235 protein-coding genes, 1 tRNA gene, 3 rRNA genes, 11 pseudogenes and 1 riboswitch (2 of these 251 running past the window's edge) are annotated in these 230,686 nt (G+C 44.3%); of the genes and pseudogenes, 182 read left to right on the top strand and 68 right to left on the bottom strand.

The window, feature by feature from the left end; translation table 11 throughout:
- From AC6I3O_RS18600 to AC6I3O_RS18400, 41 genes and pseudogenes are all read left to right on the top strand, one after another.
- Nucleotides 1–896 carry the 3' portion of a lipopolysaccharide biosynthesis protein gene (locus tag AC6I3O_RS18600; RefSeq protein WP_497852125.1) on the top strand. The gene continues 484 nt to the left of window position 1, outside the view, so only the last 896 of its 1,380 coding nucleotides appear in the window; its start codon lies beyond the left edge, outside the window; its stop codon occupies nt 894–896.
- Nucleotides 897–1,148: 252 nt separating this feature from the next.
- Nucleotides 1,149–1,241 (top strand): annotated as a pseudogene (locus AC6I3O_RS18595) (nuclease); the annotation flags it as partial.
- Nucleotides 1,242–1,506: 265 nt separating this feature from the next.
- On the top strand, nt 1,507–1,884 hold the full coding sequence (locus AC6I3O_RS18590; RefSeq protein WP_497852124.1) for a group II intron maturase-specific domain-containing protein: 378 nt from the start codon (nt 1,507–1,509) through the stop codon (nt 1,882–1,884).
- Between the two features lie 177 nt (nt 1,885–2,061).
- On the top strand, nt 2,062–2,739 hold the full coding sequence (locus AC6I3O_RS18585; RefSeq protein ID WP_497852123.1) for a response regulator transcription factor: 678 nt from the start codon (nt 2,062–2,064) through the stop codon (nt 2,737–2,739).
- Nucleotide 2,740: 1 nt separating this feature from the next.
- Entirely contained in the window at nt 2,741–4,219 is a 1,479-nt protein-coding gene (locus AC6I3O_RS18580; protein WP_497852122.1) for a sensor histidine kinase, read from the top strand.
- A 52-nt stretch (nt 4,220–4,271) separates the two neighbouring features.
- Nucleotides 4,272–4,877 carry an imidazole glycerol phosphate synthase subunit HisH gene (gene hisH, locus AC6I3O_RS18575; protein WP_497852121.1) on the top strand — a complete coding sequence of 202 codons (606 nt, stop codon included), beginning with the start codon at nt 4,272–4,274 and terminating at the stop codon, nt 4,875–4,877.
- Nucleotides 4,878–4,959: 82 nt separating this feature from the next.
- Nucleotides 4,960–5,721 (top strand): imidazole glycerol phosphate synthase subunit HisF, encoded by a 762-nt coding sequence (gene hisF, locus AC6I3O_RS18570; RefSeq protein ID WP_497852120.1) that lies wholly within the window; start codon nt 4,960–4,962, stop codon nt 5,719–5,721.
- Between the two features lie 32 nt (nt 5,722–5,753).
- Entirely contained in the window at nt 5,754–6,422 is a 669-nt protein-coding gene (locus tag AC6I3O_RS18565; RefSeq protein ID WP_497852119.1) for a uracil-DNA glycosylase, read from the top strand.
- A 101-nt stretch (nt 6,423–6,523) separates the two neighbouring features.
- A complete protein-coding gene (gene lpdA, locus AC6I3O_RS18560; RefSeq protein ID WP_497852118.1) occupies nt 6,524–7,948 on the top strand; it encodes a dihydrolipoyl dehydrogenase in 1,425 nt (474 codons plus the stop codon).
- Between the two features lie 49 nt (nt 7,949–7,997).
- Nucleotides 7,998–8,594, top strand: coding sequence for an HD domain-containing protein (locus tag AC6I3O_RS18555; protein ID WP_497852117.1), 597 nt, complete (start codon nt 7,998–8,000; stop codon nt 8,592–8,594).
- Between the two features lie 629 nt (nt 8,595–9,223).
- Nucleotides 9,224–10,754, top strand: a 16S ribosomal RNA gene (locus AC6I3O_RS18550).
- Between the two features lie 114 nt (nt 10,755–10,868).
- Nucleotides 10,869–10,986, top strand: a 5S ribosomal RNA gene (gene rrf / locus AC6I3O_RS18545).
- A 332-nt stretch (nt 10,987–11,318) separates the two neighbouring features.
- Nucleotides 11,319–14,204: ribosomal RNA gene (locus AC6I3O_RS18540) — 23S ribosomal RNA — on the top strand.
- The 16S, 23S and 5S rRNA genes sit together here, the layout of an rRNA operon.
- A gap of 212 nt (nt 14,205–14,416) precedes the next feature.
- Nucleotides 14,417–15,130, top strand: a complete 714-nt coding sequence (locus AC6I3O_RS18535; RefSeq protein WP_497852116.1) for a LytR/AlgR family response regulator transcription factor — start codon at nt 14,417–14,419, stop codon at nt 15,128–15,130.
- A gap of 60 nt (nt 15,131–15,190) precedes the next feature.
- The gene (locus tag AC6I3O_RS18530) at nt 15,191–16,525 is read left to right on the top strand and encodes a sensor histidine kinase (protein WP_497852115.1); all 1,335 of its coding nucleotides are present in this window, start codon (nt 15,191–15,193) and stop codon (nt 16,523–16,525) included.
- A 44-nt stretch (nt 16,526–16,569) separates the two neighbouring features.
- Nucleotides 16,570–17,715, top strand: a complete 1,146-nt coding sequence (locus tag AC6I3O_RS18525) for an aldo/keto reductase (protein WP_497852114.1) — start codon at nt 16,570–16,572, stop codon at nt 17,713–17,715.
- Nucleotides 17,716–17,828: 113 nt separating this feature from the next.
- Entirely contained in the window at nt 17,829–18,524 is a 696-nt protein-coding gene (locus tag AC6I3O_RS18520) for a hypothetical protein (RefSeq protein WP_497852113.1), read from the top strand.
- A 432-nt stretch (nt 18,525–18,956) separates the two neighbouring features.
- Nucleotides 18,957–20,018 (top strand): ABC transporter permease, encoded by a 1,062-nt coding sequence (locus AC6I3O_RS18515; protein ID WP_497852112.1) that lies wholly within the window; start codon nt 18,957–18,959, stop codon nt 20,016–20,018.
- Nucleotides 20,019–20,789, top strand: a complete 771-nt coding sequence (locus AC6I3O_RS18510; protein WP_497852111.1) for an ABC transporter ATP-binding protein — start codon at nt 20,019–20,021, stop codon at nt 20,787–20,789.
- A gap of 94 nt (nt 20,790–20,883) precedes the next feature.
- Entirely contained in the window at nt 20,884–22,110 is a 1,227-nt protein-coding gene (locus AC6I3O_RS18505) for an ABC transporter substrate-binding protein (protein ID WP_497852110.1), read from the top strand.
- A 163-nt stretch (nt 22,111–22,273) separates the two neighbouring features.
- Entirely contained in the window at nt 22,274–22,810 is a 537-nt protein-coding gene (locus AC6I3O_RS18500; RefSeq protein WP_497852109.1) for a M48 family metallopeptidase, read from the top strand.
- A 48-nt stretch (nt 22,811–22,858) separates the two neighbouring features.
- Nucleotides 22,859–23,326: a precorrin-2 dehydrogenase/sirohydrochlorin ferrochelatase family protein gene (locus AC6I3O_RS18495; RefSeq protein ID WP_497852108.1), complete on the top strand. Its 468-nt coding sequence runs from the start codon at nt 22,859–22,861 to the stop codon at nt 23,324–23,326.
- A 144-nt stretch (nt 23,327–23,470) separates the two neighbouring features.
- Nucleotides 23,471–23,965: an NADH-quinone oxidoreductase subunit NuoE gene (gene nuoE / locus AC6I3O_RS18490; protein WP_497852107.1), complete on the top strand. Its 495-nt coding sequence runs from the start codon at nt 23,471–23,473 to the stop codon at nt 23,963–23,965.
- A gap of 18 nt (nt 23,966–23,983) precedes the next feature.
- Nucleotides 23,984–25,867 (top strand): NADH-quinone oxidoreductase subunit NuoF, encoded by a 1,884-nt coding sequence (gene nuoF, locus AC6I3O_RS18485; RefSeq protein ID WP_497852106.1) that lies wholly within the window; start codon nt 23,984–23,986, stop codon nt 25,865–25,867.
- Between the two features lie 15 nt (nt 25,868–25,882).
- Nucleotides 25,883–27,625 carry an NADH-dependent [FeFe] hydrogenase, group A6 gene (locus AC6I3O_RS18480; RefSeq protein WP_497852105.1) on the top strand — a complete coding sequence of 581 codons (1,743 nt, stop codon included), beginning with the start codon at nt 25,883–25,885 and terminating at the stop codon, nt 27,623–27,625.
- 153 nt (nt 27,626–27,778) lie between these two features.
- Nucleotides 27,779–27,958, top strand: a complete 180-nt coding sequence (locus tag AC6I3O_RS18475) for a hypothetical protein (RefSeq protein WP_497852104.1) — start codon at nt 27,779–27,781, stop codon at nt 27,956–27,958.
- 258 nt (nt 27,959–28,216) lie between these two features.
- Complete coding sequence (locus AC6I3O_RS18470) at nt 28,217–28,879, top strand: amino acid ABC transporter permease (protein WP_497852103.1); 663 nt, start codon at nt 28,217–28,219, stop codon at nt 28,877–28,879.
- Nucleotides 28,880–28,963: 84 nt separating this feature from the next.
- Complete coding sequence (locus AC6I3O_RS18465) at nt 28,964–29,845, top strand: transporter substrate-binding domain-containing protein (protein ID WP_497852102.1); 882 nt, start codon at nt 28,964–28,966, stop codon at nt 29,843–29,845.
- Between the two features lie 45 nt (nt 29,846–29,890).
- Nucleotides 29,891–30,631 carry an amino acid ABC transporter ATP-binding protein gene (locus tag AC6I3O_RS18460; protein ID WP_497853519.1) on the top strand — a complete coding sequence of 247 codons (741 nt, stop codon included), beginning with the start codon at nt 29,891–29,893 and terminating at the stop codon, nt 30,629–30,631.
- A 75-nt stretch (nt 30,632–30,706) separates the two neighbouring features.
- Nucleotides 30,707–31,936, top strand: coding sequence for a M20 metallopeptidase family protein (locus tag AC6I3O_RS18455; protein ID WP_497852101.1), 1,230 nt, complete (start codon nt 30,707–30,709; stop codon nt 31,934–31,936).
- 88 nt (nt 31,937–32,024) lie between these two features.
- On the top strand, nt 32,025–33,164 hold the full coding sequence (locus AC6I3O_RS18450; RefSeq protein WP_497852100.1) for a helix-turn-helix domain-containing protein: 1,140 nt from the start codon (nt 32,025–32,027) through the stop codon (nt 33,162–33,164).
- Nucleotides 33,165–33,172: 8 nt separating this feature from the next.
- A pseudogene (locus AC6I3O_RS18445) lies at nt 33,173–34,321 on the top strand (double-cubane-cluster-containing anaerobic reductase); the annotation flags it as partial.
- Nucleotides 34,316–35,374 (top strand): helix-turn-helix domain-containing protein, encoded by a 1,059-nt coding sequence (locus tag AC6I3O_RS18440; RefSeq protein ID WP_497853517.1) that lies wholly within the window; start codon nt 34,316–34,318, stop codon nt 35,372–35,374. The pseudogene AC6I3O_RS18445 and the gene AC6I3O_RS18440, both read left to right, overlap by 6 nt.
- Nucleotides 35,375–35,696: 322 nt before the next feature.
- Complete coding sequence (locus AC6I3O_RS18435) at nt 35,697–36,077, top strand: hypothetical protein (protein WP_497852099.1); 381 nt, start codon at nt 35,697–35,699, stop codon at nt 36,075–36,077.
- Between the two features lie 78 nt (nt 36,078–36,155).
- The gene (locus tag AC6I3O_RS18430) at nt 36,156–37,115 is read left to right on the top strand and encodes a carbohydrate kinase family protein (protein ID WP_497852098.1); all 960 of its coding nucleotides are present in this window, start codon (nt 36,156–36,158) and stop codon (nt 37,113–37,115) included.
- 40 nt (nt 37,116–37,155) lie between these two features.
- On the top strand, nt 37,156–37,389 hold the full coding sequence (locus AC6I3O_RS18425) for a hypothetical protein (RefSeq protein ID WP_497852097.1): 234 nt from the start codon (nt 37,156–37,158) through the stop codon (nt 37,387–37,389).
- A gap of 87 nt (nt 37,390–37,476) precedes the next feature.
- A complete protein-coding gene (locus tag AC6I3O_RS18420) occupies nt 37,477–37,935 on the top strand; it encodes a hypothetical protein (protein ID WP_497852096.1) in 459 nt (152 codons plus the stop codon).
- A gap of 105 nt (nt 37,936–38,040) precedes the next feature.
- Entirely contained in the window at nt 38,041–39,096 is a 1,056-nt protein-coding gene (ispG, locus tag AC6I3O_RS18415; RefSeq protein WP_497852095.1) for a flavodoxin-dependent (E)-4-hydroxy-3-methylbut-2-enyl-diphosphate synthase, read from the top strand.
- Nucleotides 39,089–43,744 carry a PolC-type DNA polymerase III gene (locus AC6I3O_RS18410; protein WP_497852094.1) on the top strand — a complete coding sequence of 1,552 codons (4,656 nt, stop codon included), beginning with the start codon at nt 39,089–39,091 and terminating at the stop codon, nt 43,742–43,744. Before ispG ends, AC6I3O_RS18410 begins: the two co-directional genes overlap by 8 nt.
- Before the next feature lie 20 nt (nt 43,745–43,764).
- Complete coding sequence (mnmM, locus tag AC6I3O_RS18405; protein WP_497853515.1) at nt 43,765–44,328, top strand: tRNA 5-(aminomethyl)-2-thiouridylate-methyltransferase MnmM; 564 nt, start codon at nt 43,765–43,767, stop codon at nt 44,326–44,328.
- 295 nt (nt 44,329–44,623) lie between these two features.
- A pseudogene (locus AC6I3O_RS18400) lies at nt 44,624–44,822 on the top strand (TnpV protein); the annotation flags it as partial.
- Between the two features lie 83 nt (nt 44,823–44,905).
- Here AC6I3O_RS18400 and AC6I3O_RS18395 read toward each other — a convergent pair.
- Together AC6I3O_RS18395 and AC6I3O_RS18390 are read right to left on the bottom strand one after the other, a co-directional pair.
- Nucleotides 44,906–45,625 (bottom strand): LytR/AlgR family response regulator transcription factor, encoded by a 720-nt coding sequence (locus AC6I3O_RS18395; RefSeq protein ID WP_497852093.1) that lies wholly within the window; start codon nt 45,623–45,625, stop codon nt 44,906–44,908.
- 6 nt (nt 45,626–45,631) lie between these two features.
- Nucleotides 45,632–46,927 carry a sensor histidine kinase gene (locus AC6I3O_RS18390; protein WP_497852092.1) on the bottom strand — a complete coding sequence of 432 codons (1,296 nt, stop codon included), beginning with the start codon at nt 46,925–46,927 and terminating at the stop codon, nt 45,632–45,634.
- 227 nt (nt 46,928–47,154) lie between these two features.
- Here AC6I3O_RS18390 and AC6I3O_RS18385 point away from each other — a divergent pair, with 227 nt between their 5' ends.
- Both AC6I3O_RS18385 and AC6I3O_RS18380 read left to right on the top strand, forming a co-directional pair.
- Nucleotides 47,155–47,328, top strand: coding sequence for a hypothetical protein (locus AC6I3O_RS18385; protein WP_497852091.1), 174 nt, complete (start codon nt 47,155–47,157; stop codon nt 47,326–47,328).
- A gap of 317 nt (nt 47,329–47,645) precedes the next feature.
- Nucleotides 47,646–48,066: pseudogene (locus tag AC6I3O_RS18380) on the top strand (sigma-70 family RNA polymerase sigma factor); the annotation flags it as partial.
- A gap of 79 nt (nt 48,067–48,145) precedes the next feature.
- Here AC6I3O_RS18380 and AC6I3O_RS18375 read toward each other — a convergent pair.
- Together AC6I3O_RS18375 and AC6I3O_RS18370 are read right to left on the bottom strand one after the other, a co-directional pair.
- Nucleotides 48,146–48,313: a MunI family type II restriction endonuclease gene (locus AC6I3O_RS18375; RefSeq protein WP_497853513.1), complete on the bottom strand. Its 168-nt coding sequence runs from the start codon at nt 48,311–48,313 to the stop codon at nt 48,146–48,148.
- 50 nt (nt 48,314–48,363) lie between these two features.
- Nucleotides 48,364–48,492, bottom strand: coding sequence for a hypothetical protein (locus AC6I3O_RS18370; RefSeq protein WP_497852090.1), 129 nt, complete (start codon nt 48,490–48,492; stop codon nt 48,364–48,366).
- Between the two features lie 238 nt (nt 48,493–48,730).
- Here AC6I3O_RS18370 and AC6I3O_RS18365 point away from each other — a divergent pair, with 238 nt between their 5' ends.
- Nucleotides 48,731–49,306 carry an MT-A70 family methyltransferase gene (locus AC6I3O_RS18365; protein WP_497852089.1) on the top strand — a complete coding sequence of 192 codons (576 nt, stop codon included), beginning with the start codon at nt 48,731–48,733 and terminating at the stop codon, nt 49,304–49,306.
- A 128-nt stretch (nt 49,307–49,434) separates the two neighbouring features.
- Here the strand turns inward: AC6I3O_RS18365 and AC6I3O_RS18360 are convergent, their stop codons facing one another.
- Nucleotides 49,435–50,616 (bottom strand): iron-containing alcohol dehydrogenase, encoded by a 1,182-nt coding sequence (locus AC6I3O_RS18360; protein ID WP_497852088.1) that lies wholly within the window; start codon nt 50,614–50,616, stop codon nt 49,435–49,437.
- 57 nt (nt 50,617–50,673) lie between these two features.
- Nucleotides 50,674–51,132: a MarR family winged helix-turn-helix transcriptional regulator gene (locus tag AC6I3O_RS18355; RefSeq protein WP_497852087.1), complete on the bottom strand. Its 459-nt coding sequence runs from the start codon at nt 51,130–51,132 to the stop codon at nt 50,674–50,676.
- A 208-nt stretch (nt 51,133–51,340) separates the two neighbouring features.
- Here AC6I3O_RS18355 and AC6I3O_RS18350 point away from each other — a divergent pair, with 208 nt between their 5' ends.
- From AC6I3O_RS18350 to AC6I3O_RS18275, 16 genes are all read left to right on the top strand, one after another.
- Nucleotides 51,341–52,147 (top strand): EFR1 family ferrodoxin, encoded by an 807-nt coding sequence (locus tag AC6I3O_RS18350; RefSeq protein WP_497852086.1) that lies wholly within the window; start codon nt 51,341–51,343, stop codon nt 52,145–52,147.
- Entirely contained in the window at nt 52,104–53,057 is a 954-nt protein-coding gene (locus AC6I3O_RS18345; RefSeq protein ID WP_497852085.1) for a nucleoside hydrolase, read from the top strand. Before AC6I3O_RS18350 ends, AC6I3O_RS18345 begins: the two co-directional genes overlap by 44 nt.
- Nucleotides 53,050–53,973 (top strand): nucleoside hydrolase, encoded by a 924-nt coding sequence (locus AC6I3O_RS18340; RefSeq protein WP_497852084.1) that lies wholly within the window; start codon nt 53,050–53,052, stop codon nt 53,971–53,973. The genes AC6I3O_RS18345 and AC6I3O_RS18340 overlap by 8 nt, the downstream gene beginning before the upstream one ends.
- A gap of 23 nt (nt 53,974–53,996) precedes the next feature.
- The gene (locus AC6I3O_RS18335; protein ID WP_497852083.1) at nt 53,997–54,620 is read left to right on the top strand and encodes a hypothetical protein; all 624 of its coding nucleotides are present in this window, start codon (nt 53,997–53,999) and stop codon (nt 54,618–54,620) included.
- A 17-nt stretch (nt 54,621–54,637) separates the two neighbouring features.
- Nucleotides 54,638–55,435, top strand: coding sequence for an energy-coupling factor transporter transmembrane component T (locus AC6I3O_RS18330; RefSeq protein WP_497852082.1), 798 nt, complete (start codon nt 54,638–54,640; stop codon nt 55,433–55,435).
- A gap of 16 nt (nt 55,436–55,451) precedes the next feature.
- Nucleotides 55,452–56,321 (top strand): energy-coupling factor ABC transporter ATP-binding protein, encoded by an 870-nt coding sequence (locus tag AC6I3O_RS18325; RefSeq protein WP_497852081.1) that lies wholly within the window; start codon nt 55,452–55,454, stop codon nt 56,319–56,321.
- On the top strand, nt 56,311–57,120 hold the full coding sequence (locus AC6I3O_RS18320; RefSeq protein ID WP_497852080.1) for an energy-coupling factor ABC transporter ATP-binding protein: 810 nt from the start codon (nt 56,311–56,313) through the stop codon (nt 57,118–57,120). Before AC6I3O_RS18325 ends, AC6I3O_RS18320 begins: the two co-directional genes overlap by 11 nt.
- A gap of 194 nt (nt 57,121–57,314) precedes the next feature.
- On the top strand, nt 57,315–57,794 hold the full coding sequence (locus AC6I3O_RS18315) for a pyridoxamine 5'-phosphate oxidase family protein (RefSeq protein ID WP_497852079.1): 480 nt from the start codon (nt 57,315–57,317) through the stop codon (nt 57,792–57,794).
- A gap of 72 nt (nt 57,795–57,866) precedes the next feature.
- A complete protein-coding gene (iorA, locus tag AC6I3O_RS18310) occupies nt 57,867–59,621 on the top strand; it encodes an indolepyruvate ferredoxin oxidoreductase subunit alpha (RefSeq protein ID WP_497852078.1) in 1,755 nt (584 codons plus the stop codon).
- Nucleotides 59,621–60,199, top strand: a complete 579-nt coding sequence (locus tag AC6I3O_RS18305) for an indolepyruvate oxidoreductase subunit beta (RefSeq protein ID WP_497852077.1) — start codon at nt 59,621–59,623, stop codon at nt 60,197–60,199. Before iorA ends, AC6I3O_RS18305 begins: the two co-directional genes overlap by 1 nt.
- Nucleotides 60,200–60,312: 113 nt before the next feature.
- Nucleotides 60,313–61,644, top strand: a complete 1,332-nt coding sequence (locus tag AC6I3O_RS18300) for a phenylacetate--CoA ligase family protein (RefSeq protein WP_497852076.1) — start codon at nt 60,313–60,315, stop codon at nt 61,642–61,644.
- Between the two features lie 15 nt (nt 61,645–61,659).
- Nucleotides 61,660–62,103, top strand: a complete 444-nt coding sequence (locus AC6I3O_RS18295; RefSeq protein ID WP_497852075.1) for an ACT domain-containing protein — start codon at nt 61,660–61,662, stop codon at nt 62,101–62,103.
- 173 nt (nt 62,104–62,276) lie between these two features.
- Complete coding sequence (locus AC6I3O_RS18290; protein ID WP_497852074.1) at nt 62,277–62,693, top strand: GNAT family N-acetyltransferase; 417 nt, start codon at nt 62,277–62,279, stop codon at nt 62,691–62,693.
- A gap of 127 nt (nt 62,694–62,820) precedes the next feature.
- Nucleotides 62,821–63,333 (top strand): ferritin, encoded by a 513-nt coding sequence (locus AC6I3O_RS18285; protein ID WP_497852073.1) that lies wholly within the window; start codon nt 62,821–62,823, stop codon nt 63,331–63,333.
- 2 nt (nt 63,334–63,335) lie between these two features.
- A complete protein-coding gene (locus AC6I3O_RS18280) occupies nt 63,336–63,524 on the top strand; it encodes a (2Fe-2S)-binding protein (RefSeq protein ID WP_497852072.1) in 189 nt (62 codons plus the stop codon).
- Nucleotides 63,521–64,267 carry an SseB family protein gene (locus tag AC6I3O_RS18275; protein WP_497852071.1) on the top strand — a complete coding sequence of 249 codons (747 nt, stop codon included), beginning with the start codon at nt 63,521–63,523 and terminating at the stop codon, nt 64,265–64,267. Before AC6I3O_RS18280 ends, AC6I3O_RS18275 begins: the two co-directional genes overlap by 4 nt.
- A 126-nt stretch (nt 64,268–64,393) precedes the next feature.
- Here the strand turns inward: AC6I3O_RS18275 and AC6I3O_RS18270 are convergent, their stop codons facing one another.
- Complete coding sequence (locus AC6I3O_RS18270) at nt 64,394–64,591, bottom strand: cold shock domain-containing protein (protein WP_491869246.1); 198 nt, start codon at nt 64,589–64,591, stop codon at nt 64,394–64,396.
- A gap of 237 nt (nt 64,592–64,828) precedes the next feature.
- On the opposite strand from AC6I3O_RS18270, the gene ptsP reads away from it, so the two are divergent.
- Complete coding sequence (ptsP, locus tag AC6I3O_RS18265) at nt 64,829–66,454, top strand: phosphoenolpyruvate--protein phosphotransferase (protein ID WP_497852070.1); 1,626 nt, start codon at nt 64,829–64,831, stop codon at nt 66,452–66,454.
- 177 nt (nt 66,455–66,631) lie between these two features.
- Here ptsP and glgD read toward each other — a convergent pair whose 3' ends face one another.
- Together glgD and AC6I3O_RS18255 are read right to left on the bottom strand one after the other, a co-directional pair.
- A complete protein-coding gene (glgD, locus tag AC6I3O_RS18260; RefSeq protein ID WP_497852069.1) occupies nt 66,632–67,747 on the bottom strand; it encodes a glucose-1-phosphate adenylyltransferase subunit GlgD in 1,116 nt (371 codons plus the stop codon).
- A gap of 1 nt (nt 67,748) precedes the next feature.
- Nucleotides 67,749–68,888, bottom strand: coding sequence for a glucose-1-phosphate adenylyltransferase (locus tag AC6I3O_RS18255; protein WP_497852068.1), 1,140 nt, complete (start codon nt 68,886–68,888; stop codon nt 67,749–67,751).
- 405 nt (nt 68,889–69,293) lie between these two features.
- Here AC6I3O_RS18255 and AC6I3O_RS18250 point away from each other — a divergent pair, with 405 nt between their 5' ends.
- Nucleotides 69,294–69,794: a CarD family transcriptional regulator gene (locus AC6I3O_RS18250; RefSeq protein WP_497852067.1), complete on the top strand. Its 501-nt coding sequence runs from the start codon at nt 69,294–69,296 to the stop codon at nt 69,792–69,794.
- Between the two features lie 113 nt (nt 69,795–69,907).
- Here AC6I3O_RS18250 and AC6I3O_RS18245 read toward each other — a convergent pair whose 3' ends face one another.
- The 4 genes from AC6I3O_RS18245 to AC6I3O_RS18230 are packed head-to-tail and all read right to left on the bottom strand — an operon-like array spanning nt 69,908 to nt 75,144.
- Nucleotides 69,908–72,124 carry an alpha-galactosidase gene (locus tag AC6I3O_RS18245; protein ID WP_497852066.1) on the bottom strand — a complete coding sequence of 739 codons (2,217 nt, stop codon included), beginning with the start codon at nt 72,122–72,124 and terminating at the stop codon, nt 69,908–69,910.
- A gap of 34 nt (nt 72,125–72,158) precedes the next feature.
- Nucleotides 72,159–73,007 (bottom strand): carbohydrate ABC transporter permease, encoded by an 849-nt coding sequence (locus AC6I3O_RS18240; RefSeq protein ID WP_497852065.1) that lies wholly within the window; start codon nt 73,005–73,007, stop codon nt 72,159–72,161.
- On the bottom strand, nt 73,007–73,858 hold the full coding sequence (locus AC6I3O_RS18235; RefSeq protein WP_497852064.1) for a carbohydrate ABC transporter permease: 852 nt from the start codon (nt 73,856–73,858) through the stop codon (nt 73,007–73,009). The genes AC6I3O_RS18240 and AC6I3O_RS18235 overlap by 1 nt, the downstream gene beginning before the upstream one ends.
- Nucleotides 73,858–75,144 (bottom strand): ABC transporter substrate-binding protein, encoded by a 1,287-nt coding sequence (locus AC6I3O_RS18230; RefSeq protein ID WP_497852063.1) that lies wholly within the window; start codon nt 75,142–75,144, stop codon nt 73,858–73,860. Before AC6I3O_RS18230 ends, AC6I3O_RS18235 begins: the two co-directional genes overlap by 1 nt.
- Before the next feature lie 282 nt (nt 75,145–75,426).
- Between AC6I3O_RS18230 and AC6I3O_RS18225 the strand changes: the two genes are divergently transcribed.
- The 4 genes from AC6I3O_RS18225 (at nt 75,427) to AC6I3O_RS18210 (ending at nt 80,262) form a co-directional block, all read left to right on the top strand.
- Complete coding sequence (locus AC6I3O_RS18225; protein WP_497852062.1) at nt 75,427–76,281, top strand: AraC family transcriptional regulator; 855 nt, start codon at nt 75,427–75,429, stop codon at nt 76,279–76,281.
- 35 nt (nt 76,282–76,316) lie between these two features.
- Entirely contained in the window at nt 76,317–77,414 is a 1,098-nt protein-coding gene (locus AC6I3O_RS18220) for a LacI family DNA-binding transcriptional regulator (RefSeq protein ID WP_497852061.1), read from the top strand.
- A gap of 134 nt (nt 77,415–77,548) precedes the next feature.
- Entirely contained in the window at nt 77,549–78,361 is an 813-nt protein-coding gene (locus AC6I3O_RS18215) for an AraC family transcriptional regulator (protein WP_497852060.1), read from the top strand.
- Nucleotides 78,362–78,627: 266 nt separating this feature from the next.
- Nucleotides 78,628–80,262 carry a class I adenylate-forming enzyme family protein gene (locus tag AC6I3O_RS18210; RefSeq protein ID WP_497853511.1) on the top strand — a complete coding sequence of 545 codons (1,635 nt, stop codon included), beginning with the start codon at nt 78,628–78,630 and terminating at the stop codon, nt 80,260–80,262.
- 51 nt (nt 80,263–80,313) lie between these two features.
- Here AC6I3O_RS18210 and AC6I3O_RS18205 read toward each other — a convergent pair.
- The 3 genes and pseudogenes from AC6I3O_RS18205 to AC6I3O_RS18195 form a co-directional block, all read right to left on the bottom strand.
- Nucleotides 80,314–80,883, bottom strand: a pseudogene (locus AC6I3O_RS18205) (ABC transporter substrate-binding protein); the annotation flags it as partial.
- Nucleotides 80,884–80,917: 34 nt separating this feature from the next.
- Nucleotides 80,918–82,807, bottom strand: a complete 1,890-nt coding sequence (locus tag AC6I3O_RS18200) for a recombinase family protein (RefSeq protein WP_497852059.1) — start codon at nt 82,805–82,807, stop codon at nt 80,918–80,920.
- Nucleotides 82,808–82,887: 80 nt separating this feature from the next.
- Nucleotides 82,888–83,073 carry a hypothetical protein gene (locus AC6I3O_RS18195; RefSeq protein WP_497852058.1) on the bottom strand — a complete coding sequence of 62 codons (186 nt, stop codon included), beginning with the start codon at nt 83,071–83,073 and terminating at the stop codon, nt 82,888–82,890.
- Nucleotides 83,074–83,369: 296 nt separating this feature from the next.
- Between AC6I3O_RS18195 and AC6I3O_RS18190 the strand changes: the two genes are divergently transcribed.
- Both AC6I3O_RS18190 and AC6I3O_RS18185 read left to right on the top strand, forming a co-directional pair.
- Entirely contained in the window at nt 83,370–84,185 is an 816-nt protein-coding gene (locus AC6I3O_RS18190) for an Rpn family recombination-promoting nuclease/putative transposase (RefSeq protein WP_497852057.1), read from the top strand.
- A 128-nt stretch (nt 84,186–84,313) separates the two neighbouring features.
- On the top strand, nt 84,314–85,546 hold the full coding sequence (locus tag AC6I3O_RS18185; protein ID WP_497853509.1) for a type I restriction enzyme endonuclease domain-containing protein: 1,233 nt from the start codon (nt 84,314–84,316) through the stop codon (nt 85,544–85,546).
- Between the two features lie 199 nt (nt 85,547–85,745).
- On the opposite strand, the gene AC6I3O_RS18180 is transcribed toward AC6I3O_RS18185, so the two are convergent.
- The 8 genes from AC6I3O_RS18180 to AC6I3O_RS18145 form a co-directional block, all read right to left on the bottom strand.
- On the bottom strand, nt 85,746–86,270 hold the full coding sequence (locus AC6I3O_RS18180) for an ABC transporter substrate-binding protein (protein WP_497852056.1): 525 nt from the start codon (nt 86,268–86,270) through the stop codon (nt 85,746–85,748).
- 229 nt (nt 86,271–86,499) lie between these two features.
- Complete coding sequence (locus AC6I3O_RS18175) at nt 86,500–86,817, bottom strand: DUF2085 domain-containing protein (protein ID WP_497852055.1); 318 nt, start codon at nt 86,815–86,817, stop codon at nt 86,500–86,502.
- A gap of 140 nt (nt 86,818–86,957) precedes the next feature.
- A complete protein-coding gene (locus AC6I3O_RS18170) occupies nt 86,958–88,739 on the bottom strand; it encodes a hypothetical protein (RefSeq protein ID WP_497852054.1) in 1,782 nt (593 codons plus the stop codon).
- Nucleotides 88,740–88,813: 74 nt separating this feature from the next.
- Complete coding sequence (locus AC6I3O_RS18165; RefSeq protein ID WP_497852053.1) at nt 88,814–89,746, bottom strand: hypothetical protein; 933 nt, start codon at nt 89,744–89,746, stop codon at nt 88,814–88,816.
- Nucleotides 89,730–90,113: a hypothetical protein gene (locus AC6I3O_RS18160; protein ID WP_497852052.1), complete on the bottom strand. Its 384-nt coding sequence runs from the start codon at nt 90,111–90,113 to the stop codon at nt 89,730–89,732. The genes AC6I3O_RS18165 and AC6I3O_RS18160 overlap by 17 nt, the downstream gene beginning before the upstream one ends.
- 254 nt (nt 90,114–90,367) lie before the next feature.
- Nucleotides 90,368–91,552 (bottom strand): tyrosine-type recombinase/integrase, encoded by a 1,185-nt coding sequence (locus AC6I3O_RS18155; RefSeq protein WP_497852051.1) that lies wholly within the window; start codon nt 91,550–91,552, stop codon nt 90,368–90,370.
- A gap of 16 nt (nt 91,553–91,568) precedes the next feature.
- Nucleotides 91,569–91,778 carry a hypothetical protein gene (locus tag AC6I3O_RS18150; RefSeq protein ID WP_497852050.1) on the bottom strand — a complete coding sequence of 70 codons (210 nt, stop codon included), beginning with the start codon at nt 91,776–91,778 and terminating at the stop codon, nt 91,569–91,571.
- Between the two features lie 210 nt (nt 91,779–91,988).
- The gene (locus AC6I3O_RS18145; RefSeq protein WP_288175039.1) at nt 91,989–94,571 is read right to left on the bottom strand and encodes an AICE element replication initiation protein; all 2,583 of its coding nucleotides are present in this window, start codon (nt 94,569–94,571) and stop codon (nt 91,989–91,991) included.
- Nucleotides 94,572–95,032: 461 nt separating this feature from the next.
- Between AC6I3O_RS18145 and AC6I3O_RS18140 the strand changes: the two genes are divergently transcribed.
- A complete protein-coding gene (locus AC6I3O_RS18140; protein WP_288175040.1) occupies nt 95,033–95,563 on the top strand; it encodes a hypothetical protein in 531 nt (176 codons plus the stop codon).
- Nucleotides 95,564–95,772: 209 nt separating this feature from the next.
- Here the strand turns inward: AC6I3O_RS18140 and AC6I3O_RS18135 are convergent, their stop codons facing one another.
- From AC6I3O_RS18135 to AC6I3O_RS18105, 7 genes are all read right to left on the bottom strand, one after another.
- Nucleotides 95,773–96,138 carry a hypothetical protein gene (locus tag AC6I3O_RS18135; RefSeq protein ID WP_288175041.1) on the bottom strand — a complete coding sequence of 122 codons (366 nt, stop codon included), beginning with the start codon at nt 96,136–96,138 and terminating at the stop codon, nt 95,773–95,775.
- Between the two features lie 36 nt (nt 96,139–96,174).
- Nucleotides 96,175–96,885, bottom strand: coding sequence for a hypothetical protein (locus tag AC6I3O_RS18130; RefSeq protein WP_288175042.1), 711 nt, complete (start codon nt 96,883–96,885; stop codon nt 96,175–96,177).
- A gap of 3 nt (nt 96,886–96,888) precedes the next feature.
- Complete coding sequence (locus tag AC6I3O_RS18125) at nt 96,889–97,281, bottom strand: hypothetical protein (RefSeq protein ID WP_288175043.1); 393 nt, start codon at nt 97,279–97,281, stop codon at nt 96,889–96,891.
- 89 nt (nt 97,282–97,370) lie between these two features.
- Nucleotides 97,371–98,120, bottom strand: a complete 750-nt coding sequence (locus tag AC6I3O_RS18120; protein ID WP_288175044.1) for an SHOCT domain-containing protein — start codon at nt 98,118–98,120, stop codon at nt 97,371–97,373.
- A gap of 37 nt (nt 98,121–98,157) precedes the next feature.
- A complete protein-coding gene (locus AC6I3O_RS18115) occupies nt 98,158–98,409 on the bottom strand; it encodes a hypothetical protein (RefSeq protein WP_288175045.1) in 252 nt (83 codons plus the stop codon).
- Nucleotides 98,410–98,474: 65 nt separating this feature from the next.
- A complete protein-coding gene (locus tag AC6I3O_RS18110; RefSeq protein WP_497852049.1) occupies nt 98,475–98,606 on the bottom strand; it encodes a hypothetical protein in 132 nt (43 codons plus the stop codon).
- A 6-nt stretch (nt 98,607–98,612) separates the two neighbouring features.
- The gene (locus tag AC6I3O_RS18105; RefSeq protein ID WP_288175047.1) at nt 98,613–98,993 is read right to left on the bottom strand and encodes a hypothetical protein; all 381 of its coding nucleotides are present in this window, start codon (nt 98,991–98,993) and stop codon (nt 98,613–98,615) included.
- Nucleotides 98,994–99,108: 115 nt separating this feature from the next.
- On the opposite strand from AC6I3O_RS18105, the gene AC6I3O_RS18100 reads away from it, so the two are divergent.
- A complete protein-coding gene (locus AC6I3O_RS18100; protein ID WP_288175048.1) occupies nt 99,109–99,345 on the top strand; it encodes a helix-turn-helix domain-containing protein in 237 nt (78 codons plus the stop codon).
- Nucleotides 99,346–99,519: 174 nt separating this feature from the next.
- On the opposite strand, the gene AC6I3O_RS18095 is transcribed toward AC6I3O_RS18100, so the two are convergent.
- The 7 genes from AC6I3O_RS18095 to AC6I3O_RS18065 all read right to left on the bottom strand — a co-directional run bounded on the left by AC6I3O_RS18095 (nt 99,520) and on the right by AC6I3O_RS18065 (nt 102,494).
- Nucleotides 99,520–100,200: a DUF1643 domain-containing protein gene (locus AC6I3O_RS18095; RefSeq protein WP_288175049.1), complete on the bottom strand. Its 681-nt coding sequence runs from the start codon at nt 100,198–100,200 to the stop codon at nt 99,520–99,522.
- Between the two features lie 26 nt (nt 100,201–100,226).
- Nucleotides 100,227–100,784, bottom strand: coding sequence for a hypothetical protein (locus tag AC6I3O_RS18090; protein WP_497852048.1), 558 nt, complete (start codon nt 100,782–100,784; stop codon nt 100,227–100,229).
- Nucleotides 100,785–100,927: 143 nt separating this feature from the next.
- On the bottom strand, nt 100,928–101,149 hold the full coding sequence (locus AC6I3O_RS18085; protein WP_497852047.1) for a hypothetical protein: 222 nt from the start codon (nt 101,147–101,149) through the stop codon (nt 100,928–100,930).
- Between the two features lie 213 nt (nt 101,150–101,362).
- Nucleotides 101,363–101,575: a hypothetical protein gene (locus AC6I3O_RS18080; RefSeq protein WP_497852046.1), complete on the bottom strand. Its 213-nt coding sequence runs from the start codon at nt 101,573–101,575 to the stop codon at nt 101,363–101,365.
- Between the two features lie 71 nt (nt 101,576–101,646).
- Nucleotides 101,647–101,719, bottom strand: a tRNA-Ala gene (locus AC6I3O_RS18075).
- A gap of 64 nt (nt 101,720–101,783) precedes the next feature.
- Nucleotides 101,784–102,260, bottom strand: a complete 477-nt coding sequence (locus AC6I3O_RS18070) for a hypothetical protein (protein ID WP_497852045.1) — start codon at nt 102,258–102,260, stop codon at nt 101,784–101,786.
- Nucleotides 102,261–102,296: 36 nt separating this feature from the next.
- Nucleotides 102,297–102,494, bottom strand: a complete 198-nt coding sequence (locus AC6I3O_RS18065; RefSeq protein ID WP_497852044.1) for a hypothetical protein — start codon at nt 102,492–102,494, stop codon at nt 102,297–102,299.
- Nucleotides 102,495–102,632: 138 nt separating this feature from the next.
- Here AC6I3O_RS18065 and AC6I3O_RS18060 point away from each other — a divergent pair, with 138 nt between their 5' ends.
- Both AC6I3O_RS18060 and AC6I3O_RS18055 read left to right on the top strand, forming a co-directional pair.
- Nucleotides 102,633–103,358 carry a phosphatase gene (locus AC6I3O_RS18060; protein WP_497852043.1) on the top strand — a complete coding sequence of 242 codons (726 nt, stop codon included), beginning with the start codon at nt 102,633–102,635 and terminating at the stop codon, nt 103,356–103,358.
- Nucleotides 103,359–103,423: 65 nt separating this feature from the next.
- A complete protein-coding gene (locus AC6I3O_RS18055) occupies nt 103,424–103,738 on the top strand; it encodes a YerC/YecD family TrpR-related protein (protein ID WP_497852042.1) in 315 nt (104 codons plus the stop codon).
- Between the two features lie 41 nt (nt 103,739–103,779).
- Here AC6I3O_RS18055 and AC6I3O_RS18050 read toward each other — a convergent pair whose 3' ends face one another.
- Nucleotides 103,780–104,391, bottom strand: a complete 612-nt coding sequence (locus tag AC6I3O_RS18050) for a DUF1836 domain-containing protein (RefSeq protein WP_497852041.1) — start codon at nt 104,389–104,391, stop codon at nt 103,780–103,782.
- A gap of 129 nt (nt 104,392–104,520) precedes the next feature.
- Between AC6I3O_RS18050 and AC6I3O_RS18045 the strand changes: the two genes are divergently transcribed.
- From AC6I3O_RS18045 to AC6I3O_RS17965, 17 genes are all read left to right on the top strand, one after another.
- Nucleotides 104,521–105,897, top strand: coding sequence for an MATE family efflux transporter (locus tag AC6I3O_RS18045; RefSeq protein ID WP_497852040.1), 1,377 nt, complete (start codon nt 104,521–104,523; stop codon nt 105,895–105,897).
- Nucleotides 105,898–105,913: 16 nt separating this feature from the next.
- The gene (locus tag AC6I3O_RS18040) at nt 105,914–107,626 is read left to right on the top strand and encodes a hybrid sensor histidine kinase/response regulator (protein WP_497852039.1); all 1,713 of its coding nucleotides are present in this window, start codon (nt 105,914–105,916) and stop codon (nt 107,624–107,626) included.
- Between the two features lie 198 nt (nt 107,627–107,824).
- Complete coding sequence (locus AC6I3O_RS18035) at nt 107,825–110,692, top strand: hybrid sensor histidine kinase/response regulator (RefSeq protein ID WP_497852038.1); 2,868 nt, start codon at nt 107,825–107,827, stop codon at nt 110,690–110,692.
- Between the two features lie 18 nt (nt 110,693–110,710).
- Entirely contained in the window at nt 110,711–111,070 is a 360-nt protein-coding gene (locus tag AC6I3O_RS18030) for a hypothetical protein (protein WP_497852037.1), read from the top strand.
- Nucleotides 111,071–111,112: 42 nt separating this feature from the next.
- Complete coding sequence (locus AC6I3O_RS18025; RefSeq protein WP_497852036.1) at nt 111,113–112,207, top strand: response regulator; 1,095 nt, start codon at nt 111,113–111,115, stop codon at nt 112,205–112,207.
- A 182-nt stretch (nt 112,208–112,389) separates the two neighbouring features.
- A riboswitch (FMN riboswitch) is annotated at nt 112,390–112,514 on the top strand.
- Between the two features lie 203 nt (nt 112,515–112,717).
- Complete coding sequence (ribD, locus tag AC6I3O_RS18020) at nt 112,718–113,863, top strand: bifunctional diaminohydroxyphosphoribosylaminopyrimidine deaminase/5-amino-6-(5-phosphoribosylamino)uracil reductase RibD (RefSeq protein WP_497852035.1); 1,146 nt, start codon at nt 112,718–112,720, stop codon at nt 113,861–113,863.
- Nucleotides 113,845–114,498 carry a riboflavin synthase gene (gene ribE, locus AC6I3O_RS18015; RefSeq protein ID WP_497852034.1) on the top strand — a complete coding sequence of 218 codons (654 nt, stop codon included), beginning with the start codon at nt 113,845–113,847 and terminating at the stop codon, nt 114,496–114,498. The genes ribD and ribE overlap by 19 nt, the downstream gene beginning before the upstream one ends.
- Before the next feature lie 16 nt (nt 114,499–114,514).
- Nucleotides 114,515–115,732, top strand: a complete 1,218-nt coding sequence (locus tag AC6I3O_RS18010; protein WP_497852033.1) for a bifunctional 3,4-dihydroxy-2-butanone-4-phosphate synthase/GTP cyclohydrolase II — start codon at nt 114,515–114,517, stop codon at nt 115,730–115,732.
- A 70-nt stretch (nt 115,733–115,802) separates the two neighbouring features.
- Nucleotides 115,803–116,276, top strand: coding sequence for a 6,7-dimethyl-8-ribityllumazine synthase (gene ribH / locus AC6I3O_RS18005; protein WP_497852032.1), 474 nt, complete (start codon nt 115,803–115,805; stop codon nt 116,274–116,276).
- A 124-nt stretch (nt 116,277–116,400) separates the two neighbouring features.
- Complete coding sequence (gene pcrA / locus AC6I3O_RS18000) at nt 116,401–118,632, top strand: DNA helicase PcrA (protein WP_497852031.1); 2,232 nt, start codon at nt 116,401–116,403, stop codon at nt 118,630–118,632.
- A gap of 112 nt (nt 118,633–118,744) precedes the next feature.
- On the top strand, nt 118,745–118,990 hold the full coding sequence (locus AC6I3O_RS17995) for a DUF4366 domain-containing protein (protein WP_497852030.1): 246 nt from the start codon (nt 118,745–118,747) through the stop codon (nt 118,988–118,990).
- A gap of 52 nt (nt 118,991–119,042) precedes the next feature.
- Nucleotides 119,043–119,183, top strand: a complete 141-nt coding sequence (locus AC6I3O_RS17990; RefSeq protein ID WP_497852029.1) for a hypothetical protein — start codon at nt 119,043–119,045, stop codon at nt 119,181–119,183.
- A gap of 12 nt (nt 119,184–119,195) precedes the next feature.
- Nucleotides 119,196–120,131 carry an NYN domain-containing protein gene (locus AC6I3O_RS17985; protein ID WP_497852028.1) on the top strand — a complete coding sequence of 312 codons (936 nt, stop codon included), beginning with the start codon at nt 119,196–119,198 and terminating at the stop codon, nt 120,129–120,131.
- A 257-nt stretch (nt 120,132–120,388) separates the two neighbouring features.
- Complete coding sequence (gene rlmD / locus AC6I3O_RS17980; RefSeq protein WP_497852027.1) at nt 120,389–122,038, top strand: 23S rRNA (uracil(1939)-C(5))-methyltransferase RlmD; 1,650 nt, start codon at nt 120,389–120,391, stop codon at nt 122,036–122,038.
- Complete coding sequence (locus AC6I3O_RS17975; RefSeq protein ID WP_497852026.1) at nt 121,978–123,663, top strand: ABC-three component system protein; 1,686 nt, start codon at nt 121,978–121,980, stop codon at nt 123,661–123,663. The genes rlmD and AC6I3O_RS17975 overlap by 61 nt, the downstream gene beginning before the upstream one ends.
- Complete coding sequence (locus AC6I3O_RS17970; RefSeq protein WP_497852025.1) at nt 123,656–124,453, top strand: ABC-three component system middle component 1; 798 nt, start codon at nt 123,656–123,658, stop codon at nt 124,451–124,453. Before AC6I3O_RS17975 ends, AC6I3O_RS17970 begins: the two co-directional genes overlap by 8 nt.
- On the top strand, nt 124,453–126,432 hold the full coding sequence (locus AC6I3O_RS17965) for an AAA family ATPase (RefSeq protein ID WP_497852024.1): 1,980 nt from the start codon (nt 124,453–124,455) through the stop codon (nt 126,430–126,432). Before AC6I3O_RS17970 ends, AC6I3O_RS17965 begins: the two co-directional genes overlap by 1 nt.
- A gap of 183 nt (nt 126,433–126,615) precedes the next feature.
- On the opposite strand, the gene AC6I3O_RS17960 is transcribed toward AC6I3O_RS17965, so the two are convergent.
- The gene (locus tag AC6I3O_RS17960; protein WP_497850542.1) at nt 126,616–127,923 is read right to left on the bottom strand and encodes an IS4 family transposase; all 1,308 of its coding nucleotides are present in this window, start codon (nt 127,921–127,923) and stop codon (nt 126,616–126,618) included.
- A gap of 237 nt (nt 127,924–128,160) precedes the next feature.
- Here AC6I3O_RS17960 and AC6I3O_RS17955 point away from each other — a divergent pair, with 237 nt between their 5' ends.
- The 11 genes and pseudogenes from AC6I3O_RS17955 (at nt 128,161) to AC6I3O_RS17905 (ending at nt 137,234) form a co-directional block, all read left to right on the top strand.
- Entirely contained in the window at nt 128,161–128,619 is a 459-nt protein-coding gene (locus tag AC6I3O_RS17955; protein WP_497852023.1) for a hypothetical protein, read from the top strand.
- 373 nt (nt 128,620–128,992) lie between these two features.
- Nucleotides 128,993–129,190, top strand: coding sequence for a hypothetical protein (locus AC6I3O_RS17950; protein WP_497852022.1), 198 nt, complete (start codon nt 128,993–128,995; stop codon nt 129,188–129,190).
- On the top strand, nt 129,180–129,515 hold the full coding sequence (locus AC6I3O_RS17945; protein WP_497852021.1) for a hypothetical protein: 336 nt from the start codon (nt 129,180–129,182) through the stop codon (nt 129,513–129,515). The genes AC6I3O_RS17950 and AC6I3O_RS17945 overlap by 11 nt, the downstream gene beginning before the upstream one ends.
- 131 nt (nt 129,516–129,646) lie before the next feature.
- A pseudogene (locus tag AC6I3O_RS17940) lies at nt 129,647–130,048 on the top strand (ParA family protein); the annotation flags it as partial.
- Nucleotides 130,049–130,203: 155 nt separating this feature from the next.
- Nucleotides 130,204–131,430 carry a site-specific integrase gene (locus AC6I3O_RS17935; RefSeq protein ID WP_289227658.1) on the top strand — a complete coding sequence of 409 codons (1,227 nt, stop codon included), beginning with the start codon at nt 130,204–130,206 and terminating at the stop codon, nt 131,428–131,430.
- Complete coding sequence (locus AC6I3O_RS17930) at nt 131,423–132,409, top strand: tyrosine-type recombinase/integrase (protein ID WP_162208674.1); 987 nt, start codon at nt 131,423–131,425, stop codon at nt 132,407–132,409. Before AC6I3O_RS17935 ends, AC6I3O_RS17930 begins: the two co-directional genes overlap by 8 nt.
- On the top strand, nt 132,402–133,409 hold the full coding sequence (locus tag AC6I3O_RS17925; RefSeq protein ID WP_162208673.1) for a site-specific integrase: 1,008 nt from the start codon (nt 132,402–132,404) through the stop codon (nt 133,407–133,409). The genes AC6I3O_RS17930 and AC6I3O_RS17925 overlap by 8 nt, the downstream gene beginning before the upstream one ends.
- 104 nt (nt 133,410–133,513) lie before the next feature.
- Nucleotides 133,514–133,951 (top strand): annotated as a pseudogene (locus tag AC6I3O_RS17920) (ParA family protein); the annotation flags it as partial.
- A complete protein-coding gene (locus AC6I3O_RS17915; RefSeq protein WP_497852020.1) occupies nt 133,905–134,840 on the top strand; it encodes a ParB/RepB/Spo0J family partition protein in 936 nt (311 codons plus the stop codon). The pseudogene AC6I3O_RS17920 and the gene AC6I3O_RS17915, both read left to right, overlap by 47 nt.
- Nucleotides 134,841–135,175: 335 nt before the next feature.
- Nucleotides 135,176–135,454 (top strand): transposase, encoded by a 279-nt coding sequence (locus tag AC6I3O_RS17910; protein WP_497849288.1) that lies wholly within the window; start codon nt 135,176–135,178, stop codon nt 135,452–135,454.
- A gap of 649 nt (nt 135,455–136,103) precedes the next feature.
- Nucleotides 136,104–137,234, top strand: a complete 1,131-nt coding sequence (locus AC6I3O_RS17905) for a transposase (protein ID WP_497849426.1) — start codon at nt 136,104–136,106, stop codon at nt 137,232–137,234.
- A 563-nt stretch (nt 137,235–137,797) separates the two neighbouring features.
- Here the strand turns inward: AC6I3O_RS17905 and AC6I3O_RS17900 are convergent.
- The 4 genes from AC6I3O_RS17900 to AC6I3O_RS17885 all read right to left on the bottom strand — a co-directional run bounded on the left by AC6I3O_RS17900 (nt 137,798) and on the right by AC6I3O_RS17885 (nt 140,892).
- Entirely contained in the window at nt 137,798–138,121 is a 324-nt protein-coding gene (locus AC6I3O_RS17900; RefSeq protein WP_302134599.1) for a DUF6618 family protein, read from the bottom strand.
- Between the two features lie 12 nt (nt 138,122–138,133).
- The gene (locus AC6I3O_RS17895; RefSeq protein ID WP_497850223.1) at nt 138,134–138,940 is read right to left on the bottom strand and encodes an ExeA family protein; all 807 of its coding nucleotides are present in this window, start codon (nt 138,938–138,940) and stop codon (nt 138,134–138,136) included.
- The gene (locus AC6I3O_RS17890; protein WP_497850015.1) at nt 138,940–140,208 is read right to left on the bottom strand and encodes a DDE-type integrase/transposase/recombinase; all 1,269 of its coding nucleotides are present in this window, start codon (nt 140,206–140,208) and stop codon (nt 138,940–138,942) included. Before AC6I3O_RS17890 ends, AC6I3O_RS17895 begins: the two co-directional genes overlap by 1 nt.
- A 90-nt stretch (nt 140,209–140,298) precedes the next feature.
- Nucleotides 140,299–140,892: a DUF6431 domain-containing protein gene (locus AC6I3O_RS17885; protein WP_497851637.1), complete on the bottom strand. Its 594-nt coding sequence runs from the start codon at nt 140,890–140,892 to the stop codon at nt 140,299–140,301.
- A 234-nt stretch (nt 140,893–141,126) separates the two neighbouring features.
- Here AC6I3O_RS17885 and AC6I3O_RS17880 point away from each other — a divergent pair, with 234 nt between their 5' ends.
- The 8 genes from AC6I3O_RS17880 (at nt 141,127) to AC6I3O_RS17845 (ending at nt 146,331) form a co-directional block, all read left to right on the top strand.
- Nucleotides 141,127–142,605 (top strand): IS1634 family transposase, encoded by a 1,479-nt coding sequence (locus AC6I3O_RS17880; RefSeq protein ID WP_497852019.1) that lies wholly within the window; start codon nt 141,127–141,129, stop codon nt 142,603–142,605.
- Between the two features lie 84 nt (nt 142,606–142,689).
- Nucleotides 142,690–143,316 carry an IS3 family transposase gene (locus tag AC6I3O_RS17875; protein ID WP_497852018.1) on the top strand — a complete coding sequence of 209 codons (627 nt, stop codon included), beginning with the start codon at nt 142,690–142,692 and terminating at the stop codon, nt 143,314–143,316.
- 50 nt (nt 143,317–143,366) lie between these two features.
- On the top strand, nt 143,367–143,651 hold the full coding sequence (locus AC6I3O_RS17870) for a hypothetical protein (protein ID WP_497852017.1): 285 nt from the start codon (nt 143,367–143,369) through the stop codon (nt 143,649–143,651).
- Nucleotides 143,652–143,698: 47 nt separating this feature from the next.
- Complete coding sequence (locus AC6I3O_RS17865) at nt 143,699–143,908, top strand: hypothetical protein (protein ID WP_497852016.1); 210 nt, start codon at nt 143,699–143,701, stop codon at nt 143,906–143,908.
- 150 nt (nt 143,909–144,058) lie between these two features.
- Entirely contained in the window at nt 144,059–144,304 is a 246-nt protein-coding gene (locus AC6I3O_RS17860; RefSeq protein ID WP_497852015.1) for a helix-turn-helix domain-containing protein, read from the top strand.
- 264 nt (nt 144,305–144,568) lie between these two features.
- A complete protein-coding gene (locus tag AC6I3O_RS17855; RefSeq protein WP_257465756.1) occupies nt 144,569–145,183 on the top strand; it encodes a Type 1 glutamine amidotransferase-like domain-containing protein in 615 nt (204 codons plus the stop codon).
- Nucleotides 145,184–145,295: 112 nt separating this feature from the next.
- The gene (locus AC6I3O_RS17850) at nt 145,296–145,844 is read left to right on the top strand and encodes a DUF3795 domain-containing protein (RefSeq protein WP_390427546.1); all 549 of its coding nucleotides are present in this window, start codon (nt 145,296–145,298) and stop codon (nt 145,842–145,844) included.
- A 22-nt stretch (nt 145,845–145,866) separates the two neighbouring features.
- The gene (locus AC6I3O_RS17845; RefSeq protein ID WP_115624782.1) at nt 145,867–146,331 is read left to right on the top strand and encodes a VOC family protein; all 465 of its coding nucleotides are present in this window, start codon (nt 145,867–145,869) and stop codon (nt 146,329–146,331) included.
- A gap of 193 nt (nt 146,332–146,524) precedes the next feature.
- Here the strand turns inward: AC6I3O_RS17845 and AC6I3O_RS17840 are convergent, their stop codons facing one another.
- Nucleotides 146,525–147,856, bottom strand: coding sequence for a hypothetical protein (locus AC6I3O_RS17840; RefSeq protein ID WP_497852014.1), 1,332 nt, complete (start codon nt 147,854–147,856; stop codon nt 146,525–146,527).
- 340 nt (nt 147,857–148,196) lie between these two features.
- Here AC6I3O_RS17840 and AC6I3O_RS17835 point away from each other — a divergent pair, with 340 nt between their 5' ends.
- The 8 genes from AC6I3O_RS17835 to AC6I3O_RS17800 all read left to right on the top strand — a co-directional run bounded on the left by AC6I3O_RS17835 (nt 148,197) and on the right by AC6I3O_RS17800 (nt 153,309).
- Nucleotides 148,197–148,679: a pyridoxamine 5'-phosphate oxidase family protein gene (locus AC6I3O_RS17835; RefSeq protein ID WP_289395365.1), complete on the top strand. Its 483-nt coding sequence runs from the start codon at nt 148,197–148,199 to the stop codon at nt 148,677–148,679.
- Between the two features lie 63 nt (nt 148,680–148,742).
- The gene (locus AC6I3O_RS17830) at nt 148,743–149,663 is read left to right on the top strand and encodes a helix-turn-helix transcriptional regulator (RefSeq protein ID WP_289395364.1); all 921 of its coding nucleotides are present in this window, start codon (nt 148,743–148,745) and stop codon (nt 149,661–149,663) included.
- Between the two features lie 91 nt (nt 149,664–149,754).
- Complete coding sequence (locus tag AC6I3O_RS17825; RefSeq protein ID WP_289395363.1) at nt 149,755–150,363, top strand: GNAT family N-acetyltransferase; 609 nt, start codon at nt 149,755–149,757, stop codon at nt 150,361–150,363.
- Between the two features lie 78 nt (nt 150,364–150,441).
- Nucleotides 150,442–151,638 carry a winged helix-turn-helix domain-containing protein gene (locus AC6I3O_RS17820; RefSeq protein ID WP_289395362.1) on the top strand — a complete coding sequence of 399 codons (1,197 nt, stop codon included), beginning with the start codon at nt 150,442–150,444 and terminating at the stop codon, nt 151,636–151,638.
- On the top strand, nt 151,607–151,930 hold the full coding sequence (locus tag AC6I3O_RS17815) for an inorganic pyrophosphatase (RefSeq protein ID WP_115624787.1): 324 nt from the start codon (nt 151,607–151,609) through the stop codon (nt 151,928–151,930). Before AC6I3O_RS17820 ends, AC6I3O_RS17815 begins: the two co-directional genes overlap by 32 nt.
- Before the next feature lie 70 nt (nt 151,931–152,000).
- Entirely contained in the window at nt 152,001–152,441 is a 441-nt protein-coding gene (locus tag AC6I3O_RS17810; RefSeq protein WP_115624788.1) for a GNAT family N-acetyltransferase, read from the top strand.
- 262 nt (nt 152,442–152,703) lie between these two features.
- Entirely contained in the window at nt 152,704–152,913 is a 210-nt protein-coding gene (locus tag AC6I3O_RS17805) for a hypothetical protein (RefSeq protein ID WP_115624789.1), read from the top strand.
- A gap of 150 nt (nt 152,914–153,063) precedes the next feature.
- A complete protein-coding gene (locus tag AC6I3O_RS17800) occupies nt 153,064–153,309 on the top strand; it encodes a helix-turn-helix domain-containing protein (protein ID WP_497852013.1) in 246 nt (81 codons plus the stop codon).
- 369 nt (nt 153,310–153,678) lie between these two features.
- Here AC6I3O_RS17800 and AC6I3O_RS17795 read toward each other — a convergent pair whose 3' ends face one another.
- Both AC6I3O_RS17795 and AC6I3O_RS17790 read right to left on the bottom strand, forming a co-directional pair.
- Nucleotides 153,679–154,977, bottom strand: a complete 1,299-nt coding sequence (locus AC6I3O_RS17795; RefSeq protein WP_497852012.1) for a tyrosine-type recombinase/integrase — start codon at nt 154,975–154,977, stop codon at nt 153,679–153,681.
- 84 nt (nt 154,978–155,061) lie between these two features.
- The gene (locus AC6I3O_RS17790; RefSeq protein ID WP_497852011.1) at nt 155,062–155,691 is read right to left on the bottom strand and encodes a helix-turn-helix domain-containing protein; all 630 of its coding nucleotides are present in this window, start codon (nt 155,689–155,691) and stop codon (nt 155,062–155,064) included.
- A gap of 175 nt (nt 155,692–155,866) precedes the next feature.
- On the opposite strand from AC6I3O_RS17790, the gene AC6I3O_RS17785 reads away from it, so the two are divergent.
- The 9 genes from AC6I3O_RS17785 to AC6I3O_RS17745 all read left to right on the top strand — a co-directional run bounded on the left by AC6I3O_RS17785 (nt 155,867) and on the right by AC6I3O_RS17745 (nt 165,008).
- Complete coding sequence (locus tag AC6I3O_RS17785; RefSeq protein WP_334637032.1) at nt 155,867–156,097, top strand: helix-turn-helix domain-containing protein; 231 nt, start codon at nt 155,867–155,869, stop codon at nt 156,095–156,097.
- A 704-nt stretch (nt 156,098–156,801) separates the two neighbouring features.
- Complete coding sequence (locus AC6I3O_RS17780; protein WP_497852010.1) at nt 156,802–158,400, top strand: MobA/MobL family protein; 1,599 nt, start codon at nt 156,802–156,804, stop codon at nt 158,398–158,400.
- 148 nt (nt 158,401–158,548) lie between these two features.
- Nucleotides 158,549–159,442 carry a substrate-binding domain-containing protein gene (locus AC6I3O_RS17775; RefSeq protein ID WP_497852009.1) on the top strand — a complete coding sequence of 298 codons (894 nt, stop codon included), beginning with the start codon at nt 158,549–158,551 and terminating at the stop codon, nt 159,440–159,442.
- A 57-nt stretch (nt 159,443–159,499) separates the two neighbouring features.
- Nucleotides 159,500–160,348 carry a phosphate ABC transporter permease subunit PstC gene (gene pstC, locus AC6I3O_RS17770; RefSeq protein WP_016221934.1) on the top strand — a complete coding sequence of 283 codons (849 nt, stop codon included), beginning with the start codon at nt 159,500–159,502 and terminating at the stop codon, nt 160,346–160,348.
- Nucleotides 160,349–161,215 (top strand): phosphate ABC transporter permease PstA, encoded by an 867-nt coding sequence (gene pstA, locus AC6I3O_RS17765; protein ID WP_016221935.1) that lies wholly within the window; start codon nt 160,349–160,351, stop codon nt 161,213–161,215. It begins immediately after the preceding gene.
- The gene (gene pstB, locus AC6I3O_RS17760; protein WP_004071609.1) at nt 161,208–161,957 is read left to right on the top strand and encodes a phosphate ABC transporter ATP-binding protein PstB; all 750 of its coding nucleotides are present in this window, start codon (nt 161,208–161,210) and stop codon (nt 161,955–161,957) included. Before pstA ends, pstB begins: the two co-directional genes overlap by 8 nt.
- Nucleotides 161,957–162,598, top strand: a complete 642-nt coding sequence (phoU, locus tag AC6I3O_RS17755; RefSeq protein WP_004071611.1) for a phosphate signaling complex protein PhoU — start codon at nt 161,957–161,959, stop codon at nt 162,596–162,598. The genes pstB and phoU overlap by 1 nt, the downstream gene beginning before the upstream one ends.
- Before the next feature lie 83 nt (nt 162,599–162,681).
- Nucleotides 162,682–163,356, top strand: a complete 675-nt coding sequence (locus AC6I3O_RS17750) for a winged helix-turn-helix domain-containing protein (protein ID WP_497852008.1) — start codon at nt 162,682–162,684, stop codon at nt 163,354–163,356.
- On the top strand, nt 163,353–165,008 hold the full coding sequence (locus tag AC6I3O_RS17745; RefSeq protein WP_497852007.1) for a sensor histidine kinase: 1,656 nt from the start codon (nt 163,353–163,355) through the stop codon (nt 165,006–165,008). The genes AC6I3O_RS17750 and AC6I3O_RS17745 overlap by 4 nt, the downstream gene beginning before the upstream one ends.
- A gap of 168 nt (nt 165,009–165,176) precedes the next feature.
- Here AC6I3O_RS17745 and AC6I3O_RS17740 read toward each other — a convergent pair whose 3' ends face one another.
- Nucleotides 165,177–165,416 carry a DUF6061 family protein gene (locus AC6I3O_RS17740; protein WP_497852006.1) on the bottom strand — a complete coding sequence of 80 codons (240 nt, stop codon included), beginning with the start codon at nt 165,414–165,416 and terminating at the stop codon, nt 165,177–165,179.
- A 294-nt stretch (nt 165,417–165,710) separates the two neighbouring features.
- Between AC6I3O_RS17740 and AC6I3O_RS17735 the strand changes: the two genes are divergently transcribed.
- The 12 genes and pseudogenes from AC6I3O_RS17735 to AC6I3O_RS17680 all read left to right on the top strand — a co-directional run bounded on the left by AC6I3O_RS17735 (nt 165,711) and on the right by AC6I3O_RS17680 (nt 173,844).
- Nucleotides 165,711–166,121, top strand: coding sequence for a VOC family protein (locus AC6I3O_RS17735; RefSeq protein WP_115624791.1), 411 nt, complete (start codon nt 165,711–165,713; stop codon nt 166,119–166,121).
- A gap of 112 nt (nt 166,122–166,233) precedes the next feature.
- Nucleotides 166,234–166,782, top strand: a complete 549-nt coding sequence (locus AC6I3O_RS17730; protein WP_150837365.1) for a DUF3795 domain-containing protein — start codon at nt 166,234–166,236, stop codon at nt 166,780–166,782.
- Nucleotides 166,783–166,804: 22 nt separating this feature from the next.
- Nucleotides 166,805–167,269: a VOC family protein gene (locus AC6I3O_RS17725; protein WP_497852005.1), complete on the top strand. Its 465-nt coding sequence runs from the start codon at nt 166,805–166,807 to the stop codon at nt 167,267–167,269.
- Nucleotides 167,270–167,297: 28 nt separating this feature from the next.
- A pseudogene (locus AC6I3O_RS17720) lies at nt 167,298–167,713 on the top strand (pyridoxamine 5'-phosphate oxidase family protein).
- 111 nt (nt 167,714–167,824) lie between these two features.
- Nucleotides 167,825–168,412 carry a GNAT family N-acetyltransferase gene (locus tag AC6I3O_RS17715; protein WP_497852004.1) on the top strand — a complete coding sequence of 196 codons (588 nt, stop codon included), beginning with the start codon at nt 167,825–167,827 and terminating at the stop codon, nt 168,410–168,412.
- A 474-nt stretch (nt 168,413–168,886) separates the two neighbouring features.
- Nucleotides 168,887–169,858 carry an ABC transporter ATP-binding protein gene (locus tag AC6I3O_RS17710; protein ID WP_497852003.1) on the top strand — a complete coding sequence of 324 codons (972 nt, stop codon included), beginning with the start codon at nt 168,887–168,889 and terminating at the stop codon, nt 169,856–169,858.
- Between the two features lie 3 nt (nt 169,859–169,861).
- On the top strand, nt 169,862–170,656 hold the full coding sequence (locus tag AC6I3O_RS17705; RefSeq protein ID WP_497852002.1) for an ABC transporter permease: 795 nt from the start codon (nt 169,862–169,864) through the stop codon (nt 170,654–170,656).
- On the top strand, nt 170,653–171,444 hold the full coding sequence (locus AC6I3O_RS17700) for an ABC-2 family transporter protein (RefSeq protein ID WP_497852001.1): 792 nt from the start codon (nt 170,653–170,655) through the stop codon (nt 171,442–171,444). Before AC6I3O_RS17705 ends, AC6I3O_RS17700 begins: the two co-directional genes overlap by 4 nt.
- 29 nt (nt 171,445–171,473) lie before the next feature.
- Entirely contained in the window at nt 171,474–171,713 is a 240-nt protein-coding gene (locus AC6I3O_RS17695) for a hypothetical protein (RefSeq protein ID WP_183080514.1), read from the top strand.
- Nucleotides 171,714–171,928: 215 nt separating this feature from the next.
- Nucleotides 171,929–172,240, top strand: a complete 312-nt coding sequence (locus AC6I3O_RS17690; RefSeq protein WP_497852000.1) for a hypothetical protein — start codon at nt 171,929–171,931, stop codon at nt 172,238–172,240.
- Entirely contained in the window at nt 172,209–172,472 is a 264-nt protein-coding gene (locus AC6I3O_RS17685; protein WP_150837359.1) for a helix-turn-helix domain-containing protein, read from the top strand. The genes AC6I3O_RS17690 and AC6I3O_RS17685 overlap by 32 nt, the downstream gene beginning before the upstream one ends.
- A 340-nt stretch (nt 172,473–172,812) precedes the next feature.
- The gene (locus AC6I3O_RS17680) at nt 172,813–173,844 is read left to right on the top strand and encodes a YdcF family protein (protein WP_115624800.1); all 1,032 of its coding nucleotides are present in this window, start codon (nt 172,813–172,815) and stop codon (nt 173,842–173,844) included.
- 146 nt (nt 173,845–173,990) lie between these two features.
- Here the strand turns inward: AC6I3O_RS17680 and AC6I3O_RS17675 are convergent, their stop codons facing one another.
- Nucleotides 173,991–174,665, bottom strand: coding sequence for a sensor histidine kinase (locus AC6I3O_RS17675; protein ID WP_497853507.1), 675 nt, complete (start codon nt 174,663–174,665; stop codon nt 173,991–173,993).
- Nucleotides 174,666–174,763: 98 nt separating this feature from the next.
- Here AC6I3O_RS17675 and AC6I3O_RS17670 point away from each other — a divergent pair, with 98 nt between their 5' ends.
- From AC6I3O_RS17670 to AC6I3O_RS17555, 24 genes are all read left to right on the top strand, one after another.
- Complete coding sequence (locus AC6I3O_RS17670) at nt 174,764–175,318, top strand: ABC transporter permease (RefSeq protein ID WP_497851999.1); 555 nt, start codon at nt 174,764–174,766, stop codon at nt 175,316–175,318.
- 111 nt (nt 175,319–175,429) lie between these two features.
- Nucleotides 175,430–175,804: an IS66 family insertion sequence element accessory protein TnpA gene (locus AC6I3O_RS17665; protein ID WP_497850689.1), complete on the top strand. Its 375-nt coding sequence runs from the start codon at nt 175,430–175,432 to the stop codon at nt 175,802–175,804.
- Nucleotides 175,794–176,156 (top strand): IS66 family insertion sequence element accessory protein TnpB, encoded by a 363-nt coding sequence (gene tnpB / locus AC6I3O_RS17660; protein ID WP_497850690.1) that lies wholly within the window; start codon nt 175,794–175,796, stop codon nt 176,154–176,156. Before AC6I3O_RS17665 ends, tnpB begins: the two co-directional genes overlap by 11 nt.
- Before the next feature lie 277 nt (nt 176,157–176,433).
- Nucleotides 176,434–178,050 (top strand): IS66 family transposase, encoded by a 1,617-nt coding sequence (tnpC, locus tag AC6I3O_RS17655; protein ID WP_497850691.1) that lies wholly within the window; start codon nt 176,434–176,436, stop codon nt 178,048–178,050.
- 313 nt (nt 178,051–178,363) lie between these two features.
- A complete protein-coding gene (locus tag AC6I3O_RS17650; RefSeq protein ID WP_172496531.1) occupies nt 178,364–178,708 on the top strand; it encodes a YxeA family protein in 345 nt (114 codons plus the stop codon).
- A gap of 32 nt (nt 178,709–178,740) precedes the next feature.
- A complete protein-coding gene (locus tag AC6I3O_RS17645) occupies nt 178,741–179,091 on the top strand; it encodes a response regulator (protein ID WP_115624807.1) in 351 nt (116 codons plus the stop codon).
- Between the two features lie 336 nt (nt 179,092–179,427).
- Nucleotides 179,428–180,453, top strand: a complete 1,026-nt coding sequence (locus AC6I3O_RS17640; RefSeq protein WP_497851998.1) for a polyprenyl synthetase family protein — start codon at nt 179,428–179,430, stop codon at nt 180,451–180,453.
- A gap of 42 nt (nt 180,454–180,495) precedes the next feature.
- Nucleotides 180,496–181,092, top strand: coding sequence for a putative ABC transporter permease (locus AC6I3O_RS17635; RefSeq protein ID WP_115624809.1), 597 nt, complete (start codon nt 180,496–180,498; stop codon nt 181,090–181,092).
- A gap of 250 nt (nt 181,093–181,342) precedes the next feature.
- On the top strand, nt 181,343–182,332 hold the full coding sequence (locus AC6I3O_RS17630) for a metallophosphoesterase (RefSeq protein WP_322255268.1): 990 nt from the start codon (nt 181,343–181,345) through the stop codon (nt 182,330–182,332).
- 75 nt (nt 182,333–182,407) lie between these two features.
- Nucleotides 182,408–182,764, top strand: a complete 357-nt coding sequence (locus AC6I3O_RS17625) for a response regulator (RefSeq protein ID WP_162209474.1) — start codon at nt 182,408–182,410, stop codon at nt 182,762–182,764.
- A 375-nt stretch (nt 182,765–183,139) separates the two neighbouring features.
- The gene (locus AC6I3O_RS17620; protein ID WP_497850542.1) at nt 183,140–184,447 is read left to right on the top strand and encodes an IS4 family transposase; all 1,308 of its coding nucleotides are present in this window, start codon (nt 183,140–183,142) and stop codon (nt 184,445–184,447) included.
- A 315-nt stretch (nt 184,448–184,762) separates the two neighbouring features.
- A complete protein-coding gene (locus AC6I3O_RS17615) occupies nt 184,763–185,326 on the top strand; it encodes a hypothetical protein (protein WP_115624811.1) in 564 nt (187 codons plus the stop codon).
- 329 nt (nt 185,327–185,655) lie between these two features.
- Nucleotides 185,656–186,342, top strand: a complete 687-nt coding sequence (locus tag AC6I3O_RS17610; protein WP_172495663.1) for a response regulator transcription factor — start codon at nt 185,656–185,658, stop codon at nt 186,340–186,342.
- An 8-nt stretch (nt 186,343–186,350) separates the two neighbouring features.
- On the top strand, nt 186,351–187,388 hold the full coding sequence (locus AC6I3O_RS17605) for a sensor histidine kinase (protein WP_497851997.1): 1,038 nt from the start codon (nt 186,351–186,353) through the stop codon (nt 187,386–187,388).
- 78 nt (nt 187,389–187,466) lie between these two features.
- Nucleotides 187,467–188,150: an ABC transporter ATP-binding protein gene (locus tag AC6I3O_RS17600; protein ID WP_497851996.1), complete on the top strand. Its 684-nt coding sequence runs from the start codon at nt 187,467–187,469 to the stop codon at nt 188,148–188,150.
- On the top strand, nt 188,147–190,480 hold the full coding sequence (locus AC6I3O_RS17595; protein WP_497851995.1) for an FtsX-like permease family protein: 2,334 nt from the start codon (nt 188,147–188,149) through the stop codon (nt 190,478–190,480). Before AC6I3O_RS17600 ends, AC6I3O_RS17595 begins: the two co-directional genes overlap by 4 nt.
- Before the next feature lie 259 nt (nt 190,481–190,739).
- Entirely contained in the window at nt 190,740–192,566 is a 1,827-nt protein-coding gene (locus AC6I3O_RS17590) for a transposase (protein WP_302144327.1), read from the top strand.
- Nucleotides 192,567–192,862: 296 nt separating this feature from the next.
- Complete coding sequence (locus AC6I3O_RS17585) at nt 192,863–193,327, top strand: GNAT family N-acetyltransferase (RefSeq protein ID WP_177957264.1); 465 nt, start codon at nt 192,863–192,865, stop codon at nt 193,325–193,327.
- A 53-nt stretch (nt 193,328–193,380) separates the two neighbouring features.
- Complete coding sequence (locus AC6I3O_RS17580) at nt 193,381–193,848, top strand: GNAT family N-acetyltransferase (RefSeq protein WP_497851994.1); 468 nt, start codon at nt 193,381–193,383, stop codon at nt 193,846–193,848.
- Between the two features lie 160 nt (nt 193,849–194,008).
- Nucleotides 194,009–194,458, top strand: a complete 450-nt coding sequence (locus tag AC6I3O_RS17575; RefSeq protein WP_300512656.1) for a transglycosylase domain-containing protein — start codon at nt 194,009–194,011, stop codon at nt 194,456–194,458.
- Nucleotide 194,459: 1 nt separating this feature from the next.
- A complete protein-coding gene (locus AC6I3O_RS17570) occupies nt 194,460–194,879 on the top strand; it encodes a winged helix-turn-helix domain-containing protein (RefSeq protein ID WP_497851993.1) in 420 nt (139 codons plus the stop codon).
- A 77-nt stretch (nt 194,880–194,956) separates the two neighbouring features.
- On the top strand, nt 194,957–195,310 hold the full coding sequence (locus tag AC6I3O_RS17565) for a hypothetical protein (RefSeq protein ID WP_497851992.1): 354 nt from the start codon (nt 194,957–194,959) through the stop codon (nt 195,308–195,310).
- A 53-nt stretch (nt 195,311–195,363) separates the two neighbouring features.
- Nucleotides 195,364–196,836: a recombinase family protein gene (locus AC6I3O_RS17560; protein ID WP_497853505.1), complete on the top strand. Its 1,473-nt coding sequence runs from the start codon at nt 195,364–195,366 to the stop codon at nt 196,834–196,836.
- Between the two features lie 266 nt (nt 196,837–197,102).
- Entirely contained in the window at nt 197,103–197,315 is a 213-nt protein-coding gene (locus AC6I3O_RS17555; protein ID WP_497851991.1) for a helix-turn-helix domain-containing protein, read from the top strand.
- Nucleotides 197,316–197,379: 64 nt separating this feature from the next.
- On the opposite strand, the gene AC6I3O_RS17550 is transcribed toward AC6I3O_RS17555, so the two are convergent.
- Nucleotides 197,380–198,201 (bottom strand): helix-turn-helix domain-containing protein, encoded by an 822-nt coding sequence (locus AC6I3O_RS17550; protein WP_497851990.1) that lies wholly within the window; start codon nt 198,199–198,201, stop codon nt 197,380–197,382.
- Between the two features lie 381 nt (nt 198,202–198,582).
- On the opposite strand from AC6I3O_RS17550, the gene AC6I3O_RS17545 reads away from it, so the two are divergent.
- The 16 genes from AC6I3O_RS17545 to AC6I3O_RS17470 all read left to right on the top strand — a co-directional run bounded on the left by AC6I3O_RS17545 (nt 198,583) and on the right by AC6I3O_RS17470 (nt 212,430).
- Nucleotides 198,583–198,846 carry a hypothetical protein gene (locus AC6I3O_RS17545; RefSeq protein ID WP_497851989.1) on the top strand — a complete coding sequence of 88 codons (264 nt, stop codon included), beginning with the start codon at nt 198,583–198,585 and terminating at the stop codon, nt 198,844–198,846.
- Between the two features lie 138 nt (nt 198,847–198,984).
- The gene (locus tag AC6I3O_RS17540; protein WP_497851988.1) at nt 198,985–199,605 is read left to right on the top strand and encodes a TetR/AcrR family transcriptional regulator; all 621 of its coding nucleotides are present in this window, start codon (nt 198,985–198,987) and stop codon (nt 199,603–199,605) included.
- Nucleotides 199,598–201,100 (top strand): phytoene desaturase family protein, encoded by a 1,503-nt coding sequence (locus AC6I3O_RS17535; protein ID WP_497851987.1) that lies wholly within the window; start codon nt 199,598–199,600, stop codon nt 201,098–201,100. Before AC6I3O_RS17540 ends, AC6I3O_RS17535 begins: the two co-directional genes overlap by 8 nt.
- 145 nt (nt 201,101–201,245) lie before the next feature.
- Nucleotides 201,246–201,668, top strand: coding sequence for an RNA polymerase sigma factor (locus AC6I3O_RS17530; protein ID WP_497851986.1), 423 nt, complete (start codon nt 201,246–201,248; stop codon nt 201,666–201,668).
- The gene (locus AC6I3O_RS17525) at nt 201,661–201,882 is read left to right on the top strand and encodes a helix-turn-helix domain-containing protein (RefSeq protein ID WP_497851985.1); all 222 of its coding nucleotides are present in this window, start codon (nt 201,661–201,663) and stop codon (nt 201,880–201,882) included. Before AC6I3O_RS17530 ends, AC6I3O_RS17525 begins: the two co-directional genes overlap by 8 nt.
- 112 nt (nt 201,883–201,994) lie before the next feature.
- Complete coding sequence (locus AC6I3O_RS17520; RefSeq protein WP_497851984.1) at nt 201,995–202,126, top strand: hypothetical protein; 132 nt, start codon at nt 201,995–201,997, stop codon at nt 202,124–202,126.
- Between the two features lie 567 nt (nt 202,127–202,693).
- A complete protein-coding gene (locus AC6I3O_RS17515) occupies nt 202,694–203,665 on the top strand; it encodes a tyrosine-type recombinase/integrase (RefSeq protein WP_289695973.1) in 972 nt (323 codons plus the stop codon).
- Complete coding sequence (locus AC6I3O_RS17510) at nt 203,662–204,651, top strand: tyrosine-type recombinase/integrase (protein ID WP_016220306.1); 990 nt, start codon at nt 203,662–203,664, stop codon at nt 204,649–204,651. The genes AC6I3O_RS17515 and AC6I3O_RS17510 overlap by 4 nt, the downstream gene beginning before the upstream one ends.
- On the top strand, nt 204,638–205,666 hold the full coding sequence (locus AC6I3O_RS17505; protein ID WP_016220305.1) for a tyrosine-type recombinase/integrase: 1,029 nt from the start codon (nt 204,638–204,640) through the stop codon (nt 205,664–205,666). The genes AC6I3O_RS17510 and AC6I3O_RS17505 overlap by 14 nt, the downstream gene beginning before the upstream one ends.
- Nucleotides 205,667–206,067: 401 nt before the next feature.
- A complete protein-coding gene (locus AC6I3O_RS17500; protein ID WP_016222232.1) occupies nt 206,068–206,862 on the top strand; it encodes an MBL fold metallo-hydrolase in 795 nt (264 codons plus the stop codon).
- A gap of 280 nt (nt 206,863–207,142) precedes the next feature.
- On the top strand, nt 207,143–207,268 hold the full coding sequence (locus tag AC6I3O_RS17495; RefSeq protein WP_497853619.1) for a hypothetical protein: 126 nt from the start codon (nt 207,143–207,145) through the stop codon (nt 207,266–207,268).
- Between the two features lie 189 nt (nt 207,269–207,457).
- Nucleotides 207,458–208,024 (top strand): DUF6431 domain-containing protein, encoded by a 567-nt coding sequence (locus tag AC6I3O_RS17490; RefSeq protein WP_354022698.1) that lies wholly within the window; start codon nt 207,458–207,460, stop codon nt 208,022–208,024.
- Nucleotides 208,025–208,116: 92 nt separating this feature from the next.
- On the top strand, nt 208,117–209,406 hold the full coding sequence (locus AC6I3O_RS17485) for a TnsB C-terminal domain-containing protein (protein ID WP_290452042.1): 1,290 nt from the start codon (nt 208,117–208,119) through the stop codon (nt 209,404–209,406).
- The gene (locus AC6I3O_RS17480; protein ID WP_290452041.1) at nt 209,396–210,202 is read left to right on the top strand and encodes an ExeA family protein; all 807 of its coding nucleotides are present in this window, start codon (nt 209,396–209,398) and stop codon (nt 210,200–210,202) included. Before AC6I3O_RS17485 ends, AC6I3O_RS17480 begins: the two co-directional genes overlap by 11 nt.
- Nucleotides 210,203–210,363: 161 nt before the next feature.
- Nucleotides 210,364–210,648 (top strand): TnpW family protein, encoded by a 285-nt coding sequence (locus tag AC6I3O_RS17475; RefSeq protein ID WP_497851983.1) that lies wholly within the window; start codon nt 210,364–210,366, stop codon nt 210,646–210,648.
- 84 nt (nt 210,649–210,732) lie between these two features.
- Nucleotides 210,733–212,430, top strand: coding sequence for a recombinase family protein (locus AC6I3O_RS17470; protein WP_497851982.1), 1,698 nt, complete (start codon nt 210,733–210,735; stop codon nt 212,428–212,430).
- A 475-nt stretch (nt 212,431–212,905) separates the two neighbouring features.
- Here AC6I3O_RS17470 and AC6I3O_RS17465 read toward each other — a convergent pair whose 3' ends face one another.
- The 7 genes from AC6I3O_RS17465 to AC6I3O_RS17435 form a co-directional block, all read right to left on the bottom strand.
- The gene (locus AC6I3O_RS17465) at nt 212,906–213,967 is read right to left on the bottom strand and encodes a sensor histidine kinase (protein WP_497851981.1); all 1,062 of its coding nucleotides are present in this window, start codon (nt 213,965–213,967) and stop codon (nt 212,906–212,908) included.
- A 287-nt stretch (nt 213,968–214,254) separates the two neighbouring features.
- Nucleotides 214,255–214,920 carry a response regulator transcription factor gene (locus tag AC6I3O_RS17460; protein WP_016219412.1) on the bottom strand — a complete coding sequence of 222 codons (666 nt, stop codon included), beginning with the start codon at nt 214,918–214,920 and terminating at the stop codon, nt 214,255–214,257.
- Nucleotides 214,921–214,938: 18 nt separating this feature from the next.
- A complete protein-coding gene (locus tag AC6I3O_RS17455) occupies nt 214,939–215,301 on the bottom strand; it encodes a NisI/SpaI family lantibiotic immunity lipoprotein (protein ID WP_497851980.1) in 363 nt (120 codons plus the stop codon).
- On the bottom strand, nt 215,294–216,037 hold the full coding sequence (locus AC6I3O_RS17450) for a lantibiotic immunity ABC transporter MutG family permease subunit (RefSeq protein ID WP_016219410.1): 744 nt from the start codon (nt 216,035–216,037) through the stop codon (nt 215,294–215,296). The genes AC6I3O_RS17455 and AC6I3O_RS17450 overlap by 8 nt, the downstream gene beginning before the upstream one ends.
- A complete protein-coding gene (locus AC6I3O_RS17445) occupies nt 216,037–216,786 on the bottom strand; it encodes a lantibiotic immunity ABC transporter MutE/EpiE family permease subunit (protein ID WP_016219409.1) in 750 nt (249 codons plus the stop codon). Before AC6I3O_RS17445 ends, AC6I3O_RS17450 begins: the two co-directional genes overlap by 1 nt.
- Nucleotides 216,786–217,487, bottom strand: coding sequence for a lantibiotic protection ABC transporter ATP-binding protein (locus AC6I3O_RS17440; protein WP_016219408.1), 702 nt, complete (start codon nt 217,485–217,487; stop codon nt 216,786–216,788). The genes AC6I3O_RS17445 and AC6I3O_RS17440 overlap by 1 nt, the downstream gene beginning before the upstream one ends.
- 408 nt (nt 217,488–217,895) lie before the next feature.
- The gene (locus AC6I3O_RS17435) at nt 217,896–218,270 is read right to left on the bottom strand and encodes a TnpV protein (RefSeq protein ID WP_120439255.1); all 375 of its coding nucleotides are present in this window, start codon (nt 218,268–218,270) and stop codon (nt 217,896–217,898) included.
- 410 nt (nt 218,271–218,680) lie between these two features.
- Between AC6I3O_RS17435 and AC6I3O_RS17430 the strand changes: the two genes are divergently transcribed.
- From AC6I3O_RS17430 to AC6I3O_RS17420, 3 genes are all read left to right on the top strand, one after another.
- On the top strand, nt 218,681–219,541 hold the full coding sequence (locus AC6I3O_RS17430; RefSeq protein ID WP_497851979.1) for an ATP-binding protein: 861 nt from the start codon (nt 218,681–218,683) through the stop codon (nt 219,539–219,541).
- Between the two features lie 64 nt (nt 219,542–219,605).
- Nucleotides 219,606–220,535, top strand: a complete 930-nt coding sequence (locus tag AC6I3O_RS17425) for a nuclease/transposase family protein (protein WP_497851978.1) — start codon at nt 219,606–219,608, stop codon at nt 220,533–220,535.
- A gap of 179 nt (nt 220,536–220,714) precedes the next feature.
- A complete protein-coding gene (locus AC6I3O_RS17420; protein WP_497851977.1) occupies nt 220,715–220,990 on the top strand; it encodes a hypothetical protein in 276 nt (91 codons plus the stop codon).
- A 97-nt stretch (nt 220,991–221,087) separates the two neighbouring features.
- Here the strand turns inward: AC6I3O_RS17420 and AC6I3O_RS17415 are convergent, their stop codons facing one another.
- The 11 genes and pseudogenes from AC6I3O_RS17415 to istA form a co-directional block, all read right to left on the bottom strand.
- The gene (locus AC6I3O_RS17415) at nt 221,088–221,366 is read right to left on the bottom strand and encodes a DUF4368 domain-containing protein (protein WP_497851976.1); all 279 of its coding nucleotides are present in this window, start codon (nt 221,364–221,366) and stop codon (nt 221,088–221,090) included.
- Between the two features lie 493 nt (nt 221,367–221,859).
- Nucleotides 221,860–222,132 carry a hypothetical protein gene (locus AC6I3O_RS17410; protein ID WP_125128212.1) on the bottom strand — a complete coding sequence of 91 codons (273 nt, stop codon included), beginning with the start codon at nt 222,130–222,132 and terminating at the stop codon, nt 221,860–221,862.
- Nucleotides 222,133–222,530: 398 nt separating this feature from the next.
- Nucleotides 222,531–222,854 carry a DUF6618 family protein gene (locus tag AC6I3O_RS17405; protein WP_497851975.1) on the bottom strand — a complete coding sequence of 108 codons (324 nt, stop codon included), beginning with the start codon at nt 222,852–222,854 and terminating at the stop codon, nt 222,531–222,533.
- A gap of 12 nt (nt 222,855–222,866) precedes the next feature.
- On the bottom strand, nt 222,867–223,673 hold the full coding sequence (locus tag AC6I3O_RS17400) for an ExeA family protein (RefSeq protein WP_016222687.1): 807 nt from the start codon (nt 223,671–223,673) through the stop codon (nt 222,867–222,869).
- Nucleotides 223,673–224,803: pseudogene (locus AC6I3O_RS17395) on the bottom strand (DDE-type integrase/transposase/recombinase); the annotation flags it as partial. The pseudogene AC6I3O_RS17395 and the gene AC6I3O_RS17400, both read right to left, overlap by 1 nt.
- 62 nt (nt 224,804–224,865) lie before the next feature.
- Entirely contained in the window at nt 224,866–225,783 is a 918-nt protein-coding gene (locus AC6I3O_RS17390) for an IS3 family transposase (protein WP_016220921.1), read from the bottom strand.
- Entirely contained in the window at nt 225,780–226,067 is a 288-nt protein-coding gene (locus tag AC6I3O_RS17385; protein ID WP_016220920.1) for a transposase, read from the bottom strand. The genes AC6I3O_RS17390 and AC6I3O_RS17385 overlap by 4 nt, the downstream gene beginning before the upstream one ends.
- Before the next feature lie 81 nt (nt 226,068–226,148).
- Nucleotides 226,149–226,289: pseudogene (locus AC6I3O_RS17380) on the bottom strand (DDE-type integrase/transposase/recombinase); the annotation flags it as partial.
- Nucleotides 226,290–226,379: 90 nt separating this feature from the next.
- Nucleotides 226,380–226,973 carry a DUF6431 domain-containing protein gene (locus AC6I3O_RS17375; protein ID WP_304532924.1) on the bottom strand — a complete coding sequence of 198 codons (594 nt, stop codon included), beginning with the start codon at nt 226,971–226,973 and terminating at the stop codon, nt 226,380–226,382.
- 203 nt (nt 226,974–227,176) lie between these two features.
- Nucleotides 227,177–227,797 (bottom strand): ATP-binding protein, encoded by a 621-nt coding sequence (locus tag AC6I3O_RS17370; protein WP_497853503.1) that lies wholly within the window; start codon nt 227,795–227,797, stop codon nt 227,177–227,179.
- A 119-nt stretch (nt 227,798–227,916) separates the two neighbouring features.
- The gene (gene istA, locus AC6I3O_RS17365) at nt 227,917–229,479 is read right to left on the bottom strand and encodes an IS21 family transposase (protein WP_497851974.1); all 1,563 of its coding nucleotides are present in this window, start codon (nt 229,477–229,479) and stop codon (nt 227,917–227,919) included.
- Nucleotides 229,480–229,684: 205 nt separating this feature from the next.
- On the opposite strand from istA, the pseudogene AC6I3O_RS17360 reads away from it, so the two are divergent.
- Nucleotides 229,685–229,777 (top strand): annotated as a pseudogene (locus tag AC6I3O_RS17360) (hypothetical protein); the annotation flags it as partial.
- A protein-coding gene (locus AC6I3O_RS17355) for a recombinase family protein (protein ID WP_497851973.1) crosses the window boundary here: on the top strand, nt 229,751–230,686 show its 5' portion. 309 nt of this gene lie beyond the right edge of the window; the window shows 936 of its 1,245 coding nt (coding positions 1–936); its start codon is at nt 229,751–229,753; its stop codon lies beyond the right edge, outside the window. The pseudogene AC6I3O_RS17360 and the gene AC6I3O_RS17355, both read left to right, overlap by 27 nt.

Here is a 230,686-nt window from a genome sequence, read left to right as displayed (position 1 = left end):
CAATCATCGGCGCTGTTGTTAATATGGGATTATCAATCCTGTTTGGTTTTATGGGACTGGGATTTATAGGGTATACGGTAGCTAGTATAATATCTGTATTAGCAAATATCATCCATGTAATTAAGCATGTAAATCCTTATTCGGAAATTCCTGATAACAAAAAGATAGGTTATATGAGCTTATTGAAGTCCTATAGTAGGTTTCCGAAATATCAGATGCCTTCAAATTTGGTATCTAATATAGCAAACCAAATACCGCTCCGGATATTAAGCGATGCATTTTCTTCCTCTGTTTTAGGATACTATTCTATGGTAAATAAAATAATGTCATTATCTACATCTTTGCTTGCTGTTCCGATTAATCGTGTCTATTTCCAGGAGGCAAGTAAAAGATATAGGGAGGGTGATGACATAGGAGAGTTTGCGTTTAGAATACTCGAATCAAGTATTAAAATTGCGATATTGCCAATTGCGATATTGATGGTATTTGGAAGATGGATATTTAAAATAGTATTAGGAGCGCAATGGGAACAGGCCGGTGCATATGCAGCAGTATTAGGGATATATTTTCTTATTGGATTCTGTAGTAGTTGTTTGTCAGGCAGTTTTGTAATTATTGGAAAAAATTCATGGAGTTTGATTTCTGCTTCTGCTAATGCTGTAATTGGCATACTTTTGTTTGCACTGATAAATATATTTACGGGTATTTCAGAATGGACATTTCTGTTTGTAATGTCGGTATCTTTTACAATAGAACGCATTTTTGAAAACGGCGTTTTTTTCTATTATACAGGTTTTGATTTGAGAAGGTATGTAATTTTTGTGGTGAGACTGGTAGTTATCCCATTTATATTAGCATATTTTATACAATTATCCATATTAAAATTTATGCATTGAATTGTCTGTGGCTAAATTTTCGTATGTTCTATATTTCAAAAACATACATACAAATATGGGAGGCTAAAACATTGGAGGATTGTTTCACCTGAACTAATACTTTTAGTTTTTGTGGAATCGTTTAGCCTTTATTATAACAAGAGTTGATTTTATAAATGAGCGCTATTTGTTGTTGTCATGTGAATCTGAGCATAAGGCAATTAAACAAATTTTACAAAACCTTTTTGCTTGAATACACAAAACCTGATTTTTATGTATGTAAATGGCGCTTACCGCAGCGATAAGCCAATCGGGAAGTTAATGTATGACTTCTCCTGTACAGATGCAGAGGATATGTACTATGGCATAGGCAGAGTTATAGAGCCGGGAATCTAAAAAAACAGATTCTCGGCTCTATTTTTGGTGTGCCCGGTGGGCACACGTTCTAACGGGTGAAAGTCCCCAATCCGCCCTGCAGTGGGAAGGATACAGCCGAAGCCAAGGGTGTCCATCGTGAGGTGGAATTTGAAGAAAGGATTAGGCAAAACTCAAAATAAAGTATCTGGGATACGCATTTTACAGGAACAGAGGGAAGTACAGATTCCGGGTACACCCTAGGAGCGCCAGAAAGATGAAAGGCAGGATAAGGGAGATAACCCAGAAGAGCAAAGGGTGGAGTAACGACTACCGGCGACAGAAACTTGCGGAGTATGTCAGAGGGTGGATAAATTACTACAAACTTTCAGACATGAAAGGGCTGATGTCGGAGACAGATGAATGGCTCCGGCGCAGGATACGTGCAATCTATTGGAAACAATGGAAAAAGGTGAAAACGAGGTACCGAAACCTAAGAGCGTTAAAGATTGAAGAATGGCAGGTGCATCAGATAGCCAACAGCCGGAAAGGTTGCTGGAGGACAGCGCAGACGCTAAGCGTCGCCCTCACCAATAAAATAATAGCCAGGCTGGGACATATCTCCATGCTTGATTATTATCTGAAAGTATCGTGAAAACTATTGAACCGCTGTATACCGAACGGTACGTACAGTGGTGTGGGAGGTCGGCTACTCAATTTATGGGTAGCCTCCTACCCGATCCCTGAAGTGTAAAAGTAAAATCTTTCACACAATATCCATATTTATCTGCTATACTATAAACACATTATTCCCAAACGGAGGTTATGTCATATGGATAAAATCAAAATCTTAGTCGTGGACGACGAGAGCAGGATGCGCAAGCTGGTTCGGGACTTTCTTGAGAGGGAAGGTTTCCGCGTACTGGAAGCCTCAGACGGCGCAGCGGCAATGGAACTTTTCTATGAAGACAAGGATATCGCCCTCATCATCCTTGACGTGATGATGCCCAACATGGACGGGTGGCAGGTCTGCCGCGAGGTGCGCCAGACCTCCAAAGTACCAATTATCATGCTGACCGCCCGTTCCGAAGAACGCGACGAGCTTCAAGGATTTGAACTGGGCGTGGACGAATATATTTCCAAACCATTCAGCCCAAAGATCCTTGTAGCAAGGGTCACGGCAATCCTCAGAAGGGTCAATGCGCTGGATGCCGGACAAGTCATCGACGCCGGGGGAATCAGCATCGACAAGGCGGCGCATCAGGTAAAAATTGACGGCAAAGAAATCGAACTCAGCTACAAGGAATTCGAGCTTCTGTCCTATTTCGCCGAGAACCAGGGGATTGCCCTCTCGAGAGAGAAGATTCTGAACAATGTATGGAACTATGACTATTTCGGAGACGCAAGGACCATTGATACCCATGTTAAAAAATTAAGAAGCAAACTTGGCGAGAAGGGGAATTATATCCGGACAATCTGGGGAATGGGTTACAAATTCGAGGTGGAATAGCATGAAACATTCGATTAAACGGCAGATGATTGCGGTATTTCTGGGGCTTCTGGTCAGTTTCGTAGCGGCGCTTTTCCTAATCAATCTCTGGCTTCTGGAGCCTTATTATCTGGGAAATAAAAAGACACAGTTCATCGGCATGTACGAGGAACTGAATCTTGCAGTAGAGAATGGGGCGCTGAAAGATGGCAGGCTTATGGATGAAGAAATGGCAGGCAGGCTTGCGTTTCAGGCAGAGAAGAATAATATTTCCTTTTTGATTGCAGACGATAAGGGCGGTTATTTAACCAATGTGCATGACAAGGAACAGCTCAAGAACCAGTTATTAGGGTATCTTCTGAATCAGGCGCAGAAGGACTGTAAGGTTCTGGAGGGGACGGATGAATATCAGATTAACCAGTCCTGGAATCCATGGAACCAGACGGATTATATCGAGATGTGGGGAGAGCTTGCGGACGGAAGCCAATTTCTGCTTAGAAGTCCGCTGGAAGGAATCAAGGAGAGTGCGAAGATTTCCAACCGTTTCCTGCTTTCTATCGGAAGTATCTTGATTCTATTGACGGTCGCCTTTGCATGGTATTTTTCCAGGCGTCTGACAGCTCCGATTTTAGAGCTTGCCAAGTTGTCCGACCAGATGGCGGATTTGGATTTTAATGCCAAATATAAAAGCGGAGGCAGCAACGAAATCGGTGAACTTGGGGCGAATTTTAACCGGATGTCGGAGAAGCTTGAGAGTACCATTTCCGAATTGAAGAGCGCTAACAATCGGCTGAAAGAGGACATTGAGCAGAAAGAGCAATTAGAGAAGATGCGTAATGAGTTTTTGGGAAATGTGTCCCATGAGCTAAAGACGCCAATCGCGTTGATTCAGGGATATGCGGAAGGACTCAAGGAGGGAGTAAGCGACGATGCCCAGAGCAGAGAGTTCTACTGCGATGTTATCATGGACGAGGCGGCGAAGATGAACCAGATGGTGAAGAACCTGCTGACTCTGAATCAGTTGGAGTTCGGGGATGAAGATATTGTGTTTGAAAGGTTTGATTTGGCGGCATTGGTAAATGGAGTCTTGCAGAGCATGGAGATTCTTGCGGAGCAGGAGAAAATTCATGTGATTTTCCGGCAGGAGAAACCTATCTATGTGTGGGCGGATGAGTTCAAGGTGGAACAGGTCGTCCGTAATTATGTCAGTAATGCATTCCACCATGCAGGCGAGGAAAAGGTCGTTGAGATTAAGATTGTAACTTTAGATGGGAAAGCCCGGGTGACAGTCTTCAATACGGGAACGCCGATTGCCGGGGAGGATGTGGAGCATATCTGGGAGAAATTTTATAAGGCGGACAAGGCCCATAGCCGGGAATACGGGGGAAATGGAATTGGTCTGTCCATCGTAAAGGCAATTATGGAGTCCTTCCATCAAGAATATGGTGTAAATAATTACGACAATGGTGTTGAATTCTGGTTTGAACTTGATGTACAATGATTTCGTGAATGATTTCCATTCAGGGATTTGAGAAGAGGGGGATAAATGCGAGATGATAGCGATTCTTGATTATGATGCCGGCAATATTAAGAGTGTGGAAAAGGCAATGCAGTTGTTGGGGCAGGAGGTAACGATTACGAGAAAACGGGATGAAATTCTCCGTGCAGATAAAGTCATACTCCCCGGCGTGGGAGCGTTTGGAGACGCCATGGGGAAGATTTGCCAGTACGGGCTTTTCGATGTGATCCATGAAGTGGTGGATAATGGGACGCCATTCCTTGGTATCTGTCTGGGGTTGCAGCTGTTGTTTGAGAGGAGCGATGAGTCGCCGGGCGTAGAAGGACTTGGGGTTTTGAAGGGTGAGATTCTGCGGATTCCGGAGACGCCCGGGTTGAAGATTCCGCATATGGGCTGGAATTCATTGGAATTTCAAAATGACGGCAGGCTGTTTCGGAAGCTGCCCAAGGAATCTTATGTCTATTTCGTACATTCCTATTATTTAAAAGCGGCAGATGAGAGTATCGTGACTGCAGTCACGGAGTATGGTACGAAGATTCATGCTTCTGTGGAGCAGGGAAATGTGTTCGCATGCCAGTTCCATCCGGAGAAGAGCAGTGATGTAGGAATTCAGATATTGAAGAATTTTGTGTCTTTATAGTTGGAGATTCGGTAATTATTTCCTGTATGGGAGCAGGAATGCGATGTCCAAGGGCATAAAAAAATGAAGGGAGATATAAAACATGCATACAAAAAGAATTATCCCATGTCTGGACGTGAACCGCGGACGTGTGGTCAAAGGGGTGAATTTCGTAGATTTGAAAGACGCAGGAGATCCGGTGGAAATCGGACGGGCGTATGACAAGGCGGGGGCGGATGAGCTGGTATTTCTGGATATCACGGCTTCTTCTGACGCGCGGGGAACCGTGGTGGATATGGTACGCAAGGTGGCGGAGACGGTGTTCATCCCGTTTACGGTAGGAGGCGGAATCCGGACGGTGGATGATTTTAAGGCATTGTTGAGAGAAGGGGCGGACAAGATTTCCATCAATTCTTCTGCAATTAATACGCCAAAGCTTATCAGCGATGCTGCGGACAAATTCGGCAGCCAGTGCGTGGTGGTAGCGATTGATGCAAAGCGGCGGGCAGATGGGAGCGGTTGGAACATTTTCAAAAACGGCGGACGTATTGACGTGGGCATCGACGCATTGGAGTGGGCGGCAAAGGTGGAACGTTTAGGGGCAGGAGAGATTCTCCTTACCAGTATGGACTGCGACGGCACCAAAGCCGGATACGATTTGGATTTGACCCGGGCCATTGCGGACGCCGTATCCATTCCTGTGATAGCGTCGGGCGGCGCCGGGAATCTGGAACATTTTCATGAAGCCTTAACGGAAGGAAGGGCAGACGCGGCGCTGGCGGCGTCCTTGTTTCATTATAAGGAGCTGGAAATCAGGGAAGTGAAGGAGTATCTGCGCACGAAGGGCGTAGCGGTGCGTTTGTGATTTAAGAGATAGGCAAAAATGAGGGAGAGAATATGGCGGCAATCAACAATGACTGGCTGGAAGCTCTGGAAGCAGAATTTCACAAGCCTTATTATAAACAACTATTTGCAACCGTAAATCAGGAGTATAAGACAAGGCTGATTTTTCCGCCTGCGGACGACATTTTCAATGCGTTCCATCTGACTCCGCTACATAAAGTCAAGGCCGTGATTCTTGGGCAGGACCCCTACCACAATCACGGACAGGCACATGGATTATGCTTTTCGGTGAAAAAAGGGGTGAACGTTCCTCCGTCTCTGGTTAACATTTACCAGGAGCTCCACGATGACCTGGGATGCAGAATACCGGATCACGGATGCCTGACGAAATGGGCCGAGCAAGGCGTGCTGATGTTGAATACGGTGCTGACTGTGCGGGCACATCAGGCGAACTCTCATCAGGGGATTGGCTGGGAAGAATTCACGGACGCGGCGATTGCGGCGTGTAGTCGTCAAGACCGCCCCATTGTATTTATCTTGTGGGGTTCGCCGGCACAGCGGAAGGCAAAGATGCTGACGAATCCGAATCATTTGATATTAAAGTCTCCCCATCCCAGCCCGTTTTCGGCTCAGAGGGGATTTTTCGGAAGCAGACCGTTCAGTCAGGCAAATGCTTTTTTGGAGGCTCATGGAGTAGAGCCAGTGGACTGGCAGATTGACTAGACGGACAGGAAAGCGGCGTCTTAGGAGAGGGTTTAGGCTTCAGGAAGATAAGTATTCAGGAAGATAAGGCTTCAGAAAGATAAGTATTCAGGAGGAAGACAATGGGGAAGCAGTATGAGCTTATCATTATCGGCGCAGGGCCGGGCGGATATGTGGCGGCGAAGAAAGCGGCAAAATTAGGGATGTCGGTTGTCATTATTGACAAGGGGGATGTGGGAGGAACCTGTATCAATCGTGGCTGCATCCCAACAAAGGCGTTGATTCATACGGCAACGCTGTACCGTGATATGACGGAGTGCGGGAAGTTTGGATTATATGCCAAGGAAGTAGGGTTCGACCTGCAAAAGATTTACGAATATAAGGATTTGTCTGCGGCAAGAATGAAAAAAGAGCTTGAGCAGGAGTTTGAGGAGCTGGGAATCGTGTCCGTGCGGGGAATTGCCACGATTCAGAATGACCGGAGAGTACGGGTTGCCCGGGAAGACGGCGAGACAGAGTATTTCACGGGAAAATATATTCTGATTGCTACAGGCGCCAAAGCCCGGATGGTGGACATCCCGGGAATGGACCTGCCGGGAGTGATGACCAGCGAGGAGCTGTTGACGTCCAATGAGAGCCGCTACCGCCGGCTTCTGATTCTTGGGGGCGGTGTGATAGGAATTGAGTTGGCAACGGTATTCAATGCCCTTGGCGGGGAAGTGACCATTGTGGAGGTGTCTGACCGTCTGCTCCCGAATATGGACAGGGAATTCTCGGATACGTTGGAAGAGATTTTGACTGACAGGGGAATCGTGATTCATAAAGAGAGTATTTTAGAAGAGGTGGCGAAGAAGACGGATAGTCTGAGCTGCCGCTATGTCTGCCATGGGAAGAACCAGGAGGCGGAAGTGGACGCCGTGCTGGTATCCGTGGGAAGGACGGCGAATACGGAAGGACTCTTCGATGCGGATGTGCCGATCCGAATGGAAAACGGGCGTATTGTGGTGGATGATTTCTTTGCCACGAACATTCCGGGAATCTATGCGGTGGGAGACGTAATAGGCGGGATTCAGCTTGCACATGTGGCGTCGGCGCAGGCGACCTATGTGGTGGAGAGGATGAATGACGTCCCGGCGTCCGTTATCGTTGAGATGGTGCCGAGCTGTCTGTTCGTACCGATTTCTATCGTGCCGAGCTGTCTGTATACAGATCCAGAGATTGCATCGGTGGGGCTTACGGAGGAAGAAGCCAGAAAGAAAGGCGTACCGATACGATGCGGCAGATATGTGATGGACGGGAACGGGCAGTCAATTATCTCTAAGGAAGAGAGAGGGGTAATTAAGATTTTATTTGCGGCGGACAGCGATGTGATTCTGGGGGCGCAGTTGATGTGTCCGCGGGCGACGGATATGATTGGGGAGCTGGCGACGGCGATTGCAAATGGGCTTACTTCTTCACAGTTGATGTATGCGATGCGGGCACATCCCACTTATAATGAGGCGATTTCCTGTGCGATAGAAAATAGCAGGGCGCTAAGGGGCAGGTAAATGTTGGTTTTGTAGTTTTGAGATAGAGAATCGTGGTACGGAGGGAACGATGGAAGACAGCAGGATAGACAAACAATTTGAGTTTTTTCGGGAGATTGACAAAGAAAAATTTATTGGAAGGCAGACGTATCTGACGGATGCACAAAGGAAAGAGAATGATGCGGAACATGCGTGGCATATGGCAATCATGACGATTCTTCTAAGCGAGTATTCTAATGAGAAGATTGATGTGCTAAAAACAGTAACCATGCTTCTGATTCATGATTTGGTGGAGATTGACGCTGGGGATACATATGCTTATGACGAAGAGGGAAAGAAAACGAAACGGGTACGGGAACTTGCAGCGGCAGACCGAATCTTCGGGATTCTCCCGGAAGAACAGGGGGAGAAGATGCGCGGGTTGTGGGATGAGTTTGAGGCAGGAGAGACGGCAGAGGCGAAGTTCGCCCATGCCATGGACCATATCCAGCCGTTGATGCTGAACGCAGCGACGGACGGCAAGAGCTGGGAGGAGCATGGGATTCGGTTGAGCCAGGTTATGGGACGTAACAAGAACACGGCAGAGGGGTCTAAGGCTTTGTGGGAATATGCGTACCAGAAGTTTATTGCTCCGAATGTGGACAAGGGGAGGCTTACGAAGGATTAAGAGGGGAAGGAGATGGAGATTCCGGCCTGTGATAGATACATCCTAATTAAGGGCAGGCTGAGCTCCTATCTTTCTTTTGTCGAAAAAAATCGAAAAAGTGCAAAAAAGTTGTTGACAAGATATGACAGATATGGTAATCTGATTGAGCTGTCAGATGAGCAACGAAATACAAAACATGACAGCGAAAAAAAGTTTGAAGAAACTTGAAAAAAGTTGTTGACAAGCGACGAAAGATGTGATATTCTAATCTAGCTGTCGCGAGAGACGACAACAGGAAAGAACCTTGATAATTAAACAATAGACAACAACCCTGAAAATTTCTTGAGAGAAAATTTCAGAACGTGGAATTGAATGGACGAAGAAATTTGGCTAGGCTGAATGGATTTGGAAATTCAAGACCAACCTTATAAACAGTAATAACGGGAAAAGAAAAAGCGAGCATTTTTCTTGACCGAGATTAAACTTGATTATTTTAAGGATGCTTCGACAGTTCTAAGCTCGTGAGAAACCTCGCTAAGAACTGTGAAGCGTCTAAAAGATGCTTCGCAATACTAAGCTCGTGGGAGACCTCGCTAAGTATTGTGAAGCGTAATACGACTAAGGTTCGTGAAAGACCGAACCCAAGTCTTTATTACGAGAGTTTGATCCTGGCTCAGGATGAACGCTGGCGGCGTGCCTAACACATGCAAGTCGAGCGAAGCGCTTTGATTGGATTCTTCGGATGAAGATAATTGTGACTGAGCGGCGGACGGGTGAGTAACGCGTGGGCAACCTGCCTTACACAGGGGGATAACAGTTAGAAATGACTGCTAATACCGCATAAGACCGCGGAACCGCATGGTTCTGAGGTAAAAACTCCGGTGGTGTAAGATGGGCCCGCGTCTGATTAGGTAGTTGGTGAGGTAACGGCTCACCAAGCCGACGATCAGTAGCCGACCTGAGAGGGTGACCGGCCACATTGGGACTGAGACACGGCCCAGACTCCTACGGGAGGCAGCAGTGGGGAATATTGCACAATGGGGGAAACCCTGATGCAGCGACGCCGCGTGAGCGATGAAGTATTTCGGTATGTAAAGCTCTATCAGCAGGGAAGAAAATGACGGTACCTGACTAAGAAGCCCCGGCTAACTACGTGCCAGCAGCCGCGGTAATACGTAGGGGGCAAGCGTTATCCGGATTTACTGGGTGTAAAGGGAGCGTAGACGGTCCTGCAAGCCAGATGTGAAAGCCCGGGGCTCAACCCCGGGACTGCATTTGGAACTGTAAGGCTAGAGTGTCGGAGAGGCAGGCGGAATTCCTAGTGTAGCGGTGAAATGCGTAGATATTAGGAGGAACACCAGTGGCGAAGGCGGCCTGCTGGACGATGACTGACGTTGAGGCTCGAAAGCGTGGGGAGCAAACAGGATTAGATACCCTGGTAGTCCACGCCGTAAACGATGACTACTAGGTGTCGGGTGGCAAAGCCATTCGGTGCCGCAGCCAACGCAATAAGTAGTCCACCTGGGGAGTACGTTCGCAAGAATGAAACTCAAAGGAATTGACGGGGACCCGCACAAGCGGTGGAGCATGTGGTTTAATTCGAAGCAACGCGAAGAACCTTACCTGATCTTGACATCCCTCTGACCGGCAAGTAATGTTGCCTTTCCTTCGGGACAGAGGAGACAGGTGGTGCATGGTTGTCGTCAGCTCGTGTCGTGAGATGTTGGGTTAAGTCCCGCAACGAGCGCAACCCTTATCTTCAGTAGCCAGCATTTAGGATGGGCACTCTGGAGAGACTGCCAGGGATAACCTGGAGGAAGGTGGGGATGACGTCAAATCATCATGCCCCTTATGACCAGGGCTACACACGTGCTACAATGGCGTAAACAAAGGGAAGCGAACATGTGAGTGCAAGCGAATCCCAAAAATAACGTCTCAGTTCGGATTGTAGTCTGCAACTCGACTACATGAAGCTGGAATCGCTAGTAATCGCGAATCAGAATGTCGCGGTGAATACGTTCCCGGGTCTTGTACACACCGCCCGTCACACCATGGGAGTCAGTAACGCCCGAAGCCGGTGACCTAACCGAAAGGGAGGAGCCGTCGAAGGTGGGACCGATAACTGGGGTGAAGTCGTAACAAGGTAGCCGTATCGGAAGGTGCGGCTGGATCACCTCCTTTCTAAGGAAAAAGACTTCTTCCGTCTGGAGCAATCCAACTAAAACGGAAGAAGAAGTAAGGGAAATGTTGTCTATTGTTTAGTTGTCAAGGCTGTCAAAAGTCTAGATGGCGATGTCTGGTGGCGATGCGCTTGGGGGACACACCCGTACCCATCCCGAACACGATGGTTAAGCCCTAAGCGGCCGATGGTACTGCACTGGAGACGGTGTGGAAGAGCAGGTGGCCGCCAGACTTAAAAAGTTAAAAGTTATTCTGATAATTAGTTTTACCAGTGATTAGAGGTTTGGATGGGAAGCATCTAAGTTTCTAATGACTGATAAAGCGTAAAAGCAAGAAAGCATTCAGTCAACATGTACCTTGAAAACCGCATACAAGAAATATGATAAGAGAAATATCTTAATCAAGACATCCGAGGTAATTGTTATTAGCAGAGTAACATCTGGTTATGTAATGATGATTACATCCAATTCGAGAAAACGAATCAAAAAAACAACCTATGAAACCAACGCCGATAACGCTATATCGGTGAGGACTTACGGGACATCCCGTTTCCGCAAGTCAGTTGGTCATGCTAGAAAGAGCGTATGGTGGATGCCTTGGCACTAAGAGCCGATGAAAGACGTGATAAGCTGCGAAAAGCTTCGGGGAGGAGCAAATATCCTACGATCCGGAGATGTCTGAATGGGGAAACCCACTTGAGGGAACCTCAAGTATCCTTAACCCAATCCATAAGTTAAGGAAGGGAACCCGGTGAACTGAAACATCTAAGTAGCCGGAGGAAGAGAAAGAAATATCGATTCCCAAAGTAGCGGCGAGCGAAATGGGAAGAGCCCAAACCGGGATGCGTGCATCCCGGGGTTCGGACCGCAAATTTGATTCAGAAGTCTTAGCAGAATGGTTTTGGGAAAGCCAGCCAGAGAGGGTGAAAGCCCCGTAAGCGAAAAGACGGATGACATGGCGGAATCCAGAGTACCACGAGACACGTGGAACCTTGTGGGAAGATGCGGGGACCACCCCGTAAGGCTAAATACTCCTTAGTGACCGATAGCGCATAGTACTGTGAAGGAACGGTGAAAAGAACCCCGGGAGGGGAGTGAAACAGAACCTGAAACCATATGTTTACAAGCTGTGGAACATCCGTATGAGATGAACCGCGTACTTTTTGTAGAACGGTCCGGCGAGTTGCGCCGGCTGGCGAGGTTAAGCCCCGAAGGGGTGGAGCCGAAGGGAAACCAAGTCTTAACAGGGCCAGAGTCAGTCGGAGCAGACCCGAAACCGGGTGACCTATCCATGTCCAGGATGAAGCTGCCGTAAAAGGCAATGGAGGTCCGAACCCACATCCGTTGAAAAGGGTGGGGATGAGGTGTGGATAGGGGAGAAATTCCAATCGAACCCGGAGATAGCTGGTTCTCCTCGAAATAGCTTTAGGGCTAGCCTCATACAAGTCTAGCGGAGGTAGAGCACTGAATTTCCTAGGGGGCGTCAAAGCTTACCGAAGAATATCAAACTCCGAATGCCGCCAAGATGGTGTATGGGAGTCAGACTGCACGAGATAAGTTGGGTAGTCAAAAGGGAAAGAGCCCAGACCTACAGCTAAGGCCCCAAAATGTGTGTTAAGTGGAAAAGGATGTGGGATTTCAGAGACAACTAGGATGTTGGCTTAGAAGCAGCCATACATTCAAAGAGTGCGTAATAGCTCACTAGTCGAGAGGTCCTGCGCCGAAAATGTCCGGGGCTGAAACACACTGCCGAAGCTTAGGAATCAGAAATGATTGGTAGAGGAGCATTGGATACTGGAAGAAGCAGTACCGGAAGGAGCTGTGGACGGTATCGAAGAGAGAATGCCGGAATGAGTAGCGAGAGGAAGGTGGGAATCCTTCCGGCCGAATATCCAAGGATTCCAGGGTAAAGCTGATCTGCCCTGGGGAAGTCGGGGCCTAAGGCGAGGCAGAGATGCGTAGTCGATGGATAACAGGTTGAAATTCCTGTACCACAATCCAACAGAACTGTGGGGACACACGTGGAAAGCATGAGCCGGGAATGAAGAGACCGGTGCAAGCGAGGTAGGGGGTATACTGGCAAATCCGTATATCAACCCGAAGACGTGATGCGGACCGAAGTAAGAGTAGGGAAGCATGTGAGCCATGTGTCAAGAAAAGCCGCTATTGTTTGGGTTGTGCCCGTACCGTAAACCGACACAGGTGGATGAGGAGAGAATCCTAAGGCCGACGGGAGAAGCATTGTCAAGGAACTCGGCAAAATGACCCCGTAACTTCGGGAGAAGGGGTGCCAGGGAGACCTGGCCGCAGAGAATAGGCCCAAGCAACTGTTTAGCAAAAACACAGGTCTGTGCGAAACCGAAAGGTGAAGTATACGGGCTGACGCCTGCCCGGTGCTGGAAGGTTAAGAGGAGAGGTTAGCGAAAGCGAAGCCTTGAATTGAAGCCCCAGTAAACGGCGGCCGTAACTATAACGGTCCTAAGGTAGCGAAATTCCTTGTCGGGTAAGTTCCGACCCGCACGAAAGGCGTAATGATTTGGGCACTGTCTCGACAATGCACCCGGTGAAATTGAAGTACCAGTGAAGATGCTGGTTACCCGCGCCAGGACGGAAAGACCCCATGGAGCTTTACTCCAGCTTGATACTGGGATTCGGTATTGCATGTACAGGATAGGCGGGAGGCAAGGAAGTGGTGACGCCAGTTGCCATGGAGCCGCTGTTGGGATACCACCCTTGCAGTATTGGATTTCTAACCAACAGCCGTGACCCGGCTGGGGGACAATGTCAGGTGGGGAGTTTGACTGGGGCGGTCGCCTCCGAAAGGGTATCGGAGGCGCTCAAAGGTTCCCTCAGAATGGTTGGAAACCATTCGGAGAGCGCAAAGGCAGAAGGGAGCTTGACTGCGACACCGACGGGTGGGGCAGGTACGAAAGTAGGACTTAGTGATCCGGTGGTAGAAAGTGGGATTGCCATCGCTCAACGGATAAAAGCTACCCTGGGGATAACAGGCTTATCACTCCCAAGAGTTCACATCGACGGAGTGGTTTGGCACCTCGATGTCGGCTCATCGCATCCTGGGGCTGAAGTAGGTCCCAAGGGTTGGGCTGTTCGCCCATTAAAGCGGTACGCGAGCTGGGTTCAGAACGTCGTGAGACAGTTCGGTCCCTATCCGGCGCGGGCGAAGGATATTTGAGAGGAGCTGTCCTTAGTACGAGAGGACCGGGATGGACTGGCCGCTGGTGGATCTGTTGGCTAATCAAGGCCATGGCAGAGTAGCCAAGCCGGGAGGGGATAAACGCTGAAGGCATCTAAGCGTGAAGCCCCCCTCAAGATGAGATATCCCTGCGTAGAGCAGTAAGACCCCTTGAAGACGACAAGGTAGATAGGGCGGAGGTGGAAGTGCAGTAATGTATGGAGCTGACCGCAACTAATCGGTCGAGGGCATGACCAAAGGTGGATAGGTATAAGAAAAAGATGGATGATAAGAGAAAGTTTAGTTAAGATTTCTTGTATGCAGTTTTGAGGGTACATAATATAATATGTCAGAAAAAAAGTGATTGATAGGATTCAGTCACTTTTTTGCTTTACATGAATTTTTTATGCGCAGACCCGTGCAAAGGAATTCTATGATATCGTTAGTCTAATATAGAAAGAAGGGATTGGGTGCTTAGGATTGCAATCTGTGATGACGAAAAATATGATAGGGACAGAATTCAAGCCCTGCTTTTGGAATATCTTGAAACGCATAATCTCAATGCATCCATAGATTTATTCTCATCCGGTAAGGAATTTCTTTCAGAAAGGGACAATCTTGTGAAATATGATATCGTGTTCCTGGATATCAATATGGAAGAAATAGACGGTATCCAGACGGCTCAGGAGATGCGCAGCTTTCAGTCTGATACTTGTATTGTACTTGTGACTGCATTTATCAATTATGTGCTGGAAGGCTATAAAGTAGGGGCTGTCCGTTACATCATGAAGGATGCCCTTGATGTACAGATAAAGGAGTGCATGGATGCAATCATTCAGAAGATGCAGTTTCGGGAGATCACGTTTCCCTTTCTGGAAGGCGACAGGACGTTGTATACGGACAATATCCTCTACGTAGAGAGCCGGAAGCATAAATGCATATTTTCCTGCATGGAGAGGGAAAACGTGACCTATCAGTTGTACGGCAAACTTGATCAAATTGAAATTAAGTTAGAAAGATATGGATTTCTTAGGATACATAAAAGTTTCCTTGTAAACATGAAGCATGTGAAAAGAATTAGCAATTACATTGCCGTGATGGACAGCGGGGATGAATTCCCGGTGTCACGTCTCAGGTTTACAAAAGCCCGTGAATCCTTTGTTGCATATAAGGGAGCGATGTAGCAAAGCTCGAATCATATATAGAAGCAGAATCTATAAAGAGGATGGATAGGAACGATGTGGATGGAAAGAATTATGAGATGCCTTGCGCTTAGTTTCCTGAATGGAATCAACTGTAGCCATTTCTTTGGAACATTGCTGTCACGGAAACGACGGACAGATGGGATGGTATGTCCTGCAGCTGTGGCATTTGTTGCGGAACAACTACCTACCTTTGCATTTATGGCAGGATTCTTGGTGATTTCATTTACAGAAGCTCCAGGCTATCTGTTACAGCCAATTCGAGTAATGATAATCCTCGGTGTAATCATCCAGATTTTTTATCAAGCAGGAATCGGAAAAACCTTCCTCTTTACTGTATTCTGGTGTGCAATATACTGGACACTGAATCTACTGGCAGTTTCAGTTGTATATGCCATGCCCCAGCATTACAAAACATTACAGGGAATATCGGATTATTTCTGCGGTATTCTGTTTTTGTGCCTTTCCCTGCTTTTTCACCATAGATGCAAAGGCTGGTCGGAAGGATGGGAAGAAACAGGCTTACGCCGTTTTGCATGGCTTCCGGTGTTGAGCCTTGTCGTGTCAACGCTTTTGAGCATAACGGTTTGGTATACGGATTCGCTGGATAAGGCAGGCGTCGTAGTGGTAGCAGCCGGATATAGTATTCTTAACGTCTTGATTTTCTATTTTATCGGAAATATCCTTGAGAAAGAAGCAAAGATACGCAGAGTACAGGTCACACAGATTCGGATGCAGAACCAGATAGAGATGGTGGAGAATATTCAGAAAAATGATATGCGCTATCGCCGGTATCTGCATGATTATAAGAATCAGCTGGGATGTATTCAAGGCATGTTGAAAGACGGACTTACAGAAGAAGCGATTTGTTACATCGAAGAATTGAATGGGAGTATCCGAAAAGGTGAGGATTCTGTCAATACGAATCATCCGGTAGTGAACACTGTGTTGAATCAGAAATACCTGCATGCTCAGGAGAAAGGAATTACTCTGGTAATGGCAGTGAATGATTTGTCCGGGCTAACGATGGGCAGGGAAGAGATTGTCACGCTGCTTGTGAACCTGCTGGACAATGCAATTGAAGCTTGTGAGAAGCTGGATAGGAATCGGCTGATACAATTTAAAATGATGCTGGAAGACGGGGAGTTAACCCTCTCCGTGCGCAATCCGGTGAAAGAGCCGGTTACAGTCAAGGGTAAGCGGATTCGTACTACAAAGGAGGATAAGAACAGTCACGGATTTGGAATGTTAAATATTAACAACGTGATTGAGAAAAACCATGGGACGAGTTTTCTGGAATGCCGGGACGGGTGGTTTTATTTTTCTGCCGTGATACCGGGAGTTAAAAAAAAGCTGGTCAAAAATCACGCTTCTTAGGGAATGAGTGGGATTTTTACATAAAAAGAAAGAGAGGATAAACTATGAGATTCAGAGAGTTAGGGAAGACAGGTTTAAGGGTCAGTGAAATCGGGCTTGGCGGAGAATGGCTGGAACGCCACAATACGGAAGAGGTAAAGGCAGTCGTTGACGCTTGTGAGAAAGAGGGGATTAATATTCTGGACTGTTGGATGTCCGAGCCGAACGTCCGCTCTAATATTGGCCTTGCGCTGAAAGGCCGGCGGGAAAAATGGATGATTCAGGGACATATTGGTTCTATCTGGGAAAACGGCCAATATGTCCGGTCAAGGGATTTGATGAAAGTGAAGCCGGCTTTTGAAGATTTGCTGGCGCGTCTTCAAACGGACTATATAGACTTGGGAATGATTCATTTTATTGATACTGCAGAAGAGTTCGATCGGGTAGTGAAGGGTGAATTTATGGATTATGTAAGGCAGTTGAAAGCAGAAGGGAAGATTCGCCACATCGGCATGAGCACCCATAACCCTGAGACTGCCAGGATGGCGGCGGAAGATGGCGAGATTGAGATGATTCTGTTCAGCATTAATCCGGCATTTGACATGATGCCGCCTGTGACGGACTTAGAGGAGTATTTTGCAGAAAAATATGATGAAAATCTTGGGGGAATCGCCCCGGAGCGGGAGGAACTGTATAAACTCTGTGAGCAGAAGCAAGTGGGAATCACAGTCATGAAAGGATATGCAGGAGGACGCTTGTTCCATGCAAAGACTTCGCCTTTTGGGGTGGCGCTGACGCCGGTACAGTGCCTCCACTATGCGCTGACCCGTCCGGCGGTGGCTTCTGTGATGGTGGGATTCGACAATCCCCGGCATGTAGACGAAGCCGTGGCATATGAGACGGCTTCGGAACAGGACAAGGATTATGCCAGTGTCCTTGCGGCGGCGCCTAGCCATGCATTTGCCACGGGCCAGTGTACCTATTGCGGTCATTGCGCGCCTTGCCCGTCTAAGATTGATATTGCGATGGTGAATAAATTATATGACCTTGCTGTGATGCAGGAAGAGATTCCAGGAACGGTACGCGCCCACTATGGGGAGCTTTTGGCAAATGCATCCGACTGCATCGGATGTAAAGGCTGTGAGGACAGATGTCCGTTCCATGTGCCGATTGCAGAGAGGATGCAGAAAACGAAAGAATTATTTGGATAGTGTGCTGACCGTCTTTTTGTGCCATCTGGCCGTCGATTTCTGCCTTGTGGGTTGCAAATATTCCTGTATGTTTATAGGATGTAAGCAGAACAAGGAGAAATGGAGGGCCAGACATGAAATTATTCAGAAACTGCAAAAACTATATGGGAAGGAGCCGTGGGAAGGGAATCTATGCAATTCTTGCGGCTATGGTTCTTGTTACTGCCTGTGCGGGAAGGACGAAGGCTTTAGGGACGGATTCCCCGCAGGAAGCGGTTGAATCTGTGATGCAATCGATCAAGGAATTGGACTTGGAAACCTTTAATGCATATACGGACAATTACGAGGGAATGAGCTGGAATTTTATTGGTTTTTGGGTGGAAAAGGAGTATAAAGTTTTTCAGGATTTATTGCAGCCACGTATATTTGGGAGCAAACGGTACGAAGAAAAGCATAGGTTTGCAGAAAAGACCGTGGAAGGGCTGACATGGGAGATTGGCAAGGCCGAGGAGAAAGAAGGAGGCAGGAAAGCTACGCTTGAGCTGACGCTGACGAATAAGGATATAGGGGAGGCTATAGAGCGTTATACGATGTGGGTCATGGAGGACGCTGTGAATGACGCAGGATTTGGCGTTGTTCCTCTGGTAAAGAATCTTTCGATTGCCATAAATGAGTGTGACGACGATTTGATTCGGTTCATCGATGAGACAGAAGAAATGAGGACGGTACATGTTACGGTGACGGCATATGAGGAAGGCGGCAAGTGGAAAGTGCATCTTACGGATGAATTCATCAATGCATTTATGGGAGATATAGATTCAGAAGAGTGATATATAAGCAATCGGGGAGAGCGGAATTAAGTGATAAAGATATAGGGGGAGAGACTGAACAGGGTTGTCAGGAAATGAGCGTAATGAGCGTGCGTTTTCTGACAACCCTGTTTGTGTTGTATTTTAGATGAGTCTCGTATTATTACATCATTTACTGAAAAGAGCGGGGAATTTTATATAGTAAGCTATTGAATAAAGGAGGAAGGAGGATAAGCTGAAACAGTTTTATTCAGTGATATGTTTTATCTGGATATAGATAGTTTGCTATGGATTTATGAAAGCCATGTGTTGTAATAGATATTATAAATAAATATAGATATTGATTATAATTATCAATTTAACTTTTGCAGAATTTTATGCTAAAGTATCTCTTGGACGCCATCATATACTGTAATATGTGGCAGGTAATTTTATGCAGTTTAGGAGAAAATTATGTCAAAAAAACAAAAAGATTATGTGGACAGCACTCAGCTTGCCAACCTAACGAGACAGCAGCTTCGTGAATTGGAGGAAAAAGAAAAGACTACATGGCAGAAGGTTTTGGATTGGATTATTATGATTCTGCCGTTGTTCTGCGGCGCAGTGGCAGTTTTGGAATATTGGATGGTTCCAAACGGAAGCCCCAACGATCATCCGTATACATATGTGGGGTTTCTTGCCGTATTAATTGGCGCATATCTGATTTACTTTCTCTTTTCTGTGGCGAAAAAACTGAGGGGAGACAAAACCGGGCTGGACACGCTCCGCTATCGGGCGCCGCTTTTTTCAGCGTTGTTCTTACTGCTTGCAGGCTATGATTATCTGACGCTGAAAACAGGTATCCTGACACAGCCGTTTGTTCCGTGTATGAACTACATTATCAATATCGCATGGATTGACCGTGCATACCTGTTGGAATGTACATTGCATACGCTGCGTCTTCTGTTCCTTGGATATTTCATCGGGATTGCCCTTGGCCTGGTCACGGGAATCACCTGCGGATACTCAGAGCGAGTGCGTTACTGGGTCAACCCTGTCATCAAATTTCTGGGACCTATCCCGACTTCCACCTGGATTCCGATCGTAATGGTAGTTGCAACGTCCCTGTTTAAAGGAGCGGTGTTCATCATTGCATTGGGGTCATGGTTTGCCGTGACAGTTGCATCCATGACAGGGATATCCAATGTGGACAAGGACTTTTTCGATGCCGCAAGGACGCTGGGAGCGAATTCAAGGCAGTTGGTGTTCCGGGTTGCGATTCCTCATGCGATGCCCTCCATTCTTCAGGGCTGTACCCAGGCCATGAGTTCCGCATGCGTGGCAATCATGATTGCCGAGATGATGGGTGTAAAAGCAGGGCTTGGATGGTACATGAACTGGGCAAAATCATGGGCGGCTTATGATAAGATGTTCGCAGCGCTGTTTGTAATCTGTTTTATATTTACAATCGTTACGAAGGCGTTAGATCTAATCAAGAAGCGTGTATTAAGATGGCAGAATGGAGTTGTGAAATAGATGGCAGAGAAGAAGGTTACGTTAGAGATTAAGAATGTATCGAAGAGTTTTGCAAAAGTAGAGAATGACGAAGTTACCCACGCGCTGAACGAGATTGATTTAACTCTGGAAAGCGGTGAGTTCGTCAGTCTGGTAGGCCCTTCCGGCTGTGGAAAGTCCACCATTCTCCGCCTGGTCGCAGGCCTGATTACGCCGACTACCGGGAAACTGACCGTAGACGGGAAGGAGATTACGGAACCGTCTCCGGAAAGAGGCATGATGTTCCAGAAGTCTACATTATTTCCATGGCTTACGGTTGAAAAAAATATAGCGTTCAGTCTGAAGATGCAGGGAAAGTTAAAAGGAAATGAAGATAAGGTGGAACGTCTCTTGAAGGTCATTGGACTGGAAGCGTTCCGCAATGATTACCCGGGGCAGCTGTCCGGCGGTATGGCACAGAGGGTTGCACTGATGCGTTCGCTGATTAATGAGCCGGATATCCTGCTTCTGGACGAGCCGCTGGGGGCGCTGGATGCATTTACACGTATGAATATGCAGGATGAGATTTTGAAAATCTGGCAGGCAAAAGGACAGCTTGCGCTCATGGTGACTCATGATGTGGATGAGGCGGTCTACATGGGAACCCGTGTCATTGTCATGGACGCAAACCCGGGACGCGTAGTGGCGGATATCAAGATTACCGAAGGATACCCGAGAGACCGTTCTTCGGCGGCATTTGTTGAGTACCGGAATGAGATTCTGAACCGCCTGCATTTCGGCGGAAGAGGGTAATTTTATCTTTTTGTTCCAGTAAATCAACACGGAATAATGTTTCCGCAATGATTTTTATGGATAAATATTTTAAGAAAAAAGGAGAAAAAGTACTATGAAATGGATGGATGTCAAACGTCTGGCAGCAGCGGCAATGGCTGCGGCTATGACGGTATCATTGGCTGCCTGCGGGACACCGGGAGAGCCGGCAAGTAAGGATGATTCAGCAAAGACTGAGAGCAAAAGCGAAAGCAAGAGCGACGATGGAGCAAAAGCTGACGTAGAACGTCCGGAGGCAGTTTCTGAGGAAGACTGGGAGGCTATGCAGAAAGAGCCGGTGTTTGGCACGGAGATTCACTACCTGTTTAACGGCGGCGCTTGTGTGTCTGCGAAATATATGGCGGAAGTGCAGGGATACTATGAAGAATATGGGATCAATGCTACCTATATGGAAGGTGACTCAGTTGTGACTACTGTCGGTACTGGCCAGTGTTTGTGGGGGACAGATCACATTGCGACTATGCTTGTACCCGTAACCAACGGGGTAGACATGACCTTCGTTGCAGGGGCGCATATCGGCTGTAAGTCCATTTTCGTCAATGCTGACAGCGATATTAAGACGGTGGAAGACTTAAAGGGCAAGAAGATTGCAATCCATGACGGTATCGGAAATTCTGACCAGAATATTACATATCGTCTTCTGGACGAGTACGGTGTTGACCCGACGAAGGATGTAGAGTATCTTGATATTGCCGACAGTGCGGCTACGGTAGCGGCACTGGAAAGCGGTGAGGTTGACGCTTCGATTTTCTCAGATTACTTCGTACTTGCAAATTATCCGGAAGATATGCGTATGATCTGTTCCATTACCTATAGCCCGGAATTTCAGGACGAGCCATGCTGTGTAACAGCGATGAATAACAAGTTCATCGAGGAGAATCCGGTACATGCAAAATATGTGGTAATGGCGATTAAGCGCGCCGGCGAGTACAGCCGTCTGAATTCTGAGGAGGCGGTTCAGGCAATGTATGATACGGATAAGATGACCGGAGAGAAAGACGATCAGATGGTATTCTGGGATTCCCTTCATTTTGGGCTGTCTGACGCATTTACCGAGAGGGCGCTGAAAGAAATCGCGGAAGACTATATCCGTCTTGGAATCATCACAGAGAAGGACATGACGGCGGACGATGTAATGGAACTGGCTTGGACGCCGGTTTGCCCGGATGAAGAGATTGAAGGGCTGACAGTCGGCGATCCTGTGGAGCCGGAAAATGCAACTGTTCCTGTAAAGCAGAAAGAGAATCCGGTTGTGTCTGAGAAGTTTGGATTATCAAAATAAATGATCAAAATAATAGATAAAAATACCCGGGGTGCGGTCAGATAAGACTGCGCCCTGTTTGCTATTGCGCAAAAAGGGGACGTATATTTTCCTATGTGAAACTTGCCGTTGTATGATATGATAAATACATCGGCAAGAAATATGAGGAGAAGTGAGCATAAAGATGGAAAAGATTACATATGAATGGGTGAAATCAGGGAGAAGGACGCTTGCAATCCAAATCAGGGCAGACGGCTGTGTAGTCGTGCGTACCCCTTATTCCGTATCCCGTACACAGGTGGAGAAGTTCTTAGAGGAGCGGATGGACTGGATTGCCAGGAACCAGAGAAAGCTGAAAGAAGCGCAGGGGCAGAAGACCGTAATTACAGAGGCAATGCGCAAGGCGGGCGTGGAGAAAGCGAGGGAGATATTCCCGCAGCGTGTGGAATATTATGCCCGTATGATGGGAGTTTCCTACGGCAGGATTACGATTCGGGAGCAGAAGACACGATGGGGGAGCTGCAGCGGCAAGGGAAATCTGAATTTTAACTGGAAACTTACGCTGATGCCTCCGGAAATACTAGATTACGTGGTTGTGCATGAACTGGCACACAGGAAAGAGATGAACCATTCCAGGGATTTCTGGAAAATCGTAGAACAAGTCTTGCCGGATTACCAGGAACGCAGAAAACGTCTTCATGAATTCTCGGCTGCATTTTAAAGAATCTCGCAGGGGATGGCTGGTGAGTGAGAAAGGATGGGATAACAGTTGGAAAAGAAACCATATTTTCCATTATTCATAAATATATCAAAGAAAAGAATTGTTGTAATCGGCGGCGGAAAGATTGCGGCACGAAGAATCGAAGCCCTTCTGGAATTTTCAGATAATATTAGTGTTGTTGCCCCCGAGGTTACGGAGAGGCTGCGGCAGTTAAGCAAGAAAAAGCAAATTCAATGGATTCCTGACGCCTACCATGAGAGCGTCCTTGCTCATGCGGATTTGGTGCTGGCGGCGACCAATGACGCTGACTGCAACATGCGTGTCGTGGAAGACTGCAAGGCGAAGAATATTCCTGTCAATACTTCTCATAAGAAAGAACTGTGCGACTTCTATTTCCCGGGAATCCTCTGTCAGGAGAATCTGGTGATGGGATTCTGCTCGGGTGGGACGGATCACCGGAAGGTGCGGGAAATCAGGGAAAAAGTGGAGCAGATATTAAAGGAAGATTGCTCGTGAAATAGCGAACAAAGGTGTCAGAAAATTAACACAATTTAATGTCGTAATTTGTAGATTTTTGAAAATTATTATGTAAAAATAAAATTTAGTGGATATGGTTACATAAGTTACAAAAATATAATGATCAAGGGAGGTATAACACGAATGCTTTCTAACAAATCTACGGTTCAGTTTAATGGTACAAAGGAACAGGAGAAAGAACTGTTAGCCGTGATTCACGAGCTGAAGGATGAGAAGGGCGCTTTGATGCCGATTATGCAGAAAGCGCAGGATATCTATGGATATCTGCCTTATGAGGTCCAGAAGATGATTTCCGATGAGACGGGGATACCATTGGAGAAGATTTATGGAGTCGCTACATTTTATTCACAGTTCAACTTGAATCCTAAGGGGAGATACCGTATATCCGTCTGTCTTGGGACAGCCTGTTATGTCAAAGGCTCCGGAGATATTTACAACAAATTAATGGAAAAGCTGGGGATTGTCGGAGGCGAATGTACGCCTGATGGGAAATTTTCCCTGGATGCCTGCCGATGTGTGGGCGCATGCGGGCTGGCGCCGGTCATGATGGTCAACGACGAGGTGTATGGACGGCTCACAGTGGACGATATCGACGACATTCTGGCGAAGTATGAGTAAGGGAGGAATAAGGATAGAATGAAATCTCTGGAAGAATTAAAAGCGATAAGAGAAAGAAATCAGGGGGCTATCGGCATCCGTTCTGGGAATCAGGCTCACGAAGAAGGCACGAAATACCGTACACATGTCCTTGTATGCGGCGGAACAGGCTGTACTTCCTCGGGCAGCCAGAAGATCCGGGAGAGGTTAGTAGAAGAAATTAAGAAAAACGGTCTGGAAGACGAAGTCGGCGTGGTAAAGACAGGATGTTTTGGCCTGTGTGCATTAGGGCCGATTATGATTGTATATCCGGAAGGCGCGTTCTATGCCATGGTAAAGGAAGAGGATATCCCGGAGATTGTGTCCGAGCATTTATTAAAAGGGAATGTGGTAGAGCGTCTGTTGTATGACGAGACGGTCAAGGGGAATAACGAGATTCTGCCTTTGCAGGAGACCCAGTTCTATAAGAAACAGCACAGGGTGGCGCTGCGCAACTGTGGAGTCATCAACCCGGAGAATATTGAAGAGTACATCGGCACAAGGGGATATGAGGCCCTTGGCACGGTGCTGACGACAAAGAAGCCGGAGGAGGTCATCCAGATCATTCTGGACAGCGGGCTTCGCGGGCGCGGCGGCGCAGGTTTCCCCACCGGGTTAAAATGGAAGTTCGCGGCGGCGAATCAGGCGGAGCAGAAGTATGTGTGCTGTAACGCCGACGAAGGAGACCCGGGCGCATTTATGGACCGTTCCGTGCTGGAAGGCGATCCTCACGTAGTATTAGAGGCAATGGCAATCGCCGGCTATGCCATCGGCGCATCCCAGGGGTATATCTATGTCCGTGCCGAGTACCCTATCGCTGTAGAGCGTCTCAATATTGCTATTGGGCAGGCGAGAGAGTATGGACTGCTGGGAAAGGATATTTTCGGCACAGGATTTGATTTTGACATTGAGCTTCGTCTGGGTGCAGGCGCGTTTGTCTGCGGGGAAGAGACTGCGCTTATGACGTCCATCGAAGGCAACAGAGGAGAACCCCGTCCCCGTCCGCCGTTCCCGGCGCTGAAAGGATTATTTAGGAAGCCGACTATTTTGAACAACGTAGAGACGCTGGCGAACATTCCGCAGATTATCCTGAACGGTGCAGGCTGGTTTGCGGATATGGGAACAGAGAAGTCCAAGGGAACGAAAGTATTTGCCCTTGGCGGTAAAGTAAAGAATACGGGGCTCGTAGAGATTCCCATGGGGACTACGCTGCGTGAGATTGTAGAAGAGATAGGCGGCGGCATCCCGGGCGGCAAGAAGTTCAAGGCAGCCCAGACCGGAGGGCCATCCGGAGGATGTATCCCGGCCGAGCATTTTGACGTGCCGATTGATTATGACAACCTGATAGCCATCGGTTCCATGATGGGTTCCGGCGGATTGATTGTCATGGATGAAGATACCTGTATGGTGGATATTGCGAAGTTTTTCCTGGAATTTACGGTAGACGAATCCTGTGGGAAATGTACGCCGTGCCGTATCGGAACCCGGCGTATGTTGGAAATCCTGGAGAAGATTACCAATGGACAGGGAACCATGGAAGACTTGGATAAGCTGGAAGATTTGGCGGCACATTTGAAGTCCAATTCTCTGTGCGCACTGGGGCAGACGGCGCCGAACCCGGTACTTTCCACCCTGCGTTACTTTAAAGATGAATATATAGCACATATTGTTGACAAGAAGTGTCCGGCAGGCGTATGTAAAGCCCTTCTCTCTTATAAGATTGACGCGGACAAATGTAAAGGCTGTACCCTGTGTGCAAGGACTTGTCCGAACGATGCGATTACAGGCTCCGTGAGAGAACCCCATATGATTAATCAGGACAAGTGCGTAAAATGCGGCGCATGTATGGAAAAATGCCGTTTCGGCGCGATTTATAAAGAGTAATGGAGGATGGAGAATATGGAAAATATAAATCTTAAAATCAACGGTCTTGACGTATCCGCTCCTTTTGGCTCTACAATCCTTGAAGCAGCGCATCTTGCAGGAATCCGGATACCGACGCTTTGTTATTTAAAAGAAATCAATGAAATCGGCGCATGCCGTATGTGCGTCGTAGAAGTAAAGGGTGCAAGGAATTTGGTGGCCGCATGCGTACATCCGGTCAACGAGGGGATGGAAGTATACACCAACACACCGAACCTGATTGAGTCCAGGAAGAAGACTTTGCAGCTCCTTTTGTCCAATCACGATAAGAAATGCCTTTCATGCGTAAGGAGCGGAAACTGTGAATTGCAGCAGTTATGTCATGAGTATGGTGTGGAGGATGAGGATTTCTATGAGGGCGAGATGAACCATTATGAGCTGGACGATTCCGCCGCCCATATGATTCGGGACAATAATAAATGTATCTTGTGCCGCCGTTGTGTGGCTGTCTGTGAGAAGACACAGGGAATCGGCGTAATCGGACCGAATAACCGGGGATTTGCGACGATGATTGGTTCTGCGTTCGAGATGGGGCTTGGGGAAACAAGCTGTGTATCCTGCGGCCAGTGTATCGCGGTCTGTCCGACGGGCGCACTTTATGAGAAGGATTATACGAAGCAGATTATCGAAGCCATTGCAGACCCAGAGAAATATGTGGTGGTGCAGACAGCGCCTTCTGTCCGCGCAGGGCTTGGAGAGGAGTTCGGTTATCCCATGGGAACCGATGTGGAAGGCAAGATGGCGGCGGCATTGCGCAGAATCGGATTCGACAAGGTATTCGATACGGACTGGGCGGCAGACCTTACCATTATGGAAGAAGCGAACGAGCTGATAGACCGGGTTAAGAACGGCGGCGTACTGCCCATGATTACCTCCTGTTCGCCGGGATGGATCAAATATTGCGAGCATTATTTCCCGGATATGACGGAGAATCTCTCAACCTGTAAGTCGCCGCAGCAGATGTTCGGCGCCATGCTCAAAACCTACTTTGCCGAGAAGGAAGGGATCGACCCTAAGAAAATCGTGTCTGTCAGCGTAATGCCTTGTACGGCAAAGAAGTTCGAGATTGGAAGGGAAGACCAGAGCGCTGCCGGAGTACCGGATGTGGATATTGCAATCACCACAAGGGAGCTTGCGCGGCTGATTAAGCGGTGCGGGATTGAGTTCACGGCGCTGCCGGAGGAAGGATTTGATAATCCGATGGGCGAGTCTACTGGCGCGGGCGTCATCTTCGGGGCGACGGGAGGCGTGATGGAAGCGGCCCTGCGTACGGCTGTGGAGACGCTGACTGGTGAGGAGCTTGCGAATCTGGAGTTCACGGATGTGCGCGGGACGGAAGAAATCAAGGAGGCATCCTACCATGTGGCAGGCATGGATGTGAAGGTTGCCGTTGCGTCCGGGCTTGGCAATGCGGCAGAGCTGCTTAGAAGAGTGAAGGCTGGCGAGGCAGAGTATCATTTCATCGAAATCATGGGATGTCCGGGCGGATGTGTGAACGGCGGCGGACAGCCGCAGGTATCCGGCGATGTCCGTAACTTTACGGATGTGCGGGGCATCCGGGCGGGTGTGCTGTACCGCAGCGATGCAGCGAAGACGATACGTAAGTCACATGAGAATCCGGAGATTAAGAAGCTCTATGAGGAGTATCTGGGAGCGCCGGGAAGTCATAAGGCACATGAGACACTGCATACCAGTTATGTGAAACGGTCTGTGAATTAATATAGATTGCAGATATTAGGGATAGCGCCTTGCTTTTGCCGAAGCAGAGGCGCTATTTCTTGCTTTATAGGAAATTTCGAGTTTTTGTAAGAACTGACCATTACCATAAAACGCGAAATGCGGTATAATATTTTGCAGACGGAGGTGGTCAGGATGATTTACAGACCTATGTATGTGGATAAGATAATGGCTTATGTAAATACGCCGTTTGTGAAGATACTCACAGGAGTACGGCGCTGCGGGAAGTCTACAATTTTGAAAATGATTATGGAAAAGCTGAGCTTGCAAATTATGTCCGTTTGGGAGGATTTCCTGCTCAGTACAGAATATTAAAATTAATTACAAGAACGCTCGTTTGCATTGGCAGACGGGCGTTTTTTGCGTGCAATCCAACCATACAGGTATCAATACGGCGATAAATATTTATTGCAATAGAAATTTTCTATAAATAGCTCTATTCATAGAAAATGTGCGAAGTTTACAAAATTAAATCTTTTGTTTGTATAGGAATGACGATGAAAAATATGTCGAAAAAGTTAAAATAATAACGTATGAAATACAAATTCTAAAAAAGAGTCTGGAGAAGATGAGATGTTTAAAGTAAGTTATTTTTTAGAAGTTCTCCCTGTAATCGCAAGCAAGGTCAACGTCACATTTGAACTGACCATCGTGGCGACCATATTTGCGCTGTTAGTGGGAGTCATCATCGCCATCATCGGCTATTACAAGATTCCGGCATTGTATCAGTTTACCCGGGTGTATGTATCCATTATGAGAGGAACCCCGATTGTGGCACAGCTGTATTTTTTCTATTATGGAGTGGCCCTTTACAGTGCATTTGTGCGCGACATGACTCCTCTGATTGCGGTTGCGGTAGTCATGAGCCTGAACATGGGGGCATTCATGTCTGAGAGTATCAGAGGCGCGCTGCTTTCCGTGGACGAAGGGCAGAAAGAAGCCGCTTATTCTCTGGGAATGACGAACCTTCAGCTGGTATGGCGGATTATCATTCCGCAGGCAGTCCGTGTGGCGCTTCCGCCATTGTTCAATGATATTATCAACCTGATCAAACAGACGTCCCTGGCGTTCATGCTTGGCGTGCCGGATATCATGGGAGCCGCGAAGATTGAGGGCGCAAGGACTTTCCGGTACTTTGAAATCTATGCGGCAGTCATGCTCATCTACTGGGTAATTATTTTTATCCTTGGATTAGTACATAAGCTTCTGGAGAAGAAGTGTGCGACGATGTATTAAGCGGGATCTTAACTGGGAAGCCGGCAGAATCTGCAAGGCGTCCTATTTAAGATAGATTAAATCGAAAAGAGGAGAAGAAGAATTATGAAGAGACGTTTGATAGCAGCTTTATTAGTGACAGCCATGGCAATGACAATGGCAGCAGGATGCGGGAACAGTGGTTCCGGTGATTCTGGAAAGGATGAGGCTAAGACAGAATCTGAAGGGACGGCAGATGATGCAGACGAAGGCTCTGATGCTGATTCTGATACCGGATATTCAGACCGGAAAGTTACCCTCGTGACATCAGGGACAGGAGAGCCGTACACCCTTCTGGCAGATGATGGGACATGGACAGGGATTGACGCCGAGATGTGGGCTGAGATAGAAGAGCGTACCGGATGGGAAGTGGAGGTAAAACAGGCGGCATTTGACGCCATGTGGGGAGAACTTGATACGGCCCGGGCAGACGTAGTGGCCAACTGTACTGCTGTGAAGCCGGAGAGAGAAGAAAAGTACAATGCAACGATTCCCTATTATGGAGACGCCCAGTGTGTCATCGTCAATGACAGCAGCAGCTATAAGACGGTAGAGGACTTGAAGGGCAAGGTAGTCGGATGTACGAACGGACAGGCGGCGCAGACGATTATTGAGGATCTCGGAGCGGAGATTGGATTTGAAGTGAAGCTTTATGAAGACAGCGCGGTGGGTATGAATGACTTAATGCTTGAACGAATTGACGCTTATGCCAATACCACGACCAATGTAAATGCATTTTCCCACAATAATGGCGAGGCTGACTTCCGTTTCTTCGAGGAGAATCTGTTGGCGAACAATGTAGCATATTTCCTGCCAAAGACGGACGAAGGCGCAGAGCTTAAAGAAGAACTGGACAAAGTGATTCAGGAAATGTTAGATGACGGAACCATCGGCAAAATCACGGAGAAGTGGATGTTTGCGGATATGACAGAATTGATTCAAAAATAATATAAAGTCAGGAAGATTGGGAAAATTATGGGAACAGAGACACAACTGGTAAAGATTGAACATCTCTATAAAGAGTTTGATGCAGATACGAAGGTTCTGACGGATATCAGCCTTACGATTAACAAGAATGAGGTAATTGCCATACTCGGGCCTTCCGGGACCGGGAAATCTACGCTGCTTCGCTGCCTGAACTATCTGACTGTGCCGACGAAGGGGCTGATCACCATCGGAGATGTTACGGTGGACGCGGAGCGCCATACGAAAAAGGAGGTCATAGAGCTCCGCAGGCATTCTTCCATGGTTTTTCAAGGGTATAACCTCTTCAAGAACAAGACGGCTCTTGAGAATGTCATGGAGGCTCTGACGGTAGTCCAGAAAAAGCCGAAAGCCGAGGCGGAAAAGACGGCTCTTGAGCTGCTTGAAAAGGTGGGGATGGGAGAGAGAAAGGATTTTTATCCGTCCAAATTATCCGGCGGACAGCAGCAGCGGGTAGGGATTGCAAGAGCTTTGGCTGTGAACCCTAATGTGGTTTTGTTCGACGAGCCGACGTCTGCATTGGATCCGGAGCTGGTGGGCGAAGTGCTGAATACCATCAAATCTTTGGCAGAAGACGGGACGACTATGATACTTGTAACCCACGAGATTGGATTTGCCAGAGAGGTTGCGACCCGGATCTTATTCATGGACGGCGGGCGCATTGCGGCAGACGGGACGCCGGAGGAGATCATTGACCATCCGGAGAATCCCAGGCTTAAACAGTTCCTGAATTTTGTGAATCGTAAATAGTATGGAAGGACTGTCGGGAAATGGCAAGGATGGCGTTTCCCGATGGTTCTTTTTGTGTAGAAAGGGCAGGAAGACATGGAAACAGGTGAACAGAAAAATGTAATCGAAAAGATTAAGAAGACGGCGGGAGAGTTAGAGCCAAAGCTGACAGCGATCAGGCGTGAACTCCATCAGTATCCGGAGCTTGGCGTGGATCTTCCCAAGACGCATGAAATCATCAGCCGGGAACTCCGAAAGATACCGGGACTTGAGGTACAGGAGCATAAGGCCGGAGGCTTTGGGATTGTTGCCGTCATGCGGGGGAAAAGGAGCGGAGGGAAGACAGTCCTTCTGAGAGCGGATATAGATGCGCTCCCTATTGAGGAAAAGGGAGAATGGGGATATAAGTCTAAGAATCCGGGCGGTATGCATGCGTGCGGCCATGACGGGCACGCTGCCTGGCTGATTGGCGCAGCGATGCTCCTGTCAGAGATCCAGGAGGAATGGGGCGGCTGTATCAAGTTTGTGTTCCAGCCAGGAGAGGAGGTGGGGAAAGGGGCAGATACCTTAATCTGTGAAGACAAAGTGCTGGAGGCTCCGGATGTTGACATGGCATTTGCCGCCCACGGCTGGCCTTCCATCGAGAGCGGCAGGATTGGGATTGCCAGAAGGTATGCATTTGGTTGTGTGGGGTCATTCCGGGTGAAGATTACCGGAAAAAAAGGACATGCGTCCTGGCCGGAGCAGACCATTGACCCGATTGCTGCTGCGGGGGAGATCTACCAGCATATTCCTGCAATCCTGACGAGGAAGATTGGGGGTACGGCGTCAAAGGTGATGTCTGTGACTTATATGCAGGCAGGGGACCCAAAAGTGCGCAATGTGATCCCGGAGACCTGTGAGTTTGGCGGCACCATGAGGGCGGCCAGACGGGAGACGCTGGAGATCATGGGCAGGGAATTGAAGCAGGAGGCAAAGGCTGTGTGCAGCGTTTACGGGGCTTCCTGTGAGGTAGATGTGCAGTTTCACGGCGGCGCGGTGGAGAATGCACAGAGCCTCCTTAATGGAGTCAGAAATGCTGCTTCGCAGATTCTCGGACAGGGCCAGGCGTATATGATTGAAGAGGATAATCTTGGAGGAGAGAATTTTGCAGAGTATAGTGCGAGGGTACCGTCTGTGTATCTGTTTATCGGAATCCGGCCTGCAGGCGAGAAGGAGATTCCGGGACTTCACAGCCCGGATTACCGGTTTGATGACCGGGTGCTGGGAAAAGCTGCGGGAGTATTCGCGACAATCGGATATTATGGCTGTATGGGGAAGCTATAGAGTTTAGGTATAGACAATCTCTATAATTGGCGGCTAAGAGGGGGAAAATCTATTTGACAGATACAATTTTCTAGGAAATAATATTCATATGGGGTGGATGAATATGTTTGCGATTGAGAATTGTTACAGAATTATATTTGAAGCAATGCTCGAAGATTCTATATTTATGTGCATCGCGGAGAGGATTGAGGAGTATACGAAAGCAGGAGTAGCATTTGCGGCAGGGACAGGGAAAGTTCTTGCCTGTTCCTGTATGTGTGAAAAGTTGTTCCCTGTGTCTGCCGGGAGGGGGCATCTTACTTTTGAGGATTATATGGCTGTCTGTGACAGAAAGGAAGTGGATGGCAGCCGTGTATGCGTCACTCCTGTATATGGAGGGAAGATGGCGATTGGCTTTGTCATCCTGATTTTTGAAGAGAAGGAGGAAGAAGCAGCCTTTTATGAGTTAGGAGGGATTCTGGCGCAGAATATGAAGCGGTATTTCGAGGAGGAGCAGAAGCAGTATCTGTTCTGCCAGCCGCTTAAAGAGCATATGGCCGGATGGGTTCTTTTTGAAGAGGACGCCTCGGGGGTTATTAAGGAGTATGGTTTCCCTGAGGGGAATTATCTTGTTGTTTTATTCTGTAAAGACGGCGGCCGTGTACAGGAGAAGATGGCTGCTTTGCGGGCAGTATGGAATTGTCTGTACATTTACGAAAAAAGCCGGGAGGTGTATGTATTGCTGTACCATTTGAAGGAGCAGGATGCTTTTTCTGTTTATGGGGCAATGGAGGCGGAAAAGTGCGGCTGCTGTGTCAGCGAGGTTTTTTCGGATATCTGCCTGTGCAGGGAAAAGAAGAAGATTTTACAGAGAATGGCATGGGTTAAGGATTCCCGGGAAAGTGCTGTGGTGCGCAGGGAAAAGGAATGGTCTATGCGGGGAATGTACACGTATACGACCTCTCTGATTGAGAAGGCGGGGCTTAGGGACTATTCGGTTGAGCGGCTGCTTTTGGAGGATGAGAGAAACCATACGGAATTGTATCATACATTAAAGACTTATCTGCTTTGTGAGAATAATGTCACGGCTGCGGCGAAGAGGCTGCATATTCATAGGAATACGTTGGTTTACCGGCTGAAGCAGATTAAAGAGTGTATTGACGTGGATATGAATGATTTCGAGGTATCCAGAGAACTGCTGGCATTTATCATGATGTATGATATTGCAGGGCAAAGGTTAAGGAGTTAGGATAAGCTATGAGGATTGAGCGGGAATTGCCGGAGATTTTTGAGGAGTTTGGGGAACAGAGGAAGACCTCTTTTTTGGAGATTAAGGAGTATAAGGACCGGGGGATTCCTGTGGTGGGAATGTATTGTGCGTATTTCCCGCCGGAGCTTGCGATTGCGGCGGGAGCCGTCCCTGTGGCCCTATGTTCATTTGCAGAGGAGACGATTCCTGCGGCAGAGCGGTTCATGCCCCAGAGCATGTGCCCGCTGGTGAAGTCCAGTTATGGTTTTGCTGTTGAGGATAAATGTCCTCTTTTTCATTTTGCGGACTTAGTAATCGGTGAGACGACGTGTGACGGCAAGAAAAAGATGTATGAGATGATGGCGGAATTTAAGCCGGTTCATGTGATGGAGCTTCCTAACAGCCAGTCCGAGCGGGGATATGAATTCTGGCGGGGAGAGGTGATACGTGCCAAGGAGTTTCTGGAGGAGTTTTTTCATGTGGTGATTACGGAGGAGATGACTCGCAGTGCGGTGCATCTGAATAATCGGATCCGTATGTCGCTGAAATCTTTATGTGAAGTGATGAAGCTGGACCCTGTGCCTGTTTTGGGGGAAGATATTCAGAAGATGGTGCTTGGCAGTAAGTACCGATTTGATTTTCAGACGACCCCAGAGCTTGTGGCAGGAGTGAGGGAGAAGATTCTAAAGGAGTATGGCCAGGGTAAGAGGCAAGAGAGAAGGGTACGGATTCTGGTGACAGGCTGCCCGGTTGGAGGGGACAGCCTGAAGGTCATCCGTGCAGTCGAGGAAAACGGCGGTGTTGTAGTGGCGACGGAAAACTGCAGCGGCGTCCGTGCGCTTTCCCGGATGGTGGAAGAGGATACGGATGATATTTACGGGGCGATTGCCAGAAAATATCTGGCGACGGGATGTTCGATTATGACGCCCAATGATAACCGGATTGAACTGCTTGGAGAGATTATTGACGAGTACCATGTGGAAGGCGTGGTGGAGGTGATATTAAGGGGCTGCCATTCCACTGGGGCGGAGTCGTTCTATATCCGGAAATTTGTGAATGAGGAGAAGCGTCTTCCTTATATTGCCGTGGATACGGACTATTCCAATGCGGATTCGGGGCAGATTGCTACCAGGCTGACTGCATTTATTGAGATGATACAGGCAGAACGGTCGAAGGAGAAGCAGGCTAATATGAATGACTGTTATAGGATTGTGCTGTCGGGAACGAATAGAGGCTGCCCGGAACAGGAGATTTTTGAGGAGATCTGGGAATATACCGGGATTCCTGTAGCAGAGTTTGACAGGCAGGGATTCCCATCTGCCAGTGCGGGGCTTGAGTTTGACAAGCAGGGATTTCCGGTTGCTGCCGCGGGGGTTGAGTTTGGCAAGCGGGGATTTCCTGATGACGCCGTGGGGGATTCTCGGGTGGCTTATGAAGATTTGGTTAAGGTTGAAAAGGATTACCCCGATGGGCAGGGAAGGATTGCAGGGTATGTGCTGCCTGGGAAAACGAGGCGTCCTGTGGAGCAGCTGGTGGATATTCTGGTTCAGAATTATAGGATGAGGAAACAGTTTTCACAAGGTGAGAATTACGAGCAGCCGGATTATCTCTGGGTGGTCGCGGAATGCGCCGGGGATTTGGAACGGATTTACGAGGCGGCGAGGAAGGATATGGGATTTCAGGGGAGGCCAAAGCGGCCGGATGATAAGAGGATGTTTGTGTCTTGTATCAGGGGGCGGGACGACCGGAATCGGCTGATTGATGTGTGCAGGGAGTGTATGCGCGACCGGGACGGACATGTGGCGGTCGGTAACGGCTTTCAGGATGTATCGGAAAAAGAAGAGAATGTAAGGCTTCAGGAGAGGGTGCTTTCTCTTGCTGGGAAGATGAAGGATCGGGGCAATGTCTGGCTGGTTGAAAATTATTACTATGAGCTTGCTGTGGACTGTATGAGCGAGCAGATGGAGCTTGCGCCCTTTTATCCGGAGGAGCTTGAGAAGATTGGGAGAGAACTCTATGAGACTCTTTACTGGTATCTGCGGATGAAACGTAATGTGGCTTCTACCGCAGCGAAGATGAAGCTGCACCGTAATACGCTGCTGCCGCGGATTGCAAGGCTGAATGAGATGATAGAGGTGGACGAGATGGAAGGGGCGGATTGTGAGAGGATTCTGCTTGTGATGGAGGTTGAACGGAGAAAGAAGGCATAAAATAGCATATATTGTCGAAAAAAGTCGAAGAGAAATATAGAAAAGAAAAATAAAACCATTGAAAAAAATGGATAAGACTATTATAATTGTAAATAGATAAAAACAGTGATATCACTGACAGGGCTGGTCGAAAGACCCTGGTCCACCGAAACGGCGGGGAATTTCCTCGCCATTTTTGTTACAAAGAAAGATTTGTGCTGTCCATACGGGGCCCTTAATCCGACGGGAATCTGTGTATAGGAATGATTATATGGAGGAGCGTAAAAGACTCTTTCATGCACTGTTTCATTTCACAAGAAGATTGAATATCAGGTATGTCTGTGTGAAGATTAGAAAGGATGAATGTCAGGATATAGTCTCTTTAACTTCCAAAGTGTCCAAGGCGATTGTAGATGTATTCAGAATACATCAAGATTTTTGGAGACAATTTGACCATATTATTGTTTACTATGATAATGGACAGGTTGAACTGACAAAGATCTTGACTTCTGTTTTTCATACGCTCTATGTTCAAGTAGAGTTTCGGAAAGTAAAACCCATGAATTATAAACTTTTTCAAGTTGCTGATTTACTATGTACAATGGAACTCCTAAGAGAAAAGGCAGATGCTAATATATTTTCTCGATCAGAGCAAGAATTTTTTGGCTCTGTCCGTAATTTTAAGAAAAATTATCTCAAACTACTTCTGAAAAAGCATTTATAAAAATTGTCCCCCTTTTAAAATTCTCCGTCATATGTTAAAATATTTACAAACTTGAAATGGAAAGAAGGAGACTGGTGTATGGACAAATTATATGATGTAACGGCATTAGGCGAGATGTTAATTGACTTTACGATGAATGGAAAGAGCGATCAGGGGAATAATCTATTTGAGGCATGTCCCGGCGGCGCGCCGTGTAATGTGCTTGCGATGTTGAATAAACTTGGAAGAAAGACGGCATTTATCGGGAAAGTGGGCGAGGATCAGTTTGGCCGCCTGCTGAAGGGTACGATTGAGGAGCTTGGAATCGAGACAAAGGGATTGATACTGGATTCGGAGATTCCTACGACGCTTGCCTTCGTACATACTTTTCCGGACGGCGACCGGGAGTTTTCTTTCTACCGTAAGCCCGGAGCGGATATGATGTTGACGGAGGATGAGGTGGATTTTGAGTTAATCCGCCAGTCTAAGGTCTTTCATTTCGGCACGCTTTCTATGACGGACGAACCTGTAAAGGCGGCGACGAAGAAGGCTTTGGAAGCTGCGAAGGAAGCCGGATGTTTGATTACATTTGACCCGAATTTACGTCCGCCGCTCTGGCGTTCCTTAGATGAGGCGAAGGAGCAGATGGAGTTTGGTTTTCAGTATTGTGATGTGCTCAAGATTTCGGATAATGAGATTCAGTTTATCTCTGGCAAGGAAGATTATGATGAAGGAATCCGTTTCCTTCAGGAGAAGTATCAGATTCCGTTGATTTTCCTGACCATGGGGAAGGATGGCAGCAGGGCGTATTATAAGGATTTGCGCGTGGAGCGCAAAGGATTTACCGTGAAGGCGATTGAGACGACCGGGGCGGGGGATACTTTCTGCGGATGCGCGATTAACGGGGTGTTGACACACGGGCTTGAGAACCTGACCGAAGAGCTCCTGGGGGATATCCTGACTTATGCCAATGGTGGTGCGGCGTTGATTACCATGAAGAAGGGTGCAATCCGTTCCATGCCGGAGCCGGAAGAGATTACAAAACTTCTGGAAGCCTGACAATCGGAAGCAGACTGTTTAAGATGGAGCGTGGAAGATTATGAGGGTAGACCGTTTTAAGATGGAGCGGGAAGGGCTTGTCAAGGAAGGGCAGGAGGTTGAAATCAGTGAGAGGAGTGCCGTGACGGGGCAGTATACCTATCTGGTGGAGCCGTCCATTGCCATGTCTGGAATTTACAGGACAAGCGAGCGATTACACGCCCGCAAAGGTATCATTCAGAAGATTGAGAAGACGGACAAGGGGTTCTATTTGTTGGTCGAGACAGAAGGGTAGTCCTTAAAAGTCGTCCGTTGACATCATAGGAAAAAGCACATATAATAAAAAGCAGGAAATGATATAGAAAGAGTGGGGACCAGGCAGATGATTGCGAAGAATGATGAAGTAAAGAGAAGCAAAATATGGAGAATCGTTACTACGGTTTCGACAGTCGTAATCATTGTGGGGGCCGCATTGCTGCTTGCGAAGTTATTTACGACGAATCCGTTGGAGGGTGACTGGGCGGATGAAGACGGGAATTTTAATATGTCTATTATGAAGAACGGTTCCATGGTGATTACGATTCCAGAGGCGGAAGAAGCTGTAAGTGTGGATGTGGATATGAAGTATACGCTGAATAAGGATGAGAAGACCATTACCATCACGCCGGATGAGGCGGGATTTCAGAAGCTGGCTGACAAGACGAGCGGACAGTATACGGAGGAAGAGATCCGGCAGGCGTTATCAACGGTAATTACCACTTTTGATTACAGTGTGGATCAGGAGCAGCTTACCTTGACGGAACGGGAGTACGGCGAACAGTTAGTATTGATAAAAGAGTGATAAGGATACCCCTCTATCGGGCTTAGATATGCGGTAGAGGGGTATTTCATTACAATTCATAAACTATGGTTTAGGCAGGAAAAATAGAAAGGGGTAAGAAGCGGTATGTACAGAGATGAGACAAGAAAGGTTCAGATTGGAGATGTTACAATCGGGGGAGGAAGCCCTATTGCCATCCAGTCTATGACAAACACGAAGACAGAGGATGTGTCAGGGACGGTAGCGCAGGTTTTGGCTCTTGAGAAGGCTGGCTGTGAGATTATCCGCTGTGCCGTACCAACCATGGAGGCAGCTCAGGCCATTGGTCAGATTAAAGAGAACATCCATATCCCATTGGTGGCGGACATCCATTTTGATTATCGGCTTGCCATTGCCGCCATTGAGAACGGTGCGGACAAGATTCGGATTAATCCCGGCAATATCGGGGACGCAGGAAGGGTACAGGCTGTGGTAGATGCGGCAAAGGAGTATCAGGTCCCCATCAGGGTAGGGGTCAACAGCGGGTCTTTAGAGAAGCCTTTGTTGGAACGGTACGGAGGCGTGACTGCCGAAGGATTAGTGGAGAGCGCCATGGACAAGGTACATATGATTGAGAAGATGGGGTACGGCAATCTGGTGGTAAGTATAAAGTCCTCGGATGTGATGATGTGTGTGAAGGCCCATGAGCTGATTGCCAGAGAATGCCCTTATCCCCTGCATGTAGGCATTACGGAGGCGGGAACCCTTCTTGCGGGAAATATTAAGTCCTCTATCGGGTTAGGGCTGATTCTCAACCAGGGCATCGGCGATACCATCCGTGTGTCATTGACAGGCGATCCTGTGGAGGAGATTCGGTCTGCGAAACTGATACTCAAGACACTGGGATTGCGCAAGGGAGGTATTGAGGTGGTTTCCTGCCCTACCTGCGGCAGGACGAAGATTGACTTAATCGGGCTTGCGAACCGGGTGGAGCAGATGGTGGAGGATATCCCGCTGAATATCAAGGTGGCTGTCATGGGATGCGTGGTCAATGGGCCAGGCGAGGCGAAGGAGGCAGACATAGGGATTGCAGGCGGCATCGGCGAAGGGCTGTTGATTAAGAAGGGCGAGGTTGTAAAGAAGGTAAAGGAAGACCAGCTATTAGAGACATTGAGACAGGAGTTGTTGAACTGGAATGAGTAAGCCATTCTTTGAGGTATTTCCTACATTAAAAGTAGATGATGAACTCCGCGGCATATTTGAGCAGGCTGAGGTCAGCAAAGTGACCACAAATTCGGAACGGGACTTTATTAAGGTGCATCTGTTAAGCCGTTACCTGATTCAGAAAAAATGTGTCTATGAGGTGGAACGGAAGTTAAAGGAGCAGTTGTTCGGGCGCAGCTTTATAAAGATTGAGGTGAAGGAGCAGTACGACCTGTCTGAGCAGTATACGCCGGAGAATCTGATGAATGAGTATTTCGACAGTTTCCTTCTGGAACTTGACCAAAAGAGTGTGGTGGAACGCAGTATGCTCCAGAATTCAAGTTTCGAGTTCCAGGATGAGAATATCCTGTGCCTTACGCTTAGGGATTCCATTGTGGCGCAGGGGAAACGGGAGTCGATTACCAATTATCTTACGGATGTGTTCCGGCACAGATTCCGGCGTCCCATTGAGATTCGGGTGCGGTATGAGAAGCCTAAGGAGAGCGCTTTAAAATATAATGAGATAAAACTGAAACAGGAAGTGGAAGAGATTCTGAAAGTGAACGCCACCATCCAGCAGGAAAATGCGAGGAAGAAGGGGCAGCAGGCAGACGGGGAAGGAATGCCCACCGGGGATGACGCTTTCGGGCAGAATGGTGAAAGCCATTCCGGCGGCTTTGGGAAGGCTGCGGGACAGGATGAAGGCAGAGGCTCCGGAAAGACTGCTGCACGGGATTCGGGCAAAAAGAGCCAGACGTCCGGCGGCGGAAACGAAAATATAGATGTACCGAAAGAAAATAAGAATTTTAAAAGTTCTTTCGGTGCATCGAAAAAAAGAGGATTTTCCAAAGGCTCATGGGGGAAATCCTCAGACGACCCGAACCTGGTCTATGGACGCGACTTTAACGACGAGCCGATGGAGCTTCGCCAGGTAGTAGGCGAGATGGGAGAGATTACGTTCCGGGGGAAAGTGATCAGTTTTGAGACACGTGAGATTCGCAATGAGAAGACGATTGTCATATTCTCTGTGACTGACTTTACGGATACCATCACAATCAAGCTGTTTGTCAGAAATGACCAGCTCCCCGACATACTGGGCGAAGTAAAAATGGGCGCGTTCCTGAAAATCAAAGGCGTGACCAATATTGATAAATTTGACGGTGAGCTGGTTATTTCTTCTGTGGCAGGCATCCGCAAAATCAGTGATTTTACAGAGTCCCGCAAAGATACGGCGCCTAAGAAACGTGTGGAGCTGCACTGCCATACGAAAATGAGCGACATGGACGGCGTGACGGAGGTAAAGGATTTGCTGAAACGCGCCCATGACTGGGGGCATAAGGCGTTAGCCATCACAGACCACGGGGTGGTGCAGTCATTCCCGGACGCCAACCACTATATCGAGACCCTTGACAAGGACGATCCTTTCAAGGTCATTTACGGTGTGGAGGGATATCTGGTGGACGACCTTGCGGATGTGGCTGTGAATGAGAAAGGACAGCCGCTTTGCGGGACGTATGTGGTATTTGACTTGGAGACCACGGGGTTCAGTCCGATTAAGGATAAGATTATCGAAATCGGCGCCGTGAAGGTGGAGCAGGGGAAGATTACGGAGAAGTTCAGTACATTTGTGAATCCTAAGGTGCCGATTCCCTTCCAGATTACCCAGCTTACCAGCATTACGGATGAGATGGTGCTGGACGCGCCGGATATTGAGACGGCGCTGCCTGAGTTTCTTGCATTTATCGGGGACGCTGTTCTGGTGGCGCACAATGCCTCCTTTGACGTGGGGTTTATTGAGCAAAACTTACGGTATCAGGATATTGTGCCGGACTTTACCTCTGTGGATACGGTGGCGATGGCGCGGATTCTGCTTCCCACCCTGTCCAAGTTCAAATTGAATGTGGTGGCAAATGCCCTTCATATTTCTCTGGAAAACCATCACCGGGCTGTGGACGACGCAGGGGCGACGGCGGAGATTTTCGTGAAGTTCATCGAGATGTTAAGAGACAGGAATATCACAGACCTTACGAAACTGAACCAGTTCGGGGCCAACAATGGGGATGCGGTGAAGAAGCTGCCCACCTATCATGTGATTATCCTTGCTAAAAATGAGATTGGGCGTGTGAACCTTTATACGCTGGTGTCTAAGTCCCATCTGGAATACTATGCCAGAAGGCCAAGAATACCCAAGAGCGAGCTGTCGAAGTACCGGGAGGGGCTGATTGTGGGGAGCGCCTGTGAGGCGGGAGAGCTTTATCAGGCATTATTGAATGAGAAGTCGGAGGAGCGGATTGCGCGGATTGTGAATTTCTACGACTATCTGGAAATACAGCCCCTTGGCAACAACCGGTTTATGATTGAAAGCGAGCGTATCACAAAGGTTCAGAGTGAAGAAGATTTGAAGGAGATCAACCGGAAAATCGTGGAGCTGGGGGAACGTTTCAACAAGCCTGTGGTGGGGACTTGCGACGTGCATTTTATGGAGCCGGACGACGAGGTATACCGGCGTATCATTATGGCGGGAAAGGGATTTTCCGATGCGGACAACCAGTCGCCGCTGTTCCTTAGGACTACGGATGAGATGCTGGAAGAGTTTGAGTATCTTGGCTCTGCCAAGGCGCAGGAAATCGTGATTGACAACCCTTGCCGGATTGCGGACATGGTGGAGCGGATTACGCCTGTGCGCCCGGATAAATGCCCGCCTGTGATTCCGGATTCGGATAAACTTTTGCGGGAAATCTGTTACCAGAAGGCGCATTCCATGTACGGGGAGAATCTGCCCCCAGTGGTGACGGAGCGGTTGGAGAGGGAGCTTAATTCTATCATATCTAACGGATTTGCCGTAATGTATATTATTGCCCAGAAGCTGGTGTGGAAGTCCAACGAAGACGGATATCTGGTAGGCTCCAGAGGTTCGGTAGGCTCTTCCTTTGTGGCGACGATGGCGGGGATTACGGAGGTAAACCCTTTAAGCCCCCATTATTATTGCAGCCATTGCCATTACAGTGATTTTGAGTCTGAGGAAGTTAGGGCCTATGCAGGGGGATGCGGATGGGATATGCCGGATAAGGCGTGTCCGGTCTGCGGGGAGCCGCTTGTAAAGGACGGGTTTGATATCCCGTTTGAGACGTTCCTTGGGTTCAAGGGGAATAAAGAGCCGGATATCGACCTTAATTTCTCCGGGGATTACCAGAGCCTTGCCCATAAGTATACGGAGGTCATTTTCGGGGCGGGGCAGACGTACCGGGCGGGAACCATTGGAACGCTGGCGGATAAGACGGCCTTTGGCTATGTGAAGAATTATTTTACCGAGCGGGGGCAGGGAAAACGAAAATGTGAGATTGACCGGATTGTCCTTGGCTGTACGGGTATCCGCAGGAGTACCGGGCAGCATCCAGGGGGAATTATCGTACTGCCTTTAGGCGAGGAGATTAATACCTTTACGCCTGTGCAGCATCCGGCGAACGACATGAATACGGATATCGTGACCACCCATTTTGACTACCATTCCATTGACCACAACCTGTTGAAGCTTGATATCCTGGGGCATGATGACCCGACGATGATTAAGACGCTGGAGGAGTATATCAGTTCTCCTGCCATGGAAAATGAATATAACGAGACGGACAATAAGTTTGTGGCAACGAATATCCCTCTGGACGATAAGGGGGTGATTTCCCTGTTCCATGATACGTCGGCGCTTGGGATTACGCCGGATGATATCGGGGGATGCCCGGTGGGGTGCCTTGGAATTCCGGAGTTCGGGACGGATTTTGTTATCCAGATGGTGGTGGACACGAAGCCCCAGACCTTGTCGGACTTGATTCGGATCTCCGGGCTGTCCCATGGGACGGATGTGTGGCTGAATAATGCCCAGGAGTTGATCCGCTCCGGAAAGGCGACGATTTCTACGGCAATCTGTACCCGTGACGATATTATGACCTATCTGATTAATAAGGGGATGGACTCGGAGCAGTCCTTTACCATTATGGAGCGGGTGCGGAAAGGGACTGTGGCCAAGGGAAAATGTAAGGATTGGCCCCGGTTTAGGGAGGATATGAAGGCTCACGACGTGCCGGACTGGTACATCTGGTCTTGTGAGAAGATTAAGTATATGTTCCCGAAGGCTCATGCGGCGGCGTACGTCATGATGGCGTACCGGATTGCTTACTGTAAGATTAACTTTCCGCTGGCGTATTACGGGGCTTATTTTGGGATTCGTGCGGATGCATTTTCTTATGAAATTATGTGCCAGGGAAAGGAGAACCTGAAACGGTATATTGACGATTACAACCGGCGTTCGGATGCCCTGAGCAAGAAGGAGCAGGATACCATGAAGGATATGCGGCTGGTGCAGGAGATGTATGCCAGAGGGTACGAGTTCGAGCCTATGGATATCTATCAGGCCAAGGCTTCTAAGTTCCTGATTGTGAACGGGAAGCTGATGCCGCCGCTGGTCAGTATTGAAGGCATGGGGGATAAGGCGGCGGAGGCTGTGGAAGAGGCGTCCAAGGATGGGCAGTATCTCTCGCTGGATGATTTCCGGCAGCGGACGAAGGCGAGCAAGAGTGTGATTGATTATATGGTGAAGCTGGGGATTTTGAAAGGGCTGCCGGAGTCGAACCAGTTGTCGCTGTTTGATTTGTAGGTTGGTATGGGGGGATGAGATTGAGGCAGTCGCAGATTACGTTTTGGTGTCATGAGATTATCCGCTGTCAGGCGCAGGCAGAAGGATTCTATATTGACGCTACCATGGGGAAAGGCAATGACACGCTGTTCCTCTGCAAGCTTGCGGGGGAATCGGGACGTGTCCTGGCGTTTGATGTGCAGGAGGAGGCTTTGCGACGGACGGGACAGTTACTTGAGGAATCTGGTATGCGCAAGCGGGCAGAGCTGGTGTTGGACGGACATGAGCATATGGAGCGGTATGCGAAACCAGAGACTGCAGATGTGATTTGTTTTAATTTCGGGTATCTGCCGGGAGGCGACCATAGGGTCTCCACATCGGCGGATACCAGCGTGGAGGCGGTTAAAAAAGGGCTTGGGATTTTAAAGCATGGCGGGATGATGAGCCTGTGCATTTACAGCGGTGGGGATACGGGGTTTGAGGAGAAGAAGAAGATTCTGGGATACATCCAGAATCTTCCGGCGCGGGAATATACTGTGATTGTGAATGCGTATTACAATCGGGCGAACCATCCGCCATTGCCTGTGTTTATTTTTAAGAAGTAAGGTTATTGAATTTTTTAATAGAATATATGTTTGGAAAACTTGACGTTTTATATCTTAAAAAGTATAATTTTAGATACGAGGTGTACGAAACTGTCAAAGGAAACCCTTATTTAGAAAGGCTATAGCCAAATTGACAGATGAAAGGGGCGGAGAAGATGAGTAAGGTGTATGTATCAGTGGAAGAACGAGAAGATAGTGTAGCATGCCAAATACATGGTATCTGGTGGAAACGGGAATGTGCATGCAATGAGCTATGAATGAAACCAGATAAGGATAAAACTCAAAAATTGTGTTTAAGGGCAGGCTTAACGCCTATCTCCGACATTGACAGGCAAGCACAGGAACGCTTTGAAAGGCTCATAAAGGGCATGAAACAGGCACAGGGCATAACGGAACGGCTAAAGGAAGAAAATGCCGTAGAATGGACAGGACGGCTCAATAACATAAGGGCTTGTGCGAGGGAGATTGTGAACGAGGAAATTATTCAAATGTAAAAGATAAGGGTGGGGAAAACCTCACCCCTATTTTCGTCAAACAATGCAATTTCAATGTGAAGATGACAGTATTGAAAATTGCTTTAAAGCCCTTTCATCATGCGTGTGGACATCAGGCAAGTTTCTCCGTTGGCAAAATGGATGATTCGATTTTTAGTGTCAACTTCTTTTATATTATTTTTGTTTACCAAAAATGCCCGATGGCAACGCACAAAATTGCTGTCCAATACGCCTGTTAGTTCTTTTAAAGTGCTGGGAAATTCAATCTGGCGGTCTTTTGAATGGAGAATGACTTTATGGATATTGCTGGAAGTTTCAAAAAATAAAATATCCTCATAATTCACGTTGATTTTTCGTCCGCCAACTTCAAGGGTATAGACCTTATGTGTCTTGTTGGTTTGGAGCGTATGTCGTTCCATAGCATTTAATAGACATTCTCTGAGTTTCACTTTCGCTTCGGCAGGATTGTCTTTTAATACAAAGTCCATCGCCTCTACCCGATACTGAAAAGTCATATAGCTCAGTTCTGAATGTGCTGTTATGAATATGATGAAACCACGGGGGTCATACAATCTGATTTGCTGTGCCAGCTTCATTCCATTCATGTTGCTGTTCAAGTCAATGTCAAGGAAATAAATGCCTGTGTTCTGGCTGGTCTTGACTTTTTCCAACAACATATAAGGGTCTCCTGTATCTAAAGTAAGCTGCATATCTAATTCTTCTATCAGAACAGTATTTTGAATGATATTTACAACAGTCCGCCGCTGTGCGGCATTGTCTTCGCATACAAAGATATCCAGCATATGATGTCATTCCTTTCTATCAGTAAGTTCTATATGTTGTGTAAAATAGTCGCATTTCATTGTTGTTTCTAATAGCACGTTGTCATAAGAACTGATGATTTTCTGGGCGTTCCAAAGCCCGATTCCTTGATGTCCGATTTTTGTGCTAAAGTCTTTTTGCTTTAATTTATGCAACATTACACCGTTATCCAGAAAGCGGTTGCTTATGATGATTGATACGCCGGTTTTATTCTGGATAATATTTAAGCCTATTTGCGGCTGTTCTGTCTCCAATGTGGCTTCCATCGCATTGTCTAAAAAGATTCCCAGTATTCTGGCAAGGTCTACCGTGTCTATCAGAAAACTTTCCACTTTATCGGGGATATCAATGGTGATGTCAATCCCCGATTCATGGGCGTAAATCATTTTTGCGGAGAGCAGGCTTTTGATTTCCAACACGCCGATGTTGCTAAGCTGGTTCAGCTTATAATCTCCCCCTGTAATCAAATTCTTTGTTGGGAAGATTTTGCTTTCAAAAAAATCCTTTAACCTATCCATATCACCATCTTCTATATAACCAGACAGAGAGAGCAGAATATTAACATAATCATGCTTAAAGGAGCGCAAGCCGTTATACATAGCTTCTAAATTCCGTGTGTAGTCCTGTAAGTCCTGCATGGCTTTCTGCTTTGATTCGGTCTGTATCTGTTCCAGATAAGAGCGGCGCATAGCCAGAAGCAAACAACACATCACAAGCAGATACCCCGAAATGTGTAAAGCATTATTATATATCATTCTGCCAACAGAGCCGTTTTGTCCTGGAATCAAATTATCAAACAGATAGATGGTTATAAGGAGCAGTAATGCAGCATCTATCACATACCATGTCTGCGGAAGGCGCAAAATGCCTTTGCCAGACAGGAATATTTTTTTCAGCAGCTTGCCGCAAAGCAGCGTAATCCAATAAAACAGCAAAGTATAAATCAAATCGATGCCGTAAAAAAAATACCACTGATTTGATAAAGGTGAGGGAATCAGTGTATAAAGAAAATTTGCCAGCAAATTCTCTGTCACAACGGCAAGCATACATCCAATCATACCCATAAAAACATTCTGTGGCGCAGTGTCACGGCAAGCAATCAACCCATAAATACATACCGCCACCAGAATACCGAACAAACCATATGGAACACAGGCGAGGAGCGTTACAGGCATTCCAGCAGCCAACAGCAGTATATAAAGTACGCTAAACGCTTTGAAGTTCATATGCTGAGGCCATACATTGCGGATAGCAAGGGAAAGCCGAAAAAAAGATAGCAGCATTTCAATATATTCCTTCTTTCGATAGTTACTTCCCTAATTATACTTTATACCATTCTTTATATCAACTACTCCCTGCAAAAATGACGAATAAGTGCGTGTTCTGTAAAAAGTAAAAGGCATTTATTCATGAATTGGGGCATTTCATGACTGTTTTGAAAGAATTGCTGTTTTCTCTGGTATACTATTCTGCAGTACATAAATTTATTTTGGAAAGGAAACAGGAAGATATGAAGCATTTATTAAAAGGAGCTGCTGTAGCAGCGGTGGTATTGGCTGCTTTAATGGTAATCAATGTGTTTTGTAATATGCATGACATTCACTTAGACCAGACAGCGACAGGTACAATATCAGCAGTTTGTGCTATGCTGTTTTATCATGGATTGATTAGGAATGAAAAATAACGAGTAATCATTTCGCAGGTTATATATCTTTAAAGGTATAGATTACTAAAACGTCTGCAAATAAACATAAACACGGAAAGTTAAGGCAAAAATTTTACATACATAATATATCGGGGAATGGCAGGTAGCCAGTTAAAAAAATCCCTGCCTATGCAACGCTGCTTCTCACTATGAAACCAGAAGTAGAATCTCCATTTAACAGAATATGGATCTTCTTATCGGAATATGCCGCAGGGCTGTTTCTGCTGTTGGCTGCCGTTCGCCGCCTTTCCGATCTGGATTATTACATTTCAAAAATTCAGATTGGAGGAAAAAGAATCGCACACAACAACGGACGGGAGAACAGGAAATGGCTTATCTGGAAAGAAGCCGAGAAAAATATTGCAGGAGCATGGAGTTGATGAAAATACCATTGAAAAAATGTGTATAGACGACAGGGCAGACTTCAATTCCAACAGGAGGTTTTACCATTAGACAAGCGACTTCGGCGAATACCTTGAGGGGATAGCAGACAGGGAACAGAATACAGAGGTAAAGACGGTTACCGATTTACTGGACGAGATTGAGGACGAAACTCTGTATCGGGCATTGCTTATGGTGGACAGGTGTACCCTGCAAAGCATCCCGCTGAAGATGCAGGGTTATTCCACAAAGGAAATTGCCCCGCTTATTGGATTGACAACAGGCGCTATCTATGCAAGGCCTGGCCATCTGCGTACAGCAAATCGACATCTACTATTCCTATGTCGGAAGTGTCAAACTAAAATGCAAGTTCATGGTTGCGTTTTGGAGCTCTTGTTATATCACCTTCGACGACTCAAAAAGGTAATATATCTGGGGAAGTGATTCCACTAATTTTACGGTATGCTTTAAGTAGGCCGGGCGTAAATAATTTGCACATACGTTCATGGGCATTCCCACGGCCTGCGCTTGGATCTTTCCCTTCAACCCAGCCGTCTTGACGTACCTCCGGGACCTGACTCAGTTTGCCAATTTTTACGTCCGTTTAGCGCTTTTTTGCCCATTTATAATCCCCTAGATATTTTTAAATAATTCTTCAAGTGATATTCTGTCCATCTCAATAGAGAGAGCAAATTTCTCTTGGCTTATGCCTTTAGAGTTCCTTAATTCCTTGATACGCTGACCTGATTTTTCTTTTACCATTATGTGGTTTCTCCTTTTTGATAGGTCAATTTTATAGAAAAGTTGTTTTTAAGACAACGGACTATAAGCAATAGTTAAAGAAAAGAAGCAGGAAGTTACAGCTTATTCACTGTATAGTAAACAGGCAAAAAAAGAACAAAAGTTAATCCATTAGAAGATGTTTATCCCCAATTACCTAAAAAGAAGTACCAGGTGATATATGCAGAGCCGCCGTGGGATTATGGAGGTAAGATGAAATATGATAACTACCATTAAGGATGAAAATGTAGGATTTGAGAAAAAAATATTTATTAGTTCTGCGACATTTAAGTATCCGACTATTAAATTAAAGCAGTTGAAAGAGCTGGATGTGAATACAATTGCTGCCGATGATTGTACACTTTTTATGTGGACGACCGGACCACAAATGGCGAATGCAATTGAATTAGGAAAAGCATGGGGATTTGAACATAAAACTATGGCGTTTGTATGGGATAAGATGGTTCATAATCCTGGCAGATATACGTTATCCCAGACAGAATTTGTATTGGCATTCAAAAAAGGAAGATTCCCACAACCACGTGGTGCAGGAAATATAAAGCAGATGGTTGCTGTACCGCGTGGAAAACATAGTGAAAAACCTCTGGAAGTAATAGATGGCATTACGAAAATGTTCCCGGAACAAGATAAAATAGAATTGTTTGCCAGAAATAATTTTAATGGCTGGGATAATTGGGGGTTAGAAATTCCAGATTCCAAAATAGATATTATTACTGGTATAGATAATGAAGATGCTTCTGAGGAGTCAGATGGACAGATCATCATGAAGTTTTAATATGTGGTACATAGAGAAGGACAGCGGCAGTAGAACTATCAAGATTCAGGACAGCAACGACTTTGAATCTTGATGGTTCCGCTGCCATTTTGTTTACACGATATAGATTCCTCTCTATTGCGGTCAATTTACCCTATAGCCATCCGATAGATCTCTGCCATATCCTCCCGCCCCAGTTTCTTCACGATTCCAATCGTACGCGTATTCCCAAAACTGCATTTCTCCGCCAGTTCCAAAATTTGCTCCTTCGTAGGCTCAATGCCCAGTTCCCGCAGAGAAGTCGGCATCCCGATGCTCCGGTAAAAATCCTCCATAGCTTCAATCCCTGCAAGGGCAGTCTCTTCGGCAGAACTTTTTTCAGGAATCATCAAAACCTTTACGGCAAGGCTTGCAAACCTGTCTGGGCGCGCCCTGTAAACATACCGCGCCCAGCTTCCCCAGATAGCGGCAAGACCTGCCCCGTGGATAACGTCGAACATGCCGCTCAGCTCATGCTCCAACTGGTGAGAAGCAAAGTCGCCTCCGTCAGTCCCGCACCCGGTCAGCCCGTTATGGGAAAGGCTAGAAGCCCACATGACTTCGGCGCGGGCCTCGTAGTTCTCAGGATCGTCCCTCAAGGTTCTTGCACTTTTTATTACCGTCCGCAGCAAAGCCTCGCTGATTCCGTCGGTCATCTCCATATTCGTCCCATGGTTTAAGTATCTCTCTAAAGTATGCATCATGATATCCACACATCCGCTCTGGGTCTGGTAATCCGGCAAAGTGCAGGTAAGTTCCGGATTGAGGACGGCAAAACGGCAGCGGCAGTAATTACTGCTGTACCCACGTTTTATCCAGCCCGCTTCATTGGTAATGACAGAAGAATTGCTCATCTCGCTTCCGGCAGCGGCGATGGTAAGCACGGCGCCAATGGGAAGGCAGGCGGACGCCGTCCGTTTTCTGGCGTAGAAGTCCCAGACGTCCCCTTCGTTGGCCATTCCATACCCGATTGCCTTTGCAGAATCAATGACGCTTCCGCCGCCAACTGCAAGGATGAAGTCCACGCCCTCCTGACGGGCAAGGGATATACCTTCCCGCACCTTAGAAAGACGCGGGTTAGGAACGACGCCGCCCAGTGAAACATAGGGGATTCCCTCTGCGTCCAGCGCCCCATAGACACGGTCTAAAAGCCCGGAGCGCACAACGCTTCCGCCTCCATAATGGACGAGTACCTTCTGGCAGTTCAATTCTTTGATAAGCTTCCCGGTTTCTGATTCCGTGTTTCTGCCAAATACGACTTTAGTCGGGGCATAATATTCAAAGTTATGCATAGATTTAACCTCCTACTGTTTTTTATATTCTCAAGAGCCAATATAGGCCCGTAAGATTTAGCTCAGTTTCCTGCACATATCCTGAATCAGGTTTTCATACCTGAGTATGGTGCGAATGTCCTCCTCGCTGAAATTTTCGTCCAGATAGGCAGTGATTTCCTTACTGCGCAGCCTGTCATATTCCAGATATTCCCCATAGACCCTGTTACCGTCGTCGGTCAGAGAAATAACAGAATACCGTTTGTCCTGAGGGTCTTTATCTTTCCGGATGAATCCCTTTTTCATCAGCCGTCCCGCAATCTGGGTGGCGGCTCCCTGGGTGATGTTCATTTTCCTGGCAATCTCGCTCATGGTAAGAGAGTTGTCCGGACCGATATATAGAAGAAAATGCATTTCCCGCAGGTATAATTTCTGACCTTTTACATATTCGCGGTCCGTATACATGTAATTGTGGTAAGCAAGAGTTGCGTTACGTGTGGCTGTGATTAATTCTTTCGTCAGGTCTATATCCTTCATGGTCAACTCCTTTTTGTGTAATTCGCTGAAATATTAAAAATAGTGTTTGACAAACCATACAAAAGTGATATAATTACTTTAGAATCTAAAATAACTATTCACCAGTCTGCATGAATCCTAACTCTATTTTAATGTACAATTTGGATTTATGCAATAATTTTTAACCAATTACTTTAGATACTAAAGTAATTGCAAAAGGAGGAATGTGATGATTTTCTATTTTTCAGGAACAGGAAATTCTGCGGCTGTGGCAAAGATAGCAGCCAGAGAGCTTGGAGACCAGGCCGTGGATATCATCGGGAAACGGGCGGAAGATTATGATTTATCCAGTGAGGAATATCTGGGATTTATATTCCCGATTTATGCATGGGCCGCGCCGGAAGTCATGCAGCAGTTTGCACAGGGGATTGGGCGGACGGATGCGTACACATTTGCTGTGGGGACGTTCAGCAATGTGGCGGGTATGGCGCTTGAGCAGTTTTCGGAGATTGTGCCGTTAAAGGGCGGGTTCGGGATTGTGATGCCGGATAATTATCCGGTGACAGACCATATCATTGACACGAAGGAAAGCGCTATGGAAAAACTTTGTAAGGCCAAGGAGCGGGTTGCGGATGTGGTCAGGCGCATTAAGTGCAAGGAGGAGGTCTTTGACGTAAAGCGGGGAGAAGACGCACGGGATAATACTTATCTGAAAGCCCCGGTATTCAACGCCGAATGGAGGAAGACGAAACCCTACCACGTTTCGGACGCTTGTATCGGCTGCGGGCTGTGCCAGCGGAAATGTCCGGCAGAGGCAATCCGGATGGAGGATGGGAAGCCAATCTGGGTCAAAGAGGATTGCTATCTGTGTATGGCATGCCTGAATTACTGCCCTGTAGAAGCAATTGACTATGGTATACATAGCAGCGGCAGATGGAGATATTATTTCAAAGGTTTTTCAGAAGAAAATTATATTAGGGAGGGAGAGAAACATGAAACGAATACCGATACTGATGGACTGCGACCCAGGGCATGACGACGCCATTGCCATTATCTTAGCCCTGTCATCTGAGAAGCTTAACGTGCTCGGCATTACGACTGCCTGTGGGAACCAGACCATTGAGAAGACCACGAAAAATGCCCAAGGAATCTGTGAATTCTTAGGGCGCAGGGACATCCCGATTGCCAAGGGGCGCAATGCGCCGCTCCTTACGCCGGTCTATACGGCGGGAATCGCCCATGGGGAAAGCGGGCTGGACGGCCCTAAGCTTCCGGAGCCTGTGGCGCCTTTGCAGGAAGAAAGCGCAGTTGTTTTTATGGCGAAGAAGATTGAAAGCGCCGATGAACCGGTAACATTGGTCCCTACGGGACCGTTGACCAATATTGCCACGCTGATTCTGTGTTATCCCCATCTGATTCCAAAGATAGGCCAGATTGTCCTGATGGGCGGCTCTATTGTCAGCGGGTGCAGCGGGAGAGGGGCGTCGGAGTTCAATATCATGGTGGACCCCTATGCGGCAGACATCGTGTTTACTTCGGGAGTCCCGATTGTGATGATGGGGCTGGACGTTACGAATTACACAACCATTGGATTCGATGAAAAAGAGAAGTTCCGGGCAGCCGGCCGTGTGGGGACGCTGGTAGCGGATCTGGCAGACTTCTTCGGGCGAGGGTTCGAGATGGTGGGATGGTGCGGCGTACCTGTCCATGATGCCTGTACGGTTGCCTACCTGATTGATCCGTCGCTGTTTACCATGAAAGAGATGAATGTCCGGATTGATTTGACCGGTGAATTTACTATGGGCAGTACGGTTGGGGATTACTGCGGGGCAGAGGGCCGGGAGGCCAACGCCCTTGTGGGGATTTCCTCTGACAGGGAACGGTTCGTGGAGCTTTTGCTCAATGCATGTGCAAGTTATGGGAAAGGAGACAAGGAGGATGAGTAGAATACCGGTTTTAATAGACACAGACGGCCAGATGGACAGCCTGTGGGGGATGATTCTGGCGAAACGGTTACTGGATGTGAAGGCTGTGACGGTATGTTCCGGGAAAAATGACAATCCGGAGCATGCATTTTCAAATGCAGCGGGATTTGCTGCCATGGCGGGGCTGGACTTTAAGATTTCGGCGGGCAGCAAAAGGGCGGTGCTGACGAAGGGAAAGCCGTCTCAGACGAAGTATCTGCCTGACGGGAAATGTGGGATGCCCCTTCCGGGAAAGAGTGCGGAGTATGAGGAACTTCCGGCATGGGACAGAATCTATGAGACGGCAAAAGCGTTTGGTAAGGAGTTGGTGGTTCTCTGCTTCGGCCCAATGACGAATCTGGCGATTGCGATTTTCAAATATCCGGAAATCTGCCAGATGATACGCAAGGTCGCATTTGTGGGAGGGAGTTACGACTTTGGAGATGTGTCTGCCGTGGCGGAGGCTAATATGGCAACAGACCCGGAGGCGGCGCGGGCAGTATTCCAGAGCGGAATCCGGATGGAGATGTACGGCCTTCACGTGGAGCTTAAATCGGCTCTTTCTAATGCCGAGATTGGCAGAATTGTAGACGGAGCAAACGGGCCGTATACCACGGCGTTTGCCATGAGCGGGATGTCGCACAAGCCTGGGGAACCCATCTACTACGGCCCTGCGCTGGCTGCAATGGGGCTTGGCATGCCGGAAACAATTACATTTGAGCGAAGAAATATTTTCATAGAGACGAGAAGCGACGTCTGCCGGGGAAGGGTCGTCCCGCTGACCATGTACACGCCCCTTGGCTATCCTAAGGATACGAAGGTCGCCATGGAGCTTCACAAGGAGGCCTATATCGAACTGCTGAAAAATACGCTGGCGTCCTATGAGACAATCGACTGATGAAGGAAAGGGGGAATGAGACGATGGGCAAGAAGAAAAAAAAGAAAATGGACAATATGACAAAACTCTTGATTCCATTGGCGGTGGCAATCAATATGCTGGCTTACAATGTGCTGTATTCTACGACGATGGTAATTCTGGGGGATTCCATCGGGACAATTCTGGTGGGAGCCATCTGTGGGCCGGGACCGGGGGCTGTGGTAGGGATATTGTCGAATCTGGTCAATGTCGTCAAGAATCCGGTCATGATTGTTATGCTGCCGCTAAATGTGGCGTTCGGGGTGGTTTCCGGTTATCTTTCAAAGAAGAAGATATTCTTACGTCTCTGGAAAGCGGTTTTATGTACGCCGATTTACGGGTTTATCGGAGGATGGCTCAGCGGAAGCATTATTTTTCTTGCCATGGGCGGTGATTTTTGGGGAAATATGGCGAGCGTTTTCGTGGGGATACCGCTGTTCAATGCGGGCGTGCCCAAGTATTTTGCAATGGCAATCGGGCAGCTTTTGTTCGACTGTATCGACAAGGTGGTCTGCCTGATTCTGGTCTGCCTGATTATCCGGTCGCTTCCAGACCGATTTTTAATAAAATTGCCTTATGGGAAGTATGTGACCAGCAAACAGTATGACGAATCAGAGATAGAATTTTAGCGGAAGGGGGTAGTATTATGACAGATCAGGATTTTATTGAGAGTTTCAGGCGTTATCAGAAGAAAAATAATTGGTGGTGTGATTTTCATCCTGTCGCAAAACTGGTATTCTGCCTTGCGTTTGGGTTTATGTCGTTGATTGTCTTTAAATGGCAGGTAGGGCTTGCAATTTTTCTTCTGGCAGGAATCATTGCCGTCCAGACGCCGGCGAGGAAGACCTATTTTGTTACACTGGGCGTCATGTTCGTAGTGGGATGCCTGTTTACCGTAATCGTGCGGCTCTATGTACATATGGGAGACCCGGGGCCGGCGGCGTTCTATCTGTTTGGGAAGGCAGTTCCGGTGTCGGCTGTCATTAGTTGTCTGGATTTGATTTTTATGATTGAAGGTTTTTTGGGGATATTCATGACATTTTTCCTGACGACGGAAATGAGAGATTTATGTTACAGCCTGGAACAGATTGGTATGTCTCCTTCCGCAACATTTATGGTGCTGTCTACATTTTCGGGAATCGCGTCGATTAAGGAGAAGCTTGGCTGTGTGCGGGAGAGCCAGCGGGCGAGAGGGATTGAGACAGAAGGAAATCTGATTGTGAAAATCAAATCCATTCTTCCTGTGCTGTTCCCGGTTATCATCAGCTCCATGACAGGGGTAGAGGATCGGACGCTGGCGATGGATGCCAGGGCATTTTCCGCAAAAGGGAAACATACGGCGCTCCGCAAAGTAGCGCCTGCGAAAATGTCCGAGAAAATAATCGCAGGCCTTGCAGTTGTCTTTTGTATTGCGGGGAGTGTCGCGGGCAGGATGTATTTGTAGATGGAGGGTTTGGATTATGGGTGTTTGTATTGAGTTTCAGGATGTATCCTATGCCTATCCGCTGACAAAAAAGGCAGCGGTGCGGCATTTGAACTGTAAATTAGAAACTGGGAAATGCTATGGCGTGATTGGACCGAATGCAGGGGGAAAGACGACGTTCTGTAACCTGATGCGGGGGCTTTGTCCCAATTTTTACGGCGGGATTTTAAAAGGTTCGGTATTGGTCAACGGGAAAAATCTTCTGGAATGGGAAGATGAGGAGTTGAGCGTGCAGGTGGGATATGTATTTCAGGACCCCTTCGCCCAGGTCAGCGGAATCAAGGAGACGGTATTTGAAGAGATTGGTATGGGGCTTGAAAATCTTGGGATGGAAGCCGAGGAGATGATTGCACGGATTGTGGAGATTGCCAAAATGGTCTATGTGGATATGCTTTTGCAGAAGAATCCGTTGGCGCTGTCGGGCGGTCAATGCCAGAGGGTGGCGTTTGCGTCTATTCTGGCACTTGACTCGGATATCATCGTGATAGACGAACCTACCAGCCAGCTTGATCCGGAGTCGAGCAACGATGTGTTTGAAATTATTGACCTGTTGAAGAGGCAGGGGAAGACGGTCATTATTGCGGAGCATAAGGTTGATTTGTTAGCGGAATATTGCGACGAGATTATTGCGATTGCAGGAGGAAGCATCATTGCGATGGGCGGGGCCAAGGAGGTTCTTTCGGATGCCATCCTGCGCGATAACGGTGTGCGGATTCCACAGGTGGTCAGCCTGGCCCTGGAGCTTGAGAAGGCAGGAAAGGCTTTTGGGGAAATCCCGATTACGATGGAGGAGACGATTACCATGCTAAAAGAGAGGATGAAGGAGGGGAGAAGTAATGGCAATTAAAGTAGAAAATATTACGTTTTCCTATCCGGACAGCTCTGTTACGGCGGTGGAAAATGTTTCCATGACCATTGAAAAAGGAGAACGAGTCGCGATTATTGGGCAGAACGGAGCGGGAAAGTCTACCACGGTAAAGCTGATGAATAATATTTACAAGCCGACCAGAGGGAGGATTACGGTTGACGGGATTGATACGAAGGAGCAGACGACGGCGCAGATTGCTTCCCATGTAGGGTATGTTTTCCAGAATCCAAACGACCAGATTTTCAATGACGACGTGGTCAGGGAGATTGAATATGTGCTCCGTTACTGGAAACTGCCAAAGGAGGAGATTAGAAGGCGCAGGGAGGAGGCAATCGACGTGACGGGCATCCGGCCCTACCTGGAGACTCATCCCTTCGATATCCCTCTTCCTATCCGGAAGTTTTTGACTATTGCGGTGGTGGTGGCCGTAAGTCCGGATTATGTTATCCTGGATGAACCGACGGCGGGACAGGATTTGTGGGGATGTGCGCAGCTTAAAACGGTTATGGACTATCTTCAGGATAAAGGAAAGGCTGTGCTAACCATTTCCCATGATATGGAATATGTGGCGGAGAATTTTGACCGGATCATCGTGATGGCCCATAAAAATGTGATTGCCGACGGGAATAAAAAGGATATCCTTTACCAGCCAGACGTTTTAAAAGAAGCTCATGTGAAGCCGCCGCTTTCGGCGCAGATTGCGCAGGCGATGGGGATTCGGGGAAAAGTATTGAACTTGAAAGAGCTGGCGGCTGCGGTTAATCTGGAAAAACAATAGAGCTGTTTGAGAAAAAATATCTTGCAATATAGGCTGGTTTGGGCTAAACTATTTAATATGCCAGAGATGCCAGTTAGTGGCTTATAGAGATGGGGTTGTCGGGAAACGAACGATTGTTTTCCGGACAGCCCCATCTTTGTAAATTGCCTTTGGATGAACGGCAAAATGATAAAGTGGGACAGAAGGAGGAGACTATGCGCAGGGCAGACCGTGAAGTAAAGGATTGTAAAGAAATCCATCAAATACTTGAGTCATGCAAGGTATGCAGGCTTGGGATAATGGATGAGGGGAAGGTTTATATCGTACCCATGAATTATGGATATGAATACGAAGAGGGAAAACTGGTACTATATTTCCACGGAGCGAGAGAAGGGAAGAAGCTAAGGCTTCTCGGGGAGAATCCGTCCGTTGGAATCGAGATGGACGGAGAGCATGAATTAGTGGCAGGAAGTACGGCCTGCCAGTACAGTTACTGTTATGCAAGCATTATCGGAGACGGAAAGGCAGAGATCATCACGGACTTGGAAGAGAAATCAAAGGCTCTGGCACTCATCATGAAGCATCAGACGGGAGAATGGTTTGCGGAATTGGAGACGAACCTGAAACTTGGGCAGACGGTAGGGATCATCCGTGTGGAGGTGGATGAATTTAGTTGTAAGCGCCACTATAAGTAACATTAAATTAATGCTTTAAGCTGTGAAAGTATTGTGGTATACTATAAAAGATACGAAAGGATGGAAGATAGAATGTCAGAGAAGAAGAAAGTCATTATGCTCGGCAATGAAGCCATTGCCCGGGGCGCCTATGAGGCGGGGGTAAAGGTATCCGCCGCATATCCGGGCACTCCAAGTACCGAGATTAGTGAATATCTGGTACAGTATAAAGATGACCTGTACTGCGAATGGTCGCCCAACGAGAAGGTGGCGACAGAGGTTGCAATCGGTGCGTCCGTTGCAGGAGTGCGTGCCATGTCCTGTATGAAGCATGTGGGCTTCAACGTGGCGGCAGACCCGGCGTATACGGTGTCCTACATGGGAGTGAACGGCGGACTGGTAATCGTCGTCGCAGACGACCCGGGACTCTACAGTTCCCAGAATGAGCAGGACACCCGAATGGTTGCCCGTGCGGCGCAGCTTCCTGTGTTAGAGCCTTCGGACAGTTCCGAGGCAAAAGAGTTCATGAAGAAGGCATTTGAGCTGAGTGAACAGTTTGACCGCCCCTTTGTTTTCCGCACTACCACTAGGCTTGCCCATTCTCAGGGAGTGGTAGAGCTTGGGGAGCGCAAAGAAGCGGCAGATAAGCCTTACGAGAAGAATGTCCAGAAAACGGTGATGATGCCGGCAAATGCAAAGCAGCGCCACATCGAGATTGAGAAGCGGAACCTGGAACTGGCAGAAGCAGCCAATACGCTTCCGATTAACCGGGTAGAGATGAATGACAGGGCGATTGGCGTGATTACTAGCGGGATTCCCTACCAGTATGTGAAGGAAGCCCTGCCCAATGCCTCTGTGCTGAAGCTTGGGATGGTGAACCCTCTTCCGAGAAAATTGATTGAAGATTTTGCTGCGAAGGTGGAAAAGCTGTATATTATAGAAGAGCTGGATCCCGTCATCGAAGAACAGGTGAAGTCCTGGGGGATTGGGGCAACAGGAAAAGAAATCTTTACCGTGCAGGGAGAGTACAGCGCAAACATGCTCCGAAGAGCAGTCCTTGGAGAGAAGCTAGAGATTGCGCCGCCGGCAAAGGTGCCGGTTAGGCCGCCCATTCTCTGTCCGGGATGCCCCCACAGGAGCGTGTACTATGTGGTGAAGAAGCTGGGGCTTCATGTGGCGGGCGATATCGGCTGCTATACCCTGGGAGCCGTCGCGCCCCTTAGCGTGGTGGATACTACCATCTGTATGGGAGCCAGCATCTCAAGCCTTCACGGTATGGAGAAGGCGAAGGGAAAGGATTACATAAAGAACTGGGTAGCTGCAATCGGAGATTCCACATTTCTCCATACCGGCGTGAATTCCCTGATGAACATGGTATACAACCATGCCACCGGCACGGTGCTGATTCTGGACAATTCTACCACAGGAATGACCGGGCATCAGGATCATGCGGCAACCGGAAAGACGTTACAGGGCGACCCGGCCTACGCTATCGACATTCCGGCGCTCTGCCGTGCAATCGGCGTGAAGAATGTGACGGAAGTGAACGCATTTGACCTTGAGACCCTGGAAAAGGTACTCAAAGAGGAGATTGCAAAGGACGAGGTATCCGTCGTCATCACGAAGACTCCCTGTGTACTGCTTAGCAAAGGAAAGAAACCGTTATACATCGCCCATCAGGATAAATGTAAGAAGTGCGGCATGTGCATGAAACCGGGCTGCCCTGCTATGACCAGGCGGGAGGACGGGACGGTTCGTATTGACGACACCATGTGTACGGGATGCGGGCTTTGCAAAGATTTGTGTAAGTTTGGCGCGATTGAGTTAGTAAAGGCAGGTGACAGATAATGGCGGCGAAGAATATTATGATTGTGGGTGTCGGAGGACAGGGAACCCTTCTGACCAGCAGGATATTGGGCGGACTTGCCACTGCCGGAGGATATGACGTGAAGCTTTCCGAGGTGCATGGAATGGCGCAGAGAGGCGGGAGCGTGGTGACATTCGTCCGCTATGGCGAGCAAGTGGCGGAGCCAATCGTGGAAGAAGGCCAGGCAGACGTGCTGATCGCATTTGAAAGGCTGGAAGCTCTCCGTTATGCACATTTCCTCAAAAAGGACGGCGCGCTGATTGTAAATGACTGGAGAATCGACCCCATACCCGTGGTGATTGGAGCCGCAGAGTATCCGGAAGGAATCATAGAGACATTGAAACAGGAACACAAGGTCTATACGGTAAATGCGACGGAGGAATCGAAGAAACTGGGCAATCCAAGGGTATTTAACCTGATTGTGCTGGGAATTGCCGCCTGGCACATGGATTTCTCTAAAGAAGAATGGTATCGGGTAATCGAGAATACCGTGCCGTCTAAGACCATAGACATCAATAAACAGGCGTTTGACGTGGGGTATCATCTTGCGGCAGAGTAGTTGCTTGGTCGTCATGCGCCAACAGGGGGCGAAGGGTATTTTTACAGGTTGGCAGACCGGAATTTGATTCCGAACCACAGTAGAAATAAAATTCAGGACAGGAGTATGAGAAAATGGCAGGAGTATCAATAGAAAACTGGAAAGAAACCATCAGAGATCCGAAAATCGAGTGTATGGGAAGGGACGAGATGAATGCCCTTCAGAGCGAGCGTCTCATCAGGCAGGTAAAGAATGTTTACGAACATGTGGAATTCTACCGCAAAAAAATGGACAGCTTGGGCATAGAACCCGGCGACATCAAGGGAATTGAGGATATCCACAAACTTCCGTTCACCACAAAGGAAGATTTGAGGGACAACTACCCCTTTGGACTGCTGGCAGTCCCTAAGGAGAAGATTGCCCGTGTACAGGGAACTTCAGGGACGACCGGCAAACTGACCCTTGCGTCTTACACACAGAAAGACGTGGACGTTTGGGGCGAGTGTGTGGCAAGAGGCTTGGTGATGGCAGGATTAAGCGCGGCAGACCGCATCCATGTTTGCTACGGTTACGGTCTGTTCACCGGAGGAATGGGACTTGATTTAGGCGCGCAGGCGTTAGGCGCAATGGCAATCCCTATGTCTTCCGGCAACACAAAACGTCAGTTGATGTGCATGGAAGACTTCGGAGCCACTGCATTTGCCTGTACCCCATCTTATGCGCTGTACCTTGCAGAAGCGGCACAGGAGGCAGGGGTGGTAGACCGCTTGCAGATCAAGGCAAGCATCAACGGTGCAGAGCCGTGGACAGACGAGATGCGCAAGAAGATTGAGAGCATTTTCCATATCAACAGCTTCGATATCTACGGATTGTGTGAGATTACGGGGCCAGGCGTGGCCATGGACTGCATCCACCACAAAGGATTGCATGTATACGAGGATTATTTCTATCCGGAAGTACTTAACCCGGCAGACCAGTCTGCATGTGGGGACGGCGAGACAGGAGAACTCGTATTCACCACTCTGGCAAAAGAAGGAATGCCCCTCATCCGTTACAGGACGAAAGACCTCACCAGCATCGAGCACAGCACATGCGAATGTGGAAGGACATTGCCAAGAATCCAGAAATTCACCGGACGTACGGACGATATGAAAGTCATCCGCGGCGTCAACGTTTTCCCGACTCAGGTGGAGACGGCGCTCCTCTCTATGGGCGGCGGCGTAGCGCCTCACTACATGCTCATCGTAGACCGGGAGAACAATCTGGACGTCCTGACCGTCATGGTAGAAGTAGACGAAAAATATTTCTCCGACGAAATCCGGAAACTGGACGCCTTAAAGAACAAAGTCGGAGCCGTATTAAAACAGGCTCTCGGCGTATCCGTGAGAGTAAAGCTTGTCGAGCCAAAGACCATCCAGCGCAGCGAAGGCAAAGCAAAACGTGTCATCGACAACCGCGAGTTGTAAGAGGAGGGAAATACCATGGGTGTAAGCAACACAATTCAGCAATTATCTGTATTTTTGGAGAACAGGGAAGGCCGTCTTGACGACGTGCTGAAAGTCTTGTCTCAAAACGACGTAAATATCGTGGCTTTAAGCCTTGCGGACACTTCCGACTATGGAATGTTACGTATGGTGGTTTCCGACCCGAATAAAGGGCGTACAGCGCTTAAAGAGGCAGGAATCACAGCCATGCTCACCGACGTAGTGGCTTTGCGCGTCCCCCACGCCACAGGTTCCCTAAGTAAAGCGATGCACCAGATCGTCGAAGGGAAAGTCAACGTGGAATACATGTACGCTTTCGCCAACGGAACCGACGCGGCAGCAGTCCTCAAAAGCGACGACCCCGCCCGCGTCATCGATATCCTGAAAGCCAGCGGCTTCGACGTCTACAGCGCCGACGAAGCATACCGCGCAAACCAGTAAAACTAAAAAACATATCAGTAAGGAGCAGCTCCCCTCTGGCGATTCTAAAACACAGCCAGAGGAATAGAGCTGCTCGTGGCCCGATAACTCTGGCAAAAGGGGAGATAGCATATTGTTTCTATCTCCCCTTAATTGTATTATGCTTTCTAAAATTATTTGGCGGAGGATAAAATGTGGAAATAAAAGCCGTAACAGACAGCGACAAACAATTTGTAATGAGTATCGATAACCATGTTGACGATATAGGCTATGCCAACAGGGTATACACAAAGTCCGGCTATGTCATATGGGAGAATAAACAACGGATTGGAATCATCACACACTGCATTTTGTGGGATAACCTCCCATTTCTGAATTTAATATATATTAGAGAAGAATACCGTGGTAAAGGATTTGGAAAGCAAGCAATCATCCACTGGGAAAATGAAATGAAAAACCAAGGCTATAAGATGACCTTGCTCTCAACCCAGGCAGACGAGGAAGCGCAGCATTTATACCGGAAACTAGGCTACATAGACTGCGGCAGCCTGGTATTTCACAACACCCCATTTGACCAGCCCATAGAAATATTCCTCAGAAAAGTCTTATAAGGCAGGACCCGCCGCCCTGCTCGGCGTCCCCCTTGTACGGCACAAATACTACAGGAATCCCCTTGAAAATGAAACAAGCGAAGTGTATAATAAAAAAGAATTTACCAAACAAAGGAGGACACCTATCATGCTAGATAAAAAAGTCGTAGAACTATTAAACCAACAAGTAAACAAGGAATTCTATTCCGCCTACCTATATCTGGATTTTTCCAACTTCTATTTCGACCACGGTCTTGACGGTTTCGGCAACTGGTACAAGATTCAGGCACAGGAAGAGCGCGACCATGCAATGCTCTTTATCCAGTATCTCCAGAACAACGGAGAAAAGGTAGAATTAGAAGCAATCGACAAACCACAGATTGCTTTAGAGAGCGCCAAATCCGTACTGGCAGAGGGCTTAAAACATGAGCAGTACGTAACAAGCCTCATCCATGGAATCTACGATGCCGCATATTCTGTAAAGGACTTCCGCACGATGCAGTTCTTAGACTGGTTCGTGAAAGAACAGGGCGAAGAAGAGACCAATGCAGACAACTTGGTAAAGAAGTTCGAGTTATTCGGAGATGACCCCAAGAGCCTGTATATGCTGGACAATGAGCTGGGTGCGCGTACATATTCTGCCCCGTCTCTGGCGCTTTAATCATGAACCGCAAGAAAGTGGTCTGCTCCTGCCGCAACGTGACAAAGGGCGATATTGCAGACGCCGTGAAAGCCGGGGCCGATTCCTTCAAAGAAGTCAAGAAGGTGACAAAGGTGGGCAAGGGCTGCGGTAAATGCAAGAAAAAAGCGAAGAAGCTGACGAAGAAATTATTGAAGGAAAGAATAGAATGAGTGAGGATATGAAGAAAACTGCTTTGGAGATGATGCGTGTCTCTGAGGCAGTCTATGTTCTGTTGTCCGGATGTACACGCCTGCCTTACGTGGAATGTGATTCGGAGACCTATGACGACCAGATATTACTATTTTACAGGGAAGAAGACGCAAGGAGACGGGCAAAGGAACTGTTAGAAGATAAAAACTTAGTACAGGTCGTTAAGGTGGAGAAGAAGAGCTTCCTGCCGTTCTACACAAGCCTGTATCCCATGGGCGTGAACTGCATCGTGGTCAATGACGGGACATCAAAGAGAATCGCTGTACAGCTTAATGAACTGATTCGGCGCAGCCGTCCCGAACAGCTTCCCAAAGGGCAGGTATGGGTAGAGAATCCGGAGCTGCATCTGACGGCAATCTACTTTATGCAGGAACTCCATAAGAACCAGGGGAAGGAAATGACGGAAGAGATGACAGAACTGTATGAAGAGATGCTCGCACATTTCGGAAGAGGAAAATATATCTTTGCCGTGGGTAAGGACAAAGGAATCCCGGCGTTAAAAGGAAAGGATGGGAAACTATACCAGCCCTTATTCACGGATTCCCAGGAATTCCAGAAATTCAACGGACCGAACCAGCTTAGCGCCATGGTGGTAGAGGCGGATAAGATCCGGAATCTTCTGCCGCCGGAAAGCGAGGGCGTCGTGCTCAATCCTGTTGGAGTGAATGTCCAGTTCAAGATAAGAAAAAGACCAGATAACTGAGGGTTATCTGGTCTTTTCCATAATCTCAATTTCATGTATTGCTTTTAAATATCTAAATCCTATTACTATTTAATATATAAAAGGTACATTCATTACGATTATAAGAATTACTTTGCATTACATTAATTAGATCTTTGTTACATTGACTGCCTGAGGACCCTTAGATCCTTCTGTTACATCGTACTCGACGCTCTGGCCCTCGTCTAAAGACTTGAAACCTTCCATGTTCAGCCCGGAATAGTGGACGAACACATCATTGCCGGTTTCATCAGAAATGAAACCGTAACCCTTTTGGTTGTTGAACCATTTCACTGTACCTTTCATGACAATACCTCCAAACTTAAAGTTAATTTAGAAACTCCGCATCTATAAAATAAATCTATAGATAACTGTCTAATAGACTAGCATATATTTATAAAAGCGTCAAGAGATTTGGGAATATTTTTTATATTTTTACTATAAAACCATAGAGGCGGCGGTATCATTTTACTTGACGAAATGCCCCCAGAAGTGTAAAGTATAGGGTATGGGATGATTAATGAGATAACAGAGGACAAGAGTATGATCACATTGACGGGGAAAAAAGTATCGGAAGGAATTGCCATGGGCAAGTTATCCTTCTATAAGCGGGATTCCAAGGAGATTCGGCGAATCTATGTAAAAGACGTGGAGAAGGAAGTACAGCGGTTCCAAAAAGCGCGTCAGAAGGCGTTACAGGAACTAAAAGAGCTGTATGAGACGGCAGCCAAAGAAGTAGGAGAGGCGAACGCCGCGATTTTTGAGATGCAGCAGATGATACTGGAAGATCAGGATCTGGTTGACAAGGTTACGGGAATCATTGTCGAGCAGAAGCTGAACGCGGAGTATGCGATAGAGAATGCGGCGGAGAATTTTATTGCGACGGCAGTGGAGAACGATAAGAATTATGTACAGGGGCATGACGCGGATGTCTGGGATGTGGCGAATCGCCTTCAGAATATCCTGGCGAGAGGGTGGAAGGATAAGATGCTGATGGACGAGCCGTTTGTGCTGGCGGCGGGGGAGTTGTACCCCAGCGAGGCAGTCCAGCTTGATAAGACGAAGGTACTGGGATTCGTTACGAGGTATGGGACGATCAATTCCCATACGGCGGTGCTTGCAAGGACGAAAGGGATTCCGTCAGTGATTGGGCTTGGGGAAGCGTTAAAGAAGGATTACGAGGGCAAGACGATCATCGTGGACGGGTTCGAGGGCAAGATATATATTGAGCCAGATTATACGACGATAACGAAGATGCGGCAGAAGCAGGACGCCAACCATACTCAGGTACAGAATCTTGAACGGCTCAAGGGGAAGGAGAATATTACCCAGAGCGGGCAGAAGATTGATGTCTGTGCGAATATCGGGAACCGGGAGGATATTGAGAACGTGCTGCGCTGCGACGCAGGCGGGATTGGGTTGTTTCGGAGCGAATTTTTGTATATGGAGAGCGGTTCTAAGCCTCCGACAGAGGAATATCAGTTCCAGGTGTACAAGCTTGCCGCAGAGTCCATGGGATTTAAGAAGGTGGTCATCCGGACGGCAGATTTAGGAGGAGAGAAGACGGCGGAGTGTCTGGACTTAGGGACAGACCCTAACCCGGCAATCGGCTACCGGGGAATCCGGGTGTCTCTCGACAAGGAAGAAGTATTCAAGACACAGCTGCGTGCGATTCTGCGCGCTTCTGCATTCGGGAATCTTTCCGTTATGTTTCCGATGATTACATCCATCGAAGAGGTAAAGCTGGCAAAATTAATGCTTGAGAAGGCGAAAAAGGAGCTGAAAAAAGAGAAGACCGGCTTTGATTCAGACATTCCGGTAGGCGTCATGATTGAGACTCCGGCGGCGGTCATGATCAGCGGGGAACTGGCGAGAGAAGTTGATTTTTTCAGTATTGGGACCAATGACCTGCTGCAGCTGACCCTTGGAATGGACCGGCAGAACGAGAAGCTTGAGCGGTATTTTAATCCTCACCACTCGGCGCTTCTTAAAATGATTCGGATTATTACGAATAATGTACATCTGGAGGAGAAGCATATCAGCGTGTGCGGCGATATGGCGGCTGATTTAGAGATGACAGAGTATCTTATTCAGATAGGGATAGATGAGCTGTCTGTGGCGCCAAATCAAGTGCTTGCGCTGCGCAAAAAGATTCGGGAGATACAATAGAATTCTAAGAATGAAAGAACGAGAGGCAGATAATGAGAGGAAGCTGTCTGAAAGATTTTCCCCTTTCAGGCAGCTTCCTCTATTTTCATGATTTTATTTTAGCAGAAGTACGGTGACATTGCCGCAAAGTCCGTCTGCCTTAGATAGATGGGCGTCAAACGCCCCTTAGGCTGTTCCTTACAGAGTATCCTCACGCCGGATATATCCCGGATTCGCAGGATCGGCAATAATCTCCTTCGCATGTATAATCTTCGCGTGTTTGTCTACCACCTGGCAATCTATGATGACGTCATTCCCAACAAGCGCTCCTGGAAGTACGACACTGTTCTTCACCACAGCGCCCTTCTTGATGACACATCCACGTCCGATTACGGAATTCTCAACCGTACCTTCAATCAGGCATCCGTTGGATACGACTGAACTCTTTACGTCCGCCGTGTCAAAATACTGTGTCGGACAGGAATCATTGGTTCTGGTGTATACAGGCCACTCGTCGTCGAACAGGTCCGTCGCCCTCTTGGCGTCAATCAGCTCTATGTTCGCATTGTAGAAGCTATTCAAATCTGTGATAGATGCAAAATATCCTCTGTGGGAGATACCGCGTACATCAAGCTCTTCACAGGCATTGTTGACGATATCTGCCAGCGTGTACATGGAGGACAGAGACTTTGCTTTCTTAATCAGGTCAAGGAACAGTTCCTTCTTCATAATATATGTATCCATGAAAATGTTCCTGTTCTTAGCGTTGCCTCGGTTCGGCTCTAATGACAAGACGCCCTTCTGGCGGTTCAGGTTCAGTGCGTTACAGTTCAGGAAAGATTCACGGGCATTGTCTACACTGTGGTATAAAAGTGTAATATCTGCCTCAGACTCGATATGGTTCGCAAGCAAGGTGTTGAAGTCGGCAGAGTATACCATATAGCTGGGGGCAATCACCACATAAGGCTGGTGGGAACGCTCGATACACTCTAAATTCGCCGTGAATGCGGCAATATCTGTGTTATAGAGGTCGTTGTCGCCCTTAGACTCCGAGAACAGGATATGCAGCCGTCCGCGCTTGGAGTTGATGTTGTAGTGACGTCCGGTTCCAAGATGTTCCACCAGGGAGCGCGGTTTCCTTCTGATATATACCTGAATGCGGTCAATACCGCTGTTGCTCATATTTGAAATCGGGAAATCGATGACACGGTATCTGCCAAGGAAAGAGAAAGCGCCGATGGGGCGGTATTCTTCCAGTCCTTTCACCCAGATGTGATTTCCGGAAAAATTAATGATTCCTAATGCTTTACTCATATTATTCTACCCCCTTTACACGTTTTGCCACCAGTTCGATGTGTTCGCTGTCTGCGCTTCCAACGACCGCATTCCTGCCGATCTTCACGCCGTCGGCTACCAGTGCGCGCTGTACAACGGCGCCTGCTTCAACTTTCGCGCCAGGCATCAGGACGCTGTCAATGACCCGTGCGCCTTCCCCGACTTCCACTCCTGTAAAGAGGACGGAATTCTTGACCTCGCCTTCGATGATACAGCCCTGTGTGATGAATGCACGCTTAATGCTGGCATCAGGACCTACATAGTGTGGCAGGGTGGTAACGTCTTCCGTATAAATCTTCCATGTCGGGTCATTCAAGTCAAGTTCATTGTTCGTGTCCAGAAGATCCATGTTCGCTTCCCAGAGGGAATCGATGGTTCCAACATCCTTCCAGTAGCCTTTGAACTTGTATGCATACAGCGTCTTGTGGTCAGCAAGAAGCTGCGGGATAATATCTTTACCGAAGTCATGCTTGGAATCCGGATTCTTCATGTCGGCAACCAGAAGCTTGCGAAGAGGTTTCCAGGTAAAGATATAGATACCCATTGAAGCAAGATTGCTCTTAGGATTCGCCGGCTTCTCCTCGAATTCAACGATATGCCCTTCTTCGTCCGTATTCATGATGCCGAAACGGCTTGCTTCTTTGAGAGGCACCTCAATTACGGCGATCGTTGCGTCGGCGTTTTGTGCCTTATGCTCGGCAAGCATCTTGGCATAGTTCATCTTGTAGATATGGTCGCCGGAAAGGACAAGGAGGTATTCCGGAGAGTAGGTATCAATAAAGTCGATATTCTGGGAAATCGCGTCTGCTGTTCCGCGGTAAACATCCAGATTGGCGTCAGCCTTCTCACGGGGCGGAAGTACATAGACACCGCTGTCTTTTGCGTCCAGACCCCAGCGGCGTCCGGCTGCAACGTAACTGTTCAATAAAACGGATTCATATTGTGTCAGTACGCCGATCACATCAATGCCGCTATTGGCACAGTTGCTTAACGGGAAATCAACAATGCGGTACTTTCCACCATATGATACAGCCGGCTTTGCCACCTTATTCGTAAGGTCATGCAGCCTGGAGCCACGGCCACCGGCCAAAATCATCGCTAACATAGTATTTTGCTTCATAGTGAGCCCTCTCTTTCCATTTGTGTTACATGATAATAGATATTATACAATTTTTTTCTCATTCTTTCCATATTTTTGTGCAAAAAAAGAAAAATTTCTTGTAAAAATTGTCATGTATCTAACTGGTAATGGGTAATAGTATGGAGAAACCAGTGTGATATCAGATAAAATTTGTTAAAAGAAAAGATTTTCTGAAAATAATCCTTACATTTGCCGTTTATCCGTGATATAATACAGTATAGAAAAGGATTATATGTCGTTGGGAAGACGTAATTCCATAGGTGGGGCTCCAGACATACTGGCGTACAATCTGAAGGCAACAAGGGGGAAGCCGCAATGATTGTACGCTGTTTTTTAAATCCTTTTCAGCGTAATGGTAATGTCAGGACAGAGAGGAGGTTCGTTATGTTCAAAATCGGTGATTATGTAGCGCATTATAAGGAGGGCGTCTGTGAGGTGATAGACATCGGGAGGCTTGATATAAGCTGTTCGGACAAGCAGAAGGAATACTATACCTTAAAGCCGCTTTATAATGTCAAAGGAACTTTGTATACACCTGTGGAGAACGAGAAGAGACAGATTAGAGAATTGATTTCCGGTCAGGAGGCAAAGAAACTGATTGGCGAGATGGGAAGCATTGAGACGATTGGAGTCACGGATGAGAAGAAGAGGGAAGTGTTCTATAAAGAAGCTCTCTTAAAGAACCAGTGCAGGGAATGGGTAGCTTTGCTCAAGACGTCTTATATGCGCAAGATGAACCGGATTGCATCCGGGAAGAAGTCCATTAATGTAGATGAAAAGTATCTGAGCATAGCAGAGAAGTTTTTGTTCGGGGAACTTGCCTTTGTGTTAGATATGCCAAAGGAAGAAGTACGGGGGTATATAGAGAAGTGTTTAGAAGAGTAACAAAAGAGATTATCAGGTCGATTCATGGAACGGGGCTGCCGTGAGATATTCTGCAATATACACTGGGTATATCATGTAGAATGTATCACGGCAGCCCCATATGATCAGTCATTTTAACATTTTTCTACTATATGAATACGGAAACTCTCGTATTCTTCCGTTGCCCTTGGAAGAAGCAGTCCGCCGTTCATCAGTACATCTCCGGGATATTCCTGTCCGTCCACAAGATAAATGCCGTCTTGTTTCAGTCCTTTCAGCCGCATCCAGCGTCCGGGGCCATTGGGATGAATCTGGAGGGCTACGATGCACAGGAGGGCTTCGCTGCCGTCTTCTGCGGCAAATTCCCACCCATGGTATGCCTCTACATTGTCCGGATTGGTGAGCCGGTAGTAATCCCCATATTGAATCAAGTCATAGTATTCCTTAAATTCCTGAATCTGTATTTTTACGGTTTCCATTTCCTCTTCGGACATCGTATTAACATCCAGCTCGTATCCAAAGGTGCCGGACATGGCGACGGTCGCCCGGGTGTTGAGGGGCGTAATCCTTCCGGTCTGCTCATTGGGGCAGTGGGAGACGTGGGAGCCCATGGTACTGACAGGATAGCCGAAGGAAGTGCCGTACTGGATGCTGAGCCGCTCGATGGCATCCGTATCATCACTGCACCAGATTTGCGGCGTGTAGTAAAGCATCCCGGCGTCAAAACGTCCGCCGCCGCCGCTGCAGCCTTCAATCAGCATATCTGGGTAACGCATGATTAACTTCTCAAGCATGTCATAGAGTCCCAGGACATAACGGTGCATGATTTCGCCCTGTCTTTCTCCTGGAAGGACGGCACTGTAGAGGTCGGAGAGACTGCGGTTCAAGTCCCATTTCAGGTATTCAATCCTTGCAGAATCAAGTACCTTACAGATATGGCTGAAAATGTAGTCTCGGACATCCTCCCTGGAAAAGTCCAGTAAAAGCTGCTGTCGGGAGCGGGTCGGGGCCTTGCCCGGAATCTGCATTGCCCATTCCGGATGTTCCCGGTAGAGGTCGCTGTCCTCGTTGATGCCTTCCGGCTCGAACCAGATGCCGAACTGCATGCCTAAATCATGAATCCGGTCAGAGAGTTCCTTTAAGGTGCAGCCCAGTTTCTTTTCATTCACCACCCAGTCGCCAAGACCGGATACATCTAAATCACGTTTGCCGAACCATCCGTCGTCCATGACGAAAAGCTCTATGCCCATTTTGACAGCATCCTTTGCCATCTGTACCAGCTTGTCCCCGTCAAAGTCAAAATACACGCCCTCCCAGTCGTTTAACAGGACCGGACGCCGGGTTCTCGTCCATTTGCCCCGGCACAGGTTGCTTCGGTATGCCTTATGGAAGATGCGGGACAATGTGCCAAGCCCGTGTTCCGAGTATGCCATGGCAGCTTCGGGAGCATAGAAACGTTCTTCAGGTCCAACGCAGTAGCAGAAATTATCGGGATGGATTCCAAGCAGGAGCCGGGTCTGGCCATACTGGTCAAGCTCGGCGCTTCCGATAAAATCACCGCTGTACAGGAAGGAAAAGCCGTAACATCTTCCTTCATCTTCTGTGGCGTCCCGGTCAGACAGAATCAGGAACGGATTGTACTGGTGGCTCGAAGTACCGCGTGTGCTGCCCACAGACTGAACTCCATGATGCAAAGGAGTGCGCTGGCAGTTGCGTTCCTTTACGTGGCGGCCATAGAAGGTGTGCAGGTCATAGTCGCCGTAGAGATAATCGATGCATACGCTCTGGAGGTTTTCCAGATAAATGTCTTCGCCGCTGTGGTTCTCGACGCAGACGGCCCGCGTGATAATGTCCAGGTCTTCCATGACGCCATAGTAGAGATGTACATAGAACATCTGCCGGGTATCCTCAAGGGTGACGACCAATGTATCTGCCTTTGTATTGGAGGAGGATACGCCCGGCAAAGTATCATAGATTGCCGGGAGCCCGGGAAGGGAGTACTTGCCCTCTAAAATCTCATGTTTCAAATAACGCAGCTCACATGCAAATGTTCCGTCCGGATAACGGACTTTCAAAGCCGTAGAGCGGTAGTCCCCGCTGCCGTAGGTAGGGAATTCTTGCGGAAGGGCATCCAGAGAATAAGTCCGGTCCGCCCCCGCATCGTAAGGATTACCAGAGAACCCCCGGTCTGCATATGCAATCCGGTAGGAATAGTCGAAAGCAGAACCAGAACCCTTCATACCAAACCAGGTATGGAGTAATACTCCATACCTGTCTGCTTTCATCTGGTACATACTATGGTCTGTCTGTAATGTGAATAATCTGTTTGTGCTGTCAAATAATATCGCCATAAGTTTGCCCCCATTGAAAAGTGTGAATTTGAAATTATTTTACCGCACCGTTTACCACGCCGTTGATGATCTGCTTCTGGCAAACCAGATAGAAAATCAGGATTGGCAGCAGCGCCAGCAGGTAAGAGGCAAACGCTAAGTTGTAGTTCGTACCGAACTGAGTCTGGAATGTCAACTGTGCCAGAGGCAGTGTGTTGACTCCTGTACCTGACATGATGACGAGCGGCGTCATAACGTCGTTCCAGGTTCCTAAGGCGGTCAGTACGGCAACTGTGGCGTGCATCGGTGTCATGATCGGGAAGATAATCTTCCAGTATGTAGACCATGTGGTAGCGCCGTCCACGAAAGCCGCTTCCTCAAGTGCGATTGGAATGTTCTTTAAATAGCCGGAGTATAGCATTACGTTCATCGGCATATAGAACACAAGGTAGCATAATATAACTCCGAACCAGTTGTCAATACCCATTTGTGCAGTCTGTTTTACCAAAGGCATCATCAGGATTGCGAAAGGTACGAACATACCGCTTACGATGTAGAGGTATGATACTTTGTAGAACTTGCTCTTAGCCATGCTTCTTCCGATTGCATATCCGGCAAGAGAGTGAATCAGGATAGCAAGCACTACGGTCACGACCGTAATCATAACACTGTATCCCAGAGAGTGCCAGAAGTCCGTAACACGCATAGCTTCTGAGAAGTTTTCAAGGCTCCAGGATTTTGGAAGGCTTAACGCCCCGGCAATGTCGTTGGTCATCTCTGACGGCTTCTTAAAAGCAATCACGAGCGCCATATAAAGCGGGAAGATAACAGTCAGACAGCCAACGATTAAAAGGATGGTAAGCGGCCAATTGGTAGTCGCCGCAACTTTATTTTTCTGTTTCATTATAACTGTTCCTCCTTCTTTCCTGTAATAGTAAGCTGGGCTACAGAAATCGCAACGATTACGATGAAGAAGATAACCGCGTTAGCGCTCTGGAATCCAAACTGTCCGCCGCCCATACCATTGTTGTAAATGAGGTAGGAGATGGACTCGGTACTCTGTGCAGGACCACCCTTGGTCAACGCCATGATCTGGTCGAATACCATCAGGAAGTCTTTCATGCTCAATACCATGTTGATGCTGAAGAATGGGATGATCAGCGGGAAAGTCAAAGACTTGAAGCTTAACCATCCGGTGGCGCCGTCGATAGCGCCTGCCTCATATACATCCTCCGGTACGGTCTGAAGGCCGGAGATATAGATGAGGGTGGTCTGTGCGATAGACTGCCATGCAGCAACGATTACGATGGCAATCCATGCAGTCTTGGTGTTGGAAAGCATACTTCCTGTTCCTGTAAGCGCCGGAAGGATGTAGGTGAAAATGTATCCGAAGATGTAACCTACAACCAGTCCGCCTAAGATTCTCGGAACGAAATACATACCCCTCAGTGCGCTCTTAGCACGAATCTTACCATTTAACCCCAGTGCAAGGAGCAGGGCGATTACATTAGTAAGAACCGTTGCCAGAATCGCGAATTTGAAGGTAAAGAGATAGGATTTCCCTACACGTGCGTCCGTAAATAAGTCAGCGTAGTTACGCATTCCTACCCAGTCATAGCTTCCGAACCCTTTGAAGTTCGTGAAACTGTAAATCAGGCCCTTAATCAATGGCAGAGTGTTGAAGCAGAAGAACAATGCCAGGATCGGAACTGTAATTAATAAAAAGGTCTGGTTTCTGCTCAATTTTTTATTCATTATTCATTCCCTCCCTTTTCCTCATATTCCTGTACTTTGCGGATGATGTCACGGTTGTAACGTACCCAGTCGGTGTCGAACTTGTTCAGGAACTTGTCTACGTCGCCGTCTAATAAGAAGGTCTGGATCTGAGCGTCCACACTCATCTCTGCCGGATAGTAGTGATCCTGATAGTCAACCATCTTGCCTTCGTTGATGTAGTCAAGCATGCCGTCAAGAGCCGGAGAAAGTTCAAATTCCTTGTCCTTACATGGAACGGCATTCTGGTCGTCCAGATAAGTCTGGATGGTGGAATCCTCCAGCATGAACTTCAGTACCTCATAGGCAGCTTCCTTGTCCTTGCATTCGTTGGTGACACAGAACTGAAGGTCAACACCAGAGTTCAGGATGTTGTCGTCGGCATTGTCGCATCCCGGCATAACGAAGGAATCAATGTCCATATCCGGATTTACGGACTGGATCTGGGGAACAGCGTAGCTTCCGATACAATACATAGCAGATTCTCCATTTGCGAATGCGGTACATGCGTCATTGTAGTTGTACGCAAACGGATCATCCTGTGCGTGGTCGAGGAGTTCAAGCATCTTCTCGGCAACTTCCGGGTACTCGTCGATAAACTTCGTCTCACCTTTGTTTACCTGACGGCAGACATCTGCAGGAGCTAAGTCACAGGCAAGTGCGTTCCATGGCGCCAGACAGGTCCATACGTCTTTGTAACCGAAGTATAAGGGCTGCTGTCCTGAGGCTTTAATCTCGTCGCACAGGTCCATGAATTCATTCCATGTCGTCGGGATTTCCCACTTGTTTTCCTCAAACATCTCTCTGTTGTACAATACGCCTGCGGCATTGGCAACATAAGGAACTGCGTACACGCCGTCCATCGGAACGAACTCTAAGTTCTTGTCGATGTCTAAGTAGGCCTGCTTGATTAAGGAAAGTCCTTCAAAGTCTGAGATGTCCATCAGCATCTCGGCGTCAAGGAAGTTTGAGAAATTCACGTCGCCGCCGATACCGATGATATCCGGGGCATCCTCCTTGATGAAACGTGTTTTCAGTACAGTCATGGCATCGTTGGGGGATTCGATCTTCAATACGATGTCGTCATGGGACGCGTTGAAGTCGGCCTCCATCTTCTCGAAAGCCTTAACAGCTTCCGGCTTGTACTGAAGCATGGTGATATGGGTCTTTCCGTCTGAGCTGCCTTCGGAGCTGCAGCCACTTGCTGAAAAAGCGGTCCCAATCAGCATTGCTGCCACAAGTGTTGTGGCAATTACTCTCTTTTTCATTCCACACCTCTCCTTTTTCCTTCATGCTTTCGTTAAGTTGCATGAATTTTGATGTATTTACTGGTAAAATGATAGCAGTTTGCTACGCAAAGGTAAATGTTTAGATGAGGCGGGATTTTATCATAATGCGGGATAATAAAGAAAATGTTGAAGTATAGACGAATTATGGTATATAATATTAAAAAAGCATGAATTTTCGTGATTTTCTATAAAAAAGGGAGGTGCAATTTGAGCAAAATCACGAAAATCCAGAAAACTATCCGAAAGACGAGGTAACGCAAAATGACGAATCATTTGTTTTCTGTGTTTCAGGACGAGCGTTTTATGGACCTGACAATATACCAATATGGGTATGAGAAGTGCGAACCATTGCACGCTTTTGGACCTTATGTGCGCAACAATTATCTGTTCCACTATGTAATTTCGGGAAAGGGCTGCCTGCACGCCAACGACGAGAAGGGGGAGGCGGTTCCCTATAACATCGAGGCGGGGAACGGGTTTATCATTGAACCGGGATACGTCAATACGTATTTCGCGGACAATGACCAGCCATGGGAGTATGTGTGGGTGGAATTCGGAGGACTGCGTGCCAAGGAGTGTGTGGAGCTTGCGGGACTGTCCCACAAGTCCCCGGTGTACCGCCTGGCATCTCCGGAATATGGTGAGAGCCTGCAAAAGAGGATGCTTACCATTGTCAAGAGCCAGAACGCGTCGAATATGGAGATGATTGGGCATCTGTATCTGTTTTTGGACTGTCTGATTAAGTATTCTGCATCCAAGAAGCAGTTACAGGGCGGGAAACTCAGTGAATTCTATGCCCGGGAAGCAGTGGTATATATCGAGCATAATTACGACCAGGATATCACAGTGGAGGATATCGCGAGAAAATGCCAGCTTGACCGCAGCTATTTTGGCAAGGTGTTCAAGAAAGTGGTGGGGCAGTCGCCTCAGGAGTTCCTGATTCGTTACCGGATGACGAAGGCGGCGGATGCATTGATTATCGGGGACGATTCGGTGAGTGATATTGGAATGTCGGTGGGGTATCCCAATCTGCTGCACTTTTCCAGGGCGTTTAAGGGGGTATACGGGGTGTCTCCCCGGGAGTACCGGCAGAAGAATAAGATTATAGACAGATAGTTTTAAGTTTTTAAAGTTTTAAGAGGAGTTAGTTTATGATACGTATCAAGGACATTGCCAGAAAGGCGGAGGTAAGCCCTACGACTGTGTCGAATGTGATTCACGGGAACCACAAGAAAGTGTCGGAGGAGACAGTGGAGAAGGTAGAAAAGCTTCTTGCGGAGATGGAATATATCCCCAGCATGGGGGCGAGGATGCTGGCGGGCGGCAGTTCCCGGGTAATCGGGATTCTTGCCGGGGAACCGGACGAATGGAAACATTACGGCGAGGGCCATGCATTTACCAATATATTGATTCGTTCTATGGAGTCGGAAATATATCGGAGAAATTACTATATGCTGCTGCATTTTACGGCAACTGCCAAGGAGGGAATCCAGTTCGCGGCAACATGGAACGTGGAAGGACTGATTACGCTGGGATTCGGCACCCGTGACAATGAGAAGCTGCAGAGAAACTGTAAGGTTCCCATGGTGTCGATTGATACATATTATGAGAAACAGAAGGTGGCGAACGTGGGGCTTGACGACCTGAGCGGAGGATATCTTATGGCGGAATACCTGTTGGAGACGGGGCACAGGAGAATCGCATTCCTGTCGGATAATGATATTGGCGTGGATCATGAGCGGTGGAAGGGAGTATGCCTTGCATGCGGGCAGTACGGGCTTACCTGGCAGTACGGGGCTGGGAAGGATTATGATGTGGCACAGGAGCGTAAAGAGGCGGCAGAGCGGCCCGGAGAATATATGCAGCATATCATCATACCCAAGGAGCAGGAGTCCCGGGCCACTTTTTATAAACAGAACCTTAGGAGGCTTTCTGAGGAGTATGACGCCTTGTTTTTTGCATCAGACTACTATGCGGTGGAGGTGATCGCAGGATTGAACGACATGGGAATCTGTGTGCCTAAGGATGTGTCCGTGGCCGGATTCGACGATACGGAGAGCGCAAGGATGTGCAGGCCCCGGCTGACAACGGTGCATCAGGACGTGGAGGAGAAGGCGCGCCGTGCTGTTAAGAAGTTGTTTGAATTCATTCAGGGAGAAGGCGGGATTTCTATGGCGGACAGGCTTCCTGTAAAGCTGGTGGTTCGTGATTCCGTCAAGAATCGGCGACTGATTATACAAAGTGAATAAAAAAATACGCCTGATTTTGTGCAATATTCCGTTTTGCGTAAAACCTCTTGAAAAACATCATTTTGTATGCTTATAATACCTTTAAATGATAGTTTTGCGCAAAACCTAATACAAATTAAGGAGTGAGAAGCTTTATGGATTTATCGATCTATCGATGCGGGTATGAAAAACAGTGTCCGCTACAGATAAAGCAGTATGAATCTGGCGGTCATTATCTTTTTTGTTACATCATTTCAGGCAGTGGAGTTTTGCGGATGGAGAAGGAAGAAGCCTGCCTTCACACCATATCTGAACGGATGGGGTTCCTGATCGGGCCGGAAGAAGCAGACAGAGCTGAGGTTGTTTCGGACGGCGTGTGGGATTATGTGTGGGTGGAATTCGGTGGGCTTAGGGCAGAGGAATGTGCAAGGATGTCCGGCTTGTGCAGGGAGCAGCCGGTGTATTTGCCCAAGGAGCCGATGCAGGGCGACGAACTTCTCGAAAGTTTGATTGAATTGTTAAAAAGTGTGGAAGAGTGTCCGTTGCGGGCTACGGGATATCTGTATATTTTCGTGGACTGCCTGATACGGACGTCCCGTTTCCGCAGACCGGCGTCTGAGGGACAAAGCAGTGAAGAGTATGTGAGGGGTGCAATCCAGTATATTAAGCAGAATTATTACCGCCATATTTCGGTAGAAGAATTGGCGAGGCAGTGCTGGCTGGACCGGAGTTATTTCGGCAAGGTCTTCAAATCCATTACGGGCCAGTCGCCCCAGAGGTTCCTGATTCATTTCCGTATGGAGAGGGCTGCTGCGGAATTGAAGGAAGGAAAGGCGCCTATTGGGGACGTGGGAGCGTCTGTGGGATACCCTAATCTGCTTCATTTTTCCAGAGCGTTTAAAGGTGTGTATGGGATGTCGCCCAGGGAGTACAGGCAGAAGAACCGGGGGACACAAAGGACTGTATGAGAAAAAGGACAGTATAAGAATGGGGGCGGCCGGGAAGCGCTATTATCGCATTTCCCGGCTGTCTCCTTTTTCGGGATTTCCGGCTCTTTTCCAATCGGGATTTGGCAGAGATTTGTCGGTTAGGCATTGACATCTCTTAGGAAATTGGGTATCATTAGCTTTAATGAGTAAAAGCACTAAAGTGAAAGCGGATATTGTGAAATTCAACAGCAGTGAAAGATATGCGGGGACCGCAGGCTGCTTTGAGTAAGAAAGGGGATTTTTTAATGCCGATTACGGATATTTTAGAGAAGAACTGCCGGCTGTACGGGGATGACGTATGTCTGGTGGAGATTAATCCGGAGATGCCGGAGACTAGACGTGTGACCTGGAAGGAGTATGAATTGATTGAGCCGGTACGCGCGTCTTATTACCGGCGGGAGATTACCTGGAATGTTTTCAACGAGAAATCCAACCGTTTTGCGAATCTTCTGTTGGAGCGGGGGATTAAAAAGGGGGATAAAGTGGCGATTCTTTTGATGAATTGCCTGGAGTGGCTGCCGATTTATTTTGGGATATTGAAGACAGGCGCGTTGGCTGTGCCGCTGAATTTCCGTTATTCGGCAGAGGAGATTCAGTATTGCGTGGATTTGGCCGAGGTGGATGTGCTGGTGTTCGGGCCGGAGTTCATCGGGCGTGTGGAGGAGATTGCGGACAGTATCAGCAAACATCGGCTTCTGTACTATGTAGGGGACGGCTGCCCGGGGTTTGCGGAGGATTATACGATGCATTCCGCCAACTGCTCCAGCCAGTCTCCTAAGATTGATATTAATGACGACGACTATGCGGCGATCTATTTCTCATCGGGGACGACGGGATTTCCGAAAGCGATTTTACATACCCATGAGGCGCTGCTGCATTCTGCCAAGGTGGAACAGAACCATCATGGACAGACGAAGGATGATGTGTTCTTATGCATTCCTCCGCTATATCATACGGGGGCGAAGATGCATTGGTTCGGAAGTTTCCTGACCGGAGGGAAGGCGGTGCTTTTGAAGGGGACGAACCCGGAGTTCATCCTCCGTGCCGTGTCTGAGGAGAAGTGTACGATTGTGTGGCTTTTGGTTCCTTGGGCGCAGGATTTACTGCTTGCCTTAGACAGCGGGAAGATTAAGCTTGAGATGTACCAGCTTGATCAGTGGCGGCTTATGCATATCGGCGCCCAGCCGGTTCCGCGCAGCCTGATTAAGCATTGGAAGGAGTATTTCCCGCATCACCAGTATGATACGAACTATGGGCTGAGCGAATCCATTGGGCCTGGCTGCGTCCATCTGGGCGTGGAGAACATCCACAAGGTCGGCGCGATTGGAAAGGCTGGTTTTGGCTGGGAGACAAAGATTATTGACGAGCAGGGGAATCCGGTAGAGCAAGGGAAAACAGGCGAACTTGCGGTCAAAGGCCCGGGGGTTATGGTAGAATATTATAATGACAAGAAGGCGACCGAAGAGGTGCTTCATGACGGGTGGCTGTATACCGGAGATATGGCGATGGAAGATGAGGATGGCTTTATCTTCCTGGTAGACCGGAAGAAGGATGTAATCATCAGCGGCGGTGAGAATATCTATCCGGTGCAGATTGAGGATTTCCTGCGGACGAATGATGCGATTCTGGATGTTGCGGTGATTGGTCTGCCGGATGAGCGGTTAGGCGAGATTGCGGCGGCGATTATCGCGCTGAAGCCTGGCGTGATCTGTATGGAGGACGATATCGACCAGTTTTGTAAGAAGCTTCCGAGGTACAAGCGGCCCAGAAAGGTGATATTCGCAGATGTGCCGCGGAATGCGACAGGGAAGATTGAGAAGCCGAGGTTAAGGGAGATGTATGGGGCGGCGCATCTGGTAGAAGAGCAGAACCGGAGATAAGAAAAGCAGAGGGTGTCCTCTGCTTTTCTTATGTGTTATTTAAGATATCCCTTACTTTGCTGCTTTTTCGGCAAATTCGGTTGTCACGAGCTCTTTGTACGGAGCGCGTTCGCTAAGCTCCCCGGCTTCTTCAAGGATATCCTGCAGGAGATTGAAGCTCTCTTCTTCAAAAATCAGGTTTTCTTTCCAGGTGTCCTGATCATAGTAGCGTGTGACGATGGTGGTGATGGTTTCCTGGTCTGTCTCTTTGAACTGAGGAGCGATGATGGCTGCAATCTCTTCCGGCGTATGGGACTGTACATAGTCCATGCCTTTCTGCAGTGCGTTGGTGAATCCCTGGATGACTTCCGGGTGGTCTTCCATATAGCTTTTCTTTGCGGAGAAAGCGGTGTATGGGACATAGCCGCTGTCGGTTCCGAGGGAGGCTACAACGTAGCCTTTGCCTTCTTTTTCAAGGGTGGTGGCGCCTGGCTCGAATTCAACCGTGAAATCGCCCTGGTTTTCCGCAAATGCGGCGGCGGTGGAGCCGAAGTCGATGCTCTGGTCAATGTTCACATCCTTGGCGGGGTCGATTCCATTCTGCTTTAGAATGTATTCAAATACCATTTCAGGCATGCCACCTGTTGATATCACTATTATGTAAATAATTAGTATATCATTTATTGATATCATATTCAGACGGTATGCCATGATTAAAATTTGCCATGATTTCCTCAATTTCTGTTTTGCTTTTTACAATGGTATAGGGGTTTAGCTTGTTTTCACAAGGTTTTACAATCCCCATCTCAATCATCTTTGTGATATATGGTAGCACAGATTTTTTTGATTTGGAATATCCCATGTCTGTGAGGTGTTTTGAAAGATATTTAGCCGAGGTAAAGCCTCTGTCATCATCTTTTATTAAGCGCATAGTTGCCAGGGTGATATCATTTTCATGGTGGTTTAATTCTTCAGCGGCACTATAATGCACCAGTCCAGATAAGCCATATTTTAATTCTATTTCCGGCAGACCATTTTCATCAACCTCAATCCGTTCTATTAGAATCTCAATATCTTTGCGGCTCAAAGTTCCTTTCAGGAGAATATCATCTACAACTTCAAGTGCTGTATGCAGTTTGTCTTGTACATCAGGAGTTTCCAATTTTGTGTGTTTCAGCTCGTCATGCTTCCATTCAAGGGCATGGATACGTGCTGTTAAATCCTGCTGTATGGAATCATAGCTTTCTTTGATCAAATCTTCATTACCAGGATTACCGGCAATGTCTTTGATTTTTTGAGAAAATAGCGTTTGCAATTGTTTTTTTACTTCTGCGATATCTTCCTGGATAGAAGCACATTTTTCTTCCAATGTTTTCTGTTCTGCAACAAAATCTTTCATATCATAGGTAGCTATAATTTCACAAAGAGCGTTTCGGCACATGCGGATGTACTTCACTACATCCTCCATGAGGTCTTGTTCTTCAATCAAATGCGCCTTTGGGCAATAACGTTTCCCTTTGGTATTATAGGTACTGCAAATGTAATACTTGCGTACTCTGGCCGAAGTCTGCCGTTCAATGGGTGTGAGCTTGCTGCCGCAATCCTTGCAGTAAAGACAGCTTCCAAAGGGATTCGGCATTTCAGAACCAATCCATTGTCCGTGACTGCCTTTATAGCGGGATTTTGTACGCTTTTCCTTTAGCTCCTGTACCAGATCATAAGTCATTTTGTCAATGATCGGCGAATGATGATTTTCAAAAATATACTGTTCATCCTTCGGGACACGCTTGTCCTTTCCATGAACAGTATTTCTGGCTCTTTTCCGTAAACGGAAAGTACCGATATAAAAATCATTATTCAATATATCTCTTACCATTCCATCAGACCAAACGGAGGCGACATGATGATTTGTATTTCTTCCTTCTTCCAATTCTCGTTCTCTGCGGATCATGGATGGAGTAGGGGCACCTTGCTGTGTAAGGTAAGTAGATATTTTCCGATAGCCACAGCCTTGAATATATAAATCGTAAATCAATTTGATATATTCTGCTTCTTTTGGTACGATTTCAAAAGTTTTTTTCTTTGTCTCTGTTCTCTTATATCCAAATGGCGGCTGCGTTATAAGTGTACCTTCTTTTTGCTTTGCGCCTAACGCATGACGGATTTTCTTGCTTGTATCTTTGACATAGCGTTCATTAAACCAGGTCGTAATGCCTATCGTATCATCCTCTGATATTTCGTTGTCGTAATGATCATCAACAACGATCAGGTGTTTGCCTCGTTCTTGAAATTCATCCAGCAGAAGCAGTATCTTGGCGTTATGTCTGCCCAATCTCGAAAAATCTTTTACAAAAACAGTATCAATGCCTTTGTCTAAATCCTCCATAAGCTGATTAAAACCAGGGCGGTCAAAGATATAGCCGGAAACGCCGTCATCCTCATACCAACGGTCTATAACCAGGTTCTTATCAGCCGCATATTGAGTGATGATTAATTTCTGATTTTCGATAGAAGAATAATTCCGTTTGTCATCATCTTTGGATAATCGCACATATCCTGCGTTCATGGGTTTACATCCTTTCCTTATGATTGTCCTGTTAAACATGGCATAGTGGCATATCAAATGTATTTAAAAGTAAATAATATTCATTTTATTATGTAAATATGGTTTTTGATCAAGGCTTTTATTCCTTCCTGAATATCACGATCAGCCGGGCCATCCTTAAATGTAACAACCCGGAATCCCATTCTTGTGTATTTCTCTTTCATTTTTGTATATTCTTCTAGTGAAGAATAATCGTCACGCCAAAGATAATATGTTGGCTGTTTCAAGTTATCACATCCCTTCTGGCTTCTAAATCAATATATGAGTTATTATCTTTTACTGTGCCTGTACTATCAGAAAGAAATAGTATGAAATTTTATTGACTCATCATCCATTTTGGCAAGGAAAGCAGGATGGGAGCATTACGAATGATTTTGCGGAACAGAAGAAGATTCAATTAGTTCCAGGATTACCGCAAAAATAGATTACAGCCCTGTGGCTACAAAATCTTTATGGAAATAAACCGTGGCGTATGGTATACTGCTGGTAAGGGAGATTATAAGATTTAAGGGGAGATGATGCCGTGAGAAAGCTTGAATATACGTTTAAAACGGATACACTATTCAAAATGCTGTTTGTGCAGTATCCGGAACTTTTGAAGAAAATGGTCGCAGACCTGCTTGGGATATCATTGGAAAGCATCGGGCAGTTTGTGATACGTAACCCGGAGATGCCTCCTGAGAATCTTGGGGACAAATTCTGCAGGCTGGATATTAACATGACCGTGAATGGGCAGCGTGTCGATCTGGAAGTGCAGGTCAGCAATGAGGGAGATTATCCAGACAGGGTAATGTATTACTGGGCGAGGGAGTTTTCGTCGGCGTTGCTTACCGGACAGGGCTATTCCACGCTGCCACGCACGATTGTTATCAGCATTATAGATTTCATATTGTTTGAATGTGAAGAATATCATTCATTCTTCCAACCTCTGGAAGTTACACGTCATACGCTGCTGTCAGATAAAATGGGATTTCATTTTTTCGAGTTACCAAAGCTTCCCGCCGATGTCAGCGAGGATAATATGTTGCTGTTATGGCTTTCGCTGTTCAGGGCAGAAACGGAAGAGGAATTGGAAAAGATTAAAGAAATGGAGGTGCCGGTTATGAGTCAGGCGATTAATGCTTATTATACGATTACTGCTTCGTCAGAGTTCCGTGAGAAAGAAAGGCTACGAGCGAAGGCAAGACATGACGAGGCACAGGCATTGTATAATGCCAGAAAGGAAAGAGATATTGAAATAGCCAAAAAACTTCTTAATCGGAATAGACCAGTTGATGAAATTGTAGAAGATACCGGATTGACCTATGAGGAAGTTGAAGATTTGCGCATAAAAAGTTGAGTGTATTCAAATAGAGCCGGGAGAACTGCTAATGCATTCCCGGTTCTATTATTGGATTCAATAAAGCCGGATTCATTATTAAGATGATACCTGAATAAATAGACAATTTGGAGGAAACGCCATAATGGATAATAGAAGTAAGGGTAGTTTTTGTCTGCGCAATGTGGCTTACTGGATTTGATGTAAAGTGTTTGTCGTGCCTGTATTTAGATAAGCCTTTAAAAGCACACACTCTGATGCAGACCATCGCAAGGGCGAACCGCGTAGCAGAGGGTAAGAGTAACGGACTTATTATTGATTATATTGGTATTGTAAAAGCGCTTCGCAAAGCCCTTGCCGATTATACGGCAAATGTAGGCGGCAGAAATACGGACCCAACAACTGATAAGGGAGAACTAATAAAAAGGGTTTTAGAAGTGATAGATGCGGCAGATGCATTTTTACGCAGAAAGGGTTTTATATTAAATGACCTTGTGACGGCGAAGGATTTTGCTAAACTTGCGTTATTACAGGAAGCAGCAAATGTTGTATCTGACAGTAAAGAGAGTAAAAAACAATTCATGACTTATGGCAATGAGCTTCATCGTATAATGAAATATCTCGACAGGCATGATATTTCAGATAGTGATAGGAAAAAGAAGGATGCTGTGACTGCAATATTTGATGAATTAAAGAAAAAGAGGAAGTATGTGGATACCGTTGATCTGATGGTACAGATTAATGGGATTTTAGGTGAATATATTGTGATAGAGCAGACATCCAAAAAACGAAGTATGGCAAAGCGTTTTGATATCAGTAAAATTGATTTTGATCTGCTTCGCAGGGAGTTTGCTAAAGTGAAAAAGAAAAATCTAATGTTCATAGAATTGAATGAACTTATCCGGATGCGCTTAGATAGCATGATCAAGAATAATCCTAAACGTGTGGATTATTATGAGCGCTATCAAAAGATTATCGAAGAATATAACCAGGAGCAGGACAGAGCCAATACCGAAAAGACATTTATGGAACTTATGAACCTGGCAAATTCTATGAATCGGGAAGAACGGAGATATGTCCGTGAAGGCTTCACAAGTGATGAAGAATTGTCATTATATGATATGCTTTTTGATGAAAATCTCTCCAAGGAAGATATCAAGAAGATTAAAAAGGTTGCGGTAGATTTACTTGATAAGATTAAGGGGAAGATTTCTGAGCTTGACCATTGGACGGATAAGCAAGAAACGAAGGCAGAGATAGATACACTTATTGGAAAAATTTTGTGGGAAGAGCTGCCGGAGTGCTATTCGGATCAAGCGATATTTACATACAGGCAGAAAATCTATGAGTATGTCTATATGAAGTACAAAGAAGTGGCGTAGCAATAGTAATCAAAAATATTTATATCATGTAAAGCCTGCGATCGGGGAGGGTGCCAAGGCCCCTCTCTTTTTCTAGTGAAAATATTATTTGTAGAGAAATGAGTACGAGTAAAACTTTCATCAAATACTGCTATCTGCAATTTCTTCGTATGGTTCATTTAATCCACCCAATTACATAGAATTATAATAGTCTTTAAATTTACATTATATAGTGGCGTACACCTTTTCTTCCGCCAAGAACATTCGTCCCTTTGAGTGCGTCCCAAGTAAAATCGGGCATTTCTTCCCGTGCTACCAGGAAGTTCCCGGCGCGCTGGGTCAGTTGTGCGAAGTTTACCACATAATCGTTGGCGCCTTCGTTATAAGTATAGATGGAAGCTTCTGAACCCATGAAACCAATATCGGCGCTTCCGGAGATTACAGCGGTCATTGTTTTGTCTGCGCCAAAACCAGTAATCAATTCGAGCTCAATGCCCTCGTCTTCAAAGTATCCTTCTTCGATTGCGACATACATCGGAGCATAGAAGATGGAGTGGGCTACTTCATTTAAGATGACTTTCGTCGATTCTGGAAGTGTTTCCTCCTTTTTAGTATCATCTGACGTCTCTGTCGTTTCTTTTTTCGGTGCGGTAGTTTCCGTGTCATTTTCTTTGGATGAGCACGCCAACAGGGTTGTGAATGACAAGGCAATCACAAGAGTGGCAGCAAGTAAACGCTTTTTCATACATATCCTCCTTTAAATTCCTAATGGTATAGTATATTCGGGGGAGAATATTGTGTGAAAACGGAATAACTTCAATAAAGGCTTTACACCGCTATCATCGGTTGATAAAATGGCTGTGCCTCCACCAAGCCGGACTGGGAGCTCCTCCCTTTATCTCCCTGTGGCAAGGAGGACGGCACTCACCTTCGTTATAAGTATAGATTCTTGAAACTTATCGTTTGCAATATTATCATTTTGGCATTATAACATTAATGATAATTGTAACACCTACACCAAATAGAAATCCGGTCATTGCTCGTCGTAAATTAGTGCTAGGAATTCCCTTTAAATACTGTAGATTACCATCTATTATCATTGGAAACATTAAAGTAATTCCCCAAATTATATTCTTTTGCAGGATGAAAGTTTGCTTCAATTGTATAGCGATTAAAGTAACAATAATACCTACAATTACCATAGAACATCTCCAGCAAAGTAAAAAGGTATGCCCCATGATATTCGGCGCACATTCTGGCTTTTTATTGCAAATTGGAAATACTAACCTCATAATATTACTTCCTGCTATTTAAATAAGAGCAAAAAAGACATACCAAGATAATAACGATAATGACAACAACATAAATCATAAAATATGTACCCCCATCCTAAAATAATATTAAAAAGTAAATTGATCTTATCTTCCAAGTCTTAGACAACCTGTAAATAACTCATCCATTCTTCTTCAAAATCAATGCCCATATCAAAAACTTCATTAATCTTATCTAAATAAGGCAATGCTTCATCTTTATACATGTTTAACTCAATTATCGAATTTTTTATACTTGCTATTTCTGACTCTATCTCTTGTATTTGCTCGTCAAACACTTGTCTGCCTTCCTGTAACAGTTCATTCCTTGATGAAAGCAACCGCTCATTTTCCTCTTCAAATATATTTTCTATATTCGACACTAAGAAACCATATTTTGTATTAAATAAATCCAATTTACTAAGCATTAACATAATAATATTGGTTGACAATATCGTCACTATAATCTGTAATGGTTCCATAAGAAAGTCAGGTAAATGAAATTGAGTTTCTAAATATTCAAACAAAATTTCCATAACAACGGTTGTAACCGTAGCCGCTAGAATTTTTGTAATGGAATCTGCCTTTTGACTTGCAGATGACTCTTTCTGCGCCAAAACTTTAACACAATTTATCAAAGATAAGGTTACATCTTTGATCACCTTCACAATACGTTTTGCCGTAGCTTTCACGATTTCTATGATACAATCAAAAAATGACTTTATAAATTTATGAAATGTATTACCTGCTATATTCTTAAATATTTCTTTCATTTTACTCTGTACATATTTTGTGACCCGATTTCCCGCTTTTTTTAATTCTTTAAAAAATGTATCCAGAGTAATATCTTTTTGTTTCAGGATAGTCTGTGTTTCAAATATCATCGGCGGCATAACATAATAAACGATTTGTCCTGCTAAAATTTTTCCGACACTCGATATCGTCTCCTTCCCCGCTTTTTTTGATATCTTTTGATAATCAGCGGATTTTAAAATTACTAAACTTTCTTTATTCTGAGAGTTTTTAATATTTTCTACCAATTTTTCCTTTACATCTTTTTTTACTTTTCCATTCGCATCTAAATATCCTTCCTCCTGCAGTTTTTTTAGTTTATTCCCACTGGGCGTTTCTTTTTCCCATTGAGCAATTGTAGCTTCAGCCAACTGCTGGGGTGTTGCTTTATATGTAATATCTAAGACATTTTCTCCATTTTTCTGCCTAGTCTTCATATTTTTTGCGTTTAAATATTCCACTTTTCCATTTACTTCACAAACCCGGACATCTCCTTTGGATGAATTCGCAGAACCATGTATCATCTGCATATTATCCTCTGAATTATAAAACTTTCTAATTTCTTCCACCTTTTCTTTTTTAATAAATTGCTCATTGTATGATGCCGACTCTCTTGCCTGGATATGGTCTGCCTGCAGTTCACTGACGGAGACTTCTTTACCGTTCTTGATAATTGTTCTGCTTTTTCCTTCTTTACCTGTAAGTTCATCAAAAATTTTGCCATCTTCTGTTGTTTTTAAATTCCGATATGCTTTTTTCCCTTTTGAATCTAAAGGATCATTTGCCCTATCAATCGTAAACAGTTGCTTTTGGGCTTCTCTGCAAGTATCTGAAATGCTTTTAAGGGTTCTGGAATTTATCCCATCAGTGTAGTTATAATAAGCTTTTCGGATACCCTCATCGGTATGGAAAATATCCGTATCATTATCATAGGAAAAATGCAAAAATCTATCGTACAGCTGATCTACCGTAATATAATAATCACTCATATCAAAATACCGCCTAACTACTTCGCCGGCCAAATCGCGCCCTATATTTTGAACTAGCATTGTGCCAAAATTATTATCGAGCAGCTCACGAGAACGCATATTGATTTTTTCAACTGCATCCAAATACAATTTTCTTTCCTGTTCTGCCAGAGAATCTCTTTCTTCTAAAAGTATCTTAATATTTTTTGTCTGCCATATTAAACGCTCCTGTTAAACATTAAATATTTATCAACATTATCCTTCTGTCCTAATAATACTTTTTTGTTTTCTTCCATTATTTCTATATCTTCTGCTACAATAACCTCATTATTTAACAATTTCGTCAGAATTGGAGTCGTATATATCTTACATGCAATTACATAGAACATAAATGTATTTCTTACAAAAAGAAAATGTTTTTGGTACTGGGTATCTTGAATAATTTCAAGATTATTTATAAATTTTATGTTTGTAATTGCTTGTTCAGCAAGGACCACATTTTTCAGACATAGTGTTTGAAAAAAAGCCTCTACCACATCTAACTCAGGCAAAATAACTCTTGCGATATAATCAGCTATAAATTCAACACAAAAAATGTATAACTCAGCAATACGACAATTCTGCTCAATTTCATCTTTTTTAATTCCAAGTTGTGACAATGTCTCATCTATTTCCAGACGAAAATCGTTTAATCGCTCTCTCATAGACAAATTCTGTTGCTTGGTTTTCATTGTCATTCCAATAGGTGTCAAGAAAAAGGTATTATTAAAAACTTCTCCCTGGCTCCAATCAATTTCAAATATATAATTTTCGATTATTTCATATTGTTGTTCCGGCAGGGTAATCTCATATTTTTCTCTTTCTTCTGCGTATGCGCCGATGGACTTGGTATTTCCAAACTTTCCAAGGAAACCACCTAAACGGACAATTTTAGGTTCAATCTGATTTTTACGAAGCAGATTAATTTTTTGTATGAATGAGTTGAATTCTTTAATCTTCTCATTAATTTCTTCTACTTTTTGTTTCACCATAAATTTAAAGTCATCATACATCTCTTTAAATTGCTCTACTAACACACGTCTTTCTTTTTCTCCTGTCACGGTCTGAACTTTATCTGCACACCAATCTAATGCACTACTTAGCCATCCCATCTGCTGTACCTCCATAATAAACAAAATCTCTACTAATTCTTAAATCCCGACTTGCAACAATTTGTCCATCTTTTACTACAAATTCTATATTCCCATTTTTTCTCACCACAAAATTATTCTTTCTGCCTTTCACTATAAAATTTCCTTCCTCACAGGAATAGTGTTCATATACCTTTTTTTCTTTGCTTTTCTGTAACTTTTTAATGAAAACATAAAGAAAAATAGCAACTACTAAAATTATTAAATAAATCATTTGTCTTTCTTTCCTCCTTGGTTTTATTTGTAACTTGAAATCTTTGGTATCTTTTCTTGTATGAAAAAGCGAACGAACTCTGATATCATCATTTTCATCCCCAGAACACTCCACGTATCTGATTTCCCAGTTACAGAAAAATGAAAAAGGCATAGCCGCAATATTGAAATTGGGCTATGCCTTGCAGAATGGAGTATACGGGACTTGAACACATCAACCCCTATCCTAAGACTTTATGTTTCCATAGTTTTGCTTTAAATACGCCGTTTAAAGCACTTTTAAATGTTCTTATAAAAACTGGTGTCGTCGTCCCGTAGCCGTAAATCCCTAGTAATTTTTAGAAGTATTCGTCTAATCTGAGCGTAAAATCAAGCCTTTATTTTAGAGAATGTTTTCTCTAGCTTCTCCATATCGGCAAGTGTTTTCTGCATTAATGGATGTTGATAACGCTTGCTGTTCTCGATTGTGCTGTGTCCGACTGTGCCAATGAGAGATAATTCGCTGAATCCTTCTATATTCGTGCAAGCAGTTATGTAGGTGTGCCGCAAATCGTGCAATCTGTAACAAGGCAGTTCTGGACACTCATTTTTCATAAACCGTTTAAAGTTCTTGTACAGTGTCATCGGCTTCATTAAATTATATGGTTTATGAGGCAGGATAAAGACACTGTTTCCACCTTGGAAATCTGGTTCTGATGACTGCCATTTCATGTGTTCCTTCCTGGCTTTCTGCAGAATCTTATATACAGTCCCATCTACCATAATAGGAATCATCCGCCTGCCTGCTTTTGTCTTAGTTGGCTTCTCCACCATATTTCCATTCCCATCCTCCACAATGGCTCTCCGTACATGGATATAAGCCTCAGTCCTGTCTAACACGATATCTTCCCATTTTAAAGCAATCAACTCCGACCTTCGCAGACCTCCGGCAAGGCAACAGATACCAACTAATAGTTCTACGGTTCGGTTATTGGTTTCCTGCGCACGGGTAAGTATGGTTCTGACTTGCTGTAAAGTATAAGCCTTTCCTTCTTCTTGAACCATTTCTGGCAGTCGGATGTAGTTCGTTGGTACTTCCTGCCGTTTCATGTAGTTATCCTTCATAGCCTGTGTTAATATGGATGAGATAAAGGAAACGTGATTCCGTATTGTCTTGGGTGATTTCCCGTTTTTTACATAATCATTCACCATATCTTGGAGTATTTCTGGCGATATCTCTGCCAGGTAATAATTTCCAAGGATTTCTTTTACTCCGTTAGGGGCATTATATAGTTGCAGGTATCCCCTCTTTGTTGAGACAGAAATATAATTCGTATATTTTGGAAAGTAAATTTCTTCTGCATAGCGTTGAAATGTGAGAGGTTCTTTTTCTATAAAATGTCCGAACTGCGCATTTAGAGCCATTTCATTGCAGATATGCTCTGCAACTGACTTCTTTGTACCTTTAGGTAAGACTTTATAAGTGCGCTTGCGTATGCCATTTACTACTGTATCTTTAACGATACGATAACGAAAGCCGTCTTTTCTCTTTACTTTTTCTACGTTAAATGACATTTTATCCGCCTCCTTTCTAGTAAGTGCCGACTCTGAAATCATAGCTGTTTTCAGTATCATTTAATAATTTCTCAACTTTAGAACGCTGATAATAGTATCTATTCCCAATTTTAACGAATGAAATATTCTCATTAAGGAATGTTCTCAACTTGCGGATGTCCATGCATAAATACTCGTCTCTAACTTCTCTTGCCGTCATTAATTTACGCTGAACCTTTGTTTTCACTTTGGCTACCTCCATGTATATGATATATATTTTTAATTCTCAAAAACTACAGGTTAAATTTCTCTTATTAAAGTGGCGTCAGTGGCGATAGTGACTGTATTTCGGTAAGAAAAGATTTTAGGTATGCATTAAAGTAATGATAGTTATGCTACAAAAGCACTTTATTGCGTCCCTTCTGCCCCTATCGCCACTGACGATTAAAAATTAATCTCAGAAAGGTAGTTCATCTGGAGATTCAAGGGTGATTATATCCGTATCATCCTCTTTCCCTTCAATCCAAATTTCTATATATCGTTTGCCATTGCTCTTTCCTCTGTCCAGATAAATGCCAAATTGTTGTAAAACTGACTGTGACTGGAATAATTTCTTGCTTAAGGAACTGCTAGCCTTTGTAAGGCTTTTCCCATCAATGCCTGTCTTTGAAGAATGATGGATTAATGCCGCCTGTAACTCTGTCATAGTGCCATGAAAATAGTTGGCTTCTTTTATAAAGGAAACAATAGCGGATAGCAGAATATCGTCCTCAACGCTAATCTCTAATAATTCTTCCTGGTTTTTACGATAAACTTCCAGGAAGTGGTTTCCACCATAGTTCATTGCCTCAGCAATCGCATATCCTATTCTTGCAAAATCTCCCATCCGTGGAAGGTTTGGCAATTCAAGGTTTTCCAAGATAATCAGAGCCTTGGAAAGAATTTTCATCCCACGATAAAGAAGGTAGGGCAAATCATGCTTAAATTCTGCAATTATTTCACTTTCTGTCCGCCTTTTAGAATCGGGGATTCTTACCGAAGATAAGTGAATACATCTATCCAGGATATCCGCCCTATTGGAAAGCATTGTGATTCCGCTAAAACTTAAGTGGGTGTGAAGTTGAATATTAATAGTATCATTATCGGTAAACAGCTTACGTTTACTGTAGAAACCTGATGTAGAACATATACAGAATATGTTCGCTAAGTCAGCAGAAATACCCCCTTCAATATTGTCAAAAGCTACGCTGTAGCTCCCAGACAGTATAGATATAATATCGTTAATAGTTGATGGCAGTGCCATAACATCCGTATGGGATGGGTCTAAAAATACCTTGTCTAATCTCATGCTAGTGGTTTTGGCTGAACCTCTATCCCCTCTGTAATACATAATAGGACAAGGAATGTCACTGAAAAATCTTGTCAGTAATGTAACATTGTGCAACATTAAATCATCAGCAGATTGGAAATTCCAATATTTTTTTGCCAGTGCCCGAAAAGTTGGTTTCTTCTTGCCTTCTTTTTTTTCCCTATCCATTGGCATTACCTGTTCAAGCATATTGTTTGTCCGGATAAAAGGAATGGGGCTTTCCGGTAGAATATGAATTCCTTTCTTATCAATACAAAGTGTTGTCTGTTCCTCATCAGCAAGATAATATAATATCTTATCTCTAAGGTACTTACAGCGGATTGAAGGTTGAATTTGTGCCCCTTGAAAGTTGGCCTCAGCTTCCAGTGTATCGGTTACTTGTTTTAGAGATTCAGTACTAATGGCTTTCCCGTATCTCTGATAGTAAATTCTTCGGAGTAGCTGTTTATAGCTCTTATCCTGTACAGCCATATATTGGCAAGCACTGTTTTCTAAAGGAACGGATACATAAGCGGTTTCACCGGTATCATGGTAGAGCTTATGACCAGATTCTTTAATATCTGCCAGAAGCACTTCTGCAGCACTCATGTTGTCGTCTTTTTTTGCTAACTTCTTTTTTGGCGGTTGCAAAAACTCTTTCATATCTGGAAATTTTTGTAAAAGAGTTCGCCAGTTTTCCCCACTACATGAATCATGGTGACACCCTGCTGTAATCTTTCCATTCGGGAATTCAATAATGTAAGCTGATTTATCCGTATGGTCAGGATTCCAAGGACAGGTTGCAAGGATATAACATATCCCGTCACACCAAGTTTTCTCATGAGATATTGCTATCTCATGAGCCTCACAGAATTCCCGAATATTAATTTGGGAATGTTCGGAAGAAGGTGTGTTGCTTTCAGCATTAATAATATTAGAAGAAACAGGAGAAGAAACGTTCTTTTTGTTCTCCTTGCTTATTGGGTTACAGAGTGCTATAATACCCCTAATCAGTTCAACACTGTTGTTTTCAAGGATTTCTGGTGCGGAAATAATGCACGACCGTCTATGTGGACGTGATTCTGTATTATCTCCCTTGCAGGCTATTGTGCCGTAAAGTTTTGTGATTCTTGCGGCGTTATATGTAGTGGTATCTACTTTTACTGCCTCATTAGAAAATTTCCTATCAATAGTAGCAAGAAAATCCTTTATGAGTGTAGTATTCTCTGGTGTATTCTCCAGTGAGATAGGGTAGAGTAAATGATATCCGTTACCGGACATACATTTTACAGGCTGAGAGAACCCCTGTTCATCTAGGAAGTTCTCTACCTTCTCTGCTAATTCCTTAGCATAAGACAGTTCTTCATCTGTAGAAGAAATACCTGCAGGGCGTTCTGGATCTAAATCAATTAAAATCCAGTCTCTCTGTATGATTTCCTTATCAGTAGTTGTATTCTTTGACCACTCAGTAAAATGATTCTTGCTTCTGCTTACGACATCGGGAATAACGGAATTTAATGTAAAAAATATGTTGTATTTTCCGTCATACTGATTAACCGCTTTTAGCAAATTAGTAGAATCGTTAAAGTAACCAGAAAGTGTACTTTTCTTTGTGTGAAGTATACGCACTTCAAAGAAAGAATCCTCAGTAATTATACAATCGAAAAGTGTCTTAATTTCTTTGTTATTCATATTTAAAACCATCCTTTTTTCTTATTTTGAACTAAAAGACTATATTCAGTTGTCAAGGTGCAGTGTATCTGTTCCCCCAATATTTCACCATACAGGTGGGGACTAATATTTTCACTCTAACGTTAGGTGGTACGGTAATTATAATACAATTTCTTGAAAGATTCGTCAAATTACGGAGACCAGTATGTTTATTGGGCTTATCAAGTTTGATGGTATAGAATATTGAGTAAAAATTATATATTTCTCATATATTCTCAAAATATTTCTTATAACTAAAATATTGAATTATTCTCCAAAAAATGGTATATTTAGCATATTAAGGGAAAAATTCTTGTTTTGTTTCGTATTTATCACTTTTGGGTTAAAACTAGAAATTTACTATGTTCTAAAAAAAGAGGCTAGAATATGATGCCCTGTAGTTTGTTACAGCGTTTTTTTGCTATTTTAAAAGGAGAGATTATATGGATAAATTAAAAAAAGAAGGTTCATCACGTAAAGAAATAAGAGAGTGTGTGAAAAGTGCCATTCAGGAATATGTAGATACTTGTAATAAAAAGGGTGAGAGGATAGAAACTAAGAAGCAAATTATTAATGCTATACGAGAGAACTGTGAAGAAGCAAATATTTTGGACGATTCAAGTTTATATCGTTATTTAGATGAAATGAATTGTAAAGAAATTGTAGAGGGAAAATTTGATTTTGTTATTGAAGATAATCAGCTATCTTTTGGAACTATTCTTCAATATAGAAAGTACAATAAAATGGCTTGCTTTTTTCTTGAAAGTCCAGAATATACGAATCTTTTGGCTCATTTAGTTAATCAGTATTATAAAGAGCAAGAAAAAAGTGACATTATCCATTGTATTGCTTTCGGGGAAATGCTTCTTTGTTTATATTACTTCAAAAAGAATGATGAGAACTCTATAACTAGAAAAGAAATAAAAAAAGATGTTAGGCAAGTAGCAAAATCTTATACTTTGTATGCTAAATAGAAATAAGCAAAAATTATTTTAGATTTTCAGTGGCGATAGGGACAATAGGGACAGCATTTATTCAATTTGAATGAGGAGGGTGAAAAGAATATATATTTTTTCGTCCCCATCAAATATTAATTTTTTGCGTCCCTTCTGTCCCTATCGCCACTGAAAAAATTTCCTTAGCAACATCACATTGCGAATATAATCAGGCACAAAGAATCTTTCTAATTCTCCTCATCCTTACATGGATATATAAGGGTAATTCCATAGTCATTTGACACCAAATATAATACAGACTTCCACGTGATTCCATCATCAGTACAGAGAGTGTCATCCAGTTCCATATCGTCCAGTCGGATATGGTAACTATCTAAGAATCTTTGTATTTCTCCATTATCTTCTAGGCAATCCGTATATATAAGCAGAAAGCCGCCGTCATCATTATCAACGTTTCTCTCACTCCCATAGTATTCATCAAGAATAGAAACCACTCTTAGGGTTTCATCTGCAACCGCTTTTGGTATCTTGCCATTTGAGACTAATTCTTGAATGATAGGCAACTGCTTGGCTGTCCATATTTTCACTTTCATCCTATTTCCTCCAATTTAAAAAGACATAAGTATTTTTTATACAAAATCCATTTCTTCAAATTCTTCTAAGGAATCTTTCCCGTAATCATAGATAAGGAGTTTTCTCTGTGTAATCTTTCCCGTATCCGAACGCACACTGCCAACTCCATCAATTAACTGTCTTATAGCCATAACGGTATTTTCATTTACCATGGTAAGGAGAGCGTAGTCATTGTTAGAGAATCCTACTAATAGACGATTACAATTATGAGTCATACAAAATTTTCTTAATAAACGTTTATAGAATCCTCCAACCGCACCACGTTCACCAAGGATGTTGGAAACACACCAAAGCTGTTTACTCTTATTTTCAATTTTCACCATTACGCTGATTAATTCCCTAATTACCGGAATCAATGACCTTTCACAAACCCGTTCCAAGTCTTTTAAATATTCTGGAAAAAGCATGATTCTAGGCTGAGTCATAATAATGGTATTTTTTAATACTTTTTTGAAAAGCTCATTTTCCGTCATTCCAAAATAGAAAATATCAGAATTATTTAAGTAAATCGGCTGAAAGATTAATTCCTCCATAAGCTGAAAGTTGAATATATAATAAACAATGTTAATCCCCCATTCAGTACGGTATCTGTATACATCTGGATTTAAGTTCTCGGTTTCCAGTTCCATTAGAACGATTTCGGGTTCTCCGCAGGTTACTACATTTTTAATTCTTCTCGATTGTTTACCCCATCTTTTAATTCTCATAAATTAAAAACCACCTTTCTTTTCTAAATTTTTCTTTTTCATAGAATAGACCACAAATATAGTGCGTTCCTCGGCTGGAATGGAAATATCATACCAACTCCATATTCGATTTTTCTTCATGGGATGTTTCTTGCCTTTAACTTCGATTGTATGGAAATTATTCTCTGAATACTCTACTTCTTCGGTATATAAGTGCAGTCTATCTAAAATATCAATTAAATCATTCCTAAGTGGTTTCAAGAATAATATTACATAGTCGTTATCACTTGCTTTTTCAAACTCAAGGATATAGCCGATTTCATGAAGAACCATCCTTGGAATTTTATATTCTTTCAATAAAGGATTTATAGTTCTTAGGATTGAAAGCTGATTCTGGTTAAATATTTTAATTTGCATATGTATAACCTTCCTTTCTTAAAATACAACAAAAAAACCGAAGTGCAATGAATCTTACACTTCGGCTTTTAATTTTATAGTATTTTTATTTAGATTTTTGCTAATAGAGTTTTTTTCTTTTCTTGGAATTCTTCGTCAGTTAGGATACCTGCCTCTTTTAATGAAGCAAGTTTTTCAATTTGTGTTAATATATCTGAATTATTACTTCCCGAACCATTGTTTATATTCTTTTTTTGCTCAAGTCTTTGTAAAATACCATGTTGACGCAATAAAGCGATAAACTCTCTGCATTTTTCAGCTTGACGGTATATCGTGAATCCTGTAAGCATTTCTACTCGAAGCGTTAATTCTTCTCCAGTATCAGCCTTAAAAATGATACAAATTACATTTTCTTGCTCTTGATTTGCGTCATTCCCTCCACCCAGAAGGACTTCGGCAGTAGTGATTGTGCGTTTCTCTATATATAACTCCATTATTGAATCATAAGAAATATCAAAATCACTAAACCAATCTTTAGAATTTCCAGTTTTTCGGAAAGAAAACTGATTCTCCATAACGTTCAGACCAATAGAAGCACTTCCCATCTTTACTTTAGGGTACTGTGGTAGTCCACTGACGTAAGTTACTTCATATCTTGCAAGCGCACCTTCTAATGCCTGTTTCAATTCTTTGTTTTCTTTCTGGAATTCCTTGAATGAACCTGTGCTTTCATCCAGAGTTTTCTTAACGGAATCTTTTGCATTACCTAATTTCTCTGCAAGCTGTTTTTCTTCTGCAAAATTGGTCGCTTTATCTTTGACACTGTTTGCAGTTTCCTTTAGTTTGTCAAATAGAGCCATATCTTACTTCCTCCTAATAAATATTTTGAATGGTGCTTTAATTATTTTGCTTAAATTTGTTTTTAATGGAAGTTATTATCCCAATCAATAATATAATTGCAATTATTAATGAAAATGGAAGAGTTGCCATAAATATAGCTGTAATCCCAGTACCAATTAAACTAATAGTAAATGTCAATATGACAACAGTAATAATTATTTCAAATAGTTTATCAAATATCTTTTTGTGATTCTTTTTTATTATGTAGCCAATAATAAGCACCAATATAATTCCTAATAAAATTGGCATTGCCATCACCTCTTATCTAAATGTAATATCACACACCATATGTGATTGTAAGTATTTTTTGATATTTACTTTCCCATGGATTTTTTCTTTTGTCTTTTATTTTTTCCCTTTGCTTTTTTCTCCAATTCTGGTGGTATTTCAACTTTAGGTTCTAATTTCTCAATTCTTTTTTCTTCTTTCCCATAAAATTTCTTCATATGTTTTTATTTCTTAATTAATTGAATTTTGTCCTTTGATATTTTCTTTACTTTATATTGCCGCAGTTTATTCAATGAAGCAACACCACCACCGGCAACAGCTATACCGACTGCCGCAACTGTTGTAGAACCACCCAGAATACCCACCGTACCTGCTAAAGCAGGGGTAGCAACAAAAGCACTTACTGGTGCTAGTGTTCCGCCTGTTGTCATTGTTGCTAAGATTGATGTAACCGCCACTGCTATTGAACCTATACAAATTCCCCAAGCTACTTTTCCTACACTTCTAATTTTTAGTACTTGGTTTTTCAAATCAAATTCAACCTCAATTAATGCCACATTATTTTTTAATGCCTGTCCTAGTTCCTTTTCATTCTGCACTTTCATATTTTTCTCTCCCTATATGTACAGTATATATCTACATATATAATTATACTACATAAATATACTGCTTACAATAGATATAAAGATAAAATATCATGTATAGCAGGAGGTTTCATTCATGAATGACTTAGAATTTGGCACTGTAAAACTTCACCTTAAAGAAATCATGCATGAGCGAGATATATCTTTAACGAAGCTATCATTCCGTGCTGAAATGCAGAGAACCCAGTTGAAGCACTATTATGACGGTTCTATTCAGCGAGTAGACTTAGCTGTATTATCGAGGCTCTGCTATGCACTGAATTGCGATTTGAATGATTTGTTAGAATACATACCGCCAGTAGAAGATAAGTAATGAAAATGTAGGGATAATGGGATTTGTTTCATTATCCCTAATTTATACTTATTTACGGTTTTCTTTACTCCGATAGAATCTGTTCATAAATGCATATCCTCTTTATATGTTTGATATTTTCCATTATAGAGGATGAGATAGACATAATCTGTCACTATACTAAATTTTCTATTTTTATTTACTGTTATCTTTCTTCCCCTTAGCTGAGTTCTTTGCCGTAGTCTTACCCTTTGCCTCTTTTTCGCTTTTCTTCGGCTTCGCCCGTTCTATTAAATCCTTCAAGATTTTCTTTCTGGGATATTCCACCAGTTTCCAATAGGACTGGCTGTGGCGGATTCCCAGGAAAAGCGGATGGACTCCGATGTTATCATTCTTCATCCCGTCTACCGTCAGTTGATAGAGTGGTCTTGAAGGCTGTTCGCTCTCCCAGAGTTCAAGGATTCTCTGCTTCGACTGGCAGATAACAGGAGAGTTCTGCTGGCTGTTTCCCCATGCTATCACAACCTTGGAATCATCCGTAAGTTTTGAAAAGACTGTTTCCTTAATATAGTCCATATTTTCTTCATCCACAGTTAATCCGGCTAAAGATAATCGGCTCTGTGTTACCTGTGCAAACAGATTGATAATGGTATATGAATTTAAACCTAATTCAGCAAGATGGTTCAGCAGATGGTTATTGGTGGAGTCCTCTACATAGCAATTATCCTGTGTTCTGGTAGGATACAGTAAGATAAAATATGCATGACTGCCTGGAATCCCTGTAATCTCTTTCGTAATGCGGTATGTTCTGTTCCCATCCTCAGATGAAAGTATCTCGGTTTTTACTGCAATTTCTGTTGTTACTAAGTTTTTCATAGGTCTTTCTCCTTTCGATTTTTTATTTAAAGAATAATGTAGTAATTATTTAATAAATCAAAATATAACTCGTTCCCTAAGAAATCTGAGTTATCTAAGGTTTCTACTACTAAAACAGACAAATCGGTTTCATTTACCAGTTTTTTGATGTAGGTTTCTGTTCGTTCCCTCCATAGGTCTTTGTCGGATTCATCCATACTACAGTATTCTAAGAATGAGAAGTATAATTCTTCTCCTTGTTTTGATAGCAACTGCCCTATATGGTTTAATTCATCATAGGGAAGCGGCATAATACCAGAGATTTTTAAATATATTTCATTTACTCCGAACTTTCTTAAATAGCCTTCCTCATTGCGGTAGAATTGCAGAGAGGATTCCGGTTCGCATAACGATAAATATTGCTGATATATGGTTTCCCATTCTTTCGGATAGAGAAATAGATAGGTAGTCAGTTCATCAATCCATTCCTTTTCTGTACCCTCATAGAAATCTGGCGGTTTGTTAATATCATGCAGATTCAGACATTCCTTTCCCTTTTCCCAGTAATTGCTCTCGTATAGTCTCTGCTCAAAATTTTTACTCATAGTAGTTCCTTTCTCCGTAATGCATAGTTATGGCTAAATCTATGTACCCCCGTTCCTCATCCCTCCCCATAAGGGACGGGGGTACACAGAAAATCCTCTACTAATCTTTTTTAGTGGTTCTCTTTGCGCTTAAGCATTAGTGCTTAGAAATAGTTTCCGATAAACAGATAATCATTTTCATAAAGAAAATCATCATGGAATTTGTGAGATATGTTTGTAGATAGTAGAATTTTTAAGAAATGTATTTGTATACTGGCAGAATAGCCGACGACGACGCTGTCGCCGTAGTTGTCGCCATAAGCGGAGGTATCATTGTAAGTGGCGGCAATTTTTGCAATAAAAGAGGTCAGCATACCAAAATTCATGATAAGCTGACCTGCCTTTAATGGGTTATGAAGTGGGAGAGTGCCATATAGTAGCCGTATACTTGCGCCTTGTTATCCCTAGAACACTGTATGTTCCCTTACTTGAACACTGCTTCATATCTAATTTCAAATATAGAGAAAAATTAAAAAGCATAGCCATAATATCGAAATCTGGCTATGCCTTGCAAACTAGAACATACAGGTATTCATTTGTTACTCTTTGATTTTATCCAGTTCATTAAGATTTACGCCGGCGATATTGAGCAATGCTTTCAGAGAGATATACTCCTCTTTCAAATCGGCATATGTTTCTGGTGCGTTTTCCTTTTTTGCTAATATCATACGTCTTTGCACTTTTGCAAAATCATCAATAGCAGTTTTAACAATTTCAAGGTTGATATGCTCACCACCTTTTTCATGAGCCATGTTCGTTTGGTTCACTCAGTTTCATGTAACCTTCGCTTAAACAGACTTCACATGGCTCTGCCTTGCAAAAATGGAGCATACGGGACTTGAACCCGTGACCTCCACACTGCCAGTGTGGCGCGCTCCCAACTGCGCTAATACCCCGTACAAGGATTATAACACAGTTGGGAGCCATAGGAAAGAAGAAAATATAATTTTTTAGCAAATTTTAGCAGATTACTATAATCTTTCGCGGCGTTGTCTGCGCCGGAATACTTCTGGTCGTAACCCCATAGTACACGATCAGCGTCTGCGCCGCAAGGGAACAGTCGTACGGCTGGCCATTTGACGTAACAATCTCTGTTGACCGTCCGATGTTCAGCTTCAATGTGCCGTCAAGAGACTCAAGATTGTCGTCGAATTCCCCGGCATAGATATTCTCCCGCGGATTCCTGCGCCCGATGAAGATTGCCTGATAACGCGGCGGGTAGATCAGCGGAATCGGCAGGTTTGCATCATAGAATGCCGTTACATTCATTCCAATCCTTAACCGGACCTCGCTGATTACGTAAGTGTCAGGGCTTACGATAAAGTTCGTGATACCATCGGAATTGCGTATGGTGACTTCAAGCATGCAGCAGTTGTTGTCAAAGGCAGAGATACTTTGAATCACGCCGTTTACCGGAACTAAGTTTGTAGAAGGCATGGTGTAAACTCCATTTTTTCATTAGTATATGCTGGATTATTTCAGGTGTTCGTCAGGCTTGATGGCCGACGCCCTTCCGTGGGGCGGCAGGAAATGGTACAGCTCTTCGTAAGCTTCCACTTCTTCGGTGGAAGCTGGTTCTGATGGAATCAGCCCGGTGCAGTCCTGTGATGAAGCTGCATTAGACAGGTAGTCGAATTCATCGATGATTTCCTGATTCGTTTTCTCTTTCATGGTTTACCTCCGTTCTTATACCCAAAGGGCATACATAATAGAAAGTTTCAATTTATATTGTGTAGAAAAAGCCGGACATATACTGTATAATATTTCCATGTGAAAAAATCAAATGACAAGAAAGAAGGACGATGATTTATGAAAATTGAAATTGACACCCATTCCCATACACTTGCCAGCGGGCATGCATACAATACCATTCAGGAAATGGCGTCTGCAGCGGCAAAAAAGGGGCTTAGGGGTCTTGCAATCACGGACCATGCGGTGCAGATGCCGGGGACATGCCATATCTATTATTTCCAAAATCTGCGTGTAGTACCCAGACAGATGTGCGGAATCGAGCTTCTTATGGGGACGGAATTGAATATCCTCAACGAGGAAGGGGAGGTGGACTTCACGCAGAAACTCTTGGAAGAGTTGGATATTGCCATTGCCAGTATGCATCCCCAGTGCTATAAAGGAGAGCGCACCAGAGAAATGGTGACACAGGCATATGTGAACGCGATGCAGAACCCTTACGTGGATATCATCGGGCATCCCGACGACGGAAGGTGTCCTGTGGATATGGAGACGCTGGTGAGGGAGGCGAAGAAGACCGGGACGCTTCTGGAGGTGAATAATTCTTCCTTGAACCCGGAAAGTTTCCGGTTGGACGCCGTGAAGAACTGCAGGGAGATGCTGTGGGAGTGCCGGAAACAGGAAGCTATGGTAGTTTTGGGGACGGATTCCCATGTGGATTCGGAGATTGCAGATTACCGGTATGCAAAGCCGGTTCTGGAAGAGGTACATTTCCCGGAAGAGCTGATTGCCAATACGTCGCTTGACAAATTAAAGTCTTGCCTAAAACACGGGAAAAAGGTATAGACTTTATAAATTTAGTGTGCTAAAATGAAGGGTAGTTGAGAAGGTTGTGAAGGAGATTATGTTATATGAGTAAGAAGATCAGGACGGAGGCGGTAGATTTCCTGTTCCGTGCGATATTGAGCCTGGAGAATAAAGAAGAGTGCTATACATTTTTTGAGGATATCTGTACGATCAATGAGTTGTTGTCACTGTCCCAGAGATTCGAGGTGGCGAAGATGCTTCGAGACCGGAAGACCTATCTTGAGATTGCAGAGAAGACGGGGGCATCCACAGCCACCATCAGCAGGGTAAACCGTTCGCTGAATTACGGCAATGACGGGTACGACATGGTGTTTGCCCGGATTGGCATGATGGAAGAAGGAGAGGAGACGCAGCAATAGGCTACATTTAGAAATTAAGAAGAAACAAGACTGAGTGAGCCTTATTTCTTCTTTTTTTCGTGGGAAGGTTCCGGAAGCCCGTCAATCAGCTTTTCAATCAGGAGTTTCTTCACATACACGTCAAAGCTCAGGGAGCAGATGAAGGAGAAGAGCTGCAGATAATCGCGCTCCTCCTCGGGTACATCGGTAAAACTGTGCATGGCACGGTGGTAGGATCTTGCAACGTCTTTCTGTACTGCGTCGATCCTGGACTTTTCAAGCTGGCAGATCTCTTCGTAGATGGAGGTCATGCAGGGTTCCCCGCCGGTGTCAAAATATTTCTCCGTAATAGGGGCGAGCAGCGTCTCGATATCCTTGATAGACAGGATATTCTTAAAATAGTAGATGAATATCAGCGCAAGAACGTGTTCCTTGGAATACTTCTTCTTTACGGGAGGCGGAAGGAGGTTGTTCTTGGCGTAATTGTTGATCATGGTCTTGGTCAGGATCTTGTCTTCCTCATGCCGCCGGGAAGAGGAGAGCTGTTCTTCCATAAATGTAGTTACCTGGTCCATGTAAAGGTCTATGTTGGGAATGGAATCCGGCCTAACGTACTCGATTCGGGAGATGCTGGAGAGAATACTGTTCAGCATGTCCTTTGTGTTAATTGTCATATTATCACCTCAATGGAACTATTATATAGTTTTTGAAACTATATCACAAGGATTTTTTAAATACTCTATCAAAATTTAATAATTTGTGATATAACTGAATATAAGGGTATGTAAATGAGGAGGAAGAATATGAGTGTACTGAAGAAGCTATTTGCCCCGGTTGACATGACTGTGGGAAAACCTTGGGAAGATATACTGATCTTTACAGTGCCGATGCTGGTCGGCAATATTGCCCAGCAATTATATAATACGGTAGACAGCGTGGTAGTGGGCAACTATGTAGGAGATAACGCACTGGCGGCGGTGGGAAGCGCAGGCCCCATACTGAACCTTCTGATCGTATTATTTATCGGTATCAGCGTGGGCGCCAGCATTATGGTATCTCAGTATTTCGGCGCACGGAAGAGGGATGACCTCTCGATTGCGATTGCAAACAGTATTGTCCTGACGGCGATTTCATCTGTTATAATCATGGTGATGGCGACGATAACTGCAAGGCCGCTTCTGGTGCTTTTAAAAACGCCGGACAGTATTCTTGACTGGTGTACGTCCTACCTGAGGATTTTGTTTCTGGGCATAGCGGGGCTTTCCTTCTATAATATACTGAGCGGGATTCTTCGAGGGCTTGGAGATTCGATTTCCGCACTGGTGTATCTGGTTGTGTCAAGCGTACTGAATATTGCCCTGGATTTATTGTTTGTAATCCAATTTGATATGGGAGTCAGCGGCGTTGCCCTGGCTACGGTGATTGCTCAGGCGGTTTCAGCCGTGCTGTGCCTGCTTAAATTAATGCGGATGAAGGAGCTTTTTGACTTCAAGACGCAGTATTTCAAATTGACCAAGAAACATGGAATGAATATTATCCGGCTTGGAGTCCCGTCAGGGGTGACGCAGGCAATTATGTCTATGGCAATGCTGGTGGTTCAGTCCTTGACCAACAGTTTTGGCGAGCAATTTATCGCTTCCAATGTAATCGTTATGCGTGTGGATGGGTTTGCGATGCTTCCGAACTTTTCTTTTGGAACGGCGATGACCACTTATGCCGGACAAAATGTGGGGGCAAGGGCTTATGACCGTGTTTCACAGGGAGCAAAGCAGGGAACACTGATGGCGGTCGGTTTTTCGGCGGCGATTACAGGGCTGATATTGTTGTTCGGGAGAAATCTGATGGCAATTTTCACAAACACGGCGGAGCTTGTAACGCTTAGCATGAATATGATGCGGATACTGGCAGTCGGGTATATCGCGATGGCGATTATCCAGAGCCTCTCCGGCGTGATGCGGGGAGCGGGGGATACTGTGACCCCGATGTGGATTTCTATTGTGATGACGATATTCCTGAGGGTTCCGATTGCTTACGGACTGGTACATCTGACGAAGAGCGCAGAGTTCCCGGGGGGACGCAAAGAGAGTATCTATGTTTCACTTCTGATTTCGTGGGTGCTTGGGGCAATCATAACGAGTATTTTCTATAAACGCGGCAAATGGCGTAAGAAAGCGATTTAGAGAGGGGGTATTTTGTATGAATGTGAGACAGGAAAGGCATCTGATTGAGCGTGTAATACATTTACTGCGTATCCTGGAAGAGAATGGGATTGAGTCGGAGAGCATCTGTGAGGAGAGTCTTCCGAAAGAGCTGCTTTCTTCGGAGGACATGGAGAGCCTTCAGGAAACTTTTGAGTTTCTTCGTTTTATGGAAGAGATTCCTGGAGGCTTCCTGATTTATTTTGCAGAAGGCGACGGTCAGGTTATCTACGTAAACCAAAGTCTGCTTGACATTTTCCAGTGTAAGACGAGAAAGGAATTCCGTGCCTTGACCGGTAATACGTTCCGGGGGGTCGTTTATCATGAGGATTGGGATGAAGTAGATAAGAGCATTAAGAGGCAGATTTTTGAGAATCAGTTTGATTTGGATTTTGTGGAGTACCGGATTCGGCGCCAAGACGGGACTGTGATATGGGTGGAGGATTACGGCCATTATATTAAGAATGAAGCTGTGGGGGATATCTTCTATGTGTTTATCGGGGAGTCCACCGACGAGAGAAAGCGGCAGCAGACGGAACAGAAGCGTCTGCTTGCGGAGGCGCTGGGAAGCGCGAATCTGGCAATTAAGGCGAAGAATGCATTTTTGTCGAATATTTCACATGACATGCGGACTCCTTTAAATGCGATCTTCGGATTCACCTCTCTTGCAAAGGCGTGGATTAGCGAGCCGGAGAAAGTTTCGGGGTATCTTGACCGGATTGATGCCGCCAGCCGCCAGCTTCTTGACATGATTACGAAAGTGTTGGATATTTCGGCGCTTTCAAATGCGGCAGGCCCTGCGGAGGTAGAATGCGACTTGTGTGAGACGGTAAGGGAGGCGTATGAGTTCCTGATGCCTCAGGCAAAGGAGAAGTCCCTGTCCTTCTTGCTGGATTGTGACAGTGTGAAGCATAATATCATCTACGCGGATCAGGGGAAATTACAGCAGCTTGTGCTGAGCCTTGCCAACAATGCCGTGACCTACACGAATCCCGGCGGCAAGGTGAATATCCGGCTGACGGAGAAGGACGAGCTGCCCAACAGCTATGTGGTCTACAATCTGGTGGTGGAGGATAACGGAATCGGGATTGGCGAAGAATTTTTAGGGAAGATATTCGAGCCGTTCAGCAGGGAGAAGAGTTCGACGTTAAGCGGCGTACACGGGATTGGGCTGGGACTTACGATTGCGAAGAGCATTGTAGATATGATGCATGGAAATATTGACGTTAAGAGTACCGTGAATGAAGGAAGCGCTTTTACCGTCGCCCTTACCTTCCGGGCGCAGCCGCTCCATGACGCGGCGAAGGAAGCGGAGGCGCTTTTCGGCACGAGCCTGCGTATCCTTCTGGTAGAGGACAATGAGATTAATTTAGAAATTGAAACCGAGCTTTTGGAGCGGATGGGATTTACGGTGGAACCGGCGGAAAACGGGCAGATTGCACTGGACAAGGTGAAATGTGCGTCTCCCGGCGATTACGATCTGGTCATCATGGATTTGCAGATGCCTGTGATGGACGGCTGGCAGGCGACGGCGGAAATCCGGCGCCTTCCGGATCCGACCCTGGCCCATATCCCCATTATTGCGCTTTCGGCGGATATCCTTGCCAGCAACAAGGGAAGGGCAATGGAATGTGGGATCGATGCCTGCCTTTCAAAGCCGCTGGATTTTACATTGCTTTTACAGGCAATCGAGAAGATCGCAAAAAGATAAATAATGATTGTAATTTTTGGGCTATCTATGTATAATATACAGATATAGAATGAGAGATTATGAAGGCGAATGAATGTGGAAGGAACGGAGAGAGAAAAGAATAAGCGGTATAGTGTAGTAAGTATATTAATTTGTGTTTGCATTTTGCTTGTTTTAAGTGTTGGGGGAGTCTATATTAGGATTCTCCGCAGCAATCTGATGGATCAGGCTATTCGTAATGTCATGGATATGACGCGGCAGCAGCAACAGTCATTTGATACTTTTATTTCCGCGGACAGGGAACGGCTGCACAGTTATGCAGAGTACTTTTCCCATACGTCTTCCTTGGATACTGCAGGAATTGAACAGAAGTTGGAAGTGTTTTCTTCAATTGACGCCTATTATTCGGTTATTAACCTGGAAACTGGTGAATATTGCAACAATAAATCTGATCAAGTGTTCCGGCTTCAGGGGGATGAGCTTGAAGAGTACCGTTCCCTGACAGGGGCGGACATCCGTGACCCTTATCCGGGATTGTATACAGGCAATACGGCGTTTGGTTATTATGAGAGATTTGAATTTAACGACGGTGTGCCGGGATTGTTTCAGAAAGCATATGAGAGTGCGGCAGTTTCGGAGGAATTTTCCCTGTCTTTCTATGACGGGCAGGGACACTGCTATATTGTGAGCCGTGAAGGCGATATCCTGATGCGGTCTGAGGAAGGGAGCGAGGCGGCTTCTTGTAAGAGTCTGTTTGACTTGGTATTAGGGGAAGACGCAGACAAGGTTGACGGCAAATCTATTATTGAGATGCTGAGCAGCCGTGAGTCGGGTACGTCAATCTTTGAAAGTGTAAGAGGTGAGCAGATCTGTACCTATGTCCCAGTGGAGAACGTGGGGGGATGGTATCTGATTTCTATCATTCCCGTTGCGGCGGTCATGGAAGAGGCGGACGACATCATTCAGGATTCCCAGTTTGCCATTATATTTATGGTTGTTCTTATGATTGTGTTTGGCGGTTTTTTGCTTCTTAATTGGCGGAGCCATAAGGAACTCAGTAAGAAAGAGCAGGAGATAGCTTACAATAAGCAGCAGTTTGACGTTTTTTCAACCTATCTGTCTAATAATACGGATGACGTTTATGTGATGCTGAGCGGAAAGGAACTCAGGATTGAGTTTGTGAGCTCAAACGTAGAAAGGGTATTGGGTGTTTCGGTGGAAGAAGCCCTTCAGGATGTGCGGATGTTTGGACGCGCCAATTATTGTTCCGGCAAGGATGTGGAGATTGCCGATTTGGATGCTTTAGAACCGGGAACTTCCTTTGAGCCGGTCATGAGCGAGCGGGTTCATAGAAAGACGGGGGAACACAGGTGGTTTTGGGAGACGGTCTATAGTGTGCTGATTCAGGGAGAGAAGAAGATTGTCGTTTATCTGTCTGACCGTACCAGAGAGCGGGAGACGCAGAATACGCTGACTCAGGCGTTGGATTTGGCGCGTGTGGCGAATAAGGCGAAGAGTACGTTTTTAAGCAGTGTCAGTCATGATATCCGAACGCCTATGAACGCAATTATGGGATTAGTCACCCTGCTTTCCCGGGAAGCCCATAACCCGGAGCACGTTTTGGAGTATACCCAGCGGATTAACGCCGCAAGCCAGCATTTGCTGGGGCTGATTAATGACGTGCTGGATATGAATAAGATTGAGGGCGGCAATGCAACGCTGAATATTTCCGAAGTGAATATGGCGGAGGTAATCGAAGAACTGAATGTGATTATCCGTCCCCAGAGTAAGGATAAGAACCAGTCGTTTCGGATTTTTGCGTCGTCGTTTACCCATGAGCAGCTGTTGGGGGATAAGCTGCGAATTAACCAGATTTTGATTAATATTCTGTCCAACTCGGTGAAATATACACCGGAGGGCGGCTGTATTGAGCTGGATGTCCGTGAACTGCCCGGAGTGACGGAAGGGTACAGCCGAGTTGAGTTTGTAATCCGTGATAATGGGCAGGGGATGTCCCCGGATTACCTGGAGGTGATTTTCCAGCCGTTTACCCGTGAAGAGAATCCGGCCGCGAGGGAGATACAGGGTACAGGGCTTGGGATGGCAATTACCAAGAGCCTGGTAGACTTGATGGGCGGTACGATTGAGGTAGAGAGTGAGTTAGGCGCAGGCACTACGTTTACCCTTGATTTGGATTTGCGGATCTGTGAGGATGAGGGAGACGACCCGGCATTCTGGAAGGAGCATGGCGTCAGCCGTATGATTGTTGCCGATGACGACGAATATGTCTGCCAGAATATCGTTAAGGCGATGGCGCATACGGGCGTTGATATACGATATACCACCGACGGCAAGAAGGTGGTGGAGATGATGCGTACGGCAAGGGAGAGGGGCGAACCGTATGATGTGATGATTTTAGACTGGAAGATGCCGGGATTTGACGGGATGGAGACGGCGCGCCTGATCCGGAAGAATTATTCAAAGCATATACCGATTCTGTTTTTTACCTCTTATGATTGGAGCGAGATTGAAGAGGAGGCGCTGGAAGTCGGCGTAGAAAATTTCCTGACGAAGCCGTTTTTCATGCATAGCTTCAAGGAAGCCATTGAACGCACCATGAATGGTAAAAAAGGCAGGATGCAGGAGAAACCTTTACAGAAAGAGAGTGTTTTTGCAGGGAAACATATCCTTGTTGTGGATGATATTGAGGTTAATCAGTTGATTCTGGTGAAGATTTTGGAATCTCTGGGGGCTGCTGCCTGTGATGTCGCAAAGGACGGACAGGAAGCTGTAAATATGTTCAGTAATTCCAAACCAGGAGAATATGACGTGATTTTCATGGATGTACAGATGCCCGTCCTGGATGGTTATGGGGCGACCAGGGCAATACGGGTCAGCGGTCATCCGTCGGCAAAAAGTGTCCCTATTATTGCCATGACTGCCAATGCATTTGTGGATGATATCCGGGATGCGCTGGAGTCTGGTATGGATGCGCATGTATCTAAGCCTATCGTGGTTGACCAGTTAAAGGCTACGTTCCAGGAGGTGTTGGAGCGGAGGAAACATTATGGGGGTTCGTCGGAATAGGAAAGGAGTTTTTTTGGTATGAATTTCATGGAGGAGTTGAAGCAGTTAGGAGTTGACGTGCAAGAAGGGGTTGAGCGCGTCGTAGGGGATGAGTCTTTATATCAGATGATGCTTGGCATGTTTGTGGATGTCGTCAGTTCAAATCCAATCCGAATAGAGGATTTTGAAGGGGAAGTTCATGAAGAATTAACCGGACGGGTACATACACTGAAGGGAGCTGCAGGGAATCTCTCAATCCTTCCTCTGTTCACACGATATACGGAGATACTGGCGTTGCTGCGCGGCGGCAAGGCTTTTGAGGCAAAATCTGCTTTTTTAGAGACAGAGCCGATCCAGAGAAATATCGTTGACTGTATCCGTCGGTATCAGAATGCCTGATCACATATTCAGACATAATAACAAAGAAGGAAGTTGTTAGAAATGAAACAGTATGATGATACGGGAAGGAATACAATTTTAATCGTTGATGATGACGCGATCAATCGTGCAATCTTGCGGAAGATATTTTCAGGCTCTTATTCTGTGGAGGAAGCTGTGAACGGGCGTCAGGGGCTTGGGAAGATTCTGAATTTCAAGAATCATTATTGTGCGGTGCTTTTGGATGTGATGATGCCGGAGATGAACGGAATTGAGGTTGTACGGAAGATGGAGTCAATGGGGCTGTTGAAGCAGATTCCTGTGTTCCTCATCACAGCCGAGGCGAATGATAAGGTGGTCAAAGAAGCGTATCAGCTTGGAGTAATGGATGTGATAAAGAAGCCCTATGTCTCTTTTGTTGTGATGCGGCGGGTGGAGTCTGTCATTGAACTGTTTGAGACGAGGCGGCATCTGAACCTTGTGGTGGAGAAGCAGCAGGTGAAGCTTTTGGAACAGGCGAAGCAGATTATTGAGCTGAATCAAGGTATGATTGAGGCGTTGGCAACTGCGATTGAGTTCCGGAATGAGGAATCTGGCGGACACGTACAGAGGATATCGGAAATTACGCGGCTGATGCTTGAGAATACGTCAATCGGCAAGGGACTGGCGCAGGATGAGATTGATGATATTGCCTTAGCTTCCATTATGCACGATGTTGGGAAGATTACGATTCCGGATTCTATTCTGACGAAGCCGGGGCGGCTGACGCCGGACGAATATGAGGTGATGAAGACACATACGACGAAGGGCGTTGTGATTCTGGAGAGTATTCCTCAGCTTCATGACAGCAGGATATTTGATTATGCCTGTGATATCGCCTTGCATCATCATGAGCGCTGGGATGGCAGAGGGTATCCGGAAGGCCTGGAAGGGAGCAGTATCTCTCCGTGGGCGCAGGTGGTGTCTTTGGCGGACGTGTACGACGCCCTGAGCTGTAAACGGGTCTATAAGGCATCTTATTCCCGGGATATGGTGATTGAGATGATTGGGACGGGACAGTGCGGAAGTTTTAATCCCCGGCTGCTGGACAGTTTTTTCTCAATCGAAGATCAGTTAAGCCAGATGTACCAGAGTATTCCGGAGGCACAGAATTTTTGACAAAGTTCTTGAAACCGGCGGGATAATGAGTTATACTTTGATGGACGAAGTCCACCCGCCCCGCAAGGGGCATGAATTACGGTGTGCCCTTTGGGTATACTTTGATGGACGAAGTCCACCCGCCCCGCAAGGGGCATGAATTACGGTGTGCCCTTGGGTATACTGAAATATATAAAAAGAGAATAAGTCTTCAGGGCAGGGTGCAATTCCCTACCGGCGGTAAAGCCCGCGAGCCGTAAGGGTTCCTTACGGTTGATCCGATGAGATTCCGGAGCCGACAGTATAGTCTGGATGGAAGAAGATGATTGTATAGTCGTAAGAATATACTGGATGTAATGCTCTGGAATGGTAGTCCCGTTTCAGAGCTTTTTACATTCCATATGAAAAACATTGCCCTTGTAGATGATTCTGCAGGGTTTTTTTAATGGAATTATCGGAGAATTCTGCAGGAATGGTTTCACAACTTGTTCGGTATGCTGAGGGTTATGGTCAGGGAGGAGACGAAAACATATGAGGGATCAGGATTATATGATGCGGGCAATCGAGCTTGCAAAGCAGGGGACGGGATGGACGAACCCCAACCCTCTGGTGGGAGCTGTGATTGTGAAGGAAGGCCATATCATCGGAGAAGGATATCACAGACGGTACGGGGAGCTCCACGCAGAGAGGAATGCCATCGCCGCCCTAAAAGAGCCGGCAGAAGGGGCGACGATGTATGTGACGCTGGAGCCTTGCTGCCACTATGGAAAAACTCCCCCTTGCACGGGGGCGATTCTTGAAAATGGAATCCGCAGGGTTGTGATTGGCTCTGCAGACCCCAACCCCAAAGTGGCGGGGAAGGGGGCAAAGATGCTCCGGGAGGCTGGTGTGCTAGTGGAAGAAGGATTCATGCGGGAGGAATGCGACCGCCTAAATCCTATCTTTTTTCACTATATCACCACCCGGACTCCATACGTGGTCATGAAGTATGCCATGACCGCGGACGGGAAGATTGCAACGAAGACAGGGGCGTCCAAATGGATTACCGGGGAACCGGCGCGTTTGGAGGTGCAGAGGCTTAGGCACAGATGCATGGGAATCATGGCAGGGATTGGAACGGTACTTGCCGACGACCCGATGCTGAATGTCCGTATTCCTGAAGGAAGAAGTCCTGTCCGGATTATCTGTGACAGCCGTCTGCGGATTCCTGCGGACAGCCGGATTTGCCAGACGGCAAAGGAATATCCGACGATTGTAGCCTATTCGCCGGACGGGGAAGGGGGCGCGGCAGAGGCAAATGAGCGGCAGAGGGAAAAAATTTGTCTGTTGGAGCAGCTTGGCGTACAGATCCTCCCGGTTCTGGACGGCACCGGACAGGTAGACTTGAAGGTACTCATGAAACTCCTCGGCGGGCGGGGAATTGACAGTATTTTGTTAGAGGGAGGAGGCATCTTAAACGACAGTGCTTTACGGGCGGGAATCGTCCATGAGATGCAGGTGTTCCTTGCACCTAAGGTCTTCGGGGGAGGGAACGCCAGAACTCCGGTGGCGGGAATTGGCGTAGAACTTCCCGGGGAGGCGGTTTCACTGGAATTGCAAGAGGTGTCCCAGATAGGCAAAGATTTACGGATAGAATATAGAGTAAGGCAGGTGGAAGGATGTATACAGGAATCATAGAAGAAATGGGGAAACTCAGGCAGATGAAGCTGGCGGGAAGTTCCGGACAGATTCAGATTGAGGCCCGGAAGGTGTTGGAGGGAACTAAAATCGGGGACAGCATTGGGGTTAACGGCGTGTGCCTGACGGTGACTTCAATGAACGCTGATGGATTTACCGCGGATGTAATGGCAGAGACTTGCAGGAGGAGCAATCTGGGGAGGCTGAAAGCCGGTGATTTGGTGAATCTGGAACGGGCAATGGCGGCCGGAGAGCGGTTCGGAGGGCATATCATGAGCGGGCATATTGACGGGACAGGTGTAATCGAGAGCCTGCGCAGGGAAGAAAATGCCGTGTGGGTGACGATACGGGCAGAACGGCCGGTATTGCGCCTGATTGTGGAAAAGGGGTCTGTTGGGATTGACGGGATCAGCCTGACGGTAGCGAACGTCAGTGAGACGGGCTTTCAGGTATCGGTCATTCCCCATACAGGCGAAGAGACGACGCTTCTAAAAAAGAAGCCAGGGGATTTGGTGAATCTGGAAAATGATATTGTGGGCAAATATGTGGAGAAGTTATTGGGTCTTGGAAAAGAGGAGAAAGAGGAAGGTTCTGGCGGGATTACCATGGATTTCCTGAGAGAGTACGGAATATAAGATTAGGAGGGATAGTATGGGACAGCAGTACCAATACAACACGATTGAAGAGGCAGTGGAAGACTTACGGGCCGGAAAGATTATTCTGGTGACGGACGACCCTGACCGTGAAAATGAAGGCGACATGATCTGCGGGGCGCAGTTCGCGACCCAGGAAAACATTAATTTCATGGCGACCCATGCGAAGGGGCTGATCTGTACCCCCATGAGCGCAGAAGCGGCGTCGCGGCTGGGCCTGCCCCCCATGGTATCGGAGAACACGGATAACCATGGTACGGCGTTTACCGTGTCCATCGACCATAAGGACACGACCACGGGAATTTCAGCGGCGGAGCGTTCGTATACCATGATGAAATGTGTGGACGACGCCACACGCCCGGAAGATTTGAGGAAGCCTGGGCATGTATTTCCATTGATTGCAAGGGCGGGCGGAGTCCTGGTGCGTAATGGGCATACGGAGGCGACGGTTGACCTGATGCGCCTTGCGGGGCTTAGGGAGTGCGGCGTCTGCTGCGAGATCATGGAGGACGACGGGACGATGATGCGTACCCCCAACCTGTGGAAGCTTGCCAAAGCCCATCATCTGAAATTTATTACAATCAAGGATTTGCAGGATTATTGCAGGATTCACGAAAAGCATGTGGTGAGGGAAGCGTGTGCGGAAATGCCGACACAGTATGGGCATTTCCAGATTCATGGCTTTGTCAATGATATTACCGGCGAGCATCATGTGGCGTTAGTGAAAGGCGAAATCGGGGACGGGGAAAATGTCCTCTGCCGCGTCCACTCGGAATGCCTGACCGGAGACGTCTTCGGTTCTCTGCGCTGTGACTGCGGAAAACAGCTCAAGGAGGCGATGCGCCAGATTGAAGAGGAAGGCAGGGGAATTATCCTCTATATGCGTCAGGAAGGGCGTGGAATCGGGCTGATTAACAAGCTGAAAGCCTACCGGCTCCAGGAGCAGGGGATGGATACGGTGGAGGCGAATATTAGCCTTGGGTTCGCTCCGGATTTGCGGGAATATTGGGTAGGCGCGCAGATTTTATCGGAACTTGGGGTGAAATCTCTGCGTCTTTTGACCAACAATCCAGACAAGGTCTATGGATTGAGTGATTTCGGCCTGGAAATCAAGGAACGTGTGCCGATTGAAATCGCGCCTCAGAAGTATGATATGAACTATATGAAGACAAAACAGGAGAAGATGGGACATATATTCCACAAGATTACATTTTAGGGGGATATAAGAATTCTGGCAATATCAGGTTTTTACAGATTAGATATCAATGATGAAGGAGGAAACGAGCATGAAACAGATTCAGGTATTGGAAGGAAAGGTAGTTGCGCCGGAGGGAATGAAGGTTGGAATCGTGGCGTCCAGATTTAACGAGATTATCGTGAATAAGCTGTTAGGCGGCGCGGTGGACGGACTGGTGCGCCATGGGGTGGAGGAAGAGAATATTACGGCTGCGTGGGTGCCGGGGGCGTTCGAGATTTCGCTGACGGCGTCTAAGATGGCGAAGTCAGGGAAGTACGATGCGGTAATCTGCGTAGGGGCGGTGATTCGCGGGGATACGTCCCATTATGATTATGTCTGCAATGAAGTGTCAAAAGGTGTGGCGCAGGTTGGGCTTTCTTCCGGCGTCCCGGTATTGTTCGGCGTGGTGACGACGGAGAATATCGAGCAGGCGATTGCCCGGGCGGGAAGCAAGGCGGGCAACAAGGGGTACGACTGTGCGCTGTCTGCCATTGAGATGGTAAATCTGTTGAAGCAGATGTAGAATCTGTGAAATTTTGTTGCAGTTTTTATCGGAAAACACTATAATATATCCAGTTACTTTTTGTAAGATGCTAAGATGGAGAATGCTAAGATAGAAAATGCAGACGAGGGAGGACACAAGGAGATTGGGTATATACGATACGTTAAATGAACAACAGAAAGAGGCGGTGCTTCATACGGAAGGACCGCTTTTGGTGCTTGCAGGGGCAGGTTCGGGAAAGACGAGGGTACTGACCCACAGGGTTGCTTATTTGATTGAGGAGGCAGGGATTAACCCGTGGAATATCCTGGCGATTACATTTACCAATAAAGCGGCTGGGGAGATGCGGGAACGTGTGGACAAACTGGTAGAGTTCGGCGCGGAGAGCGTGTGGGTCAGCACCTTTCATTCTATGTGCGTCCGAATCCTGCGCAGGCACATTGGGCTGCTTGGTTATGATACGAACTTTACCATCTATGACAGTGACGACCAGAAGACCATGATGCGGGATGTCTGTAAGCTGTTGAAGGTAGATACTAAGGTCTATAAGGAGCGCGCCTTGATGGCGGCGGTGTCCCATGCGAAGGAAGAATTGGTGACGCCTCAGGAGTTTCGCCGCCGTGCGGAGGGGGATTTCGGCAGGCAGAAGATTGCAGAAGTGTATGAAGAATATGAGAAGCAGCTTCGCGCCAACAATGCGCTGGATTTTGATGACCTGTTGGTGAAGACCGTACAGTTATTCCAGACACAGGCGGAGGTTCTGGAATACTATCAGGAGCGTTTCCGGTATATCATGGTGGACGAGTATCAGGACACCAATACGGTGCAGTTTGAGCTGGTGCGCCTTCTGGCGTCGAAGTACCGGAATCTCTGTGTGGTAGGGGATGATGACCAGTCCATTTATAAGTTCCGGGGGGCGAATATCAAGAATATCCTGGATTTTGAACAGGTTTTCGAGGATGCAAGGACGATTAAGCTGGAGCAGAATTACCGTTCTACGGGGCATATTTTAAATGCGGCAAATGCGGTAATCAGCCACAATGTGGGCAGGAAGGATAAGACGCTGTGGACTGCCAACGGGGAGGGGGATCGTCTGATGCTCCGTCAATTTGACACGGCGTATGACGAGGCAGAGTTTATTGTGGATGATATCCGGAATAATGTAAGCAGGGGGGATTGTTCTTACCAGAACCATGCAATCCTGTACCGCACCAACGCACAGTCACGTATGTTTGAAGAAAAGTTTGTGGCTGAGAATATTCCCTATAAGATTGTGGGGGGAATCAATTTCTATGCCAGGCGGGAAATCAAGGATTTGCTTTGTTATCTGAAAACCGTAGATAACGGGCAGGACGACCTTGCCGTGCGCCGGATTGTCAATGTGCCTAAGCGTGGGATTGGGCTTACGAGTATCAACCGTGTCCAGGAATATGCGTCCATGCGTGGGATTGGCTTTTATGAGGCGCTTCGTGCCGTGGATTTGATTCCGGGCATCGGCAGAGGCGCGTCTAAGCTTGAGTCCTTCGTGGCGTTGATTGAGCATTTTAAGACGGACGCAAAGGATATGACGGTGTCGAAGCTGATGGAGGAGATTATCGAGGAGACTGGATATATCGAGAGCCTGAAGGCGGAAGGCGAGGAAGAGGCTGAGGCGAGGATTGAGAATATCGACGAATTAATCAGTAAGATCGTCGCCTATGAGGAGACTTGCGAGGAGATGCACGAGCCGGTGACGTTAAGCGGATTTCTGGCGGAGGTGGCGTTGGTGGCAGATATAGACAGCATGGACGTAAGCAAGGACTATGTTGTTTTGATGACGTTACATAGCGCAAAGGGGTTGGAATTTCCCCATGTGTATCTGGCTGGAATGGAGGATGGGATTTTCCCCAGTTATATGACGATCACCTCCGAAGATCCGGGAGATTTGGAGGAGGAGCGGCGGCTCTGTTACGTGGGCATTACGAGGGCAGAGAAGAATCTGACGCTGACCTGTGCGAGACGCCGGATGATCCGCGGGGAGACTCAGTATAACCGGATGTCGCGTTTCCTGAACGAGATTCCGCCCGGATTGGTATCCACAGGAGCGAAGATTGAGAAGAAGGCGGAAGAACTGCCGGTAAAGACTGCGCATCAACAGGCGAAACAGGCTTTCCAGACGAAGCTGTACGCGGCGAAGAAACCTGCAAGGCAGTTCGGCACGCCTTCCGGCGGGAAACTTGCGTATGAGGTGGGCGACCGGGTGCGTCACGGGAAATTCGGGGAAGGAACTGTGAAGGCAATTGTGGAAGGCGGCAGGGATTATGAAGTGACGGTGGATTTCGGAGAGCGGGGCACCAAGAAAATGTTTGCGGCTTTTGCGAAACTTCAGAAAATATAGTGTAACTTTTTTTAAAGATTTCCAGAAATGTGTAGTAATCTTAAAAATATAGTGTTATAATATTTATAATATTTGAATTGCTGGGAAAAGCATATGGAAAGGATGTGGGATTATGAATAAAGTCGAAGAGCTGATTGCGGCAACAAGGCTGAGCGAGCTGATGAACAAGAAGGAAGAAGAAGACAAAAACTGCAAGACGCTTCTGTGGGTTCTTGCAATCATGGGAGCAGTTGCAGGGATTGCAGCAATCGCTTATGCGGTATATTGTTTTTTTACACCCGATTATCTCGAAGACTTCGAGGAAGATTTCGAGGATGATTTTGATGATGATTTCTTCAATGAAGATGATCAGGTATAAGAGAATATGTCGTAGGATGTACGATAGAGGAAGCAGGTTGGAGGCCTATCAGGTGAAAAAAAGGCATCTTGCCTGCTTTTTTCGTGAAGGCAGGGAAATTGGTACGGAAAGGCTGCCGGATGCAGTGTGTTGGGGACATTGCTTTGGAAGGGCAGACATTACGGTGTACCCTTGGGTATATAAAAAGGGATAGAAGGAGAATAAAATGGATGAACAATGTTATGCGTTACTGATTGATGCGGATAATGTGTCGGCGAAATATATTAAACCGATTCTTACGGAGCTGTCGAAGTATGGGGTAATCACTTATAAGAGGATTTACGGGGACTGGACGAACACGCAGCACTCAAGCTGGAAGGACGAGCTGTTGAGCAATTCGATTATGCCGATTCAGCAGTTCAGCTATACTCAGGGAAAGAACGCCACAGATTCGGCGATGATTATCGATGCTATGGATATTTTATATACGAATGATGTGGACGGGTTCTGTATCGTATCCAGCGACAGTGATTTTACCCGTCTTGTGACACGGATTCGGGAGAGTGCGAAGATGGTAATCGGCATGGGGGAGAACAAAACGCCGGAGCCCTTCCGCAAGGCTTGCGATAAATTTACCATATTGGAGAACCTGCTGTCAGAGCAGGAGCCAGGAAGTACGAAGGCAGAGGAGACCCATGACAGCCTGAGCAAGGAGAAGATTGAGGATGCTATTATCAAGATGATTATTGAGAATCAGGATGATAATAAAGTGACTGGGCTTGGAGAGGTGGGAAGCCGCCTGGTAAGCTTGTATCCGGATTTTGACGTGCGAAGCTATGGGTATAATATGCTGTCTAAGTTTTTGGAGGAATTTTCACGGATTCAGTTGATTAAGCATGGGAATCTGGTTTCGGTGGCGCTGAAGGAAGACTGGGGGATGAAGGAGGATATCGACCGGTATGTTGCATATCTGGTGAAGAAGGCGGGACGGAACGGGATTGAACTGAGTACGCTGGGGAATAAGGTGTATGAGGAATATGCGGATTTTAAGATCAGTGATTATGGGTATGCGCAGTTCAACCAGTATGTCAAGAGTATCGACCGGATTGAGGTGGAGCAGGACGGGACGATTTTGAAGGCGAAGTATAAGCGGGGGCTTTAGTATGCCGTCAGGAAGGTTTCGGGAGTCTGATTTGAGACGGATGGCGTAGTTGGGGCTATGGGAAAACGGTATGAGAGGTTCGGTGCAGCCTGTTGTGCCGTTTTCTGAGGTATATAGAGAACAAGACTACGCAAGTGTGTTCCATGCAAGTGCGGACGCTTTTATGATATAGAGTAAAGTAGGAGCCGCAACGTGGACTGTGTGGAATGGTGATAGTGTGATTAGTATTATGAAAGATGTGAATAGGAGCAGGGATTATGAAAAAGGGTCAGGTGTACGAAGGTGTGATAGACAGGGTGGAATTTCCCAACCATGGGAAGATTGCCGTGCTTGGAGAGGAAAAAGAGGTCACTGTGAAGAATGGGGTTCCGGGACAGAAGGTGCGGTTTTCGATTAACAAGGTACGTAAGGGGAAGGCGGAAGGACGCATTTTGGAGGTGATTTGCCCGTCGGAGATGGAGATTAAGTCTCCATGCCCGCATTTTGGGCAGTGCGGGGGATGTACTTATCAGAATCTTCCCTATGAGGAGCAGTTGAAAATGAAGGCGGCTCAGCTAAAAGAGATGATGGATGGAGCGGTTGACGGTGATTATGTGTGGGAGGGCGTGGCGCCGAGTCCGTTAAAGCAGGGCTACCGCAATAAGATGGAGTTTTCCTTTGGAGATGAATATAAGGACGGACCGCTGGCATTGGGGCTGCATAAGCGGGGGAGTTTCCATGATATTGTGAATGTGCCAAAATGCCAGATTGTGGATGAGGATTGCAGGCAGGCGCTTGTGTGTACGCTGGAATATGCGAAGGAGACGGGGCTGCCATATTATCACAGGATGCGGCATGAAGGATTTTTACGGCATTTGCTGGTGCGCAAGGCGGCGAAAACGGGGGAGATTCTGATTGACCTTGTGACGACCGGGGAGTTTGATTTTGAGAAGGATTTTGGCGGAAAAGAGTGGGTGAGAAGGCTGCTTGCCCTTCCGTTTACGGGAAAGGTCGCCGGTATTCTGCATACGAGGAATGACAGTGTGGCGGATGTGGTCCGGGACGAGGGGACGGAGGTTCTCTATGGACAGGATTATTTTTATGAGGAGTTGTTGGGGCTTAGGTTTAAGATTACGCCGTTTTCTTTCTTTCAGACCAATTCTCTTGGTGCGGAAGTCTTGTATGAGACGGTGAGGGAGTATATTGAGGAAACAAAGGATAAGGTGATTTTTGACCTGTACAGCGGGACGGGGACTATTGCGCAGGTACTTGCCCCGGTCGCCGGGAAGGTGACGGGGGTGGAGATTGTCCCGGAAGCTGTCCGGGCGGCGGTGGAGAACGCCGAAGGGAATGGGCTTTCTAATTGTTCGTTTTGGGCTGGGGATGTGCTGAAGGTGATTGATGAATTGGGGGAGACGCCGGATTTGATCGTGCTGGACCCGCCGAGGGATGGGGTGCATCCTAAGGCGCTTAGGAAGATTACGGATTTCGGGGTGGAGAGGATGGTGTATATTGCCTGTAAGCCGACCAGTTTGGTGCGGGATTTGGAGATGCTGCAGGGGAGAGGGTATCGGGTGGAGAGGATTAGGGGGGTTGACCTTTTTCCGGGGACTTATCACGTGGAGACGGTATGTTTATTGTCCAAACTTCATTCAGACCAACATATCGAGGTGGAGCTTCAGATGGACGAGCTTGATTTAACGGCTGCGGAGAGTAAAGCCACCTATGAGGAAATTAAGGATTATGTGTTGGAGCATAGTGGATTGAAAGTCAGCAGTTTATATATCGCACAGGTAAAAGAGAAATGTGGAATTATTGAGAGGGTAAATTATAATCTGCCAAAATCGGAAAATTCCAGACAGCCGAAATGCCCGCCAGAGAAAGAAGCAGCTATAAGGGAGGCGTTGGGATATTTTCGGATGATTTGATGGTAGGTGGATGTTGTAGATATACGGGAAGGGGAGAGAAAATGATAAAGATAATATCACCTTTTAGTGCTATTCCATCTTGGGAAGGGTTTGAGTATCAAAGGCATATAGCTTTGTTTATTGTGTTGAAACATATATGGCATGAAATTGAATTGGGAAATAGGGAAGAAATAAATTTATATAAATTAGGAATTGAGGGTGAAGAAGATTTTTCAATTATTAAGGGTGGTAATTATGTTAGTTTGCATCAGGTAAAGGCTGGAAAGATAGATTTATGTGATAGTGATAAAGCATGTTTTATATTATCTGCATTGCAGTATGAAACTGAAGATGCATATTTTCATATTATTCCGCAAGCCTCTATTTCATTTGATTTTGTTGATACAACTGTAAAACATATTGAAAAGCTTATAACCGAATTAAATAAAGAGGTTAAAACAAAGAAAGAATTTAGTGATGAGATAAAGAAATTGGAAACTTCATGTGGGAAAGAAATAAAAAAGAGCGATGTATTATATAAACAAACAGAAGGAAAATATATAGTAACCAGTAATATTACTGCCAATGCACCTAAAGGCTCAATACATAAAATATTAGATTTTGTCTGTGCTGGTAATAAAGAAAAGCAAAATGTTATCAAAGTGATTCAGAAAGTGGTATCAGAGTTATCTTTGTGTAGAGATAAATTGCAGGGAAAATGCGATTCAGATATATGGAAGATATATGATAAGCGATTTACAACATCTGCAGAGGTTATAGAAAATTCATGTAAGATTATTGAAAAAATATTAAAGAAGATTAATCCAGAGGGGAGCATATATTATGATGAGATATACTATCAATTTGTTTATGATGAGTTGGTTCTTTTCACAAAAAAGATAATTAGGGAGCACAATACACAAAGTAAAAAGAATTCCTGTAAAATATCATTTTTAAAACTATTTGATTTAATAGTAAAGAATTATAAAGCTGAAAGCAATACTACAGAATATATGTATTATGAGCTACTTCAGTTGATAAAGGATACATTTAAAAAATATCCAAATAGCACTCGAACAGATTGTATTTTTAGTGAATGTGGAATTTGTAAAACTACTAATGAGTGTAATTTATATCGTCAGATGATGGAGATTGATAATAAAAGTTACAGAGACAAAAAGGATTTTTTATACAAGTTACTCTTAAGAACACCAAAAAATAATTTACCAAGAGGTAGTGTGATTAATAATTTATTTTTAACACTTTTGAAGAGGATAGAATGCTTAAGATATTGTGATTCGAATGTTATTTTAGCAAAAAGGGATGAGGAAATTTATCGATTGACTTTAGATGAAAATGAATATATTGAAGATTTTGAAGACCAATTGAAGAAAGAATTACATGAAAATCATAAAGACAAATTTCTTATTTATGAAAGTGATGTCCTAATTACTGACAGATTAAATAAGTCAGATTATAGATACAATCAAATCAATTTTAATGTTATGGGTTCAGACGAATTAAATGAAATCGCGGATATAACGTCAGATTCGATTGAACGTCAAAAAATTAATTACAATAAATCAAAAATTATCAGAATAATAAGTAAAGATGTAGCGGAGGAGGAGTTGAACAATCATGAATGATTTAATTAATAAAATATTTAACTCATATAATTATATTAAGATTTCTGGTATTGGTAATGAAAAAATAGAATTCTATAAGCACAAATCCGCTAAAATTGCTAATTATTTTCTTGTTAACACCATAGATTGTAGGAGGTTTGAAGACGATGAAGAAAAAGTAATAAATGCATTAGAACAATTAGAAAATGAATATTCTAAAAGATTGACTTCTAATGGTGTTTCGTTGAAGCAAAGAATAATTGAATCTTTTGATGATATAAAGGAAGCTAGTCAGGTAGATAAGAATATATCAGCAATTTATTTATTACTATTTAAAGATATAGAAAAAATAAATAATTATAGAAACGTAGTGTATTCAATAGAAGAATCTCCTAATTACTTTAAGAGATATGTTTTACCTTATACACAGAAACAAACGGAACAACTGAATTTAGCTTTATCTCAATATGGCGATAGGTCATTAGTAGATGCATTATGTCAAATTGTGGATAATGAGGATAATTATTTTGAATTAGTCGAAGGAAAAGATTTAAATAGTACATATGGTTTGGTGGTTCGTATGTTTTCTAAAATTCCCTTTTTACAGTACAAATTTAAGACGGAATTAGCACCTGACCCAATAGAAATACAGATAGAGCGCAATTTGAATAAAGATTTAATCAGATACCATAGTTTTTTGGATAACAACGAATATAATATTGAAGATATACTTCTCTTAGAAAATAATTTTGTAATTAGTGAGGAGGATTTAGATAAAGAAATCCAAAAATTGATGAAAGGGGTAAAATAATGAGTTATAAAATTGAGAGCTTAAAAGTGAGAAATTTTAAGTGTTTTGATAAGAAAAAATTTTATGAGTTTTATTTTTTGCAGGATGCGAATCCTACCATTTTATCTGGACCTAATGGATTTGGGAAAACAACATTTTTTGATGCCATTGAATTGATTTTTACCAAAAGAATAACACGTTTGAATTCAGAGATTGAAGATGGCAGGACAAACTTAGGAAAGAATATTTTATTAAACACGTCGGATGAATGTGGATACTTGATATTGTCATTGATAGATTCAACGAAAAAAAAGCTAACTATTATTACTGAGATAGACAATAACCTTACGAAGTTAACCATTGATACAGCAATTAAATTTACTTATGTTGAAGGAACCATTGATACAAATAAATTTGATGATTTTTTAATGAAAAGTATAAAATGGGAGGCTGATATTTCGGCATTTGATAACATTAATTATATAAAAGAGCACTTTAATGTTTATTATTATATTTCTCAGGCAGAATCAGTTCATTTTTTAAAAAATAATATTGCTACAAGGAAAGATAGCATGACTAAACTTCTCCAAACAGAAGTTATACAAGAGAAGATTAATAAAATAGAACATAATTTAATTGGAGCTACAAAGGCAAAAAAAGGGGTCATAATTAATGATGAAATAAAAGTTGTAAAAACTGAATTAGATAAGAAGATATATGATTTGAAAAATATATTAGAGCATGGTGTGGAGGTATATAAAGAAGTAAATTATAATTCCTTACTTGTTTATCCTCAACAATGTGAAATGAAAAAATGGGATATTGAGAAGCTAGAGTTAAGAAATGTCTCGGAAAAACAAGTATCGGAATATATTGCTGAAATAAATAACATCTATAATTTATATCAGGATTTGTCTGATTATAAGAAATTCTTGAAAAATAAAGAAATCGAGAGCCTTATAAATAATGATGAAGCACTTTTAAATTATACTAAATATAGTATGTTTATCAAAAATAATATATTTGATTTTAAGCAAATTGAAGAAGAAGTTATAAGATTAAACCGATTGTTGGATGTCTTTAAATATAGTACTTTCTTTCGTAGTAAATTAGATATATCAAAATATAAAAAGGAAGATATAGTTTTATTACAAAAAGAAGGATTGGTTCCTGAAATAGTAGTGGTCGATGATTTAGATAGATATGTTAGCGAAATAAAAGTATTATATTCTCAATTGGGAGAGAAAGAAAAGAAGAAAAATGAATTGCTGCAAGCGAGAGAAAAGCTTCATTTAGTAAGAAAAAATAATGTTTTTGCAAATCATTGTCCTTATTGCAATGCTCCCTATGACAACCCTGAATTATTAGAAGCGGCATATAATGCTTTGAGTTCTCAGCTGAAAAGTTTACAAGATAATATTTCTATGGAAATAGAAACTAAATCAAAGACATTATCCGACTACGTTAAACCAATAGTTGATTCGATAGGTAGATTATTTGGGCAAAAGGATTATGAAGAAATTGAAAGTATTCGTGCAACTGCAAGTGAATATTCGAGATTTCTAAAGTCAGAAAAGAGAATAGATGAGATTATAAAAATTCATGGGTTTATAGGAGAAAATAATTCGTGGAAAGAACTTGATGAGGCAAGTAAGATTATTGAATTGAAAAGAATTATAGAGACAAATCTTTCTGCCTATGAAAATAAAAACTTTTTGGAGAATTTGAAAATTTTTAATTACGACGATGTATTTAAAGAAAATGCTTTAATATTATCTATTGAGCAACCGAATTTAAAAGATAAAATTTCTGTAGATAATAAAATTATGTTTATAAATTACCAAAATAGTCTTATGAAGAATGAAGAAATTAATCTAATGAAAAATGATGTTAAGATATTAATTACTAAGTTGAAAAAACTTGAAAAGATTAGAAAGAATTTTGATGATTTAAAGATTCAATATAATAAGGCTATAAATGAATCAATGTTAACAACTTAGTAGTGGTATGGTATCAAGAGCGAGAATACAGCATTAAATTGACAGAAATATAACAAAAAGTATATTGGGTGAGATAAAAAAGGGCAGACTTCCCCCTTGGTGCTAGAAGCAAATTTTAAAAATATTTCTCTGACGCCATGGAGCATAGAACCGCGGGACATCACCACCTTTCAGAAATGATAGTTAGTGTGTTGCCTTGTTATTGTAATGATGCTTTACCTTTCTGGGAATATCACGTGGATTTGACTCTTTGCATCCTTTTTTATCCCGTACCCGATGTGATACGGCAAAACAAAAGATGTCCCGGATTATGGTAAATTTTTCGGCAGGTGTCTCAGAATCCATATATTCTGGAAGCCGACGGCTCAGGCAGCCGACGAGCTCATTTATATTTGTCATGTACCTGTGCTTATTGTTTTTCTGGTTAATGGTACGGTCGATGATCCCGTCCGTTTCCTTCTTAATAGCAAGGGTGAGGTTCGCAAGCAGAATGGAGATCCAGAATTCCTGAAGGATCGAATTTTCGGAATAACCGCGAAAGTCCGTAAGCCCTATTTTTTCCTTAATCAGCTTATAATCTTCTTCCACTGGCCATCTAAGAAAGTAGCACTGGCGGAACAGACCTTGATCCAGGCCAAAATCATTTGTGATCAGTGTTTCCAGTGTCTCGCCTGGAAGATAGAACTTTAGGACGCGGACTTTCCTGTCATCCAAAACGAGAATGTGGTCGGTGATCCCATACTGGTCTGCCGGTGCGGGAAGCGCATCAATCGCATTGTTAAATTTAGACCTGAGCCGGAAAAGATACCCTGCATGGATCGTGTCTTCGATATAAGCGATCAATTCTTTGGAAGCATATCCCCTGTCGAAGACAAACATGGTGTATAATAAGCTTGCCCGTGCTTTGTTTTTGATATTGTCCATATGTCTCATGGCAAGTGTACGCTCATCCACATGGATTGGTTCGAACTGGGCATCAAGGACGCGGTCATTGAGAACGTCAAAAGCAACACTGGCAATGGCAGTGGGAGAGCTAGCACCTCTCCCGATGCTGCCATATTGATCAAGGAGAGCTTTCCGGTTGGGAAGCGGGATCTTAGAGCCGTCAATGGCTATGATCTGCCGTCCCCATACCCCCAGAAACCGCGCGTGGAAAGGAAGGGAATCCTGGCTGCAGAGGAAATCCAGCATGCGCTCAAAAGCTTCTTTGAAAATGGAATGGCTAATTTTAGAACGCGCTTTGCTGAAAGCCTGCTGTGAGCAGCTGACAGAGGGTGCTCCCGATTTCAGTTTAAGTTCATGAAAAAAACTATCCAAGGAGGCAGAGATTGTCTTTTTAACATTGCCGAGTAAAAGTTTAACCAAAGTCCAGTAAGGAAGTTTTCCGCAGTTACGGGTATAAGCGCCTTTTTGCCTGCGCGCCCTGTCCAGGGCATTTGGGTCAAGCAAAGTGTTGCAGATAATATCGGCGAGAATCTGAATGAGTTTCATAAATGCAGCTCCTTTCAAAAATGTACTATAATCAGGGGCTGCGCCGCAAATTTTGGTTATTTTGTCAATAGTAAATCTAATGAAAATATCAGGAAATTTTTGTGCAATATTTTGAGCTCACTCTTTAGAAAAACGATACAAAAAAGCACAGGAAAATCCTGTGCCGATGATAAGATGATATAAATTTTAAAATATCAAACACTATATATTGTGGTTGCTTTAGTTAGGTTGTTAACATTGATAAATGAATATAAAAATTTAGTGTTAAAGAAATTGCGGGTTCCTCTTTTGATATACACGGGGAAAATATTACAAGATTATCAAAATGGACTAGGTGTTTTTATTAATAAAGATGAAATGAGATTTGTTTCGAATGGTGATGCAAAGCACGATATACTTAACACTTTTAGTTCAGGACAATTGTCTGGATTTGTGTTATCATTTTTATTTGCAATGAATAAACGATATATTTCAGAAGAAAATGATGATATTGGTTTTATTTTAATTGATGATCCAGTACAAACGATGGATGATATTAATATAGCATCTTTCATAGAAGTACTAAGGAACGATTTTCCAACTAAGCAGATTATTTTGTCTACACATGAAACCGATAAGGAAAATTATATATTATACAAATTCTTAAAATATAACCTAAAAGGTCAGTCATTTAATGTGAAAGATAATATGTATTAATTTGAAACAAAAATAGATAAATTAACAAGATTCAGAATATAAGGTTTGTTTAGCATGAGTTGCAGGGATAATCACATTATGGGATTGACAGCAGCACAGGCGGCTATACAAAGTAGGTAGGAGTTCTCTTTCCTTTGAATTACCGCTATCTTTCGAGCAGGCGGCAGCTTACCGAAAGGCTAACGGACAGTATGTAAGGAAAAATCAATGGAGAGAAACGAATGTAACCGTTTATATCGACCTTGATTAGAGGATGAATTATGATAAGCGTATCATTAGAAATAGTGGTACGCTTATTTTATTGTCTGAATCGCACCTTTGATTGGATTGCTATTTCTCTTTATAATGAAATCAAAAAAGGTTGGTGTTGATTATGAGAGAAAAGAAAAATCATTTATATGTGGATAGTGAAGAAAGAAAACTCCTGTTACATAGCCTTGTAGAGCTGAAAAATCAACTCATACAGCAGGGCAGATATACAGATTGTGTTGATGAACTTATTATTAAGGTTATCCATGCACCTGTAAAAAAGTTAAGGGTAGAACTGGCAGGGGGAAGTGATGTGCGATAAAGAATTTAAAGAACTGGTGAAGATAGCGGTAGAGAAACTGAAAGACGAATCTGTATTGAAACTGTTACAAGCGGATGCGAGTTATCAAAAGGACAGTAATAATGAGGGAAGTGCAGAGGATGCATTTAATCAGCTTGATTTGACCAAGAAGCAGAGGGCAGTTTGCCAACACCTTTTAGATTGCAGGGATAAGCAGGATTTTGAATATGGCACTCATGCGTATATTGCAGGGCTGATGGATGCGTTTCATATTATGGCGGTATTGTTTCCAGAAAAATGGGATACAGAGAGAATAAGAGAAGCCTTATCATATAAGAGTAGATAAAAAAAGAATAGACTTTTACATAGCCGATTGGTGTAGTTTAAAAACAGCCAGTCGGCTTTTTTATTGTCATAAATCCTTTACATAGCCACCTTGACAAAGTGGCTAAATTTATGCGAAAGGAGGACGCACCTATGTCAAATTGCAAAGTAATCGCTCTGACAAACCAGAAAGGCGGTGTCGGCAAGACCACCACGGCGGTCAATCTGGGCGTCAGTCTGGCACAGCAGGGTAAAAAAGTGCTTCTGATTGATGCAGATGCACAGGCAAATTTAACGATGTCGCTTGGTTACAGCAGACCAGATGATTTGTCGGATACGCTTTCAAGCATCATGCAGGATGTGATAGACGATAATCCTGCCAATGTCCAGAAAGCTATCCTGCACCATGATGAGGGCGTTGACCTGCTTCCGTCCAACATTGAACTGTCTGGACTGGAAGTAAGGCTGATTAACGCCATAAGCCGTGAAAGCGTACTGAAAGCCTGCATCAATGAGGTGAAAAAGAATTACGACACGGTTCTCGTGGACTGTTTATGTGGATAACCACATAAACAGTCTAATGCGGAGTTAAATATTATGCAGAGTAACTATCTGCAATCATTAATAAAACCTATGATTTTCTTTCTGTTTACTCAGCATAATATTCCATATAGAATACCTCTTACAAATCACAGAAAGGGGGTTCCTATATGGAGCAACACGAGGTAACTATTGAAGAATTAGTAAATGGGCTGATGGATCACCTTAAGCTCATTGGCTACAAAGAAAGTACCCGGGAAAGATACTTGGCTTATTATAAAGTCTTTATCAAGTACTGCAGAAAGAAGGAGATTGATTATTTTTCACTTGATCTTGGAAAGCAGTTTCTGTTAGAACATCACAAGCATAAGTGGGTTGATTTTGAAAATCTGACAATGGCTGAGAATTATCTCCAGCGTCACATATGGATGTTGTACGAATTTCAATTGTACGGTGAAATCCGCCAGAAAAAACGACTTTCAAAAGACATGAGACTTGAATATTTTGAGGGTGTTTTAGATGGCTACATTGCACATGAAACAGAAAGAGGACTTAAGGATACAACCTTAAAGGGCAAGGAATTTTCTGCGAGAAAAGTATTTAAGTATTTCGAAAGCATCGGGATAAAAAATACCAGCGACATACGGTCCGAGCATGCATATGGATTTTTGGCAAGCAGATCCTACTACTCTATAACGACAAAAGAGGCTTATCAGTATTTGCTTAGGAGCCTTCTCGCTTATATGAGCCAAAAGGAACTGTGCAGTAAGGATTTAGCTCAGATGTTTCCGGTTATTTCAATTCACACCAAGAATTCATATCCTTCGTATTTCACGCCGGAATGTATAACAAAACTGCTTCAAAGCATCGATACCGAAACGTTGTATGGGAAAAGAGATTACCTGATTCTCCTCTTGGCAGCAACCCTTGGAATGAGGTGTATCGATATATGCCGGCTTACTCTGGATGACATTGATTGGAAAAGGAAAACTATTGGTTTTGTACAGTCTAAAACCGGTGAATATGTTTCATTACCCATTAGTGATGAATTGCTTATGGCTCTTATCGATTATATAAAAAACGCACGTCCCGAATGTGATTATAGAGAAGTATTGGTCAGCAACCGGGCGCCTGTGAAACCCTTTGAACACAGAAATTTCCATGAAATGCTGCAAAAATATTTTAAGCGTGCAGAAATTACTTTTAAAGAGGACCAGAAGCATGGGATGCATTCCATGCGTTCTTCTTTAGCAAGCAACATGCTTAGAAGTGAGGTCCCTATTCCTGTGATCTCAAATGTATTAGGGCATAAATATACAGATACGACAGGGATATATATCAAAATCGATTTAGAAGGACTAAGAAAAGTCGCATTGGAGGTGCCGAGGTATGAGTGAAAAAGAGATGGCTGGATTCGATGGTTTATATGGAGATACGTGTATCGCCTTTATAGAATACAGACGAAGCCTTGGATATAAATACGAGGGAAGAATCGTCCGTGCAATCAGGGAATTGAACCGATATCTGAATGAGCATGCCGCAGATGACACTATAAATCTGACAAAAGAATTGGTTCTTGGATTTGCTGCTAAGAGAGAAGGTGAACAGCCTATGACTCAAATGCGTAGAGAAGCACTGATAAGGCAGCTTGCAACATATCTGAACAGCATTGGTGTTCCTACATATGTTCTTCCGGAACATCAGCATGAAAGGTGTTCATTTGTTCCATATATTTTCACAAGGGAACAGATTTGCAGTCTGTTAAAGGCGGCAGACAGCCTTCCGTATGCTTATCGTTCGCCTAATATGTACAATGTTTACCCTTTCCTCCTCAGACTGCTCTATTGCTGCGGTTTGAGAATATCTGAGGCCTTATCCCTGAAGATATCTGATATAGATTTTACAGATAAAGTGATTACGGTAAGACAGTCAAAATACAATAACACACGCTTAGTGCCTATGTCGGAGTCCCTGTTCGCATGCTTAAGGAACTATATGAACGCGGTCAGATACTCGGAAAATGATACCGGTCTTCTATTCAGAAACCGATGGGGTAAGGCTTACCGGCCGAACTCTATACTTCAGAAGTATAAGAAGCTGCTTGAAGAAGCCGGTATTCCATGTACGGCAAGCGGAAAGCTTCCCCGTCTGCACGACTTAAGGCACACATTTGCAGTTCATGCACTTGAGGGAATGGCTGCCCAAGGAATTGATATGTATGTTTCCATACCATATCTTGAGGAATACATGGGGCATAGAAATATCAACTGCACAGAGAAATACCTCCGCTTAACAGCAGACTCCTATGATCGGATAATTGATGCACTCACACCATTATACAATGACATGATCAAGGGAGGGGATGCAGATGAGTAAAAAATATTTATCGGATTATCTTACTGACTATCTCACGAGATACCTTCCTCTGCAGATAGGAGCAAGCCCCAACACTATCAGGTCATACAGAGATGCCTTTATTGTATTTTTGCGGTACTGTCGTGATGAATTAAAGATTAAACCAGAGAAGTTAACAATGGATCAGATTTCAAGAAAAATGGTTGAAGTCTATTTGTTATGGCTGGAAGAAAACAAAGGCTGTGCTGTTAGTACAAGGAATCATAGACTTACAGTCATTCATGCATTGATGAGATATATCGCGGTAGAAGATCCCCGGTACATGTCCAAATGTCAGGAAATACTCGGAATAGACTTTAAGAAATGCGCCAAAAGAGAAGTTGAATATCTAACTGTCGATGAATTGAAAATCATTTTTGAACAGCCTGACAGTAAAAGAAAAAATGGCCAAAGAGATCTTACCATGCTTTCACTTTTATATGATTCCGGGGCAAGAGTCCAGGAACTTGTAGATTTAAAACTGAAAGACATCCGCTTTACAAAACCTGCAACTGTTACGCTTACAGGAAAAGGAAACAAGGCAAGAATCGTGCCATTGATGCCGGATACGGGAGCGCTGATAGAAAAGTATACAAGTAACTATGGCATCACAGTGCCGGATCAGTACCTGTTTGTGAATAAAATGAAACAGAAACTGACGAGATCCGGAGTCGAATATGTGATATCGAAATATGTGGCAAAGGCTCAGGTTAGTCACCCTGAAATAGCCATCTTAAATGTGACACCTCATATTTTTCGCCACAGTAAAGCGATGCATTTGGTGCAGGCAAATGTAAATCTGATTTATATCCGCGATTTCTTGGGGCACGAATCAGTCAAAACAACAGAAATATATGCGAAAGCTGATTCTGCCGCAAAAAGAGAAGCTCTTGAAAAGGCAAGCGAAAAAATCATTCCAGAAAGCCGATACAAAGATAAAAAGAGAGAAGAACTCCTTGATTGGTTAAAGGAAATGATTTAAAGAGATCAACAGAATGGAGAATTATTATGCAGAGTATAATACGACACAATCACAGCGAAATGAATGAATTCAGCGGTTTACTCCGCATAATAATTTACTCCGCATTAGACTGTATGCCGAGCTTGGGTATGCTGACAATCAATGCGCTTGCGGCTGCTGACAGCGTGGTTATCCCGACACAGCCCCATTATCTTTCCGCCAAAGGCTTAGAGCTGTTGCTTCGCTCCGTGTCTAAGGTCAAACGGCAAATCAACCCGCACCTGCGGATTGACGGCATCCTTATGACGATGGTAATGCCACGCACGAACATCTCTAAGGAAATCACGGCAACGGTGAAAAGTGCCTACGGGCAGAGGATTAAAGTGTTTGACACACAGATACCCCACTCCATCCGTGCCGTGGAAGCCACCGCAGAGGGAAAGAGCATTTTTGCCTACGACAAAGGCGGCAAGGTAGCCGCCGCTTACGAGCAGTTCGGAAAGGAGGTGGCAGAGCTTGGCGAGAAGCAGAGGAAGCAAAATCGAGCTGACCGCATACGATGACCTCTTTGAAACGGACGAGAGCCGTGCAGAAGCAAATTTAAGCAAAATAAGGGAAATCCCGATTGCGGAGATTGACGAGTTCCCAGACCACCCGTTCAAGGTTTTAATGGATGAGGACATGGAGCAGCTTGTGGACAGCGTAAGGCGGAGCGGCGTGATGACCCCTGCCACAGTCCGCCAGAAAGAGGACGGGCGGTATGAGCTTATCAGCGGTCACAGGAGGAAAAAGGCTTGTGAGCTTGCAGGGCTTGAAACGCTCAAATGCGAGGTTAAGGAGCTGACCCGTGACGAAGCGATTATTGTCATGGTTGAAAGTAATCTCCAAAGGACTACTATCTTGCCGAGTGAGAAAGCCTTTGCGTATAAGATGCGGCTTGAAGCTATGAAACGTCAGGGTGAGCGTACAGATTTAACTTCTGCACCAGTGGTGCAGAAGTTGACGAGCCGAGAAAAGATAGCGGCAAAAACTGATGATAGTCACGAGCAAGTACGCCGCTTTATCCGTCTGACCGAGCTTGTACCCGAAATCCTGCAAATGGTAGATGAACACCAGATTGCTTTCCGCCCTGCGGTGGAAATTTCCTATCTTTCCGAGGAACAGCAATACACGCTTTTAGAAGCGATGGGCTACAATGATGCCACGCCCTCTCTTGCACAGGCTATCAAGATGAAAAAGTTCATGCAGGAGGGAAAGCTAACGGACGGGGTTATCCAAAGCATCATGCAGGAGGAAAAACCGAACCAGAAAGAGAAACCCGCCTTTAAGGACGAGCGGATAACCAAGCTCATACCGAAATCCATCCCCAGAGGGCAGGAAACGGATTTTGTCGTAAAGGCGTTGGAGTTCTACAACCGCCATCTGCAAAGGCAGCGGGGGCAGGAAAGATAACCGCACACTTGGGGAGAAGTCCGCCCTTTGGGGGATAGCAAATTTTTTTAAACTTCCCCCTCTCCACACCTCTCCCCCTAGATACTGCCAGTAACTATCCGAGAAAAGAACAATTAAAGGCTGTCCAGATGGGCGGCTTTTTTTCTGCCAGAAAGTCAACTATCAACATGAGAACGAACAGGAGGTAATGAATGAAGATTCGTAAATTATTTCAAAGGGCTGCGGCGTTTGCGTTGGCTGCGGTCACGGCATTATCTGGTGTTAGTATATAAGAGTGGACAGGAAAAGTTGAACAATCTATACTATCAAGTGAAAGAGCAAAGGAGATGAAGGGCATGGCGAAAAACCAAAAATCTTACACTCTGGAATTTAAACAGCAGATCGTGGATCTGTACAATGCCGGAGGAACCTCGTATCCAAAACTGGAGCGTGAATATGGCGTAAATCGGAGTACTATCAGCGGGTGGGTAAAGCAGCTTTCCCCAATCAAAGTATCGGGGGAGGAAACGGTTACCCTCAGGGAGTATAAGGCTCTCCAGAAAGAGAACCAGCGCCTTAAGATCGAGAATGAAATATTAAAAAAAGCGACCGCCATATTCGCAAAAGAACAATAGCCGAAATTGTGGCTTTTATCCAGAACAACCTGGCTGATTACTCTGTGTCCCAGCTTTGCAGCGCCTTGAAATTCCCAAGGGGCACCTATTACAAGGCTCTGGTCCGTGTGTTCAAATAAGCAAAAAGAGTATGAAGAATTCGGCCGGAAAGTGAAACAGGCATATGAGGACTCAAAACAGAGATATGGAGCTGTCAAACCTAATCTCCCGAAAAAATTATACACAGATTGACTGTATGATAGTATGAATCCATTGAAAATACGGGGTTTTTAGGCAGCTTTGACGCTTAAAAAATTTTCGTAAAAAAACCTCCCATTTTACGGGGAAATACGAGATAATAGAATTAACGACAAACTATTTTTTCGCAGTACCCATAAAAGAGAGGAGGTTTTACCATGAAGCGAGAATAAAAATCACAAGAAAAGAAGCTAGGGAACACCTGGAACAGTTTCATCTTGCCTGCGAATTAGCCAAGCTGATCCGACACCATTTTCCAGATCTTTTGTCATTGTTAAAACAATTACCAGATCCCCGGAATCAGAGTTATATTACCTATCCGGGTGTGATACTTCTTATGACCCGTATTCTTTCTTCTCTATTTTACATCAGTAGTATGCGGAAAACAAGTGAAGAATTCAATTCGGAGATCATGATAAAAAATGTCTGGAGCTTGTGCAAAGAAGAAGCTGTAGTGGATGAATTGCCTTATTGGGAAACCATCAACCGGTATCTGGAAAAACTGGAGCCGAAAAATCTGCAGGATGTGATCAATTGTCTATGCCGCAGATGGTTGCGCAGCCGGGTATTTGAAGATATGCGTATCAGGGGAAAATACTGGCAGGTAATCATAGACGGGACGCAGCTTTGCAGTAGCCGTGGGGAATTGGACGGGAAGAGTCTGCACCGGATTCATAACAAAGGGACGGGAAAGGAGTACCAGGAGAATTATTATTATGTGTTGGAGGCGAAACTGGTATTACACCCGAAAATCCTCATCAGTATCCAAACAGAATTCGTAGACAATGAAGATGGGAAGGAGATAGAGAAGCAGGATTGTGAAAGGAAAGCGTGCTGGCGTTTGATGGAGAAGCTGAAAAAGGCATTTCCAAGGTTGCCAATCTGCCTGTGCGGTGACAGCCTGTATGCCTGTGAAGGTTTTTTTAAGAGATGCAAGAGAAAAAATTGGAAATATATTCTGCGTTATAAGGAAGGGAGTATCCCAACAATCGGAACGGAATACCGGAAATTGAAGGGAATAGAAAAGAATTATCAGGAACGCAAAAGAGAGACGGGGAAGGAATGGCATGATTACGTAACAGAGATAGATTATAAAGGGTATAAGGTGAATCTGGCAGAATACGGGGAATATCAAGAACAACTCAGTAAAAAGGGGAAGAAAAAAGGAAGAGCAGAAATCATTCAAAAAGAATTCTGGTTTCTGACGGATCTGCCTGTCACCCGAAAAAATGTGGCTGATCTGACGGAGAGGGGAAGGATGCGCTGGAGGATTGAAAATGAGGGATTCAATGCACAGAAGAAGCATGGATACTATCTGGAGCATCTGTACAGCAGGAATTACCAGGCGTTGAAAAACCATTATTACCTGATTCAGATTGGACATATGATCGGACAGTTCCTGGAGGCATGGGAGCGGATATGGAAGAAAGTAAAGCAAAGTTTGGAGCAAAAGCATAAGCGGATGATGGAATCCATGAAGGAACTGCTGCTAGAGAAATATAAGGAAGAGATAAATCAGAAGATACAGATACGGTTTATATAGAAAGCATTAGGGAGAGGTGGTGATGGAAGGATAGACGATAAAGAAAAAACGTACGGAAACAGGGCGTAGGGATTTTATGGCTCAAATCGGATGTTACGATAAATGGATGTGAGAAAATGGAATCCAATGTGCTCTAAGAAAGTAAACATAAATTTAAGCGTCAAAGCTGGGTTTTTAGGCGCTCCCTCTTTACAAATATGTGTATAAGTTTTATAATATAAGTAGAAATATTATACACATATTTAAAGGAGCAACGGCATGTCATCACTTGTTTACGTCAAAAATCCAAATGGTAAAACCTATGTTTACAGCAACACTTCAATTTATGATAAGGAAACTAAAAAAGTCAAACACATCCGCAAGAGCATTGGGTGTCGGACGGCAAATTGAGGGAGACGCAAACAGCGAATTATTTTTCCGACATTTATCCTATTGACTGCGCAGTGCTGTCTGCAAATGCACAATCCTGTCAAAAATGCTGCACGTTGTTGTCGGTATTGTTTTGCGCCTGAAATGCAAAAGGCCATGGATCCCTCATGAGACACATGGCCCATATGAAAAATTTAGTTTTTCCCCTGCCTGTCGGCCAGAACAGGAAGATGAACCAGGCCGGTGGCGACAGTCACCGCATCCACCTTCCGCATCAGGGAGCCGATCCTTTCTTCATTCCAAAAGATATCGGAGAAATCGGAGAGCTCGCACCCTACATCATGGTTAGGGATGCACAGGTAGTTCCCATATTTATGCCGTCCGGCGAGGATGTGGAAGTAAGTCCCCCGCCCATTGATCTCAGCTTCATACCATCCGTTCCCCGTGCTCAGCAGGATGATCTGCCCCGTCCAGGTCTCCTTGCGGGAACCGCTTTTCAGGATACAGGTATAATTCATGTTCCATTCCTCCTATCCGAGATTCTGGCTGCTGACAGAAGCCAGGATGACATCCGTATCGATCACTTTCTTGTCCATCTGTGCCCCCAGAGTCAGCGCGTCGGTCATCAGGTTGTCCACCAGGCGGGGGCTCCCCTGGGAGTGACTGTGGACGGCAGAAAGCGCTGCCTGGTCGATGATGGAGGCTGCGCCTCCGGCACAGGCGATCTTGTGGAGGATATACTGCGCCACTTCCGAGTCTGAGAGACCGGAAAAGTTGTAGTGTACGGTGATGCGCTGGCGCAGGGCCTCATGGACGGGCTTTTTCAGGGTGCTGTTCAGGTGGGGCTCCCCACAGAGGATGAGCGTGAAGCAGTTCAGGGAGTCATACCCGTAGTTCATGAGCATCTTGATATCCTCCAGGATGCCGGTGGAGAGGTATTGTGCCTCATCGACTGCCAGGAGGAGGGGCTGCTTCTTGTCCTTGTAGAGGTAGAGTATCTGCTCCTGTACGGCGCGGAACATCCCAGGCTTGCCGCCCCTTGGCTCTACCCCCAGGACAGAGCAGAGCTGGCGGTAGAACTCCATGACGCTGACCGTGGAGAGGCAGATGTACTCCATATGGTAGAGGTTGGGGTTGAGGCACTTTGCGAAGCAGCGCAGTGCGAAGGACTTGCCCATGCCGGGGCGTGCGGTGAACAGCCCGATTCCCCTTGTGTCCTTGAGGTAGTCCAGCCGGGACGTCATTTCCGAGATGTCCTTTGAGAGGAACCGGTCCTTTTCTCTTGCGTTCTGTTTGTCAAAGGGATTGAAGGAAAGCCCATAGTAGGAACGGAACATCAGCTCTCACCCCCGATCCTTGAATAATCGATGGACGGCGTGTTATTGCGTTTCGTCCTGCAGTTCTCGTTTTTATCCGTAGGCCGGATGGGATAATGTTCCCCCTCATAAAGGATGAAGGCACTGGACATGTCGTCTGGCAGGAAGCGGATATCCACTTTTGAAGAAATGAACTGCATGGGAACGTCATAGGACACCTTGTCGATGGAGACGGTAGAGTCCTTGTTCACCTTCCTGGTGATGCGGTTCAGGAAACATTCCTCCAGCCACTCCCTGGACTTAGGGTTCCGGATGGAGGAGCGTGTCTGCTGGTAGCGGTCCATGGGCGTTGTGCCGATGCCGGAATGGACAGATGTATTGTAGGTGCGCATATAGTCCTTAAGCAGCCTGTTGAACTGTGCCAGCGTGGTGATGGAATCCAGATCCAGCGTATAGAGCCAAGTCTCCTTGAGCGTTCTGAACTGGCGTTCTATTTTGGCTTTGGAAGCACCATCACGAATTTTTGTGTGTAAAAGTACGGTGCCGATGGAGCCGCAGATGAGGGAAAGCTGCTCATTCGAGTAACTGCAGCCATTATCGACATAGAGCTTTGCCGGGATTCCATGGGCTGCCACAGCGTCCTTCAACACCTTCTGGAAGTTATAGGCATTATCGTTATAGAAGAGGCCGCCGCCCACCAGAAAACGGGAATGGTCATCAATAATCATGATGCAGTAGACTCTCCTGCGCTGGCCGTGCTCCGTGATATAAGGCAGGTAACAGGTATCGGCCTGCCACATCTTCCCAAAGGCGTCTTCTTCAAATGCCTTCCTGTCCCGCATGCCGGGGTTGCGTGCCGATTTCAGGTCATGTTTCTTGACGAAGCGCTGGACGGCGCAGACGCTGACTGTGGCAGGGATGAAGGCTTCTTCAACGAGGTGCCGGTGGATCTGTGTAGAGTTCAGCCGTGGGAAGGCCTCCTTGAGGCGGTAGATCTCCTCAATGGCCGTGTCTGGGAGAACCCGGGTGGAGCCCTTATCGGAACGCTCCTGCGGCAAGAGGGCGTCGATGCCGCCGTTCTGGTAGAGGGACACCCATTTGCTGAGGGTCTTTGGGCTGTACTGGAATACCGAGCCGTCAGGCAGGGTGAGCGGTTTTTCGGTGATACGCTGGTAGTAAGCGTTCCTGGACGCATCCGGATAAAGGCCATGGATGACCGGCGCTATGAGAGCGAGGCGGAACTGTGCCATGGCGGCTGCGTCCGAAAGGTTTTTGGGATTGTTGTCCATAAAAATGTCCTCCTTAGGTGGTTTTCCACCATTATGCAGGAGAGAAGGGAGGGAAGCCATACCCGTGGCGTGTGGCCGACGGAAAAAGGGTCAGGGGCCGAACACCTGCTGGCAGTAAAGTGCCGGGTTTTTATGGGACTGGAGGAAAGACTTTGTAAAACGGCGGACAAAGGCGGAGGCGAAATCCGAATAAGCCGGCTGCGTGAACAGGGACTTCAGGAAGGAAAGGCCGGAAACCTCCATGGAGGAAAGCACGCCGAGCCAATCTTCCTTCTGCACCCGAAAGAGCTGCAGCCACCGGCGCAGCTGGGAAAGGGTGATGCAGAAGCGTTCGCATAGCCTTTCCACAGTGGAAAGGCGCAGGAAATACTCCGCCAGGACACGTAGAAGGAAGAACAGGCCATAGCCGGAGTAGGGAATGATGAAGTCCGGGAGGATGGCATGGGTATGGCCACAGGTACAGATGAGGCGCATGATGCAGAGGCTGTGGCGGACCTGGGTGCCGCCAATGAAGTCCACCAGGGAGCGGTCATAGTAGGCATGGATGTGGCAGGATCCCTTTACCCCACAGCAGGGACAGGTCTGTAGTTCCGAACGGAATCCGGCCATAAAGGAATCGAACAGGATCTTTGATGAACTTTTTATACGAACCAGCTTGCAAAACAGGGAGTTTTCTCTTATCATAGTATATGTCGGTGTTGCCGGAGCCTCACGAGTGGGATACGATCCCGTATATGGCAGGCACACTGGTATGTGAGAGAAAGAACGAACTGCGGAAGGGGCTGTTCTTTCTCTTTTTTTCGTTCCATAAAAACTATATCGGAATGACATGGGATGGTCAAGAGGAAAACGTGCCGCCTCCTGCAGCACACTTTTATAGACAGTGTTTAAAAACTGAGATTATAATTTGACGTTTTTGTGCGGGAGATAGGAACTTTAGTTTGCTGGGCTACAATTGGGCATCTGGATCCAGTAACAGGTGAAGTGGTTCCCAACCGCAGGAAAGGCGATGCTGCCCGTAAAAGGGCTCAAACGGAAGAACCTGCTGGCCGCTGTGTTGTGAAAAATACCGGCATACAGTCCCTTTTGGATAAAGCTGTTTCAGACATAGGGCTGATGGAACCGCTCAGTACAGTCTTTCCGGATGACTGGAGATGCATACTGACATGTGCGTATTACCTTGTCAGCGAAGGCGGGGCATTGCGCCACGTTGACCAGTGGCAGCGGATGTATCCATCACCGTGCCGTTCCCTGCTTGCAAGCCAGCGGGTGAGCGAACTCCTTGTAAGGATTACGCCCACACTGCAACAGGACTTTTTCAGCAGGTGGATTGATGTAAACAGCCAGAAGGATGTCTATGCAATGGATATCACCAGTGTATCTTCCTATAGCGAACTGATCGACTTTGTCCGCTGGGGATACAACCGTGACGGGGAAAAACTGCCACAGATCAACCTCCTTATGCTCACTGGTGTCACTTCCCATATGCCGCTGTATTACAGGATCATTCCCGGCAGCATTAAAGATGTGAACGCTCTGGAAGACAGCATAGCTAATATATCCGTTCTGGAGAGCCCAACATGCCATTTTGTCATGGACAAAGGCTTTTATAGTGAACCGAACCTTGACGCAATGTATGCCAGCCATAAAAAGTTCCTGATTGGAGTACCTTTTACTGTCGGTTTTGCCTGCAAGGCAGTGGAACACCACAGAGACAGCATCCGTTCCCATCATAATTACTGTACAGTCTTTGGGGATGGACTGTATGCGGTCACGGAATCTTCCAATTGGAAAGGGCATCGGTTCTATATCCACATCTACCACGATATTTTCAAGGCGGCGTCAGACGAACGGAATTTTGACCATACCCTGCACTGCTGTTATGAAGAACTTATGGCCGGCAGGCATGTAAAGGAGCATGCCTCTTATTATGATAAGTTCTTCTTGATCCATAAAACTCCTATAAGAGGCATCAGGGTGGATTACAATGAGGAAGCCATTAGCAAGCATAAAAGGAACCATATCGGCTGGTTCGTGCTTGTAAGTAATCACATTAAGGATACGACAAAAGCTCTTGAGGTGTACCGGAGCAAGGATGCTGTTGAGAAATGTTTCGATGATCTCAAAAATGATCTTGATATGAAACGTTTGCGTATCCATTCAGCGGCAGCTATGGAAGGCAGAATCTTCATACAGTTTATTGCACTTCTGATCACAACTCGTCTAAAGCAGGTGATGAATGAAGCCGGATGGTATAAAAATCATGATCTTCAAAAAGTAATAAGTGAAATGAAAACTGTCCGTAGTGTCAGTATAAATGGAACACGAAAAAAATACACAACGGAACTTACGCCATTTCAAAAAGACATATATGAGTTATATGGGCTGACACCTTAAACATGTGTATAATTTGAACGGGATTTTAGGGTCAAAATATGCCGCATACTGAATGATAACGGTACATCCTGCAGCGTCAAGCGGGTGCAGAGGCATATGGCAGAGCAGGGGCTGCGCTCTGTTGTAGTAAAGAAGTACAACCACCGTGCCAATCATGGCAGCGTCCCAGATGATAAGGTAAATATTTTGCAGCGTGATTTTGAAACGGAGACCATTAACCAAAAATGGTGTACGGACATTACTTACATCCATGTGCAGAAAGAAGGATGGACTTATCTGGCGTCTGTTATGGACCTATGCAGCCGCAAGATCATCGGGTATGCCTATGGAACATCTATGACGGCGGAACTGGCAGTCCAGGCAGTAAAGAATGCGTGCCTGAATGTCGCGGATACAGAGGGGATTATCCTGCACAGCGACCTTGGGAGTCAGTACACGGGTCGGGAATTTGAAAACTACTTGGCCAGCAGGGGAATCCTGCATTCTTTCAGCCGTAAGGGGAATCCATATGACAATGCCTGTATTGAGTCATTCCATTCCGTGCTGAAAAAGGAAGAAATCTATCTCCATGACTATCAGGATTCAACGGAAGCCCGCAGAGCAATCTTTGAATACATAGAGGGCTGGTATAACCGTAAAAGAATACACAGTGCTATTGGTTATATGACACCACAACAAAAGGAGGATGAAGAACTTAAAACAGCAGCATAACCTTTCAACTTTTTTTGTCTAAAGTATTGACATAGATCCAGTATTTCGCTATGAACGATGTGGAACGACGACAACTTATCGAAGCGTTGATTGCTGAAATACAGATTTATGAGGAACGCAAACCCAATGGTCAGTGGCTTAAATCAATTCGGTTTAAGCTACCGATTATTGAAAATGATTTAAGCATTGGTTTGGACAATGGTGAACATGTTGAAACTGTGTGTCTCTTGAGCAACCGAAAATTAAAACCTGATACTTATATAAAATTGAGTCTGGATATGGAAGATTATTACAGAATCAAAGATGCAGAGAAGGAAAAGAACAAGACATCATAACATCCTACCCGTAGTGATAAATTGTTCTACAGGAAAGGGTGCGAAGCATGGAAAATGTAGTATACGAGAAAGATTACGGAGAGGAATTCCGGGAGAGAAGTGATAAGGCGAAAGGACAGGACTTTTTAGACACATTGAAGGATATCGGATTCTTCCAGGCATACAAAGAAGAAATGGATAAAATCCCAAGGCGTGTGGTTCCAAAGGAAAAAGAGGATTACGGATACCTGCTTGGAGAATGTGACTTTTTCGATTAAGGACGGGCTATTGCGGATGACCATATTCATTGGATATTTTGATAAGGTGTATTAAGGATGAGAGCATCTGTTAGTGTGAGGAATGGCGGGTGCTTTTTTCATGAAGTTATGGTATGCTGTAAGAAATCAATTAGCCGGAGGTACGGAGTTATGGACGATCAGCGGATTTTACTGGATTATGAAACGATCAAGGGAGCTGTCGTCGGGGAGAAGTGGGCAATGGAGCGGATTCTTAAACATTACGATTTCTATATGGATGAACTCGCCACAGTGAAGGAGCGGGAGCCGGATGGAAATGTGAAGTGTTATGTGGATGAGGTTTTGAAGCAGGCAATAGCATTGAAACTGCTGGAGGAAGCGGAGAGGAGAGCGAAAGAGAAAATTAATAGTGTTTGAATCCATCCGGGATTCTTTCATAATTCGCAATCTACGAAGCTGCCTGGAAGAAGAGCATGGGGATAATACGCTTTTAGGGGTGAAAAATGGTATCTCGTTTATCTTGGATTTTTCTATTCCTACAAAATTGTAGCCTAACAGTAATATTGCAGTAAGGTATGGATAGTATACTTTTATTGAATGCGAAATATAGCAGAGAGGTATACTGGATGCTAAAAATAAAGAAACAAATCGGAATTTATGTAATCAGAGGTGAGAAAGTTAATGAGAACACTTTTTTTAAGTTCAAGTGGTTTGAATGAAAGTACTACTAAGTTATTTTGGGAATGCATCGGCAAAGAACCTCAAAATACAAAAGTGATTTTTGTTCCATCTGCTGCAATTGAAAATGATGCCGCAAGAGAAGGTATTGTAATATGCTTGGAGCGACTTATGAGTATGGGTATACCTATAAGTAATATCTTTTTATATGATTTAGCACTTCTGCTCTCCGACGGATACAAAAGGACATATTCAAGTTATGTTGATGATATACCCACACAGATTCGATTAATGAATGTTGAAGAACTTTCTCAATATGACACAATTGTTTTTTGCGGTGGCAATGCCTCAGTGCTTCTGAACGAAGTAAACAGAACAGGGTTTTCAAAACCTTTAAAACAGGCAATAGAGAATGGGTTGGTATATCTGGGGATTAGTGCAGGAAGTATGATTGCCGCAGGAAACTTTGCTGATGGATTAGGCTATTTAACAAATCCGCTGATACCACACGTTGAAATAGGAAATCCTTGCGGGGAAATAACTAATAACGATTCGATAAAATTGTCTGATGGGCAAATTGTATGGATTCAGGGAGAACGTCAGGAAATTATTTGCTAACTTCGAATTTGAGAGGGAATTGAATATGAATAAGGAATGGTTGAACTTAATAAAACAATTTGTGTAGATTTTTAGTCTGCCAGATTAAAATTTGAGATTTGAGGTACAGCGTATGAAAGGTTTCCATAGGGACAATCAGCTATTTTCTCTTTGTGGTTTGAACTGCGGATTATGTCCTATGCACTTAAATAAATATTGTCCCGGCTGCGGTGGCGGAGAGGGTAATCAATCCTGCAAAATTGCAAAGTGTAGTTTAGAACATGATGGTGTGGAATATTGTTTTCGGTGCAGAGAGTACCCCTGTGAGAAGTATGAGCATATAGATGAATTTGATTCATTCATTACACACAGTAACCGAAAAGCTGATTTGAAAAAAGCAAGAGAGATAGGAATCGAAGCATACAATGCGGAGCAGACAGAAAAGACAGAATTATTGAATTTACTGTTAGCCAACTATAACGATGGCAGGAAAAAGACTCTTTTTTGTGTGGCGGTCAATCTTTTGGAATTGCAGGAAATAAATGGGATACTTTTGCAAATCAAGGGTAATTCGGAACTGGAAAGATTGACACTCAAAGAAAAAAGTTCTTATGCTGCGGGGGTGTTTCAAAACGCAGCAAAGCCAAAGAATATTGAACTAAAGCTCCGGAAGAAAAAATAATCTCTAAGAAAGGAAAACTTACATGAAATACAATTGTACGGTTATATCGGTAGCAGACATCAACGCTGCAAGAAAGTTTTATGAGGATTTATTCGGATTGGAAGTATTTCAGGATTATGGAAGAAATATAGCTTTTACCTGTGGTTTAGCTTTACAGCAGGATTTTGATTGGCTTGTTCATTTATCAAAAGAAAGTGTATTGACAAAACCCAATAATATGGAACTGTGTTTTGAAGAAGAGGATTTTGACGGTTTTCTGAACAAGTTGAAAGAATACCCGGATATTGAATATCTGGGAGAAGTGATCGAGCATAGTTGGGGCCAGCGGGTGATTCGGTTTTACGATTTGGACGGACACATCATTGAGGTTGGCGAGGATATGAAAATGGTGATAAAGCGTTTTCTTGCTTCCGGCATGACTATGGAAGAAGTTTCTGTGAAAATGGACGCTTCTATTGAGGATTTGACAAAACTTCTAAACAGATAATACATGGGACGAATAAACAAATCGGTATTTGCAATATTATAACTTCTCGGAATCTCAATGAATGAGATTCCAACCGAAAATTGACAACTGAATATCGTGCAGGAAAAGAAGTTTGAGAAAAATGGACATAAACATTGGACATAGCGGGTACTATGCCTTGAAAAATCTTATGGGATCGCTTAAGATATCATTATTAGGCGGCTAATCCTAATAATGATTCTTGAAATGCCTTAATCGATGGCATTTCCCAGGCATCAAGGTGTTGTAGCATCATGATGCCGTAGAGGCGGCAGTACCACATCTTCGTAGATCGGTGCCTGCCGTCTTCTAATTTATAGTCCTCTTTCTCGCGCTTGTTGGAGCGTTCCACGGAAGTCCTTCTGTCATATTCCTTTTCCCATGCTTTAGAGTCCCTTGGCGGTATGTTAAATAACCTTGGATTGTCATCGGTAAAGATATGTACGGTCCTGCCGTATTTAGCCGGTGAACAGGGATGCTCACAGAAGCAGCCCCGTTTTCGGTTGGCTTTTGGGCATCGGTATTTCGCCCGGTGTTTGGCAGCTTCATATCCATCTTTATGCATACGTAAGCCCAACTTACAGACAGGGATCCCATCGTCATCGATTGTGAAATCGTCCTTATAGGTAAAATGCCCGGTATGTCCGGGGTTGAGGTCGATAAACGGCGTGATGTTTTCCCGTGTGCAGTATTCATAAACAGGGCAAGCGTCATGGGCAGAATCCAGAAGGAGTTTTTCAATACGGAATTCCGGAAGGTATGCTTTCATTGTGAAAAAGGAATGGAGAAAGGAAAGCATGTCATGCCGGGAAGCCCGTTCCAAAAGTGGAAATACAGGGAGGTCGCTATAGGAATCGGAAGCCACATACATGTAGAGGTGGTAGCCGAAGAAATAGCATTCCCGGTGGGAGTCCCATCCCCAGTTACAGTCAGGCTGGGAGTAATGGCGCTTACAGTTACAGGAAGGACAGCCTTTTTCCTTACAATCGCAGATACGCTTTTTTCGTTGCTGTGCGGCAGTACGGACAGGGGTGCCGTCACCGGCAAGAGCCAGACGGTCTGAGTCGATCAGCCCATTGCGGATAGAAAGGTCCAGGAACTGCTGCTGATAGAGCCGGAAAACAAGGGAAAAAGGGTTATCCGGTTTCAGATGCCAGCGTTCCAGCAGGGGAAGGAGTTTGGAAGCCGTGCTGGAAGAGTCGCAGGGAGTCTTATCGCCTTTCTTTTTGCCTTTGGGAGTTTTCTTTATCTTAGGGAAGCGGTCTTTCGGGGAAAGGTTGCTGGAGTCATGCTGCCAGATGCGGGAAAAGAAATCATAAAAAGTACCGACACCAGGGGTATCACCGAAAGAGAAACCGCTGAGGATGGCATAAAGGGGAGTTTCCTTAAGCATGCGGCACCAGACAGTGATGGAAGAGACTTTCAGCTTCAAAGCAAGCAGGTAGGAGCGCAGCATGCAGGAAGGGAGCCTGGGTTCCGGGCCAAAAACAGAGTAACAATCCTGCATGATAGAATCAGTCTTGGAAAGATCGAGATATCAGAACTGCACGATATAATCCCAAGTGCTTTTGGGAAGCGCAAAGGGATCCGGGTAAAATTTAAGGAACTGGGATACGAAAGTATCCTGAAAGGCGGCATGACCGCCAGGATTACAAGGTAACATCAAAAATCGCCTCCAATCAAAAAATGTACTTATTGATCAAGGGCGCGAAGCGCCGCATTTTTTGACTGGTTTGTCAAGTGTTTTTGCAAAAAAAGTGGGTGATTTTTTGAAGCAAGGGTCTGAAAGCCTTATAAAGTAAGGGCTGAAGATTCCGAGAAGTTATTATTGTAGTAGGGAGGTAAAAATGCGTCGTTCAGATAGGGAAGTAAAAGAGTTTGAAGATATTGTAGCTATCATGGAAAAATGTGATGTATGCCGAATTGCCTTAAATAATAATGGCTACCCATATATATTACCACTTAATTTTGGAATGTGTATAAAAAAAGGTAAAATCGAGTTGTATTTTCATGGAGCTATGGAGGGTACAAAATATGATTTAATTGAAAAGGACAATAGAGCCAGTTTTGAAATGGATTGTGAACATAAATTAGTGACAGAGGTTGAACACGGAAGTTGCACAATGGAATATGAGAGTGTTATTGGACAAGGGCGTGTTGAAATGCTTTCTGATGATGAAAAGTGCAATGCTTTATATATTTTGATGAAGCATTATGGTCAAGAAGAATTTTCGTTCAATAAGGCAGTAATGCCCCGTACAAAAGTTTTTAAACTGGTAGTAGAAAAAGTAACAGGCAAAATAAGACTGAAGAAAAATGACAAACATTAAAATTACAGTTGATTGGGCTAAAACAAAAACTGCGAATCGATATCATTAGGGAGAGCTGTTCAAATGAAAATAGACAGACTGTTGAAAATTGTCATTTATCTTTTGAATCATGAGAATGTATCCGCCAGAGACCTGGCAGAACGGCTCCATGTTTCTGTTCGCACCATACAGAGAGACATGGTCAGTATTGCAGAAGCAGGGATTCCTGTATATTCCAATCAGGGAAAGGGTGGAGGATACTCCATTTTGCCGTCGTATAAGGTTAGAAACTGCAATATCCACCAGGAAGAACAGCAGTTGATTCAGCAGGCACTGGAAAGCCTGGCAACCTCATATGCAAATGAAACGCTGGCAGGTTTAATTGAAAAGTATCATGCACTTTTGGACAGGGATCAGGAACAGAGTATCTTTTTTGATTTTGGAATCGCCATGGAGAATCAACAGGTGCAAAAAGTGAATCAGATGCTGAAACGGGCAATTGAGACAAAGGCACTGGTTGATTTTTTCTACAGGGATGCGCAGGGAAAAGAAACACAGCGGTTGGTTGAACCTCTTGCTATCCAGTATAAATGGTATTCATGGTATTTATTTGCATGGTCTGTTCCACAGGAGGCGTATCGTACCTTTAAAGTTGCACGAATCCGCAAGCCTCAAATTACATCGGAAAAGTCTGACAGAAAGCATCCGGCGGTAAAGGAGCTTATGGAGCAGTCAGACAGGGCATATGGTGAAACTTGTATTACACTGGAGGTAGCGTTTGATAAGAAAGATACGTGCCTGATGGAAGAGTACTTTCCGGACAGCCAAATAGAAGAATGGTCGGAGGAAAAATCAAGAATATGGATTCAGGTTCCGCCTGGAGAACGCTCGTGGAAAGCCCTGCTTTTGAGTATGGGAAACCGTGTGGAAGTCATTTCTCCGGAAGCCTGCCGAAATGAACTGATCGAGACTGCTCAAAAATTTTTATCTAATTACGACATATAGCTGTCGCAGAAGTATGGTAGGATGGAGATGTTCTATGGCACATGGAGTATTCTGCGCGTATGGCGGAAGGTAAAAAAGAGAGGAGCATAAGATGAGTGAATTTGTGAAAGTGTTACTTGGAGATCAGGGAACTTTTGAGGACGTGTATCAGGAGTGCCCGGTTTTTGACGATGGAAAATACTGCTTACGTCTGGTCGCAGAAAGTGATGCGGAGGATTTACTGAAGGTTTATTCGGACGGGAAGGCGGTTCCTTTTTTCAATAGTGATAATTGCGGTGGGGATGACTTCCATTATACATCCTTGGAAAGAATGAGGGAGGCTGTCAGCTATTGGCTTTGGGAGTATGAAAGAAGAGGATTTGTGAGATGGGGTATTTTCAACCATAAAGAGGAAGAAGTTATAGGAACGGTTGAATTATTCCACAGGGATTCTGAGGATTATTTCAAAGACTGCGGGCTGCTGCGTCTGGATCTGCGAAGTGATTACGAAAAAGCAGATGTGATAAAGGAAATTTTACAACAGATAGGCACTCCGGCGTTTGAAATGTTTTCCTGCCGGATGCTGGCAACGAAAGCAGTGCCAACCGCAAAAGAACGTATTCAGGCATTGGCGGTACTGGGGTTTGAAGAATCAGATCAGGCGCTGACCGGACATGATGGCACTCAGTATAAATACTATTGGGTTCTTAATAAGAAATAGGAAACATTATGGATTAATTCTGTTGCTGCAGTATGATGACGGGTTCTGCCGTTTTCTGTATTAGCGGTGGGAGGGCAAATGGACAGAATTTATTTTACGAAAAAACAGGCGCGGCAGTTTTTGTTATTAAAGCATGGCTTGCTGGGGGATTATAAATTTGTTGGAAAAGAAGGCATCCTTTCTTTTATCCGGCAGGCAGGATGCATTCAGTTTGATCCGGTGGATGTCTGTGGAAGAAATGCGGATCTGGTTTTGCAGTCCAGAATCAAAGACTATCAAAAGACGATGCTTTATGAGCTTTTATATATCGATCGGAAACTGGTGGACTATTTTGATAAAAATCTTGCGATTCTTCCAATTGAGAACTGGAAATATTTTGACCGGGAGCGGCAGGCTCACCGAAGCTGGGAGAGAAGCCATACAGAAATTGTGGAAGTACAGGAACGGGTGCGTGAGGAAATTGCACGGAGGGGACCACTGTGCAGCGCAGATTTGGACATAGCGGGAAAGGTCTCCTGGTATTGGAGTGATACCAGGTTGTCGAGAGCGGCGTTGGAACATATGTATTTTGTCGGAGAACTGGGAATCCATCATAAGAGCGGAACACTGAAATATTATGATCTGATTGAAAATTGCATTCCGGCAGAGTTTTTGAATCAACCAGAGCCTTTTCCTTCGGATTTTGATTATAGAAAATGGCTGGTGTCAGAGCGCATTGGTTCGGTGGGTCTTTTGTGGAACCGTGCTTCTGACGCATGGCTGGGTATACAGGGACTTAAGGCTGCACAGAGAAATGCTATATTCGAGATGCTGTTAAAAGAAGAGAAGATTATTGAAGTAAAAGTGGAAGAGATTGGGGAGCCGTTGTATTGCCGCAGGGAGGATGCAGGACTTGCAGAATTTATATTGAAAAATCCCCCGATGAAAAAGCGCTGTGAATTTATTGCACCGCTGGATAATCTGATCTGGGACAGGAAGCTTATAGGAGCAGTTTTTGATTTTTCTTATAAATGGGAAATCTATACGCCGAAGCAGCAGCGTAAATATGGTTATTATGTTTTGCCGATTCTCTATGGAGACAGATTTGCAGGCAGGATAGAAATGGCTTATGATAAAAAGCAGGGAAAGCTGGAACTAAAAAATATCTGGTATGAGCCGGACTTGCGTCTGACAAAGGCACTGCAGCGCGATGTGGACAGACGCATCAGACGGTTTGAACGTTTTTGCAGAAAAAGAGGCTGGAATGATTGGAGAGATTGTAAAAGTCATCGTTGACAGACCGCTTGGAAGTTATCATCCGGAACATAAAGACCTGTATTATCCTGTTAACTACGGATATATCGAAGGCATTATGGCTCCTGATGGTGAGGAGCAGGATGCTTATATCGTTGGTGTAAATGAAGCTGTTAAAGAATTTACAGGAAAGATTACTGCGGTTGTACACCGATTGGATGATGTTGAAGAAAAATGGGTGGTTGCACCTGAAAATCTTTCTTTTAGTGAGAAGGAAATCATGGAGCAGATAAAGTTTCAGGAACAGTATTTTAAGTCGGAAATCAGAATGTAATAATTTCGTTATAATGAAATTTATGGATTAAATATTTTATGACGGAATTAAATGAGTTGAGGTAATAAGAATGATTCGTGAAGCGAAACAGGAAGATTTGCTGGAAGTGCTGAATTTATATTTATATCTTCATGAAGAGACTGTTCCAGAACAATCGGAACATTTATCGGTCATTTGGAATCAAATTATAGCAGATAAAAATCATCATCTTATTGTAAATATTGTTGACGGAAAGATTGTTTCTTCGTGCGTTTGTGTGATTATTCCAAATTTAACAAGAAACATACATCCGTATGCGTTTGTGGAAAATGTTGTTACTCATGCAGACTATAGAGGGCATGGTTATGCTACGGAATGCTTAAATTATGCAAAAACCATAGCTGTAAATAATAATTGCTACAAGATGATGCTGCTGACAGGTTCAAAAGAACAAAAGACGTTAGAGTTTTATAAAAATGCGGGATATAACTGTACAGATAAAACAGCTTTTATTCAATGGTTAGATATATGAGATAAATTCCAGATTCATATCTGAGAGAAACGAAAGGATGGCAGAGCAGTGATGAAAATAGACCGCTTATTAGAAATCATCATATATCTGTTGAAACTGTGTGCCTCTTGAGCAACCGAAAATTAAAACCTGATACTTATATGAAATTGAGTCTGGATATGGAAGATTATTACAGAATCAAAGATGCAGAGAAGGAAAAGAACAAGACATCATAACATCCTACCCGTAGTGATAAATTGTTCTACAGGAAAGGGTGCGAAGCATGGAAAATGTAGTATACGAGAAAGATTACGGAGAGGAATTCCGGGAGAGAAGTGATAAGGCGAAAGGACAGGACTTTTTAGACACATTGAAGGATATCGGATTCTTCCAGGCATACAAAGAAGAAATGGATAAAATCCCAAAGCGTGTGGTTCCAAAGGAAAAAGAGGATTACGGATACCTGCTTGGAGAATGTGACTTTTTCGATTAAGGACGGGCTATTGCGGATGACCATATTCATTGGATATTTTGATAAGGTGTATTAAGGATGAGAGCATCTGTTAGTGTGAGGAATGGCGGGTGCTTTTTTCATGAAGTTATGGTATGCTGTAAGAAATCAATTAGCCGGAGGTACGGAGTTATGGACGATCAGCGGATTTTACTGGATTATGAAACGATCAAGGGAGCTGTCGCCGGGGAGAAGTGGGAAATGGAGCGGATTCTTAAACATTACGATTTCTATATGGATGAACTCGCCACAGTGAAGGAGCGGGAGCCGGATGGAAATGTGAAGTGTTATGTGGATGAGGTTTTGAAGCAGGCAATAGCATTGAAACTGCTGGAGGAAGCGGAGAGGAGAGCGAAAGAGAAAATTAATAGTGTTTGAATCCATCCGGGATTCTTTCATAATTCGCAATCTACGAAGCTGCCTGGAAGAAGAGCATGGGGATAATACGCTTTTAGGGGTGAAAAATGGTATCCCGTTTATCTTGGATTTTTCTATTCCTACAAAATTGTAGCCTAACAGTAATATTGCAGTAAGGTATGGATAGTATACTTTTATTGAATGCGAAATATAGCAGAGAGGTATACTGGATGCTGAAAATAAAGAAACAAATCGGAATTTGCAGATGAATTTCTTGAACTTTCCCTATTTTTCAAGGCTTTTTAAGCCTCATACAGTGAATTGATATGTATTTTCCCTTGTTTTTGCCCTTATGGGCAGTTTACAAGGGAAAGTTTTTTTTGAATGTATCTAATCGTTGCCCGCCACCTTATCCAAGAGCCTTGCGGAAGTCCGCTTTGCCTCCCTTGTGGCATGGGCATACACATTCATTGTGGTACTCACGTCAGAGTGTCCCAAGAGTTCCTGCACATCTTTCGGTGCTGCACCGTTTGACAGCAGATTGCTTGTATAAGTATGCCGAAGCTGGTGGAAGTGAAAGCCCTCAAATCCGTCCAGTTTCTTTGCGAGTGTCCGGCAGACGATACTCAATGTACTCGGCGTTTCAAGGCAGCCGTCAGGTCTTAAACATACAAATGAGATTTCGTTGTAATCCGCCGGAATATCCTGCGTGTTTTCCAAGCTGTAATACTCATAGTAAACCCTGTTTTTATCCTGCACTTCCTTGTAGTAGTTGCGGTGGTACAGTTCCCCGTACTGCATCTGATTTTTAAGCTGTTCTTTCCTTGCCTTTTTCAGAATAGCGGTAAGAGTATCCCCAAAATCAACAGTCCGTACTTTTTTGCGTTTTGTCGGTCCGATAATCGTTTTGTGCTTTACACCGTCATAACGGACACTGCGCTTTACTGTAAGATACTGTTCCTCAAGTTTGACGTCCTGCCAAGTCAGCCCGCATACTTCGCCAATCCTAAGACCAGCATAATAAGCTATCTGTATCGGCAGCACCGCAGGGGGATTTTTCTTTTCCAAATACGCAATCAGCTTTTCGTATTCTTCATGGGAAACAGGTTGTGTTCCCGTATGCCCCATATCTTCCTCTGAAAACAAGTCCACTTCTTCAGCTTTGCGTTTCAGTTTGATGTACTGCATTGGATTGAACGTAATCAGTTGCTTTGGGAATACCGCAAAACGGAATGACTGCTGCAAAACCGCTGAGAAAGAGTGGATATAATCTTTGCTCATGCCTCTCTTTACTGTTCCGTCGGGATAAGTGCCGCCGAAAGTAAGTAAATCGAGGAACGTCTGCAAATGTTCCGCTGTTACGGTTTTCAGTTTACGGTCAGCAATCGGATGTTTCTTAATGCAGCGGATAGCGCCGAGGTAATTCTCAACCGTACCATTGCTGAGAGTGCCGACTTTCAATTCTTCCTCCGCCCAAATATCGAGCAGTTCCCCAAGCGTGATGTTGTCAGCCTTTGCAATGAATTTCTTTTCCTCGTAATCCTCCATTGCCAGCCTTAACAGCTTTTCCGTCTCGCTCTTGCTTTCCGTTCCCGTAAACTCTTTCTGTACCAAATTGCCGCTTGCGTCCTCCACATAGAAGCGGTAGTACCATTTCTTTCCTTTTTTTCTTACAGAACCTTTTGCCATAATCCGTTCTCCTTTCGATAACGAGCAATCGGAACTGATGAAATGCTTTCTGCGTGTAAGTATATCATAACTCCGATTGTTCCGCTATACCGATTCGGATTCTTCCCCCGATACCATAGAAAGAAGATTTGCAAGCCTTGTCGTGGCTGTTTCGGGATTTTTGGAATAGAGTCTCACAATGTCGCCCATATCATTAAACATATTTACGGTGTGGGTAATTTCCCGAAGGAACATAATCTCGTTATATTCCTTATTCGATTTAAACCCCATTGTTTGTGCGAGCGCGGCATTTTCCGCATTGTCCTTGAAATTCTTACAGGCAAACTGAAACGAATCCACGAACAATTCATATTCCCTTAACATCAGCAGCAGTAAATCCTTTGTAAAGTCTGACTCTGCCTGTTCCATGTCAAAAGGTAACTTTGAGAGAATGGAGGACATCACATCACGAATGAATAATTCCCTTTTATCCGTAATGTCCGTTTCATACTCCTCTGTTTCCCCTTTCAGCCACTCCACTGACACATGAAGTGTTTCTGACAGACCTTCCAAGACCAGCTTCTTTGTGTTGTCGATTGTCCCTGCCTCATAACGCACGATTGTGGAAGTGGCTACTCCCATCTTCTCTGCGACATAAGGCTGGTTTAATCCCAACTCAACCCTCCGCTGTTTTGCCCTGCTACCGATCAGCTTGCGCAATTCTTTGTCTTTCATGTTGATACGCCTCCTTTGTCGGTATGTTCATACTATACCACACAAAAAGTAATAATGCAATATGCAATATAAAAATAATTTTTGCATTATCATAATGCTTGACAAGGAAATATAAAAGCGGTATAGTATCAGTATACGCAAAATTGCGTAATGCAATTCAAAAGGAGGGAAGTTGATGACAGAAACGAAGATTGCAATGACAATCGAGGAAGCGTCTGAGTATACGGGAATCGGCAGGAACACCATGAGAAACCTTGTGGAATGGGGAAAACTGCCAGTCTTAAAAGTCGGGCGAAAGATACTTATCAAAAGCGATATTCTTGAAAAGTTCATGGAAGTGAACGAGGGAAAGAACCTGCGGGATAAGGGCGATGTAAAAGCGGTAACACGAAAATCAGCAGTATAAAAGGCGGCTTCTTACGAAACCGCCTCAGGTATGTATCAGACCGAAGCCATGATATACCTACACGCAAATAGATTATATCATGTGCTTCCTTTTGGTACAAGCGGAAATTTGGGGGAATGGCAAAAACAAGTTGAAAAAATAAGTTCATTTTGGAAAACCAACTTAAAAAATCAACTGATTTTGGTATGTTCAGTTGAAAAAGTCAACTGATGTTTCGGGAGGTATTTTCAATGTGATGTAAGATGGCTGCAAAAAGTCAACTGATATTTCTGATTGCACTTTCTACTATCATGGTTGTACTTTTTACTATCATAAGCGACAGCACTTTTTGCTATCATAGTGACATCATTTTGGGCATGATGATAGTATTTTTTGCTATCATAGAGGCTGATTTTACCGGCATAATCCGAACAGTTTCAAGGGAGATTCTCTTCTCTTAAAGCCCTCGGCGTTTGAGAGCGAAATACACCCATTGCACAAACTGCGTTTATGCAATGGGGATTTCGCCCTTGCAGGGGGCAAATTCACGCTAGCGTGAATTACAAATGCTGACGCATTTGTGATTACCGCTATAAGGCGGATATGTTCGCAAACGTGCCGCCTATGCTGCCGCTCACAATCTGTCATGCCGACACTGCTGCTATCCCCGTTGCCATTTGCAGGAGGGAGGACAAAGCACAATACAGAGACATTCATTTATCCGCATGAGCAAGCTGCCCGATGTCAGGGGCAGGATCACTTATATATCCAGCCATGCAAAGCAGGAAAACCTGTATGCGGTCTATGAAACGACAGACCGACGCTACTGGACGGAGCTTGCAAAATGCAATCAGCAGGAATTTCTAAAAAGCGGCACAGAGGGAAAATGTATAGAGGCGAGGGAATTTATCATTGCCCTGCCCGAATCATTTCCAAACCTTTATGAGCCGGATAAGCTGTTACAGATTTTCACAGACCGTTTTAAAGAAAAGTATGGCGTGGAGTGTGTATCAGCACTGCACCATAACAAGCGAAAGACGAATTATCATATCCACCTTATTTTTTCGGAACGGGAACTGTTATCCGAACCCATAGAAAAAACTGCTACACGCAATATGTTCTATGACGAAAACAGGAAACACGTCCGCACGAAAAAAGAGATACTTGACGAAAACGGAGACGTCCGCAAAGGCTGTAAGATTGTGAAAAAAGGCGAAGTCTATGAGCGCATTCTCTTTACCGCCAAAAATAAACTGTTCAAGCATAAGGATTTTGTTGACGGGGTAAAGCATTTCTATACTGACCTTATCAATCTTCTTGTAAAAGATGACAAAGAAAAACTCCATGTATTTGACAGCAGCGGATTATATCTTACCACCAAAAAAATAGGGAAGAATAACCCGAAAGCGGAACAGATACAGACCGATAACGAAATGCGTATGCGCTGGAATTGTGAAGTAGACAGGGCGATTGTCAGCGGTGTTTCTGAAATGGAGATACAACAGATAAAGAAAAAATATATCACTGACCGCATCAGAGAATCCGTTGATATATTTGGCAGCCAGCCGGAACGTCTGGAAAGTATTATTATGACTGCTGTTATGGTACTGGCGTTGCTGATTTCTAAAGTATTGGATAAGGCGAGGGAATTGTCTGCAAAGCTTTTTGAGAAAGAATCGTTACAGCTGATTGCCAAACCAAGCGAGGAAAGAACAACACAAATAATACCGCAAACGGATAAAACACCAAAGCAGGAAAAAATCACCCATAAAGAATCGACTGACGATTTATCAATACAACAACGAGTGTTGAAGTCCAAAACACAGACAGCACAGCCGGAAACACCACAGATACCGCTCAAGCCTGTTATGTCCGCTGAAGCTGCAGAATATCCAAGACTGCTAAAGATTTATAAGGAACTAAACCGCCAAAACGGGATTATTTTTAACGCAGAGAGGGAACGCAATGAGTTGGAACTGGAGCGTGACAGCCTAAAAGGACTCGCAAAACTGACAAAGAAAGGGGAACTGCAAAGCAGGATTGACCGCAAAAACGAGGAAATAGACCTTCTGAAAGTCGGTTTGTCGGGGATAGTCAAACGATATGGATTCCAAACGGTGCATGATTTCTACAAAGTTTTTGCAGTTTCTAAAACAGCTAATGCCGATTATCGGGTCAAAGCGGATCAATGGGAAGAACAATACGGGGAAAAAGCACAAAATCAGGAAGAAAGCATATCCAAACGGTTACAGAATTATCAAAGGGAAAATGCAGACACACAAACAAAACAGATTTCAAAAAGTAGAAACAGAGGGGCAATATGACATGCCCCTCTAAAATTTTATTAAGACATTTTTGGCTTGTAAAAACTTTACATCAATTTTACAATGCCGCGATATTGGATTTGATTTTTGTCCTGTATGATATAGCTGTAAACTTCAAGAAAAACAAAAAGCAAAGGAGATTCAAAAAATGAAAACATCAAAAAAATACTTGGCATTTGCCCTTATGAGTGTTCTAATGCTGTCTGCATTAACGGGGTGCAGTAATAAGAACGAGGGCGATTCAGCCAAATTTGACACAGCAAGAGAGATCAATGTACTTACCCGCGAAGATGGCTCGGGGACACGCGGCGCGTTCATAGAGCTGTTTGGAATCGAGCAGAAAAATGAAGCGGGAGAAAAAATCGACTATACAGCAGACACCGCCGCCGTTACAAATTCTACGTCTGTTATGATGACAACGGTTGCCGGGGATTTATACTCTATCGGATATATTTCTCTTGGCTCCATGAATGATACTGTAAAGGCGATTCAGATCGACGGCTGCGAAGCAACGATTGAAAATATCAAAAATGGTACATATAAGATCGCGCGTCCCTTTAACATTGCAACAAAAGACGGTTTGAGTGACACGGCGCAGGATTTTATCGACTTTATTATGAGTGCGGACGGTCAAGCGGTGATTGAGGAAAATGGATATATTTCTGTATCTGATGCGGGAAGTTACAGCGGAGAAATGGATTCGGGCAAAATTATTGTAGCGGGTTCCAGCTCTGTCACCCCGGTTATGGAAAAACTCAAAGAAGCCTATCTTGAGAGAAATCCGGGCGTTACGATTGAGATACAGCAAAGCGATTCTTCTACTGGTATGTCTGACACGATAGACGGAACCTGCGATATAGGTATGGCTTCCCGTGAGCTGAAAGATTCCGAAATGGAAAAAGGACTGACCGCTACCGTAATTGCAATGGACGGTATTACAGTGATTGTTAATAATGACTGTCCCATAAATAACCTTACAAGTGAACAGGTAAAAGATATTTTTATGGGTAACGTGGTTCATTGGAGTGAAATATCACAGTAGGATTTTAAGGGGCTGCGGTAAGAAAGCCGCCGCCCCTTTTCAATAAGGAGCATGATTATGAAGAATATAAAAGAAAAAGTGATGAAACTGCTTTTTTTCTTGACAGCCCTTGTTTCCATTGCAGCGGTAATTCTAATCTGCATATTCCTGTTTGCAAGCGGTATCCCTGCAATAAAAGAAATAGGCGTTTTCAAATTTTTGCTGGGTACAAGCTGGAAACCCGCAAATAATCTCTATGGGATTCTCCCTATGATCGTCGGCTCTTTCTATGTAACTGCCGGAGCATTGATTATTGGCGTACCGATTGGAATATTGACAGCGGTATTCATGGCAAGATTTGCTCCGAGAAGTATCTATGCGCCTTTGAAAGCTGCTGTTAATCTAATGGCGGGGATTCCGTCGGTTGTGTACGGTTTTTTTGGATTGGTAGTCTTAGTGCCTTTTATTCGGGAAGCCTTTGGCGGGCGCGGTATGAGTGTACTTACTGCTTCTGTCCTGCTGGGGCTGATGATTTTACCTACCATTATCAGCGTTTCGGAAACTTCAATCCGGGCTGTCCCGGAAAGTTACTATGAGGGAGGGCTTGCTCTTGGAGCTTCCCATGAAAGAAGTGTATTTTTTACGGTTCTTCCCGCAGCAAAGAGCGGTATTTTTGCAGGGGTTGTATTAGGGATTGGGCGGGCAGTCGGTGAAACAATGGCGGTTATGATGGTTGCCGGAAATCAAGCGGTTATCCCGGACAGTATGCTTTCCGGCGTTCGGACACTGACCACAAACATTGTATTGGAAATGGGATATTCTACGGATTTACACCGTGAAGCGTTAATTGGTACGGCTGTTGTCCTGTTTGTTTTCATTCTCATTATCAATCTGTCCCTCTCCCTGTTCAAAAGGAGGGTGAAATAAATGGTTGGAAAATTGAAACGGAAATGGTGCGCATACAGACGCGACCCTAAATCTTTTGTTCTCTTTCTTTCTGTATGCCTTGCAGCATTGATTACAATGCTTGCGCTTATTTTTATTATTGCATACATATTGATAAAAGGGATTCCAAATTTAACGCTGGATTTATTTGACAGCAAATATACAACAGAAAATGTGTCCCTGCTTCCAGCACTTATCAATACACTGTTCATTATGCTGCTTTCCCTGCTGTTTGCGGTTCCCGTAGGAATTGGTGCTGCAATTTATCTGACAGAATACGCAAGACGGGGAAATAAGCTGGTTCATATCGTAGGTATTACCGCTGAAACATTGTCCGGGATTCCGTCAATCGTTTATGGGCTGTTCGGTTCCCTTTTCTTCGTGAAATATCTTGGGCTGGGGTTGTCTTTGCTGTCCGGGGCTTTGACATTAAGCATTATGATTTTGCCGCTTATTATGCGGACAACAGAAGAAGCCTTGCGAAGCGTTCCCGACAGTTACCGCGAGGGCAGCTTCGGGCTTGGAGCCGGAAAGCTACGAACCGTATTCTCTATTGTCCTGCCCTGCGCCGTTCCGGGTATCTTGTCCGGCGTTATTCTTGGAATCGGGCGTATCGTCGGGGAATCGGCGGCACTGATCTTTACTTCCGGAACCGTTGCAGAAATAGCAACAAGTATTTTTTCGTCGGCAAGAACTTTATCCGTCCATATGTATTCTATTTCGGGTGAGGGACTGTATATCAAGCAGACTTACGCAACTGCGGTTGTATTATTGGTTGTTGTCATTCTGATAAATGCACTTTCTGGGTTTGTGGCAAAAAAGATAGGAGGTAAAAACACAGATGGATAAAATCGTGGTTGAGGATTTGGATTTATTCTACGGAAACTTTCAAGCCTTGAAAAAAATAAATGTGGCGTTTAAGGAACACGAAATTACCGCGCTGATCGGACCGTCGGGCTGCGGTAAATCGACATTATTAAAAACATTGAACCGAATGAATGACTTGGTGGAGGGCTGCCACATCAAAGGGACTATCCGTTTAGACGGTGAAGATATTTATGGAAATATGGATATTAACCTACTGCGTAAACGTGTGGGAATGGTATTTCAAAAACCGAATCCGTTCCCTATGAGCATTTATGACAATGTTGCCTTTGGAGCAAGGACGCATGGTATCCGTTCTAAAGCTGCGCTGGACGAAATTGTAGAGCGTTCCTTAAAAGGGGCGGCAATTTGGGACGAGGTAAAAGACAGGCTGAAAAAATCTGCGCTTGGTATGTCGGGCGGTCAACAGCAGCGTCTTTGCATTGCCCGCGCTTTGGCAGTGGAGCCGGAAGTTTTGTTGATGGACGAACCGACCAGCGCACTTGACCCTATTTCTACGGCAAAGGTAGAGGAACTTGCCGCAGAATTAAAAAAGGACTATACCATTGTCATTGTGACACATAATATGCAGCAAGCACTCCGAATTTCCGACAGGACAGCGTTTTTCCTGCTTGGGGAAATGGTGGAGTTTGGAGAAACAGAAAAATTATTCTCCATGCCGCAGGACAAGCGGACAGAGGATTATATTACGGGGAGGTTTGGATAATGCGCCTAAAATTTGATGAACAGTTAGATTTATTAAATAAAGAGTTGATTACAATGGGGGCTTTTTGTGAAAATGCGATTGCTATGTCCGCAAAAGCTCTGACAGAGGGGAATCCCGCGCTTGCAAAGGCTGTTCCCGATCTCTCTGTTCAGATAGACCACAAGGAGCGCGAAATTGAAACTATGTGTCTAAAGCTACTCTTACAGCAGCAGCCCGTGGCAAAAGATTTGAGGGTTGTATCGTCCGCGCTGAAAATGGTGACAGATATGGCAAGAATCGGAGATCAATCCGCAGACATAGCGGAAATTATCACATTAGCCAATATCCACGCCACCGACGACACACAAGTTATCCATGATATGTCGGTTGCTGTCATTAAAATGGTAACGGACAGTATTGACGCTTTTGTGAAAAAGGATATGCAGATGGCGAAAGCCGTGATAGATTATGATGATGTGGTGGATTCCTTTTTCGATAAGGTGAAGAAAATGCTGATTGAACTTTTCAGCAAGCCCGAAACAGACGGTGAGTATGCCATAGACCTGTTAATGATTGCAAAATATTTTGAACGTATCGGAGATCATGCGGTCAATATTGCAAAATGGGTTCTGTTCTCAATCACAGGGAACAAAGAGGGGTGAACATACCGCCATTGATGAAATATAGGTAATATGGTATGATTGAGTTCGGAATATTGCCACAGGAAAGAAAGGAGCAGATTTACATGATTTATTGTGTTGAGGACGACAGCTCTATCCGTGATCTGATGATATACACATTAAATTCTGCCGGATTTGAAGCAAAAGGTTTTGACGGCGCGGACACCCTTTTTGACGCTTTGCAGACAGAAAAACCCCAGCTTATTATGCTTGATATAATGCTTCCCGGCGAAGATGGCATTTCCATATTGAAAAAGCTGCGTATGCAGGGGACGACAGAGGATATTCCTGTTATTATGGCGACAGCCAAAGGAACCGAATACGACAAAGTAACCGGGCTTGATTTGGGAGCTGATGATTACCTTGCAAAGCCGTTTGGCATGATGGAAATGATTTCCCGTGTGAAAGCGGTATTGCGCCGTACAAGTCCGAAAGAAGAAACTAAAAAGCTAAAAATTGGTAATTTAGAATTGAATTTGGAATCATATATTGTACTTGTAAACAACGAACGGGTTCAGTTGACACTGAAAGAACATAAGCTGCTCCATACTTTTATGGAAAACCCCGGACGGGTGTTTACACGCGATCAGCTTCTTGAAATGATATGGGGCATTGACTACATAGGAGAAACCCGAACCGTAGATGTTCACATTGGAACACTCCGAACAAAATTAGGCGAATGTGGGAGCTATATTGAAACGGTACGGGGAGTTGGGTATCGAATGGAGGGGGAAGTATGACGAAACGAATTTTTCGTTCAATCTGCCTTGTCGCATTGACTGTTTTTCTTGCGTCTGTTGTCCTGTTCATGGGTGTTCTGTATGAATACTTTTCAAATGTTGAACAGACACAGCTAAAAATGCAGACAACCCTTGCCGCACAGGGCGTTACAAATGAGGGCATTGATTATTTCCATGATTTGAAAGTGAAAAATTATCGTATATCATGGATTGATACAGAGGGAAATGTTATTTTTGATAGTGCGTCTGATACTGCGGAAATGGAAAATCATTTAGAGCGGGAAGAAGTGCGGGAAGCCCTTTCTTCGGGCTATGGTGAAAGTAAACGGTATTCTGCTACTTTGATGGAGCGTTCGTTTTATTCCGCGCAGAAACTTGATGATGGCACTGTATTACGGCTTTCCATATCTCAAAATTCTATTTTGACGCTCCTTTTAGGTATGACACAGCCGATTTGCATTATATTTGTGATCGCGCTGATTCTTTCCATTGTTTTAGCTATTCAAGTTTCAAAAAAAATAGTAAAGCCATTAAATGAAATTGATCTTGATAATCCGTTGTCAAATGAGGGCTATGATGAGCTTTCCCCTTTTTTACGGCGTATTGACAGCCAGCAAAGACAGCTACGGGGGCAGAAAGCCGAGCTTCTCCAAAAAGAGAATGAATTAAATACGATTATCGGCAGCATGAATGAGGGCATGATTCTCCTAAATCAAAAAGGGAAAATTATCAGTATAAACCCTGCGGCAAGAAAACTGTTGGACGCTGGCACAGACTGTATCGGTTCTGATATGCTGTCCTTATGCCGTAATCTTGAATTGCAGGAAATCCTTACGAAAGCCTTGCACGGAGAACGGGGCGAAAACATTATCCGGCTACATGGAGAAAGCTATCAAATTGACGCTGACCCGATCACTTCTGAAAACATTGTGAAAGGAGCCGCGCTTTTCTTTTTCAATGTGACAGAAAAAGAAAAAGCGGAACAGATACGGCGCGAATTTACCGCTAATGTGTCCCATGAATTAAAAACCCCGCTTCACTCCGTTTCCGGGTATGCGGAGCTTTTGAAAAACGATATGGTAAAGGAGAATGATAAAATACCCTTTGCCGGAAAGATTTATGATGAAGCCGGACGAATGATACGGCTTGTGGAGGACATTATCAGTCTTTCGCACCTTGACGAAGGTGCGGACGATATGCAGAGAGAAAATATCGACCTATACACATTGGCAGAAAAGGCGGTACAGAGCTTAGAGCCAGAGGCAGATACCGTATGTGTTGCATTGGAGCTTTCCGGCGTTCCGGCTCCCCTTAACGGCATACCACAGCTTTTATACAGTGTGATTTATAATCTTTGTGACAATGCGATTAAGTATAACCATGAAAACGGAAAAGTAATGGTGAACATACAGAATGAAAACGGCATGGTAGTTTTATCAGTGGAGGACACGGGGATAGGAATTGCACCCGAACATCAAGAGCGGATTTTTGAGCGTTTCTATCGTGTTGATAAGAGCCATTCTAAGGCAGTAGGGGGAACCGGGCTTGGGCTTTCTATTGTGAAACACGCCGCTAAAATCCATAATGCTAAAGTTGATGTAAAAAGTCATGCTGGAAAAGGCACGACGGTTATTGTAACATTTCCCCAATAAAAAATTTGAACTGTTTTTACTATCTTTTGTCATAAGAATGTATTAGAAAAAGCTGAACCGATAACATGCATAATCAGCAGTTATCGGTTCGGTTAATCCGCTTCAAATTGTTAATTAAACAGCTACACTATACAAATATTGAGCATATCAATACAATTATTATAGACATTACCATAATTCCAATGAATCCTCCGCATCCATCCACATTTGCATATTCCCTTCAAGATACAGTCTTGCGTATTCAAGCGGCTCATCTATTGCCAGAGCATTTAAGGCACATTTAGAGCAGGGAGTAGTTTTCAATCCTTCTTCCGCTTTATTACAGTCTATCCGCAAGAAATAACCTGCATAAGTGTATACGTCAATGCTGTTATGGAGGATATTGTATGTTGCATAAATCATATTCATATTTAATCTGTCCTCTTTTCATTGATTTTTTGAAAGCATTTCAATCAGTTTACCAATTCCCGTATATTTTGTGTTATAATGTTTTATGTGATTTTGTTTCCCTTATTTTTTCCCTTATCAGGGTTCGTAATGCCCTGTGGGAAGATATAATACAAGGGAAACAATAAGGGAAAGCTCATCTGCGATAAACTTAGTATTTTCAAGGGTTAGCCGAGATTTTAATAACAAAATATAACAGCTAATATTTCCCTTAAAAAACATCAAATCACAATCGGGATTTGGAGGTATTGTATTATGAGATTGGACGGTTTTGGATTATTTGTTGAAGATATGGCGAAAATGATTCGCTTTTACAGAGATGTACTTGGCTTTGAGATTAAAGAAGCGGAAGATACATCTAATGTATATCTTGTAAAAGATGGGACGTTGTTTCTGTTGTACGGCAGAAATGACTTTGAAAAAATGACCAATCGCAGATATGATTATATCAAAGGATTCAACGGTCATTTTGAAATGGCACTTTATGTTGATACATTTGAAGAAGTTGATAAAGCATTTAGTAAAGCTGTAGAAAACGGTGCTACTCCTGTACTGGAACCGGAACTTGAACCTTGGGGACAGAGAACTTGTTATATTGCTGATCCTGAAGGTAATTTAATAGAGATAGGTTCTTGGAATAAGCCTTACGAAGAAAAGGATTCATAAATTCGAATTTGAGAGGGAATTGAATATGAATAAGGAATGGTTGAACTTAATAAAACAATTTGTGTAGATTTTTAGTCTGCCAGATTAAAATTTGAGATTTGAGGTACAGCGTATGAAAGGTTTCCATAGGGACAATCAGCTATTTTCTCTTTGTGGTTTGAACTGCGGATTATGTCCTATGCACTTAAATAAGTATTGTCCCGGCTGCGGTGGCGGAGAGGGGAATCAATCCTGCAAAATTGCAAAGTGTAGTTTAGAACATGATGGTGTGGAATATTGTTTTCGGTGCAGAGAGTACCCCTGTGAGAAGTATGAGCATATAGATGAATTTGATTCATTCATTACACACAGTAACCGAAAAGCTGATTTGAAAAAAGCAAGAGAGATAGGGATCGAAGCATACAATGCGGAGCAGACAGAAAAGACGGAATTATTGAATTTACTGTTAGCCAACTATAACGATGGCAGGAAAAAGACTCTTTTTTGTGTGGGGGTCAATCTTTTGGAATTGCAGGAAATAAATGAGATACTTTTGCAAATCAAGGGTAATTCGGAACTGGAAAGATTGACACTCAAAGAAAAAAGTTCTTATGCTGCGGGGGTGTTTCAAAACGCAGCAAAGCGAAAGAATATTGAACTAAAGCTCCGGAAGAAAAAATAATCTCTAAGAAAGGAAAACTTACATGAAATACAATTGTACGGTTATATCGGTAGCAGACATCAAAGCTGCAAGAAAGTTTTATGAGGATTTATTCGGATTGGAAGTATTTCAGGATTATGGAAGAAATATAGCTTTTACCTGCGGTTTAGCTTTACAGCAGGACTTTGACTGGCTTGTTCATTTACCAAAAGAAAGCATATTAAGAAAATCTAACAATGTGGAATTATGTTTTGAGGAACAGGACTTTGACAGTTTCTTACATAAACTAAAAAAATATCCGAATATTGAGTGTTTGGGTGAGGTAATTGAACACAGTTGGGGGCAACGTGTCATTCGATTTTATGATTTGGACGGACATATCATAGAAGTTGGAGAAAATATGAAAATAGTTATAAAGCGTTTCCTTGCTTCTGGTATGACCATAGATGAAGTGTCTGTAAAAATGGATGTTTCTTTTGAAGATTTAACGAAGCTGCTAAACAGTTAAATGAAAAGTTGCAAAGGAGAACGAATTAATGAAAAAAATGAGCCGAGAAGCTAAAAAAATAATGATGGAACGTTTTGGAAAAGACACTGTTATTGCGTTGGCAACCATTGAAAAGGAGGTGCCTTATGTGTGATATGTAAATGCCTACTATGAGAACGGTGCATTTTATATTATTACATATGCACTTTCAAATAAAATCAAACATATAGAAAACAATCCTGCTGTTGCAATAGCTGGTGAGCGGTTTACGGCATATGGAAAGGGCAGCAATTGGGGTTATTTTGGAAAAAAGGGAATTGTATGATTGCTGAAAAACTGAAAAATGTCTTTGCTGAATGGATTGATAACGGACATAACAATTTTGATGATGAAAATACGATAATTCTATGTGTAGAATTAACAGATGGACTGTTACTCTCACATGGGACAAGATATGAGTTTTAGCTTTTCTGGCTTGTAGAATTGGAAAAATTTCAGGAGCAGTATTTCCAGTCAGAACTAAGGATGTTGCCATAGATAGAGATGAAAAGACGAAATTTACGGAGGAGGATCAGAATGGTGGATGTTTATAAAAATTGTCCTGAATATGAGAATGAGGACTATCATGTGAGAATGGTTTGCCAAGAGGATAGAATGGATTTATTAAAGGTTTATTCTGATAAAAGGGCTGTCCCCTTTTTTAATAGTGATAATTGTGGCGGAGATGATTTCTATTATACAACGGAAAGCAGAATGAAACAGGCGATTGATTACTGGCTTTTCGAGTACAATAGAGAAGGATTTGTGAGGTGGACAATTGTGTCAAAAGCAACTGATGAAGCAATTGGAACAATAGAGCTTTTCCGCAGAGACGCCGATGATTATTTTACAAACTGCGGTTTGCTCAGGCTGGACATTCGCAGTGATTATGAAATGACAAGCGAGATTATAAAAATATTAAGATTGATAATGGAACCTGCATATAGCCTGTTTCATTGCGATAAGATCGCTACGAAAGCGCTTCCCTCTGCGGCAGAACGTATTGTGGCGTTGAAAAATTTAGGATTTATACGCTCAGAGGAAAAGCTGATAGGGCATGATGGAACAAAGTATGATTCCTATTTTGTATTGAGGAAAAATCAGCGCCTCTCCAAATCCGGATAAAAAATATGTATCCAGGCTAAAATGCTTGACATTGACAAAGTTATAAGCTAATATAAGACCATATTTCAAGAAAGAGCAGGTATGTGGATGTTAATTGTTTCTGTAATGACAAAGGACAACTAAATTTTATAAGAGGGTAAGCACGGAATAGAGTGCTTTATTTGTGTTACCCTTTTTGGCATTATTGAATGCCGGTTGTTTCTGCCTTACAGAATACTGCATACACCGGGAATAATTGTCTTGTTATGATGGATAAGAAAGCGGGAAAAGTATGACTGTGGTGTCATGCTTTTTTGTTTCTGCGAGCAAATGGGCTGCATTTTTCAGGTCATTGCTGCTTTCCTTTTATGGGGATGTTTTGCTTTTTTCATCATCTTAAGATATATACATCTGTGGTTTCAGTCTATGTAATGATAGGCAGAAACCACATTTTTTTATGTTTTTCATTGAATATTTAAACTGGAGGTTTTCAAGATGAAGATAATTGAGACAGAGAATTTAACGAAAAAGTATAAGCGGTATAAAAAGCAGGAGGGTTTGGCCGGAAGTATTAAGGGTCTGTTTCACAGGAAATATGAAGAAAAAATTGCGGTAGATGATTTTGATATTCATGTAAATGAGGGTGAGTTTGTAGGCCTGATCGGGCCGAACGGAGCGGGTAAAACGACCCTGGTGAAGATGTTGACCGGGATTATTGCGCCGACAAGCGGCAGGATACAGGTGATGGGATTTTATCCGAATAAATTGGAAAAAGCATTTAAGCAGCAGTATGCGGTGGTTATGGGGCAAAAGAGCCAGCTGTTTTTTGAACTGACAACGGAGGACACGCTGCGGCTGTTTAAAGAAATATATGGTATCCCGGAAGACGAGTATAAAAGAAACAAGGATTTTTTTGTGGACCTGTTTCAGGTGCAGGAACTGATGAATGTACAGGTAAGAACGCTATCGTTGGGAGAAAGGATGAAGATGGAACTGATCGTTGCATTGCTTCATAATCCGAAAATATTGTTTCTGGATGAACCGACCATAGGACTGGATGCTGTGGCAGGTAAGCAGATCCGGACTTTCTTAAAAGATGTGAATGAGTCAAGAGGAACTACCATTTTGCTTACCTCGCATTATATGGAAGATATTAAGGTATTGTGTAAACGTTCCATAGTCGTGAATCACGGCAGAAAAATATATGACGGCGGTACGGATATGTTATTTGAAAATTATCAAAAGAGTAAGAAAATGACGATATACTTTGAACACAGTGTAGAGCCTGATGTGTCGGATGATTGCAGAGTATTGGAAAAAGCGAATGACAAACTGGTACTTGAAATACCAAAACAGAACGCAGAAAAAGTTCTGGAATCTTATATCGGTCATTATCCGATCCGGGATATTGGAATTGAGGAAGAAGAAATAGGCTCAGTCGTGGAGCGTATCTATAAGGAGGTATAGGACATGAAGAAATATTTAGAAATTGCCAAGGCATACATGAAAGCACAGCTGATCTGGAGGTCGGATACCTTAGTAGACGTGATTCTGGCAGTGGCGAAGATACTGTTTGCATGGATCTTATGGAGTATTCTGTTTGAGGGTAAAGAGCAGATCGGGGGCTTGGGATTTCAGGCTATGATTTCTTACTATATCATAAGCTCCTATTTATTCCAGTTGGAAAAATCTGCGGAGATCAGTCGGCAGATGACCGGTATGCTGAGAAATGGTACCTTTTCAAAATATATGGTGATACCGGTACAGACACAGGGGTATTTTGTGGCGATGGAAGCAGGGAAGATTGCGTTTTCTGCGGGCATTGGTTTTTTAGCAACGTTTCTGTGGTTTTATTTGTTCCGGATTCCATTTGTGCATACAGCCAATATAAAGATCCTGTTATGCGGAAGTATCATGGTTGTTTTAGGACTGTTGTTTATGGCGCTGCTCAATTACTTTCTTGGGATTTTGACCTTGAAATTTAAGGAGATCAGCATCTTTCTCATGATAAAAGATAACCTTTCCGCATTTGTGACCGGGGCGGTGATTCCCCTTGCGCTTTTACCGGAATGGATGACAGCAGGCATGAGATTTCTGCCTTTCTATTATGTCACATATCTTCCCAGTATGCTGTTTATAGGGAAATGTGAGGAGGAGGCAGTCACAGGCTTAATCGTCTTAGGTGTGTGGTGCATGGTCTTTCTTGTTTTAAATCAGGTAACTTATGAACATGATCGAATCAAATATGATGGAGCAGGAATATGAAACATAATTTAAAATTTATATCAGAACTGATCAAATTCAGATTATCCCATATCATGACCTTCCGGTTGGGATTCTTTGCACCGTTTTTCATTAATACCAGTTATTTTCTGGTTCAGCTTTTCGCTTTCAAGGCAATTTATGGGCATGTGGACAGTATCCGTGGATGGGGGCATGGGGAAATCCTTATTTTTATTGGAACATTCTCCCTGATTGATGCCCTGAACATGACCATTTGCTTTTTTGGGGTGATTTCCATACCGGAGAAAATACAGACAGGAGAACTGGATTTATATCTGACCAAACCAGTGAATCCACTATTACGGATCACCTTTGAAAAAGTAGATCCGGGCGCCATACCGCTTCTGATCTTCAGCGCCTGCATCGCCTTATATGGGGTGAGAGAAAGCGGCGCGAATCTTTCGTATGCGAATATCATTGGATATTTGTTTCTGGTTTTGCTGATGACCATACTGTACTACGATATGGAGCTTTTGATACGGTGTTTTGCCTTTTTTGTGTTCTCTGTAGATAATCTGATGAAAATAGAGAATACGGCTGTGGATTTGTGTCTGAAAATACCGGGGATCGCTTTTTATGGAATCTATAAGTTTGTTTTTTATTGTGTATTGCCGTACGGAATCATAGCGACGCTGCCAACGCAGGCAGTAACAGGGGTTTTGTCGGCAAAAGGATTCCTTTTCGGGGTGGCGATCGTGTGCATTTTTACGTTTTTTGCCTTGTCTTTTTGGACATATGGCGTACACAGATATGAAAGCGCAAGCAGCTAATCAGTTTTTGGGAAAGAGGTATAGATATTATGGAAGAATATAGAAATGCCCGATTGGGAACGTATTTAGTGAAGGGATTGACCAAAGAATTACTGACACGAAATATTATTCCATTCTATTCTGCTTCTATAACGAATATTGGTTCGCAGATGGTAACAAATAGATGTGACTATATACCATTCTGGGTTGATACATTTGGAACCATTCTTGATGGGAGTTCAGTATACAATGATATGATGAAAGGTTTGTCATCGGAACTTATAGAATGACAACTTCCGGTTGATAGAGGGAGCAACAGACAAAATGTTTGTTGCTTTTCTTTTTTTTGATGGGAATGTAAAATAAAACTATCATCATATGATGCGTTTGAAAAACTTATCAATATAGACCTAGAAAGTTATCTTTCATGACAACGAATAATAAGAAATCTATGGTAACATCCTACCCGTAGTGGTAAATTGTTCTACAGGAAAGGGTGCGAAACATGGAAAATGAAGTATACGAAAAGGACTATGGAGAAGAATTCCGGGAGAGAAGCGATAAGGCAAAGGGAAAGGATTTTCTGCACACTTTGATGGATGTTGGATTTTTTCAGCGTATAAAGAAGAAATGGACAAAATCCCAAAGCGTGTGGTTCCCAAGGAAAAAGCAGATTATGAATACCTACTTGGGGAGTGAGAGCATCTGTCAGCAAAGACTGGCGGGTGCTTTTTTCGCACAGATATGGTATGCTGTAAGCAGTATATCAACTTGGAGGTACAGGCATGGAAGAACAGCAGAATTCATTGACTTATGAAATTATCAAAGCAGCTGTTGCCGGGGAGAAATGGGCAACAGAAAAGATTATGGCATATTACGATGATTATATGACAGAGCTTGCCACAGTGGAAGAGAAGCAGTCGGACGGCAGTGTAAAGAGTTACGTGGATGAGGATTTGAAGCAAGAGATAGCGTTGAAACTGCTGGAGGAGATACCGAACTTTCCGCTGGAGGAAGCGGAGAGGATTGCAGGAGGGGAGACTGATTAGAGAAAGATCAAATCTACGAGGCATTCTGGAAAGAGATCCAGGGCATTGCGGGTTGCAGACGCTCAGAGAATCTGGAGTTCAGTGGGGTTTGAGGTCTGATTATGGGGTCAATTCTTTTATAATAAACTGTTTTGAGGATATAGTATAAACTGGAAAACGCTAATTTGGCTATTCTGTGGCATTATTCAATGGATTATGGTAAAATTCTACTGTCCGGGATTGAATAGCAACTGAAAGACCAAACAGATGTTAACAATGATAATAGCTGTAAATCTCATTGAAGTCATTATATAAGTCTTTCAGTTTGTATAGAAAATGTTCGTTTTTATAGGAGGCATCTATGTGGCAATTTACATTTTTTATATTTTTCATATTATTTTGTATATTTGCAGGAATAATGGCACGTGAACCCAGAACGTTATGGAGCGGGGTTTCTTTTTTCTTCATGATGATATGTTTGTCTATTTCCTTGTTTTTTATTCTATCTGAATATTCCAGGTGGCTGGCAGCACATGACGTGGTAATTGGAATACTGATTCTCCTGTTTGTTTTGGCGATAGGCTGTATGCTTATGTTTCCGGCAGCTTTGATCGTCATGTTTTTCATCGAGGGAATAAAAGTCATCAAACATGAAGGAGTGAAACCGTCAAATTTATTGTCGATGCTGTTCTCTATCTTGTTATATGTCTACCTGTCTGTCTGGCCGATGATTGGCAATTTAAGAAAAAATACATTAAGTACAATGCTCTATGTTATCATCAGTTTTTCGGCAGTATATGTATTATCATTGATGGCTATGTATTCACTTTCTGCAATTCTTAACCTTATTCATCTGAAAAAGAACAGAAATGCAGATTATATTGTTGTTCTGGGATCTGGAATCATTGGAAAGAAGGTCACACCGTTACTTGCGGCCCGGATTGAAAGAGGAATGGAATTGCTGTATTCCAATCCTAATGCTGTATTGATTATGTCCGGTGGGCAGGGACCTGGAGAGGATATTCCAGAGAGCGTGGCTATGGCTGCATATGCAGTAGGTAAAGGTGTAGATGCAGAGCGTATCATAATGGAACAAAAATCTGTATCAACAGAAGAAAATTTACTGTTTTCAAGGAAATTGATTGATAAAGAGGCTCCTAAAATTGTTATCGTCACAACGGCTTATCATGTGTTCAGAGCATTAATTCTGGCAAAACAGCAAGGGTTAAAGTGTGTTGGATTTGGGGCAAAAACGAAATGGTATTTTACGCTAAATGCTTTAATACGTGAGTTTGTTGGATATCTACGTTTGACATGGAAGAAACATGCGCTGGTAATTGGCATAGTAGCCAGTATTGTCGTGGCGACTAATATCGCTGGTTGGTTGAGATAATTAATAACTGTGAAATTACAGCGATTTAAGAGAGGAATAGTTATAAAGAACCGTTAAAGTATTAGCAAGAACTCTCTAAACTTGAGGTGAAATAAAGCGTATGAAAAGCCCCAGGCGGCATTTGAAGCTGTTCTGGGGCTTTATAATTATCCTTTGAATTTATCAGGCAAGTGAATTTCAGTTTTCAGACCATGAGGTGTAATGTTTGAAAATTGGATATCTCCATAATGTACTTTTACAATCTGTCTTACGATTTTAAGCCCCAATCCGTGTTCTGCTTCGGCTGTTTCCGTCTGGGAACTGGGAATACTGGTATCGTTATTCAGTAATGCCAGGTATGATTCCTTGATTCCGCACCCAGAGTCTGCGACACAAAACGTACAGATTCTGTTGTCCATTTTTACAGAAACGGTTATCTGACATCCACCAGGATTGTGTGTGATGCTGTTTTGTATTAGATTGTGCAGCATCCGGTTAAGCAGGAAATTGTCGCCGTATAGGAAAGTTTTTATATCTGTGTCAGTTCCAGACAGTTCTAATTCATAGCCCTCCGGAAGTCCGTTATTTAGAAATTCGCTTATCACCTGCCGGATCAGTTCAAGAGGATCAAGCGGCTTTATGCGGAAGGGCTGCATAGAGTATTCCAATTTTGTTGTTAAATTTAGATCTGCAACCAATGTACGGAGCTTTTCACTTTGTTTTCGTATGATTTCAGCCTGTCTTCTGGTTGCTGCTGGTAAGTCAGGGTTATCTTCTATTTCACTGGAATAACCTAAAATCATAGAAAGTGGCGTACGGATATCATGAGATATTCCACGAATCCATTCAGCACGCGTATTATCCTTTTTTGCCAGATAGTCACTGGCATGGTTTAATCCTGTATTGATTTCAGCAAGTTCACCTTTTTCCTCTAAGTGAAATGTTTCCCCCTGTGACAGTTTCCTCCTTTGTTATTTCGAGGGAGACAACGGACGACACTCTGAAATCAATTTTAACGGTTCCGGTTGACTTTAAAAAGCTGTTGATTGGAAAATTTGAGCTTCTTTTTTTTCTCTCCATAGCTTTCAGCCTTATCAACGCTGCGCTCGCTGTTATTATGAATCTGCTCCTGCATTTCCCCGGAATGTCAGCATACAGCATTATGATCGCCACGGGGCGGATCATAGCCACAAATATTTTAATTTACCTTTCGGTACTTCCACTCATTATTATCAATACATTTCTTTTTGGAAGTAGCCTGATTGGTGTTGCTGTCGCATTCGTATATGGTTATTTTGGAACCTTTGAGGGCTCTTTGCTAAATTGGTTTCCGATCAAGGCTGCAATGATTTTGTTTGATCCGTATTGTGGTGTAGAATATGATACTGTTTCCTATCAGACCTTTCCGGCAATCATCATATTAATTCTCACGGTGTTGCTTTCTGTTGTACTGTTAAATGCTTTTACACATTCAGAAAAACTTCGTAAACGGTAGATAGCGAGTACCTCGACTAAAGGCACAAAATATGTGACAATAGACATATTTCTATTATGAGTATCAAAAGTTAAGCCTTAACTTTTGATACCGGTATATGGAGGTAAGTCTATGAATTCAAAAACAACAACAATAGCTGAACACTATCGTCTTCAACAGTGGGCTGCACAGATCAAAGATTGCCAGAATCGTCCGGAAGGAATGCGCATTACAGAGTGGTGTATCCAGAATGGTATTACAAAAGGTAATTATTATTATCGGCTCCGCCGCGTAAGGGAAGCTTATCTGAATGGTCTTTCGAAAGAAAATGGCTTACAGGACATTGTACCAGTAGATGCACAATTCCTGTGCCAGACCCGGACGGCTCCGGATGTCCTTTTTCAAGGATTGGATATTTCACTGGCAGGATGTTCGATTCATGTGGCTGAAACCACTTCCATGAAGCTTCTGTCAGCAGTCCTGGAGGTGATCCGGAATGCTGAATGATGCGACCTGCTTTCAGGCGGTCTATATCGTATGCGGATATACAGATCTCCGATCAGGAATAGACCGTTTGGCGGCTATCCTTGAAACCCAGACGGGTAATAAACCATATTTACCGGACACTCTTTACCTTTTCTGCGGAAGACGTGCTGACCGTATCAAGGGACTGGTATGGGAAGGTGACGGCTGGCTCCTGCTATATAAAAGACTGGCAGAAAGCAGGTTCCAATGGCCGCGCAGCGCGGAAGAAGTAAAGTCATTGACACAGCAGCAGTTCCGCTGGTTAATGGAAGGCCTTACGATCACACCCAAGAAATCCGTAAAAGCAGTAAGACCGCCGGAATATATGGGGTAAGATTGTGCAAAACAGAGATTTTACACGCCTTATTTCAGACAGTAAAGAAAGGATATATGGCTGCTGGAAGCTTGCTCCAGCATACTCCTTAGGGCGGCCATCCGGACTGGAACTGCTCCAGACGGCTTTTAAGGGAACCCTTCAGATACCGTCTCCGTATCCGCTTCTGAGGGGTTCTTACGTATCGGCATTTTGACGGGAAATGCAGAAACCGGAATTCGCCAAAACCTCCAAAGTTTGATATAATGAAAATATAGAAAATGAGGGAGGGAAACATATGGCACCGGAGTACACAGAAGAAAAACTGGAAAACATGGATAAGGAGACGATCATCCAGTTATTTCTCTCCCAACAGAATCAACTGAGAAATATAGATAAAAATCTTCAATTGGTTTTGGAGCAGCTTGCGGATTCCAAAAGGCAGCGTTTTGGCAGGTCTTCTGAAAAGCATGAAGTGGAGAACCAGATCTCATTTATGGAGGTAGATGGAAAGGTTGTATTCTTTAATGAGGCGGAAGCGGTTGCCGGGGAAAGTGCCGGGAGCACTGGTTCTGATGAGATTCCACGTAAAAAAATACAGAAGAAAAAGGGAAAACGGGAGCAGGATTTAGAAGGGCTTCCAGTTGTGGTTGTTGAGCATACAATGACAGCGGAAGAACTTGCAGATACCTTTGGCGAATCCGGATGGAAACAGCTCCCCGATGAAGTGTACCGCAGATACCGTTTTACCCCGGCCAAAATAGAAGTCGAAGAGCACCATGTGGCCGTATATGCAGGGAAAAACGAGGATAAGATCATCAAAGCAGGGCATCCCGGGTATCTCTTGAAGGGGAGCCTTGTTTCCCCATCCCTGGAAGCTGCGGTGATGAATGCCAAATATGTGAATGCGCTGCCCCTGTACCGTCAGGAAAAAGAGTTTGAACGTTATGGCATCGCGATCTCCAGACAGGATATGGCGTACTGGACGGTTCAGTGTGCAGAGCGGTATCTGGCAATACTCTATGATTACCTCCATAAAAAGCTTTATGATTATCATGTACTGCAGGCAGATGAGACTCCTGTGGCCGTAAACAAGGACGGACGCCCTGCAGGGAGCAAGAGTTATATGTGGGTATACCGCACAAGCCAGATGTACAGCGGCAGGCAGATCGTCCTGTATGAATACCAAAAAACGCGGAATGCAAGCCATCCCCGGGAATTCCTGAAAGATTTCAACGGTATATGTGTTACCGATGGATACCAGGTCTACCACACAGTGGAAAAAGAACGTGAGGACCTGAGGGTTGCCGGATGCTGGTCACATGCACGGCGCAGGTATGACGAAGCTGTAAAGGCGCTGCCCAAATCGAGGCAGAAAGACAGCCGGGCATATCTGGCACTGACCATGATCCAGGCCATCTACCGGGAAGAGAAGCAATTAAAAGACCTCCCGGCAAAAGATCGAAAAGACCGCCGCCAGTTGAGCGTGAGACCTCTGGTGGAGGCTTATTTCACATGGGTACGTGAAAATCTTTTAAAAGTGCCGCAAAAAAGCAAGACCTGGGAAGGATTCCAGTATTCCATCAACCAGGAGAAATACCTGAAAGTATTTCTGGACGATGGCGAAGTACCGATGGATAATAACGCTGCGGAGCAATCCATTCGGGGATTCTGCATAGGAAAGAAGAACTGGGTGATGATAGACACCATAGCCGGTGCAAAATCCAGTGCCATAATATACAGTATTGCAGAAACAGCAAAAGCAAACAGCCTAAAGCCATATGACTATTTTGAATATCTACTGACAGAGATACCCAAACATATGGATGACACAGATCTAAGCTTCTGTGAAGACCTACTCCCCTGGTCGCCAAATCTTCCAGAAAGATGTCGGAAACAGACACAAACAAAATGAAATAATTATGAGAGAATACTCTGTTTGCTTTTAGAAGTATTCTCTCATATTTTTTGGCGGAATTCTAGGTACGTGTTATCTACCGTTTACAAAACTTCCCAATGTAAAAGCAAAAAGGAAGCCAAAAAAAGCAGAGCGAAAAAGAGGTTGGTAATCTAGATGAATAAAAGGGATGAAAATGCAAAAGCGATCGAAAGATGGGGTGGTATTCATGAAAAAAACATTAGTGTGTATTGGCATAGCAGTTATGCTGATTTGTTTTAAGTTGACTATGCGTAGTAAAAAAATGAAATAATTTAAGGGAGGTTATAGGATGAACAAAAAGAATGTATTAATCGGAGTTGGGATAGTGGTTATGGTTGTCCTTTGTATTGGTATCGCCATTTTTGCAGGAACTGGCGGCACTGATTATTATACACAAATTGATAACACAAAGGTAAAGGAAATTGAACCGCACGGTGCGATGAATTATTCTTACACATTGACAGTCTATGATGAAAATAGTACGAAACGAGATATTACTTTTGAAACAAGTAAAATTCTCAAGGATGACGCCTTCTTACGCTTGGAGGTAGCTCCAATTCGTGGAGTTGTAAATTGGGAAGAAGTGGAGTATACGGAACTTCCATCTGCTGTACAGAGTGTTTACTCAGAGTAATGTTTAATTTATCGCTAATAGAGGGAAAAATATTGAAAAAGATATTGATTGTAGAGGACGACGTTACATTTTTAGGGCTGCTATCTCATGTTCTAAGGAATCAGTTTGAGATATATGAGGCTTGTGGTGTGAATGAGGCATTGAAATTACTTGAAAACATATCAGTTGATTTGATCTGTTCGGATTACAATATGCCGGGCGGTACAGGTTTGGAACTTCTGGAACAGCTTCATAGAAGTGGGAAGAAAATTCCGTTTATTTTGATGTCCGGGACAGAGGATTCATTTGTGATTCATAGCGTAAAGTTTTATGGAGGAACATTCTGTAACAAGACTGATTCGGATCTGCTTACAACAATTAGAAAAAAAGCAAATTGTGAATAGTGGTGATTGGTTTATGGGATAGATGATAATACAGAGACAGTTGCTCCATACTGGAGTGATTGTCTCTGCCTTTATGTTTAAGAGAAATATAACTTGGATGGACCTTGTATTAGAGCTAATATAGAAAAAATCAAGCAGCAGCCAACTGTATTTATTTTTAAAGTGACGAATCTCTTACGAAAATAGCACCACATTCACCCTGGATTTTTCTATTCCGACAAAATTGTAGCCTTACAGTAATATTACAGTAAGGTATGGATGGTATACTTTCATAAAATGTAAAGTACAAGAAAAGATGGTTGTTCTATGGAGCATTGCCAGACGAGGAGTAATTTTATGATAAATATTGAGGATGTGCCAGGACTTGAAACTGAACTGCAGATGGTAAATACGCATATAGAACGTTTATGCCGGTCAAACAATAAGTCAATGCAGAAAATGCTGGATTGGGTGCTGAACGCAAGGGGAAAGCAGATACGGCCGATTTTGACACTTTTATGTGCGAGGCTCAAAGGGAAAGCTGTTGATGCGACAGAGGTCGCGGCGGTGATTGAAATATGCCATACCGCTTCACTGATCCATGATGACATTATAGATGAAGCGGATACCCGCAGGGGACAATTATCCGTGCAGAAAAAATTCGGAAAGGAGATGGCAGTCTATGCTGGCGATTTTATGATTTTTTCTACAATTAGACGGACTGGTCTGAAGAACAAGCCCTGGTATGGTTTGATGTTTGACAAATTGGAAACCATGTGTGATGGGGAGGTCAGCCAATTTGATAATCGTTATAATACGGAAATTACAGAGGAGAAGTATATTGAGAATATCCTGGGAAAGACTTCGGCAATGTTTAGTATAGCTTGTGGATCAGGTGCTTACGAAGGTAAGTGTAAGGACAGTGAAGTATTGGCAGCAGAACGGTTTGCAGAAAAATTTGGTCTGCTGTTTCAACTGAGAGATGATCTGTTGGATTTTGTGTCCACAGATGACCTAGCAAAGAAGACCATACATAATGATTTTTGGTGCGGATATTATACACTCCCGGCTATTTACTCATTTTCTGATTGCAGGAATGGTGCCAAACTGAAACAAATTGCAATGGATATCAAAAATGGTCTGTATAGCGAATTGACAGACAAGCGAATAGCGGAATTAATCAGTGTTTCCGATGGCTTCGGATATACGTTGAGGATGATAGATAAATATGCCGAAGAAGCGAAGCAGAGTTTGAATGTGTTTAAAGATTCTATTGCCAGGAAAAAGCTGCAGGAATTAGTTGATACGGTTCATCTAAGTGCCCATAAGATCGTGTCAGATCATTTGTCTGATATTCCGTTTGAAAAGTTTGTTTCTATTTAAGAGGCCGGTTTAAAAACCGGGAAAATACTTCAGGGGAATATTATGACAGAAAGAAACAAGTGGAAATCAATGATAGAAAAAATAGGACATGTCTGTGAAGGCAAATATGATTCGTTTTGGCCTATGGTTATGATATTTTTCACCATGAGCCTGACAGGATGGTTATGGGAGGTCTGCCTTCATTTGATTTCGGATGGGAGTTTTGTGAACCGCGGATTTCTTCATGGACCGTGGCTGCCTATTTATGGTTCCGGGAGTATACTGATCCTGACACTACTTCATAAGCTGCGCAAAAAGCCGCTGCTGGAATTTCTGGCTATCATTCTCCTATGTGGCTGTATTGAGTATTACATATCATGGTTTCTGGAGCAGATGTATGATGGAATGAGATGGTGGGATTACAGCGATTATTTTCTGAATCTTAATGGAAGAGTCTGCGTAGAAGGGTTGCTGGCCTTTGGCTTTGGCGGGATGGTGATCGTATACTTTTATGCACCGCTTCTTGATCATCTATTCAGGCGCATACCGAAAAAAATACTTGCGCCAGTATGCCTGGTACTAATCTTAATATTTTGTGCGGATCTGATATATTCAGGCAAAAATCCGAATCTCGGTATTGGAATTGCCAGATGCCGTTAATGATACATATATCCTAAAAGTTTAAGTGTTGTGAAAAAAGTATGGAGAGATTATGCTTGCTGTTTATTTGTCACCAATTTATATTATCGCAAACAGCTATCTGCTGATTCGGCTTCACAGATGGCTGGGTACATGCAATCCATTGTTCAGAAAAACAGGGATATGTGTTGCAATCAGCTTGGCCTATGTTTTTCTGGTAGCGTCATTATTGATTGCGTTTTTTCTGCCGATAGGGCCGGCTAGGAGGATTATGAAATTGATCAGTAATTATTGGCTCGGTATACTGCTGTATCTGATTTTGGCTGTTCTAATGGCAGATGCGATTTGTTTCCTGCTTTTCCTTATCACGAAACGGAGGTTAAAATGCCGGACCGCTGCGGCGGGAGGAATCTGTGCAGTGGTTGTTCTTGTGCTTAGTGCATGGGGAGCATACAATGCCCGTATCATCCAGGTTACACCATATGAGATTACTGTCAATAAAGACGGCGGAAGATTAGAAAACTTAAATGTGGTATTAGCCGCTGACTTGCATTTGGGTTACAACATTGGTACTGCACACATGATGCAGATGGTAGATAAGATCAATGAACAGAATGCAGATCTTGTGGTATTTGCAGGCGATATTTTTGATAATGAATACGAGGCTCTTGATGATCCGGAAGAACTGATTGCCGTATTGCAAAAAATTCAGTCGAAGCACGGTGTTTATGCCTGTTATGGAAATCATGATGTTGAGGAAAAAATACTGGCAGGTTTTACTTTTGGGGGAAACAAAAAGAAAGAGAGCAGTATACAGATGGATGAGTTTTTGGAGAGAGCCGGTATTCATTTGTTACAGGATGAAGCAGTATTGATTGATGACAGTTTTTATCTGTATGGCAGGCCAGATGCACAGCGGCCCGGACGTGGGATTAATATGAGAAAAACTGCTGCAGAACTGATGGGGGAACTTGATACGGAAAAGCCGGTTATTGTGATTGACCATGAACCGAAGGAACTCCAGGAATTGGCAGATGCCGGGGTGGACATTGATCTGTGTGGTCATACACACGATGGACAGATGTTTCCAGCAAATCTGATTACAGCACTTATGTGGGAGAATTCCTATGGATATCTGAAAAAATCTGAAAAAGGACCATATGCATACGATTGTGACTTCGGGTGTCGGGCTTTTTGGACCGAATATGCGTGTAGGTACGATTGCGGAAATCAGCCCCATCACAGTACATTTTCAATATAGGAATAACATATAGGATGGTGAGTTTACCAGTATTGTGCATGGTTCAATTTATAAAAAAGTATTGGAGGGTAAATTTTGGAGAGTATAAGAAAAATTTTAATTGTGGATGATGATACTCTTTTTCTTAATCTTCTTGCACAGGCATTAAGAGAACGAGGGCATATTGTTACAACAGCTTCTGGCGTTCAGGAAGCCAAGAATGCTTTTTTGGCAGATGATTTTTCCCTGGTATGTTCTGACATTCGGATGGCTGACGGAACAGGCTTTGAACTACTTGATTATATAAGGACATCTTTTACAAAATTGCCAGCCATCATAATGAGTAGCTATTTGACCCGTGAGGATCGTTTTGAGGCTCGAATAGCAAAGGTGTTCTGGGTAGAAAAGACAGATAAAAATCTCGTAGATATTATAGTAAATTATGAAAAATAAAACACATATGCCGGTATTAAGAAAAATTTTTTGGAAAATCATCCTGATTGTAGGTGGAGTATTGCTATGTATTTTATTTGTTGCTATTACTGTTGTCTGGTCGCTGACAGATTATATTTTTAGAAAATTAGAAAGCAATGTTAACAACCTAACTAAAGCAACCACAATATATAGTGTTTGATATTTTAAAATTTATATCATCTTATCATCGGCACAGGATTTTCCTGTGCTTTTTTGTATCGTTTTTCTAAAGAGTGAGCTCAAAATATTGCACAAAAATTTCCTGATATTTTCATTAGATTTACTATTGACAAAATAACCAAAATTTGCGGCGCAGCCCCTGATTATAGTACATTTTTGAAAGGAGCTGCATTTATGAAACTCATTCAGATTCTCGCCGATATTATCTGCAACACTTTGCTTGACCCAAATGCCCTGGACAGGGCGCGCAGGCAAAAAGGCGCTTATACCCGTAACTGCGGAAAACTTCCTTACTGGACTTTGGTTAAACTTTTACTCGGCAATGTTAAAAAGACAATCTCTGCCTCCTTGGATAGTTTTTTTCATGAACTTAAACTGAAATCGGGAGCACCCTCTGTCAGCTGCTCACAGCAGGCTTTCAGCAAAGCGCGTTCTAAAATTAGCCATTCCATTTTCAAAGAAGCTTTTGAGCGCATGCTGGATTTCCTCTGCAGCCAGGATTCCCTTCCTTTCCACGCGCGGTTTCTGGGGGTATGGGGACGGCAGATCATAGCCATTGACGGCTCTAAGATCCCGCTTCCCAACCGGAAAGCTCTCCTTGATCAATATGGCAGCATCGGGAGAGGTGCTAGCTCTCCCACTGCCATTGCCAGTGTTGCTTTTGACGTTCTCAATGACCGCGTCCTTGATGCCCAGTTCGAACCAATCCATGTGGATGAGCGTACACTTGCCATGAGACATATGGACAATATCAAAAACAAAGCACGGGCAAGCTTATTATACACCATGTTTGTCTTCGACAGGGGATATGCTTCCAAAGAATTGATCGCTTATATCGAAGACACGATCCATGCAGGGTATCTTTTCCGGCTCAGGTCTAAATTTAACAATGCGATTGATGCGCTTCCCGCACCGGCAGACCAGTATGGGATCACCGACCACATTCTCGTTTTGGATGACAGGAAAGTCCGCGTCCTAAAGTTCTATCTTCCAGGCGAGACACTGGAAACACTGATCACAAATGATTTTGGCCTGGATCAAGGTCTGTTCCGCCAGTGCTACTTTCTTAGATGGCCAGTGGAAGAAGATTATAAGCTGATTAAGGAAAAAATAGGGCTTACGGACTTTCGCGGTTATTCCGAAAATTCGATCCTTCAGGAATTCTGGATCTCCATTCTGCTTGCGAACCTCACCCTTGCTATTAAGAAGGAAACGGACGGGATCATCGACCGTACCATTAACCAGAAAAACAATAAGCACAGGTACATGACAAATATAAATGAGCTCGTCGGCTGCCTGAGCCGTCGGCTTCCAGAATATATGGATTCTGAGACACCTGCCGAAAAATTTACCATAATCCGGGACATCTTTTGTTTTGCCGTATCACATCGGGTACGGGATAAAAAAGGATGCAAAGAGTCAAATCCACGTGATATTCCCAGAAAGGTAAAGCATCATTACAATAACAAGGCAACACACTAACTATCATTTCTGAAAGGTGGTGATGTCCCGCGGTTCTATGCTCCATGGCGTCAGAGAAATATTTTTAAAATTTGCTTCTAGCACCAAGGGGGAAGTCTGCCCTTTTTTATCTCACCCAATATACTTTTTGTTATATTTCTGTCAATTTAATGCTGTATTCTCGCTCTTGATACCATACCACTACTAAGTTGTTAACATTGAATTAGAAAGAGAAGTCTAGTGGACGGAGACAGAACAGGAATAATAAAGGATGGGATTTACCAAGAATGTAGTTAATAGGTTTGTGACCGATTAACAAATTAAGGAGGAACTGTTATGCTGCGTAAATTGATTTCCGGATTGCTGCTCCTGGCGGCATTGACGACAAGCCTTACGGGGTGCGGCATGGATTTGGCCCGCGGTATCATTAGGGAGTATGAAGATAATAAAGACGGTATTAAAAGTGAGCTTCATGAACTGAAAGATGGTATTAAAAATGAATTTAATGACTGGATGAGTTCTATCAGCCGATACTCCCTCACTAGGGACAAAAGCTTAAAAGGCAAACGGGAACTCGGTATTGATGATTATGTTGGAAGTTATGAAGCTGAGTACACCCGATTTAACGGGGAAAAATATATCTTCGGCGGTACTTCGATGGAACGTGAAAATGGCAGCACACTGAAAGTGACTTATTCACTTAATATTAAATCCGGTACGGCTGCCCTTTATTGGCTCGGAAGTACAGATGAGCATATCATTTTGGGAGATAAGGAAGAACATATGATTGCGGAAGTGACTGCCGAGGACGTTTACGAGTTTACTTTTAATGCCGGAGATAATTTTATCGTTCTCAAAGGTGATGATTTCACTGGAAGTCTGTCACTTAAGGTTGAATGACCAAAGCCGCTGGCATTGCCGCATACATAATGTTTTATTGAGTATTCAGAGAAAGGTAATAGATAAGGGTGGCGGCTACAGGTTTATAGGAAAAATAAGAGTTGGTAGCAGGTATCTGGGAACAGGTGTGTCTATCGGCTCTTTTGTATGCCGCACTATACAGAAAAACTGTCGGTGGCAGTTTTCTTGTATTGTCGATGATAGAGTTGAGATAATATGCTTATAGAGGTAAAATAAGTTGTGGCTGTAAGTGAAATGGAAGTGTATAAAGAAGCTCAGGAGTTATTTCTAAGGAGATTAAGCAGCTGATAAAAGGATGGTGAAAATAAATGAAATGGATTTTATTAGTTGAGGATGATTTGAGTTTAATAAATGGCTTATCCTTTGCCGTGAAAAAGCAGGGATATATGCTAGATGTTGCACATACCAAAGATGAAGCGGACCGGTTATGGGAAAACGGAGCATATGATTTAGTGATTTTGGATGTATCCCTGCCGGATGGTTCTGGATTTGACATATGTAAAAGAATACGGCAGGCCTCGAAAGTGCCGATTATGTTTCTGACCGCTATGGATGAAGAAACAGATATTATCATGGGGCTGGATATCGGCGGCGATGACTATATCACAAAACCGTTCAAGCTGGCGGTGTTTATGTCGCGAATCAATGCCCTGCTTAGAAGGAGCGATAATTTTAATCAGGCGGATACGGAATTGAATTCTAACGGTATAAGGGTTCAGCTTCTGAAAGGAGAAGTATATAAAAATAATGTGCAGGTCGAATTAACGGCGAGAGAGTATAAATTGTTATGTTTATTCATGGAAAATCCAGATGAGGTTCTTTCCCCGGAGCAGATTCTAAATCGGTTATGGGACTGTGATGAAAACTATATAGACAATAATTCCCTTACGGTATATATACGCAGACTGCGGACAAAGATTGAAGATGATCCGGGTAAGCCCAAAAGGATCGTGACCGTCCGTCGCATGGGTTATAAGTGGAACACGGCTGAATGAGGTGCATCATGAAAATACTGGCAAACAGAAAAATTAAGGCTTTATTTTATAAAATTATGGTTTGTATGCTGATATTTATCGTGGTTTCCGTGTCATTCATGATGTTTGAACTTAACAATGCAGCACTTTATATTCTGTTATGCGCTTTGTTCATGTGTATTGCGATTATGGCAGCCTGTTATGGATACTTTAAAGAACAGAATGAAATTATGGAAAATGCAGTGGCTCAGATCACAGAATACATTTCCGGTAACAGGGAGACGAGGATAGAATGTGATGAAGAAGGGGAAATGTACCGGCTGTTCCATGAGGTAAATTCTCTGGCTGCCATTCTGGACGCAAATGTAGAAAATGAGAGAAAATCGAAACAGTTTTTGAAAAATACCATATCGGATATTTCCCATCAGCTGAAAACTCCTCTTGCGGCATTGAATATTTATAACGGACTTCTGCAGGGGGAAACGGAAGAACTGCCGCAAATTCAGGAGTTTGCGGCACTGTCAGAAAAAGAACTTGACCGGATCGAAACGCTGGTACAGAATCTGCTGAAGATTACGAAGCTGGATGCCGGTTCCATTGTATTTGAAAAGACCTCGGAAAATGTGGCGGATATGATGGGAGAAGTGGAACTGCACTTTGCATACCGTGCTAAGCAGGAAGAGAAGGAACTGGTGCTGACCGGGGATGAACATATTTCACTGCTTTGTGACCATGACTGGATGATAGAGGCAGTAGAAAATATTGTGAAAAATGCCTTTGACCACACAGAAAAGGGGAATTTTGTCTGGATTGAATGGAAAAAGTCTGCATCTGTAGTTCAGATTATCATAAAGGACAATGGGAGCGGCATCCAGCCGGAGGATTTGCACCATATATTCAAGAGGTTTTACCGGAGCCGTTTTTCTAAAGACAAGCAAGGCATTGGCCTTGGTCTTCCTCTCGCAAAAATGATTGTTGAATCGCACAATGGCACGATAGAAGTGGACAGTACGTTAGGAGCCGGAACAACTTTTACCCTGAGTTTTTTAATCCCTACAAAATTGTAGGCTTACAGTAATATTACAGTAAGGTTTGGATGGTATACTTTCATCGAATTAAAAATATGAGAAAGAGGTGCTTATAATATGGATTTATTAGAAGTAAGATCAATTTCCAAAACTTACGGCAGTGGTGAAACATCCGTACGGGCATTGAAGAAAGTCAATTTTTCTGTCCCAAAGGGTGAGTATGTGGCTATTGTCGGGGAATCAGGCTCCGGAAAAAGTACATTACTCAATATGATTGGTGCGTTGGATAACCCGACATCAGGAAAAGTGCTGATCGACGGCAAAGATATTTTTGCAATGAAGGAGAGCAAGTTGACGGTTTTCCGCAGGAGGAACATCGGCTTTATCTTTCAGGCATTCAACCTGATCCCAGAGCTTACTGTTGAGCAGAATATTATCTTCCCGGTACTGCTTGATTATCAGAAACCGGATAAGAAGTATCTGGAGGAGCTTTTGGAAGTTCTTAACTTGAAAGAACGCCGGAACCATCTGCCGAGCCAGTTATCTGGAGGTCAGCAGCAGAGGGTGGCAATCGGGCGTGCGTTGATTTCACGGCCTTCGCTGATACTCGCTGACGAGCCGACTGGAAATCTGGACACGCAGAACAGCAGTGAGGTAATTACTTTGCTGAAAAATGCGTCAAAGAGATACGCACAGACTATTATTATGATTACGCATAATCGGAGCATTGCACAGACTGCAGACCGGGTACTGCAGGTGTCGGATGGTGTGCTGACCGATCTGGGGAGGTGCAGTGAATGAAAAGCTATCTTAGTCTTGTGCCGATTTCTGCAAAGGTCCGCAGGCGGCAGAACCGTATGACAATTCTATGCATTATATGTGCTGTTTTTCTTGTGACTGCGATTTTCAGTGTAACAGACATGATGATTCGGACGGAAAGCAGCATCATGTTGAGCAAGCATGGAAACTGGCATCTTCAACTGGATCATATCTCACAGGATATTGCAGAGGAAATCTGTAGACGTACAGATGTTACCGACGTAGGTGCATTTTCCGTGTTTAACTATGAAGGAGGGCAGCCGTATCGTATTCGCGAAAAAAAAGCTGTCTTATATGGTACCGAAGAAACCTATATGAACCAGATCTCAAATGGAATTACGGATGGGGCTTTTCCGCAGAATGATAGTGAAGTTATGCTTAGCCCAAATGCTGTAACAGCATTTGGAGCACAGATTGGAGAAAATGTAACCTTGCATACCCCTGCCGGAGATGCAACGTTTAAAATATCTGGGTTTGGTACAGAGGATAAAGGATATTATGAAAATCAGACCTATTTAGTAGGGGTATATATGACACAAACAGCATTTGCCTCCATTATGGAGAATAATGGAATTACAGACAATGAGCCAGCCTATTATGTGCAGTTCGAGGATGCGACGAAAGCAACCAAAGCCATCACAGAATTGCAGGCACAATATCAGCTGCCGGCGGAAAACATCTCAGAAAATACCGGTGTAATGGGTATGGCAGGGCAAAGCAGCAATACCGCTATGAAGAATTTCTACGGAATTGCAGTGATTCTGTTTATTATAGTGCTCTTAGCAGGCGTACTGATGATCTCTGGTAGCATGAACAGCAATATAGCCAATCGGACACAGTTCTTTGGCATGATGCGCTGTATTGGCGCAAGCCGCCAGCAAGTCATCCGCTTTGTGCGGCTGGAGGCATTGAATTGGTGCAAGATAGCAGTACCCGCTGGAATCCTTATGGGTACAATCATCAGTTGGGGCATCTGCGGGGTACTCCGCTATGTTGTTGGTGGTGAATTTGCTGTGACACCGGTGTTCAAAATCAGTCCTGCCGGTCTTATCAGCGGAGCCGTGGTAGGAATTGTAACAGTACTTTTGGCGGCACAATCCCCGGCAAAACGTGCTGCTAAGGTTTCCCCTATGTCGGCAGTTTCCGGTAATATGGAAAACACAGCTACTGTTTACCATGCCGCAAAGATAGGGGTTGGGAAAATTGACTGTTCTTTGGGCATACATCATGCAGTAGCATTAAAGAAAAACTGGTGTTTATTGACAGCCTCTTTTGCTCTCTGTATTATATTGTTTCTTTCTTTTTCCATTGTGATGGATATGGTACGGTTGTTGCTGCCATCACTAAATGTTACCTCAGCGGATCTTGCGTTAGCCAGTTATAGTAATGAAATGGTTCTTGACCGTGATTTGGTTGATGAAATCAGAAAAATAGATGGCGTTACAAATGCTTATGGCAGTAGCTATATGGGTAATATTCCTGCAACATCTTCAAGAGCTGGGATAGACCATATCAATATTGTTTCCTATGATGATACGCTGTTGGACTATGCAAAAGGAAATATTGCTCAGGGAACCTTGAATGAAGTTTATGGAGACAGCAACAAGGTTGCGACAGTCTTTAATAAAAACAACTCCCTAAAAGTCGGCGATACCATTCAGATTGCAGGCACTGAGGTTGAGATTTCCTGCGCCCTGTCACAAGGACTGTTTGGCGATGATCTGATTATCATCTGTTCAGAGGAAACGTTTGACCGCCTCATGGGACAGGAAAAATATGGTTTGATTGGTGTTCAACTGGGAAAAGATGCTACAGATGAAACAGTAGCACAAATCAGAAAACTTGAAAATGACGATATCGCTGTTACTGACCAACGGGAAAGTAATCGGACGAACAACACAACTTATTGGGCATCACGGATTGTTTGCTATGGATTTTTAGCAATTATTGCGGTCATTACTCTATTTAATATTATTAACAGTATTTCTATGAGTGTATCTGCGAGAACAAAACAGTATGGTGCAATGCGTGCGGTTGGCATGGACAATAAACAGCTTACACGAATGATTTCTGCGGAAGCCTTTACCTATGCTGTTTCAGGTCTGATATTGGGTTGTGGAATGGGAATTCCTTTCAGCCGTTTTCTGCATACGCTGATGATTACACGTCATTTTGGAGTGGCATGGCATTTGCCGATTGTATTGCTCGCTGTAGTAACAGTTTTTATTTTTGTTTCTGCTGTTATTGCAGCCCATGCTCCATCTAAACGGATATGCAATATGGCGATTACCGCAACAATTAATGAATTGTAAGTAAAAGGTTGAAAATATCCTGCCGGACAGAGTAAGTCTCTCGTTCGGCAGATATATTTTAAGAAAGGGGCAGACCGTCCGAAAACCCAGTCTAATCTGATATAACTATCATGGTAGAGATATCTGTCATAAAGGCAGATGACTTATATAGAAGAATGCGTACCTTGACAACTGAATAAAGTGTATAAAATTCTGGCTGCATACCAACAGACGTAGTATAATACAAGTGTTGGGAATACTACATTTTGAGGTGATATTGATGGATTATGTACGGGGATTTGACAGAGACCAAATGATGGTGACTACATGGGATTCCATGGTTGATCCGGATAGTACGGCAAGGCTTATAGATGCATTTGTGGATAGTCTTAACCTTTCAGATTTTGGTGTGAAGGAGATGTCCCGGGAAGGTAGGCCGCCGTATGACCCGAAGGGCCTTTTCAAGCTTTACATTTATGGAAGCGATAATGGGATCAAATCCTCCAGAAAACTGGCGAGGAGCTGTAAAGTAAATGTAGAGGTCAGGTGGATGCTTGGCGGAGTCGAACCTGATTTCCGGACCATATCTGACTTCCGGAAGGATAACATAGACAGCCTCAAAAAGATTTTTCACGAGTTTAACAAGCGGCTTTCCGGAGCAGTAGAGTGGGGGTTTACCTCCATTGATGGGAGCAAGTTCAATGCCTGCAATTCCAAGAATAATAACTTTACAAAAAACAAGCTGGATGACAGGATCAAGTGGCTTAATGGCCACATTGAAGAGTACCTCCGTATCCTTGATGATGCAGATAAGGAGGAAGGGTTTGAAGAAGATCCCGATAAACTTACAAAAGAGCTGGTAGAAGAAAAGGTGAAAGAAGCCCGAGAGCGCCTTGCAAAATATGAGGGCTATCAAAAGCTCATGGAAGAAAGCGGCCAGTCGCAGATGTCACTTACGGATGCAGATGCAAAACTGATGAAGAGTAAGAATGGTTTTGCGGTAGCGTATAACCCACAGACAGCAGTTGATTCTGAAACACATTTAATCCGTGATTTCCAAATGACAAACCAGGTGACAGACCACGGGCTTATGGATTCTACGCTTAAAGAAGTAAGGGAAGAATCGGAAGGCGTCATCGAGGCAGTTGCCGACAGGGGATATGAAAGTGAAGAGGACATGATAAAGTGCCTTGAAGACGGGATTATCCCGCATGTTATAACCAATGATGGGAAAGACGGGTATCAACTTGAGATACCGTACGAAGGAGCAGCTGATGCAGATACAGAAAGCACAGACCCGGAAGGGTTAAAAAAGGCGTTGCATGCCGGCGTAATTCCTGAAGCTTACAAGGATGTCATAACAGATATAGAAGTTATTGAAGTAAGAAGGAAAGTCAGTGACGAGCCAGAGACAGAGGGAGTTTCAGAGTCAATTTACGGGACACCCGAAGAAATGATGAAGAGGGCAAAGGAAGGATACTTTGTCAGGGACCCGGAGAGGAATCTCGTGTATTGCCCGAATGGAGAAATCCTCCGCCAGAAATGTATAAAGAAAAACGGGAACATCAGATACGCAAATAAGAACGCATGCCGGCATTGCCCAAACAGGAATAAATGTTACAAGGGCAAAAATGAGTGGAAAGAAATAGACTTCACGAAAGACTGTCTGGAGAAGCCGTGCAAAGATTGGCTGGAAGCCGAGGGAAGTATGCCAGGTAAGCAGGGCGTCAAAAACGGGAAATATCACTTTGAGAAACAGAAAGTGGTGAGGTTCTTCCTAAAACCTGACAGAAAGAAAACGGCAGAGCGAATGTGTTTGTCAGAGCATCCGTTTGGGACAATAAAAAGAGCGATGGGATTCAGTTACTTTCTTCTGAGAGGCCTGAGGAAAGTGACCGGGGAGTTTGCGCTCATGTGCCTGGGATACAATATAAAACGAGCGAAAAACCTATTAGGATTTGAAAAGATGATGGAGTTAATGGCGGCAGGATGCTGCTGGTATAACCCAATATACACTTTATTCAGTTGTCAAGGTCAGATATTTATTTCGAGAGAAATATATCTGGCATTTTTGATGCTAAAAATGGCTACAAACCGCAGAAAATAAGGGTTTTCGGACAATCTGGGGGGGGGGCGACTAGGAGGGACTGGGAAATGTGTAGGATTTCGTTTATTCTATTTTTAATGGTTACCTTTTTCTGTATTTCTGCAGTATACACGCTGGCGAAATGGATGCGGGACATGGCAATCACAGATATGATAAAGAGCCTGTAAATGAAACAATAGATAAAACTGCGGCACAGTGGAGATGAAAAGCCGCTGCACTGCAGAATATTTTATACATCAGTTTTAGAATGTGAGAATGGAACATGGAAAATAAGGATTTGCAGGGGAGAATACAATATGAACCTAACATATAAAAGAGCAACGGTTGAAGATATAAATATATTGGTAGAAACAAGAATAGAGGTATTAAGGGCAGCTAATAAACTTTGCTCTGATACTGATATGAGTGAAGTGAAAAGGCAATCTTATAGCTACTATCAAAAAGCACTTTGTGATGGCTCTCATATTGCGTATTTGATTTTTAATGATAGCTGTTGTATTGGAGCTGGTGGTGTTAGTTTTTTCCAAGTAATGCCGACCTATCACAATCCAAGTGGAAATAAGGCGTATATAATGAATATGTATACTAACCCTAAGTACAGAAGAAAGGGGATTGCCTATAAAACATTAGATATGCTGGTTAAAGATTCTAAGAGCAAAGGTATCTCGTCTATTTCATTAGAAGCGACGGATATGGGGCGACCGTTATATGAAAAATATGGATTTGTAAAAATGAATAATGAAATGGAATTACCGGAGTGACAACTTCCGGTTTAGTGAACTGTTACAGAGACGGAAAAACAGGACTATTTAGAATGAGAGGATTTAAAATGACATTTCGGGAAATAGACAAAACCAATTACTGGGATTGTATGGCATTGACCGTTGATGATAATCAGGTGAAATTTGTTGCAGATAACAAGCTGTCTCTGGTAGAAGCGGCTTACGAGGATGACCTTTACACCCTGGGAATCTACCACGATGAAACGATGGTTGGCTTTGTGCTCTACGACTATGATGATATGTTACCCGGCTGGTCTATGAGCCGCTTTATGATTGGAAAGCAGTTTCAGGGAAAAGGTTATGGAAAGCGAGCTGTGCTGGAATTTCTGGAGTATTTTGAGAACAAGCATAATGCGGACAAACTGTATATCAGTGTGTCTTTGGAAAACACAGTTGCACGCAAAATGTATGCTTCCGTCGGCTTTCAGGAAATCAAAGAGATTGAGTATACATTCTTGGATATGCAATTCAAAGAAATGCAGATGGTAAAGGAAGTGTAGAGGTCATAATAAAACATGAAAAATAGATGGTAGATTTTTCCAGGTGCTGGAGCGGGACTTGTTGTATTTTGCTTATTTTCACCAGATTCATCGGTAAGAACTACAGTCATTATTGTGGGGATTGCTTTAATTTTATTGGATTTTTTAAAAATAAGAATAAGTGATAACTTCGGATTGCCTTTACGGTGTAGTGATTCGGCGGGGAAAAGAAATAGTAACTGTTGAGCGAAAAGCGGCAGAGGTTTTTGCGGCATTGGACATGGAATCGAAATATACTAAGGAAGAGATCTTTGAGTTATATGCAAATACAGTTTATTTTGGTAGTGGTTATTATGGTATTCGTGAGGCAGCTGTAGGCTATTTTGGAAGGGAACCATTAGAATTAAGTGATTATGAGTGCGCTATGTTGGCAGGGATTCCCAATGCGCCATCTGCTTACTCGCCGGATATGGGGAATGAACTGGCAGTGAAACGTGTGAGAAAGGTTCTGAACAGCATGGTGAGGAATAAAGTGTTTACCCGGGAGAATGCTGACAGGATAGAATGGCAGATGATAGAGGTATGGAGATTTGTTTCGCCATGTCTAAGATGCAACGGGAAGGGAATGTAAAGTGGATGCATTATTTATTATGATGGAAGAAGTCCATGAGGGCTTTTATGAGGAGCTAATGAAACTGGCCGTCCAATACGGATACAGCATTAAGAAAGCTACCTATGGGACGAAAGATATTTCATTTGGTGACTTGAAGATTGTTCCATCAAAACGTCAGGTTTTTCTGAACAAGCAGGAAGTTACTATGACGAGCAAAGAGTTTGATATCCTGGAATTTCTTGCCAGAAATAAAGGACAGGTGTTTAGCAAAGAGCAGATTTATGATAGGATATGGGGAGAGTATTACGTGGCGGGTGACCGGAATATTACTGCTTATATCAATAAAATCCGTAAGAAAATCGAGCCGGATCAGTCCAATCCAATCTACATTCAAACAGTCTGGGGCGTAGGTTACAAATTTAATGAAAAGATAGGGTAAGCAGGGATGTATGAAATATGCAGTCTCTGCTTATTTTATAAACAGAACTACCATTTAGAACGAAGGAGGATTTTGGAATGGAAAATGAGGTTATGGAAAAACTGGTTCTTTTTCTGCAAAATTTAAGATGCGAGAATGTAAACAGAGAGACTCTGGTACATCTTGCCGGCTGTAAAAGGGAAAAAGAAGGCTTAAGGAATCTTCGTACCGGGTACGAGGAGTTGAAAGAACGGATGTCTGTCTCTGATAAGGATCTTCTGGAAAAGTACATGGAGCAGGCAGAAAGGGTAGCCTTTGAGGAACAACAGGAAGTATATCTGCAGGGGATAATGGATGCTTTCCAGGTTCTTGAGGGACTGGGGGTGATTCGGGCAAGCGAAAAAATCGAAAATCTAATCAAACACATAGAAAATGACTCATTCAATTCATAGAATGGGCCATTTCTTTTGTCACATCTCATTGACGGTGCTCCGGCTTCGGCAATCTGAAATGGTACACGGACGACGGTTATTCCGGGGCGAATTTCCAAAGACCCGGCTTCCAGTCCATGCTTGCCGACATCGAAGCGGGGCTTGTGGGAACGGTTATCGTAAAGGATATGTCACGGTTAGGGCGAAACTATCTGCAAGTGTACACGGAAATGATTTTCCCACAGAAAAACGTCCGCTTCATTGCCATCAATGACGGCGTTGACAGCGCACAGGGCGAAAATGATTTTGCGCCCTTGCGTAATATTTTTAACGAATGGCTGGTGAGGGATACGAGCAAGAAAATCCGGGCGGTAAAACGCTCAAAAGGCATGAGTGGGAAGCCCGTCACAAGCAAGCCCGTGTACGGCTACCTCATGGACGAGGACGAAAATTTCATCATTGACGAGGAAGCCGCCCCGGTAGTAAGGCAGATTTACAGCCTATGCCTTGCGGGGAACGGTCCGACCAAGATAGCCCGTATGCTTACCGAGCAGGAAATCCACACGCCGGGAACGCTGGAATACCGCCGGACGGGAAGCACACGCCGCTACCACCCCGGCTACGAGTGCAAGTGGGCGGCGAACACCGTGGTGCATATCCTTGAAAACCGGGAATACACGGGCTGCCTTGTGAACTTCAAGACCACCACCCAATCCTACAAATGCAGCAAGATTATCTACAACAGCGAGGACAAACAGGCAATCTTTGAGAACCACCACGAGCAGATAATCGACAGGGACACATGGGAACGGGTGCAGGAGCTACGCAAGCAGCGCAAACGCCCTAACCGCTATGATGAAGTGGGCTTGTTCTCCGGCATACTCTTTTGTGCCGACTGCGGCAGCGTCATGTACCAGCAGAGGTATCAGACCGAAAAACGGCGGCAGGACTGCTATATCTGCGGCAGCTACAAGAAGCGCACGGCAGACTGTACGGCGCACTTTATCCGCACCGACCTTTTAACCGCCGGAGTGACCGAGAACCTACGGAAAGTCACCAGCTACGCCGCAAAGCACGAAGCCCGGTTTATGAAGCTGTTGACCGAGCAGACCGAGGACGGGAGCAAACGCCGGAACGCCGCCAAGAAGAAAGAACTGGAAGCGGCAGAAAAAAGGATTGCGGAACTCTCCGCTATCTTCAAGCGGCTGTATGAGGACAGCGTGACCGGGCGCATATCGGACGAGCGTTTCACGGAACTTTCGGCAGACTACGAAGCCGAGCAAAAGGAACTGAAAGAGAAAGCCGCCGCTTTGCAGAGCGAGCTTTCTAAAACGCTGGAAGCCACGGCAAACGCTGAAAAGTTTATGAAAGTGGTACGCAAGTACACCAGCTTTGAGGAACTCACCCCTACCCTGTTACGGGAGTTTGTGGAGAAAATCGTAATCCACGAATCGGAAGCCCTTGACGGGAAACGCCGGGGGAAGCTCCGCAGACAGGAAATCGAAATCTATTACTCTTTTGTCGGCAAGGTAGAATTGCCCGACTAAAGCCCGACCCGTCCGGCAGTCAGCCGGACAGGGAACGGCAAAATTTTTTACACTTCTTTTACTTCTTTATCTCACATGAGCAAAGAGCCAGGGAATCAAGCACTTCGTACCCAAATAGGTGTAACAAAAATATGATTGGCAAAACAACAGGAAATACCGCCAACAATCAAGATTTGATTGATAAAAGACAATATCTCTGATAGAATAAACGAAACAGATACAGAAAACAGGCAGAAAAAACATCTGCCGGATAACGGAGGATTGCTATGCGGAAAGTCAGCTATTTACCTCTGTGGCATTTGCTCTTAGAGAGGGGAATGACCAAGAGCCAGATGCGCATTGAAGCGGGGCTTACCACAAATGTGCTTGCCAACATGAACAAGGGGCAGCACATTTCAATGGAATCGCTCATACGGATATGTGATGCGCTGGATTGTGAACTGAAGGATGTGGTGGAGCTGGTAAAGGCAGAGGAATAATACCATACAGCTTTGTAAACAGGGAATTGCAAATAATATGCAGTTCCTTTTGTTTTGTAGAAATTCAGTCCTTAGTGCGTTTCTGCCTTGCACTTTTCCGGCGTTTCTTAGCGTCAGGCTCCAAGATTTCAGACTGACCGAGCATATCTGCCATATCATCAATATTTTTTTCGGTAGGCTTGATTTTCAGGAACTGACTGAATATATAAGCAAGTTTCTGTTTGGAAGTCCCTGCAAAGGCTTCTGCCTTTTCGAGAATTTCTTCCCAATGATCAGTTAAGGTTTTTGGCGGAGCAGAATCAATATCGCCTTTGTGGGCGTTCCTGATATCTTTGATAATGGTATGCATATCATCATCAATCACATGGGAGAAATACTCGTTCAATTCAAGGTGTTGTGCGTTCAGAGTGCCTAATTGCAGATTATATTCATCGGGATTATAGCGTTTCATCAGTACTTTTCTGCTTGTATCCACCACAAAGTTAAGCGACTTGACCTGCATATCTGCAAGACCGTCAACATATATCTCCAAGTCAAGCATGAGTTTTCGGAACTGCTCATGGGTGATAAGCTCTGACAGGAGTAGGGAATTTAGTTTCCGGTCTTTGAGAAGTGACAGGGCGGCATCGCTCAAGTGCAGGTCGGATATGGAAATATTGCCAAGCTGTCTGTTTTCGGTCATACCGAGCAGGTAGTCAGTTGATACTCCATAGTATTTTGCTAAATCAATAATATTTCTGTGGGGTATTTCTTTATAATCATCAGATTCATAAGAACCGAGCGTGGAAGCGGGAATTTTTGTCTGCTGTGATAACTGCTCTAAAGTCAGTCCCTTTTCCACACGCAAGTCTTTCAGGCGTTCCTGAATACTTAATTGTGTTTTCATAGATAAATCCTCCTTTACGAAAACAGAATATCATACAAAGCGGTGGATTCCTACCGCATTTTTCCAGCATAATAGAAAAATCGTGTTTTTGGGAAAATTTCTAGCATGGTGGATATACGAGAAGGCAGGCTATTTTGTTGGATAATGACAGTACAATTAAATGACTGTCCAAGCTGACATAAACCGCCAAGACTAATTTTAAAGTAATTTGAGCGCCAATATTGGACGACACAGTGCCGACAAGGGTTGCCTGTCAGGAAACAGCAAGGGGAGAACAGCAGATTTATAAAACCGCCCAATTTGGGGCAGAAAAATTCGACACCGGAAGGGTGATGTCAAATAAATTCGGGAACGGTTTGGTAACGGAGAAAGGAGCAGGGAATGAAATTATCAAGATACGAACAGGAGGTTGTCATCAATTTAAATGCCGATGAGGACGAAGCAACTGTTTACACAGCAAATCCGGCGTGGATACGGAAAATGGATAAGCTGTGTAAAGAGTTTCCGGAAGTGATCCGCTTAAAGTCATGGACGGAAGTGAGCAAGACTTATGTTTTACTCAAAAATCTTGTCAGGATTGGGAAGCCAAGGATATTAAGCGAAGCACAGCTTAGACATTTGCAGGAACTACAGAAGAAAATATAAAATCTTCTTGGATGGGAGAAGTTTATTCTGAAGTTATAGTTTATTACTGATATAAATTTCATTGAGTAAATCACTCTATAAATTTTTCAATGACTGTGCTAATGTTAAATTGCGTTTATTCGCTGGAGGAAATGCTATATGACAAGAAAAGAACAAAAAGAAGCCAGAAAAATACAAATTATTCAGGCTACGCTGGATTTATTTGTGGAGCGGGGATACTACGGAACCAAAACGAGCCAAATATCCAGACGGGCAGGGATTAGTGAAGGGCTGTTGTTTCATTATTTCCCTACAAAGGAAATGTTGTTAGAGGAATTGGTAAATATCGGTTTGGAAGGGATGCGCACGCCAATGCAGGTCAAAGCAGAAAACGGTCTGGATTTTTATTATCAATTTACAAAAATGTTGTTTCTACAGACAGAAAAAAATCCTTTTATTGCAAAAATGTTTGTATTTATGGGACATATCGTGCGGGGCGAAGACGTACCAGAAAAACTTCGTAAGCTGGCAGCTTCAGTAGATACGATTGCATTCTGCCAAAACTGGGTGAAGGCAGGGCAAAAAGACGGAAGCATTCGCAAAGGAGATGTCATGTCGCTGTCAAATATGTATTGGTGTGCGGTACATGGAATTATGGAACAGTATACTTTACATCCGGATATTCCTTTGCCGGAACCGGAGTGGATGGTGGGTATGCTGCAAAATGATAAAGAACAATTTAGTTCAAATAGTTTATCTATGGAGGGAAACGATGAGTGAAAACAAAAAGAGAATTGTAATTGTAGGTGGCGGTATTGCTGGATTGTCAGCAGGAATTTATGGAAAACTTGCAGGTTATGACGTGGATATTTATGAAAAAAATCCAGTTGCTGGCGGACAGTGTATGGGGTGGAACCGGAAAGGATGCCATATTGACAATTGCATTCATTGGCTTACTGGAACGAAAAAGGGGACAGCACTCCGAAAAGTATGGGAAACCGTTGGAGCATTAGATGAACATACGGAATTTGCGGATTGTGACAGTTTTTATACAAGTATCAAAGGGGACTCGCAAGTAACATTGTGGAAGGATTTGGAAAGGACGAAATCGGAATTGCTCAAATTGTCCCCTGAAGATGCGGTGGAAATAGAGAAATTTATAGAGCATGTGAAATATGCGGCGGAATGTGAAATACCAGCCGAAAAACCTATGGATGCTATGGGAATCATGGATTATATCCATATGGGCGTTTCAATGGCGAATATGCCAAAGGTGATGAAAGAATATGGCTCCATTGATTTGGAGGAACTGTCCAAGCGGTTTAAACACCCTGCTTTAAAACAACTATTTACAGATTATTTGCCAAAAGAATATGTTGCAAGTTCATTTCTCGTTTCTTATGCCAGTATTACATCTGGCAATGGCGAGATCCCAATGGGCGGTTCTCTGGCAATGGTAAACCGTATGGTGAACCGTTTTTTACGGCTGGGCGGGAATTTGCACTACAATGCGCCTGTTGTACGGATTCTTATAGAGAATAAAAAAGCAATAGGAATCGAAATAGCAGATAAAGAAAAGGTATTAGCGGATTATATTATTTCATCAGTGGATACCATGGAGATGTTTGGCAGGTTAATCGGGAAAAAGTATATGGATGCAAAATGGCAGTCCTGTTATGCTGATCATGAAAAATATCCTCTTTTTAGTGCTGTTCAGGCAGCATTCGTGGCAGATGGGGAAGCGTATGACAGAAAAGGTACTATTTTCTTTGACTGTAGTCCTTTTGAAACAGGCGGAAGGAAAGTGGAGAGGATTTCAGTGAAAAGTTATGAATATGAACCGGAATTTGCTCCAGCAGGGAAAATAGTGATTCAAGTAAATGTCCCGCAATTTGATAAGGACTATTTATACTGGAGGAGTCTGACAAAGGAGGAATATGAGAACCGGAAAAAGGAAGCAGCAAAGGCAATAGAAGAACGGCTGCAAATACAGTTTCCCGATCTTCAAGGGCATATGGCATTTCTTGACTGCTGGACACCGATTACTTATGAACGGTATTGTAACGCATATCATGGAGCATATATGGGATTCATTACAAGAAAAGGTGTAAAGTCCTTTCGTGTGAAAGGACTTTTAAAGGGGGTAAAAAACCTGTATATTGCCAGTCAGTGGATTATGGCACCAGGAGGACTTCCGGTAGCAGTAACGGCAGGGAAGTTCGCTGTGTGGCGGATTGCCCGCAAAGATAAAAGAAGGATAGATTATAATAATTAAACTAAGAATTAAGGCGGGAAAGCGTTTGTTGGAAGAAAACCAATGAACGCTTTTCTGTTTTTAAAGGCAGGATTTCACTGCCGCTCCCCACCAGTCCTGACTTCATTTCAAGTACAGCGGAGTTTCAGAAATGGAGGACAGGATATTGATAAATATAAATAAAGAAAACAAGACAATAAAGCAGTTTGTGAAGTTATGCCGCATTGCTTTAAAGTATGAAAAAGTCAATTATTACAGCGAACGGAAACGGATGGCGGAACGGGAATCACATATTGAAATGTTTTCCGAAAAGCAGTTGGAGATGATTGACAAAGTTTTTGATACTTACCATGCCGATTATTTCCAAATCATGGGATATGAAATCGGCATTGTAGACGGGGATTTGGCACAGGCATTAAGGGAGATGCCGGACAGGCAGATGCAGATTGTCCTGATGTATTATCTTGTCGGGTTGAAAGACAGGGAGATTGGGGAAATTTTTGGTCTGGCGAAAAGCAGTGTTTGTAAGTTGAGGCATGATGCAATAAAAATGCTCCGACGGCTGATGGAGGAATTATATTATGGATAATCAGTATAAAGGCAAGGATATTTCCTTTGAAACACTGGAAAAGGAAGTGAATGGCGATTACTTTGCCATGCAGGAAGTGATCAGGCTGTTCAAGCCGTACATGGCAAGGCTAAGCGTTGAGGAAGGCAGATTTAACGGGGAACTGTTTGAAAGGCTTGTGCGGAAACTTATGTTTATAACAGTCCGGTTCAGGACTGACTATGACGAGAAGTAAACAGGTGTTACAAGGCACAGGAGGGGACATTCAGCATTATGGGTGTCCTCTTTTGTGTGCCTGTATTTCTATATAGTATTAACAGCGTTACGGGCAGGGAGGAAGTGAAAAAATGAGTGAAAATAAATTAAGGAGCAGGGATGCGATTGAGGAAGAATTAAAGAAAACAAAAGCCGAGTTTACCATTGCGAAACACAGGGAAATGAAGTTGCGCAACCAGATAAAAGGTATGACGGAAAAGTAGCGCCGACACCGCAATATTGTATGGGGAAGCCACTTTGAATATCTTCTCAGGGAAAAGCTGGATGTTCCCAAAGAACAGCTTGCTGCTCTGAATGATGATGCGGTAAAGGATATTCTGAATGCGTTGTTTGCGGACTTATCTTTTCGCCGGACTATGCAGAATATTTTGACAGAAAAAGTAAAACCACAATCCCCGACGGAATGAAATTATCTGCCGAAATGTGGTGGACGGAACTGCAAAACTTTGTGGGCAGATAAAGGCTGCTTTTTAGCCTTTATCTGAACGCAAAGTCCACTAAAGGGTAGGGCGGAACGCCCGTAGGGGAATTGTCGTTTCCCCTGTTGTCTGCCGCAAGGCAGGCAAAGCCCCGCAGGGCGCACACACGCAAGGCGTGTATAAGTGCGCCCTATCCAAGAACTCGGATAGGGCGCATTATCCGAGATTTTTAATTATCCGAGGAAATTCTTAAAAACCTTTTGTATGCGGGGGTTCATGCAAAAAATCTCGGATAAAATTTATCCACATGGGCATAGTACAGTTAAAGCTATCAAACAGGAGGTTTTAACTATGGGTTACCATACAAGGGAAACCAACACAGTGCCATGCGGATACCACGAATTGAATCCGGAAATGGAGGCTCTTTTAGCGGAGTACCTTGAAGACGGGAAACGCAAGGGGCTTCAGGAAAGCAGCATCCATCTTCACGATAAGATTGGGCACTACTTTTTATCCGCCCTGGCTGATACAGGCTGCGCAGCGCCGCAGGCAATGAACGCCCAAAATGTAGGAGCCGCGTGTTTAATGGTCAGCAGCAAATGGTACCTTTCACACATCCGGACATTCCTCAGATATGCATATCAGGCCAGACATACCGACAGGGATTACAGCGGCATCGTTCCTCTTTTCAAGAGGCCGCAGCCGTACCCTTCTGTTTATACAATAGAAGAAATCCTGAAAATTGAAAACAGCGTAGACCGGGACTCCCCACATGGAAAGCGTGATTACGCAGTGCTGCTTCTTGCGACACGGCTGGGGATCAGGAGCGGGGACATCTCATCCATGACATTCCGGGAACTGGATTTTGGCAGGAACCTGATTCTGCTTACACAGCACAAAACCGGCGTTGACATTGAACTTCCCATGGTCCCGGATGTAAAGGCCGCCCTGAAACAGTATTTAGAGGAAGAACGGGCCTGCTATGACAGCCCGTATGTATTTCTCCGCATCGTTCCCCCTTACAGCCATATCTCTGTGCAGGCAATCACCAAGATCGTCAGGACTGCCATTATGGCAGCTGGAATTGATCCGGCGGGACGCAAACAGGGCGCACATGCTTTCCGGTCGTCCCTGGCAAGTTCCATGGTCAATGACAACATCCCTTATGAGGCGGTAAGGAAAGCCCTTGGGCATACAGACCAGAACGCCATCCAATCCTATGCCAGTCTGGATGTGGAGCAGCTGCGGAACTACGCCCTCCCGGTCATGGAGGCGACAGGTACATTTGCCGCTTTTCTGGAGGGGAGGTGGAGCCTGTCATGACACAGTTCCAGTCGGTTTTCAAACATGAGCTTGCAGAATATCTGGAAATCAGCCAGGGGACTGTCAGCGATGATACTTTGCGGAGTACACGCAGAACCCTTTTTTCGTTCGATTCACTGCTGGTGGCAGAAAACGCCGACAGGGTTACGGAAACAGCCATCAATCACTGGATCAGGGAACTCCAGCAGATAAACGCGCCCAAAACGGTCAGCGATAAGGTAAGCTATCTCCGCAAATTTTTGCGGTACCTTCAATACAAGGGGTACAGTGTTTTCATGCCCGCCTGCCCCAAAACATCAGACAGCTATGTCCCATATATTTTTTCGGACAGGGAAATCCAAACGCTTCTGTCCTGCGCCGACAGCTGGGCCAACAGGCATACAGACCCGAAAACCCGCCGGACGGACATGGAGTTCTGTATGCTGCTCCGGATGCTCCTTGGGTGCGGGTTCCGCCTGGGAGAACCGCTTGCCGCCAGGGTAAAAGATATAAATTTCCGCAATGGGACCATCCTGATCCGCCATGCCAAGAACAACAAACAGCGTGTTGTTCCAATGGACAGGACATTGACAGAGATGCTGGAAAGATACTGCATTGCTATGGGGATCAAAACAGAACCGGAAAGCTGTCTGTTCCCGGCAGCCAGGGGCCAAGAGTTTTCCGTCAGTAAAGGAACCTTTGATTTTCGGTTTAGGAACCTCTTGCGGGAAACCGGCCTGTATGTACAGGAAAAATCCCATTCCAGAGGGCAGTGCCTTCATTGCTTCCGTCACTATTTTGCCATCCATTCATTTGCGCAGGCAGAGAAAAACGGACGCCCGACAGATGACTCTGTTCCTTTCCTGTCAGTCTATCTTGGGCACCATGACATGGACGAAACGGAGAAATATCTGAAATTCAGTGGTGATATGTTCCCTGAATATACGGAGCTGTTTGAAGATTATGCCGCTGGCGTATTCACGGAGGTGGCGTATGAGGAAAAATAAACTTCCTGAATTCATGCTCCTCCTGGAACAGTTTTTTACGGAATATATGCCGCTCTCGTCAGGGCTTTCCCCTAATACCACGAGATCCTATAAACATGCCTTCCGCCTTTTGTTCCAGTATGTTTATCAGGAAAAGAAGAAAAATGCTGGCGAAATCCTCTTCCGGGATTTGAATTTCGAGACTATTGACGGCTTCCTGAAATGGATCGAAGCAGAACGGGGATGCTCAGTATCCACAAGGAATCTCAGGCTTTCAGCATTGGCCTCTTTTGCCGGTTACGCACAGAACAGGAATTTTGAAGCAGCGACTGTGTTTGCAAATGCGGTGAAAAGAGTGCCTGTAAAAAAAGAGGCCGTCCAGCCGAGGATCACCTTTACGCTTGATGAAGTTTCAATCCTGCTCCGGCTTCCTGATCCCGGGAAACGGATGGGCTTCCGTGACCAGGTCCTTTTGAACCTGATGTATGCCAGCGGAGCCAGGGCACAGGAAATCTGCGATCTCAAAGTCAGGGACTTCCTGGCCGAGAAAAACCTCTATAAGCTTACAATTACTGGAAAGGGAAACAAAACCCGGAGGATCGTGATTGCAAGGCCTAGCGGAACTCTCCTGGAACGATATCTGGAGGAAACGGGAAAGGCCGGTCGGTTGGAGGCCTACATCTTTTCCAGCCAGACCCATCCGCAGATGAGCATTTCCTGTATTGAGGAGATTTATAAAAAATATATCATGCTCGCAAGAACCGGGCATCCGGAAATGTTCCTTGAAAAACGCTACACCCCGCACACCATGAGGCATACGACCGCCACACATATGTTGGAAGCCGGGGTACCAATTATGGCAATCAAAAATTTTCTCGGACATTCCTCGATCTCCACAACAGAACGGTATGCTGAACTTTCACAGGGAACCGTAAACAGGCATATCCGGGATTGGAACGAAAAGTGGTTTTCCCATCAAAAAGAAAATCCTGTTACACAAAAGAAAGAGCATCAGCTCCCTGACTTCCTGAAATAGTTCTTACATTATCCGAGGCAACTTCTCTGAGAGCCTTTTATGCTGGAGGTTTTGAGAGTTTCCTCGGATAATTGATTATCTCGGATAATGCGCCCTATCCAAGAACTCGGATAGGGCGCAATTATACACCACCCAGAGGTTGGTGCATTGCGTTCTCCGAAGGCTCCTCGCCGGAGGGCTGTGATTTTCCGCAGTCATAGTCTGCTCCAAATCATACAGGGGACGCTACGCTTCCCCTGCGCTGGCTGCCGCCAGCTACCCTTTTGTGGACTTGCCCTCTGGGGACACCTTGCGCTGCAAGCTGTTCCCAGCCGACAAGTTTCATAAAATATGCTATCTTTTCGATAGGCGATGAAGTATAATGAAGATGACAACAAATTAGAAATTGTAGAGGTTAATTTATGAAAATCATATCATTGGTAGAAAATAGAACGAAATCAGATTGTATGGTAAAACATGGACTATCACTTTATATCGAAACAAGGACACATAAAATTTTATTTGATTTAGGTCCAGACAATACATTGTTTGACAATGCAGTTAGAAGAAATATTGATATTTCAAAGGTGGATACGGTTATTGTTTCACATGGGCACTTTGACCATGGAGGTGCTTTGAAAAAGTTTTTAGAGGTCAATTCTTTAGCTAATATTTATGTACAGAAAGAAGCTTTTGAACCACATTACAGCAAAATTTTATTTTTTAAAATACCTGTTGGAATTGATAGTAAACTCAAGTCAAATAGACAGGTGATACTGTTGGATGGCGATTATAAAATTGATGATGAATTATCATTGTTTACAGTGAGTAAAACAAATAAATTTTATTCTCCTGCTAATAATGCTCTTTATGGTGAAAATGGAAAAGATAATTTTAGACACGAGCAAAATTTGATTATTTCAGAAAATCAAGTAGTACTTATTATGGGGTGTGGACATACTGGTGTTGTCAATATAATGGAAGAAGCAGAAAAGTATAAACCTGATTTTTGCGTTGGAGGTTTCCATTTATTCAATCCGCTCACAAAGAAAACAGTGTCAAAAGAATTGTTAAATGGCATTGTAACGGAACTTCAGAAATATAAAGATACTGAGTTTTATACTTGTCATTGTACAGGGAAGAAAGCATTTGACTATTTATCTCATCAAATGAGTAATATGCACTATATGTCTTGTGGTGAAAGTGTTGAAATTTAATATTTTAGAAAGTTAAATTCTAATTTTTATCGTTCTTTCACCGCCCATCTTCTTGCCCTTCGGACAAGAAGCATCCCTCGCTTTCAGCTCGGTCAATTCAAGTTTGTTATTCCACACACATCGGGTCAACTTGCCCCGAACTTTTATAACTAAATACCCGCTGCCCATACAGCGGCACACCGAGCAGGAAATCTGAAAAAGGTCTCCTGCTTTTTTTCTGCCCAAAATGAGGTGGTAAAACGCCACCCCATCCACCAATTACCGAAAGGAGGGACACGAAATGCCCTGTCCACACAACGAAATCACGATTGTGCAGCGCAGCCAGCGGCAGTCTGCGGTTGCTGCCGCTGCTTACCAAAGCGGCGAAAAGCTGTTCTGTGAATGTAGAGCAACATTTTATGAATGATTGAGATTAAAAGAAAAAAGCAAATTATAAGAATAGATAGAACAAGAGGGAGATGAGAGTGTGCTGTGTTTTACTGCATGCTTTTTTCTCTTTACAAACAGGATTATAATAAAAAAGAAGGAACCCCTTCCTGGCAAGAACCGGTTCCATCTTTCATCAAATACATCCCAAAGGAAGTATCCAAGTATTATGATACGCATTTTCAATCTGTTTTGCAAGCTGAAAAAAATAAAAATATCAGACCAGGAGTGGTTTGACCAGGCGGTTGGAGACCTGATGCTTTCGGACCAGTGCTGCCCATACTGTGGGGCAAAAAGCAGCATGAAACCCCATGACAGCTATTCCCGTTACATGGTCACGTTAAAAGGGGATAAACCGGTAACGGAATCCCTGTGTGTTCCACGGGTAAAGTGCACCTCCTGCGGGCATACCCATGCCCTCCTTCCTGAGATGCTGATCCCCTATTCATCTTACAGCCTGCGCTTTGTCCTGTCCGTTCTGAATGCTTATTTCCTGCATGCCCATACGGTAGAAGATATTTGTGAAGCTTACCAGATCTGCCATTCCACACTTTACGTCTTCCGGGACCTGTTCCTTTCCCATAAACAGATGATCCTGGGGCTCCTGAATGATGCACAGAAAAAAGCGTCTGATTTTATCGGAAAACTGGACGGGGAACGGCTCTTCCGGTTTTGGGAGTCGTTCCGGTATTCATTCCTGCAGGCATACCATGCGTCAGATTTCCATCACCGCTGAAGTTCCAGGCAAAACATTCCGGATGTTTCCCATAATCCCGGCATGTACTTTGGGGGGCGGCGGGGATATACTGTAACCGGAGGCGATATAAAATGGAACAACAAAAGAAAACAGAACGGACAGAGGAACAGATGGAGGCAGCCCGGCTTCGCTTTGGGATGATCGCGCCGGTGATCCAGGAAACTTACCCAGATGAATCCGTCATGGCTTACTGTCGGAGGGTATCCCGGACGCCAATGCGGCTTCCGGATGGGCGGACTGTGAAATATAAGCCCAAAACAATCGGAAAATGGGTCAGCCTTTACCGGAACGGCGGGATTGATGCCCTGACGCCGAAAACGCGGTCCGACCTTGGAAAGACCAGGGTGCTCACAGAAGAGGCAATTGATGAGATCTACCGGATCAAACAGAAATATCCGAGGTTGAACGCAACACAGATCCACGCCAGGCTGGTACAGGAGGGCTTGATCCCGGCAACGGTTTCTGTGGCAAGCGTCCAGAGATTTGTGAAACGCAATGGGCTGAAAAGCGCAGACGCGGCATTGGCCGGGCGTGACCGGAAAGCGTTCGAGGAGGCGTATTTCGGCGGCATGTACCAGGCAGATACGTGTTACCTCCCGTATCTGGAAGAAAACGGGAAAAAGCACAGGACGTACCTGATTATGATCCTGGATGACTACTCCCGGATGATCGTGGGCGGGCGTATCTTTTACCAGGAGAATGCATACAACTTCCAGAAGGTCCTTAAGGACGCAGTTGCGGCTTATGGGATCCCGAACAAACTGTATGTGGATTCCGGTGCGCCCTACAAAAACCGGCAGCTGGATATGGTGTGCGCATCCATTGGGACAGTGCTTCTGCATACCCCTGTCCGGGATGGGGCCAGCAAGGGGAAGGTGGAGCGGAATTTCAGGACACTCAAGGAAAGATGGCTTTACGGGCTCGACATCAGCCAGATCCGCTCGCTGGACGAGTTCAATGACCTCCTGGCAGCATATATCCGGAAGCACAATACGACAGAACATTCCACGACAGGGGAAACGCCGCTGTACCGTTATCTCCACAGCCCACGCCCGGTAAGGAAACCACAGTCAGCAGAATGGCTGGAGGAATGCTTCCTGAACCGTACGACTCGCAGGGTATCCCGGGACGCCACGGTGGAGCTGGACTCCCGGTGCTATGACGCGCCGATGCAGTTCATCGGCCAGAAGGTAGAGGTCCGCTATCTCCCGGAGGACCCGGAAAAAGTATGGGTGTTCTCGGAGGGGAAGAGATATCCGATGCGCCTGACAGATCGGGGAGGGAACGGGAAAACAAAGCGGGAGAACCATGTATCCATAGATTACAGCACAGCGCTTGGAGGTGGGGAAGATGTACACTGATTATTATGGTCTGGGTTTTAATCCGTTTGATAAGCAGATGGTAAAGGAAAAAGATGCTTTTGAATCCGAAGATTTCCGTGAGATGACAGCGCGGCTGGAATACCTGAAAGAGATCCGCGGGATCGGGGTGTTTACGGCAAGCCCGGGGATGGGGAAGACATTTGCACTGCGGTGTTTTTCAAAGAAACTGAACCCGAATCTGTATCAATGTGCTTATCTGTGCCTGTCCACAGTAAGCGTGCAGGAATTCTACCGCCAGCTGTGTGAAGCGCTGGGGCTGGAATCCGGATTTGGGAAGAGCCAGATGTTCAAGTCGATCCAGGAGCGGCTGTATTATCTGTATAAAGAGAAAAGGCAGCCGTTCATCTGTATCCTGGATGAGGCACAGTACCTGAACAGCAGCATCCTGCGAGACCTGAAAATGCTAATGAACCAGAAATATGATTCGGTGAATTGTTTTTCGCTGATCTTATGTGGGGAACCTTATCTGAACCACATCCTGGAAAAACAGGTCAATGAGGCATTGCGGCAGAGGGTTGTGGTGCATTACAACTTCCATGGCCTGACAGACCAGGAAGTGCCGGACTATATCCGGCAGAAGATCCGGAATGCGGGCGGGAGCCCGGAGATCATTGATACTGCAGCGATCAGTTCTGTCCACAGCTACAGCCAGGGGAATGCCCGGCTGATTGACAATGTGATGACAGACGCGATGACTTTGGGAAGCCAGATGGAGAAAAAAGTGATTGATGCCGAGGTAATGTTAGCGGCGATCAATAACCAGGCATTGAGCTGAGAGAATGCAGGGAAAGAGGCATGACCGTGTCGTTGAGATGCGGTTGTGCTTTTTTTCTGGAAAAGTTGGCGATTATAAAGTGCCGTTTAAGTCTACCAGAAAGTGTCGCTCGACAACTGGAACGCAGACGAAAGAGCCGTGAGGAAAGGTAAGGTGACAACGTGAAAAAATTAGAAACTTTTACAGCCAATACAAATGTAATTTATATGCTGCCGCCTGAGCCGATAGATGAAAGTAAGACATTCAATTTACCACAGAAAATACTGCCCCGCTGTCCTGATACCCGCATTGAAATCGGGAAATTAGTGTGTTTCAGCGGGGAAAACGAGTTTTCATTAAAAATCGGCGGTACAACCTACGAGGTTAATACTCATTTCAGCAAGAAAGGAAAACAAAGCGTATTAGAGCAGTTTAAGGAACTGATACTGTCCGAAAAGCTGATTTAATACCGCACACTAGAAAAAGACAATCCGGTATAGTAAACTGTATTTGCCTTTGCTATGCCCGATTGTCGGAAAGGAGATTATTTTATGACAACAGCAAAATTAAACGGGCAGACAGAAGAAAAAATCACAGCGTTATACTGTAGGCTATCGGTTGATGATGATAATAAAGACGAGGAATCCAATTCTATAACGAATCAAAAACAAATTTTAAAAGATTACGCCAACAAAGAAGGATTTGCCAACACGATGTTTTTCGTAGATGACGGCGTGTCGGGGACGACCTTCCAAAGACCAAATTTTATGCGTATGGAGCGTATGGCGGAAAACGGTGAAATCGGCACGATTATCGTCAAAGACCTCTCACGCTTCGGGCGTGAGCAGGTGGAAATGGGCAGGCTTACACAGGTAGTGTACCCGTCTCTTGGCATCCGCTTTATCGCCATACAGGAGCGTGTGGACACTTTGACTGGCGACGGCGTGGAGATGATGCCCTTCCACAACATTTTTAATGAATGGTATGCGGCGCAGACCTCTAAGAAAATCCGTGCGGTGTGGCAGTCTAAAGCGGAACATGGGGAGCGTATCGCTTCTATCGTACCCTATGGGTACAGGAAATCGGAAGCTAATCCGAAGCAATGGGTAATCGACGAACCGGCGGCAGAAACCGTAAGGAAGATTTTTGCCCTGTGCCTTGCAGGGAAAGGCCCGATGCAGATTGCAAGGCAGCTTGAGGAAGAACAGATACTCTCCCCCGCCGCCTATTTTGAATCCATCGGCAGGAAACATGCGCAGAAAGTCCCAAAAAACCTTTATGGGTGGGAACAGGCGACCGTTGGGTATATCCTTGAAAACAGGCAGTACACCGGCTGCGCCGTCAATTTCAAAAGCACTACCGTCAGTTACAAAGTCCATAAGAGAATCCAACACAGCGAGGAAGATTACCAAATCATACCTGACATGCAAGAAGCCATCATCTCCGAGGAACAGTGGCTAAGAGTGCAGGAGCTTCGGAGACACAAACGCAGACCGACGAAAACTGGCAGGACAAGCCTCTTTTCAGGATTAGTATATTGTTATGACTGTAAATCAAAAATGCACTTTGTAGCCGCCAAAAGCATGACAAGGAAACAGGAGCATTTCCGCTGTTCCAAATATAAATCCGGCAGAGGGGAATGCGCCATGCACTATATCCGTGATATTGTCCTTGAAAGGCTTGTGCTAGAAGCTGTCAGCGACTTATCCGATTTTGTCCGCTGCTATGAGCCTGTATTCCTGTATCTGCTGGCAAAGAAAAACAACGCCATGCGGCAAAAAGAATACAAAAGACTCAAGCAGGCGGTTGAGAACGGCACAAGGCGGATAACAGAAATCGACAAGCTGATTGAAAAAGTATTTGAGCAGAATGCCGGCGGTGTACTCTCTGATGAACGGTTCGCTAAAATGCTCCAAAGCTATGAAAAGGAACAAAAATCATTGACGCAGGAAGTTTCCAAAAGCCAACAGACCTTGCAGAACGCCGAACAGCGGATAGTGGATTTACGGCTTGTCTTACGCACACTTCGGGAAATGACTGACATTAAGGAACTTACCCCTACGCTTGTCAATTCGCTGATTGAGCGTATCGAAGTCCATAACAGCGACAAATCCGGCGGTCACAGCCATGTGAAGGTGGATATTTACTTCACGGCAGTAGGGATGATAGATATTCCTACCGAAAAAGAAATCCTTGCCACGATGGAAGAAATACGGAACAACCCGCAGGACTTCAAATTTGTGGCGTAACAAAGAGATACGGTGCAACCAATTTTAGTTACACCGTACCCTACATAAAAATATCCTTATCTGGCGACAACAAAGGCTCTGTGACCTCTACGGTTATAAGTGATACTAATTCTATTAAGCGGAGATTCTACTTCTGGTTTCATGGTGAGAAGTAGCGTTGCATGGACAGGGATTTTTTTAACTGGCTTCCTGCCATTCCCCGATATGCTATGTATAAATCAAATCTGCGTTGCATGAGCAGATAGATAACTGCCCGAAAAAAGAACATAAAAAAATCCCTCCAAACTCTAAAACAGGTCTGGAGAGTGTCTGTTAAGTCTTTTCGGGCATAGCAATACCGCCCACCATACGCCGTTTTTTTATTTGGCGGACTTTAAATTCAGCCGTTCACTTTTTAAATACTACGAGGTATTTTTGAAGATTTCATAAAGATTTGCAAAAATAATGGGCGATGCTTTCCATCGCCCATTAAATCCTAGTATGGAATTTTTATTGTAACCTCTGCACCGCCTGTTTTATCGGAATTTTTAAGAGTAAGTTCCCCGTTGTGTTGCTTTACAATGCTGTTTGTGATATAAAGACCCATGCCAAAGTGCATATTAGAGCTTCGGCTGTGGTTGCCCATAAAAAACTGCTCCCTTGCATGGCGCAAATCCTCATTCGTAAAACCAGTTCCCTCGTCTGTTATAATAACTTGCAGAAAGTTTTCTTTCCTCTGCGTTTCCACATATATTGTTCCTCTTTGCGGGGAGTATTCTAAGGCATTATTGACAACATTCATAATTGCCCGTTCCAACAACAATTTATCCGCTTCAAAACATCCCATATCTGTTTCCATGCTTAAGCGAATTTCCTTTGTAACACATAACGCACTTGCCTGTGCTTCAATTTGTTCCATATAATCCGCTATATCAATTTTCTCTACTTGAAGCTGATAGCCTGTGACTGTACGGGATATATCAATCAAAGTCTTTATATATACTTGTATCTGTTCCGAACTTTCCGTAATATACCCTGCATATAATCGTTGCTCATCGTCAAGTTCCGTTTCATTCATTAAATCTATATTCCCCTGGATAACAGTTAAAGGTGTTTTTACATCATGAGCAAGTGCGGCTATTTGTTCCCTTTGTGATTGCTCTGCTTTCCATTGTTGTTCTAAAGATAATTTTAAGCTGTCCTTCATTTCTGAAATAGAGTTCAATACCGCATTGTATTCACTGATTTCAGAGCTTTCTACCTCAAAGTCAAGATTTTGCTTCTGTATTTGTTCTGTTGCCATAATCAACGGAGATAACTGAATTTTCAGTTTTCGGGAATATCGTATTGTCAGACAAACGCAAACCGCTATGCAATTTACCCCTATCAACAGCAATAATAATATTTCGGGAGCAGGCAAATGTTTCTGCATCCAGTCATTTTTATATTGCGAACCCACATAATATTTCAGTACGCAATATTCTGTTTCCCTCGGTATGAATTGGTATTGTGTCCTGCTTGTAGGGTCACTGTTTTCTCCAGTTTTTGCAAATTCCAACGCCTTTTCCTGCTCCGTTGTATCCATGTTTGTATAGAGAACATTATAATCTTCATCAAGTATCAGATATTCACAATAGGAAGGGATTGCAACCTTTGTAATATCTGGTGCAGCCGCAATTATCGGCGATATTTCCTGTACGGAATGTTCCGCATTATTAGCATAAGTCACATACCCTGCACTTGAAGCAAATGCAAGGAGCAAAAAAGGAACTGCCGCCGATAAGAGCAATCCTAATATGAGAATAATTAAGAATTTCCAGAAAATCATTTGCAATGAAGTCCGTTTTATCCTTCCCATCTATATCCTACCCCCCAGACTGTGTTAATCGGAGTAACACCATATCCTGCCAACTTACTGCGAATATTCTTTATATGTGTTGCAATCGTTGAATTGTCGCTGTTACCATCAAATCCAAAAACAGCTTCATAAATCTGCTCTCTTGTAAATACCTGCCCTCTATTTCTGGCTAAATACTCACAAATTTCATACTCGCTTTTGGTTAGGTCAACTTTCTTGCCTTTCATAAAAAGTTCCTTTGAAGATAAATCAAACTTGATTTCCTGTTCAAATCCTAATGTATTATGGTGCTCCCGTCTTTCCCGACGCAGGTGGGCAGTAACACGGGCTCGTAATTCACCTATTCGGAAAGGCTTAGTAATATAATCATCAGCACCTATTCCTAATCCGTAGATAATGTCTGTTTCCATTACTTTTGCTGTGAGAAATAGAATAGGGCAGTCTACAATTCCTCGGATTTTTTTGCAAAACATAAATCCGTCAACATCTGGCATCATAATATCTAACAAAATCAAATCATAATTTTTTAAAGTATTTATTGTAACATCTGCCGCGCTTTCGCATACAGTAACGATATGTCCATCCTTTTCCAAGCTATTCTTAACTAAGTCAAGAATGGCTTTCTCATCATCAATTACTAACAATCGTGCCAACTCAAAGCACCTCCTTTATCAATCTGCTAATTCCGCAATATAGTACTTCTCATTGATGTTTACCGCAATATCTGTTGTTTCATCAATATTATAAACATATCCATATCGCAATTTATTTCCCTCAACCGTTGTAATGTTTTGAGAAACCTGCCCGATTTCTTCCTCTAACTCTGAATATGAGATTGTCTTTTCAGTAATGATATATGTCTTATTGTCAAAACTTATCTCGTTATAATCAGCAACATTCAGTTCGTATTTGGGCAGAGTGTCATTCAACATATTATTCTTATCCGCCGTGTCTGATATTCTGTTATTGCAACCCATAAAAAAGATGGTTAAAGTTATCAGACATACGCATAGCAATCGGTATTTTTTAATCATTTTCTTTCCCTCCATCCCATAGTCTAATCCACATAATGCTAACAGCGAATAGCACAAGTATGGCTACGATATTTATTATAATTCCAACATAGAAGGTACTGCAACTCTGCAAATAAGCATCCTTGTTCGTAGTCGCAAGAAGCCAGAAATCCATAAACCGAACGCTCCATGCCCACGGAATATACTGCCAGCATACATCTCCTAAACCTGTGAGCATAATCGCAGATAGTAAGCTGCCCGCAATTCCAAGCCCCATAGAAGCACTTTTACCAAATATAAAAGCACACAAAAAATGTATTTGGTATATAGGTGTAGAAGATAAAAGCAGAAGCCCTATAACCTGCACATATCCGCTTATAGAAGTAAACGGAAACATAAGGGCAAAACTGCCGACTGCAAGTGTATAAAATAGCAAAGAATTTATCAGCAGAAAACATAGTTCCCCTATATAAATGTGCGTTCTTGAAGAAACAGTACTAAGTATAAATTGATAATGACCTGCCTGACTTTCCCGCTGGGCAATAATTCCCACAATAATTCCAACTAGAAAAGGATATATTATGCCCAGCATTTCAAAGAAAGCACTTATTTTAAGTGTTCTGTTCCAACTCGAAATATGAAAATAGCCTGCAAATGCCAAAGCAAGTATAAGAGGCACGATTATATAAATAACATTCAACATAGAACGCTTTGCTTTTAGATAATCTGCTCTGACACATCTTAATACTGTTCCCATTATCTTACCTCCTGCCGTGAAAATCCTTTTGCACCAAGCCTTATTAAAGCTGAAAATAGTATTACAGAAAGCAGCAATGCTAAAATAACCATAACCAATGATACTGGCAAATTTCCTGCTTCTTCAGAAACAGGCACTCCATTTGGCAAAATACCGATTGTTGGAACCATTAAGCGTGGCATCCAACTATACGGACAAAAAATCCAGTATTTTGTGTTTGCAAATATTACGCCCAAGGCTGAGCCTATTCCTGCGTTTATTACAACCGTCGCAAATGCACCAATCTTTTTCGACAGCCACAAACATATTGGAATTTCCCACATAGAAGCTACGATAATACAAAAAATACCTGCCGCAGCTTGAAATAGCGATATACTAATTGGGATTTCATAAATAAAGTAAACCGCTATACCGCCAAGCATATTCAACCCTAAAAAAATGAAATTCGCTATAATATCCAAAATCAATATGACGATTGCTTTTGCAATCCACGCATTTTTAAGTTTTATAGGCAGCGGGATAAGACTTCTGTATTTCAGCTTTCCGCCATCCCGTTGTTCACACATCGTGCAAAGCAAAGTGAGAAATCCAGGGAAAAGCAAAACATACCACCAGTTAAATGCGTTTTGCTGATACCACATTGGCGCAAACACATTCATAAGCAGGGTAATAACAGGGGCGAGAATAACGAGTTTTATTGCAAAAGTCCGTTTGTGCTTTATCCATTCGGAAGATACATATTCTTTCATCACATTACCTCCCTGCTTTCTTCAACGACCTTAAGAAACAATTCCTCAAGATTTTCGCTATGCTGCATTTTACCTTCATATCCAAGCCTGCCGTTTGCAATGATACCTATGTCATCTGCAATAAGCTGCACTTCTGAAAGAATGTGGCTTGACAATATAACCGTTATTCCTCTTTGTGGAAATAGACGGATTAAGTTTCGTAGCTCTCCGATTCCAATCGGGTCTAATCCATTTGTCGGCTCATCGAGAATTAGTAAAGACGGATTGTTTAGCAATGCAACCGCAATGCCTAACCGCTGTTTCATTCCCATTGAAAATTGTCCTGCCTTTTTCTTTCCTGTGTTTTGTAAATCCACAAGCTCCAACACTTCATTGATACGCTGCTCTGGCAACCCCAACAAAATAGTCCTTACTTTTAAATTTTCATACGCCGTCAAGTTTTCATATAACGGGGGATTTTCTATCAAAGCTCCGATATGCATTAAATCCTGTCTGCTCCATGAGTGATTGGCAAATTCAATCGTACCCTTGGTAGGATGAAGCATACCTGTTACCATCTTTAAGATTGTAGATTTTCCTGCTCCATTCGGACCTAATAATCCGTATACGCTATTTTCCCGTACATGAATTGACACATCTGTTACAGCGGAATGTTTTCCAAAGCTCTTGCAAAGATTTGTTGTTTTCAATATGAAATCCATAATGTTTCATTTCCTTTCTTGATTTTGATACATAAAGGGTACTGCACATTTTTGAAGATTTCATAAAGATAAGGAGCCTTTTTAAAATCCTGATTAACGCCCGCCATATCAGTATAGGGTAAACAAGAAAAGCTAATTTTGCTTTAATGTTTATTGGCATGAGCCATACCCGATTGATGTTCAATACGCCCTCAATCCGATTTTCCTTACAGAGCCTTTGTACCCGCCTTGCCGATATTCCCCAAAGCTCCGCTGCTTCCTGTGCCGTCACATACTCAAACATTTCTGTCCTCCTCAAATTGTACTGTATCTACCATAGCCGTTTAAACGAACTGTATCAATTCATAAAACATGAATTTTTATCTTCCGACAAGAAAAGCGACAGAGCCTTACTCCGCCGCCAATTTATTATGCGTAAATTATTTCTTTCTCAACAATCTCCCTCGCACAAGCCCTTACGTTATTAAGGCGTTGTACCCATTCTAAGGCATTTTCTTCCTTTAGGCGTTCCGTTATGCCCTGTGCCTGTTTCATGCCCTCTATGAGCTGTTCAAAGCGTTCCTGCGCCTGCCTGTCAATGTCGGCAAGGTAAGCGTTGAGTTTGCCGCTTGTGAGAAGATTGGTGTATGTAACCCTGCGGTACTGCTTCAGATAATCCAGATGCCACTGTCCCCATGTGCCTATCGGCTGTTCTTCTTCGGCGGGTACATTTAAGCACGGTATTAAGTAATCTCCTTGCCGCTCGTATCTGCCGCCCAGTTCCTCAAAAATCGTCTTTGCCATTGTCTGTTACCTCCACATTCTTTTTATTTTGAATGTCCGCAAAATCCGTCCTACATCTGTCCACCAGAGATTAGAGATAAGAGTATAGAGAATAGAGATAAGAACTTAGATAAAAGAGAGAGTAAGGAACAAGGGCAGTTCCTGAGAGAAAAAGGCACTCTCCCACGCCCTTATGGGAAATATGGGAATGTCATTCTTACGGATAGGGAACTGGAAACGCTGAAAAATGACTTTCCGGCAGATTACCTGTCCATGATAGAACATTTATCGGAATACATGGAATATTCAGGAAGAACATATAAAAACCATTTAGCAACTATGGAATGTTGGAAAAGAGCGGATTTGAAAAAAGAACGGAAAACAGGGACAGGGTATACTTATAACGGCAGTTTTAAGGAGGGTGACAGTTTATGATCGGTGCGGTTGTTGATGAAGTGCTGAAAGAAATGGAAAATGCCGTAAATGAGGGAAGAAAAGCGGCTGATGATTATATGGATACTGAAACGGGGTTTTTGATGTGCGGAAAATGCCATACAAGAAAGCAGAAAAAAATCTCATTCTTGGGGGTGGAGCGTGTTGTCGGCTGTCTGTGTCAGTGTGCATCGGAGGAAATGGAAAGGGAGCGTGAAAAACACAGGGCGGAGGAAGAACTTCTGCATATCCGGCAGATGAAAAGCGCAGGATTGCAGGACAGCACTTTCTTTGATTATACATTTGTAAACTCTGACGAAACGCACCCATGCGCCAAATATGCACGCCGCTATGTGGAACATTTTGCAGAATTTCAGAAAAACGGGCAGGGGTTATTGTTCTGGGGCAACGTGGGAACGGGCAAGACATTCCTTGCAGGCTGTATTGCCAATGCGCTCATGGAGAAGAATATCCCTGTGCTGATGACCAGTTTCCCGAAACTGTTGAATGCACTCGGAGGGTTATACAGCGGCGAAAAAAATGAGTACCTGAAAAGCCTGAACCAGTACAGACTTCTTATCATTGACGATTTAGGCGTGGAGCGTGACACTCCCTATGTGCTGGAAACAGTTTATCTTGTGATTGATGAACGCTACAAAAGCGGGAAATCGTTTATCATTACAACAAACCTGTCACTGGAAGAACTGCGCAATCCGGCAGATTTGGAACATGGGCGCATCTATGACCGCATCATGGAGAGATGTGTTCCTGTTGCTTTTTCGGGGAAAAATTACCGGACAGACAAAGGAAGGAAGAACGTGGAGGATGCTGCGGGCAAATTGAGGGATGAACCAGCGTGAAATGCTGTTGAATTTGAGATAAAAAAATGATATGATAAAGGCACAAAAAGGAAGGAATTAAGATATGGCAAATATATATGACGGGGCATTCCGGACAATATTAAATGACTGCAGGAAGCTGATAATCCCCGTAATCAATGAAATTTTCGGGGAAGCATATACAGGGGAGGAAGAAATCCGCTTTTTCCCCAACGAGCATTTTTTAGACCAGCAGGACGAAGCAGACAAGGAACGGATTACGGATACGAATTTTACGGTTTTTGGAAAAATACCAAAGAAATACCATGTAGAGTGCGAAAGCAGTCTGCCGGACGGAAGAATCACCATAAGGCTTTTTGAGTATGATGCGCAGATAGGGCTTGATGAGGGTAAGGTTACGGAGGAAACGCTGACAGTGACATTTCCCAATACTGCTGTTCTGTATCTTCGGACTTACCAAAAAACACCGGATAAAATGAAATATGTGATTGTTACACCGGGCGGAACAGTTCAGTATGATGTGCCGATTATGAAAGTACAGGCGTATTCGCTGGACGATATTTTTGAAAAGGGGCTGCTGATGCTGATTCCGTTTTATATTTTTTCACATGAGAAAGGCTTTCCGGAGTATAATAGTAATGAGCAGAAACTGGCAGAATTGAAGGCGGAGTATCAGAAAATTTTAGAAAGGCTTGATGAACTGGAACAGCAGGGAGTGATCGGGGCGTTTGACAAACGCACAATCATAGAGCTTTCCGGCGATGTGGTTAAAGAGATTGCACAGAAATACGAGAATGTGCAGAAAGGCGTAGGTGATATGATGAGCGGAGCATTGATTGAAACAAGTGCAAGGACTATTTTAAATCAAGGAATAAAGCAAGGCATTAGTGAAACAAAAAAGCAGACAGCACTTAGGATGCTGAAAATGGGAAAGCTGACAATCGAGGAAATTGCAGAATGTTCTGAACTCAGCGTGGCAGAGGTAGAACAGCTTGCAGGACTTCAAACGGTGTAAAGCGATAATGTGGAAAATTTAATATTGCAGCCATTAAGCAGGGAATAACTGATGATTCAGATTTGTTTCCCTGTTTTTTTGCGCCATTTTTCAGAAACTTGTGGATATGGCAATGCAAATAAGTTCATATCCTTGTACAGCGTCAGGGCAATTACAGAAATAAGGAAAGGATTAAGATTATGGATAATGTGACAGGTAATTGCACCGGTACAAAAGCAGGCATTACAGTAAAAACTGTCTTTGACGGAAAACAGAGCGGACAGCAGGCATTTATGAAGCTGATACAAAGACAATATCGTATCAGTGGGGCAGATATGCAAAATACTGATATTGATAGATTAGCATATAGTATTGACAAAACGCAATATACAGACTATACTAAAGACAGTGAAGCAAATGTTGGCGGTACAACTGTTGGTTTTGCGGAAAACGGAGGACAGCATGATGGATTCTAATTTCGCAGCATTACAACAGCTTCACAGCAGTTTACGGGTTGCCATATATTGCAGGCTCTCAAAAGATGACGAGTGTTCATTTTGGTATAAAGGGCGTTTACTGTAACGCCCCCACAAACTTATAATAAATCGTAACGATTTTCTCTTTTCCTTTGCGGTAACGCCCCATATTGGGTGTTTCGTAGATTGTGATTTTCTCAATCAGCTCATGGAGCATGAAGCTGTCGAGCTCCTCAAAACTGGTGTACTTCTGGATAAGCTTTGAGAAACGCTCCACGTCAGACCTTGCGGCATTGGAAGCGTCAATGCGTTTTTCCAGTTCACGGATGGTTCGTTGCAATGTTTCTTTTTCTTCATCGTAATTCCCGATAAGCATTGTGAAAATGTGGTCTGGCAGCTTGCCAGAAAGGTTGTCCTCATACGCCCGTCGGAGCTTTGCGTCAAGCCCTGCAAGCTGATTCCTTGAAGCGGTCAGCTCAGATTGATTATTCTAATGCTTGGGAGCCACCAATTTAAAGCTTGAGAGCCACCCAAAATCCGTCCTGATTTTAATGCTTGGGGGCCATCTATAAGATACAAGATATAGTTGTACTGAAAATATCATGGATTGTCCAGAGTAATTTTGGAATGTTCCTGAATAAAATTAAGAAATAACAAAGCAGACCTTTGGCCAGCTATGCTGATACGAAATTCCTCGAAATCTTATTTTTCCAGCATATTCTCTTTTTGAACGAAAGAAGACAGAACCTTTGATGACCGGCTCTGCCCTCTCTTTGTCTGCTAATCGAAATCACCGAGACAATCTTTTGCATAAAACTTGAACAAAGCTTAAAATAACAGCTTCAAATTAATGGCAAATAAATTTCACCTCATTTTTTCTTTCTTACTTCATTAAAAATCTGAAGCTCGGAAAGTGCCTCCATGATGGCAAGTTCTGATATCCCTTCAACAGTGGTTCCTGTTCCAGGATTAAATAATTCTTGCTGTGCATCAGCTCTGAAATCATAAGATTTTAGTTCGGCTGTATACCATGCCAGGATTTCATCCCTTAAATTGTCTGCCAGATCAAGCAATACTCGTAGATTTCGTATTTTTTGTCGAATATCATTAGGAATGGTCGGTTCGTCTAACTTTATTTTCATTAAAAACCTCCTGATAAAAGGAATAAATGTTGTGGCATCTAAAGAGTCATCAGTGTTTCCTGCTAACGGTTGATTTATCGTCTGCCACATACAAAAATAAATCTGCGTTTTTATGAGTTTAAGGACTCCATAAGTTTTCTGGCTTTTTGAGAATCGTACAGCTTTCTGAGGTTATTTTCGGTAGTCGGTATGGAATAAGAGTTATGTTGTCGGACGGCAAATTGATGGAAACGCAAACAGCGAATTATTTTTCCGACATTTATCCTATTGACTGCGCAGTGCTGTCTGCAAATGCACAATCCTGTCAAAAATGCTGCACGTTGTTGTCGGTATTGTTTTGCGCCTGAAATGCAAAAGGCCATGGATCCCTCATGAGACACATGGCCCATATGAAAAATTTAGTTTTTCCCCTGCCTGTCGGCCAGAACAGGAAGATGAACCAGGCCGGTGGCGACAGTCACCGCATCCACCTTCCGCATCAGGGAGCCGATCCTTTCTTCATTCCAAAAGATATCGGAGAAATCGGAGAGCTCGCACCCTACATCATGGTTAGGGATGCACAGGTAGTTCCCATATTTATGCCGTCCGGCGAGGATGTGGAAGTAAGTCCCCCGCCCATTGCTCTCAGCTTCATACCATCCGTTCCCCGTGCTCAGCAGGATGATCTGCCCCGTCCAGGTCTCCTTGCGGGAACCGCTTTTCAGGATACAGGTATAATTCATGTTCCATTCCTCCTATCCGAGATTCTGGCTGCTGACAGAAGCCAGGATGACATCCGTATCGATCACTTTCTTGTCCATCTGTGCCCCCAGAGTCAGCGCGTCGGTCATCAGGTTGTCCACCAGGCGGGGGCTCCCCTGGGAGTGACTGTGGACGGCAGAAAGCGCTGCCTGGTCGATGATGGAGGCTGCGCCTCCGGCACAGGCGATCTTGTGGAGGATATACTGCGCCACTTCCGAGTCTGAGAGACCGGAAAAGTTGTAGTGTACGGTGATGCGCTGGCGCAGGGCCTCATGGACGGGCTTTTTCAGGGTGCTGTTCAGGTGGGGCTCCCCACAGAGGATGAGCGTGAAGCAGTTCAGGGAGTCATACCCGTAGTTCATGAGCATCTTGATATCCTCCAGGATGCCGGTGGAGAGGTATTGTGCCTCATCGACTGCCAGGAGGAGGGGCTGCTTCTTGTCCTTGTAGAGGTAGAGTATCTGCTCCTGTACGGCGCGGAACATCCCAGGCTTGCCGCCCCTTGGCTCTAGCCCCAGAACAGAGCAGAGCTGGCGGTAGAACTCCATGACGCTGACCGTGGAGAGGCAGATGTACTCCATATGGTAGAGGTTGGGGTTGAGGCACTTTGCGAAGCAGCGCAGGGCGAAGGATTTGCCCATGCCGGGGCGTGCGGTGAACAGCCCGATTCCCCTTGTGTCCTTGAGGTAGTCCAGCCGGGACGTCATTTCCGAGATGTCCTTTGAGAGGAACCGGTCCTTTTCTCTTGCGTTCTGTTTGTCAAAGGGATTGAAGGAAAGCCCATAGTAGGAACGGAACATCAGCTCTCACCCCCAATCCTTGAATAATCGATGGACGGCGTGTTATTGCGTTTCGTCCTGCAGTTCTCGTTTTTATCCGTAGGCCGTATGGGATAATGTTCCCCCTCATAAAGGATGAAGGCACTGGACATGTCGTCTGGCAGGAAGCGGATCTCCACTTTTGAAGAAATGAACTGCATGGGAACGTCATAGGACACCTTGTCGATGGAGACGGTAGAGTCCTTGTTCACCTTCCTGGTGATGCGGTTCAGGAAACATTCCTCCAGCCACTCCCTGGACTTAGGGCTCCGGATGGAGGAGCGTGACTGCTGGTAGCGGTCCATGGGCGTTGTGCCGATGCCGGAATGGACAGATGTATTGTAGGTGCGCATATAGTCTTTAAGCAGCCGGTTGAACTGTGCCAGCGTGGTGATGGAATCCAGATCCAGCGTATAGAGCCAAGTCTCCTTGAGCGTTCTGAACTGGCGTTCTATTTTGGCTTTGGAAGCACCATCACGAATTTTTGTGTGTAAAAGTACGGTGCCGATGGAGCCGCAGATGAGGGAAAGCTGCTCATTCGAGTAACTGCAGCCATTATCGACATAGAGCTTCGCCGGGATTCCATGGGCTGCCACAGCGTCCTTGAACACCTTCTGGAAGTTATAGGCATTATCGTTATAGAAGAGGCCGCCGCCCACCAGAAACCGGGAATGGTCATCAATAATCATGATGCAGTAGACTCTCCTGCGCTGGCCGTGCTCCGTGATATAAGGCAGGTAACAGGTATCTGCCTGCCACATCTTCCCAAAGGCGTCTTCTTCAAACGCCTTCCTGTCCCGCATGCCTGGGTTGCGTGCTGATTTCAGGTCATGTTTCTTCACGAAGCGCTGGACGGCGCAGACGCTGACTGTGGCAGGGATGAAGGCTTCTTCAACGAGGTGCCGGTGGATCTGGGTGGAGTTCAGCCGTGGGAAGGCTTCCTTGAGGCGGTAGATCTCCTCGATGGCCGTGTCCGGGAGCACCCGGGTGGAGCCCTTATCGGAACGCTCCTGCGGCATGAGGGCGTCGATGCCACCGTTCTGGTAGAGGGACACCCATTTGCTGAGGGTCTTTGGGCTGTACTGGAATACCGAGCCGTCAGGCAGGGTGAGCTGGTACTATGTCAAGAAAAAGTACAAGTTAAAAGTGAACTTTTCTTACAACCTTCCATTTTTTATCCAGCCAATCTTTCCATCTTATTCAATTTCTGTTCATACACATTCTCGTATTCATTTGGTGATAGATATCCACAATGACTGTGGATTCTTACCGTATTATAAAATGTCTCTATGTATTCAAATACCAATTTATAGGCATGTTCATAATTTTTTATTTTAAATCGATTCAGCCATTCTCTTTTGATCAATGCATGAAAGGATTCAATACAGGCATTATCCCATGGATACGCTTTTTTCGAATAACTTCTCTTCATTCCAATGGTTGCCTCTACATACTCCCTGCACACATACTGGATCCCCCGGTCTGTATGCAGAATTAAGGGTTTCTCCACATTCCTCCTTCTTTTTGCCTTTTCTACCGCTTTTACGACATGTTTTGCTTCTAATGTATTACTTAATACCCATGAGATGATCTTTCTCGAGTACAGATCCATAATACTCGTTAAGTATACAAAGCCCTCGTAAGTCCAGATATAAGTGATATCCGAACACCAGACTGCATCCGGTTCTTCCGGATTAAATTTTTCTTTCAGAATATTTCTCAGCCTACTGCTTAGATCCGGTTCGATTGTTGTAACGGTATAAGGTTTCACGTACTGTGCTTTGATCCCCAATTCCCTCATATAATTCCCCACTGTTTTGTCTGCTATTTTTTCTCCTTCCCTGCGCAGACATTCTGCTATTTTGGGGGCTCCATAATTCTGATGGGATTCCTGATAAATCTCAACGATCCTCTCTTTTATCTGCTCCTTTCTCTTCTCCCGGGTGGAAGGGAGGCGGTTTTTCCATGCAAGGTATCCGCTTCTTGAAACACCTAAGATCCTCAGCACACCAGAGACATTCGGCCGGCGTTTCCCCTCTTCCAGAAGCTGCTCTTCATACCGGGCAGTCTCCAGGAAGAGAGCCTCTGTCATTTTCCCAGTATGCCGATTGCTTTTTTTAAGATATCTAAAGCATCTTGTGTATCACGTAGCTCTTTACGCAGGCGTGCAAGTTCCTTTGCATCATCACTCTCAAAATTCCCCCTTCCTCTGGTTGGGACTGTCCCCTCATTTGCATCATATATCTTTCTCCAGTTAGAAAGAGCTGTCTTACTAATCCCCAGATTCTTTGCACACTTAGCAATCCCAAGCTCTGGATGTTCCTTCCAATACCTTACTGCATCATTCTTAAATTCTTCTGTATATTGTGTAGCCATGTTCATTCCTCCATCTGTTCTATTATACTTTCCTGTTGGGAATTTTCCATGTCTAACTTGTACTAATTATATTCTAACACCAAGCGGTTTTTCGGTGATACGCAGGTAGTAAGCGTTCCTGGACGCATCCGGATAAAGGCCATGGATGACCGGCGCTATGAGAGCGAGGCGGAACTGTGCCATGGCGGCTGCGTCCGAAAGTTTTTTTGGATTGTTGTCCATAAAAATGTCCTCCTTAGGTGGTTTTCCACCATTATGCAGGAGAGAAGGGAGGGAAGCCATACCCGTGGCGTGTGGCCGACGGAAAAAGGGTCAGGGGCCGAACACCTGCTGGCAGTAAAGTGTCGGGTTTTTATGGGACTGGAGGAAAGACTTTGTAAAACGGCGGACAAAGGCGGAGGCGAAATCCGAATAAGCCGGCTGCGTGAGCAGGGACTTCAGGAAGGAAAGGCCGGAAACCTCCATGGAGGAAAGCACGCCGAGCCAAACTTCCTTCTGCACCCGAAAGAGCTGCAGCCACCGGCGCAGCTGGGAAAGGGTGATGCCGAAGCGTTCGCATAGCCTTTCCACAGTGGAAAGGCGCAGGAAATACTCTGCCAGGACACGTAGAAGGAAGAACAGGCCGTAGCCGGAGTAGGGAATGATGAAGTCCGGGAGGATGGCATGGGTATGGCCACAGGTACAGATAAGGCGCATGATGCAGAGGCTGTGGCGGACCTGGGTGCCGCCTATAAAGTCCACCAGGGAGCGGTCATAGTAGGCATGGATGCGGCAGGATCCCTTTACCCCACAGCAGGGACAGGTCTGCAGTTCCGAACGGAATCCGGCCATAAAGGAATCGAACAGGATCTTTGATGAACTTTTTATACGAACCAGCTTGCAAAACAGGGAATTTTCTCTTATCATAATATATGTCGGTGGTGCTGGAGCCTCATGAGCGGGACATGATCCCGTATATGGCAGGCACACTGGTATGTGAGAGAAAGAACGAACTGTGGAAGGTGCTGTTCTTTCTCTTTTTTTTGTTCCATAAAAACTATATCGGAATGACATGGGATGGTCAAGAGGAAAACGTGCCGCCTCCTGTAGCACACTTTTATAGACAGTGTTTAAAAACTGAGATTATAATTTGACGTTTTTGTGCGGGAGATAGGAACTTTAATTTGCTGGGCTACATTATGTATGATCCGGTCCATAATAGAATCGGCCTGGGTTCCGCCGCCTAACCGTTCATGCCAGTCACAGACCTCGTATTGCCCGACAAAGATCGTCGGATTATTTCCACAACGCTGTTCTACCAACTCATATATGAATTTTGACTCTTTCTCATTGATCTTATAGTTCAGCCATTCATCTATGATCAGCACTTTATAGTTTCCCAGTTTCTTCCGGTATCGTACCTGCTCTCTGAGGTTATCTTTGTGGGCCTGAAAATGTCCCAGCATATCCGGCATTCTGATATAACACGTCCGGAGAGTCTGTTTACATGCTTCTACACCCAGGACACATGCAAGATAGGTTTTCCCGGCACCCGTCGGGCCTGTAATGATCAGGTTTGTTGCAGCACCTACGAATCCCATGGTTGCAAGATTTGCGATTTTCTCCCTACTGACCTCTCGTGCATCACAGTCTAAAGTTTCAAGGCTTGCATTGGGATACTTTAAATCTGCATTCTTTGTCAGCCTGGTGATCAGTCTGTTCTGCCGTTCTGTTATTAGAGCTGAGAGCAGATGCTAAAGCCTCTCATTGTAAGTCAGGTCAACAAAAGATACTTCTTTTTCCTGAGCCTCGATCACAGCCACTAAATCACTGAGTTCTAATACTGATAATTGTTTCTTGATCTCTGTATTCATAAATTTTTACCATCCTCTCTATAATAATCCGCACCTCTTACGATTCCCTGCTTATGATCTTTTACGTTCTTTTTTGTAAGATCATTTTTTCTGTTTTTTGCAGCTCTTTTCACATAAGGCATAAGCGTGTTGTAAGTAATCAGATGAAAGTCCTTAAGTGCAAGGCTGCAAGCTGTTTCAAGGATATCTTTCCCATATACACCAGCGATATCCAATACGGTTCTTGCATCTACAAGAGCCTGTTCTTTTACTTTTGCATTGTCATACAACCTGCCTATCACGGTTCTTGTACTGTTGCCAATAGCTTCTGCTTTATTCAGCGTTGATTCCATTGTATCCGGAGTGTATATTGGATATGGAAGATGGGACATCTCTGTTCTTTTCGCATTCCGAATGCCTGTGGGAATACGTTTATGCTCAGCTACTAATTGATGTGAGGCGTAGATACAAACAAGAGAACTGTTATACTGCACATCAACGTATTTATTTATGTAACTGCTTGGAACAGAGTATTGTCCCTTGTGAAACCATATATGGGAATTCGGGCCTACTTTGTGATTATATGACCACTCACAGATCTCAAAGGGAAGCATTGGCAGGGTTCTGAGATATGGTTTTTCCTCCAGCTCATAAATTGTTTTTCTACTGCCGTTTCTCTTTTGGAAGGGTTTGTCATTTAGCCTGTCAAGCACTTTTCTGATTGCCGAATTAAGCCCTTCTATAGAATGAAAAGTTTCATTTCTGAGCATGCCGATGATCTTTCTTGCAATTTTTCCCACCGCGCCTTCGACACTTGCTTTCTGTTTGGGTTTCTTTACCTGTGCCGGCATAATTGCAACCTGGTAGTGTTCTGCAAAAGATAAATAGGAATCATTCAGCACGACCTCTCCATGTTTCGGGTGTTTGATCACGCCTGTTTTTAGGTTGTCACAGACAATCCTTACAGGTGTCCCGCCAAAGAATTCCAGCATGTGGACATTGCACGACAGCCAGTCTGATTGGTTCATAGAAGCGGCAGCCTCTACATAGGTATACTGGCTGTACGGAAAAGCCGCAACAAACAGATATGCCGTTTGCTGTTCCTGTTTGTCAGGATCCATGTAGCTCATCGTAGGACCTGACCAGTCAACCTCCAGAGTTACTCCCGGTTTGTGTTCGATATGACTGGTATAATTTTTATCAGCTATAAAGCGTTTATAGCCATTTGCGAATGTAGCAGAACAGCAATGGGAAATCCCTTGTGCATTACACTTTTCACAGTATTCCTCCCATAGCAGCATTTCTGTAACCCCGACCTTTTTCAATTCACTGTGGACATACGAATAGTCCACTGGAGCAAATCTGTTTCTTGGCCTGAAGGTATGGGGATAAAAAAGGTGATAGATCTCGTCATCGTTCATCAGACATATTTCATCCCAGTCTTTGTCACATTTGTCATAAGATTCTTTCACAAATGCAATAGAATTACGAGAGACCTTCAAAGTTTTAGAGATCTCTCTGGCACTTAGATCCTTGTGAAGAAGTTCAAGGATCTGTCTTACTTTTGTTTTCTTAAACATAGAAAACCTCCTTTAAAATGTATTTGAAAAGTACGGGTACTTTTCATAAACACATCTTAAAAGAGGGATCTTATCTTAAGCAATATATTTGGATGACCACAATATATAGTGGTGGCTCCCAAGCTTTAAAATACACTGGATCCAGATGGCTCTCAAGCTTTAAATAGATGGCTCCCAAGCATTAGAATAATCACAGACAAGCGGAAAGCTGCTCATATCTGTCCTGTCAGCGGTTGCAGAGATTGAGAGGGAAAATATCATTGAGCAGACCATGAACGGGCGCAGGGAAAAAGCAAGGCAGGGAGGCTGGAACGGCGGCTTTGCCCCATACGGGTATTATCTGAAAGACAACCATCTCTTAATAGAGGAAACAGAAGCCGAAGCAATCCGAATTATATTTGATAAGTTTGGAAATTCAGATATAGGGCTTGGGGGAGTTGCAAAATACCTTAATCTGCAAGGGATAAAGAAGATACCACGTCAGAATGGAAAGTTAGAAACATGGAGCAGCCATTTAATACGGCAGATATTAGACAACCCTGTTTACTGCGGAAAAATTGCATATGGCAGAAGAACACGTGAAAAAGTCAAAGGAACAAAAAACGAATATAAGCAGGTTCATACCGATGATTATATTTTAGAGGACGGGCAGCATGAGGGGATTGTCAGTGAGGAACTCTGGCAGAAAGTCCATGCAAAGCGTTTGGCAACAGGAATCAAGCAGCCGTCAAGAATTGGCAAAGAAAGGTCGCATCTGTTGACGGGCGTTTTGAAATGCCCCCTTTGCGGCAGTTCAATGTATACGAATAAACACGCATGGACAAATAAGGACGGCACATATAAGGAAGTCTACTATTATATATGCGGAAGAAATAAGCAGGAGCGGGGGCGTCATTGTGACTACAAAGCTTCTTTAAGGAAAATAGACATTGAGCCGCTTGTAGTAGAAGCGGTAAGAGAGCTTGTAAGCGATGCCTATTTTGCAAAAGAGATTGAAAAGCGGATTGGAGTGCAGACAGATACAAGCGTGGTAGATAAAGAACTTGCCAATTACGAAAACAAGTTGAAAGAGGTGGATTTGAATAAAGCACGTCTGGAAAATGAGATTGACAATCTTCCTGTCGATGCCCGATTCCGTGAAAGAAAAATCCACGATATGACATTAAGACTTGATGCTTTGTACGATACGATGGTGGAGCTGGAGGAA

This window comes from Sporofaciens sp. St.21A7 (assembly GCF_059728535.1).
This window is presented reverse-complemented; position numbering and strand designations above follow the sequence as displayed.

Coding starts and splice junctions, on each gene's coding strand:
- AC6I3O_RS18590 (WP_497852124.1), top strand. CDS start 1,507: ATGAAAGGCAGGATAAGGGAGATAACCCAGAAGAGCAAAGGGTGGAGT.
- AC6I3O_RS18585 (WP_497852123.1), top strand. CDS start 2,062: ATGGATAAAATCAAAATCTTAGTCGTGGACGACGAGAGCAGGATGCGC.
- AC6I3O_RS18580 (WP_497852122.1), top strand. CDS start 2,741: ATGAAACATTCGATTAAACGGCAGATGATTGCGGTATTTCTGGGGCTT.
- hisH (WP_497852121.1), top strand. CDS start 4,272: ATGATAGCGATTCTTGATTATGATGCCGGCAATATTAAGAGTGTGGAA.
- hisF (WP_497852120.1), top strand. CDS start 4,960: ATGCATACAAAAAGAATTATCCCATGTCTGGACGTGAACCGCGGACGT.
- AC6I3O_RS18565 (WP_497852119.1), top strand. CDS start 5,754: ATGGCGGCAATCAACAATGACTGGCTGGAAGCTCTGGAAGCAGAATTT.
- lpdA (WP_497852118.1), top strand. CDS start 6,524: ATGGGGAAGCAGTATGAGCTTATCATTATCGGCGCAGGGCCGGGCGGA.
- AC6I3O_RS18555 (WP_497852117.1), top strand. CDS start 7,998: ATGGAAGACAGCAGGATAGACAAACAATTTGAGTTTTTTCGGGAGATT.
- AC6I3O_RS18530 (WP_497852115.1), top strand. CDS start 15,191: ATGGAAAGAATTATGAGATGCCTTGCGCTTAGTTTCCTGAATGGAATC.
- AC6I3O_RS18525 (WP_497852114.1), top strand. CDS start 16,570: ATGAGATTCAGAGAGTTAGGGAAGACAGGTTTAAGGGTCAGTGAAATC.
- AC6I3O_RS18520 (WP_497852113.1), top strand. CDS start 17,829: ATGAAATTATTCAGAAACTGCAAAAACTATATGGGAAGGAGCCGTGGG.
- AC6I3O_RS18515 (WP_497852112.1), top strand. CDS start 18,957: ATGTCAAAAAAACAAAAAGATTATGTGGACAGCACTCAGCTTGCCAAC.
- AC6I3O_RS18510 (WP_497852111.1), top strand. CDS start 20,019: ATGGCAGAGAAGAAGGTTACGTTAGAGATTAAGAATGTATCGAAGAGT.
- AC6I3O_RS18505 (WP_497852110.1), top strand. CDS start 20,884: ATGAAATGGATGGATGTCAAACGTCTGGCAGCAGCGGCAATGGCTGCG.
- AC6I3O_RS18500 (WP_497852109.1), top strand. CDS start 22,274: ATGGAAAAGATTACATATGAATGGGTGAAATCAGGGAGAAGGACGCTT.
- nuoE (WP_497852107.1), top strand. CDS start 23,471: ATGCTTTCTAACAAATCTACGGTTCAGTTTAATGGTACAAAGGAACAG.
- nuoF (WP_497852106.1), top strand. CDS start 23,984: ATGAAATCTCTGGAAGAATTAAAAGCGATAAGAGAAAGAAATCAGGGG.
- AC6I3O_RS18480 (WP_497852105.1), top strand. CDS start 25,883: ATGGAAAATATAAATCTTAAAATCAACGGTCTTGACGTATCCGCTCCT.
- AC6I3O_RS18475 (WP_497852104.1), top strand. CDS start 27,779: ATGATTTACAGACCTATGTATGTGGATAAGATAATGGCTTATGTAAAT.
- AC6I3O_RS18470 (WP_497852103.1), top strand. CDS start 28,217: ATGTTTAAAGTAAGTTATTTTTTAGAAGTTCTCCCTGTAATCGCAAGC.
- AC6I3O_RS18465 (WP_497852102.1), top strand. CDS start 28,964: ATGAAGAGACGTTTGATAGCAGCTTTATTAGTGACAGCCATGGCAATG.
- AC6I3O_RS18455 (WP_497852101.1), top strand. CDS start 30,707: ATGGAAACAGGTGAACAGAAAAATGTAATCGAAAAGATTAAGAAGACG.
- AC6I3O_RS18450 (WP_497852100.1), top strand. CDS start 32,025: ATGGGGTGGATGAATATGTTTGCGATTGAGAATTGTTACAGAATTATA.
- AC6I3O_RS18440 (WP_497853517.1), top strand. CDS start 34,316: ATGATACAGGCAGAACGGTCGAAGGAGAAGCAGGCTAATATGAATGAC.
- AC6I3O_RS18430 (WP_497852098.1), top strand. CDS start 36,156: ATGGACAAATTATATGATGTAACGGCATTAGGCGAGATGTTAATTGAC.
- AC6I3O_RS18425 (WP_497852097.1), top strand. CDS start 37,156: ATGAGGGTAGACCGTTTTAAGATGGAGCGGGAAGGGCTTGTCAAGGAA.
- AC6I3O_RS18420 (WP_497852096.1), top strand. CDS start 37,477: ATGATTGCGAAGAATGATGAAGTAAAGAGAAGCAAAATATGGAGAATC.
- ispG (WP_497852095.1), top strand. CDS start 38,041: ATGTACAGAGATGAGACAAGAAAGGTTCAGATTGGAGATGTTACAATC.
- AC6I3O_RS18410 (WP_497852094.1), top strand. CDS start 39,089: ATGAGTAAGCCATTCTTTGAGGTATTTCCTACATTAAAAGTAGATGAT.
- AC6I3O_RS18395 (WP_497852093.1), bottom strand. CDS start 45,625: ATGCTGGATATCTTTGTATGCGAAGACAATGCCGCACAGCGGCGGACT.
- AC6I3O_RS18390 (WP_497852092.1), bottom strand. CDS start 46,927: ATGCTGCTATCTTTTTTTCGGCTTTCCCTTGCTATCCGCAATGTATGG.
- AC6I3O_RS18385 (WP_497852091.1), top strand. CDS start 47,155: ATGAAGCATTTATTAAAAGGAGCTGCTGTAGCAGCGGTGGTATTGGCT.
- AC6I3O_RS18370 (WP_497852090.1), bottom strand. CDS start 48,492: ATGGTAAAAGAAAAATCAGGTCAGCGTATCAAGGAATTAAGGAACTCT.
- AC6I3O_RS18365 (WP_497852089.1), top strand. CDS start 48,731: ATGATAACTACCATTAAGGATGAAAATGTAGGATTTGAGAAAAAAATA.
- AC6I3O_RS18360 (WP_497852088.1), bottom strand. CDS start 50,616: ATGCATAACTTTGAATATTATGCCCCGACTAAAGTCGTATTTGGCAGA.
- AC6I3O_RS18355 (WP_497852087.1), bottom strand. CDS start 51,132: ATGAAGGATATAGACCTGACGAAAGAATTAATCACAGCCACACGTAAC.
- AC6I3O_RS18350 (WP_497852086.1), top strand. CDS start 51,341: ATGATTTTCTATTTTTCAGGAACAGGAAATTCTGCGGCTGTGGCAAAG.
- AC6I3O_RS18345 (WP_497852085.1), top strand. CDS start 52,104: ATGAAACGAATACCGATACTGATGGACTGCGACCCAGGGCATGACGAC.
- AC6I3O_RS18340 (WP_497852084.1), top strand. CDS start 53,050: ATGAGTAGAATACCGGTTTTAATAGACACAGACGGCCAGATGGACAGC.
- AC6I3O_RS18335 (WP_497852083.1), top strand. CDS start 53,997: ATGGGCAAGAAGAAAAAAAAGAAAATGGACAATATGACAAAACTCTTG.
- AC6I3O_RS18330 (WP_497852082.1), top strand. CDS start 54,638: ATGACAGATCAGGATTTTATTGAGAGTTTCAGGCGTTATCAGAAGAAA.
- AC6I3O_RS18325 (WP_497852081.1), top strand. CDS start 55,452: ATGGGTGTTTGTATTGAGTTTCAGGATGTATCCTATGCCTATCCGCTG.
- AC6I3O_RS18320 (WP_497852080.1), top strand. CDS start 56,311: ATGGCAATTAAAGTAGAAAATATTACGTTTTCCTATCCGGACAGCTCT.
- AC6I3O_RS18315 (WP_497852079.1), top strand. CDS start 57,315: ATGCGCAGGGCAGACCGTGAAGTAAAGGATTGTAAAGAAATCCATCAA.
- iorA (WP_497852078.1), top strand. CDS start 57,867: ATGTCAGAGAAGAAGAAAGTCATTATGCTCGGCAATGAAGCCATTGCC.
- AC6I3O_RS18305 (WP_497852077.1), top strand. CDS start 59,621: ATGGCGGCGAAGAATATTATGATTGTGGGTGTCGGAGGACAGGGAACC.
- AC6I3O_RS18300 (WP_497852076.1), top strand. CDS start 60,313: ATGGCAGGAGTATCAATAGAAAACTGGAAAGAAACCATCAGAGATCCG.
- AC6I3O_RS18295 (WP_497852075.1), top strand. CDS start 61,660: ATGGGTGTAAGCAACACAATTCAGCAATTATCTGTATTTTTGGAGAAC.
- AC6I3O_RS18285 (WP_497852073.1), top strand. CDS start 62,821: ATGCTAGATAAAAAAGTCGTAGAACTATTAAACCAACAAGTAAACAAG.
- AC6I3O_RS18280 (WP_497852072.1), top strand. CDS start 63,336: ATGAACCGCAAGAAAGTGGTCTGCTCCTGCCGCAACGTGACAAAGGGC.
- AC6I3O_RS18275 (WP_497852071.1), top strand. CDS start 63,521: ATGAGTGAGGATATGAAGAAAACTGCTTTGGAGATGATGCGTGTCTCT.
- AC6I3O_RS18270 (WP_491869246.1), bottom strand. CDS start 64,591: ATGAAAGGTACAGTGAAATGGTTCAACAACCAAAAGGGTTACGGTTTC.
- ptsP (WP_497852070.1), top strand. CDS start 64,829: ATGATCACATTGACGGGGAAAAAAGTATCGGAAGGAATTGCCATGGGC.
- glgD (WP_497852069.1), bottom strand. CDS start 67,747: ATGAGTAAAGCATTAGGAATCATTAATTTTTCCGGAAATCACATCTGG.
- AC6I3O_RS18255 (WP_497852068.1), bottom strand. CDS start 68,888: ATGAAGCAAAATACTATGTTAGCGATGATTTTGGCCGGTGGCCGTGGC.
- AC6I3O_RS18250 (WP_497852067.1), top strand. CDS start 69,294: ATGTTCAAAATCGGTGATTATGTAGCGCATTATAAGGAGGGCGTCTGT.
- AC6I3O_RS18245 (WP_497852066.1), bottom strand. CDS start 72,124: ATGGCGATATTATTTGACAGCACAAACAGATTATTCACATTACAGACA.
- AC6I3O_RS18240 (WP_497852065.1), bottom strand. CDS start 73,007: ATGAAACAGAAAAATAAAGTTGCGGCGACTACCAATTGGCCGCTTACC.
- AC6I3O_RS18235 (WP_497852064.1), bottom strand. CDS start 73,858: ATGAATAAAAAATTGAGCAGAAACCAGACCTTTTTATTAATTACAGTT.
- AC6I3O_RS18230 (WP_497852063.1), bottom strand. CDS start 75,144: ATGAAAAAGAGAGTAATTGCCACAACACTTGTGGCAGCAATGCTGATT.
- AC6I3O_RS18225 (WP_497852062.1), top strand. CDS start 75,427: ATGACGAATCATTTGTTTTCTGTGTTTCAGGACGAGCGTTTTATGGAC.
- AC6I3O_RS18220 (WP_497852061.1), top strand. CDS start 76,317: ATGATACGTATCAAGGACATTGCCAGAAAGGCGGAGGTAAGCCCTACG.
- AC6I3O_RS18215 (WP_497852060.1), top strand. CDS start 77,549: ATGGATTTATCGATCTATCGATGCGGGTATGAAAAACAGTGTCCGCTA.
- AC6I3O_RS18210 (WP_497853511.1), top strand. CDS start 78,628: ATGCCGATTACGGATATTTTAGAGAAGAACTGCCGGCTGTACGGGGAT.
- AC6I3O_RS18200 (WP_497852059.1), bottom strand. CDS start 82,807: ATGAACGCAGGATATGTGCGATTATCCAAAGATGATGACAAACGGAAT.
- AC6I3O_RS18180 (WP_497852056.1), bottom strand. CDS start 86,270: ATGAAAAAGCGTTTACTTGCTGCCACTCTTGTGATTGCCTTGTCATTC.
- AC6I3O_RS18175 (WP_497852055.1), bottom strand. CDS start 86,817: ATGAGGTTAGTATTTCCAATTTGCAATAAAAAGCCAGAATGTGCGCCG.
- AC6I3O_RS18165 (WP_497852053.1), bottom strand. CDS start 89,746: ATGGGATGGCTAAGTAGTGCATTAGATTGGTGTGCAGATAAAGTTCAG.
- AC6I3O_RS18155 (WP_497852051.1), bottom strand. CDS start 91,552: ATGTCATTTAACGTAGAAAAAGTAAAGAGAAAAGACGGCTTTCGTTAT.
- AC6I3O_RS18145 (WP_288175039.1), bottom strand. CDS start 94,571: ATGAATAACAAAGAAATTAAGACACTTTTCGATTGTATAATTACTGAG.
- AC6I3O_RS18140 (WP_288175040.1), top strand. CDS start 95,033: ATGGATAAATTAAAAAAAGAAGGTTCATCACGTAAAGAAATAAGAGAG.
- AC6I3O_RS18135 (WP_288175041.1), bottom strand. CDS start 96,138: ATGAAAGTGAAAATATGGACAGCCAAGCAGTTGCCTATCATTCAAGAA.
- AC6I3O_RS18130 (WP_288175042.1), bottom strand. CDS start 96,885: ATGAGAATTAAAAGATGGGGTAAACAATCGAGAAGAATTAAAAATGTA.
- AC6I3O_RS18125 (WP_288175043.1), bottom strand. CDS start 97,281: ATGCAAATTAAAATATTTAACCAGAATCAGCTTTCAATCCTAAGAACT.
- AC6I3O_RS18120 (WP_288175044.1), bottom strand. CDS start 98,120: ATGGCTCTATTTGACAAACTAAAGGAAACTGCAAACAGTGTCAAAGAT.
- AC6I3O_RS18115 (WP_288175045.1), bottom strand. CDS start 98,409: ATGCCAATTTTATTAGGAATTATATTGGTGCTTATTATTGGCTACATA.
- AC6I3O_RS18110 (WP_497852049.1), bottom strand. CDS start 98,606: ATGAAGAAATTTTATGGGAAAGAAGAAAAAAGAATTGAGAAATTAGAA.
- AC6I3O_RS18105 (WP_288175047.1), bottom strand. CDS start 98,993: ATGAAAGTGCAGAATGAAAAGGAACTAGGACAGGCATTAAAAAATAAT.
- AC6I3O_RS18100 (WP_288175048.1), top strand. CDS start 99,109: ATGAATGACTTAGAATTTGGCACTGTAAAACTTCACCTTAAAGAAATC.
- AC6I3O_RS18095 (WP_288175049.1), bottom strand. CDS start 100,200: ATGAAAAACTTAGTAACAACAGAAATTGCAGTAAAAACCGAGATACTT.
- AC6I3O_RS18090 (WP_497852048.1), bottom strand. CDS start 100,784: ATGAGTAAAAATTTTGAGCAGAGACTATACGAGAGCAATTACTGGGAA.
- AC6I3O_RS18085 (WP_497852047.1), bottom strand. CDS start 101,149: ATGAATTTTGGTATGCTGACCTCTTTTATTGCAAAAATTGCCGCCACT.
- AC6I3O_RS18080 (WP_497852046.1), bottom strand. CDS start 101,575: ATGGCTCATGAAAAAGGTGGTGAGCATATCAACCTTGAAATTGTTAAA.
- AC6I3O_RS18070 (WP_497852045.1), bottom strand. CDS start 102,260: ATGCCTTCTACAAACTTAGTTCCGGTAAACGGCGTGATTCAAAGTATC.
- AC6I3O_RS18065 (WP_497852044.1), bottom strand. CDS start 102,494: ATGAAAGAGAAAACGAATCAGGAAATCATCGATGAATTCGACTACCTG.
- AC6I3O_RS18060 (WP_497852043.1), top strand. CDS start 102,633: ATGAAAATTGAAATTGACACCCATTCCCATACACTTGCCAGCGGGCAT.
- AC6I3O_RS18055 (WP_497852042.1), top strand. CDS start 103,424: ATGAGTAAGAAGATCAGGACGGAGGCGGTAGATTTCCTGTTCCGTGCG.
- AC6I3O_RS18050 (WP_497852041.1), bottom strand. CDS start 104,391: ATGACAATTAACACAAAGGACATGCTGAACAGTATTCTCTCCAGCATC.
- AC6I3O_RS18045 (WP_497852040.1), top strand. CDS start 104,521: ATGAGTGTACTGAAGAAGCTATTTGCCCCGGTTGACATGACTGTGGGA.
- AC6I3O_RS18040 (WP_497852039.1), top strand. CDS start 105,914: ATGAATGTGAGACAGGAAAGGCATCTGATTGAGCGTGTAATACATTTA.
- AC6I3O_RS18035 (WP_497852038.1), top strand. CDS start 107,825: ATGGATCAGGCTATTCGTAATGTCATGGATATGACGCGGCAGCAGCAA.
- AC6I3O_RS18030 (WP_497852037.1), top strand. CDS start 110,711: ATGAATTTCATGGAGGAGTTGAAGCAGTTAGGAGTTGACGTGCAAGAA.
- AC6I3O_RS18025 (WP_497852036.1), top strand. CDS start 111,113: ATGAAACAGTATGATGATACGGGAAGGAATACAATTTTAATCGTTGAT.
- ribD (WP_497852035.1), top strand. CDS start 112,718: ATGAGGGATCAGGATTATATGATGCGGGCAATCGAGCTTGCAAAGCAG.
- ribE (WP_497852034.1), top strand. CDS start 113,845: ATGTATACAGGAATCATAGAAGAAATGGGGAAACTCAGGCAGATGAAG.
- AC6I3O_RS18010 (WP_497852033.1), top strand. CDS start 114,515: ATGGGACAGCAGTACCAATACAACACGATTGAAGAGGCAGTGGAAGAC.
- ribH (WP_497852032.1), top strand. CDS start 115,803: ATGAAACAGATTCAGGTATTGGAAGGAAAGGTAGTTGCGCCGGAGGGA.
- AC6I3O_RS17995 (WP_497852030.1), top strand. CDS start 118,745: ATGAATAAAGTCGAAGAGCTGATTGCGGCAACAAGGCTGAGCGAGCTG.
- AC6I3O_RS17985 (WP_497852028.1), top strand. CDS start 119,196: ATGGATGAACAATGTTATGCGTTACTGATTGATGCGGATAATGTGTCG.
- rlmD (WP_497852027.1), top strand. CDS start 120,389: ATGAAAAAGGGTCAGGTGTACGAAGGTGTGATAGACAGGGTGGAATTT.
- AC6I3O_RS17975 (WP_497852026.1), top strand. CDS start 121,978: ATGCCCGCCAGAGAAAGAAGCAGCTATAAGGGAGGCGTTGGGATATTT.
- AC6I3O_RS17970 (WP_497852025.1), top strand. CDS start 123,656: ATGAATGATTTAATTAATAAAATATTTAACTCATATAATTATATTAAG.
- AC6I3O_RS17965 (WP_497852024.1), top strand. CDS start 124,453: ATGAGTTATAAAATTGAGAGCTTAAAAGTGAGAAATTTTAAGTGTTTT.
- AC6I3O_RS17960 (WP_497850542.1), bottom strand. CDS start 127,923: ATGAAACTCATTCAGATTCTCGCCGATATTATCTGCAACACTTTGCTT.
- AC6I3O_RS17950 (WP_497852022.1), top strand. CDS start 128,993: ATGAGAGAAAAGAAAAATCATTTATATGTGGATAGTGAAGAAAGAAAA.
- AC6I3O_RS17945 (WP_497852021.1), top strand. CDS start 129,180: ATGTGCGATAAAGAATTTAAAGAACTGGTGAAGATAGCGGTAGAGAAA.
- AC6I3O_RS17935 (WP_289227658.1), top strand. CDS start 130,204: ATGGAGCAACACGAGGTAACTATTGAAGAATTAGTAAATGGGCTGATG.
- AC6I3O_RS17930 (WP_162208674.1), top strand. CDS start 131,423: ATGAGTGAAAAAGAGATGGCTGGATTCGATGGTTTATATGGAGATACG.
- AC6I3O_RS17925 (WP_162208673.1), top strand. CDS start 132,402: ATGAGTAAAAAATATTTATCGGATTATCTTACTGACTATCTCACGAGA.
- AC6I3O_RS17910 (WP_497849288.1), top strand. CDS start 135,176: ATGGCGAAAAACCAAAAATCTTACACTCTGGAATTTAAACAGCAGATC.
- AC6I3O_RS17905 (WP_497849426.1), top strand. CDS start 136,104: ATGATAAAAAATGTCTGGAGCTTGTGCAAAGAAGAAGCTGTAGTGGAT.
- AC6I3O_RS17900 (WP_302134599.1), bottom strand. CDS start 138,121: ATGAATTATACCTGTATCCTGAAAAGCGGTTCCCGCAAGGAGACCTGG.
- AC6I3O_RS17895 (WP_497850223.1), bottom strand. CDS start 138,940: ATGTTCCGTTCCTACTATGGGCTTTCCTTCAATCCCTTTGACAAACAG.
- AC6I3O_RS17890 (WP_497850015.1), bottom strand. CDS start 140,208: ATGGACAACAATCCCAAAAACCTTTCGGACGCAGCCGCCATGGCACAG.
- AC6I3O_RS17885 (WP_497851637.1), bottom strand. CDS start 140,892: ATGATAAGAGAAAACTCCCTGTTTTGCAAGCTGGTTCGTATAAAAAGT.
- AC6I3O_RS17870 (WP_497852017.1), top strand. CDS start 143,367: ATGAACGATGTGGAACGACGACAACTTATCGAAGCGTTGATTGCTGAA.
- AC6I3O_RS17865 (WP_497852016.1), top strand. CDS start 143,699: ATGGAAAATGTAGTATACGAGAAAGATTACGGAGAGGAATTCCGGGAG.
- AC6I3O_RS17860 (WP_497852015.1), top strand. CDS start 144,059: ATGGACGATCAGCGGATTTTACTGGATTATGAAACGATCAAGGGAGCT.
- AC6I3O_RS17855 (WP_257465756.1), top strand. CDS start 144,569: ATGAGAACACTTTTTTTAAGTTCAAGTGGTTTGAATGAAAGTACTACT.
- AC6I3O_RS17850 (WP_390427546.1), top strand. CDS start 145,296: ATGAAAGGTTTCCATAGGGACAATCAGCTATTTTCTCTTTGTGGTTTG.
- AC6I3O_RS17845 (WP_115624782.1), top strand. CDS start 145,867: ATGAAATACAATTGTACGGTTATATCGGTAGCAGACATCAACGCTGCA.
- AC6I3O_RS17840 (WP_497852014.1), bottom strand. CDS start 147,856: ATGCAGGATTGTTACTCTGTTTTTGGCCCGGAACCCAGGCTCCCTTCC.
- AC6I3O_RS17835 (WP_289395365.1), top strand. CDS start 148,197: ATGCGTCGTTCAGATAGGGAAGTAAAAGAGTTTGAAGATATTGTAGCT.
- AC6I3O_RS17830 (WP_289395364.1), top strand. CDS start 148,743: ATGAAAATAGACAGACTGTTGAAAATTGTCATTTATCTTTTGAATCAT.
- AC6I3O_RS17825 (WP_289395363.1), top strand. CDS start 149,755: ATGAGTGAATTTGTGAAAGTGTTACTTGGAGATCAGGGAACTTTTGAG.
- AC6I3O_RS17820 (WP_289395362.1), top strand. CDS start 150,442: ATGGACAGAATTTATTTTACGAAAAAACAGGCGCGGCAGTTTTTGTTA.
- AC6I3O_RS17815 (WP_115624787.1), top strand. CDS start 151,607: ATGATTGGAGAGATTGTAAAAGTCATCGTTGACAGACCGCTTGGAAGT.
- AC6I3O_RS17810 (WP_115624788.1), top strand. CDS start 152,001: ATGATTCGTGAAGCGAAACAGGAAGATTTGCTGGAAGTGCTGAATTTA.
- AC6I3O_RS17805 (WP_115624789.1), top strand. CDS start 152,704: ATGGAAAATGTAGTATACGAGAAAGATTACGGAGAGGAATTCCGGGAG.
- AC6I3O_RS17800 (WP_497852013.1), top strand. CDS start 153,064: ATGGACGATCAGCGGATTTTACTGGATTATGAAACGATCAAGGGAGCT.
- AC6I3O_RS17795 (WP_497852012.1), bottom strand. CDS start 154,977: ATGGCAAAAGGTTCTGTAAGAAAAAAAGGAAAGAAATGGTACTACCGC.
- AC6I3O_RS17790 (WP_497852011.1), bottom strand. CDS start 155,691: ATGAAAGACAAAGAATTGCGCAAGCTGATCGGTAGCAGGGCAAAACAG.
- AC6I3O_RS17785 (WP_334637032.1), top strand. CDS start 155,867: ATGACAGAAACGAAGATTGCAATGACAATCGAGGAAGCGTCTGAGTAT.
- AC6I3O_RS17780 (WP_497852010.1), top strand. CDS start 156,802: ATGAGCAAGCTGCCCGATGTCAGGGGCAGGATCACTTATATATCCAGC.
- AC6I3O_RS17775 (WP_497852009.1), top strand. CDS start 158,549: ATGAAAACATCAAAAAAATACTTGGCATTTGCCCTTATGAGTGTTCTA.
- pstC (WP_016221934.1), top strand. CDS start 159,500: ATGAAGAATATAAAAGAAAAAGTGATGAAACTGCTTTTTTTCTTGACA.
- pstA (WP_016221935.1), top strand. CDS start 160,349: ATGGTTGGAAAATTGAAACGGAAATGGTGCGCATACAGACGCGACCCT.
- pstB (WP_004071609.1), top strand. CDS start 161,208: ATGGATAAAATCGTGGTTGAGGATTTGGATTTATTCTACGGAAACTTT.
- phoU (WP_004071611.1), top strand. CDS start 161,957: ATGCGCCTAAAATTTGATGAACAGTTAGATTTATTAAATAAAGAGTTG.
- AC6I3O_RS17750 (WP_497852008.1), top strand. CDS start 162,682: ATGATTTATTGTGTTGAGGACGACAGCTCTATCCGTGATCTGATGATA.
- AC6I3O_RS17745 (WP_497852007.1), top strand. CDS start 163,353: ATGACGAAACGAATTTTTCGTTCAATCTGCCTTGTCGCATTGACTGTT.
- AC6I3O_RS17740 (WP_497852006.1), bottom strand. CDS start 165,416: ATGAATATGATTTATGCAACATACAATATCCTCCATAACAGCATTGAC.
- AC6I3O_RS17735 (WP_115624791.1), top strand. CDS start 165,711: ATGAGATTGGACGGTTTTGGATTATTTGTTGAAGATATGGCGAAAATG.
- AC6I3O_RS17730 (WP_150837365.1), top strand. CDS start 166,234: ATGAAAGGTTTCCATAGGGACAATCAGCTATTTTCTCTTTGTGGTTTG.
- AC6I3O_RS17725 (WP_497852005.1), top strand. CDS start 166,805: ATGAAATACAATTGTACGGTTATATCGGTAGCAGACATCAAAGCTGCA.
- AC6I3O_RS17715 (WP_497852004.1), top strand. CDS start 167,825: ATGGTGGATGTTTATAAAAATTGTCCTGAATATGAGAATGAGGACTAT.
- AC6I3O_RS17710 (WP_497852003.1), top strand. CDS start 168,887: ATGAAGATAATTGAGACAGAGAATTTAACGAAAAAGTATAAGCGGTAT.
- AC6I3O_RS17705 (WP_497852002.1), top strand. CDS start 169,862: ATGAAGAAATATTTAGAAATTGCCAAGGCATACATGAAAGCACAGCTG.
- AC6I3O_RS17700 (WP_497852001.1), top strand. CDS start 170,653: ATGAAACATAATTTAAAATTTATATCAGAACTGATCAAATTCAGATTA.
- AC6I3O_RS17695 (WP_183080514.1), top strand. CDS start 171,474: ATGGAAGAATATAGAAATGCCCGATTGGGAACGTATTTAGTGAAGGGA.
- AC6I3O_RS17690 (WP_497852000.1), top strand. CDS start 171,929: ATGGAAAATGAAGTATACGAAAAGGACTATGGAGAAGAATTCCGGGAG.
- AC6I3O_RS17685 (WP_150837359.1), top strand. CDS start 172,209: ATGGAAGAACAGCAGAATTCATTGACTTATGAAATTATCAAAGCAGCT.
- AC6I3O_RS17680 (WP_115624800.1), top strand. CDS start 172,813: ATGTGGCAATTTACATTTTTTATATTTTTCATATTATTTTGTATATTT.
- AC6I3O_RS17670 (WP_497851999.1), top strand. CDS start 174,764: ATGTTTCCCCCTGTGACAGTTTCCTCCTTTGTTATTTCGAGGGAGACA.
- AC6I3O_RS17665 (WP_497850689.1), top strand. CDS start 175,430: ATGAATTCAAAAACAACAACAATAGCTGAACACTATCGTCTTCAACAG.
- tnpB (WP_497850690.1), top strand. CDS start 175,794: ATGCTGAATGATGCGACCTGCTTTCAGGCGGTCTATATCGTATGCGGA.
- tnpC (WP_497850691.1), top strand. CDS start 176,434: ATGGCACCGGAGTACACAGAAGAAAAACTGGAAAACATGGATAAGGAG.
- AC6I3O_RS17650 (WP_172496531.1), top strand. CDS start 178,364: ATGAACAAAAAGAATGTATTAATCGGAGTTGGGATAGTGGTTATGGTT.
- AC6I3O_RS17640 (WP_497851998.1), top strand. CDS start 179,428: ATGATAAATATTGAGGATGTGCCAGGACTTGAAACTGAACTGCAGATG.
- AC6I3O_RS17635 (WP_115624809.1), top strand. CDS start 180,496: ATGACAGAAAGAAACAAGTGGAAATCAATGATAGAAAAAATAGGACAT.
- AC6I3O_RS17630 (WP_322255268.1), top strand. CDS start 181,343: ATGAAATTGATCAGTAATTATTGGCTCGGTATACTGCTGTATCTGATT.
- AC6I3O_RS17620 (WP_497850542.1), top strand. CDS start 183,140: ATGAAACTCATTCAGATTCTCGCCGATATTATCTGCAACACTTTGCTT.
- AC6I3O_RS17615 (WP_115624811.1), top strand. CDS start 184,763: ATGCTGCGTAAATTGATTTCCGGATTGCTGCTCCTGGCGGCATTGACG.
- AC6I3O_RS17610 (WP_172495663.1), top strand. CDS start 185,656: ATGAAATGGATTTTATTAGTTGAGGATGATTTGAGTTTAATAAATGGC.
- AC6I3O_RS17605 (WP_497851997.1), top strand. CDS start 186,351: ATGAAAATACTGGCAAACAGAAAAATTAAGGCTTTATTTTATAAAATT.
- AC6I3O_RS17600 (WP_497851996.1), top strand. CDS start 187,467: ATGGATTTATTAGAAGTAAGATCAATTTCCAAAACTTACGGCAGTGGT.
- AC6I3O_RS17595 (WP_497851995.1), top strand. CDS start 188,147: ATGAAAAGCTATCTTAGTCTTGTGCCGATTTCTGCAAAGGTCCGCAGG.
- AC6I3O_RS17590 (WP_302144327.1), top strand. CDS start 190,740: ATGGATTATGTACGGGGATTTGACAGAGACCAAATGATGGTGACTACA.
- AC6I3O_RS17585 (WP_177957264.1), top strand. CDS start 192,863: ATGAACCTAACATATAAAAGAGCAACGGTTGAAGATATAAATATATTG.
- AC6I3O_RS17580 (WP_497851994.1), top strand. CDS start 193,381: ATGAGAGGATTTAAAATGACATTTCGGGAAATAGACAAAACCAATTAC.
- AC6I3O_RS17565 (WP_497851992.1), top strand. CDS start 194,957: ATGGAAAATGAGGTTATGGAAAAACTGGTTCTTTTTCTGCAAAATTTA.
- AC6I3O_RS17555 (WP_497851991.1), top strand. CDS start 197,103: ATGCGGAAAGTCAGCTATTTACCTCTGTGGCATTTGCTCTTAGAGAGG.
- AC6I3O_RS17550 (WP_497851990.1), bottom strand. CDS start 198,201: ATGAAAACACAATTAAGTATTCAGGAACGCCTGAAAGACTTGCGTGTG.
- AC6I3O_RS17545 (WP_497851989.1), top strand. CDS start 198,583: ATGAAATTATCAAGATACGAACAGGAGGTTGTCATCAATTTAAATGCC.
- AC6I3O_RS17540 (WP_497851988.1), top strand. CDS start 198,985: ATGACAAGAAAAGAACAAAAAGAAGCCAGAAAAATACAAATTATTCAG.
- AC6I3O_RS17535 (WP_497851987.1), top strand. CDS start 199,598: ATGAGTGAAAACAAAAAGAGAATTGTAATTGTAGGTGGCGGTATTGCT.
- AC6I3O_RS17525 (WP_497851985.1), top strand. CDS start 201,661: ATGGATAATCAGTATAAAGGCAAGGATATTTCCTTTGAAACACTGGAA.
- AC6I3O_RS17520 (WP_497851984.1), top strand. CDS start 201,995: ATGAGTGAAAATAAATTAAGGAGCAGGGATGCGATTGAGGAAGAATTA.
- AC6I3O_RS17515 (WP_289695973.1), top strand. CDS start 202,694: ATGGGTTACCATACAAGGGAAACCAACACAGTGCCATGCGGATACCAC.
- AC6I3O_RS17510 (WP_016220306.1), top strand. CDS start 203,662: ATGACACAGTTCCAGTCGGTTTTCAAACATGAGCTTGCAGAATATCTG.
- AC6I3O_RS17505 (WP_016220305.1), top strand. CDS start 204,638: ATGAGGAAAAATAAACTTCCTGAATTCATGCTCCTCCTGGAACAGTTT.
- AC6I3O_RS17500 (WP_016222232.1), top strand. CDS start 206,068: ATGAAAATCATATCATTGGTAGAAAATAGAACGAAATCAGATTGTATG.
- AC6I3O_RS17495 (WP_497853619.1), top strand. CDS start 207,143: ATGCCCTGTCCACACAACGAAATCACGATTGTGCAGCGCAGCCAGCGG.
- AC6I3O_RS17490 (WP_354022698.1), top strand. CDS start 207,458: ATGATACGCATTTTCAATCTGTTTTGCAAGCTGAAAAAAATAAAAATA.
- AC6I3O_RS17485 (WP_290452042.1), top strand. CDS start 208,117: ATGGAACAACAAAAGAAAACAGAACGGACAGAGGAACAGATGGAGGCA.
- AC6I3O_RS17480 (WP_290452041.1), top strand. CDS start 209,396: ATGTACACTGATTATTATGGTCTGGGTTTTAATCCGTTTGATAAGCAG.
- AC6I3O_RS17470 (WP_497851982.1), top strand. CDS start 210,733: ATGACAACAGCAAAATTAAACGGGCAGACAGAAGAAAAAATCACAGCG.
- AC6I3O_RS17455 (WP_497851980.1), bottom strand. CDS start 215,301: ATGATTAAAAAATACCGATTGCTATGCGTATGTCTGATAACTTTAACC.
- AC6I3O_RS17450 (WP_016219410.1), bottom strand. CDS start 216,037: ATGGGAACAGTATTAAGATGTGTCAGAGCAGATTATCTAAAAGCAAAG.
- AC6I3O_RS17445 (WP_016219409.1), bottom strand. CDS start 216,786: ATGAAAGAATATGTATCTTCCGAATGGATAAAGCACAAACGGACTTTT.
- AC6I3O_RS17440 (WP_016219408.1), bottom strand. CDS start 217,487: ATGGATTTCATATTGAAAACAACAAATCTTTGCAAGAGCTTTGGAAAA.
- AC6I3O_RS17435 (WP_120439255.1), bottom strand. CDS start 218,270: ATGGCAAAGACGATTTTTGAGGAACTGGGCGGCAGATACGAGCGGCAA.
- AC6I3O_RS17430 (WP_497851979.1), top strand. CDS start 218,681: ATGATCGGTGCGGTTGTTGATGAAGTGCTGAAAGAAATGGAAAATGCC.
- AC6I3O_RS17425 (WP_497851978.1), top strand. CDS start 219,606: ATGGCAAATATATATGACGGGGCATTCCGGACAATATTAAATGACTGC.
- AC6I3O_RS17420 (WP_497851977.1), top strand. CDS start 220,715: ATGGATAATGTGACAGGTAATTGCACCGGTACAAAAGCAGGCATTACA.
- AC6I3O_RS17415 (WP_497851976.1), bottom strand. CDS start 221,366: ATGCTTATCGGGAATTACGATGAAGAAAAAGAAACATTGCAACGAACC.
- AC6I3O_RS17410 (WP_125128212.1), bottom strand. CDS start 222,132: ATGAAAATAAAGTTAGACGAACCGACCATTCCTAATGATATTCGACAA.
- AC6I3O_RS17405 (WP_497851975.1), bottom strand. CDS start 222,854: ATGAATTATACCTGTATCCTGAAAAGCGGTTCCCGCAAGGAGACCTGG.
- AC6I3O_RS17400 (WP_016222687.1), bottom strand. CDS start 223,673: ATGTTCCGTTCCTACTATGGGCTTTCCTTCAATCCCTTTGACAAACAG.
- AC6I3O_RS17390 (WP_016220921.1), bottom strand. CDS start 225,783: ATGACAGAGGCTCTCTTCCTGGAGACTGCCCGGTATGAAGAGCAGCTT.
- AC6I3O_RS17385 (WP_016220920.1), bottom strand. CDS start 226,067: ATGGCTACACAATATACAGAAGAATTTAAGAATGATGCAGTAAGGTAT.
- AC6I3O_RS17375 (WP_304532924.1), bottom strand. CDS start 226,973: ATGATAAGAGAAAATTCCCTGTTTTGCAAGCTGGTTCGTATAAAAAGT.
- istA (WP_497851974.1), bottom strand. CDS start 229,479: ATGTTTAAGAAAACAAAAGTAAGACAGATCCTTGAACTTCTTCACAAG.